Origin of the sequence: Brevibacillus sp. NPDC058079 (assembly GCF_042885155.1) — a bacterium.
Taxonomy (GTDB): domain Bacteria; phylum Bacillota; class Bacilli; order Brevibacillales; family Brevibacillaceae; genus Brevibacillus.
Map to the genome: position 1 here is coordinate 230,686 of NZ_JBHVSO010000005.1, position 230,686 is coordinate 461,371.

211 protein-coding genes, 2 pseudogenes and 1 riboswitch (2 of these 214 running past the window's edge) are annotated in these 230,686 nt (G+C 48.8%); of the genes and pseudogenes, 151 read left to right on the forward strand and 62 right to left on the reverse strand.

Annotated features, from left to right (window positions below; all coding sequences use genetic code 11):
- Positions 1 to 332, forward strand: the 3' portion of a protein-coding gene (locus tag ACFVS2_RS16965) for a glycoside hydrolase family 15 protein (RefSeq protein ID WP_390235831.1). The gene continues 751 nt to the left of window position 1, outside the view; the window shows 332 of its 1,083 coding nt (coding positions 752-1,083); the start codon falls outside the window, past its left edge; its stop codon occupies positions 330 to 332.
- A 92-nt stretch (positions 333 to 424) separates the two neighbouring features.
- On the opposite strand, the gene ACFVS2_RS16970 is transcribed toward ACFVS2_RS16965, so the two are convergent.
- A complete protein-coding gene (locus ACFVS2_RS16970) occupies positions 425 to 1,351 on the reverse strand; it encodes a helix-turn-helix transcriptional regulator (RefSeq protein WP_390235834.1) in 927 nt (308 codons plus the stop codon).
- Between the two features lie 44 nt (positions 1,352 to 1,395).
- On the opposite strand from ACFVS2_RS16970, the gene ACFVS2_RS16975 reads away from it, so the two are divergent.
- Positions 1,396 to 2,259, forward strand: coding sequence for an alpha/beta fold hydrolase (locus ACFVS2_RS16975; RefSeq protein ID WP_390235837.1), 864 nt, complete (start codon positions 1,396 to 1,398; stop codon positions 2,257 to 2,259).
- 239 nt (positions 2,260 to 2,498) lie between these two features.
- A complete protein-coding gene (locus tag ACFVS2_RS16980; RefSeq protein ID WP_390235839.1) occupies positions 2,499 to 3,278 on the forward strand; it encodes a GNAT family N-acetyltransferase in 780 nt (259 codons plus the stop codon).
- Positions 3,279 to 3,299: 21 nt separating this feature from the next.
- On the opposite strand, the gene ACFVS2_RS16985 is transcribed toward ACFVS2_RS16980, so the two are convergent.
- Positions 3,300 to 4,181 (reverse strand): LysR family transcriptional regulator, encoded by an 882-nt coding sequence (locus tag ACFVS2_RS16985; protein ID WP_390235840.1) that lies wholly within the window; start codon positions 4,179 to 4,181, stop codon positions 3,300 to 3,302.
- Between the two features lie 125 nt (positions 4,182 to 4,306).
- On the opposite strand from ACFVS2_RS16985, the gene ACFVS2_RS16990 reads away from it, so the two are divergent.
- On the forward strand, positions 4,307 to 5,089 hold the full coding sequence (locus ACFVS2_RS16990; protein ID WP_390235843.1) for a SagB/ThcOx family dehydrogenase: 783 nt from the start codon (positions 4,307 to 4,309) through the stop codon (positions 5,087 to 5,089).
- Between the two features lie 44 nt (positions 5,090 to 5,133).
- Here ACFVS2_RS16990 and ACFVS2_RS16995 read toward each other — a convergent pair whose 3' ends face one another.
- Positions 5,134 to 5,850, reverse strand: a complete 717-nt coding sequence (locus tag ACFVS2_RS16995; protein WP_390235846.1) for a GDSL-type esterase/lipase family protein — start codon at positions 5,848 to 5,850, stop codon at positions 5,134 to 5,136.
- A 157-nt stretch (positions 5,851 to 6,007) separates the two neighbouring features.
- Between ACFVS2_RS16995 and ACFVS2_RS17000 the strand changes: the two genes are divergently transcribed.
- Positions 6,008 to 6,559, forward strand: coding sequence for a nitroreductase family protein (locus ACFVS2_RS17000; protein WP_173618623.1), 552 nt, complete (start codon positions 6,008 to 6,010; stop codon positions 6,557 to 6,559).
- 122 nt (positions 6,560 to 6,681) lie between these two features.
- Positions 6,682 to 7,197, forward strand: coding sequence for a DUF3841 domain-containing protein (locus ACFVS2_RS17005; RefSeq protein ID WP_173618622.1), 516 nt, complete (start codon positions 6,682 to 6,684; stop codon positions 7,195 to 7,197).
- A 40-nt stretch (positions 7,198 to 7,237) separates the two neighbouring features.
- Here the strand turns inward: ACFVS2_RS17005 and ACFVS2_RS17010 are convergent, their stop codons facing one another.
- Entirely contained in the window at positions 7,238 to 7,717 is a 480-nt protein-coding gene (locus ACFVS2_RS17010) for a DinB family protein (RefSeq protein ID WP_390235850.1), read from the reverse strand.
- Between the two features lie 143 nt (positions 7,718 to 7,860).
- Here ACFVS2_RS17010 and ACFVS2_RS17015 point away from each other — a divergent pair, with 143 nt between their 5' ends.
- A complete protein-coding gene (locus ACFVS2_RS17015) occupies positions 7,861 to 8,784 on the forward strand; it encodes a LysR family transcriptional regulator (protein ID WP_390235853.1) in 924 nt (307 codons plus the stop codon).
- A gap of 164 nt (positions 8,785 to 8,948) precedes the next feature.
- Entirely contained in the window at positions 8,949 to 9,719 is a 771-nt protein-coding gene (locus ACFVS2_RS17020) for an ANT(4')-I family aminoglycoside nucleotidyltransferase (protein WP_390235855.1), read from the forward strand.
- A gap of 89 nt (positions 9,720 to 9,808) precedes the next feature.
- On the opposite strand, the gene ACFVS2_RS17025 is transcribed toward ACFVS2_RS17020, so the two are convergent.
- The 5 genes from ACFVS2_RS17025 to ACFVS2_RS17045 all read right to left on the reverse strand — a co-directional run bounded on the left by ACFVS2_RS17025 (position 9,809) and on the right by ACFVS2_RS17045 (position 13,891).
- The gene (locus ACFVS2_RS17025; protein ID WP_173618618.1) at positions 9,809 to 10,183 is read right to left on the reverse strand and encodes a YybH family protein; all 375 of its coding nucleotides are present in this window, start codon (positions 10,181 to 10,183) and stop codon (positions 9,809 to 9,811) included.
- A gap of 532 nt (positions 10,184 to 10,715) precedes the next feature.
- Entirely contained in the window at positions 10,716 to 11,450 is a 735-nt protein-coding gene (locus ACFVS2_RS17030; protein WP_173618617.1) for an amino acid ABC transporter ATP-binding protein, read from the reverse strand.
- Positions 11,451 to 11,467: 17 nt separating this feature from the next.
- The gene (locus tag ACFVS2_RS17035; RefSeq protein ID WP_173618616.1) at positions 11,468 to 12,163 is read right to left on the reverse strand and encodes an amino acid ABC transporter permease; all 696 of its coding nucleotides are present in this window, start codon (positions 12,161 to 12,163) and stop codon (positions 11,468 to 11,470) included.
- Complete coding sequence (locus ACFVS2_RS17040; protein ID WP_390235858.1) at positions 12,150 to 12,983, reverse strand: amino acid ABC transporter substrate-binding protein; 834 nt, start codon at positions 12,981 to 12,983, stop codon at positions 12,150 to 12,152. The genes ACFVS2_RS17035 and ACFVS2_RS17040 overlap by 14 nt, the downstream gene beginning before the upstream one ends.
- A gap of 80 nt (positions 12,984 to 13,063) precedes the next feature.
- The gene (locus tag ACFVS2_RS17045) at positions 13,064 to 13,891 is read right to left on the reverse strand and encodes an amino acid ABC transporter substrate-binding protein (protein WP_390235861.1); all 828 of its coding nucleotides are present in this window, start codon (positions 13,889 to 13,891) and stop codon (positions 13,064 to 13,066) included.
- 818 nt (positions 13,892 to 14,709) lie between these two features.
- Here ACFVS2_RS17045 and ACFVS2_RS17050 point away from each other — a divergent pair.
- The 4 genes from ACFVS2_RS17050 (at position 14,710) to abc-f (ending at position 19,342) form a co-directional block, all read left to right on the forward strand.
- Positions 14,710 to 15,111, forward strand: coding sequence for a hypothetical protein (locus ACFVS2_RS17050; RefSeq protein ID WP_007721540.1), 402 nt, complete (start codon positions 14,710 to 14,712; stop codon positions 15,109 to 15,111).
- 13 nt (positions 15,112 to 15,124) lie between these two features.
- A complete protein-coding gene (locus tag ACFVS2_RS17055) occupies positions 15,125 to 16,063 on the forward strand; it encodes an AEC family transporter (RefSeq protein WP_390235864.1) in 939 nt (312 codons plus the stop codon).
- 99 nt (positions 16,064 to 16,162) lie between these two features.
- Positions 16,163 to 16,960, forward strand: a complete 798-nt coding sequence (locus ACFVS2_RS17060) for a stalk domain-containing protein (RefSeq protein WP_390235866.1) — start codon at positions 16,163 to 16,165, stop codon at positions 16,958 to 16,960.
- Between the two features lie 456 nt (positions 16,961 to 17,416).
- Complete coding sequence (abc-f, locus tag ACFVS2_RS17065) at positions 17,417 to 19,342, forward strand: ribosomal protection-like ABC-F family protein (RefSeq protein ID WP_390235868.1); 1,926 nt, start codon at positions 17,417 to 17,419, stop codon at positions 19,340 to 19,342.
- A gap of 64 nt (positions 19,343 to 19,406) precedes the next feature.
- Here the strand turns inward: abc-f and ACFVS2_RS17070 are convergent, their stop codons facing one another.
- Positions 19,407 to 20,744, reverse strand: coding sequence for an MFS transporter (locus ACFVS2_RS17070; RefSeq protein ID WP_370642735.1), 1,338 nt, complete (start codon positions 20,742 to 20,744; stop codon positions 19,407 to 19,409).
- Positions 20,745 to 20,766: 22 nt separating this feature from the next.
- Between ACFVS2_RS17070 and ACFVS2_RS17075 the strand changes: the two genes are divergently transcribed.
- From ACFVS2_RS17075 to ACFVS2_RS17120, 10 genes are all read left to right on the forward strand, one after another.
- Positions 20,767 to 21,165, forward strand: a complete 399-nt coding sequence (locus ACFVS2_RS17075; RefSeq protein WP_390235869.1) for a hypothetical protein — start codon at positions 20,767 to 20,769, stop codon at positions 21,163 to 21,165.
- Positions 21,162 to 21,368: a YqgQ family protein gene (locus ACFVS2_RS17080; protein ID WP_173618610.1), complete on the forward strand. Its 207-nt coding sequence runs from the start codon at positions 21,162 to 21,164 to the stop codon at positions 21,366 to 21,368. The genes ACFVS2_RS17075 and ACFVS2_RS17080 overlap by 4 nt, the downstream gene beginning before the upstream one ends.
- A 188-nt stretch (positions 21,369 to 21,556) precedes the next feature.
- Complete coding sequence (locus tag ACFVS2_RS17085; RefSeq protein ID WP_390235871.1) at positions 21,557 to 22,144, forward strand: DedA family protein; 588 nt, start codon at positions 21,557 to 21,559, stop codon at positions 22,142 to 22,144.
- 214 nt (positions 22,145 to 22,358) lie between these two features.
- A complete protein-coding gene (locus ACFVS2_RS17090; protein ID WP_390235874.1) occupies positions 22,359 to 24,401 on the forward strand; it encodes a methyl-accepting chemotaxis protein in 2,043 nt (680 codons plus the stop codon).
- 167 nt (positions 24,402 to 24,568) lie between these two features.
- Complete coding sequence (locus tag ACFVS2_RS17095) at positions 24,569 to 25,984, forward strand: NAD(P)/FAD-dependent oxidoreductase (RefSeq protein WP_390235877.1); 1,416 nt, start codon at positions 24,569 to 24,571, stop codon at positions 25,982 to 25,984.
- Positions 25,981 to 26,820: an NAD(P)/FAD-dependent oxidoreductase gene (locus ACFVS2_RS17100; RefSeq protein WP_390235879.1), complete on the forward strand. Its 840-nt coding sequence runs from the start codon at positions 25,981 to 25,983 to the stop codon at positions 26,818 to 26,820. The genes ACFVS2_RS17095 and ACFVS2_RS17100 overlap by 4 nt, the downstream gene beginning before the upstream one ends.
- Before the next feature lie 27 nt (positions 26,821 to 26,847).
- Positions 26,848 to 27,312 (forward strand): SRPBCC family protein, encoded by a 465-nt coding sequence (locus tag ACFVS2_RS17105; RefSeq protein ID WP_173618605.1) that lies wholly within the window; start codon positions 26,848 to 26,850, stop codon positions 27,310 to 27,312.
- 19 nt (positions 27,313 to 27,331) lie between these two features.
- Positions 27,332 to 28,102, forward strand: coding sequence for a DeoR/GlpR family DNA-binding transcription regulator (locus tag ACFVS2_RS17110; RefSeq protein WP_390235882.1), 771 nt, complete (start codon positions 27,332 to 27,334; stop codon positions 28,100 to 28,102).
- Between the two features lie 24 nt (positions 28,103 to 28,126).
- A complete protein-coding gene (locus tag ACFVS2_RS17115) occupies positions 28,127 to 29,596 on the forward strand; it encodes an amino acid permease (RefSeq protein ID WP_390235884.1) in 1,470 nt (489 codons plus the stop codon).
- A gap of 24 nt (positions 29,597 to 29,620) precedes the next feature.
- Positions 29,621 to 31,141: an FGGY family carbohydrate kinase gene (locus tag ACFVS2_RS17120; protein WP_390235886.1), complete on the forward strand. Its 1,521-nt coding sequence runs from the start codon at positions 29,621 to 29,623 to the stop codon at positions 31,139 to 31,141.
- A 63-nt stretch (positions 31,142 to 31,204) separates the two neighbouring features.
- On the opposite strand, the gene ACFVS2_RS17125 is transcribed toward ACFVS2_RS17120, so the two are convergent.
- Positions 31,205 to 31,663, reverse strand: a complete 459-nt coding sequence (locus ACFVS2_RS17125) for an NUDIX hydrolase (protein ID WP_173618601.1) — start codon at positions 31,661 to 31,663, stop codon at positions 31,205 to 31,207.
- Positions 31,664 to 31,678: 15 nt separating this feature from the next.
- Entirely contained in the window at positions 31,679 to 31,834 is a 156-nt protein-coding gene (locus ACFVS2_RS17130; protein ID WP_007721505.1) for a hypothetical protein, read from the reverse strand.
- Positions 31,835 to 31,962: 128 nt separating this feature from the next.
- Here ACFVS2_RS17130 and tkt point away from each other — a divergent pair, with 128 nt between their 5' ends.
- The 4 genes from tkt to ACFVS2_RS17150 all read left to right on the forward strand — a co-directional run bounded on the left by tkt (position 31,963) and on the right by ACFVS2_RS17150 (position 40,732).
- A complete protein-coding gene (tkt, locus tag ACFVS2_RS17135) occupies positions 31,963 to 33,969 on the forward strand; it encodes a transketolase (RefSeq protein ID WP_390235889.1) in 2,007 nt (668 codons plus the stop codon).
- Between the two features lie 171 nt (positions 33,970 to 34,140).
- Positions 34,141 to 36,657, forward strand: a complete 2,517-nt coding sequence (locus ACFVS2_RS17140; RefSeq protein ID WP_390235891.1) for a PBP1A family penicillin-binding protein — start codon at positions 34,141 to 34,143, stop codon at positions 36,655 to 36,657.
- A 101-nt stretch (positions 36,658 to 36,758) separates the two neighbouring features.
- Positions 36,759 to 37,109 (forward strand): hypothetical protein, encoded by a 351-nt coding sequence (locus tag ACFVS2_RS17145; protein WP_007721499.1) that lies wholly within the window; start codon positions 36,759 to 36,761, stop codon positions 37,107 to 37,109.
- Positions 37,110 to 37,414: 305 nt separating this feature from the next.
- Complete coding sequence (locus ACFVS2_RS17150) at positions 37,415 to 40,732, forward strand: collagenase (RefSeq protein ID WP_390235894.1); 3,318 nt, start codon at positions 37,415 to 37,417, stop codon at positions 40,730 to 40,732.
- A gap of 144 nt (positions 40,733 to 40,876) precedes the next feature.
- Here ACFVS2_RS17150 and ACFVS2_RS17155 read toward each other — a convergent pair whose 3' ends face one another.
- Entirely contained in the window at positions 40,877 to 42,301 is a 1,425-nt protein-coding gene (locus ACFVS2_RS17155; RefSeq protein WP_390235897.1) for a L,D-transpeptidase family protein, read from the reverse strand.
- Positions 42,302 to 42,397: 96 nt separating this feature from the next.
- On the opposite strand from ACFVS2_RS17155, the gene ACFVS2_RS17160 reads away from it, so the two are divergent.
- The 5 genes from ACFVS2_RS17160 to ACFVS2_RS17180 all read left to right on the forward strand — a co-directional run bounded on the left by ACFVS2_RS17160 (position 42,398) and on the right by ACFVS2_RS17180 (position 46,820).
- The gene (locus ACFVS2_RS17160; protein WP_173618596.1) at positions 42,398 to 43,108 is read left to right on the forward strand and encodes an AAA family ATPase; all 711 of its coding nucleotides are present in this window, start codon (positions 42,398 to 42,400) and stop codon (positions 43,106 to 43,108) included.
- 101 nt (positions 43,109 to 43,209) lie between these two features.
- Entirely contained in the window at positions 43,210 to 43,758 is a 549-nt protein-coding gene (locus tag ACFVS2_RS17165) for an RNA polymerase sigma factor SigX (RefSeq protein WP_390235900.1), read from the forward strand.
- Positions 43,755 to 44,930: an anti-sigma factor family protein gene (locus ACFVS2_RS17170; RefSeq protein WP_173618594.1), complete on the forward strand. Its 1,176-nt coding sequence runs from the start codon at positions 43,755 to 43,757 to the stop codon at positions 44,928 to 44,930. The genes ACFVS2_RS17165 and ACFVS2_RS17170 overlap by 4 nt, the downstream gene beginning before the upstream one ends.
- 89 nt (positions 44,931 to 45,019) lie before the next feature.
- The gene (locus tag ACFVS2_RS17175) at positions 45,020 to 45,982 is read left to right on the forward strand and encodes an ABC transporter ATP-binding protein (RefSeq protein ID WP_390235904.1); all 963 of its coding nucleotides are present in this window, start codon (positions 45,020 to 45,022) and stop codon (positions 45,980 to 45,982) included.
- Entirely contained in the window at positions 45,954 to 46,820 is an 867-nt protein-coding gene (locus ACFVS2_RS17180) for an ABC transporter permease (protein ID WP_390235906.1), read from the forward strand. Before ACFVS2_RS17175 ends, ACFVS2_RS17180 begins: the two co-directional genes overlap by 29 nt.
- A gap of 96 nt (positions 46,821 to 46,916) precedes the next feature.
- On the opposite strand, the pseudogene ACFVS2_RS17185 reads toward ACFVS2_RS17180, so the two are convergent.
- Positions 46,917 to 47,313 (reverse strand): annotated as a pseudogene (locus tag ACFVS2_RS17185) (VOC family protein).
- Between the two features lie 179 nt (positions 47,314 to 47,492).
- Positions 47,493 to 48,056, reverse strand: coding sequence for a DUF4303 domain-containing protein (locus ACFVS2_RS17190; protein ID WP_390235908.1), 564 nt, complete (start codon positions 48,054 to 48,056; stop codon positions 47,493 to 47,495).
- A 311-nt stretch (positions 48,057 to 48,367) separates the two neighbouring features.
- Here ACFVS2_RS17190 and ACFVS2_RS17195 point away from each other — a divergent pair, with 311 nt between their 5' ends.
- Positions 48,368 to 49,300 carry an aldo/keto reductase gene (locus tag ACFVS2_RS17195; RefSeq protein WP_390235910.1) on the forward strand — a complete coding sequence of 311 codons (933 nt, stop codon included), beginning with the start codon at positions 48,368 to 48,370 and terminating at the stop codon, positions 49,298 to 49,300.
- Positions 49,301 to 49,458: 158 nt separating this feature from the next.
- Here ACFVS2_RS17195 and ACFVS2_RS17200 read toward each other — a convergent pair whose 3' ends face one another.
- On the reverse strand, positions 49,459 to 50,295 hold the full coding sequence (locus ACFVS2_RS17200) for an MBL fold metallo-hydrolase (RefSeq protein ID WP_390235911.1): 837 nt from the start codon (positions 50,293 to 50,295) through the stop codon (positions 49,459 to 49,461).
- Between the two features lie 449 nt (positions 50,296 to 50,744).
- On the opposite strand from ACFVS2_RS17200, the gene ACFVS2_RS17205 reads away from it, so the two are divergent.
- The 3 genes from ACFVS2_RS17205 (at position 50,745) to ACFVS2_RS17215 (ending at position 54,462) form a co-directional block, all read left to right on the forward strand.
- The gene (locus ACFVS2_RS17205; protein ID WP_390235913.1) at positions 50,745 to 52,052 is read left to right on the forward strand and encodes a CitMHS family transporter; all 1,308 of its coding nucleotides are present in this window, start codon (positions 50,745 to 50,747) and stop codon (positions 52,050 to 52,052) included.
- 102 nt (positions 52,053 to 52,154) lie between these two features.
- Entirely contained in the window at positions 52,155 to 53,786 is a 1,632-nt protein-coding gene (locus ACFVS2_RS17210; protein WP_452101551.1) for an ATP-binding protein, read from the forward strand.
- Entirely contained in the window at positions 53,764 to 54,462 is a 699-nt protein-coding gene (locus ACFVS2_RS17215) for a response regulator (protein ID WP_007721481.1), read from the forward strand. The genes ACFVS2_RS17210 and ACFVS2_RS17215 overlap by 23 nt, the downstream gene beginning before the upstream one ends.
- A gap of 348 nt (positions 54,463 to 54,810) precedes the next feature.
- Here ACFVS2_RS17215 and trmB read toward each other — a convergent pair whose 3' ends face one another.
- Positions 54,811 to 55,455, reverse strand: coding sequence for a tRNA (guanosine(46)-N7)-methyltransferase TrmB (gene trmB / locus ACFVS2_RS17220; RefSeq protein WP_173618586.1), 645 nt, complete (start codon positions 55,453 to 55,455; stop codon positions 54,811 to 54,813).
- A gap of 449 nt (positions 55,456 to 55,904) precedes the next feature.
- Here trmB and ACFVS2_RS17225 point away from each other — a divergent pair, with 449 nt between their 5' ends.
- Entirely contained in the window at positions 55,905 to 56,405 is a 501-nt protein-coding gene (locus ACFVS2_RS17225) for a C40 family peptidase (protein ID WP_390235917.1), read from the forward strand.
- Between the two features lie 139 nt (positions 56,406 to 56,544).
- Here ACFVS2_RS17225 and ACFVS2_RS17230 read toward each other — a convergent pair whose 3' ends face one another.
- From ACFVS2_RS17230 to ilvD, 3 genes are all read right to left on the reverse strand, one after another.
- Complete coding sequence (locus ACFVS2_RS17230) at positions 56,545 to 57,801, reverse strand: MFS transporter (RefSeq protein ID WP_390235919.1); 1,257 nt, start codon at positions 57,799 to 57,801, stop codon at positions 56,545 to 56,547.
- Between the two features lie 120 nt (positions 57,802 to 57,921).
- Positions 57,922 to 58,524 carry an ArsR/SmtB family transcription factor gene (locus ACFVS2_RS17235; protein WP_173618583.1) on the reverse strand — a complete coding sequence of 201 codons (603 nt, stop codon included), beginning with the start codon at positions 58,522 to 58,524 and terminating at the stop codon, positions 57,922 to 57,924.
- A gap of 136 nt (positions 58,525 to 58,660) precedes the next feature.
- Entirely contained in the window at positions 58,661 to 60,337 is a 1,677-nt protein-coding gene (ilvD, locus tag ACFVS2_RS17240; protein ID WP_390235921.1) for a dihydroxy-acid dehydratase, read from the reverse strand.
- Positions 60,338 to 60,558: 221 nt separating this feature from the next.
- On the opposite strand from ilvD, the gene ACFVS2_RS17245 reads away from it, so the two are divergent.
- Positions 60,559 to 61,047 (forward strand): PaaI family thioesterase, encoded by a 489-nt coding sequence (locus ACFVS2_RS17245; protein WP_390235924.1) that lies wholly within the window; start codon positions 60,559 to 60,561, stop codon positions 61,045 to 61,047.
- 46 nt (positions 61,048 to 61,093) lie between these two features.
- Here ACFVS2_RS17245 and ACFVS2_RS17250 read toward each other — a convergent pair whose 3' ends face one another.
- A complete protein-coding gene (locus tag ACFVS2_RS17250; RefSeq protein ID WP_390235927.1) occupies positions 61,094 to 61,471 on the reverse strand; it encodes a hypothetical protein in 378 nt (125 codons plus the stop codon).
- A gap of 98 nt (positions 61,472 to 61,569) precedes the next feature.
- Here ACFVS2_RS17250 and ACFVS2_RS17255 point away from each other — a divergent pair, with 98 nt between their 5' ends.
- From ACFVS2_RS17255 to ACFVS2_RS17280, 6 genes are all read left to right on the forward strand, one after another.
- Positions 61,570 to 62,346 carry an inositol monophosphatase family protein gene (locus tag ACFVS2_RS17255; RefSeq protein ID WP_390235930.1) on the forward strand — a complete coding sequence of 259 codons (777 nt, stop codon included), beginning with the start codon at positions 61,570 to 61,572 and terminating at the stop codon, positions 62,344 to 62,346.
- 145 nt (positions 62,347 to 62,491) lie between these two features.
- Positions 62,492 to 62,938, forward strand: a complete 447-nt coding sequence (locus tag ACFVS2_RS17260; protein ID WP_390235932.1) for a hypothetical protein — start codon at positions 62,492 to 62,494, stop codon at positions 62,936 to 62,938.
- A gap of 11 nt (positions 62,939 to 62,949) precedes the next feature.
- Positions 62,950 to 63,207 carry a hypothetical protein gene (locus ACFVS2_RS17265; RefSeq protein WP_173618577.1) on the forward strand — a complete coding sequence of 86 codons (258 nt, stop codon included), beginning with the start codon at positions 62,950 to 62,952 and terminating at the stop codon, positions 63,205 to 63,207.
- 10 nt (positions 63,208 to 63,217) lie between these two features.
- Entirely contained in the window at positions 63,218 to 64,459 is a 1,242-nt protein-coding gene (locus tag ACFVS2_RS17270; protein ID WP_390235934.1) for a glutathionylspermidine synthase family protein, read from the forward strand.
- A 21-nt stretch (positions 64,460 to 64,480) separates the two neighbouring features.
- A complete protein-coding gene (locus ACFVS2_RS17275) occupies positions 64,481 to 64,918 on the forward strand; it encodes a DUF350 domain-containing protein (RefSeq protein ID WP_069847749.1) in 438 nt (145 codons plus the stop codon).
- A 147-nt stretch (positions 64,919 to 65,065) separates the two neighbouring features.
- On the forward strand, positions 65,066 to 65,833 hold the full coding sequence (locus ACFVS2_RS17280) for a potassium channel family protein (RefSeq protein ID WP_390235936.1): 768 nt from the start codon (positions 65,066 to 65,068) through the stop codon (positions 65,831 to 65,833).
- 44 nt (positions 65,834 to 65,877) lie between these two features.
- Here the strand turns inward: ACFVS2_RS17280 and ACFVS2_RS17285 are convergent, their stop codons facing one another.
- Entirely contained in the window at positions 65,878 to 66,759 is an 882-nt protein-coding gene (locus ACFVS2_RS17285; RefSeq protein WP_390235939.1) for a LysR family transcriptional regulator, read from the reverse strand.
- 147 nt (positions 66,760 to 66,906) lie between these two features.
- Between ACFVS2_RS17285 and ACFVS2_RS17290 the strand changes: the two genes are divergently transcribed.
- The 9 genes from ACFVS2_RS17290 (at position 66,907) to cysC (ending at position 75,546) form a co-directional block, all read left to right on the forward strand.
- Entirely contained in the window at positions 66,907 to 67,665 is a 759-nt protein-coding gene (locus ACFVS2_RS17290; RefSeq protein WP_390235942.1) for an arylamine N-acetyltransferase family protein, read from the forward strand.
- Positions 67,666 to 67,690: 25 nt separating this feature from the next.
- Positions 67,691 to 68,584, forward strand: coding sequence for an alpha/beta hydrolase (locus tag ACFVS2_RS17295; protein ID WP_390235944.1), 894 nt, complete (start codon positions 67,691 to 67,693; stop codon positions 68,582 to 68,584).
- Between the two features lie 155 nt (positions 68,585 to 68,739).
- Positions 68,740 to 69,552: a sirohydrochlorin chelatase gene (locus tag ACFVS2_RS17300; protein ID WP_390235946.1), complete on the forward strand. Its 813-nt coding sequence runs from the start codon at positions 68,740 to 68,742 to the stop codon at positions 69,550 to 69,552.
- A complete protein-coding gene (locus ACFVS2_RS17305; protein WP_390235948.1) occupies positions 69,518 to 71,134 on the forward strand; it encodes a nitrite/sulfite reductase in 1,617 nt (538 codons plus the stop codon). Before ACFVS2_RS17300 ends, ACFVS2_RS17305 begins: the two co-directional genes overlap by 35 nt.
- A gap of 38 nt (positions 71,135 to 71,172) precedes the next feature.
- On the forward strand, positions 71,173 to 71,412 hold the full coding sequence (locus tag ACFVS2_RS17310; protein ID WP_390235951.1) for a DUF3906 family protein: 240 nt from the start codon (positions 71,173 to 71,175) through the stop codon (positions 71,410 to 71,412).
- 56 nt (positions 71,413 to 71,468) lie between these two features.
- A complete protein-coding gene (cobA, locus tag ACFVS2_RS17315) occupies positions 71,469 to 72,989 on the forward strand; it encodes a uroporphyrinogen-III C-methyltransferase (RefSeq protein ID WP_390235953.1) in 1,521 nt (506 codons plus the stop codon).
- A gap of 15 nt (positions 72,990 to 73,004) precedes the next feature.
- Complete coding sequence (locus ACFVS2_RS17320) at positions 73,005 to 73,721, forward strand: phosphoadenylyl-sulfate reductase (RefSeq protein WP_390235955.1); 717 nt, start codon at positions 73,005 to 73,007, stop codon at positions 73,719 to 73,721.
- A gap of 40 nt (positions 73,722 to 73,761) precedes the next feature.
- Positions 73,762 to 74,901: a sulfate adenylyltransferase gene (gene sat, locus ACFVS2_RS17325; RefSeq protein ID WP_390235958.1), complete on the forward strand. Its 1,140-nt coding sequence runs from the start codon at positions 73,762 to 73,764 to the stop codon at positions 74,899 to 74,901.
- A 39-nt stretch (positions 74,902 to 74,940) separates the two neighbouring features.
- Positions 74,941 to 75,546 (forward strand): adenylyl-sulfate kinase, encoded by a 606-nt coding sequence (gene cysC / locus ACFVS2_RS17330; RefSeq protein ID WP_390235960.1) that lies wholly within the window; start codon positions 74,941 to 74,943, stop codon positions 75,544 to 75,546.
- Between the two features lie 63 nt (positions 75,547 to 75,609).
- Here the strand turns inward: cysC and ACFVS2_RS17335 are convergent, their stop codons facing one another.
- Entirely contained in the window at positions 75,610 to 76,884 is a 1,275-nt protein-coding gene (locus ACFVS2_RS17335) for a hypothetical protein (protein WP_390235962.1), read from the reverse strand.
- Here ACFVS2_RS17335 and ACFVS2_RS17340 point away from each other — a divergent pair.
- Positions 76,778 to 80,008, forward strand: a complete 3,231-nt coding sequence (locus ACFVS2_RS17340; protein WP_452101581.1) for a DNA translocase FtsK — start codon at positions 76,778 to 76,780, stop codon at positions 80,006 to 80,008. The two genes, ACFVS2_RS17335 and ACFVS2_RS17340, sit on opposite strands and share 107 nt — an antisense overlap.
- Positions 80,009 to 80,112: 104 nt before the next feature.
- Positions 80,113 to 80,514 (forward strand): hypothetical protein, encoded by a 402-nt coding sequence (locus ACFVS2_RS17345; protein WP_390235964.1) that lies wholly within the window; start codon positions 80,113 to 80,115, stop codon positions 80,512 to 80,514.
- Positions 80,515 to 80,570: 56 nt separating this feature from the next.
- Here ACFVS2_RS17345 and ACFVS2_RS17350 read toward each other — a convergent pair whose 3' ends face one another.
- Complete coding sequence (locus tag ACFVS2_RS17350; RefSeq protein WP_173618565.1) at positions 80,571 to 82,109, reverse strand: glycosyl hydrolase family 28-related protein; 1,539 nt, start codon at positions 82,107 to 82,109, stop codon at positions 80,571 to 80,573.
- Between the two features lie 192 nt (positions 82,110 to 82,301).
- On the opposite strand from ACFVS2_RS17350, the gene ACFVS2_RS17355 reads away from it, so the two are divergent.
- The 20 genes from ACFVS2_RS17355 (at position 82,302) to ACFVS2_RS17450 (ending at position 102,882) form a co-directional block, all read left to right on the forward strand.
- On the forward strand, positions 82,302 to 83,285 hold the full coding sequence (locus tag ACFVS2_RS17355; protein WP_173618564.1) for an NAD-dependent epimerase: 984 nt from the start codon (positions 82,302 to 82,304) through the stop codon (positions 83,283 to 83,285).
- On the forward strand, positions 83,278 to 84,558 hold the full coding sequence (locus tag ACFVS2_RS17360; protein ID WP_390235967.1) for a nucleotide sugar dehydrogenase: 1,281 nt from the start codon (positions 83,278 to 83,280) through the stop codon (positions 84,556 to 84,558). Before ACFVS2_RS17355 ends, ACFVS2_RS17360 begins: the two co-directional genes overlap by 8 nt.
- Positions 84,559 to 84,598: 40 nt before the next feature.
- A complete protein-coding gene (locus ACFVS2_RS17365; RefSeq protein ID WP_173618562.1) occupies positions 84,599 to 86,494 on the forward strand; it encodes a polysaccharide biosynthesis protein in 1,896 nt (631 codons plus the stop codon).
- Positions 86,491 to 87,579, forward strand: a complete 1,089-nt coding sequence (locus tag ACFVS2_RS17370; protein ID WP_390235970.1) for an LCP family glycopolymer transferase — start codon at positions 86,491 to 86,493, stop codon at positions 87,577 to 87,579. The genes ACFVS2_RS17365 and ACFVS2_RS17370 overlap by 4 nt, the downstream gene beginning before the upstream one ends.
- Positions 87,572 to 88,324, forward strand: coding sequence for a YveK family protein (locus ACFVS2_RS17375; RefSeq protein WP_173618560.1), 753 nt, complete (start codon positions 87,572 to 87,574; stop codon positions 88,322 to 88,324). Before ACFVS2_RS17370 ends, ACFVS2_RS17375 begins: the two co-directional genes overlap by 8 nt.
- Positions 88,299 to 88,994, forward strand: a complete 696-nt coding sequence (locus ACFVS2_RS17380) for a CpsD/CapB family tyrosine-protein kinase (RefSeq protein WP_173618559.1) — start codon at positions 88,299 to 88,301, stop codon at positions 88,992 to 88,994. The genes ACFVS2_RS17375 and ACFVS2_RS17380 overlap by 26 nt, the downstream gene beginning before the upstream one ends.
- A 23-nt stretch (positions 88,995 to 89,017) precedes the next feature.
- On the forward strand, positions 89,018 to 90,433 hold the full coding sequence (locus ACFVS2_RS17385) for a flippase (protein ID WP_390235973.1): 1,416 nt from the start codon (positions 89,018 to 89,020) through the stop codon (positions 90,431 to 90,433).
- The gene (locus tag ACFVS2_RS17390) at positions 90,430 to 91,245 is read left to right on the forward strand and encodes a CDP-alcohol phosphatidyltransferase family protein (protein ID WP_390235976.1); all 816 of its coding nucleotides are present in this window, start codon (positions 90,430 to 90,432) and stop codon (positions 91,243 to 91,245) included. The genes ACFVS2_RS17385 and ACFVS2_RS17390 overlap by 4 nt, the downstream gene beginning before the upstream one ends.
- Positions 91,202 to 91,918 (forward strand): phosphocholine cytidylyltransferase family protein, encoded by a 717-nt coding sequence (locus ACFVS2_RS17395; RefSeq protein ID WP_390235978.1) that lies wholly within the window; start codon positions 91,202 to 91,204, stop codon positions 91,916 to 91,918. The genes ACFVS2_RS17390 and ACFVS2_RS17395 overlap by 44 nt, the downstream gene beginning before the upstream one ends.
- Positions 91,919 to 93,121, forward strand: coding sequence for an O-antigen ligase family protein (locus ACFVS2_RS17400; RefSeq protein ID WP_173618555.1), 1,203 nt, complete (start codon positions 91,919 to 91,921; stop codon positions 93,119 to 93,121). It begins immediately after the preceding gene.
- Positions 93,081 to 94,319, forward strand: a complete 1,239-nt coding sequence (locus tag ACFVS2_RS17405) for a glycosyltransferase family 4 protein (protein ID WP_390236231.1) — start codon at positions 93,081 to 93,083, stop codon at positions 94,317 to 94,319. Before ACFVS2_RS17400 ends, ACFVS2_RS17405 begins: the two co-directional genes overlap by 41 nt.
- A complete protein-coding gene (locus ACFVS2_RS17410; protein ID WP_390235981.1) occupies positions 94,286 to 95,296 on the forward strand; it encodes a polysaccharide deacetylase family protein in 1,011 nt (336 codons plus the stop codon). Before ACFVS2_RS17405 ends, ACFVS2_RS17410 begins: the two co-directional genes overlap by 34 nt.
- On the forward strand, positions 95,280 to 95,927 hold the full coding sequence (locus tag ACFVS2_RS17415) for a sugar transferase (RefSeq protein WP_173618552.1): 648 nt from the start codon (positions 95,280 to 95,282) through the stop codon (positions 95,925 to 95,927). Before ACFVS2_RS17410 ends, ACFVS2_RS17415 begins: the two co-directional genes overlap by 17 nt.
- On the forward strand, positions 95,896 to 96,927 hold the full coding sequence (locus tag ACFVS2_RS17420; protein ID WP_173618551.1) for a GNAT family N-acetyltransferase: 1,032 nt from the start codon (positions 95,896 to 95,898) through the stop codon (positions 96,925 to 96,927). Before ACFVS2_RS17415 ends, ACFVS2_RS17420 begins: the two co-directional genes overlap by 32 nt.
- Positions 96,924 to 98,096 (forward strand): DegT/DnrJ/EryC1/StrS family aminotransferase, encoded by a 1,173-nt coding sequence (locus ACFVS2_RS17425; RefSeq protein ID WP_390235985.1) that lies wholly within the window; start codon positions 96,924 to 96,926, stop codon positions 98,094 to 98,096. The genes ACFVS2_RS17420 and ACFVS2_RS17425 overlap by 4 nt, the downstream gene beginning before the upstream one ends.
- The gene (locus ACFVS2_RS17430) at positions 98,089 to 99,360 is read left to right on the forward strand and encodes a type III PLP-dependent enzyme domain-containing protein (RefSeq protein WP_390235988.1); all 1,272 of its coding nucleotides are present in this window, start codon (positions 98,089 to 98,091) and stop codon (positions 99,358 to 99,360) included. The genes ACFVS2_RS17425 and ACFVS2_RS17430 overlap by 8 nt, the downstream gene beginning before the upstream one ends.
- Complete coding sequence (locus tag ACFVS2_RS17435; protein WP_390235990.1) at positions 99,361 to 100,320, forward strand: ATP-grasp domain-containing protein; 960 nt, start codon at positions 99,361 to 99,363, stop codon at positions 100,318 to 100,320.
- A gap of 324 nt (positions 100,321 to 100,644) precedes the next feature.
- A complete protein-coding gene (locus ACFVS2_RS17440) occupies positions 100,645 to 101,502 on the forward strand; it encodes a putative RNA methyltransferase (RefSeq protein WP_390235993.1) in 858 nt (285 codons plus the stop codon).
- 135 nt (positions 101,503 to 101,637) lie between these two features.
- Positions 101,638 to 102,390 carry a sigma-70 family RNA polymerase sigma factor gene (locus ACFVS2_RS17445; RefSeq protein ID WP_390235995.1) on the forward strand — a complete coding sequence of 251 codons (753 nt, stop codon included), beginning with the start codon at positions 101,638 to 101,640 and terminating at the stop codon, positions 102,388 to 102,390.
- 78 nt (positions 102,391 to 102,468) lie between these two features.
- The gene (locus ACFVS2_RS17450) at positions 102,469 to 102,882 is read left to right on the forward strand and encodes a VOC family protein (protein ID WP_087346386.1); all 414 of its coding nucleotides are present in this window, start codon (positions 102,469 to 102,471) and stop codon (positions 102,880 to 102,882) included.
- A 420-nt stretch (positions 102,883 to 103,302) separates the two neighbouring features.
- Here ACFVS2_RS17450 and ACFVS2_RS17455 read toward each other — a convergent pair whose 3' ends face one another.
- On the reverse strand, positions 103,303 to 103,704 hold the full coding sequence (locus ACFVS2_RS17455) for a BlaI/MecI/CopY family transcriptional regulator (protein ID WP_173618545.1): 402 nt from the start codon (positions 103,702 to 103,704) through the stop codon (positions 103,303 to 103,305).
- Between the two features lie 305 nt (positions 103,705 to 104,009).
- On the opposite strand from ACFVS2_RS17455, the gene ACFVS2_RS17460 reads away from it, so the two are divergent.
- Positions 104,010 to 104,588, forward strand: coding sequence for a TMEM175 family protein (locus tag ACFVS2_RS17460; RefSeq protein WP_173618544.1), 579 nt, complete (start codon positions 104,010 to 104,012; stop codon positions 104,586 to 104,588).
- Positions 104,589 to 104,781: 193 nt separating this feature from the next.
- Here ACFVS2_RS17460 and ACFVS2_RS17465 read toward each other — a convergent pair whose 3' ends face one another.
- Positions 104,782 to 106,002, reverse strand: coding sequence for a hypothetical protein (locus ACFVS2_RS17465; protein WP_390236233.1), 1,221 nt, complete (start codon positions 106,000 to 106,002; stop codon positions 104,782 to 104,784).
- Between the two features lie 761 nt (positions 106,003 to 106,763).
- Between ACFVS2_RS17465 and dpaL the strand changes: the two genes are divergently transcribed.
- The 8 genes from dpaL (at position 106,764) to ACFVS2_RS17505 (ending at position 117,116) form a co-directional block, all read left to right on the forward strand.
- Positions 106,764 to 108,002, forward strand: a complete 1,239-nt coding sequence (gene dpaL / locus ACFVS2_RS17470) for a diaminopropionate ammonia-lyase (RefSeq protein ID WP_390235999.1) — start codon at positions 106,764 to 106,766, stop codon at positions 108,000 to 108,002.
- Positions 107,999 to 109,159 (forward strand): ArgE/DapE family deacylase, encoded by a 1,161-nt coding sequence (locus tag ACFVS2_RS17475; RefSeq protein WP_390236001.1) that lies wholly within the window; start codon positions 107,999 to 108,001, stop codon positions 109,157 to 109,159. The genes dpaL and ACFVS2_RS17475 overlap by 4 nt, the downstream gene beginning before the upstream one ends.
- Positions 109,160 to 109,233: 74 nt before the next feature.
- A complete protein-coding gene (locus ACFVS2_RS17480) occupies positions 109,234 to 111,015 on the forward strand; it encodes a sigma-54-dependent Fis family transcriptional regulator (protein WP_390236004.1) in 1,782 nt (593 codons plus the stop codon).
- Between the two features lie 100 nt (positions 111,016 to 111,115).
- Positions 111,116 to 111,673, forward strand: coding sequence for a signal peptidase I (gene lepB, locus ACFVS2_RS17485; RefSeq protein ID WP_390236006.1), 558 nt, complete (start codon positions 111,116 to 111,118; stop codon positions 111,671 to 111,673).
- A gap of 98 nt (positions 111,674 to 111,771) precedes the next feature.
- Entirely contained in the window at positions 111,772 to 113,268 is a 1,497-nt protein-coding gene (locus ACFVS2_RS17490; protein ID WP_390236008.1) for a helix-turn-helix domain-containing protein, read from the forward strand.
- Positions 113,269 to 113,431: 163 nt separating this feature from the next.
- A complete protein-coding gene (gene hutU, locus ACFVS2_RS17495; RefSeq protein ID WP_173618842.1) occupies positions 113,432 to 115,102 on the forward strand; it encodes a urocanate hydratase in 1,671 nt (556 codons plus the stop codon).
- A gap of 5 nt (positions 115,103 to 115,107) precedes the next feature.
- Positions 115,108 to 116,382, forward strand: a complete 1,275-nt coding sequence (gene hutI, locus ACFVS2_RS17500) for an imidazolonepropionase (RefSeq protein ID WP_390236011.1) — start codon at positions 115,108 to 115,110, stop codon at positions 116,380 to 116,382.
- 95 nt (positions 116,383 to 116,477) lie between these two features.
- Complete coding sequence (locus ACFVS2_RS17505; RefSeq protein WP_390236014.1) at positions 116,478 to 117,116, forward strand: pyridoxamine 5'-phosphate oxidase family protein; 639 nt, start codon at positions 116,478 to 116,480, stop codon at positions 117,114 to 117,116.
- 56 nt (positions 117,117 to 117,172) lie between these two features.
- Here the strand turns inward: ACFVS2_RS17505 and ACFVS2_RS17510 are convergent, their stop codons facing one another.
- Genes ACFVS2_RS17510 through ACFVS2_RS17520 form a run of 3 tightly spaced genes read right to left on the reverse strand, consistent with a single transcriptional unit; the run spans position 117,173 to position 120,681 of the window.
- Positions 117,173 to 118,600, reverse strand: a complete 1,428-nt coding sequence (locus ACFVS2_RS17510; protein ID WP_390236017.1) for an eCIS core domain-containing protein — start codon at positions 118,598 to 118,600, stop codon at positions 117,173 to 117,175.
- A gap of 2 nt (positions 118,601 to 118,602) precedes the next feature.
- Positions 118,603 to 120,276 (reverse strand): MORN repeat-containing protein, encoded by a 1,674-nt coding sequence (locus tag ACFVS2_RS17515; RefSeq protein ID WP_390236020.1) that lies wholly within the window; start codon positions 120,274 to 120,276, stop codon positions 118,603 to 118,605.
- A gap of 18 nt (positions 120,277 to 120,294) precedes the next feature.
- On the reverse strand, positions 120,295 to 120,681 hold the full coding sequence (locus ACFVS2_RS17520; protein WP_390236022.1) for a DUF4280 domain-containing protein: 387 nt from the start codon (positions 120,679 to 120,681) through the stop codon (positions 120,295 to 120,297).
- 170 nt (positions 120,682 to 120,851) lie between these two features.
- On the opposite strand from ACFVS2_RS17520, the gene ACFVS2_RS17525 reads away from it, so the two are divergent.
- The 22 genes from ACFVS2_RS17525 to ACFVS2_RS17630 all read left to right on the forward strand — a co-directional run bounded on the left by ACFVS2_RS17525 (position 120,852) and on the right by ACFVS2_RS17630 (position 150,608).
- Positions 120,852 to 123,608 (forward strand): adenylate/guanylate cyclase domain-containing protein, encoded by a 2,757-nt coding sequence (locus ACFVS2_RS17525; protein ID WP_390236025.1) that lies wholly within the window; start codon positions 120,852 to 120,854, stop codon positions 123,606 to 123,608.
- 18 nt (positions 123,609 to 123,626) lie between these two features.
- Entirely contained in the window at positions 123,627 to 125,783 is a 2,157-nt protein-coding gene (locus tag ACFVS2_RS17530) for an ATP-binding protein (RefSeq protein WP_390236027.1), read from the forward strand.
- A gap of 132 nt (positions 125,784 to 125,915) precedes the next feature.
- Entirely contained in the window at positions 125,916 to 126,470 is a 555-nt protein-coding gene (locus ACFVS2_RS17535) for a Pvc16 family protein (RefSeq protein ID WP_370642736.1), read from the forward strand.
- Positions 126,470 to 127,276, forward strand: coding sequence for a hypothetical protein (locus ACFVS2_RS17540; RefSeq protein WP_390236029.1), 807 nt, complete (start codon positions 126,470 to 126,472; stop codon positions 127,274 to 127,276). Before ACFVS2_RS17535 ends, ACFVS2_RS17540 begins: the two co-directional genes overlap by 1 nt.
- Before the next feature lie 182 nt (positions 127,277 to 127,458).
- Positions 127,459 to 129,219 carry a phage tail sheath subtilisin-like domain-containing protein gene (locus ACFVS2_RS17545; protein ID WP_390236032.1) on the forward strand — a complete coding sequence of 587 codons (1,761 nt, stop codon included), beginning with the start codon at positions 127,459 to 127,461 and terminating at the stop codon, positions 129,217 to 129,219.
- Between the two features lie 37 nt (positions 129,220 to 129,256).
- Entirely contained in the window at positions 129,257 to 129,688 is a 432-nt protein-coding gene (locus ACFVS2_RS17550; protein WP_007721341.1) for a phage tail protein, read from the forward strand.
- Between the two features lie 86 nt (positions 129,689 to 129,774).
- Positions 129,775 to 130,152 carry a hypothetical protein gene (locus ACFVS2_RS17555; protein WP_007721338.1) on the forward strand — a complete coding sequence of 126 codons (378 nt, stop codon included), beginning with the start codon at positions 129,775 to 129,777 and terminating at the stop codon, positions 130,150 to 130,152.
- Positions 130,149 to 130,340, forward strand: a complete 192-nt coding sequence (locus tag ACFVS2_RS17560) for a DUF6760 family protein (protein ID WP_390236036.1) — start codon at positions 130,149 to 130,151, stop codon at positions 130,338 to 130,340. The genes ACFVS2_RS17555 and ACFVS2_RS17560 overlap by 4 nt, the downstream gene beginning before the upstream one ends.
- Before the next feature lie 5 nt (positions 130,341 to 130,345).
- A complete protein-coding gene (locus ACFVS2_RS17565) occupies positions 130,346 to 130,810 on the forward strand; it encodes a phage tail protein (protein ID WP_048034038.1) in 465 nt (154 codons plus the stop codon).
- A 33-nt stretch (positions 130,811 to 130,843) separates the two neighbouring features.
- Positions 130,844 to 134,857, forward strand: a complete 4,014-nt coding sequence (locus tag ACFVS2_RS17570; protein ID WP_390236039.1) for a hypothetical protein — start codon at positions 130,844 to 130,846, stop codon at positions 134,855 to 134,857.
- A gap of 56 nt (positions 134,858 to 134,913) precedes the next feature.
- Positions 134,914 to 135,549 (forward strand): CIS tube protein, encoded by a 636-nt coding sequence (locus ACFVS2_RS17575; RefSeq protein WP_390236041.1) that lies wholly within the window; start codon positions 134,914 to 134,916, stop codon positions 135,547 to 135,549.
- Between the two features lie 7 nt (positions 135,550 to 135,556).
- The gene (locus ACFVS2_RS17580) at positions 135,557 to 136,672 is read left to right on the forward strand and encodes a phage late control D family protein (protein ID WP_173618528.1); all 1,116 of its coding nucleotides are present in this window, start codon (positions 135,557 to 135,559) and stop codon (positions 136,670 to 136,672) included.
- Complete coding sequence (locus ACFVS2_RS17585) at positions 136,669 to 137,394, forward strand: phage baseplate assembly protein V (RefSeq protein ID WP_390236044.1); 726 nt, start codon at positions 136,669 to 136,671, stop codon at positions 137,392 to 137,394. Before ACFVS2_RS17580 ends, ACFVS2_RS17585 begins: the two co-directional genes overlap by 4 nt.
- Positions 137,395 to 137,410: 16 nt before the next feature.
- The gene (locus ACFVS2_RS17590) at positions 137,411 to 137,812 is read left to right on the forward strand and encodes a GPW/gp25 family protein (RefSeq protein ID WP_390236046.1); all 402 of its coding nucleotides are present in this window, start codon (positions 137,411 to 137,413) and stop codon (positions 137,810 to 137,812) included.
- 48 nt (positions 137,813 to 137,860) lie between these two features.
- A complete protein-coding gene (locus ACFVS2_RS17595; RefSeq protein ID WP_390236049.1) occupies positions 137,861 to 140,911 on the forward strand; it encodes a putative baseplate assembly protein in 3,051 nt (1,016 codons plus the stop codon).
- Between the two features lie 41 nt (positions 140,912 to 140,952).
- On the forward strand, positions 140,953 to 143,196 hold the full coding sequence (locus ACFVS2_RS17600) for a putative baseplate assembly protein (protein WP_390236052.1): 2,244 nt from the start codon (positions 140,953 to 140,955) through the stop codon (positions 143,194 to 143,196).
- A 33-nt stretch (positions 143,197 to 143,229) separates the two neighbouring features.
- Positions 143,230 to 145,329 carry a phage tail protein gene (locus ACFVS2_RS17605; RefSeq protein WP_390236235.1) on the forward strand — a complete coding sequence of 700 codons (2,100 nt, stop codon included), beginning with the start codon at positions 143,230 to 143,232 and terminating at the stop codon, positions 145,327 to 145,329.
- Positions 145,330 to 145,365: 36 nt separating this feature from the next.
- Positions 145,366 to 147,003 carry a hypothetical protein gene (locus ACFVS2_RS17610; RefSeq protein WP_390236054.1) on the forward strand — a complete coding sequence of 546 codons (1,638 nt, stop codon included), beginning with the start codon at positions 145,366 to 145,368 and terminating at the stop codon, positions 147,001 to 147,003.
- A 195-nt stretch (positions 147,004 to 147,198) separates the two neighbouring features.
- Positions 147,199 to 147,603 (forward strand): IS200/IS605 family transposase, encoded by a 405-nt coding sequence (tnpA, locus tag ACFVS2_RS17615; RefSeq protein ID WP_390236057.1) that lies wholly within the window; start codon positions 147,199 to 147,201, stop codon positions 147,601 to 147,603.
- A gap of 2 nt (positions 147,604 to 147,605) precedes the next feature.
- Positions 147,606 to 148,697, forward strand: a complete 1,092-nt coding sequence (gene tnpB / locus ACFVS2_RS17620; protein WP_390236060.1) for an IS200/IS605 family element RNA-guided endonuclease TnpB — start codon at positions 147,606 to 147,608, stop codon at positions 148,695 to 148,697.
- A gap of 152 nt (positions 148,698 to 148,849) precedes the next feature.
- Positions 148,850 to 149,674 (forward strand): aldo/keto reductase, encoded by an 825-nt coding sequence (locus tag ACFVS2_RS17625; RefSeq protein ID WP_390236062.1) that lies wholly within the window; start codon positions 148,850 to 148,852, stop codon positions 149,672 to 149,674.
- A 187-nt stretch (positions 149,675 to 149,861) separates the two neighbouring features.
- Entirely contained in the window at positions 149,862 to 150,608 is a 747-nt protein-coding gene (locus ACFVS2_RS17630; protein ID WP_173618520.1) for an IclR family transcriptional regulator, read from the forward strand.
- A gap of 71 nt (positions 150,609 to 150,679) precedes the next feature.
- Here ACFVS2_RS17630 and ACFVS2_RS17635 read toward each other — a convergent pair whose 3' ends face one another.
- Complete coding sequence (locus ACFVS2_RS17635) at positions 150,680 to 151,645, reverse strand: NAD(P)-dependent alcohol dehydrogenase (protein WP_390236064.1); 966 nt, start codon at positions 151,643 to 151,645, stop codon at positions 150,680 to 150,682.
- A gap of 180 nt (positions 151,646 to 151,825) precedes the next feature.
- Between ACFVS2_RS17635 and ACFVS2_RS17640 the strand changes: the two genes are divergently transcribed.
- The 3 genes from ACFVS2_RS17640 to uvrA all read left to right on the forward strand — a co-directional run bounded on the left by ACFVS2_RS17640 (position 151,826) and on the right by uvrA (position 155,711).
- Positions 151,826 to 152,458 (forward strand): TetR/AcrR family transcriptional regulator, encoded by a 633-nt coding sequence (locus tag ACFVS2_RS17640; protein WP_390236066.1) that lies wholly within the window; start codon positions 151,826 to 151,828, stop codon positions 152,456 to 152,458.
- Between the two features lie 9 nt (positions 152,459 to 152,467).
- Positions 152,468 to 152,971 carry a DUF4188 domain-containing protein gene (locus ACFVS2_RS17645; RefSeq protein WP_390236068.1) on the forward strand — a complete coding sequence of 168 codons (504 nt, stop codon included), beginning with the start codon at positions 152,468 to 152,470 and terminating at the stop codon, positions 152,969 to 152,971.
- Between the two features lie 298 nt (positions 152,972 to 153,269).
- Positions 153,270 to 155,711, forward strand: a complete 2,442-nt coding sequence (gene uvrA / locus ACFVS2_RS17650) for an excinuclease ABC subunit UvrA (protein WP_390236070.1) — start codon at positions 153,270 to 153,272, stop codon at positions 155,709 to 155,711.
- A gap of 60 nt (positions 155,712 to 155,771) precedes the next feature.
- On the opposite strand, the gene ACFVS2_RS17655 is transcribed toward uvrA, so the two are convergent.
- From ACFVS2_RS17655 to acnA, 5 genes are all read right to left on the reverse strand, one after another.
- Positions 155,772 to 156,095 (reverse strand): DUF3892 domain-containing protein, encoded by a 324-nt coding sequence (locus ACFVS2_RS17655; protein ID WP_390236073.1) that lies wholly within the window; start codon positions 156,093 to 156,095, stop codon positions 155,772 to 155,774.
- 70 nt (positions 156,096 to 156,165) lie between these two features.
- Positions 156,166 to 156,972: a DUF2785 domain-containing protein gene (locus ACFVS2_RS17660; protein WP_390236076.1), complete on the reverse strand. Its 807-nt coding sequence runs from the start codon at positions 156,970 to 156,972 to the stop codon at positions 156,166 to 156,168.
- A 111-nt stretch (positions 156,973 to 157,083) separates the two neighbouring features.
- Positions 157,084 to 158,676, reverse strand: coding sequence for an alkaline phosphatase family protein (locus ACFVS2_RS17665; RefSeq protein ID WP_390236079.1), 1,593 nt, complete (start codon positions 158,674 to 158,676; stop codon positions 157,084 to 157,086).
- Between the two features lie 80 nt (positions 158,677 to 158,756).
- Positions 158,757 to 159,938: an alanine racemase gene (alr, locus tag ACFVS2_RS17670; protein ID WP_390236082.1), complete on the reverse strand. Its 1,182-nt coding sequence runs from the start codon at positions 159,936 to 159,938 to the stop codon at positions 158,757 to 158,759.
- A 236-nt stretch (positions 159,939 to 160,174) separates the two neighbouring features.
- A complete protein-coding gene (gene acnA / locus ACFVS2_RS17675) occupies positions 160,175 to 162,904 on the reverse strand; it encodes an aconitate hydratase AcnA (protein ID WP_390236085.1) in 2,730 nt (909 codons plus the stop codon).
- A gap of 290 nt (positions 162,905 to 163,194) precedes the next feature.
- Between acnA and ACFVS2_RS17680 the strand changes: the two genes are divergently transcribed.
- Genes ACFVS2_RS17680 through ACFVS2_RS17690 form a run of 3 tightly spaced genes read left to right on the forward strand, consistent with a single transcriptional unit; the run spans position 163,195 to position 166,685 of the window.
- The gene (locus ACFVS2_RS17680) at positions 163,195 to 164,952 is read left to right on the forward strand and encodes an ABC transporter ATP-binding protein (RefSeq protein ID WP_390236088.1); all 1,758 of its coding nucleotides are present in this window, start codon (positions 163,195 to 163,197) and stop codon (positions 164,950 to 164,952) included.
- A 3-nt stretch (positions 164,953 to 164,955) separates the two neighbouring features.
- On the forward strand, positions 164,956 to 165,630 hold the full coding sequence (locus ACFVS2_RS17685) for a response regulator transcription factor (RefSeq protein WP_173618510.1): 675 nt from the start codon (positions 164,956 to 164,958) through the stop codon (positions 165,628 to 165,630).
- The gene (locus tag ACFVS2_RS17690) at positions 165,627 to 166,685 is read left to right on the forward strand and encodes a sensor histidine kinase (protein WP_390236091.1); all 1,059 of its coding nucleotides are present in this window, start codon (positions 165,627 to 165,629) and stop codon (positions 166,683 to 166,685) included. Before ACFVS2_RS17685 ends, ACFVS2_RS17690 begins: the two co-directional genes overlap by 4 nt.
- A gap of 62 nt (positions 166,686 to 166,747) precedes the next feature.
- Here ACFVS2_RS17690 and ACFVS2_RS17695 read toward each other — a convergent pair whose 3' ends face one another.
- The 5 genes from ACFVS2_RS17695 to ACFVS2_RS17715 form a co-directional block, all read right to left on the reverse strand.
- On the reverse strand, positions 166,748 to 167,773 hold the full coding sequence (locus tag ACFVS2_RS17695; RefSeq protein ID WP_390236093.1) for a ThiF family adenylyltransferase: 1,026 nt from the start codon (positions 167,771 to 167,773) through the stop codon (positions 166,748 to 166,750).
- Positions 167,774 to 167,777: 4 nt separating this feature from the next.
- Positions 167,778 to 168,485 carry a molybdenum cofactor biosynthesis protein gene (locus tag ACFVS2_RS17700; RefSeq protein ID WP_390236095.1) on the reverse strand — a complete coding sequence of 236 codons (708 nt, stop codon included), beginning with the start codon at positions 168,483 to 168,485 and terminating at the stop codon, positions 167,778 to 167,780.
- A gap of 103 nt (positions 168,486 to 168,588) precedes the next feature.
- Entirely contained in the window at positions 168,589 to 169,407 is an 819-nt protein-coding gene (locus ACFVS2_RS17705) for an SPL family radical SAM protein (protein ID WP_390236097.1), read from the reverse strand.
- A 12-nt stretch (positions 169,408 to 169,419) separates the two neighbouring features.
- Positions 169,420 to 170,133 (reverse strand): 2OG-Fe(II) oxygenase, encoded by a 714-nt coding sequence (locus tag ACFVS2_RS17710; RefSeq protein ID WP_390236099.1) that lies wholly within the window; start codon positions 170,131 to 170,133, stop codon positions 169,420 to 169,422.
- On the reverse strand, positions 170,126 to 170,665 hold the full coding sequence (locus tag ACFVS2_RS17715; protein ID WP_390236102.1) for a methylated-DNA--[protein]-cysteine S-methyltransferase: 540 nt from the start codon (positions 170,663 to 170,665) through the stop codon (positions 170,126 to 170,128). The genes ACFVS2_RS17710 and ACFVS2_RS17715 overlap by 8 nt, the downstream gene beginning before the upstream one ends.
- 172 nt (positions 170,666 to 170,837) lie before the next feature.
- Between ACFVS2_RS17715 and moaC the strand changes: the two genes are divergently transcribed.
- From moaC to ACFVS2_RS17740, 5 genes are all read left to right on the forward strand, one after another.
- The gene (gene moaC / locus ACFVS2_RS17720) at positions 170,838 to 171,320 is read left to right on the forward strand and encodes a cyclic pyranopterin monophosphate synthase MoaC (protein WP_390236104.1); all 483 of its coding nucleotides are present in this window, start codon (positions 170,838 to 170,840) and stop codon (positions 171,318 to 171,320) included.
- A 3-nt stretch (positions 171,321 to 171,323) separates the two neighbouring features.
- Positions 171,324 to 172,577 carry an MFS transporter gene (locus ACFVS2_RS17725; protein WP_173618502.1) on the forward strand — a complete coding sequence of 418 codons (1,254 nt, stop codon included), beginning with the start codon at positions 171,324 to 171,326 and terminating at the stop codon, positions 172,575 to 172,577.
- 60 nt (positions 172,578 to 172,637) lie between these two features.
- Positions 172,638 to 172,752: riboswitch (SAM riboswitch) on the forward strand.
- A gap of 83 nt (positions 172,753 to 172,835) precedes the next feature.
- Complete coding sequence (locus ACFVS2_RS17730) at positions 172,836 to 174,017, forward strand: pyridoxal phosphate-dependent aminotransferase (RefSeq protein ID WP_390236107.1); 1,182 nt, start codon at positions 172,836 to 172,838, stop codon at positions 174,015 to 174,017.
- Between the two features lie 151 nt (positions 174,018 to 174,168).
- Positions 174,169 to 174,639: a hypothetical protein gene (locus ACFVS2_RS17735; RefSeq protein WP_088908737.1), complete on the forward strand. Its 471-nt coding sequence runs from the start codon at positions 174,169 to 174,171 to the stop codon at positions 174,637 to 174,639.
- A gap of 195 nt (positions 174,640 to 174,834) precedes the next feature.
- A complete protein-coding gene (locus tag ACFVS2_RS17740; protein ID WP_173618500.1) occupies positions 174,835 to 176,043 on the forward strand; it encodes an aminotransferase-like domain-containing protein in 1,209 nt (402 codons plus the stop codon).
- A 56-nt stretch (positions 176,044 to 176,099) separates the two neighbouring features.
- Here the strand turns inward: ACFVS2_RS17740 and ACFVS2_RS17745 are convergent, their stop codons facing one another.
- The 3 genes from ACFVS2_RS17745 to ACFVS2_RS17755 all read right to left on the reverse strand — a co-directional run bounded on the left by ACFVS2_RS17745 (position 176,100) and on the right by ACFVS2_RS17755 (position 178,547).
- The gene (locus tag ACFVS2_RS17745) at positions 176,100 to 176,918 is read right to left on the reverse strand and encodes an alpha/beta fold hydrolase (protein ID WP_390236112.1); all 819 of its coding nucleotides are present in this window, start codon (positions 176,916 to 176,918) and stop codon (positions 176,100 to 176,102) included.
- A gap of 143 nt (positions 176,919 to 177,061) precedes the next feature.
- The gene (locus ACFVS2_RS17750) at positions 177,062 to 177,910 is read right to left on the reverse strand and encodes a family 1 encapsulin nanocompartment shell protein (RefSeq protein ID WP_007721249.1); all 849 of its coding nucleotides are present in this window, start codon (positions 177,908 to 177,910) and stop codon (positions 177,062 to 177,064) included.
- A 37-nt stretch (positions 177,911 to 177,947) separates the two neighbouring features.
- Positions 177,948 to 178,547 carry an IMEF encapsulin system ferritin-like cargo protein gene (locus ACFVS2_RS17755; RefSeq protein ID WP_390236115.1) on the reverse strand — a complete coding sequence of 200 codons (600 nt, stop codon included), beginning with the start codon at positions 178,545 to 178,547 and terminating at the stop codon, positions 177,948 to 177,950.
- A 329-nt stretch (positions 178,548 to 178,876) separates the two neighbouring features.
- Between ACFVS2_RS17755 and ACFVS2_RS17760 the strand changes: the two genes are divergently transcribed.
- Together ACFVS2_RS17760 and ACFVS2_RS17765 are read left to right on the forward strand one after the other, a co-directional pair.
- The gene (locus ACFVS2_RS17760) at positions 178,877 to 179,158 is read left to right on the forward strand and encodes a DUF2325 domain-containing protein (RefSeq protein ID WP_016742090.1); all 282 of its coding nucleotides are present in this window, start codon (positions 178,877 to 178,879) and stop codon (positions 179,156 to 179,158) included.
- Between the two features lie 64 nt (positions 179,159 to 179,222).
- The gene (locus ACFVS2_RS17765) at positions 179,223 to 179,369 is read left to right on the forward strand and encodes a hypothetical protein (protein WP_017250462.1); all 147 of its coding nucleotides are present in this window, start codon (positions 179,223 to 179,225) and stop codon (positions 179,367 to 179,369) included.
- A gap of 30 nt (positions 179,370 to 179,399) precedes the next feature.
- On the opposite strand, the gene ACFVS2_RS17770 is transcribed toward ACFVS2_RS17765, so the two are convergent.
- The 3 genes from ACFVS2_RS17770 to ACFVS2_RS17780 form a co-directional block, all read right to left on the reverse strand.
- Positions 179,400 to 179,678: a S1C family serine protease gene (locus ACFVS2_RS17770; protein WP_007721243.1), complete on the reverse strand. Its 279-nt coding sequence runs from the start codon at positions 179,676 to 179,678 to the stop codon at positions 179,400 to 179,402.
- A gap of 22 nt (positions 179,679 to 179,700) precedes the next feature.
- Positions 179,701 to 181,152 carry a recombinase family protein gene (locus tag ACFVS2_RS17775; protein ID WP_390236119.1) on the reverse strand — a complete coding sequence of 484 codons (1,452 nt, stop codon included), beginning with the start codon at positions 181,150 to 181,152 and terminating at the stop codon, positions 179,701 to 179,703.
- Between the two features lie 112 nt (positions 181,153 to 181,264).
- Positions 181,265 to 181,585: a winged helix-turn-helix transcriptional regulator gene (locus ACFVS2_RS17780; protein WP_173618495.1), complete on the reverse strand. Its 321-nt coding sequence runs from the start codon at positions 181,583 to 181,585 to the stop codon at positions 181,265 to 181,267.
- 201 nt (positions 181,586 to 181,786) lie between these two features.
- Here ACFVS2_RS17780 and ACFVS2_RS17785 point away from each other — a divergent pair, with 201 nt between their 5' ends.
- Entirely contained in the window at positions 181,787 to 182,860 is a 1,074-nt protein-coding gene (locus tag ACFVS2_RS17785) for a YheC/YheD family endospore coat-associated protein (protein ID WP_390236121.1), read from the forward strand.
- Positions 182,861 to 182,939: 79 nt separating this feature from the next.
- On the opposite strand, the pseudogene ACFVS2_RS17790 reads toward ACFVS2_RS17785, so the two are convergent.
- A pseudogene (locus ACFVS2_RS17790) lies at positions 182,940 to 183,149 on the reverse strand (trypsin-like peptidase domain-containing protein); the annotation flags it as partial.
- A gap of 450 nt (positions 183,150 to 183,599) precedes the next feature.
- Here ACFVS2_RS17790 and ACFVS2_RS17795 point away from each other — a divergent pair.
- Positions 183,600 to 184,133: a PadR family transcriptional regulator gene (locus ACFVS2_RS17795; RefSeq protein ID WP_144613527.1), complete on the forward strand. Its 534-nt coding sequence runs from the start codon at positions 183,600 to 183,602 to the stop codon at positions 184,131 to 184,133.
- 57 nt (positions 184,134 to 184,190) lie between these two features.
- Here the strand turns inward: ACFVS2_RS17795 and ACFVS2_RS17800 are convergent, their stop codons facing one another.
- Complete coding sequence (locus ACFVS2_RS17800; protein ID WP_173618493.1) at positions 184,191 to 185,303, reverse strand: aminopeptidase; 1,113 nt, start codon at positions 185,301 to 185,303, stop codon at positions 184,191 to 184,193.
- A 173-nt stretch (positions 185,304 to 185,476) separates the two neighbouring features.
- Positions 185,477 to 185,569 carry a YjcZ family sporulation protein gene (locus tag ACFVS2_RS17805; protein WP_017250455.1) on the reverse strand — a complete coding sequence of 31 codons (93 nt, stop codon included), beginning with the start codon at positions 185,567 to 185,569 and terminating at the stop codon, positions 185,477 to 185,479.
- Positions 185,570 to 185,794: 225 nt separating this feature from the next.
- Here ACFVS2_RS17805 and ACFVS2_RS17810 point away from each other — a divergent pair, with 225 nt between their 5' ends.
- The 3 genes from ACFVS2_RS17810 to ytxJ all read left to right on the forward strand — a co-directional run bounded on the left by ACFVS2_RS17810 (position 185,795) and on the right by ytxJ (position 187,332).
- Entirely contained in the window at positions 185,795 to 186,028 is a 234-nt protein-coding gene (locus ACFVS2_RS17810) for a hypothetical protein (RefSeq protein WP_007721226.1), read from the forward strand.
- A gap of 456 nt (positions 186,029 to 186,484) precedes the next feature.
- A complete protein-coding gene (locus ACFVS2_RS17815) occupies positions 186,485 to 186,883 on the forward strand; it encodes a hypothetical protein (RefSeq protein WP_390236125.1) in 399 nt (132 codons plus the stop codon).
- A 122-nt stretch (positions 186,884 to 187,005) separates the two neighbouring features.
- On the forward strand, positions 187,006 to 187,332 hold the full coding sequence (ytxJ, locus tag ACFVS2_RS17820; protein WP_173618491.1) for a bacillithiol system redox-active protein YtxJ: 327 nt from the start codon (positions 187,006 to 187,008) through the stop codon (positions 187,330 to 187,332).
- Between the two features lie 73 nt (positions 187,333 to 187,405).
- Here ytxJ and ACFVS2_RS17825 read toward each other — a convergent pair whose 3' ends face one another.
- Positions 187,406 to 189,562, reverse strand: coding sequence for a cell division protein FtsA (locus tag ACFVS2_RS17825; RefSeq protein ID WP_390236128.1), 2,157 nt, complete (start codon positions 189,560 to 189,562; stop codon positions 187,406 to 187,408).
- Between the two features lie 314 nt (positions 189,563 to 189,876).
- Here ACFVS2_RS17825 and ACFVS2_RS17830 point away from each other — a divergent pair, with 314 nt between their 5' ends.
- From ACFVS2_RS17830 to ACFVS2_RS17845, 4 genes are all read left to right on the forward strand, one after another.
- Entirely contained in the window at positions 189,877 to 190,974 is a 1,098-nt protein-coding gene (locus ACFVS2_RS17830; protein WP_173618489.1) for a bifunctional 3-deoxy-7-phosphoheptulonate synthase/chorismate mutase, read from the forward strand.
- Between the two features lie 126 nt (positions 190,975 to 191,100).
- Entirely contained in the window at positions 191,101 to 191,409 is a 309-nt protein-coding gene (locus ACFVS2_RS17835; RefSeq protein WP_390236130.1) for a metal-sensitive transcriptional regulator, read from the forward strand.
- A gap of 115 nt (positions 191,410 to 191,524) precedes the next feature.
- Positions 191,525 to 192,535: a catabolite control protein A gene (gene ccpA, locus ACFVS2_RS17840; RefSeq protein ID WP_017250448.1), complete on the forward strand. Its 1,011-nt coding sequence runs from the start codon at positions 191,525 to 191,527 to the stop codon at positions 192,533 to 192,535.
- Between the two features lie 44 nt (positions 192,536 to 192,579).
- Positions 192,580 to 193,512 (forward strand): 5'-methylthioadenosine/adenosylhomocysteine nucleosidase, encoded by a 933-nt coding sequence (locus ACFVS2_RS17845; protein ID WP_390236133.1) that lies wholly within the window; start codon positions 192,580 to 192,582, stop codon positions 193,510 to 193,512.
- A 161-nt stretch (positions 193,513 to 193,673) separates the two neighbouring features.
- Here the strand turns inward: ACFVS2_RS17845 and ACFVS2_RS17850 are convergent, their stop codons facing one another.
- From ACFVS2_RS17850 to ACFVS2_RS17875, 6 genes are all read right to left on the reverse strand, one after another.
- Positions 193,674 to 194,831 (reverse strand): acetoin utilization protein AcuC, encoded by a 1,158-nt coding sequence (locus tag ACFVS2_RS17850; RefSeq protein WP_390236135.1) that lies wholly within the window; start codon positions 194,829 to 194,831, stop codon positions 193,674 to 193,676.
- Positions 194,828 to 195,472 (reverse strand): CBS and ACT domain-containing protein, encoded by a 645-nt coding sequence (locus ACFVS2_RS17855; RefSeq protein ID WP_390236138.1) that lies wholly within the window; start codon positions 195,470 to 195,472, stop codon positions 194,828 to 194,830. The genes ACFVS2_RS17850 and ACFVS2_RS17855 overlap by 4 nt, the downstream gene beginning before the upstream one ends.
- Positions 195,473 to 195,506: 34 nt before the next feature.
- Positions 195,507 to 196,139, reverse strand: coding sequence for an N-acetyltransferase (locus ACFVS2_RS17860; protein WP_390236140.1), 633 nt, complete (start codon positions 196,137 to 196,139; stop codon positions 195,507 to 195,509).
- Positions 196,140 to 196,210: 71 nt separating this feature from the next.
- On the reverse strand, positions 196,211 to 199,351 hold the full coding sequence (locus tag ACFVS2_RS17865; protein ID WP_390236143.1) for a transglycosylase domain-containing protein: 3,141 nt from the start codon (positions 199,349 to 199,351) through the stop codon (positions 196,211 to 196,213).
- A gap of 380 nt (positions 199,352 to 199,731) precedes the next feature.
- Positions 199,732 to 200,331 carry a 30S ribosomal protein S4 gene (gene rpsD / locus ACFVS2_RS17870; RefSeq protein ID WP_390236146.1) on the reverse strand — a complete coding sequence of 200 codons (600 nt, stop codon included), beginning with the start codon at positions 200,329 to 200,331 and terminating at the stop codon, positions 199,732 to 199,734.
- 292 nt (positions 200,332 to 200,623) lie between these two features.
- Entirely contained in the window at positions 200,624 to 202,912 is a 2,289-nt protein-coding gene (locus tag ACFVS2_RS17875) for a YcdB/YcdC domain-containing protein (RefSeq protein ID WP_390236148.1), read from the reverse strand.
- Between the two features lie 229 nt (positions 202,913 to 203,141).
- Between ACFVS2_RS17875 and ACFVS2_RS17880 the strand changes: the two genes are divergently transcribed.
- The 7 genes from ACFVS2_RS17880 (at position 203,142) to ACFVS2_RS17910 (ending at position 211,652) form a co-directional block, all read left to right on the forward strand.
- On the forward strand, positions 203,142 to 203,723 hold the full coding sequence (locus ACFVS2_RS17880; protein ID WP_173618483.1) for a histidine phosphatase family protein: 582 nt from the start codon (positions 203,142 to 203,144) through the stop codon (positions 203,721 to 203,723).
- Positions 203,724 to 203,761: 38 nt separating this feature from the next.
- On the forward strand, positions 203,762 to 206,002 hold the full coding sequence (locus ACFVS2_RS17885) for a sensor domain-containing diguanylate cyclase (protein ID WP_390236237.1): 2,241 nt from the start codon (positions 203,762 to 203,764) through the stop codon (positions 206,000 to 206,002).
- Between the two features lie 66 nt (positions 206,003 to 206,068).
- Positions 206,069 to 207,067, forward strand: coding sequence for an MBL fold metallo-hydrolase (locus ACFVS2_RS17890; RefSeq protein ID WP_390236150.1), 999 nt, complete (start codon positions 206,069 to 206,071; stop codon positions 207,065 to 207,067).
- Between the two features lie 126 nt (positions 207,068 to 207,193).
- On the forward strand, positions 207,194 to 208,102 hold the full coding sequence (locus ACFVS2_RS17895) for a DUF6612 family protein (RefSeq protein ID WP_390236153.1): 909 nt from the start codon (positions 207,194 to 207,196) through the stop codon (positions 208,100 to 208,102).
- Positions 208,103 to 208,357: 255 nt separating this feature from the next.
- Positions 208,358 to 208,960, forward strand: coding sequence for a forespore capture DNA-binding protein RefZ (gene refZ / locus ACFVS2_RS17900; protein ID WP_390236155.1), 603 nt, complete (start codon positions 208,358 to 208,360; stop codon positions 208,958 to 208,960).
- Between the two features lie 47 nt (positions 208,961 to 209,007).
- Complete coding sequence (locus tag ACFVS2_RS17905) at positions 209,008 to 211,446, forward strand: septation ring formation regulator EzrA (protein WP_390236157.1); 2,439 nt, start codon at positions 209,008 to 209,010, stop codon at positions 211,444 to 211,446.
- A gap of 5 nt (positions 211,447 to 211,451) precedes the next feature.
- Positions 211,452 to 211,652, forward strand: a complete 201-nt coding sequence (locus ACFVS2_RS17910) for a hypothetical protein (RefSeq protein ID WP_390236159.1) — start codon at positions 211,452 to 211,454, stop codon at positions 211,650 to 211,652.
- Between the two features lie 238 nt (positions 211,653 to 211,890).
- On the opposite strand, the gene ACFVS2_RS17915 is transcribed toward ACFVS2_RS17910, so the two are convergent.
- Entirely contained in the window at positions 211,891 to 213,192 is a 1,302-nt protein-coding gene (locus tag ACFVS2_RS17915) for a BaiN/RdsA family NAD(P)/FAD-dependent oxidoreductase (RefSeq protein ID WP_390236161.1), read from the reverse strand.
- A 78-nt stretch (positions 213,193 to 213,270) separates the two neighbouring features.
- Positions 213,271 to 214,110, reverse strand: coding sequence for a GNAT family N-acetyltransferase (locus tag ACFVS2_RS17920; protein WP_390236163.1), 840 nt, complete (start codon positions 214,108 to 214,110; stop codon positions 213,271 to 213,273).
- Between the two features lie 152 nt (positions 214,111 to 214,262).
- Between ACFVS2_RS17920 and ACFVS2_RS17925 the strand changes: the two genes are divergently transcribed.
- Entirely contained in the window at positions 214,263 to 215,342 is a 1,080-nt protein-coding gene (locus tag ACFVS2_RS17925; RefSeq protein WP_390236165.1) for a M42 family metallopeptidase, read from the forward strand.
- Positions 215,343 to 215,383: 41 nt separating this feature from the next.
- A complete protein-coding gene (locus ACFVS2_RS17930) occupies positions 215,384 to 215,899 on the forward strand; it encodes a hypothetical protein (RefSeq protein WP_390236168.1) in 516 nt (171 codons plus the stop codon).
- 71 nt (positions 215,900 to 215,970) lie between these two features.
- On the opposite strand, the gene ACFVS2_RS17935 is transcribed toward ACFVS2_RS17930, so the two are convergent.
- Genes ACFVS2_RS17935 through ACFVS2_RS17945 form a run of 3 tightly spaced genes read right to left on the reverse strand, consistent with a single transcriptional unit; the run spans position 215,971 to position 217,520 of the window.
- Complete coding sequence (locus ACFVS2_RS17935; protein WP_173618473.1) at positions 215,971 to 216,108, reverse strand: hypothetical protein; 138 nt, start codon at positions 216,106 to 216,108, stop codon at positions 215,971 to 215,973.
- A gap of 15 nt (positions 216,109 to 216,123) precedes the next feature.
- Positions 216,124 to 216,276 (reverse strand): hypothetical protein, encoded by a 153-nt coding sequence (locus ACFVS2_RS17940; RefSeq protein ID WP_390236171.1) that lies wholly within the window; start codon positions 216,274 to 216,276, stop codon positions 216,124 to 216,126.
- A complete protein-coding gene (locus ACFVS2_RS17945) occupies positions 216,273 to 217,520 on the reverse strand; it encodes an MFS transporter (RefSeq protein WP_390236173.1) in 1,248 nt (415 codons plus the stop codon). The genes ACFVS2_RS17940 and ACFVS2_RS17945 overlap by 4 nt, the downstream gene beginning before the upstream one ends.
- A 166-nt stretch (positions 217,521 to 217,686) precedes the next feature.
- Here ACFVS2_RS17945 and ACFVS2_RS17950 point away from each other — a divergent pair, with 166 nt between their 5' ends.
- From ACFVS2_RS17950 to ACFVS2_RS17970, 5 genes are all read left to right on the forward strand, one after another.
- The gene (locus ACFVS2_RS17950) at positions 217,687 to 217,845 is read left to right on the forward strand and encodes a hypothetical protein (RefSeq protein WP_390236175.1); all 159 of its coding nucleotides are present in this window, start codon (positions 217,687 to 217,689) and stop codon (positions 217,843 to 217,845) included.
- A 1-nt stretch (position 217,846) separates the two neighbouring features.
- Complete coding sequence (locus ACFVS2_RS17955) at positions 217,847 to 218,071, forward strand: hypothetical protein (RefSeq protein ID WP_173618470.1); 225 nt, start codon at positions 217,847 to 217,849, stop codon at positions 218,069 to 218,071.
- 132 nt (positions 218,072 to 218,203) lie between these two features.
- Entirely contained in the window at positions 218,204 to 218,515 is a 312-nt protein-coding gene (locus tag ACFVS2_RS17960; protein ID WP_007720892.1) for a YtrH family sporulation protein, read from the forward strand.
- Entirely contained in the window at positions 218,512 to 219,057 is a 546-nt protein-coding gene (locus ACFVS2_RS17965; protein ID WP_173618469.1) for a sporulation membrane protein YtrI, read from the forward strand. The genes ACFVS2_RS17960 and ACFVS2_RS17965 overlap by 4 nt, the downstream gene beginning before the upstream one ends.
- A 56-nt stretch (positions 219,058 to 219,113) precedes the next feature.
- Entirely contained in the window at positions 219,114 to 219,890 is a 777-nt protein-coding gene (locus ACFVS2_RS17970; RefSeq protein WP_007720888.1) for a sporulation protein, read from the forward strand.
- 70 nt (positions 219,891 to 219,960) lie between these two features.
- On the opposite strand, the gene yjcZ is transcribed toward ACFVS2_RS17970, so the two are convergent.
- The gene (gene yjcZ, locus ACFVS2_RS17975) at positions 219,961 to 220,050 is read right to left on the reverse strand and encodes a sporulation protein YjcZ (protein ID WP_007720887.1); all 90 of its coding nucleotides are present in this window, start codon (positions 220,048 to 220,050) and stop codon (positions 219,961 to 219,963) included.
- A gap of 188 nt (positions 220,051 to 220,238) precedes the next feature.
- Here yjcZ and codY point away from each other — a divergent pair, with 188 nt between their 5' ends.
- The 10 genes from codY to ACFVS2_RS18025 form a co-directional block, all read left to right on the forward strand.
- On the forward strand, positions 220,239 to 221,015 hold the full coding sequence (codY, locus tag ACFVS2_RS17980; RefSeq protein WP_390236180.1) for a GTP-sensing pleiotropic transcriptional regulator CodY: 777 nt from the start codon (positions 220,239 to 220,241) through the stop codon (positions 221,013 to 221,015).
- A gap of 203 nt (positions 221,016 to 221,218) precedes the next feature.
- On the forward strand, positions 221,219 to 222,712 hold the full coding sequence (locus tag ACFVS2_RS17985; protein ID WP_390236183.1) for a M81 family metallopeptidase: 1,494 nt from the start codon (positions 221,219 to 221,221) through the stop codon (positions 222,710 to 222,712).
- Positions 222,713 to 223,591, forward strand: a complete 879-nt coding sequence (locus ACFVS2_RS17990) for a MurR/RpiR family transcriptional regulator (protein WP_173618466.1) — start codon at positions 222,713 to 222,715, stop codon at positions 223,589 to 223,591. It abuts the gene before it with no gap.
- A 25-nt stretch (positions 223,592 to 223,616) separates the two neighbouring features.
- Complete coding sequence (locus tag ACFVS2_RS17995) at positions 223,617 to 225,215, forward strand: ABC transporter substrate-binding protein (protein ID WP_390236185.1); 1,599 nt, start codon at positions 223,617 to 223,619, stop codon at positions 225,213 to 225,215.
- A gap of 17 nt (positions 225,216 to 225,232) precedes the next feature.
- On the forward strand, positions 225,233 to 226,153 hold the full coding sequence (locus ACFVS2_RS18000) for an ABC transporter permease (RefSeq protein ID WP_173618464.1): 921 nt from the start codon (positions 225,233 to 225,235) through the stop codon (positions 226,151 to 226,153).
- 15 nt (positions 226,154 to 226,168) lie between these two features.
- Positions 226,169 to 227,023, forward strand: coding sequence for an ABC transporter permease (locus ACFVS2_RS18005; RefSeq protein ID WP_173618463.1), 855 nt, complete (start codon positions 226,169 to 226,171; stop codon positions 227,021 to 227,023).
- A 22-nt stretch (positions 227,024 to 227,045) separates the two neighbouring features.
- On the forward strand, positions 227,046 to 228,035 hold the full coding sequence (locus ACFVS2_RS18010) for an ABC transporter ATP-binding protein (RefSeq protein ID WP_173618462.1): 990 nt from the start codon (positions 227,046 to 227,048) through the stop codon (positions 228,033 to 228,035).
- Positions 228,032 to 229,039 carry an ABC transporter ATP-binding protein gene (locus tag ACFVS2_RS18015; RefSeq protein ID WP_390236189.1) on the forward strand — a complete coding sequence of 336 codons (1,008 nt, stop codon included), beginning with the start codon at positions 228,032 to 228,034 and terminating at the stop codon, positions 229,037 to 229,039. Before ACFVS2_RS18010 ends, ACFVS2_RS18015 begins: the two co-directional genes overlap by 4 nt.
- Positions 229,020 to 230,132 (forward strand): o-succinylbenzoate synthase, encoded by a 1,113-nt coding sequence (gene menC, locus ACFVS2_RS18020; protein WP_390236192.1) that lies wholly within the window; start codon positions 229,020 to 229,022, stop codon positions 230,130 to 230,132. The genes ACFVS2_RS18015 and menC overlap by 20 nt, the downstream gene beginning before the upstream one ends.
- Before the next feature lie 26 nt (positions 230,133 to 230,158).
- A protein-coding gene (locus ACFVS2_RS18025) for a serine hydrolase domain-containing protein (RefSeq protein WP_390236195.1) crosses the window boundary here: on the forward strand, positions 230,159 to 230,686 show its 5' portion. Its footprint extends 909 nt past the window's final position; only the first 528 of its 1,437 coding nucleotides appear in the window; the start codon lies at positions 230,159 to 230,161; the stop codon falls past the right edge of the window.

Here is a 230,686-nt window from a genome sequence, read left to right on the forward strand (position 1 = left end):
TGCAGGCCATAGAAGAGGAGTTGCGCGTAGGATACGGCGTGCATCGCTACCCGGTTGATACGTATTACGGCGGAGGTCAGTGGTTGCTGTTATCCGCTTGGTTGGGCTGGTATTACGTGAAAACGGGCAGGCGTGAAGAAGCCGAAAAGATAGCAGCGTGGATTGTTTCCCAGCGGCAAACGAGCGGACTGCCTGAACAAGTGCAGGAGCATTTGCTTTCTCCGGCTCATTATGAGATGTGGGTGGAGAGGGCAGGCTATCCTGCTGTGCCGCTCCTTTGGTCGCATGCGATGTTTCTCGTGTTGGCGGCAGAGCTTGGCATTCAGCACTAACCAGGAAGAAGGTCTTCCTGGTTTTTCTTATTACTGACATTCATTGACACCATTTGTTGCTATGCTCAGTTCAGGACCGAACAGAGTGGCGTTCAAACGGGATAAAAATGACACAGATCATGAAGCTCTTTATGCAGCCAGTCGATTAGCTCAGCAGGCTCCTCTACTGTTGCTTCCCTTCCCAGACTGAGTACAAACCCGGCAACCCAATCTATTTCGGAGGGCGTGACGGTATCGGTAATGAAGCCGGAGCCATCTGCCAGAAGCGTAATCTGATTGCCGAATTGATGGTGGCTTTCGGCTAGTTTGCAGCCTTTTCTCGTCAAGCGAATTTCCAGGGGAAGCTGCTCTCGTTCATCATTCTGTGAGACATGCGGATCAAGGACGACAGAAGGGGCATCCACAATCGTCATGGTTTGGATGCGGTCAACGCGCAGCTTGATCGTGCATTGCCTGAGAAAGCAGAAGCATTTGCAGTACCAGTAGCCATCGAAGGCGTACAAATAATCGGGTTGAATGATGCGGGTGCTTCGTCGGTTCAGGGAGTCGTACGCAATTTCCACAGCTTGTTGTGAAAGAGCAGCATCCAAGAGCGGTCGCAAAAAGGGCGCCTCCACACTTCTGCTCGGGTTCGTCACCCGCAGCTTTTTGCGTAGCTGCTCTACTCTAGTCAAAGCGTCTGTTGGAAGACTCGCGAGCAGCTTGGCGATCACAGACAAGGTTTCTTTTGCAAATGGCTTGTCCGTGTAGGCGAGAAGAGCTTCATACGACAAAATCAGAGCAACGGCTTCCTCAGTCGTGAGGGCAAGGGGCGCTAGCTGATGGGATCGAATCAGTCTGTAACCACCCCCAGGACCGGGGGAAGCTTGCAAAGGCGCACCAGCCTCGCTGAGCAAGTGCAAGTCACGAAGCATGGTTCGTTTGGACACGGACAACGTATTGGCTAAATCACCCACGGTAAAGGTTTTTCCTGTGTGGAAAAGCGCAAGCAGTTCTAGTAAACGACCTGTTCGGTTCATACGTATTCCTCGCTTTAGCTAAAACGAATGAAAGGATGAGTCAAGTGAAGTCACTGACAGTTTATCAGCAGGGGACAAGGTTATATGTGTTAGAAGGTGCACGAAATGGTGAAACCATTTTGTTCTTGCACCCTCAAGGCGGGACCTCGTCCATCTGGAACGACATGTTACCTTATTTTTCAGAGGATTTCCACATCATTTGTATGGATCTGCGTGGGCATGGCCAATCAGAGCATGCGGCTACTGGCTACGATATCAGAACGCAATGTGAGGATATACGGGCAGTTCTCGACCATGCTGGGGTAGAAAGAGCGCATCTGATTGGCAATTCTCTCGGCGGAGATTTCGCCACCTTTTTTGCAGCGAGGTACCCTGACCGCGTGCGATCACTGATCAATCTGGATTCAGGCATGATTGATTTTGTGGGCCCAAATGGCGAACGGGAAGGATCAAAAGCTGAAGTTTTGGAGCAGTATCGCAAGCGTCCAGTGCCAGCGTTCCAGCATCGAGATGAGTTCGCTCCATATGCGAGGGAGCATTGGTATCCGTGGGACCCGTATTACGAAAAATGGTTTCAGCATGTAACGATCTACCCGCTGTCTGATGGTCTGATCACGTATCAGATACCGACTGCGATTAACCTTCAAATCATGGAGACAGTCTGTGATTTGCACTATGAAGATGCCTACGCACAAATGAGATGCCCGGTTCTGTTTCTCCCGGCGGAGACTGAGCCAAAGCTCGATATGAAGCTCTCTCTCATACAAAAGGTCACGAGGCATCCGCAAAGCAAAGCGGTAGTCATTCCAAATTCCAAGCACTTGATGCCGATCGATGCGCCACTAGCAACAAGCATGGAAATACTGGCGTTTTTAAAAGGCTTGGTGCTTGACCGTCCTTCTGGATAACCGAGGCTTCATCGTTGCGAGCAGGACACCGACAAGCGTCACAACGCCACCAGCTATTCACTGATTCTTCTTTCTTTTCCATAGTAAGTAAGAAGTGGTAAAATATCTGCAACCACTCGGCTATCAAAAAACCAACCACTTTTATATAGAATCACCGATTTTGAATCTGGTATCGAAAGACTGGGTCAAATCGTCCGCGATAGTAGATAAAAGCAGAGGAAAGGTGAAGATGGAAGAAAATGGGATATATAGAAATAACGAAAAAAAATATAGAAACGGAGCACATATGCTGTGCATTAGGTGCAAAACAATACGAGCATGCAGTAGCCGAGAAGAAGAAGTGGTTGACAGAGCGAATGGATGAAGGGTTGGTGTTTTATCGCTTGGATGAGCGGGCAAAAGTGTTTATTGAATACTTGCCTGCGGAAATGGCATGGGTTCCAATTGAAGCGCCCAATTATATGTATATCAACTGCTTGTGGGTGTCTGGCAGATATAAAGAGAACGGGTATGCGAAACAATTGTTGCATCATTGCAAGGAGGATGCCATCAAACGTGGCATGGACGGAATCGTTCATATCGTAGGGAAGAACAAGTACCCGTATTTGAGTGAAAGACGTTTTTTTGAACATATGGGGTTTGAACTGGCAGATCAAGCAGAACCGTATTTTCAATTAGTGGTATGGAAATGGAATGAACAAGCTGCTATGCCGTCCTTTTATAAAATAGGACCGACTTCTTCAAAGGAGAATGGCGTCAGCATTTATTACACAGCACAGTGTCCATTTGCTGTTGGTGTTTTGGAAGAATTGAGAAAAGTAGCGGAAGCGAAAAGTGTTCCCTTTCATTCGTACAAGCTGACAACGAGGGAAGCAGCACAGAACGCGCCTGTCATATGGACGACCTTTGGCTTGTTTTATCAGGGTGAATTTATTACCCATGAAATCATGAGTGCCAACAAATTTGAAAAATGGCTAACAGAGCTTCTCGCACACCAAAAGCCCCGCCAATCCCAATAGGCGAGGGCTTTGTTCGTGGGGCTACTTGCTCGTTGGCGTGAAGTCCATGCCTTTGACATATTGCTGGCTGTGAACGGCGAACTCTGCCGTGAGTGGGGAGATCGACTGCCAGTTGCGCACCGCGAGCACCACTTCCCTTGTAATCGGCGGCGATAGAGGGATCGCTACGACTTTGGGGATGACAGGTGGCATGTACAGCTCAGGCATAATGGTGACGCCGATATACTCCTGCACCATGGTCAAAATCGTATACACCTCACGCACTTCAAACGTAACCGTTGGGTTGATGTGATTCTCTTGCAGCATTTTTCGGATGCAGCCATCCTTTGGCATGATAAAACAACGCTCCGCGATTTCGGAAAAACGAAGGGTTTGACTGTCCTTCAACGGATGGGTATCTGGCAAAATGACCATCATTTCGTCTTGCAAGAGCGGCAACGTTTGCATGTCCTTATCAGGCATGACGGTAAAGGCGATGTCGACAACCGAGCTGTGCAGCCAGTTGCTAATTTCATCGCTATCGCCTTCCAAAAGCAGGATGTCCACGGCCGGAAAACGCTTGCGAAAGCTGCCCAAAAGTCCGGGCAAGAAGCGGGAGGCTACGCTGGGGATCGAGGCAATACGTAGGGTACCGGACGAAATCCCGCGGGCCACGTTTGCTTCCTCCGTCATGCAGGATGTGATGTTCAAAATGTCGCGAGCGTGCGCAAGCATTCGCTCTCCGATGCTCGTTGGAGTGATCCCGCTGCGACTTCGCTGAAAAAGACTGACGCCTAGCTCTTTTTCTAGGGACTGTATCATTTGCGAGACGGCGGATTGCGTAAAGCCGATTTCTTCTGCTGCCCGCGTGAAGCTTCCAGCTTTTGCTGCGGCGACAAACACTTGCAGTTGGGTAAGCGTCATGTATCTTCGTTCCTTTTCATTAGTTTTATCTAATGAAAAATATTATAAATCATTGTTTTACTAATGGAAAAGAGCTTCGTATAGTAAAAGGCATCACCACCAAGAAAATACGAGGAGGAACATAGATGCATCCCGAATGGCAGCGAATTGCAAATGAATTTATCGAGGCGACCTCTTACCGGGTGGGCGAGCTGGAAAAAGGCTGGGCCTCTCGTTACGATTTTTCGAAAAGACCAGCGACGTATTTGCGCTATGAAGAGGTGTTTGCCCGCATTGATTTGGGCAAGCCGCAGTTTCCAGCGTCCGTCGATTTGTGGGAGGTCCTCGCCAATCGAAGATCCAAGCGTAATTTCTTGAAGCAACCCATGACGCTTAACGAATTGAATCTCCTGCTGTGGGGTACACAGGGCATCACAGATGATATGGGAGACTATCAGTTACGCACGACGCCGTCTGCCGGTGCCCTGTATCCGATTGAGACGTACCTGATGATTAACAACGTAGAGGGACTGGAGAAAGGTCTGTATCACCTGGATGTACAGAATTGGTGCTTGGAGGGACTGAAGAGAGAAGACACTTCCGAGATCGCCTATCTGTTCACAGAAGAACAAGAGGTGACGAGACGGGCTGCTGTCAATTTCGTTTGGACAGCGATGGTGGATCGCACGAAAGACAAATACAAAGAACGTGCGTACCGCTATATTTGGTGGGATTCCGGGCACGTGTCGCAGAACCTGCATTTGGTAGCAAACGGGCTGGGGCTTGGGGTAACGACGATTGGTCACTGGATGGATCATGACATGAACGAATATTTAGGCATCGATGGCAAGTCTCATATGTCTGTTTTGATGGCATCAGTGGGCAAAATCGCAGGTGGTCATTGGCTGACGGACCGTCGACCGGAATAGCAGTAAAAAAAGGATGGGCATAAGAAGCCGCATCCTTTTTTGATTCAGGATGGTGTGCCAAGTGCGATGTCATGTGCATAAAGTGTATCGCGCAGAACGGTCGCCATGAGCTGGTAGCCGAGGACATGCGGATGAAGTCCGTCGTCAGCCAATTCCTTGCGCAGTTTGATGCCATCTGCATCCGTCATGCGTGAGTGATAATCGACATAGAGACAGCCTGCTTTTTCAGCAATAGCTTGAAACCGTTCATTGATAGTGATGACGAGCTCGTTTCGCTCACAGTTGCGTGCATATCGGTCCATACATGTAGGCAGGAGGGAACAAAGAATGGGCTGGATGCCTTGTTCGAGAGCCGCATGCACCATTGCTTCTACATCAGTGGTCACTTGCTGGCAAATCTCTTGGGGTGTCAGTCGGTCGGAAGGCAAGAATGTGTCCAACGCCCACGTATTGTTAATCCCGATCATGATCATGACGTAACGTGGCTTCAATTGAAGGACATCCGCGACAAAACGTCTGCGGGCCTGTTCTGTTGTGTCACCACCGATCCCGCGATTGACGATCGTCTGACCGGACCGGCCAAAAAAGGTAGCGAGATCCCACCAATGCGTAATGGAATCGCCGAAAAAAACAAAATCGACTGGCTGCTGATGGAAGAGCAGCGCTTCATTATGAAAGTCAAATTCGTTGCGTCGCCTGTCTGCTGGCGCATCGATACTGAAAAATCCGGGCTTTATGAGAGCTGGGCGCTGTTCGACCAAGCTACATCCCTCCTCGTCCAAAAGTTTACCATATCCCTGTAAGCGAAGTGTGCAGTTTCGTTTACTTCTTACTTGATTTTGCCGAGTGTACACGATAACATATGTTCTGAATAAGACTGATAACCATTATCAAAGTGTTGGAGTCTAAGAGAAGAGGGTGACCGTTGTGTCCATTGCCAAAATCATTCGAGAGCGCCGCTCTATTAAAAAAGACTATAAAACAGATACTGTGTCGGAAGAACTTGTTCTAGAGCTGTTGAATGACGCAGTGTACGCGCCGAACCATGGTATTCGTGAGCCATGGAGATTTATGTTTGTATCTTCAGAGAAAAAAGAAGCGTTCGTAGAGAAGTTGATCACCTGCTATCCTTCAGAAGCCCATCAGGCGCGCAGAGACATGTACAACCAACCGGCAGCTTATTTGGTTGTTATCATGAAAGAAGATCCGCGCCAAAAACAATGGGAAGAAGATTTCAGTGCGACGGCTGCTCTCATTCAAAACTTCCAATTGCTCGCATGGGAGCGTGGATTAGGCGTAGTCTGGAAAACAAACGCACACAATTGGGACCCGAAGGCACACGCCATCTTGGGTGTTGCACCAGGAGAGAAAGTCGTTGGTTTCCTGCACCTCGGTTTTTTCGATCAGGAAAATGTACCAGCAGCACGCACACGCACATCTGCCGAAGAAAAGTTCACTCGGTTCGAATAAACGAAAAAACGAGACCATTCGAAGGTCTCGTTTTTTTGTGTAGACTGCACGACTTCGGTTACACTATTGCTTGATCGTTGCTTAATGAGCTCGACTTGAAATATGGGAGTAGGGTGTATGGTATGAGAGTTTTTTGGACGCTACAAAACCAAGAAGTATGGCATATGTCTCAAGATCGGGGATATTTACAAGGGGAACGAGACTACGCGATCTTCCCTAAAGAATATGAATGGATGATTCACCAGATGAAGAAGCGACTGTCAAAATATGAGGGAGAATATCCAATATGGTTGTGGGTGAACAAACCTGATTTGAGGGGTACAGGCTATTTTGAAAGTGGTGTAAAGTTCGTCCGTATCAAAGTTGAATTGGATGAACAATCGGTTTTACTATCTGACTATGATGAATGGCACATGGTATTAAATAATGACTTCCTAGCTAACAGTGAACAAGAGTATGAAGATTACGATCAAGGAAAAGGGATGATTTCAAAAGAGGAAAGCTGGGAACGTATCTTTGCGTGGGATAGAAAGCGAGACTCCAGTTGGGATGCAGACGAGGATAGAGAATTACAAGGGACAACGGGGAAAATAAGTCTAGCGAACGTAAAAAGCGTCGAGTACTTTATCGCGAGGTAATGGGAAAACGAGACCATGGGAAGGTCTCGTTTTTTCGTGATTATCTGGATGCTTCCAGTCCTACGACTTTTACCATGCTTGAAATGATCCCCAGATGGATGGACTCGTGCATGACGGCAAAGTTAAAGACTTCTCCTACCGTCGTAAACTGGAAGGGACCCATTGTAATAGGGGCTGGCAAAGCTGCCTCTAGCTCGTCAGGGGTGACGGAGGACAACCGTTCAAGCTGTACGGACAAGTAGTGAATCAGCTCATCTTTCGAGGGTGGTGCAGTCGTCCAGTCAGAAGGCTTCGTTCCCGTCTGAAAAAGAGTAGCGAAAGAAGGGGGCAGGTCAGATTGATAAGGCAAGCCGATGGAAAGGAAATGCTGAAAACAAAAGACGATATGCCCGATATTCCAGCGAAGTGTATTTGAAAAAGCGGGGGATTGAACATCCAATAGCTCCTCAGGAATCATGGGAATCTGTTGCAGGCCAATTTGACGAACGGATGTGGCTGTAGTGATCAGGCTTTGAGACATGAGACAAAACCTCCCTATCATTTTCCTATGATTGACAGTGCTCTTACCGTCAACTAAAGTGTACGTCGTAGGGGAAATCGCAACAATCATGCTTTTCCGATTAGAATGATTAGTAAAAATGATAAGGCGCATGAGGTGAAGCAATGGAGCTCAGGCAATTGGAGTATTTTATGGCAATATGTGAGGAAATGCATTTTTCCCGGGCCTCAGAAAAGCTGTGTACCTCGCAGTCCAATCTCAGCCAGCAAATCAAGTTTTTAGAGAGTGAGCTGGGTGTCCCGCTGTTTGATCGCTTAGGCAAGCGAATCACGCTGACGGAAGCAGGAAAGGTATTGCTGGAACAGAGTCGGCATGTTTTTTCCCATATCGACTACGCACGTGAAGCAATTGCAGCCATGAAAAACAGCGAAGGGGGCACGCTCACGATCGGTGTCCTGCCTGGAGATGCCGACTTGTTGTTTGATGCTCTTCTTGTAGAATTCCACCGCTTGTATCCCAAAACATCCTTATCCGTCATTGAGTCTACAAGAATAGTGGAGCAAATCACATCCGGCGAGATTGATTTGGGCGTGACTGTGTTACCTGAGCCGGATGAGAGAATCACTGTCATTCCGCTTTTTCACGAAGAGTTTGCACTGGCGGTTCATACCGCACATCCACTTGCCAAGGAAAAGGCAATCAAGCTTGAGCAGCTTCAAGATGTAAAAATGGTGATGTTTCCACCGGATCATCAAGCGAGACAGCTCATCAACCGCTATTGCTTACAGGAAGGCTTTCGTTTGCAGCCTCATATCGAGACGACCACACTCCTGTCTCTATTGACTCTTGTAAAAAAGGGGATCGGGGGCTGTATCCTGCCTAGCTTATTGCTGCAAAACGTAAACGACGACGAGATTGCGATCATCAGCCTCTTGCATCCGACACCCAGCCAAGACATCTGTCTAGTTTATCGCAGGGACAAATATATGGGGTTCGCCGCTCGTACTTTCATCGATACGCTACAAACATATATTCAATCGGCCATCGACAACGCCCATGCTCCCACTACGAATAAAAATCGCTCGTAAGACTTTCCTTTCCTTGGTAAAATGCATATCATTATGAACCTTACGATCTGGTCGATGGGAGGAAGTTCACATGCATCCAAAAAAAGTCCCCCGTTAATCCCGAGGTCCTCCATTCATGTATTTGTGTCAGCTACCCCAAAATATATCAAGGGAGATGTACGTAAATGAACATGAATGGACCTATAAAAATATCTCGAAGTGAACGATTTCAAACCTGCCAAGAAATTGCTGCGAGATTACAGGAAGTATACAAAGAAAAAGTTCTCGCCATTGGGTTGTATGGTTCCGTTTCTCGAGGGACAGACGGCCCTTACTCGGATATCGAGATGTTTTGTGTACTAGAAGAATCAGGGGAAGAAATAGAATTTAGCTACGAATGGTCAGCGGGACCTTGGAAGGCTGAAGTGAATGTGTGCAGTGCAGATGTTTTGCTGAACACTGCGGCTACGGTCGAGGATGATTGGCCGCTGACACATGGCCCATTCTTTTCTCCGCTGAGTCTATATGATCCGAAGGGCTTTTTTGAAACGCTCAAAAAAGCAGCAGAATCACCAGCGCAGGAAGAGTTCACAGAGGGAATCAACGGTATTCTCGTAGGGGAAATGTACGAGTTTATTGGCAAGTTGCGAAACGCAAATCTAAACGGCCCACATACCTATCTGCCCTACTTGGCTATGGAGTTTGCCCAATACGGTGCGATGTTGATCGGGCTGCATAACCGACAGCTTTACTCGACAGGGGCCAAGGTTTTGCCGGAAGCGCTGGAATTGCCACATCGTCCGGCTGGATTCGATCAGGTAGCTAGATTGGTGATGGCGGGGGATCTGACTGATTCAGCAAAAATCGTTAGCGCTTGCGAAGCATTCTGGGAGGGTCTCCAAGAGTGGGCTGCACAGCATCAGTATGTGATTCATTCAGAGAGAATCCCTTTTTAATCGATAAAAAACAAACGAGACCCCTTGCATGAGGGGTCTCGACTTACCAAGAAAGCCTTGCTACCTAGCGAGGCTTTTATTTTTGGGGCTTACTCAACTTTGCCGCTCAGATGCTCGTGAATGAGCTTCCATTCATCTGTCTCTGTTTTCGTAAAAATATTCGTGGCTCTACCACTTCCCGTGACGAATTCGCCGTTGTAATAGCCTTGATATTGATACGTATATACACAGCTAGCGGACCTTTGATCGACAGCAATCCACTGGACATCCGTAGCCGCATAGACTTCATCCTTGATCAGATGCCATGCATTTTCAAAGTAAGCGCGGATCTCACTCAAGGATGTACAAGTCTTGTTGGAAAACCAGTAAATGGCATTCGGATGAAGTACTTTTTCTACATTGGCAAAGTCATGTGTATTGGTAGCGTCAATATATTGCGCTAACGCCTGTTTATACCCTTCCACAAATGATCCCTCTCTCCGCTAAAAATGGTCTATTTATCCATATTTTATATGCTTGCGGCAAAGAAAAAAAGCCCGCCCGATGTAGAAGGGGGCTATTCGGGCGGAAATGGAGGACGTAATGTCCATCGTAGGGTCTGACACATTCATGATAGATGTCTGATGTTAAGGAAGAGTAGAGAGAACATGAAGCATTTGTTAATTTTAGGTTTGTATAAATGCCGAGGGGGCAAGCACCCGTTTTTTTTCTTTTTAATCACTGGGATAGACAGGCATCCATACAGGAGAGATGCGGTTGTCATAAGCTGAATGGAGTACCGATCCTTGCCAGCAGATCGGTGCTTCCATCTGATTTCAATGAGAGGAGAGGTAAATTATGGGTTGCGATCGCGGTGGTTTCGGTTTTTTTGGTGGCGGGTTCATTTGGATTCTCATTATTATTTTTCTCGTGATTTGCTTCATTGATGACTAAGGTAATATTCCAAAGAAAAGACTCTGTGCTCTCATACAAGAGACAGAGTCTTTTTTCTGGTCCTTACTTCAAATGCTGCAAAAACTGACGTGTGCGCTCCTCACGCGGCTTTGCGAACAAATTGGAAGGTGTATCTCGCTCCACGATGACGCCTTGGTCCATGAAAATAACCTCGTCGGCAACTTCCCGAGCGAACCCCATCTCGTGAGTGACAACGATCATCGTCATCCCTTCCTGGGCAAGCTCCTTCATCACCTTCAACACTTCCCCAACGAGCTCCGGGTCGAGAGCGGAGGTAGGCTCGTCAAATAGCATGACTTGCGGGTCCATCGCCAGTGCCCGAGCAATGCCTACACGCTGCTGTTGTCCACCAGACAACTGTGCAGGATAATGGTCTAGCTTGTCACCGAGCCCTACTTTTGTCAGGAGAGCAGCGGCTTTCGCACGTGCTTTTTCTTTGTCTTCTTTTTTGACAGTGACAGGCCCCTCCATCACATTTTCAACGGCTGTCATATGCGGGAATAAATTGTAGTTTTGAAACACCATCCCGGTCTGCTTTCGCAGCTTCGGAATACTCGTTCTCTCTACTTTTTTGGAAAAGTCCAGCTTGACGTCGCCGATCTGGACACTGCCGCTGTTCGGAACCTCAAGTGCATTCAGGCAGCGAAGCAAGGTTGTTTTCCCGGAGCCAGAAGGACCGATGATAACGACTACCTTTCCTTTTTCCACCGAGAGGGAAATGCCTTTGAGTACATGTAAGGTGTTGAATTGTTTATGCACATCTGTGATCGTAATCATGCGTTTTCACCTGCTTTTTAGACATAACGGTCCAGCTTGTTTTCGATGCGATCCTGGATAATAGAGAGTACGAAGCAAATCACCCAGTAAATAAGGGCCGCTTCCGCATAGACGAGCAGCGGCTCATATGTCGCAGCGACGACTTCTTGGGCTTTGCGAAACATCTCTGGTACCAGAACGACCGAAGCCAGGGAAGTATCCTTGACCAGACTAATAAACGAGTTGGACAAAGGAGGAATGGAGACGCGAGCTGCCTGTGGGAGCACGACTCTGCGCAGTGCTTGCCAGTAGGTCATCCCCACGGAGTAGGCTGCTTCCCATTGCCCTTTGTGAATGGACAAGATCGCGGCACGTACCACCTCGGAGGAATAGGCACCGACGCTGAGAGAGAAGCCGATGATTGCCGACGGTATCGGATCGATCATCAAGCCGATGCTCGGCAAGCCATAAAAAATGATGAACAATTGAACCAATAAAGGAGTACCGCGAATGATCGATACATAAAAACGGGCGATGGCAATCAGTGGCTTTATGCCGGATAGGCGTGCCAGCGCAGTGAGAACCGCAATGATCAGACCAATGAAAAAGGAAGCGATGGCGATTGTCAAAGAATAGAGCAAGGCTCCTTTCAGCAGAGGAAGAAAGGAGCTTTGCGCGATATCGATCCATCGGTTCAGGCGTTCTGGGTTTTCAAAGAAGCTACTTAGAGACATCTGCACCAAACCATTTCTCTGATATTTTTGCGAGGGTACCATCTTTCGTCATGTCATCCAGTGCTTTGTTGAATGCATCAACCAGCTCTGCGCTGCCCTTGCGGAAGAGGAAGCCGTTTTTCGCTACGTTCGGATCTTTTGCGATAATTTTGATAGGAACATCAGGCTTTTGCTTCATGAAGTCCAACAGGGAAATCCCATCGTTAATCGTAATGTCTACACGCTTGGAAACAAGCAAGTCGATCGCTTGGTTAAAGCCTTCCACACCGACGATTTCCGCTCCGTTTTTCTTCGCGATATCGGTGAGGTTACTCGTCAATGTTTGCGCTGCTTTCAAACCTTTAATATCCTCGAAGCCTTTTACGGTCGTGTTGTCTTTATGGGTGACAAGGACCGCTGTGGATACGGTATACGGATTGGAGAAGTCGTATTTTTCCTGGCGATCAGGGCGAATGCCTACCTGATTCGCTACGACATCAAAGCGCTTGGAGTCAAGTCCAGCGAACATCGCATCCCATTGTGTTTCTTGAAACACAGGCTCTACGCCGATGCGCTTCGCTACCTCTGTGACGACCTCCACATCATAGCCCGTCAGCTTGCCAGACTGATCGTGGAACGTAAACGGCGCGTATGTGCCCTCGGTTCCGATCAGAATTTTACCGTCGGCTTTTACTTTTTCCAACAAGTTTTGTTCTTTTTTCTCTTCTGTTGGGGCAGGAGCGGCACTGTTTTGCGGTGGTTGTCCAGTTGAAGACGACCCGCAACCTGCCAATGCGACTAACAGAGTGGAAGCGAGAAGTGAAAATAATAGTTTTTTCATAAAATAACCCCCACTAAACCGATGTGAATTTGAATAGGAACATACTAAAAGGGACAGACAATTTTGTCAACGCCTAATAATTACTTTGAGATATCCTCGCCGAACCATTTGACGGAAATTTTGGAAAGGGTGCCGTCCTGCTGCATCTCATCGAGCACCTTGTTAATCGCGTCGGTTAGTTCTGTACTTCCTTTACGGAACATGAAAGCGGTTGGTTGGCCATCTGCATTTTTCGCCACAACTTTGATTGGCGTATCCGGCTTTTGTTTCAGGAAATCAAGCACCGACAAATTATCGTTGAGCACAACGTCCACGCGTTTTTGTGCAATCAGGTCAATCGCTTGATTGAAATTGTCTACACCGACGATTTCCGCCTCATTGGCGCGTGCGAGGTCAGCGTAGTTACTGGTCATGGATTGTCCGGCTTTTAATCCTTTGATATCCTTGAAGTCTTTGACGGTGTTATTGTCCTTGTGAGTCACCAAAACCGCGCGAGAAATCGTATATGGCTTGGAGAAATCGTACTTTTCCTGACGATCAGGACGGATTCCTACCTGATTGGCAATGACGTCAAAGCGCTTGGAGTCGAGTCCCGCAAACATGGCATCCCACTGGGTTTCCTGGAACACAGGCTCTACACCGAGCCGCTTGGCAACTTCTGTGACAACCTCCACATCATAGCCGGTCAATTTGCCCGATTGATCATGGTACGTAAACGGAGAGTATGTACCTTCCGTACCAATGACGAGTTTTTTCTCGGTTTTCACTTTTTCTAGCAAATTTTGCGAAGCTGCTTGATCAGCAGGCGGAGTCGTATTATTCGGCTGAGAAGGAGAACCGGAAGTGCTGCATCCAACCATTCCCAGTAGCAGACAAGATAGTAAGGTAGACAGAATGACTTTTTTCATGTTGTAATCCCCTTTATGTTAATCGGATTTCATGGATTCATAGTAGTGGTCGTTCATGCCTTTGTCAATCTTTAAATTGTTAAATCCTATTCGATTACTATGAATTAAAAGGAACAAGGCTCTATGTAGCTGCGGTGGGGAGAAGAATATTTCCAGTCTAGGCTCCAGGCTCCGTCCTGCTGGGGGGTGAGACTGTCCGCTCCGAAGGGATTCGCGGGGAAACGCAAAAGTGGTAGCCGCTACGTTGCGTGAGCACGGTTGCGTTTCTTTTGCCCGCAAATCCCTTCTCCGCTCGGAAGGACTCCACAAGTCGCTACGTCTGGAAATATTCTTCTCTATCGTAACTGATGGCATTTCTTCCATTCTTTTAAATCTCTAAAAGCTTGTTTAAACACGGAAAGCTCGTAGAGGAAACAGGAGAAAACAGCGAAGATCTTTGGTACACCGACCGAGACGGAATGCAAAAAGCGAAACACGCCCTTAAGCGTCCACCTCTGAAATACATCCTGAAATGACTACTTTGGACGCGGTTTCGCTTTTTGTATGGAGGCGGGCAGTCAATCCCACAGCGGGTGGGACAAGAAGCTGAGCGTTTTCTCCTGTTTCCTCGACACCACTACAGAACGTTTACACTTTTTATCCCTCTTAAGATTCTCCATTCAAGCGGTGGCTATGTGCCTGAGACGAAAACTTGGCGCAGAAGTAGTGGTTGAGGTTCCTCGTCAAGAAGCGTACAATTAGTACGAATTGAAAGGCCTACAAGCAATTACGTGCTTGTTCTTCATAGGAGAGCGCACCGACAAAAGGAGTCAATCAACATGTTAAACGACTGGCGTATGTATACAGATGGAAGTGGAATGGAGCAAAAACATGTAGCTTGGCATGAAGTGCTGAAGGAAATCGCTCAATTGGATGGAGTAACGCGGACGTTGGTTCACGCAGCGTATGGAGACCATGTGGATTTGGTCGTAGCAGGCGGGAACAACGGCAAAGTATTGGTGCAATGGAAAGAACACGAGCCGGTTGAGCAGCACTTTGTCCTTGCGGCAGACAAGCAATCGGCGGTGATGTCCACGCTCGTCATTGAGGGTAGTGAAGTTGCCTTTCCCCTTTCCTGGTGTGTTCCGCTTGAGCGGGTTGTTCCTTTGTGCGGGGATTTGCTAAGAACATGTGAAAAAGGGGAGCCGACCGAACTCGAATGGCTTCCGGTAGAAATGTAGGCAGGAGGGCAGCATGGAACTACAAACGTTGCAGCAGTCCATCCTCATCATGGCCGTCATCATTGGGATCGGTAGCTTAATCGGCTACCGGCAACCCTTGACTGCGGACTCTCGCCAACTCGTCATCACGATTATTGTAAACGTAGCCATGCCGTGCATTATTTTAGACGGGATCTTTCAGACAACCATTGATCAGCAAATTTTATACCAAATTTTTGCAATATTCTTCATTTCGATTATCCTAAACTGCCTGGGCATTTTTATCGGCTGGCTAGGTGCGCGTGCACTTCCGCTCCCGGTGAAAAAACGCCGTGAGATTGCGCTCTTGTCCGGCTTGGGGAATACAGGCTTCATCGGTTTGCCGCTTTGTGCAGCATTGTTTGGGCCAAAAGGGGCGCTCTTGGCGGCTATTTTCGACGCAGGCGTGGATGTCGTACTATGGACAGTGGGTGTGATGATGCTCCAGGAAAAAGGAAGCTTCTCCTTAAAAGGGCTCAAGACACTCATCAACATTCCGATGATTGCGATCATATTTGGACTCGGTTCTGCCATCATCGGATTTGTGCCGCCTGAGCCTGTGAAACAGCTGTTTGGAACGCTGTCCAAGCTCGCCTCTCCGTTAGCCATGATGTACATTGGTATGCTCTTGCCTATGTTTTTGCGCAACAAACCGCAAGTATCATTGAAGCTTTTGAGTATGCCACTCGCACTTAAATTAGTTGTTTTTCCGCTGATGACGGCGTTTCTTTTGTCCGTTTTTTCAATCGACAGCGATATCGTCAGCGTTTCCCTTGTGCAAGTAGCAATGCCTACCCTGACATTGGCCTCGATCTTGTTCGGGCGCTATGCGGCGGATGAGGAGATGGGTGCCATGACGACGGTTTGTTCCACCTTGCTGGCGCTCTTGTCCATCCCGGTTGTTCTGGTTATGGGAAATTGGCTTTTGCACTAATCTCTCGCCAATCTCAGTCATAGTGAAACGAATCAGAGGAAACCTATGTCTAACAAGTAAAGAATGACGAAAATGATGATTAGGGATGGTGGAACAACAATGAAAGGCAAATCGATTTTGGCTGTTGCCCTGACACTGCAAGTGTTGGCGGCTTATCCTGTGCAGGCGGCAGTGTCTAGCACACCACAAACAACGACAGCTCCAATACTGGTAAACGGAGAGCAAGCTTCCTTGGTAAAAGCACCGCTTCTCGTCCAGCAGCGTACGTATGTCTCCGCCGAGGATGCGAGCCGGATTTTGGAAGGCGCTTGGAAACAGGATGCAACGAATGGGGAAATGAAGCTGTCTAAAGGTACGCTGACGTTTGAACTCGCTACGGGAAAAGTAGCGTTGGATGGCAAGTCGCTGCAAAATGGGCAGGGCGCAATCGTGCGTGACAAGCAAGTGTATTTGCCTCTGAGATGGATGGCAGAGCAGGCTGGACATCAAATCACGTGGAATGCCGAGAAAAAGGCGGTGGAAGTTGTGGTTACCGGGGAAGAGAGTGCCTTTACGCTTGTCGATACAGATAAGCTGACAGAACAGGAACGTGCGTTTATTGACTCGGTAAAAGAAGAGCAAGGCATTCACAAGCAGGGAGACCTTTATGTCATCGCACGTGGGTCCTCACCGAATCCTGGCTACGGACTGCAAGTAACAAAAGTCGAGCAGAGCTGGGAGCAGCTTTTTGTGTATGTCAAACAAACGCTGCCTGATCCGGGTAGAATGTACCCGCAAGTGATTTCCTATCCGTATTTGGCGGCAAAAGTGAAGCTGCCACCTTATACGACGATTGTCTTTTTGGATGCAGAGACGAAGAAGCCGCTGTTTGCCACAGAGGGCAACGGAAGTCGATAAGAAAATCGGGTAAAAAACATACAGGGTCTGCTAGTAAGGAGCACATAGCAGGCCCTCTTGTTTTTGTGTGACTCCTGATGTAAGATATGGTTGTGATTTCCTATCCCTTGAGAAATGGAGGTGTGTGTACGTGTTCGGAACTCTGCAAGCATGGTTTGTGGTAGAAACTTCCAGTATGACGCATGATTTTGCATTCAACGGGACCAGTCTGTCCTTTTTTGCGCATACAACTGAACGGAGTTTCCATAGGCGTACCATGCATCGATCAGGGGCGGTTTGTTCTTGACTATAATGGGTAACTGACGTAAGGTCGGTCCCTTTCACGATGCCGCAGGTAATGGCCTGCGGCTTTTTTGCGTCCACTCGCACGTGCGGTGTGGTCTCAAAAATTGTGCCGGGGCCACCAGGAAGTCCATTATTTTGAACCGTTACCAACTTTTCGAGGAGGAAATAATCATGATTATTGTCGCGACACAGCAATTGCAGAAATCGTACGGAGCAGATCCGGTTTTACAAGATATCACATTGGAAATCAAAGTAGGAGAACGAGTCGGGATCGTTGGACCGAATGGAGCAGGCAAAACCACGTTGTTCAAGCTGCTGGCTGGTATCGAAGGCCCCGATTCTGGTGAGCTTTTTCGGGCAAAAGGAACGATATGGGCGTACCTGCCGCAAACGCCGAAGTATCCGGCTGAGTGGACGGGGGCGGATGTGGTAGCTAGCGCTTTTGCAGATGTCATCAAGCTGCAGGAGCAGATGCGCGAGCTTGAGCAACAGATGGGATTGCTTTACGAAAATGAACAAGAGCTAAACCGCCTCATGCTGCGCTATCAAAAGCTGCAAGATGAATTTGAACAACTCGATGGCTATCAGTGGGAGACAAAAATGACCCAGGTGACACAGGGCTTGGGAGTTAGTTCAGACCTGTTAGCAACACCTTTTGCCCAACTCAGCGGTGGGGAAAAGACGAAAGCTGGTCTTGCAAAGCTACTCTGCCAACAAAGCGATGTTCTACTCCTAGATGAGCCGACCAACCATTTGGATGTGGAGTCGATGGAGTGGCTAGAGGAGTTTTTAAAAAATTATCAGGGCACGATCCTGATCATTTCCCATGACCGTTATTTTTTGGATGCGGTCGTCACGTCTGTCTATCATGTGGACGGAGGAGAAGCCGAATTCTATATCGGCAATTACAGTGCGTTCGCTACGGAGCGTGAAGAACGCTTGCTGCGCCAGTTTGCCGCTTATCAGGAACAGCAGAAGCAGATTAAGAAAATGAAAGAGACGATCAAACGGCTCAAGGAGTGGGGCAATCGCTCCAATCCGCCGAACGAGGCTTTTCACCGTAGGGCAAAAAGCATGGAAAAAGCGCTAGCGAGGATTGAGCGTATCGAGCGACCGAAAATGGAAGCGGATCGCATGGGCTTGCAGTTTATGAAAACCGACCGAAGCGGGCAGGATGTGCTGAAAGCGACGGGGGTACAGAAAACATTTGGCGGAAAACAGTTGTTTGCGGACGCTAGCTTTTTATTGCGCTTTGGCGAGAGAAAAGCGCTGCTTGGACCAAATGGCTGCGGTAAATCTACGCTGATTCGCATGCTTCTGGGAGAGGTCGAGCCAGACGCAGGTACGCTCAAAATTGGTAGCAGCGTTAAGGTAGGCTACTTGTCACAGCAAGCTTTGGAAGGGGATCAAAACCAGCGGCTGATTGACGTTTTCCGTGAAGTAGCCAGAGTAACGGAGCCGGAAGCACGACATTTACTGGCACGGTTTATGTTTTACGGCGAACAAGTTTTCAAGCGGATCGGGCAGTTGAGTGGCGGAGAACGGATGCGACTGCGATTGGCGCAAATGATGCATCAGGAAATCAACCTGCTCATTCTGGACGAACCGACCAACCATCTGGATATCGAAGCGCGAGAAACCTTGGAGGAAGCGTTGGCCGATTTTCGTGGGTCGTTGTTTATCATCTCGCATGATCGCTATTTCCTGCAAAAGATGGCAGATGGTGTGTTTTGGGTAGAAAATAAGCGGTTGGTTCACGATGTGGGTTCCTATGAGGAAGCAAGGGAAAAACAAAAACAGAGGATCGCTGCTCGTGCCAGTAAGCCGGAGGAAATAGAGCGGAAGCAGCCAGTCATCAAGCAAGTTCAAGAGACGGCCGTGACGAATGCGACAGCCAAACGTCCGAATCCTTACAAGCTGTCAGAGCTTGAACAAAAAATAGCTTCATTAGAAGGAAGAAAAGGTGAACTGACGTCCTTGCTCCAGAGTGAAGGCGCAGATTACGAGCAGTTAGTGGCTTGGCAACAAGCGATCGATCAGTTGCAGCAGGAGATGGAGGTAACCTTTTCGGCTTGGATGGAGCTACAGGAACAGTAGATTGCAATAAAAATAGCACCGCCAGCAAAGTGTTGAATACTGGCGGTGCTTCCTTTTGTATCGCTTACGATTGCGCTTGTGTGCTCGGTTCTGGCAGGCGACGATGGCTGCTGACGAACCAGAGGAGGAGCAATACCATCAAGACCCCTCCGAGGAAGAACGGACCGCTGTGGGAGACTTGGTAAACCGCTCCACCAGCTAATGGACCTAAGATCCGCCCAAGGCTGTCCATCGAGCTGATTGCCCCACTCGTCACGCCTTGGCCTTGCGTCGTCCGTTGGGTGATCATTGCTGTCGCTGTCGCTCTGATCATTCCTTGACCCGCTCCGAATAACGAGAGGATCAGCGCCAGCACCCAAAAGTTACCCGACAGTGGAATGGCAAAAAAGCCAATGCCATAAAGAATCATCCCAATGACGAGGACACTTGCTTCCCCTAGCTGTTTGACCATTCTTCCGATGAGCCCGCCTTGTACTGCGGCAGCGATCAAGCCCATGACGAGAAACATGTAGCCGAGGTCTTTGGAGGTAAAACCGTACAAATCACTTATGTACAGGGCAAAAGTCGTTTCCAGTCCGGAAAAAGCAAAGGAGACGGTGAACAAAATACCGTACAGCAAGGACATGGAACCGAACAAAGAGACAAACGGATTTTGCCGCTGTTCTTTTTGCAGATTCGCCCGTTTTTCTTTCGGCAAGCTCTCTGGCAAGGCAAACAGGATCAGGAAAAACGTAAGCAACGCCACGATACCCGAAGCGTAGAAGGGAACGGCAAAGCCGAATTCACTGAGCAGTCCACCAATTACCGGACCGAAGACAAAGCTAAGTCCAATCCCGGCGCCAATGATCCCCATCCCTTTTGCCCGTTCTTCTGAAGGGAAGAGATCCGCCACCATAGCGGTTACGGTTGGTAATGCGGCAGCCGAGACGATTCCACCCAAAATGCGATACAGGAGCATTTCTGTATAACTGTCAGCTAGTCCAAACAGGATAAAGGTGATGGAGAAGCCGAACAGTCCGAATGATATGAGTGGCTTTCGCCCGACTCTGTCTGAAAGTGCTCCCCAAATCGGTGCAAACACCAGCTGCATAATATTGTAGCTGGCAAAAAGCACGCCGATTTGAAACGAAGTCGCGCCCAATTTTTCCGCGAAAAAGGGAAGAATGGGGATAATGATGCCAAAACCGAGCATGATGAAAAAAGCAATAAAGAACAAGAGGGCAAGGTGCTTCTTATTCACTACGTCTACCTCTTTTCGCACAAAAATCTGTTCAAGCGGATTGTTTGCTTTTTCCACCTTACGTGAAGGAAAAGGCGAAGTCAAGCCAGCAACGTGGGCAGTTATGGCAATACGTGTTATAATAGAAAAGAAATAAGAATGGCTACCTATATTGTCAAGTATATATCCATGAGGTGTATGTTACATGTCTACTGCGATGCTTTACTACCTGGCCTGGCATGAAGATGATTGGCTGGATGAAGTGCTCGATCGTTTTCCTGAGATCAATGCCATTGTGCCTTCGGTCAAAACGTTTGAGTTGCTGGCTAAACAAAGAGAGTACGGAGAAGTTGAGCGAGCTGTCCTCGTTCTGAATGCGGCTGTCGAACAGGAGAGATGCAAGGAGTTTTTACGCTTGTGTCAAGAACATCCACAGTTGTCCGCGGACCCTTTGTATATCGTCGGATTGAAACCGGAAGAGGAGGAGGCGTGGCAAGAAGCGTATCCACACGCGAAGATCATCGTCATTACCGGCTTTGCTGTCGAGTTTGATTACGATGCCGTCCTCGCAAGGATGGAAATCGATCTGGAGGGAGCTCATTGAAAATAAACCCGAATGAATTCGATTTGAAGGCGTTTCTGCACCGTTTCGGATTATTTATTTATACAGGTGATCCAGAAGGGGATTTGCTGTTGATAGAAGATGAAATTCGGGAGCTATATGAGCTGAATGTCATTGACAAAGAAGAGTTCATTGAAGTCATGTCAGCGTTGCGCAGCAAGCGTAAGGCTGACGGAAGAGAATAGAGAGTAAGAACGTGTTTGCCAAGCCGTGTGTATGCGGTAGTTGGTGAACACGTTTTTTGTTTTGGAATCTAAAATTCTATTTTGTAAGAAATTCTTCAGAAATACTTATCCTTTTCTTAAGGATTTCTGTCTTCTTTTGAAAGGTTTACCCGTTAGGATAGAGTGCAGAGAGAAAGGAGGCGGCACAGGTGGAGTTTACAGGGTATTACGAGCTATTCTGGGAGATGGTTACAGGCATGCTGGGAAAATTTATTCCTGATGAGATTACGGTCATGACCGTGGGGGCGCAGATTGCCAATACAGGAGCGGACTTTTTTGCAGCATTTGCCGTCATATACCCCGTTTTTTTCATCGTATCTTGCGTGGGGTACTTACTGGGAGCGAAGGCATTTGGCTTAATGACCCGGAATCTGGGCTTGCGTGCTGATTTACTGTCAGCATGGCGTGGGTCAATGGACTGGCTGCTTGCTTTTTGTATCTTTCTTCCGATTATTCGTCATATCGTGCCTATCCTCGCCGGTGCCAGCCGAATGCCGCTTCGGCAGTTCCTCCTATTCTTTTTGCCGAGCAGTATCATTTGGACCTTGCATTACTTAGTGGCTGGCTATTGGTTCTCTGATCAATTGGAAATATTGATTGCGGGAGTTTATCAATATAGCAAAATTACGTTGACGATCGTTTGTTTCGCGGGGTTCTCGTTCCTTATGATTCGCCAGTTGCAGCGTCTTGGTGGAATGAAAGAACCTCGAACGAATAAGCAACCACCTGTTTCGTGATCGATACGAATTTCTAGAGTGCGGTGTCTACTATCCACGAGCTTTTCGGATGGCGGGCGCCTTTTTGTTTTGCGGATTTATTATCGTTATGTTCTGATATTTTTAAAAGTTTGTAAAGAATAAGTTTACATATGGTAATAATGGGGTAGATTACCAAATGTCGTCGTGAAATGAATTTCCATTTTTAAAAATTTGTGTGATTGGAGGCTTTTGCATGAGGAGCATAAAAAATGTGCTGGTAACCATTTTGGCTGCCATCACCATCGGTATTTTTATTCTTCAGCTAGTTTTTGGTTTTCTCCAGTTTGAGCAAATTATCTCGAATGAAGTAGAAGAAAAGCTACAAATGCAGGTAGCCAAAGAGGCGGCATATCTGAATGGTATGCTGGACAAGACAGGCAAGCTCTCGGAAACACTCACTTATTCTGTCTCTCATGGCTCCAAGGAAACAATCAAGCATATCGAAGGGACGCTGGTCGATGTCGTAGCATCTGAGCCTTTGATTGTGGGCGGTGGATTCTGGATGGAGCCCTACAGCTTCGACAACTCGCAAAAGCTGTACGGTAGGTACGCTATCCGGAATAATGACAAAGTAGAGCTCGATCCGGCTTACAGCGACGGCAGCTATGATTATCTCGCGCAGGATTGGTACAAGGCGGGGATGGTTGACAAACGATACGTGTGGACCGAGCCGTATGCCGACCCGATTTCCAAAGTTCCTATGGTTACAGCCATTGCGCCCATTAAAGTGGGAGGCAAGATCAGCGGTACGACGACATTGGATATCGGGCTTACAGAGCTTAACAAAAGTATCGAAAATCTGAAGGTTGGTGAAACAGGCTACGGCTTTATCGTTTCCAAGTCGGGTATTTACGTTTCCCATCGCGATGCACAAAAGAACTTGCAGGTGAAAATTACGGACGAGTCTGAAACAGGATTGCGGGACATTGCCAATCAAATAACAGAAGCAACCGCAACGGGTATGACGCAAGCAACCATAGATGGACAAAATCAATACGTCACCTTCGCTCCAATCGGGGAAACAGGCATGACGCTAGCTACTGTCATGCCCGCAGCAGAGATTAACGGACCGATTACCCAATACTTTTACATCAGCCTGATTATTTTTGGTGTCTCCATCAGCATTTTCCTCGTGATCTTGTACTGGTTCATCAATCGACAGGTAGCACGTCCACTGTTGCAACTGAAAGCAGGCATCGTCAACTTGGTGGAAAAAAAGGATTTAACCCAGACGATCCCAATCCGGCGCAAGGATGAGATTGGCGACGTAGCGACAGCAGTGAATGCATTCATTGAAGATCTGCACGGAATGATGAAAAATTTTAGCGGCTATACCGGTCAAGTAGGAACAGTCTCGGAAACTTCCGCAACGAAGGCTCATGAAGCACGACTTGCCTTTGGGCAGGTGGCCTCGTCGTTCCAAGAGGTAGCAACAGGGACGGAGAATCAACAGCATAGTGCCGAAGAAAGTGCGCGTGCTATGGAAGAGATGGCGATCGGTATTCAGCGGATTGCCGAAGCTTCCTCCACGATGGCCGAATCGTCGAAACATATGGCAAACGAAGCGGTGGCGGGCAACCAATCCGTAGAAAAGGTGTCAGGACAGATGGATTCGATCAACCGATCCGTAAGCCATTCTGCCGATGTCGTTCGTTCGCTGGATAGCCGCTCAGCAGAAATCTCACAGATCGTGGAAGTAATCGCAAGCATCGCATCCCAGACGAACCTGTTGGCACTCAATGCGGCGATTGAAGCTGCGCGTGCAGGGGAACAGGGCAGAGGCTTCGCTGTGGTAGCGGATGAAGTGCGCAAGCTGGCAGAGCAGTCCAACGACTCGGCCAACCAAATTGCCAACCTGATTACCGAAATCCAACGGGAAACGACTTCAGCAGTACAAGCCATGGATGAGGGAACGCGCGAGGTCGAAACTGGAATCCAGATCGCCCATGAGACAGGGGAAGCATTCCGCCGGATCATGGATTCTACCCAGGATGTAGCAGATCAGATTCAGGAGATTTCCTCCGTTGCAGAGCAAATGTCAGCGGCAACGGAACAGGTGACGGCATCCATTTTGCAGTTGTCCTCGATTGCAAAGGAATCTGCCGCAAGTGCATCGAGTGTGGCTGCTTCAACGGAAGAGCAGCGCATCTCGATGAACCAGCTCTCTACATCCGCAGAGCAGCTAAACCAGATGGCAAAAGAATTACAGCAAATGATCAACCGTTTCACACTCTAACCACTTTGTTTGTTTGCAAAAAAATGCAAAATGATGAACTGCTGCTGTCTTACGATGGGAGCAGTTCATTTATTGACAGAAAAATACAAGTCAGAATATAATGAATACAAAATAAAGCAAATCAAAGCAATATTTTGCAAACAAAAATCCGAGGCTGGTGGAACAGAATGCAAAACCATAAGTATGACGTTGTGGTGATTGGTGGTGGAGTAGTCGGTACAGCCATATTACGCGCCCTTTCGTTTTATCAACTGAAACTGCTTTTAATCGAAAAGCAGCCTGACGTTTGTGAAGGGACAAGCAAGGCGAACAGTGGGATCGTTCATACTGGGTTTGATGCAAAGCCAGGCACGGTTGAGGCAGAATGCCTTCGCCGCTCCCGCAGCCTATGGCCGATGTTGGTTGAGAATCTGAGAATCCCCTTCATTCCGTGCGGCGCCGTAATGGTGGCGACCAACGAAGAAGAAAAGCAGATAATCGAAACCACCTATGTTCCCAATGCAAAGGCGAATGACGTAGATGTTCACTGGATGTCTGCTGAGGAGATTCTGGAGATGAATCCCGCTGTGACAGCCAAGGTAACAGGCGGATTGGCAGTACCGGGTGAAGCGATTTGCGATCCATTCTGGGCCACCAGAGCTTTCGGAGAGATAGCAGTACTAAACGGCGCGGAGGTTGTACTTGGGCAAGGCGTCTCCCACATCGAGAATGTATCGGATGGAGAGGACTTGCGCCTTACGCTGGAAAATGGTGAAACGGTCACGACCAGATATGCGGTGAATGCGGCTGGATTATGGTCCGATGAAATTGCCCGGATGGTGGGAGATGAGAGCTTCTCGATTTCACCGCGTAAAGGCCAGTTTATCCTGACCGAAGAGGCGATATCCATCTCCTCGATCATCTTGCCTGTTCCTACGAAAACCTCCAAGGGCGTGTTGGTTTCGCCAGTGGTGTTCGGCGGTTTTTTGCTTGGGCCAACGGCGGAGGATCAAGAGGACAAATGGGATCGCTCCACCTCACAGGTCGGCATGGAATCGGTGCTGGCAGGCTGTGAGAAACTGGTGCCCGACTCTCGGAAGTTTTCGACGATTCGTCAGTTTGCTGGGGTCAGGGCAGTTTGCAGCGAAGGAGATTTTGTCATCCGTCCGTCCGCTGTACAGCCGCGCATGATTCATGCCGCCGGGATTCGTTCCACTGGACTCTCTGCTTCCCCTGGCATAGCAGAGCTGGTAGCGGAAACGCTCCAGAATGCGGGGCTGGAGATACAAGCAAACGAACAGGCACAGCACGCCCTTCCGGATCTCTTTTCAGAAGAGCAGGAAACAGGAGAAATCATTTGTCTGTGCCGCTCCATTACCCGGAGTGAGATCGTCAATGCCTTGAAGCGTCCACTCACCCCGCAGACCATTGATGGAGTGAAGCGGCGGACAGGTGCCACCTTAGGAGAATGCCAAGGAAACTGCTGTATTCCCAAAATCATCGATGTTATGGCCGAGACCTATCCTGAACAGACCGGGAAGCAGCCTTTAAAAGGAGTACGAAACTCTTATCTAGCTGTATCACAAGGAGAGAAGCAGGCATGATGTATGAATTGGTGATCATTGGAGCAGGAATCTCGGGATTGACGGCAGCCCTTTCAGCGTGGGAGAGAGGAGTCAGCTCTGTTCTGATGATCGATTACCAGAAGAGAAGAGGTGGCTTCACCTTACCGTATTGGAGCTCTGGCGAGTTTGCTCCAGAACGGGGACTGCTGGAAAAAGCGTCGTCGCTTCCCTACGAGATTCACGAACAATCAACAGTCGTCGGTTTTTTCCCAGGGGCAAACGGTCAACTGCACCAGTTGTACGTCCAGTCGCCGATGGGCACCTATTCTATTGAGGCAAAAAAGGTACTGATCGCCTCAGGCTCATTGGAAAAACCGCGTGAGGCGTACAAAATCCCGGGGACACGTCCGGCAGGTGTCATGACCCCGCTGATGGCGATGCAGCTGATAGAGCGAGGACATCAGCCAGGCCGCAAGATTGTGTTGATCGAGAATGGCCGAATCTCTCGCAGTACAGCGACCCTTCTGGAAAAAGAGACGAGCAATCTGGTCAAATATGCGGAGTCAGATTGGGAGCTTGCCTCTATCAAGGGATTGTCCCGTGTAGAAGGAGTGCAGCTGCGGAATCGGATGACGGATGAGATAGATGAAGTGGTGTGCGATACGCTCATTTTTGCAAAAGGTCGGGTGCCCTGCACGTTTTTCTTGAAAGGAACGCCAATCGAGCGAGATCATCACGATGCGATTATCGTAGATGCCACGGGGAAAACGAATCTGCCTGATATTTATGCAGCAGGGAGCTGTACCTGCCTTGGAGACGATGATCACACCAATTCGATGGAATTGGCAAAAGAAACAGCCAAGTATCTCTTTTAAAGCGATCATCAGAAGGGAGAGTTTACGATGAAGCTATCCGATTCGTTTACGATTCAGGCAAGCAAAGCGGATGTATGGTCAGTCTTTATGGATGTGGAAAAGCTGTCAGGCTGCGTACCAGGCTGCAAAGAAGTAAAAATGAGCAGCCCCACCCGTTATGAAGCGAACATGGAAGTGAAAATTCAGTTTATGACGATTCAATTTCGCGTCACGGGGGAATTAAAAGAAGCGGTAGAAGGAGAAGCGCTGCAAGTGGAGATGACCGGACAACCGGTAGCGTTGGCAGGATTGTTCCGCAATCAATTGCACCTTCAGCTAAAAGAGGAGCAGCCGGGAACCACACGGGTGCAATACGAGATGGATTTGCAAATGACAGGACGACTGGCATCATTAGGAGATATACTAATGAAGGGGACTGTGAAGAAAAAGGCAGAAGAATTTGCGACGAACGTCCAGACCCTGTTCCAGTCTAGTCAGGAGATTTACAATTAAGAGAAGATGGTGATCATCCATGCTACAAGAAGATAGACAGCAGCTGATCCTGCAAATGCTACAAGAAAATCAATCCGTTCGAATTGCAGAGCTATGCAGCCGATTAATGGTGACGCGCGAAACAATCAGGCGTGATTTGTATGAAATGGAGCAGCAGGGACTACTCAAGAAGGTGCATGGTGGCGCTATTCTGAATAAAACCAACGTGGAGCCTCCTTATGCCAAGCGGAGTGGATTAAACTTGGCGGAGAAGGAGGCGATTGCGGTCGCCGCCGCCTCCTTGGTGGAGGACGGCGACGCAATCTATATTGATTTGGGCACGACGACACAATTGTTCGCCAAACACCTTTACCATAAAAAAGGAATTACGGTGATAACCAATGCGCTACTGGTGGCATTGGAACTATCTCATCACCCGGATGCAAAGGTGATCATGAGTGGGGGTGAATTGCGTGCAGGGGATCTGGCCATGTCCGGACCGATCGCCAGGAAAAGCCTCGAGGGGTTGTTTGTGGACAAAGCGTTTATTGGTGTAGGGGGATTGGCAACAGAAACTGGTTTTACGGATTACCATGTGGGCGAGTCAGACATCAGGCAGCTGATGCTTACAAACGCCAAAGAAACATATGCACTGATTGATCATTCCAAAATAAATGTAACCGCTTTTATGAGGGTGGCAGAGCTATCCGACATCGACGTAGTCATTACAGATGAGGAACTACCCCAATCACTTGCTGGGCGACTCGCTCAGGAAGGATTGCAAGTCATCGTTGCTAAGACATCCGTGTAAAGCAAATGGTGAGGGAGGCAATCAATGGTGAAACAATCGGTACAAGCAAATGATTCGCAAGATATGCAAACGTATCATTATAAGCAAGAATTGAGACGGACATTAAAACTGTTCAGTTCGTTTGCCGTCGCGTTTTCTTTCATTTCCATTACCACAGGCATTTTTAGCAATTATGGATTTGTGCTTAGTACGGCAGGGCCGGCTGGTATCTGGACCTGGCCGATTGTAACCATTGGGCATTTGTTAGTGGCCATTATTTTTGCCGAGCTGGCTGGACGAATTCCATTGAGCGGTTATTCCTATCAATGGGTGACACGTCTTGCCAACCCGGGACTGGGTTGGTTTGCTGGCTGGATTGCCTTTTGCTTTCTCGTTATCGTGGTTCCAACCGTCGATTATGCGCTGGCGCCCATCATTGCCGAGATGTTTGGCTGGGAAACAGGCGCAAAGACGCTAGTCTGGATCGTGATTGGTACGCTGGTCGTACAAGCTTTATTAAACATTTATGGAGTGAAGCTGGCTACTCGTATTAATGATATCGCCGTATACACCGAAGTGATCGGTATGGTTGGGATTGTTGTGGTGTTGGGGGCAGTTGTGATGTACAACGGGGCAAATTGGAGCATGCTGACCGATATCGGTACGGCTACGACTCAATCGGACGGATCGTACCTAGGCGCTTTTATCATGGCTGCGCTGATGGGATCCTTTACATTGGTAGGTTTCGAGGCTGCTGCGAATCTCTCTGAGGAGACGATCAATGCGAAGAAAACGGTGCCTCGTGCCATGATTTTATCTGTATTACTGAGTGGTGTGATCGGTTTCATGCTGTTGATCGTGATCTCTGTTGCCATTACGGATCTGCCGACAGTGCTCGGAGCAGCGAATCCGATTCCGTACATTTTGCAAACCAGTCTTGGCTCTGCTGTATCTAGCTTCTTTCTGGTGCTTTGTCTCATTTCCATCTTCGCGTGCGGTCTGATCATCATGGCTTCCGCTTCCCGACTCATCTATGCGTTGTCACGCGACAATGTATTCTTCGCTTCCTCCATCTTCAAGAAGGTATCACCTCAGACTTCCGTACCAACAAATGCCGTTTTACTCGTTTTAGTGCTGGGCATTCTCGCTGTGTTATTCGCAGATTCCCTGACCCTTCTGGTAGGGGCCACCTCGGTTCTGCCTGCCCTTCTCTATCTGACAACGATTATGGCTTACGCATGGAAACGCAAGGAACTGCCCAAATCGAAGTATTTTGACCTGGGCAAGTGGCGCACACCGCTCACTTTCCTTGCGATCGCATGGTTGATCTTTGAAATTGGCATCTTGACCATTCCGGAAAATTTCCATAGCGTAGCGATCGTGGCAGCTACCTTGCTGGCTGTAGGTGTCATTTTGTATCATCTGCTGTTCCGCAAAGGGATTATGGAGGGCCGTATCGGCATAAAAGACAGAACATTCGGATTTGATGAAGAGAAAGAAGATCATTCAGCCTAGAATAATGAAAAAGGAGTCTGCTGTATGGAGAAGTATTCGCTGTCGATCGATCAGGGAACAACTGGGACCAAGGTGTTGCTGGTAAATCATCATGGACGGGTTGCTGCCGAAAGCTATCAGAAGCACACGCAATATTATCCACAATCCGGATGGGTGGAGCATAACCCGGAGGAGATCTGGGAAAAGGTCTTGATGGGAGTCGCTGACGTGTTGCTCAAAGGACAAATCGAACCTGAGCAGGTGGAAGCGGTAGGCTTAGCCAATCAGGGGGAAACGGTCCTCTTCTGGGATTCGGTAAGCGGAGAGCCGCTTTATCCGGCTGTCGTCTGGTCGTGCCGCCGCTCCGATCAAATCGCCGAGCGTTGGAAGGCGGATGGGGAGTGGGCACAGAAGGTGGCCGAGAAAACCGGACTTTTGATTGACCCGTATTTTTCTGCGACCAAAATCAGATGGATGATGGAGGAAGTGCCTCTGGTGCAAGAAAAGATCCGACAGCGGCAGGCTTATTGCAGCACGCTTGACTCCTGGCTGATCTGGCATATGACAGGGGGCGCCTCGTATGTAACGGATGCTTCCACTGCTGCCCGAACGCTGTTGTTTGCTCATCGGCAGGGGAAATGGGATGAGGAAATATTGCGGTATTTGGAAATAGAGGAAGACTGGCTGCCTCAGGTTTGTCCAACAGTTGGTTCTTTTGGTAGTACGAATCCGGATAAATTTTGTGGCATCCAAGCACCGATTCTCGTCAGCCAGGTGGATCAACCAGCCGCCCTTTACGGTCATCTCTGCATAGAGCCGGGGATGTCCAAATGTACGTATGGCACGGGCTGCTTCGCTTACATGAACGTGGGAAACGAGCCGCCTGCTACGAAAGAGAGCGGACTTTTGACGACGCTCGTCTGGAAACGCGGGGCGCAACATACTTATGCGCTTGATGGCGCGATTTATGCGGCGGGGTCTGCTGTCGAATGGGGAAAGGAGCAGCTTGGGCTGTATCAGGATATAGACGAGCTGCAACGATGGTCGGAGCAGTGGTATGAAGAACTGCACATGGGAGGAGCCCCAACCAATCTTTTATTTATCCCAGCATTGAATGGGATCGGCACGCCATACTGGAATTCGGAGGCGAGAGGGGTGTTTCTCGGACTCTCCCAGCATACTGACCGACCGCTGATGGCAAAAGCGGTGCTGGAAGGGATCGCTCACCGTGTAGCGGATGTGTTTGTCACAATGGAACAGGCTGTTGGACAAAAGATTTCCGTCTTGCGTGTAGATGGCGGCTTGACGGACAATCCGTATTTGATGCAGTTTCAGGCAGACCTGCTGGGTGTTCCGGTTGAGGTTCCTGAGATCAATGAAACAACAGCGATGGGGATTGCGTTTCTGCTCGGGGAAGAGTGCGGCTGGTGGTCGACGAAAGATTTGGAAGCGCGAATGAAGGTAGGGCGTCGCTATGAACCGACACTTGATGAAGCGGTGAGGACCAGACTGCGTGCGCGTTGGAACAAGGCGGTTCATCTTCTGTTACAGCTAAGCGAAGGGTAACGTAAAAAAAGCAACCAACTGCCAAAGCGAGTACAACGCTTTTAGCAGATTGGTTGCTTTTTATTATTTCTTCATCTCGAATGCAGGCTCCCAGCCAAAGCTGTCAAACCACTGCTTTCGTCTAAAGTTCGAGAGAGCTTGTCTCACATAAGGAATGACGTTCGGGGGTAATTTATCCATGTCCACCCATACCAGCTCATCGCATTTATTCGGCTCGGCATTGATAATTTCTCCGCGCCATTCAGTGGTAGCGACAAAAAAATCGATACGCTCATCATTGGAGCGACGATGCATGACGCCTACTATCTCCAAGCTCGCTGGATCGATGTCAATTCCGCATTCTTCTTTGGCCTCGCGGGTCGCGGCTGTCTTTACTTCTTCATTCCCGTCCAGATGTCCAGCAGGAACACTGTAATTGCCGTCTTCGTAGCCGGTATTGTAGCGGCGTAATAACAAGATTTGCGCATCCTTCACCAGGAAAAGGTGAACAGCTACCTGCATCGCGAAGCGCTCTTTCTGCATGCGGATTCTCCTCTATTAATGATATTCTTCCGGACGATGATTCTCGGCAGCTTGTCTACGGCGTTCCATTCTGTTTTTTTTCAAAATAGGAGAGCTGGTCATAGCGAAGAGCAGCATACCAATTCCAGCAACACCTAAAACGATCCCGATAGTAAGATACAGCCAATTCATTGAAAAGACCTCCTTAATTCATGCAAAGCGAACATGATTATGAATGGGAACTATGCTATAATGGCACAGTGTGTTTTTACCTGATTCTCGGTAGTAATTTCTAGAAAACGCAGGGAGGATTTTGCGAGATGACTCAGCATACGTCTGTTGATCAGCTATCCATTAATACCATCCGCACGTTGGCGATTGATGCCATCGAGAAGGCGAATTCCGGTCACCCGGGAATGCCGATGGGTGCAGCCCCTATGGCACATGTACTGTGGAGCCGCTTTATGAAAGTAAATCCGAGCAATCCAAAATGGATTGACCGTGACCGTTTTGTCCTCTCAGCAGGACATGGCTCTATGCTATTATACTCGATGTTACATCTGATGAAATACGATGTTTCACTGGAAGACCTACATAACTTCCGTCAATGGGGCAGCAAAACGCCTGGTCACCCTGAGTTTGGACACACGGCGGGTGTTGACGCGACAACGGGTCCTCTGGGACAAGGGATCGCGATGGCTGTCGGTATGGCGATGGCTGAAAAGCACATGGCAGCTGTTTACAACCGCGACAATTTTGACATCGTTGACCATTACACATACGTGATCTGCGGCGACGGTGACCTGATGGAGGGTGTATCCAGCGAGTCTTCTTCTCTGGCTGCTCACCTGAAACTGGGCAAAATGATTGTGCTCTACGATTCGAACGATATCTCTCTGGATGGCGAGCTTTCCCGTTCCTTCTCTGAAAATGTAGCGGGTCGCTACCAAGCGTATGGTTGGCAATACATTCGCGTAGAAGACGGCAATGATCTGGCTGCTATTGACGCGGCTATCGCAGAAGCGAAAAAAGATTTGGATCGTCCTACCTTGATCGAAGTAAAAACCGTCATTGGATACGGAAGCCCGAACAAAGGCGGCTCCAGCTCTTCTCACGGCGCTCCGCTTGGAAAAGACGAAGTGAAGCTGACAAAAGCAAACTACGAGTGGAACCATGATAATGAGTTCCACGTACCACAAGAAGTGACTGATTTCTACGCAGGCTTGGCTGATGCTGGCGAAAAAGCAGAAGCCGCTTGGCGCGACATGTTTGCTGCTTACGCAAAAGCGTATCCAGAACTGGCGCTGCAATTTACGACTGCAGAAGAAGGTCATCTGCCTGCTGGATGGGACAACCATATGCCGACGTATGAAGCTGGCGCGAAGCTGGCGACACGCGTTGCTTCCGGTAATGCGATCAATGCATTGGCAAACAGCGTTCCGTTCTTCCTGGGCGGTTCTGCTGACTTGGCACATTCCAACAACACGGTGATTAAAGAAGCGGGCAACTTCCTGCCAGGTTCTTATGATGGCCGCAACATTTGGTTTGGTGTTCGTGAATTCGCGATGGGTGCAGCCCTCAACGGTATGGCACTCCACGGTGGCGTAAAAGTGTACGGCGGTACGTTCTTCGTATTCTCCGACTACGTGCGTCCGGCGATTCGCCTCTCTGCACTGATGAAGCAGCCAGTTGTCTACGTATTTACACATGACTCGATCGCAGTTGGTGAAGACGGACCGACGCATGAGCCGATTGAGCAGCTCGCTTCCTTGCGTGCGATGCCAGGCCTGACCATTCTTCGTCCGTCTGATGCAGTAGAAACGAACGAGGCTTGGAAATATGCTGTATCCCGCACAGATGAGCCAGTCGTACTGGTGCTGACTCGTCAAAACCTGCCAGTCCTTCCTGAGACTATTGAGAAAGCGGCAGAAGGCGTAAGCAAAGGTGCGTATGTTCTCGCAGACGCACCAAGCGGCAACCCGCAGCTCATCCTGTTGGCAACTGGTTCTGAGGTATCCCTCGTGATGCAGGCGCGTGAGCAACTCCTCGCGAAAGGTATTGAAACACGCGTTGTTTCTATGCCGAGCTGGAACCTGTTCGAGCGTCAACCGAAAGAATATCGCGACGCTGTGATTCCACCAGCTGTAAAAGCTCGCGTGGCGGTAGAAATGGGCTCTCCAATGGGATGGGAGCGTTACGCTGGCGATTACGGTACAGTCATCGCAATCGATCAGTTTGGCGCATCTGCACCGGGTGAGCGCATCATGAAGGAATACGGCTTCACGGTAGAAAATGTAGTGGCTGAAGCAGAAAAACTGCTGAAATAAATCGTAAACCTTTAGGAAAAAGCCTATCTTCTGTTTCAGGAGATAGGCTTTTCCAGTGACAAACGGAATTTTGTATGGAATGATAGACTACAACCCAAAAACAGAAACTTTTTTGAAATGGGACCGTCTATATAAGATGTGGGGGAGAGAGAGAAGACCAGGAGGTAAATAATGGCAGCAAAGGCCAAGAAGAAAGTCAGGAAGAAAAAGAACAACTTGCTGATGATTGCCGTATCGTTTGCAATATTCCTTTTCCTTAGTGTGATTGGGGGCTACTTCGCCCTGTTGTATGCGGGAGACCGGATGATTGAGCAAAACGTACAAAAGCTACAGGACTTAAAAGCAGAACCAACTGTCATATACGACAAAAACGGGAAAGAAATGACGAGTCTGATTCGTCAAAAGAACCGTATATACAAACCGATTAATGAAATGCCAAAGACTCTGATCGATGCTTTCCTCGCCGTAGAGGATAAGCGCTTTTATGAGCACAAAGGCGTCGATATGGTTCGGATCGGCGGCGCCATCGTCAATGACATCAAAAAAGGATCGTTAGCTGAAGGGGGAAGTACCATTACCCAACAGCTGGCTAGAAACGTCTTTCTCACCCTAGACCAAACGTTCTGGCGTAAAACAAAAGAAATGAGTATCGCGATTGGCTTGGAGCGCAAGTACTCCAAGGATCAAATTTTAGAGATGTACTTGAACCGCGTTTATTTGGGCGAAGGGGAGTTTGGGGTAGAGGATGCTGCCCAGTATTACTTCGGCAAGTCGGTAAGCGATGATAAGTTTACTGTTGCGGAAGCAGCGATGCTGGCGGCTATTCCAAAAGCACCGACTACTTATTCACCCTTTAACAATCCAGAAAAGGCGAAACTGCGTCGAGACACCGTTATTCGTCTGATGCATGAGCAAGGAATCATTACCGATGAGCAAAAAGAGGCAGCTCAAGCAGAGCCGTTGCCGAAAGAACCGCATGAAGTGGCGGGTGGCAGCTTGAAAAAAGGCTATCGCGCGTTTTTTGACAATATGCTAGAAGAATCCGAAGCCACATTCGGCGTGACAGAAGAAGAATTGTACCGCGGAGGCTGGAACATTTACACGACCTTCGATCCGAAAGTACAGGATGCCATGGTAGAGGAATATGCCAATGCCAAAAACTTCCCGAAAGACGGCGCCAAGCGCGGTGTAGAATCATCGATGATTGTCATCGACGCGAAAACGGGCGGAATTGCCGGGATGGTGGGCGGACGCAACTATGCGCCAAAAGGCTTTAACTATGCGACAGACATGAAGCGTCAGCCGGGTTCCAGCTTTAAGCCGATTGCCGTGTTCGCTCCAGCAGTCAATAAAGATATTAACAAATGGAACTCGAATTCGCAGCTGAGCAACAAAAGGCAGAGCTTCAATGGCTATGAGCCGCGCAACTACAATAACCGTTACACTGAAACGATGAACATGAACCGGGCGATGATCGACTCTGCGAATATCCCGCCAGTATGGTTATTAAATGAAATCGGCGTATCAGAAAGCTTGGAATACCTCAAGAAAGTCGGCATTGAGCTGACTCCGAATGATCGAAACCTAGCAATTGCCCTCGGGGGCTTGAGTTTAGGTACATCCCCGCTGGAAATGGCTCAGGCGTACACGCCTTTTGTCAATGGAGGGGTTGTGTCTGAGACGCACTCGATTACGAAGGTGGAGAACAAGGACGAGGGTGTTGTCCGTGAATACCAGCCAAAACAATCTGAGGCGCTGAAGCCGGAAGCAGCTTGGGAAGTTCATACGATGCTGGAGAGAGCCGTTCAGGAAGGGACAGGGAAGGCAGCGCGTATCTCTGGCCGCCATGTTGCAGGTAAAACCGGTACGACCCAATCGATAGCAGGCGACAGCAAAGCAAACAAGGATGCTTGGTTCGTCGGATATACTCCGGAATATGTCGGTGCCGTTTGGATGGGCTTCGATCCGGAGGACAAACAGCATTTGATGCACCAAGGAAGTAGCATGACGGCGCAAATGTTCTCCAAAGTGTTTGCAACAGCCTTAAAAGGTGTGCCGTCATCGGACTTCGTTCGACCAGAAGGCGTGGTACAACATAAACAAGAGGAAGTTGAACCAGAAATCCAATTGGCTGCAGACATGACATTGGATAATAACCAATTGAAGGTAGTGCTTAGCTGGATTGGCGGAGCTGAAGGTAGTACGTACGATTTGTACCGCATTAGCGAAAACGGCGAAAGACAACTCATCTCTGCGGGTATGAAGGAAACCTCGTTCGTAGATTTGCTGGATAGTCCAAGACAATATCGTTATCAAGTCGTTCCGAGAAATGCACAAGGCGAGGAAGGCACACCTTCAAAAGAAGTCCCAATCGACTCCAAGAAACTGGAGAATATGATTAATCAAGATCCAGGTCATAACGAGGAAGGCAGCGATCAGGGGCAGAATCCGGGGGGGACCGAAAATGGAAATGGTGAAATTCCACCTGACCAAGGTACCGGAGAAACTGGTGAGCATACAAATAATGGAGATGGTAGCCAACCGCCAAATCAGGGAACAGGTGAGGTTCCACCTGACATCGTGAATCCAGACCCTAGTCAGACAAATGGTTCCTCCAATGAAATTCAATTACCGCCACCTCCACAAGAGGAAGGGCAGAACCAGTTCCCAGCTGGATCAAACGGCTAAAGATTAGCCCAGCAAGAACGATTCAAAACCGATTCGACTATTTGCACAGCTTCTTTCGCGTGGTACAATACCAGTAAATCGGGAGACAGGGGGGACAGTCCATGTCTGGCTACGCACAAAGAGATCTACCCACATTTTTCAAAGAACAGTTACGCCAAACCAAGGTGAATTTTGAGCGAGCTCTTGACTGTAAACACACCGATTTCGATGATCTTTACCCATACATGAACGAGCAGCCACAGTTCTTCTGGTACAAACGTTACGTGGCTTGGTCAGAATTGTTGACCGTCGTACGTCTAGCTGAACAATTGGGTATTGAGTGGACAGAGGATTTCAGTGAGCAGCAGGTAGAATTCATTCAAGGCAAGGTTCTGCAAGGAAAAGTGCTCGATTATTGGAACCCGGAAGAAGAACAAGAAGAATCGATGAGAGAATTAGAAGAAGAAAAATAAATGTGATCGTAAAAACATGGCGCGTTCCCACTTGCGGGAACGTGCTTTTTTGCGTGCGCTAAGCGAAGCTCGCCTTTATGTTAACAGTGTCTAATATTCCATACATGTTTATGTAGTTTTGTAAAAAAATGTATACATTCTCACTATTCTTTATTGCTATATGTATTGGCACCATAATTGCAATTCTAACAGCGTGTATTTTATTACAGTCCAAATGGAGAGAAGGTGAAGATACTCAAAACAAAATTTGGTTTTCTCGCAACAGACGAAAATACGGTTACCATTCAAAGGAGGTTTGCTCATCCATGAAGAAAAAGCGTCACACGGTAAACACAAGCCGCATGATGGCTGGTGTCTTTCTCTCGACATCATTTCTATTGGGGACGGTTGGTATTCCTGTCCAAGCCTTGGCAGTCAAAGATTATGCAAGTGCGATCGATAGGGCTGGGAGTCAAAACGTTCCGCCTTCTGGAAAATATGTGGAGAAAAAGCTGGACCCAATCACCTCGTTTCAGCATCAATCCAGTGACGAAGTAGGGGAATATCCGCATCCAGTGGAGCCGACGTGGAGTGTAGAGGAGCAAGAGTCTTCTAACGAACAGCAACGGAGCATGAAGGCAAATGTCGAAAAGTACGCGATGTCCGATTTGAACAAGCTCAGCTACGACGAATTAGTCAATGTACTGGTGACGATTAATTGGGAGCAGATTCCTGAATTATTCGATTTTACCCCCGATTCGTATGCCTTTTATAAAGATCGTCAGCGCGTTCAGGCTATTATTGACGCATTGCAAGTCAGAGGCACACAATACTCCAGCAGCGATTCTAAAGGAATTGACACCTTGGTTGAGGTGCTTCGCTCTGGATATTATCTCGGCTACTACCACCAGGAATTATCCTATCTCAATCAGAGAAGCGAGCATCAAAAAGTGTTCCCTGCTCTGCATGCCATAGCAGACAATCCGAATTTCAAATTAGGGACAGATGCTCAAAATGAGGTGGTAGGTGCCTTTGGTGGACTTATCGGAAACACTTTTGTAAGCGCTTCCCTTGTGGAGAAAGCTGCCCCGATCATCCGTCAATACGAAGAACAAATGGATACTTTCATTACGCAGCGGAGTGCGGGTGATGCTGTTTTCCGTATCATGAGCCAGTTTAGCTATGTTCTGATGTGGAGAGTGGATGAACCAACCAAGCAACAGGAGTTTTACGGCAAAATAGATACGTATCTGAACGAGTTGGGAAATCTCGCCTTGCATGGCGATACAGATGAAGCGAAAGAATGGGTCCTCGACAATGGTTTTTATCACAGTGCTTATTTGGGAGAATACCATTCCAATCCGAATAAGGGCAACGAGGTGCTCACAGAAGCGTTAGAGCTTTATCCGTATGTGGGACTTCAGTATATGCAGGTAGCGAAGCTGATCCAGACGGTCTATGGCGGAAAAGATGCGCAGGGAAGGGACATCCAGTTCAATAAGATTCGTGAGGATGCCATGGAAAAGTATCTGCCTAAAGAATATTCATTTGATGACGGAAGCATCGTCATGAAAACAGGCGGGGATGTCACAGAAGAAAAAGTCAAACGGTTATATTGGGCGGCAAAAGAGGTAAAAGCTCAGTTTCATCGGATGGCAGGACGAGATGAACCGATGGAAGAAGGGAACCCCGACGATATTTTGACTATTGTTCTTTACAATAGTCCTTCAGAGTACAAGATGAACAACCCCCTGTACGGCTATGAAACGGACAACGGAGGCATGTATATCGAGGGGAAAGGAACTTTCTTCACCTACGAGCGCACACCGCAGCAGAGTACGTACACACTGGAAGAGTTGTTCCGCCATGAATTCACCCACTATTTACAAGGGCGCTACGCCATACCTGGCTTGTGGAATGAAGGCCCGATTTACAGAGACGAGAGACTGTCGTGGTTTGAAGAAGGGGGAGCGGAACTCTTTGCAGGCTCCACGAGAACAACAGGTGTTCTGCCTCGAAAATCCATGGTCAACAATCTGATTCGCTTTGGACAAAATAATTGGAATACGGCGTCTCAAACTTTGCACGCACGCTACGGCTCGTGGGATTTTTATACGTATTCATACGCCTTGCAGTATCACATGATGAAAGAGGACTGGAACAAGCTCGATGATATCATGGACTACATAGAGGCCAATAACGTGGATAGTTATGACCAGCTAATCCGTACGCTCAGCAATGATTCAGAGCTGAATCGGGATTATCACGGTACAATGGAATCGTTGGTAGACAGCTATCCTGATCTGACCGTGCCGCTGGTGTCGGATGATTATCTGGTAACGCCAGATCCCAAAGCAAGTGCAGAAATCTTCCAGGAAATTGAAGATGTCACAGGATTGCAAAATGTATCTACAAACAGGCACGATTCAGAGTTCTTCCAAACCTTTACGTTATCAGGCACGTACACGGGTACGCAGGCAGAAGGGGAGAAGCAAGACTGGGAAACGATGAGTCGGATCACAGACGAGTTTCTAACCACGCTTACTTCCCATCCATGGAACGGCTACAAAACCGTAACCGCCTACTTTACCAACTACCGAGTAAATGCGTCCAATCAGTTTGAATATGATGTCACGTTCCATGGGGTACTTCCAGAACAGGGAGATGGAGAGAACCAGCCGCCTGTTATTGTCATAAACGGCCCGTCAAAAGCAGCTGTAAACGAGGAAGTGACGTTTAGCAGTAACGGAAGCTCCGATCCGGATGGCAGCATCGTATCTTATCTGTGGGAATTTGGAGATGGCACAAGCAGCAGTGATGCCAATCCTACGCATGTCTACGAAAATCAGGGAGAATATACCGTGAAGCTACGAGTAACGGATGACAAAGGAGCGGTTGCTGCGAAATCGATTATGATCACGATCGAAGAGCAGGGTGGAGAAATCGGGGAAAAGGAACAAGAGCCAAACAACAGCTTTTCAGAGGCAAATCTGTTGAAAAGCAATGTGGAGCTGAGTGGTCAAACAAGCAAACAAGACGACAAAGACATTTTTGCCTTGAGCGTATTGGGCAACGGAACGGTGAAAATCAACGTAACGAGTGAGCATGATACTGGTTTGAACTGGGTCGTTCATCATGAGGATGATCTGAATAATTATTTCGCTTACCCCAAAACCTCAGGAAAAACGCTCTCCGGTGAGTTTGAAGCATCTGCAGGTACCTATTACTTGTCCGTGTACAACTTTAACGGTGAAACCATTCCATACAAAGTAACCGCGGAATTGCCAGAAGTAGAAGCAGAACCAACCGAAACGGAACCGAACAATTCATTCAATGAGGCGAATGCTCTACAGTTGGGCGAAGAGACAAGTGGTCAAACCGATCGTACAGATGATAAGGACACGTACATCATTCAGGTTGAAGAGGAAGGGATCGTTCAAGTTATGGTAAGTAGCGAGAAGGACGAAGGCTTAAACTGGGTGGTGTTCCATGAGGATGATCTCGAAACGTATTTCGCCTACCCCAAAAACGCAGGTAAGAAACTGACTGGAGATTTTGAGGCAAAACCAGGGAAATATTACTTGTTAGTCTACAACAATAACAACACGAAGATTCCGTACAAAGTTATCGTGAACGCAGAGTAATCTCCCCATTCAATGGAAAAAGCCCTTTCTACCCCTTTTTTAAAAAGGGATAGAAGGGCTTTTTTTCGTTTGATAAGCGTCTGGAAAAAATCAGAGCGTAACGGTATGGCGTTCCGCACGTCTTTTCTTTACGTAGCCAAAGAATCAATGGAGCCAATTGTAAATGACTTGTGGTGTCTCTTCCTCAGGGCCAGCCGGGAGAACGAATGGAACAGGATTGCTCCAAGGCTGGGCAGAGGACGGGGCATTGGAGATAATGAATTCTGTCCCCAATGAAACAAAGGTGTATAGCTCCTCGACAGCGGCATTGTACAAGCGAACACATCCGAGCGAAACAGATGAGCCGATGCTCTCGGGATGGTTTGTCCCGTGGATGGCATACCCGCTCTCCTGGAAGACCATGCCCCTCGTTCCATAAATATTGTCATGTCCGCGGGGCTGATTGATTTTTTGTTGAATGGTATAGTAGCCTTCGGGTGTAGAACCGTTTTTGCCTATGGCGACGGGATAGCTGCGTACCAAATGGGAACCGCTGATGAGACTCATCGTATGTGTCGAGGTAGTCAAGTGAAGCTGTAACGGTTCAAAAGGCGCCACTGGCTCCGGATAGCCGGGAAGCGGAAGCACATTGCGCAAGCTGTCCCATGCGGACTCTGGCAAGAAGGCTTTGGGATGATACGGATAGCTTTTTAACAAAAGTCTCTTTGGCGGTACTGGAATTTGCGGCAAATAATTGCCTGGATAAGCGTCAGCCAGATCAGACAGCTGGGCAGGCAACGTACCCGTTTGCTGATAATAGCGATACAAAGCATTTCGCAAGATCAGTACATGCTGGAGGGTTAGCTGCTCATCCGTGAGTTCTGCCTTGCCTGTAGCAAGTGTCGGTTCTCGTTCCAACTGCACAGGTTTATCCCACCATTTTTCACTGAGAACAGTCCGACTCGTCGGATTGTAACGCAAGATGCCTCGGACTTCGCGCGGCTGATAAAACAGCAAGGGACGGAACAACGGCGAACCAGGTACTTCTGGGACAACCATCACTGTAAAAGGCTGCGTAAGAGCAGGACGCCTGGACTCTACATAGCGCCGGACCTGTTCAGATAGCTCACGGGCACTGAGTGTAGGAGGAACTGCGATGACCTCGACATGTGGCTGCGTTTGAGCTGTTGTCGGTACGGGCTGTTTGGCAGCCTGTGGCGTTGTCTTGGATGACGCATCTCTCAACGGTCCTGGCGAAAAAGCGAATTGAAAATAGAGAAACAAGAGCGAAGCCAAGAGTAAACGTGTTCGATTGCCCAAGGAATTGCGCTGTCGCTCCCGCAGCAGTCGTTGATAAGCGTCACGCGTCTCGTTGTAATATGAGCCTTGCTTGGATACGAGGCCACGCCTGTACGCTTCGAGAGCCTGTTCCGAGTTTCCTTGTGCTTCTCGTTCTTGACCAAGGTGAAACCAACCGATCGCCTCGTTTGGATATTGGGTCGTATACCACCGGTAAAAGGCGATGTCGCTCTGATCCGGATATTTCATATGAAATGTACTTTTTTCCTGAAGAAAGGAAACCTTGTCCACGGATACTTCTCCCCCAAATAAATGAGCGTTCAAAAAGGCGCCCTTATAAGGATGTATCGGCGTGAGTCGGGAAAATAATGAGAGCGGAGGTCAAAAATGGTTTATTTACGAACGATCAAGCTGCTGCGAGAAAAATTTCCCAACACGAAAGAATATCCGTTTCACCTGCCCTCCTTGCGCAAGCTGGAAGAGATCGAGCTTGCGAGCAGTGTCACTTTTTTTGTAGGAGAGAATGGCTCGGGCAAATCGACCTTATTGGAATCGATCGCCTATCAGTGCGGCTTTAACACGGCTGGAGGATCGCGTCACAACTTTTATGAGGTGCATCGCTCGGAGGCGATTCTGGGTGACTACATACGTCTTTCCTGGCTGCCCAAAATAACGAATGGCTTTTTCCTGCGAGCGGAGAGCTTCTATCAGTTTGCCAGCCATATCGATGAGATGGGCCCGAAAAGCTATCAACATTACGGCGGACGCTCGCTGCATGAGCAATCACACGGAGAATCTTTTTTCTCACTGTTTGCCAATCGCTTCAACGGCAGGGGAATCTACCTGCTGGATGAGCCCGAGGCTGCTCTTTCACCGAAGCGTCAAATCGCTTTTTTGTACTTGATGCGCGATTTGGTGGAAGAAGGAGCACAATTTATCATTGCGTCGCACTCGCCGATTCTATTGGGCTATCCCGGAGCGACTATCCTCAATTTTGACGAATCGCCTGCACAAGAGGTGAAATATCGCGATACGGAGCACTATCAATTGACGCGCCGTTTCCTGGAGAAGCCCGATTTATTTTTAGATGAAAAATAATTTTCATTCTTCCTGTCACAAAAATCGCCTTGGCGGTTTCTATTAGATGAACGAAGCAGTAGAGGCATTCGTCAATGGCGCACGTAGGAAGGAGGAATCCAGTGGAGGTGCAAGCAAACCTGGTGATGAACCATGCTCGAGTAGAGGATCAAGCAGATACCTTTCAAGAATTGTTTACGACCTATTATCCGTTTGTAGTCAGACAGATCATGCGAATTGTGAAAGAGCAACAAACAGCAGAAGATATTGCACAGGATGTATTTCTCTCCTTTTACCATACGGATCGCACGGTGATCGAACATATCCCCGCATGGCTGTCCAAGTCCGCGCTCTACGCAGCGTACAATTATCTTCGTTCAGAAAAACGCAGGTACGCAAGACAAGAGCGAAGTGCATCCGAGCAAGAGCATGTCAGTCCTTCTACAGAAGAGATGTGGCTTGCAAAAGAGTCCCAGAGTATCGTCCGCGATGTGCTAGAAGAGCTAGACGAGCGGGAACGAACCTTGCTGGTCATGAAATATTCCGGATTTCCTTATGCGGAGTTGGCTAAAGCGACTGGCACGCAGATCAGCTCGGTGGGAACACTCCTCGCGAGAGCGAAAAGTAAATTTCGTACCATATATGGCCGGATGAGGGGGGAAGAGGAATGAAATGTGCCGATACAGGCTTTATCCAGGCGTTCTTAGACGGTGAATGCAGCTCAAAAGAAAGTGAGCAATTCCTGCTTCATCTGGAGTACTGTGAAACCTGTCGCACACAGATGGACGAACTGTCCGCTTTGGATAGCTGGACTCGTGAGAAGATGGAGCATGCTTTTTCCGAGACAAACGATGTGAAGGTCAATACAGAAGCAGCATGGCAGCGATTTTCGCAAGCGATCGAGAAATCGACTGACACATATGCACAAGAGAGACAAGCGATAACCAATCGAGCAACAATCAGAAGGAGCTGGAATCAGATGAACAAGCAAACAAAAAGATGGGTGACAGGTGCTTCGGCAGCAGCAGTATTGGCTGTGTCCCTGTCTTTCCCCCAAGTACAAGCAGCAGCGAACGATTTTCTGTCCATTTTCCGCATGGATAAAGTAGAGTTTGTCAAAGTGACTCAAGACGATTTGCGTGAGATCGAACAATGGATCGCAAACGGCAATGTGGGCGAGATGGAATTGAATGGGATCGGAAAAATCTGGATTGATGAAACCGATCAAGAGAAGCTCGAACAAAGAAACCAATATTACAACAGCAAAGAAGCCGCTGTAAAGGCTGGAGTGAAGCTGCCTGAGCTACCGCAGGATGTCACGGTGGATAGCGTAAACGTCAATTCCCCTTACACCATGCACATGGAAATCGATGCGGATCGTGCAAACAAGCTATTGGGGCAATTGCAGGTAGAGGCGCGCTTTGATGAAAAGCTGAGTGGCAAACGCTTCTCCTTGAAGATCCCACAGATGCAGAACGTCTGGATGACCGCAGGAAAAGAAAGCTATGGCTACTCTGTCATAGACGCACCTGAGCTAAGCGCACCAGAGGGAGTTGATCTGGCACAGCTTCGCGAGACACTCTTGGCCCTGCCGTTCATTCCAGATCAAGTGAAAAAGCAAATGATTAGCATCGAAGACTGGCAGCATACCCTTCCTGTGCCATACATGGCAGACGGCGAGAGCAAGATGAAGGAAGTAAAAGTGAACGGTCAAAACGGAATGCTGATCACAGGTGAATACAATGCACATCTGATGTGGCAGCAGGATGGACAGATTCACATGCTGGAAGGCAGCGACAAGAACGCTGATGGGCTGTTGGATTTTGCAAAACAACTGAAATAAGTAAACAAATAGTGGGGAGTTGGCAGAGTTTTCCTGAAAAAGGGGGGCTCTGCTTTGTCCCGTTTGCAATGGAGAAAGTGAGGGAAACGATGTCAGATTATGTGATAGAGACCTGGGAGTTGACCAAGCAATATAACGGTAAAGCCGGCTGCAAAAATATTACGCTACAAGTACCGCGCGGCTCCGTATTTGGTTTTCTCGGGCAAAATGGCGCGGGTAAAAGTACCTTTGTCAGGACGATGCTCGGGTTATTGCACCCAACGAATGGCAAAGCGGTAATGCTTGGGCAGCCGATTGGCAGTGTAGAATCAAGGAAAAAGGTAGGGTACTTGCCAGAGTTGTTCCGTTATCCTGATTGGTTGACGGGTCAACAGCTCTTGGAGCATCATGCCGAGTTGTGTGGATTAACACATCGCGAGAGCCATTCCGTGATAAAAAATGTCGTTGAGCTGGTCGGAATGGCTGGACGCGAGCGTGAACGCATCCGGGGCTATTCCAAAGGCATGCAGCAGCGTATCGGGATTGCCTGCGCTCTCTTATCCGATCCAGAGCTGATCTTCCTCGATGAGCCAACCTCCGCACTGGACCCAATCGGACGAAAAGAAGTACGTGAACTGATCGCGCGGCTGCGTGACCAAGGAAAGACGGTTTTTCTCAACAGTCATCTACTGAGTGAAATGGAGAGCGTGTGCAACTACGTCGGGATCATTCACCGCAGTGAACTGGTCGTACATGGCGACTGGCGCAAGCTGAGCAGCGTCCAACCACAAATTGAATTGACAGTGGACAAGGATAGCGCAGGTTTTCATAACGCGCTTCCTTCCTTCGTCACAGAGAGTCGTCTCGTAAGACAAGAGGAAGACCGTGATACATGGCTAATGACGTTGGATCAGGACAATCGGGTACCCGCTCTGTTGCAACAGTTGATTGCATCCGGGGCTGGGGTACATGAAGTAGTGCGCAAGCAGCAATCACTGGAAGACGTATTCCTGTATTGGGTGCAGAGAAAGGAGGGGGAACGACATGTGGCCGATCATCAAAATCACGTATAGAGAAATGATCTCCAAGCGTATCTTCACGATTACACTGATCATGTCGATGGCCTTCCTGCTGCTGTTTGGACTTGCCACAGGCTATGCGGTCAAGGAAATGAAGGAATCGTTCGGGGGCTTAGGTCCAGAAGCTTTGTTGCAAAAAAACTTCTTTTCCACGCAGCTCTTGGGGATGGGCTTGTACTTTGGTTCCGTCATTACGGCACTCTTGGCGATTTTGAGCAGTGTCGGGAGCATCGCATCTGAAATCGAGAGCCACCAAATCGACACATGGCTGGCCCGCGCCCTTCCTCGCTACAAATATGTTTTGGGGAAATTTTTCGGGTTGGCAAGTATGTTGGGGATATACGCACTCCTGATGTTCTTCGGACTTTTGGCGATCAACCAATGGGTGGGCGGCGGTGCGTTGGCTGTTCAGGTAGGGGGAGCCCAAATCCTGAAAGCAGCCGCTTTCTTCGTAGGTATGCCGATCATTCTTGTCTGTGTAGCCATGTTCTTGAGCAGTATGACTACAACAGTAACAGGCGGCATTATCCTGATCATTTTGTACGGGATCAGCTTCATTGGTGGCTTTATCGAGCAGCTTGGTGTTGCCTTTAGCAACAGCTCACTCACGAACATCGGGATTATTTCCAGTCTGGTTTTTCCATCCGATTCGCTATTCAGGCAAATGACGATTTCGCTATTTGATACAGCTGACGATCCGCTGTCCTTTGCTTCGCAAGGAATTTTCGGTACGACTTCTCCTCCGAGTACTGCCATGCTTATCTACACGATTCTCTATGGCATCGTGGCGCTGGGGCTGTCCATTCGGGTGTTTCAAAAGCGGGATGTATAAAATACAAGAGAGAACGGCTGATTCGTGCCGTTCTTTTTCTTTTCGAAAGCTGGGTCTATCGATCCAGCCGCTAAATACAATGTTTTAAATCTGTTCCTATGCCAATTGTTTCGCGATCTCCCCAGGCATGTCCTGCCGGATCGACGAATGAAGCCGTTCGCACTCCCCACGGCCGGTCGATCGGACCGTTAAGTAGAGCAACTCCACGTTTTTTCAATTCTGCACAGACCTCATCCACTTCATCGACCCAAATGGTGAGCAGGAAACGGAATCCGGATTCACGTGTTGCGACTGTTCCCGGTTTCATCAATTCGTGTGACTCGGAAATATCCAAGAGGTTCACGCTCATATTCCCGAAATGAAACACTGACGAGACCTCGTCTTCATATACGGCCTGAAATCCGAATACTTCCTGCTAGAACGCCTTCACCTTCTGAAAATCCTCAACAAACAGCGTAATGACATCCACATTCATAGATCCTAAACTCTTCATTTGTACACCCTGCTTTCCGCTTGTAAATTGTTGTCATTCATTCAATCATCGCAAATATGAAAATGGATATTTCTTATGAATTGCTTTCTTTTTCACTAAACTGCCCGGTTATAGATTGCCTCATCGAACCCTTTAGCTTAACAAGTGCCCCAAAATCAATGGAGGCAGGTCTTTCGGGGCTAATCGCTCCATTCTTTCACATAAGCCGCGCATTCCTTTCGGATGGTGTCGTCGGCATTTAGCCTTCGAATCATCCGCATATACGAATCTGTCTCGAACTCATAGTCGGAAACTGCAAACAAGACGATGATGTCGCGACCAACAGCATCGGAAAAGATGCCCGAGCGTACCAGTTCTTCCAGCACCTCGATACACGTTTCGTACAACGCCTCCCGAAACGCCACGAAACGGCCGCTTTCATGTCTTGCCGAGGGATCCTCAGTCAGGATAAAACTTCGCAACTTCGCGCAGATCGCGTCGAAGGCCTCCTCAGCCCCTTGACCTTCGAACCTCCATTCCGCAGGCTCGTATTTGAAATACAGCGCATGTTCCGGATCGCTCTCGACAATTCCATCAAGATGCGCTTCCGTATTGACAGCAGGGCATACCGTCATGGCGCCTTCGTCGCTGTACAACGCAAAGGCGATTACCCTATCGTCCTGGCACGTTTTATTCATCTCTTCAAAGGCCTGCATTGCCGCCGTTTTAATCTCTTGCTTCAGCAATGGGAAATCAAAATCCATCGGGGCAGCTCCTTCCGCATTGTAGGGAATCGTTCGCGGTTCGGCCATGGATCGACGAACCGCCGCAATATATCGTTTATAGCAGAGCCGTTGTTCGGACAAGAGGTTATTCTCATCCTCGGCATAGGTCGAGAGGCAACATGCCTGTCCTCGTTATCGAACCCGATCGTAAGGATTCATTTCTCCGATGAAGGCATGTAAGGACACTGCACTTGAAACTTACGTAACGTAATGAATTATGATGTAGATACCGGTAAAAACCTTGCGCGAAAACGTACGCTAAGCTTAAAAATGAGAGGGAGTTGAAGAGAATGACGAAACAATCACGAATTGGTAAAACAGATTTCGTTGTCAATCCAATCGGACTTGGAACAAGCGCTGTAGGTGGCCACAATATTTATCCTAATTTAAATGAAGAAGTAGGAAAAGATTTGGTGCGGGCTGCGATCAACCATGGAGTGAATTTTTTAGATACAGCGTTTTTTTATGGAACAGGACGTTCAGAGGAGCTAATAGGTGAAGTGATAAAAGAAGCAGGAAAGCGTCATGAACTCATCCTTGCAACAAAAGGTGGCCTTACACTTGTCGGCAATGATGTTACCATGGATAATTCGCCTGCTTATTTAAAACAAGCCGTTGAAGATAGTTTGAAAAGGCTACAAACAGATTACATAGATTTATTTTATATTCATGCTCCAGATCAGGATACACCAAAAGATGAGGCGGTTGGAGTCTTAAAACAGCTAAAGGACGAAGGTAAAATTAGAGCAATTGGCGTTTCTAACTTCTCACTGGAACAATTAAAAGAAGCAAATAAGGACGGTTATGTCGATGTATTACAGGGAAACTACAATTTGCTGCAGCGTGAAGCGGAACAAGAATTCTTTCCATATACGACAGAGAATAATATCTCGTTTATTCCATACTTTCCACTAGCATCAGGCTTGCTTGCCGGTAAATACAATAAGGATATGGCATTCAATGATCTACGCAAAGATATGCCTAACTTTCAGGGCGATAAATTCAAAAAAAATCTAGAAAAGGTAGAGCAGCTCCGTAAAATTGCAAATAAAAAAAATGCCGAAGCTGCTCATATAGTCCTTGCTTGGTATTTAACACATGATTCAATTGATGTTGTCATTCCCGGAGCACAAAGAGCAGAGCAAGTGCTGGATAATTTAAAAACAGTAGACGTCCACCTGACAGAAGAAGAAATCAACGAAATTGATCGTATTTTTAAATAGGTTCTCTGTGGCGAACCTTCGTACTACTGCCCTTTCGTATTATGAGGTTAGCCAGTTTTTACTGGTTGACCTCCTTAGTTAAACAAATTTACCGTTACTTGTGATACGGTTCACCGTACATGATCTTAAACTATCGAACCCCGTTAGCTCAATGAGTCTCATCTAAATTCAAGAGTTAAACCCACTCCAACCTCCAATACATTCGCCACATCTGATAATGCAATTTTCGATTTCAAATCTGTACAATGACAAGCATGTAAATATGTCGGTTTGACAGTCTGAAAATATTCCACGGTTTTATTCATCTGATATTCTCCAGGGTTTAGCAGATGAAATCCTCCGATTATATCGAGAATCCTATCGTCTCCACAAACTTTTTTGGCATACTCAATGGTATTGCAGATTCCTGAGTGCGAACATGCAACAATGATGACAAGTCCGTTTTCGGCTTTATAAACCAGTGCAGAATCATCCAACAGGTAGTCCTCAGAGATTTCGCCATTTCTTGCAACTTGTCCAATAGCGTTATCCGCTTCAAAAGGCATAGTCCTTTCAATTTCACCTAGGAAGACCAACTTCTCCGTCAGCCACACCGGCTTTTTGGTGTATTCCAATTTTAAATGCCTAGTGATTTTCTCAGCAGTTAGCAAACTCCCTATTTCTTCACCATTCAAGAGTTTGCTGTAGAATACATCGGGATGAGCAATAATGGTTGGAAGTCTGAATTCTAATTGTTCAAGTTTCGCTTCAGAAAACATTCGAATGAGGGGATCTAATCCCCAGGTATGATCGTTATGTCCATGTGACAGCGCAACGTAATCAAGTTTTCTCAAATCAATTCTCATCTTTTCTGAATTGCGAATGAACGCATCTGAGTAACCTACGTCGAACAGTATCCTCTTATCTTCATCTTCGATTAAATAAGAAACAGCTGGCTCACCAACAAAGTAGCGGTCGATGTAAGTGTTATTATCAACCAGCACAGTTAATTTCATTGAGATATCCCCCTCTTCACGTCGTAAGACCTAATATCCCTCCACAAAAACAAGTAATTATATTATACCGAAATTTCTGCCACTAAATGAACAAAACTACCCGTTAGCATAATGACTCAAGTAAGTCTAAAGCATTATTTTCAGTGAAGAACTATGTCGATATATGGCCGTAAATATTATTTGATATCGAAGTTAAATGAAGTCGATTCAAAAAAAAGAGGATGGGTAATACACAAAGGGACTATATGTACATTCATGCTCCGATCACCATATGCGCATGTCATAATTTTTATGATGTTAATAGAGGAAATGCGGTTAAAACAGTTTATGCGCATATTCTATTCGGATTTTTACGAACATTGTTATAATGACAGCACAATATGAAAGCGCATTCGTCATGGTTGCTACAACATCATTGTAAGCGCATTCTTGCAAGGGGGAACTAGCGTATGCTGGCATTACTTGGATTTCTTATGGTAGCCGTTTTCATGTACCTGATTATGTCGAGACGGCTTTCGGCATTAGTTGCTTTAATTGTTGTTCCTGTTGTTTTTGCGTTGATTAGCGGATTTGGTACAGAAATTGGCGACATGATGCTTGCAGGCATCAAGAAAATTGCGCCTACGGGAATTATGCTGTTGTTCGCCATTCTATACTTTGGAGTCATGATGGATGCAGGTCTGTTTGACCCATTAATTAAGAAAATCGTGAAAATTGTGAAGGGTGACCCACTGAAGGTTATTGTAGGTACAGCGATTCTCGCTACCTTGGTCGCACTGGATGGAGATGGAACCACGACTTATATGATTACCGTTACTGCGATGCTGCCTTTGTATCGCAAGCTGGGAATCAGACCGATGATTTTGGCAGTCATGCCGATGCTCGCACTCGGTGTCATGAACATGACGCCTTGGGGTGGTCCGACAGCGCGTGTCATGAGTGTACTTCATATGGATGTTTCCGAGATTTTTGTCCCTGTTATTCCTGTGATGATTGGCGGAATTGCGTGGGTTATGATCGTAGCCTGTATTCTGGGCAAACAAGAGCGTAAGCGTTTGGGGATTATTGAGATACCAGATGAAGATTTGCAATCGCTTGCAGGACAAGAAGTGGCGGCGACGGATGAGACTGCTTCACTGAAACGTCCGCACCTGATCTGGTTCAATCTGTTGTTGACAGCAGCACTGATGGTCGGCCTGATTACGAGCTTCTTGCCACTGCCGACGATGTTCATGCTCGCTTTTGCCATTGCCCTGTTTATTAACTACCCGAAAATGCAAGATCAGAAAGAGCGGATTGCAGCCCACGCAGCTAACGCACTGGCTACAGTGTCCATGGTTTTCGCTGCGGGAATCTTTACAGGAATCCTGACTGAAACGAAAATGATCGATGCGATGGCGAGCACACTCGTTTCTTGGATTCCAGATTCACTTGGTTCCCATATGCCTCTACTCGTAGCACTGACAAGCATGCCATTCACGTATTTCATGTCGAACGATGCGTATTACTTCGGGATCGTTCCAATTCTGGCAAATGCAGCGGCCGCTTACGGAATCGATCCGGCGGAAATTGGCCGCGCTTCCATCCTGGGTCAACCGCTGCATGTACTCAGCCCATTGTTTGCAGCACAGTACCTGTTGATCGGAATGGTTGGGGTCGATTATGCAGAAACCCAAAAGTTCATCCTGAAATGGGCGTTTGGAACATCGATCGTGATGATTGCGCTTGCTCTTCTTACCGGAGTCATCTCATTCTAGTCAACTATAAAAAGGAAGAAATAAAAAAAGAGGCCTGCTCATGGCCTCTTTTTTCGTCATCGAGCGAAATGAGATACAATGAGAAGAAGAGGAGGGAACGATGTGCGTTTTCACAGCAAGCTGATGTTGATTATTTGCTCGCTCCTTTTTGGTGTGATTGTCATACTTGGTACGATGTTTGAACAGATGCTGGCGGGCGTATTGGAGCATGAGATCGGAACACGCGCACTGCATACCGCCAAGACCGTCGCACAGATGTCCGAGATCAAACAGGCGTTTGACGCAGAAGATCCTGCTAAGATTATCAATCCAATCGTGGAAAAAATACGCGTGGATACGAATGCGGCTTTTATCACAGTAGGAAATTTGCAAAGCATCCGCTATTCACATCCTGATCCAGAGCAGATTGGCAAAAAGATGGTGGGAGGCGACAATGAGGCAGTATTTGAGGGGCAATCCATCATCTCTGAAACAGTCGGCTCGCTTGGCCCCGGACTGAGAGGAAAGACTCCAATCTATGATGAGGATGGAAAGGTGATGGGGGTCGTTTCTGTCGGCTTTTTGTTTGAGGATATAAATGAAACGATCGAATCGTATCGCAATCGAATCTTCGTCATTGGCATCGTCACCTTACTCTTGGGTGTGGTGGCTACGCTCATTCTTTCGCAGAATGTAAAGAAAGCCATATTTGGTTTGGAGCCAGAACAAATCGGGCGATTGTATCAGGAAAATCAAGCAGTGCTAGAATCGATTCGCGAAGGCATTGTGGCGGTCAATAAGGAAGGGGCGATCACGCTCGCGAATCAGACCGCTCTCCATATGCTGGGTCAAGCGAAGGATAAAGACAGTATCATGGACAAACAGGACGAGCTGGTGCGTTCGCTGGGCCTTCATGAGGTGATTGAGACAGGAAAAGCCGAATTTGACCGCGAAACGAATGTGGACGAGCACGTATTAGTCGTGAACCGCGTCCCGATTATGGATAAGGAGCGCCATGTTATGGGTGCGGTAGCGAGCTTTCGCAATCGGTCCGAGCTGTTCGAGGTCACACAAGAGCTGTCACGAGTGAAGGAGTATGCGGAAGTCCTTCGTTCTCAGACGCACGAGTATTCCAATAAACTGCATCTCATATCAGGACTCATCCAGCTTGAATCGTATCAGGAAGCCATTGAAACGATCTCTTCTGAGTTGAATGTGCATGTTCACAATACGACGTTTATTATGCAAGAAGTCCCCGACCCACTGATAGGTGGCTTGTTGCTCGGGAAGCTGAATCAAGCCAACGAACGCAAAGTGGAATTGAAAATTGATCCAGAAAGTAACTTCCGTGACATTCCTACCTCGATTGATCGCTCACAGCTGATTGTCATTCTCGGCAATTTGATAGATAATGCGATGGATGCTGTAAAAGCTCCAGGTGCATTTGCACCAGAAATCACGATCTTTTTGCTCAATATGGAAGAGGTCTTGCTCATAGAGGTAGAGGACCGAGGGCCAGGTATCTCCGAAGAAAATGCTGAACGAATCTTTGAGCTGGGCTTCTCTACCAAACAACAGCCGAATCATGGCTACGGACTGCACTTAGTCAAACAAGCTGCTTTACATGTACACGGCAATATTACGCATACGGGAAATCCGGTAGGCGGAACGATTTTTACTGTGACGATACCAAAGGATGCACGCACGGCAGAACGGAAGGAGGCCGTTATAGATGATACGGGTACTCATTATTGAAGACGACCTGAGAATCGCAGAGGTAAACCGGCGCTTCGTGGAAAAAGTGGAGGGGTACGAGGTGATTGGCATTGCCACGAATGGGCAAGAGGCCAAGGACCAAATGGAAATTTTGCAGCCTGATCTCGTGTTGCTCGACATTTATTTTCCAGATATGGACGGCCTCGATTTTTTGTCGATCATAAAGGAGCAGTTCCCTACAACGGATGTCATCATGCTGACAGCAGCCAAAGAAGTGGATGCGGTTGTAGAGGCGATCCGCTATGGCGTTTTCGATTTTATTACCAAGCCACTTATCTTTGCACGCCTGCAACAAACCCTACGGAATTATCAGGAGTTCAGGCAAAAGGTGAGTGATTGGAAAAAAGACACTGATCAGATCAGTCAAGCCCAAATCGATGAGCTCATTGCCCGGACAGGCCAAAAGAAGACAACCGAGACAAGGGCAGTCAAAGGAATCGACCAAATTACGTTGGACAAGATTTCAGGCTTTCTCATGCAGACACAGGAGGCCACGACGGATTTGGTCAGCAAAGAAACAGGCATTAGCCGTTCAACAGCAAGGCGATACCTCGAATATTTGGTAGCCAAAGGAGACGCCATCGCAGACCTTTCGTACGGTGTCGTCGGACGTCCAGAGCGCGTATACAAGAGCGTCGGGCGGCAAAAAGAATAATAAAAAACCCTTCGTGCTCACAAGTAAGGTTCAAATCCTACTTGAGAGTGCGGAGGGTCTTTTTGTATTAGATAGGCATTTAAAAGTACCGATGAACCAACGAAAGCTGGCGAGAAGAAAAAGCGCAGGGCTCGCAGACCTTGACAACGCCTACCCAGTCGGAACTTCCAAAAGGGGACACGCTTGTCGAACACTTCTTCTCTGAGAAACATCCGCCAGTAGGGTGGCTTTGGCTCGAAGGTCCCCTTTGGAAGTGGAGACGGCCAGTGAATCCCCCTTGCGGGCGTGTCAGAGTCGAAGAGAACTGTGCTTTTTCTTCTCCTCCCCTATGTTGACTCAAACAAGGGTCTACTTAATCACACAGCTCGCTTCCACCCGATAAATGCGCTGCCCACGAGAAGAAAAGCGCTCTTCGTACTCCGTCATCACATTATCTGCCGCCAGCTTGGACTGGTGCAGGTCAAAGGTGATATTGCGCATCTGGAAGCGCTCCGCAGAGAATTGGTTGAGTGAAAACTCAAATAGCTTCTCGTTGTCTGTCTTCATATGAAGCTCACCGTCTGCCACAAGCACCTGACGATAGGTGTTCAAGAAGCTTTTGTAAGTGAGACGGCGTTTCGCATGACGGGTTTTTGGCCACGGATCACTAAAGTTTAGATAGATGCGAGAAATTTCATGATCGGCAAACAACTCGGTCAACTTCGAAGCGTCGTATTGGACAAAAGCCAGATTCGGAATAGCTTTGTACTCCGTACGTTGAACAGCGCGCAGAACAACCTCCGCCTTCAGTTCAACCGCAATGAAATTGATGTCAGGGTGACGCTCGGCCAATGTATTAATGAAACGTCCTTTTCCACAGCCGATCTCCACATGAATCGGATTGTTATTCCCGAAGCGTTCCTTCCAATTTCCTTTATAGGAAAGGGGATTGTCTACGAACGTCGGATATTCTCTCAGGGCCGCTTCGGCACCTGGAATGTTACGCAGTCGCATATGTGCCTCCTTCAAAACGAACTCCTATCTACTTTACGATGACTCCCTGCTAGTTGCAAGTAGAGAGAGAAGAAAGGGAAGAGAGATTCCAAATGCAGATTACGTAAAAAAGGAGGGAAAAGGGGTATTTTGTAAATGGAACTAGGACAAAAGTCGCATGGGGCGCGGGTTTTAACAAATAGGGGCAGGATAAATTTTGCCAATTTGAGAGGGACATTATGGCAAAAAAATAGACTGAAAATTTGAGGAATGCTTGTTAAATCAAGCACGAAGGCGTCAAGCGGTAATCGTATCCAATTGGAAAAATAGTTTTTGGTAAGTTTTTGGTAATTTCATAGAGGGTGGGCTTTGGTAAAGTAGAGAACAAGTGAGAGGTCAGCCAAACTTTGCATAAAATGGTCCCTTGTTTAGCAGGGATCTTTTTCACAAGAAAAGGGAGGATGAACAGCATGAAATTACATAAAGCCCTCATAGGAATCGTAATGGGAGTAGCATTGGGAGTCACAGCGATTGTCGCTCCACTGCCAGGAGAGCAAAATGTAGCCGAGGCTGCATGGTCACAATCCAGGGCGGACAAAGTCATTGCCACGGGAAGAAAGTATATGGGTACGCCTTATAAATTCGGTGCGAGCAGTAGTACCACAGCCGTATTTGATTGCTCTTCCTTTACACAGCGCGTATTTAAAGTCGCAGTCGGCAAGAGCTTGCCACGTACTTCTCGCGATCAAGCAAAGAAAGGAACGAGTGTGTCCAAGGCCAACCTGAAAAAAGGAGATCTGGTGTTCTTCAAGGCGAGCACAACGACGACATCCAAACGGATCACCCACGTGGCGATTTATGCAGGCAACAACAAACTCTTACATACATATGGAAAACCAGGAGTGACGTATTCGACCTTTAAGGGCACGTCCTGGGAGAAGCGCTTCGTTTCGGCACGACGAGTCTTGTAATCTACTCGTCTGGCTCTCTACTTACTAATACGTATCGCACGCGGTAAAGTTGCGATGAGTGAACAGGCAAGTCTTGTAAATACGATAGGGAAGAGGGATGATCCATTGCAGATCATCCCTTTTTGCTTTCGCGAATAATTCAATCGGATCTCTTTGCAGGCTGAGCGTACTTTTGCCGCCAATAAAAGAAACAGGAAGCAATGAAGAGAGGGATGGAGGCAAGCAGCATCACTTCCTTGGCCGTAAGTCCGCCTGCGATCAATAGACTCGTCATCGCCTGTGAAATCGGCTGCAAGCCTAAAGAGGAGAGCGAGACCAAACTCATGACTTTCCCTAACGAGGCTTGTGGCACCTTTTCCTGAACAAAAGAGAGAATCGGAATATTAATGAGAGAAAACGTGACGCCGAGCGTAAAAAGAATAAGCAAGCTGAGCCAGAACTGTTGGGTGAGACTAAAAGCAAAGAAGACAAGCGCTTGCATCATCATGAAAAGAAAGGCGATCTGCAACCTGTTTTGGCCCAGTGTCGTGAGTGCGAGCACGATTGCCCCGGCAAGCATGCCAAAAGCGAGTGCCCCTTCCAAAAAGCTGTACTGCAGGGTAGAACCAGATAACACCTGATCTACAAAAATCGGCAAACCGATGTATAAGGGACCCATCAAAAATACGTTCAGGCAGATGATGGAGGTCAATAGCAAGGAAAGGAAATCCGATTGTTTGACATAACAGAAGCTTTCCTTGATAGATTCGTTGAGCTTTTGCTGTGGTTTAGAAAGAACAGCTGGTTCCTGTTTCGGCATGCACCATGCAGATACACTTGCAACCAGAAGAAGCAACCCAACAAAGCCGTATAAAAGGGGGTAGCTGCCCCACTCAATCACAAAACCGGCAAGAACAGGACCGAGCAGCTGAGAGGTTTGGCTTGTCGTTTGCAGCACAGAATTCGCTCGCAAAAGGGAAGAAGAGGGTACGATTGACGGAATGAACGAATTTTGAGCTGGCCAATAAAAGGCATCAATGGTACCGAAGAAGAGAGCGAACCAAACAAACAGCGCAAGAGAGGAATACCCCCACCAGATGATTCCTCCCAGCAGAAGCATCAAAAATGCTTTCAACATGCTTGTGATCGACAGGATTCTCTTTTTGCTCATCCGATCAGCGAGCGTTCCGCCTATCAGCATGAATACGATTCTGGGAATCGTTGCCGCCATAAATACGAGGCCTAATGAAGCCTCCTGAGATAAAACCTGGATGATATACCAGGTTTGCGAGAAAAGAAAGAGTGAGATACTGAGTCCGGAACAAAGGGCGGACAACCAAAGAAGGGTAAAAGGTTTCGTAAACAAGCGGGATGTATCCGCTGAGGGAAGGGTAGATTGCTTGGGGACAGCTTCCATGGAAATTCACTCTCCTTATTATTAACCGGTTAAAAAATATTAACCGTAAGTCCGAAAGAAAAACCTACTCGAATAGGCTTTTCATACACATGTGGACTTATCGTCTTACATTTTCCTTTGTTACTCCTGTCCATCCTTTTTAAATAACGGTTCATCAATTTGAAATCCCGTAATCATCAGGTAGTAATCCTGCTTCGAAGATGGGTCATCCAGGGAGCTTTGCTGCAATTCGTGGAGCAGGTTCCGGTATTTTTGCAAAAAGGACACAAACGCCTGCTCGCTGACTCTGACTTCAGACTGCAGGGAGATGCGTGGCCAATTCTCGACTTCCGATGACGTTAGCGCAAAGGCTTCTTCAGGAGCACTGAGTGCTCTTGTTTTCGCGCGTTGCAACACTTCGACGTAGGATTGCCTGGTAGCCTCCTTCGACTCCGTATACGTGAGTAGATGATCAGCGGGTATGAAGCCCCTTGCCACCGCCTGATAGTATTTGAGAATGTTGCCGCCCTTTTCTTCTTTTTTAACCAACTGGATGATGCCATGCTTCTCTAGCTCACGCAGGTGGTAGAGAATCTTCGCGCGGGACAGTCCAAAAAGTTGGGAGAGCTGTTGCCCTGTGTGCGGTTTTTCCACCAGATGCATCAGCATTTTCGTGCGTAACGGGTCACTGATCACTTTTAGCTGTTCGTAGTTTTCGATGATAAAAATCGACTTTTGCTCCAATATCCATCACAATCCTTTTAACCAGTTAAAATTTATTAACTTGATTGTAGAAGGGATTAGCTGGAAAAGTCAATACAAAAACCCTTCCTGAGTGACGATGATTCACAGAGGAAGGGTTTTGCCTTTACTTGCAACACTAGATTTTCAAAATACCACCCATGCTCGCATTCGTTACCAGCTTGGAGTAACGAGCCAGATAGCCAGTTTTTACTTTTGGCTCGAATTCTTTCCAGCCTTCTTTGCGGCGAGCCAGCTCGGCTTCATCCACAAGCAGTTGCATCGTGCGCTCCTCGAGGTCAATCGAGATGATATCTCCGTCTTGTACGAAGGCAATTGGTCCGCCTTCTGCAGCTTCTGGAGAGACGTGTCCGATACTGATCCCGCGAGAAGCACCGGAGAAGCGTCCGTCTGTGACGAGAGCGACTTCTTTACCGAGGCCCATACCCACGATTTGTGAGGTAGGAGCCAGCATTTCTGGCATACCCGGGCCGCCTTTAGGTCCCTCATAGCGGATGACGACAACGTGACCGGATTTAATTTTGCCAGCAGCGATTCCTGCCAGAGCGTCCTCTTGGGAATCGAAGCAGATCGCTGGACCTTCGTGCTTTTTAATAGAAGGATCGACACCGCCTGTTTTGATGATCGAGCCTTGCTCAGCCAGGTTGCCGAATAGAACAGCGAGACCGCCGGAAGCGCTGTACGGGTTGTCCAGGCGACGAATGACTTGATCGTTTTTGATTTCAGCGTCAGCGAAGTTTTCGCCGAGGGTTTTGCCCGTTACGGTGATGCGATCTGGATGGATCGCGCCTGCTTTTTTCGCGATTTCATTCAGAACTGCTGATACGCCGCCTGCCTCGTGGCAATCCTCGATATGATAGTCGGAGGAAGGTGCCAGCTTGCAAATATGCGGAATGCGCTTCGCTACTTCGTTGATGCGCTCGATCGGGTATTCGATGCCTGCTTCTTGTGCGATAGCCAGTGTATGGAGAACGGTATTGGTTGACCCACCCATCGCCATGTCGAGTGCGAAAGCGTCGTCGATTGACTCGAGTGTCACGATGTCGCGTGGCTTAATGTCGCGTTCAATCAGATTTTTCAGTTTTTCAGCAGATGCTTGTACCAGCTCGCGACGTTCAGGAGAGACAGCGAGTACGGTACCGTTTCCAGGCAGAGCCAAACCGATGGCTTCGAGCAGACAGTTCATCGAGTTCGCTGTAAACATACCGGAACAGGAACCGCAAGTCGGGCATCCATATTGCTCCAGCTCTTCGAGTTGCTGGTCGTTAATCAAGCCTGCTTGGTGAGCTCCGACACCCTCGAATACGGAGGAAAGCGAGATGGAGCGGCCATCACTCGTTTTTCCGGCTTTCATAGGACCACCGGTTACAAATACGGTTGGAATGTTGACACGAAGCGCACCCATGATCATGCCTGGTGTGATCTTGTCACAGTTTGGAATACAGATCATGCCGTCAAACCAGTGAGCAGCGACAACGGTTTCCAAGCTGTCTGCGATGATCTCGCGGCTCGGGAGGGAGTAGCGCATCCCGATATGTCCCATAGCAATTCCGTCGTCAACACCAATCGTATTGAATTCGAATGGAACCATGCCAGCAGCACGAACGGCTTCTTTGACCAGTTTTCCAAACTCCTGCAAGTGCACGTGACCTGGAATAATGTCGATGTACGAGTTGCAAATGGCGATAAACGGTTTATCGAAATCCTCATCCTTTACACCTGCTGCACGAAGCAAGCTCCGGTGCGGTGCGCGGTCGAATCCTTTTTTGATCATGTCACTTCGTTGTCTGGTCAATTTGTAAAACTCCCTTCCAATACGGATAATGCCTGTCTTATATTTTGAACTATCTTATCAATTTTTAATAACAGAAACAACTGTAAAAGTCTGAACATTTGCTCAGTCTCGAATGGTTCGGACAACTGCTCTCGATTGCCATACGCTTAGGAATCATAGCGAAATCAGCTTGTTTGGGATAAAATAGAAGAATCGATTCTATTTCGGTTGGAGTGAACAAAATGTTAGATGAATTAAAAAACATCTGGTCGGACGGGAATGACGAGGAGCGCCGCATTCTCGAGCTGGCTGTTGCTGCAATTCACCAGAAGCGGGAACGGAATAGCGCGTTTATCTCTGGGTTTCTTGGATTAAAGGGAGACTTCATAGACGGAGAAAGACAGTCGTATCGCTTCGAATTGCCTCTGACCCCTTTTATGCACAATTCAGGGCGAGTTGTGCATGGAGGAATTCTCGCGACCTTGATCGATTCAGCGATGGGCTCCTTGATCAATCGGTCCTTGCCACCAAATCAGTATGCAGTGACGACAGAGCTGAAGCTCAATTATTTGCTTCCGGGAATAGGGGAGCGGCTGCGCGCAGAAGCGAGCTTTTTGCATCGCGGAAACACGTTGGTCGTCATGGAGGGCAGTGTCTACGATGATTGGGATAGGCGGATTGCCCACGGTACAGGAACGTTCATTGTGCTATCCAGAAATGATCGGAAATAAAAAAACTCGCTCCACACCAAAAAGGTGAAGGCGAGGGTTGACGGTGTTATTTGATGACAACGAGACCGCTGTATTCCGAAATATACGTGAGCATTTTGGTGGAAAGCGGCACGATAAACTCCATGTTTTCTTTTTCGACGATACCGGATCGCGAAACAATCCGCGCCCACTTGGCGGTCAGCTTGTAGTAATCGGAACCAAATGAGGCATGAACCGTCTCACTCTGATGCCGAAACGTGATAGGGCTAACGTCCAGCTTCATCGGAACCATGCTGACGATATCCTGCAAAAACAAATGGTAGGTCATGTGTGGCTTGAAAAAAACGAGCTCCTTTGTGGTGACAGAGAAGCCGTAGCTATTGTTCATTTGGGTGAATTTGAGTTCACCTTCCATATTTTTCAGCCGAATGAAGTCGGTGTTCATGTTTATCCCCCTCCTTCGGGTGTCTTTCTATGATAGTAATGTTTCCAGTATAAGTGCAAGTGGAAGGTTGTTCAAAAGAGAAAAAGGAGCGAAATGACATGATCGAAATTGCAAAAGAAGCAGCAAGTGTCGCGGGTGCGTTTTTGAAGGAACGTTTTCTGGAACAGCTCGTGCCCGATGAGGAATTGCATAACGACGTGAAGCTGCCAGAGGATAAAGGCAGTGAACAGCGCATCATTGAGGTGCTGCATCGCCACTTCCCGACACATACCATTTTTTCTGAAGAGGTCGGAATGGTTTCTCGCGAGGAAGAGTATCTGTGGATTATCGATCCTTTAGATGGAACGAATAACTATTTTATTGGCTATCCGTATTTCTCGATCTCGATTGCGTTGCAGCACAAGGGCGAGTTGGTGCTGGGCGTCGTTTACAATCCGGTAGCGGGTCAAATGTTTTGGGCGGAAAAAGGAAAAGGAGCCTATTTGAACGGAAAACGATTGACCGTCAATAACCGCCAAGACCTCACACGTGCAGCCGGTACGTATATCCGTGGCCGCGACACGGTAACGAAGGAAGAAGAGATGACGTTTACGGAACCGTTTGTATTCCAGACCAAGCGTCTCATGCGAAATATTGCGCCTGCACTGGACTGGTGCTTGTTGGCAAACGGATGGCTCGATTATATCGTGATGCAACGATCCAATATTATGGATGTGGCCGCCGGAATTGTTATCGCCCAGGAGGCGGGTGCAACGATTACAGACTGGTCTGGAAAACCGTATCAGCATGAGCCATTCCAACAAGATCACACTCCTTCATTAGTGGCGAGTAACGGACATTTGCATGAAACGATCCGCGGTATGATTCGACAGTAACAGGAACAAAAGAAGCAGGACTTATGTAGTGGTTTATGGCTCTGCTGGATTTCTTTTCATTTATTGGCAACCAAATGTTTCGGCGCACGTATAAAATTGTTGCGAATGATTTGCTATTCTGTGATAGGTAAAAGAGGTGAGAAAAATGGCACGAATGGAATATCGGCTGCTAGATGAGGAGAGGGGATACCCTGTTCAGTTTTACTACGACAACGTGAACAAAGATGAGGTCTCCTTGCGTTTCGCTTGCGATTATTTGGTGAAGGGGCATGTCGTTTATGAAAAGACGTCCTGTGCAATCGAAAACGGCACGTATGTCATTTACGTCAAGCGCTCAACAGATGAGCAAGCTGTCGATTACGCGGAGGCTGTGACTGCACGCTGGGGCAGCATCCAGATCGAAATGCGTGAATATCAAGAAAATGCACGCGTTTATCCTCATGTACACACGTTTTATTTCAAGGACGATGACGATGCTCTCTTGCATTTGCAAAGCGATTATTTGTACGTGAATGGACGCGAATGGGAGAAGACATCGGCCGAGGTGGATGAAGATCGGCAGGTTTATGTTTACTACGCGAAGCCAGTGTAGGAGGAAGAAAAATGGCACAAACGAAATCGAAGAAAGTAGTCGGTCTGTTCGTCGCAGCTGCACTTGCGATCAGCGGTTGTTCTTCCGAGGACGACTATGATGATTGCTACGATAACGACAATGACGGCTATTGTGACGATAGCAGTAGCAGTGGGGGTTCGAGCTCTACTTACAGGTCTTACAAGAGCAAATCTGGAGTATCGAGTGGGATAAGCACGAGCAGCTCCAAGGGCGGTATCGGCAGCTCGGGCTATTCCAGCTCCGGGTGAGGTGAGGGAAGTGGAAGACCATAACCGAAGAGAACGAGAGGCGCTGTACGGCCCGATGCGGGAAGAGGGCGTATTTACCTGGGATTGGATGTATGGTGAGGAATATGCGCTTTATGATATTCACCTGATCACTCCCGCCTTTCGAGAGGAAATCGCGATGGCAACCGAGCGGCTTGGGCAAATCTTTACCAAGGTCGTTCCGGTATTGCAGCGTGCAGAGGACTCCCTGCTGTTGGAACTAGGAGTGCCAAAGCAGGCTTTGCAGGCAGTCAGGATCGTCGTTTCCCAAACAGTGCCGACTGTGATTGGACGATTTGATTTTGCCCAGACGACAGAAGGATTGAAGATGCTTGAGTGCAACAGCGATACCCCTACAGGAATCGTCGAGTCTTTTTATGTGAACGGTCGTGCTTGTCGCCATTTCCTGCGCGAGGACCCGAATGAAGGGATGGAGCGGCAGTTGCGTTCAGCGTTCAGCAAGGTGGTCGACGCGTATCGGGTGCAAGGCTATGATACGGATTCGGTCTGGTTTAGCTCGCTCGACTGGCATGAGGAAGACAAGGGAACGACAGTGTACTTACTGAACCAATCGGGTCTGTCTGCCCGGTTTGCCGCTTTGGAGGATTTGCGTGTTTGGCAAGACCGTCTCTATGTAAAGGAGAATGAGGAGCTACTGCCAGTCGATGTGCTGTACCGTCTGCATGCTTTGGAAAAGCTGGCAGTAGAACAGGATGAAGATGGCTATCCGACTGGTGAGCATGTGCTTTCGTTGATTGCACAAAAAAAGCTGGCCATTATTAATCCCCCTTCTGCGTTTCTCATTCAGACGAAGGCTTTGCAGGCGCTCATCTGGAACTTGCATGAGGCGAATGAGTTTTTCACCGAAGAGGAACACGCGATCATCGAAGCTTACATGCTGCCGACTTATTTTGAAAATAGGTTTGCAGGCAGGGAGGACTACGTCACGAAGCCGATTTTTGGGCGGGAAGGTGGCGGTGTCATGCTGTTTGCATCAGATGGTACGCTGCAAGAGAAGGATCAGGAAGAGTTTTATTGGGAGCAGCCGATGATTTATCAGAAACGGGTGGAGCTTCCAGAGATAACGGTTCAGACAGTGAAGGGAGCTTATGCTGGACGGCTGCTTTGGGGGTCCTTTTGGATCGGCACAGAGGCATCGGCCATTGTAGCCCGTGTCGGAGGACCGATTACAAACAACCTATCCTATTATTTGCCGGTCGGCATAGACAAGTAGCGAAAGGAGAGGACATTTTACATGTTGGGACAATTGGATTACGTATTGAATTTTTTGGCGTATTTGGCAGTAACCATTCCGATATTGGCTGTGGGAATTTTTGTGTTTACAATCACGACTCCTTACAAAGAATTTGATCTGATCAAGCAGGGGGCACAGACTGACGATCCGAAGAAAATGGCAGCGGCAAAAGCAGCCTCGCACGATTTGGGAGGTAAAATTATCGGTTTGGCAATCGTTCTCGCTTCGGCTGTATACCACTCCGTTAACTTGTGGGATTTGGTCATCTGGGGTATTGTAGGAATGGTATTTCAAGTCATTGTTTTTTATTTGTTCGAATGGGTCACACCATTTAAAGTCGTGTCTGAAATTCCGAACGGGAACGTATCCGTCGGTATTTTCGCTTCGCGGTTGAGTATTGCAGCGGGATTATTGATGGCTGCGCTGATCAGCTACTAGGCATGGAAAGAGGCGTTCACCTTCGAAGTCTGGTGCTCGTGTAGGTTCTCTACATTTGGCTCCTCCCGCTTCAGGTTTTCGCCTCTTTTTCGATGCAGAACAGATCATATTTTGAGCAGGCACTTATGAGCACAGGGAGGAGTCTTTTTGTTCTGGCGCGTCATGTATGAGATTTTTATCATTATGCTAGTGATTACGTATGCGATCCTGTTGTTCGCAGACTTCTCTAATCATCCGCTGTTGACTGATGAACTAATGGACAAGGTAGACACTGGGCTGATCATCTTGCTGATTGTCGAGTATTTGTTCCGGTTATGGAGGGCGAAAGACAAGCGAAAATTCGTTTTTGCCAACTGGTTCGATCTGATCGCAATGATTCCACTGGACTCTTATTTGTATTTAGCCAGAATCATGCGCGTGCTTCGGCTGGTGCGTATCGTGCGTGCTTCGCCGTTTTTGTTGGGAATCATTCGTTCAGGCCCGATGCGTCAAGTAGTTGGTGTCGTCACGATCATCATGCTGTGGAGTTCGACTGCTATTTATTTGCTCGAATACGGTGTAAACGAGAACATCAAAAGCTTCCCGGATGCGTTGTGGTGGTCGATTGTGACAACCACGACAGTCGGCTACGGTGATATTTCGCCCGTGACGGCGGGAGGAAGAATTATGGCGACGATCTTGATGATAACGGGGATCGGAATGCTAGGAGCTTTGACGGCGAATTTTGCTACCCATTGGACAGAGACACATGAAAGCAAAGGCCCGGATGAGAAAGATCGCTTGACCGAAGAGATCAAAAAGCAGACGATCGCAAATATCCAACAGATCGAAAACTTGACCGAGCACGAGTATGAGACGCTCAAAGAAAGTATGGATTTGCTGTATCGTCGAACGAGGAAAAAGAGTGAGGAATAAGGGGAGAGCTGTCAGGTATTGGCCTGACAGCTTTTTTGCTGTGATTACTGTTTTTCTTGAGCGTAATGCTGTACAACAAATTCACGAAAGGTCTGTGCAGCAAGTGACAAGTAGTGCTTTTCATGCCAAACCAAATGAGGAGTCCATTGGCAAACAGGCTCCTCAATATGAAGGAGCGTAAGCGGTGGCAATTCCTTTTTGGCGGCGATTGGTAAAAAGGCAACACCAAGGCCAGTGCGTACCAAGCCGCTGATGGCTGCAGGTTCGTCCCCTTCACATACGATATTGGGTAGAAAACCAGCCTCTCGACAGAAATCATCAGTGATTTCGCGGAAGCTGTAGCCTGGTTTTAGACTAATGAACGGATCATTTGCTACTTCACTGAGGTGGATACGCTGGCGGCCTGCGAGACGATGCGCACTTGGCACTGCCAGTACGATCTCTTCTGTCAATAAGGGCAGATTACAGATTCCCGGCCGATCAATCGAGGAAGTAGCGAGGCAAAAGTCGATTTCACCTTTTTCGAGCAGTTGAACCTTCAATTCGTCTGTCGTTGCTTGGGTGATGCGAAAGTTGATGTGAGGATATAAGGATAGAAAAGGTGCTAGCAGTTCAGATACCCGATTCAAGGTTGTCGTAGCTAACAAAACACTTCCACGTTCCAATCCAGCTAGGTCTGAAATTTCGCGTTTCCCATCTTCTAATGCCCCAAGAGCGATATCCACCTTTTTGAGAAAAGCTTGTCCAAAAACATTCAGGCGGATTTGTCGCCCAATCCGATCAAATAAAGGCACTCCTAATTCTTCTTCCAAGCGAGCGATGGTAACACTGAGAGCTGGCTGGGCGATGTGGAGTTCCTTTGCCGCTTTTGTCATATGTTCCGTACGAGCGACTGTCTGAAAATACTTGAGTTGAAGTAATTCCATAGTACATTTCCACCTTATATTGATATATTCAGTGTTATTAATATGATAATGAATTATATATTTTTAATTATTGATGATCAACTTTATAATAAAAACGTAAACAGAAACATTATAAATGATTAAGTATAAAAAGAGGTGGATAATATCATGGATACACAAAAATATTTAGAACATATTGAGGCTGAAAAAAGAAGTGAGCTGAGTCTCGATTACTTGTCCCATCTCCAAAAACAGCATGTCCTCCATGTTCACTTTGAAAATCTTGATATTCTTGCAAAAAAACCTCTGTCTTTGCATGAAGAAGACCTATATCAAAAAATTGTCCATGCCAAAAAGGGTGGCGTGTGCTATGAGTTAAACGGAATATTTTATTTTCTGCTAAAAGAACTGGGATTTGCGCCTTATCTGATGGCAGGAACCGTCTATGTAGGAAATGGAGTCTGGGCTCTTGAGAACGCTCATTTATTCAACATCATATCGCTAGATAACGAGGAATACTTGGTGGATGTAGGCATGGGCGGTAATTCGCCACGGCTTCCTGTTCCAATGAGTGGCGGTGAAGTTGTTGATAGTGATGGAATTTACCGCGTATATAAGGATGAAACCCAATCCCTTTACTATTTGCAAAAGAAGACTGATGAGGAGTGGGAAACTCAATATCGATTTGAGACACCTTCCCATAAATGGAATTTTGAGAACATCCATCCCATTTGTGTCCTAACGGAAACATCTCCTGAATCCATGTTCAATAAGATGTATTTCCTTTCGAGAGTGACGGAAAATGGGCGTATCACCCTGTTGGGAAACACGTTGATTATCGTCGACGGCAAAGAGAAAACAAAACAAAAACTGGAAGAACACGAGATTGAGGAAACGGTTCGTCGCTATTTTCAGATCGAGATTTGATAAAAAAATTTAGGAGGACTAATTTATGACTTTAGATCCACAAGCCAAATCGTATCTTACACGAGTGAGTGATATTACTTCCCTTCAAGGAGAGCATGGGGAACCAAAAGCTGTATCGAAAGTAGAAGATTTTCAAATTCCTGTAAAGAACGGTGATATCAAGGTTCGAGTTTATACGCCAAATGAAAGAGTTTCATTACCTGTTTTTGTTTATTTGCATGGTGGTGGATGGGTGGCAGGAGACATTAATGAAGTGGATACCTTATGCCGAAACATAGCACATGAAGCTGAGTGCATCGTTGTTTCAGTAGGGTATCGCAAAGCTTTTACGCATAAATTCCCGATTCCTCTAGAGGATTGTTATGAAGCTACCAAATGGGTAGCTGAAAATTATTCCATGCTGAATGCAGATAAAACAAGAATAGCAATTGGTGGGGACAGCGCAGGCGGAAATCTTGCTGCTGGAGTTGCCACCATGGCACAAAAGTACAACAATCTCTCATTAGCGGCTCAAGTATTAGTTTATCCGAACCTCGATCTTACTTTGACTTTCGACAAGGCACAATCATACCGTGACAATGCCGAAGGTTATTTGCTTACGACTAAGGGAGTTTTCTGGGCAGCTCAAAACTATTTAGGTGACGAAATTAACAGATACAATGTATTTGCTTCAGCTTTATTGAACAATGACTTGGAGAATTTACCACCGACACTTATTATTACAGCAGAATACGATCCTTTAAGAGACGATGGTGCGGAATATGCCAAGCGTCTGAAGGAAGCTGGAGTTCCTGTAGAATATAAGTGCTATGAGGGAATGATCCATGGATTCTTTTGGCTGGCTGGGATTATGGATAAAGGGGTTCAAGCACGTTCTCAGGTTTCGAAGTTTTTAAAAGACGTATTTACAACAAAATAACAAACGTTGCAAGCAGCCGCACGAGATAGCGGTTGCTTTTTTATTATGTTCAAGTGGAATATTGATTTTGTTATTGACGGAGCAATCCATCCCAATTATAATTCCGAGTAAACATATATGAATTACAAAATAAGTTTGGATAAGGGGATTATCCGATGGCGAAAACAGCGGTTTTGGTAATTGCTCACGGTTCACCCGATCCTGACTGGTTGGCATTGGTGGAATCAGCCGTTTGGCAGTGCCGCACTGATTTGCCAATTCGGGTAGCTTACTTGGGAGGAGTGGAAGGACGAAGCATCAGCGATGAAGTGAAACGTCTGGAAGCATCAGGAGCGACAACGATTGTCGTCGTTCCGCTATTCGCTACAGCAGGAAGCAATCACGTAGGGGAAATCCGCGCGATGCTTGGACTAGACCCATGGCCGACAGGAGATACAGACCTGATTCGCGTACCGGTTCAGGCAAGAATTCTCTGGTGTCCGCCATTGGAGGATCACGGAAACGTCGAGCAGATCGTGGCAGAGCGAATCGCAAGTCTATCACGCTTGCCTAGTCAGGAGGCTTTGTTGCTCGTCGGGCACGGCAGTGACTTGCCTGGATGTCATGAGCGCTGGGAAAAGCTGCTCTTGCGTCTGACATTCCGCTTGCAAAACCGCTACCAATTTGCCGCTGCCGGATATGCGACACTGAGGCCCGATACACTGTACGATCAAGCTTGTTCACTGGCACAAAAAGGGGACGTCCTCGTGCTTCCTCTGTTCGTCAGCCAGGGCTACTTCACGCGACAAGCAATCCCGAAACGGCTTGCGGGCTTGGCTTATCGCTATGAGGGCAGTGCGTACTTGCCCCACCCCCTGATTGCGGACTGGATGAGCCAATCGATTCGAATGGCATTGGTAACTGACATCTTCACACAAAGGAGCATGTACGAGCATGGTAGAGAGAAAGCAGTGGAAGTGGGCTGCTGATCCTTCCCTCAACAAAATGGAGTTTACGAAGCTGGAAAAAGACGGACTGGACGTCATCGAAACGATCGTAAACACCTATTCCAAAGAAGGCTTCGCATCGATTGAATCTTCTGATATGGATCGATTTAAATGGGCAGGCGTTTATCAGCAGCGACCAAAGGACGGCCACTTCATGATGCGCGTGCGCATACCTGGAGGCATTTTGAACAGTGAACAAGCTCGGGTGCTCGCCAACATCGCGGAAGATTATGGACGTGATCTGGTGGATGTGACCACACGTCAGGCCGTGCAATTTCACTGGCTCACGGTAGAATCGCTCGCTGACATTTTTGATCGGCTCGCATCAGCGGGACTATCCTCTTTTGAAGCATGTGGAGACTGCCCGCGGCAAATCATGGGGAACCCACTGGCAGGCATTGATCCGCATGAAGTGCTAGATACGCGTCCTATTGTAGCGAAGTTGGAAAAATTTTTCTTGCTCAATCGTGATTTCTCCAATCTGCCACGCAAGTATAAAATATCGGTTTCTGCCAATATTCATAACGCCGCGCATGCGCAAATCAACGACCTGGCTTTCACTCCGGCCAAAAAAGTCATGGCTGGCGAGGAAGTAATCGGCTTTCATGTATGGGTAGGTGGCGGCTTGTCAGCGAAGCCATACTTGGCGAAGCAACTGGATGTGTTCGTGCGACCAGAAGAAGTCGTCAAAGTAGCGGCAGGAGTTACGACTCTGTTCCGCGATTTCGGCTACCGTCAAAAACGTACGCATGCACGTCTTAAGTTCTTGGTCGCTGACTGGGGACCGGAAAAGTTCAAGGAGCAATTAATGGAGCTGGTTGGCGAGCTTGAGCCGGGTGGTATCGATTTAACCTCGGGCTGGAATGGTGGATATTTTTACGGCATTCACGAGCAGCGCCAAGCAGGACTATACTACGCAGGCTTGTCTGTTCCCGTTGGACGGATGAATGCAGGGGAGCTAAATGAACTTGCCTGTCTGGCAGACGAATATGGAGATGGAACGATTGGCACCTGTAACACGCAAAATGTCCTGATACGCAATATTCCCGAAGCGAAGGTCGCAGCTTTCCGCAATGAGCCGATGATTGTGAAGCGTTTCAAATTGCAGCCCAATACGTTTGTCGGGTATGCCGTATCGTGCACAGGTACGGAATATTGCAATCTGGCTATCGTGGAAACCAAGGAGCGGATGCGTTCGCTGGCTCACTATTTGGATGATACGGTCGTTCTCGAAACGCCGCTGCGCATTCATATGATCGGTTGTCCGAATTCTTGCGGTCAGCGACAAATTGCGGATATCGGCCTGCAAGGCGCATTGGTCAAGACATCGAACGGGATGGTAGAGGCGTTTGACATCTACGTAGGTGGGACACTGGAGGAGCCGCAATTCAACCGCAAGCTCAACGCGCGGATTACTGTGGACAGACTCGGTCCGTTCCTTGCCCAATTGATCACGCTGTACAAGGCAGATCGTCAGGCAGGCGAACCATACTGGCGCTACGTAGAGCGGGTAGGACTTTCCCATATCCAAGCACAGGTTGACGCCATTCTGCAACCAGCTTAATGCTTGTGCGGGTATAGCCAGGTTAGGGGGGACATGTCATGGAAGAGGAACAAACAGAGAGCTACCTTTACAAGCTGGAAGCCGTGCTAGAGAAAGGGCGGTTACTGACAGTTGTGGTGATCGCCCAAACGGATGAGCGAGCCTTTTCTTCAGCCGAGAACAATCTCTTGCGGCATACGATAGCGCCGCCTCATATCAAAGAGCTGAGCCTGGTGGAAAAGAAGCCGCTCGGACGCCAAGGAGTCGGGTACGTCGTGGAAACCTCCACGTTTGCTTAAATACAGCCAAGACTCTTCCTGTGAAGGAACCAAGCAGCAAGGAGGACGGATTCGTAATGAACACAGGCAGAGTTGTTTTTGTCGGAGCAGGGCCTGGTGACCCAAAGCTGCTGACGATTCGCGGCATGGAGTCGCTTCGTCTAGCGGATGTGATTGTGTACGATCGCCTAGCAAGCCCGCAGCTTCTCTCGTACGCAAAAAAGGGAGCCACCCTCATCTATTGCGGGAAAGAGGCCGATCATCATACATTGCCGCAAGAGGAGATCAACCTTCTGCTCATCCGGGAAGCTCAAAAGGGGAAATACGTCGTTCGACTGAAAGGCGGAGATCCGAGCATGTTCGGGCGGGTAGGAGAGGAAGCGCAGATGTGTCGCGACCATTCTATTCCGTTTGAAATCGTCCCAGGGATTACTTCCGGGATGGCGGCTCCGCTCTATGCGGGTATTCCGCTGACGCATCGCGACTACAATTCTTCCGTCGCTTTTGTCACCGGTCACTTTTGTGAAAAAAATGCGGGAAAGGAACCGGACTGGGCTGCCCTCGCGTCGATGGAAACGTTGGTCATCTACATGGGTGTGAAAAATCTGCCTCGCATCAGGGAGCGCCTTCTTGCGCATGGAAAAAACGCTCATACGCCCGTTGCTCTCGTGCGCTGGGGGACGGTGCGTGAGCAGGAGACGTTGATCGGCAAGCTTGGAACGATAGATAAGGAAGTCGAGCAGGCTCGTTTTGCTGCACCCGCTATCATTATCGTAGGTGAGGTCGTCCGTCTGCGGGAATCGCTGAATTGGTACGAATCACGCCCCTTGTTCGGACAGCGAGTAGCCGTTGCAAGAAGAGCAAGCGATGAAGGAAATAGCGAGCTCGTGATTGCCTTGGAGCAGTTGGGCGCCGAAGTCATGCCGATTCCTTTGATCGAACGCTGCACGTTTGTCACACCATTGACCGAGTTTGCCGCTTATCGTTGGCTCGTCTTCGAGAATGAACAGCAAGTATCTTTTTTTACTTCTGCCTTGCGACAACAGCGTTATGATGTACGACGCTTGACGAGCAAGCTGGCTGTTTGTGGACAACGGCCATTTGAGGCTTTCGAGAAATGGGGGATATATCCGGACTTGGTGCTGGATGAAAACACATCACTGCTGGCATTCCCCGACCTGCTTGCCTTGGAAAAAGAAGAGCAGGTGCTATACGTAGGGGCAAGGAAGCCACAACGAATCTCGCTGGATCACGGCAAGGTGATTCAAGTGATCCAAGCGGGCACGGTGGAATGGGATGAGAAGCACCTCTGTGCGAAAGAGGTAGGATTGTCATTTGACTGGCTAGCGACGGATGACGCCCAGACGCTGTCAGCTCTGGCGCAATTCGCTGGCGATGCCTGGTCAACGACACCGATCGTATGTGTCGGTAAGGAAACAGCAGATGCAGCGAGAGAAATGGGCTGGCAATCCGTGAGCAGCTATACAGATAACGCAATCCATGTAAATGAGCTCATGGCGTGGCGCGACGATGCCAAGCGTGGGCAGAGGCTTGTCTTGTCGACGACTGGTTCGCAGGAAGGATCGTACGCTGAATGATCAAGGAGGGGGCACATGAGCCAGCTGAATTATGCGTCAGCTACAGAGGAACAACTCGCTTCCATCAATAATAGTCTCGCAAAGGGCGACACCATAGATGTAATCAAATGGGCCTACAAAACGTTTTCAGATGATTTGATTTATTCTTGTAGCTTTGGGGCTGAGGCCATGGTGCTGCTCGATATGATCAGCGATGTGAAAAAGGATGCCAAGGTCACTTTTTTGGATACCAATCTCCACTTTTCCGAGACGTACAGCTTGATTGAGCAGGTGAGAGTGAGGTATCCCGCATTGCGGATAACGGTCAAGCAGCCGGACATCACGCTGGCACAGCAGGCAGACCTCCATGGCGAAGAATTGTGGAGCAGGCAGCCGGATATGTGCTGCCATATCCGCAAAGTACAGCCGATGAAAAATGTGCTGACCGGAGCGGTTGCATGGATGTCAGGACTACGCAGAGAGCAGTCTGCCACGAGAGCGGATGTCGAGTTTGTTAATCGCGATGAAAAATTCCAGTCGCTAAAAATTTGCCCGCTCATTCATTGGAAGTCGGAGGAAGTATGGCAGTACATTCGGGCATTTGAATTGCCGTACAACCCCCTTCACGACCAGAGCTATCCGAGCATCGGCTGTGCTCCTTGTACTCGTTCTGTAAAAGAGGGCGAGGATTCGAGAGCAGGGCGCTGGGCGCAAGCAGGGAAAACGGAATGTGGCCTACATCTCGCAAGGTAACGAGAAGAGAAGAACAAACTAAGGATAGGAGGGCTTTTGTATGAGAGGGAAACCTCGCGGGGGAGAGCTAGTAAACCGTTTTGATCCACAGGCAGACCTGTCGGTGACTACGCATGAGGTAGAGATAGATGCATTTGCACTCGCAGATCTGGAGTTAATCGGGATTGGGGGCTACAGTCCGCTTGAGGGGTTTTTGAATCGGGCGGATTATATTTCTGTCGTAGAGCAGATGCGACTGGCAGATGGTACCGTTTGGAGCATTCCGATCACGCTTCCGGTCTCGACCACTGTTGCAGGAGCCTTGCAGATCGGAGACAAGGTACGGTTGAGCCATCAAGGTTCGGTCTATGGCATTCTTGCGATCACCGATATTTATTCACCTGACAAGGAGCGAGAAGCTCGGCTCGTCTATGGTACCGATGATACGAATCATCCTGGGGTGAAAAAGCTGCTGGAGCGTCCCGCCGTTTATTTGGCTGGCCCAATTACGTTGGTAAAGCGCACCGAAAAAGGTCGCTTTGCCCGCTATCACTTCGATCCGGCACAAACGAGAGAAAGATTTGCCGAGAAGGGCTGGAAAACGATTGTCGGCTTTCAGACACGCAACCCAGTCCACCGCGCGCATGAATACATCCAGAAATCAGCTCTCGAAATCGTCGACGGTCTCTTTTTGAATCCTCTCGTGGGCGAAACGAAGGCAGATGACATCCCTGCTGATGTGCGGATGAACAGTTATCAGGTATTGCTGGAAAAATACTATCCGGCTACCCGGGTAGAGTTGGCCGTGTTCCCGGCTGCCATGCGATACGCGGGACCGAGGGAAGCGATTTTTCACGCATTGGTGAGGAAGAATTACGGCTGCACTCATTTTATTGTAGGTCGGGACCACGCGGGTGTTGGCAACTATTACGGGACGTACGATGCCCAGCATATTTTCCGCCAGTTCCAGCCAGAGGAACTAGGGATTACGCCGTTATTTTTCGAGAACAGCTTTTATTGCAAGAGCTGCGAAAACATGGCCTCTACCAAAACATGCCCGCATGATAGTGAGCACCATGTCGCGCTGTCCGGGACAAAGGTGAGGGAAATGCTGGCGCGCGGGGAGGCTCCGCCACCTCAATTTAGCCGTCCTGAGGTCGCGCAGGTATTGATCGAAGGGCTGCGACCGGTGTCCGTATAATCGGCTAGAAGAAAGCAGTTGTAAGAGAGGGGAGAGACGATGAGTAGAGAGGACACCGCGAATATCGTATGGCATCCGACGACGGTAACCAAACAAGACCGTCAGAAGCGTGCAGGCCACAAAAGCTGTGTCTTATGGTTTACGGGGCTGTCTGGTGCTGGCAAATCGACGTTGGCCAATGCAGTCGAACACGAACTGCATCAAAGAGGGCTAGCCAGTTACGTACTGGATGGTGACAATATACGTCACGGCTTAAACCGCGGGCTGAAGTTTGGGACAGAGGATAGACGGGAAAATATTCGCCGAATTGGCGAGGTCGCGAAGCTGTTCGTAGATGCAGGCGTGATTACCTTGACGGCATTTATCTCTCCCTATCGGGAAGACCGGGAGCTTGCACGTAATCTGGTAGAGGCGGGAGAATTCATCGAGGTATATGTAAAATGTTCATTGGATGAGTGTGAGCGCCGGGATGTGAAGGGCCTCTACCAAAAAGCGAGAAGCGGAGAGATTGGTCAGTTTACGGGGATTTCAGCACCGTATGAAGCGCCTCTTCAAGCGGAACTGGTCATTGAGAGCGACAAGCAGACGATTGAAGAATCTGTCCAGATTGTCCTTACATACCTGGAAGAGCACCAAATTCTCTAGTTTTATGGATACGGAAAAAAGCACGACGCGAGAGGCGCCGTGCTTTCTTCGTGAGGAAAAATATTACTTCGTAGTGGTCGCTGCTTCTTCAGCTTCCAGATCCTCAGACATTTCTTCCATCCATTTTTGTTGATCAACCATGCTTTCAGCGATTGGACGAACAAAGCCTTTGTCGCTAAAGCTGTTGATTGCTTTTTCATCTTTCACCAGCTGTTCTACAGTCAGACCAGCATCTTTTGCTGGGGCATTGAACTTGGTTGCTTTTCCGAAGTTGTATGCATATTGATCAGCAGCCAGACCGATTGTTACAGCTTGCTTCATTTCTGGAGCTTGGAAAGTTACGCTCAGATCGCTTGTTTGTTTCACAGGCATTTTGTTGCTGTCGATGTAGAAGTCGAGGTTCCAAGCGAGCTTGTGGAAGCCTTCTTTTTTCATTTCTTCTACGATTTTTTCAGGTGTGTATACTTTACCTGTTTCTTCCAGCCATTTTTTCGCTTCAGCCATGCTCTCGTTGATCATTGCTTCTGCATTTGCACGCTTCTCAGCTTCTGTAGTTTTCTTGCCCAGTTCTGGATACAGATCTTCTGTCATGGAAGTGGTCAGTACCATCATATCGATCGCAAAGTCTTTTACTTCTTTGCTAGCTACTGCATCGTTAGCTGTGAAGAAGAACATTTTCACGAGTTCTTTTGCGTCGATTTTTACAGTTACGTGAGTCGCTTCTACTTTTTCACCGTTCGGCAAAGTAACGGTTTGTTTGCCATGGTTTTTCGCGTCAGTCAATGTATAGCCATATTTACTTACATACTTTTTAACAAAGTTGAAAGTAAGGTCGTTCATTTTGTCTTGGTAGTCTTTCAGCTTCGCAGCGTTAGCAGCATCGGAGCCGCCAAGCTCAGCCATGAAAGGATTGGATGCGCTCGAATCGATTACCAAGTATTTGCTGTCCAGCGGAGACTTCACGTAGACTTTATCTTCGTCAACGATCGTTTCCACAGATGCTTTTTTGTCGCCTGTCCAGAGCTTGTTGTCACGCAGGAGCTTGTCGTCTTTTACTTCTACTTCAAACTTCACAGTGTCCAGATCCAGTTGGGAGCCTTTTACTGTTACGCCTGCTTTCAAAGCGGACAACAACGCCGTTCCTTCTTTGTCAGCCGTTTCTCCGAATGCTTCAGGCAATTTCTCAACGTCGCCTGTCAGCTTCAAGGAGCCTTCAAAATCATAGTTTGGCTTGTCAATTGTCGCTACGATAGAATCACGCACCAGGGATGCCTCGCCAGCACAACCGGTCAGCAATACTGTACCTGCTACCAGAAGGGCGCTTCCTTTTTTCCACATGATGTGTTCCTCCCCTATGTATATTATTTTTTATTCCCCTCTTCTTCTACGCACAAATAGAGAAAAGGTTTCGCAAAAACGGAAAAAAATCACAATCCAGCTAATTCTGCCCCATTTTCGTGGTAAGATGAAGGGGAAAAGATGGTTAGTGAAGAAAGGGCGTTGCAACATGTGGTCGTGGCTTCAAAAGCTGATGAACTTTTTTCAGGGAGAAAGAGAAGAAGAAATAGAAGAAGCAGGTCGTCCAGCAGGTACCGGTAACCCAACAGGTAATCCCGCTCCCCGTCAGCCTCAGGCGAAAACAAAAAGTATATACCCAAAAGAACGGGTAAACAATCGAGATATAGAAGACAATGTGCGTGAAAGAAGAGAGCGTCAATTTCGTTTTCCAGTTGTCCCGGATAACTATTTGGAGAAGAAGCGTAATCATAGCGTAAATCCTGCCGAATCGAATGAACGCAGTCGCCAGCAGGCACCTCGTGAGCGATTCGAGCCCAAGCGTGAAACGGTGCGGCAAGCAAATGAACGTGTGCTGGAAACAAAGGCAGAGCCTGTTTTCGAGAAAAAGAAACCTGAACTTGTTAAGAACAACGTCGAGATACCGCAACGTCCAAACCGTACGCCACAAAAAGAAGCGGAAAAAGTAACGAGACCCGTTTATTCTACTGAGGAAAAGCGTGCCTACCAGCCGTCTGAAATCGTTTCCCCTGTTTATGGGAAGATAACCTCGGCGACGCGCGAGGCAGAGCATCGAATCCATACGACTGCGGGAATCATTTATCCGCGTCTGGAGCAAGAAGAGCATTTGCAGCAGATGAAGCAGTGGGAACAAGAGATAAGCGAGCGGTATTTTCCAGAGGAGCAAGAGACTGCTTCTTTTGAGCAAAATGAACCGCAGCATGTTGTTGTTGGAGATGAATCTGTACATAACGAAAGAGAAGAGACTGCTTCGGAGTCTGCTGTGGCAGAAGCTCTTGATTCAGAACGAGAAGTTGCTGCTTCCGTCCAAATGGAAGAGACGGTAGCAGAAGAAATAGAAGGAAAAATGATGGATACGGAATCGCAAGCTACGGATCTGCAAGATTCTGATTCTGACTCTGATGCTTTTGAGCCAAAAGTCGAAGAGACCGTAGCTGAAGAGAATGAGGTAGAAGAGGCACAAACTGAAGAGATAGAACTTGCAGAATCAATGCCGAGTGAGAATTTCGAAGAGAAGGAATCGGAGTCTATTAGGCAACAAGAACCGACAGACTACTCTCAAACGATGGAAGAGCGACTAGCCGATGAGGAAGCAGAGCATAGACTGATCACTACACTCAGTGAGGTTGTGCAGGTAGAGAGCGATGGTGTCGAAGAGCCTGCCTATACATCTGCTATCAGCAGATTGCTAGAAAGAGCAGAAGTAGATTCACCACAGGAGCTCAGTTCAGCAGATGTGGGTTCGGTTTCCGAAGTTACGCCAGAGCAAACAGAACCAACTGAGCCTGTATCCATTGCTCAACCGATTGTAGAACCAATTATGGAACCAATTATGGAACCGATTGTTGAACCAGTTGCAGAAACTGTTGCAGAATCCGTAGCAGTTCCTGTCCCTGCTACATCCGCTGCACAGCCCGTGAACCTGTCTCAGGCATCCATGGCGATGCAGCCTGCGTCAGCTCCGGTAAAAGACTCGTCCAATGAAGCTGACCAAGGAGCAGAGTCAGCACAGCCGCCATACGCCTTACCGGATTTGGGACTGCTGAATCCGAGCCCACCGGTCAGTGATGACGACGATGAGCATACTCAAATTCAAAAGCTGTTATTGGAAGAGACGCTCGCAAATTTCAATGTCAGTGCTCAGGTAGTAGGGATTGTCAAAGGCCCATCCGTGACACGCTTTGAGTTGCAACCGGCTCCCGGCGTAAAAGTGAACAAGATTACGGGATTGGTTGACGATATCAAGTTGAATTTGGCTGCCAAAGATATTCGCATCGAGGCACCGATTCCAGGACGTAATGCCATCGGAATCGAAGTCCCGAATATGTCCAGTCAGCCTGTATTAATCGAGAAGATCATCAGCTCAGACAAGTTTCAGGAGCATTCATCTCCTCTGGCGGTCGCACTCGGTATGGACATTGGTGGAGAGCCGATTATTGCGGATATTAAAAAGATGCCGCACGGTTTGATTGCCGGCTCGACAGGCTCGGGTAAAAGTGTCTGCATTAACTCTATCATCGTCAGTCTGCTGTACAAGGCGACTCCTGAGCAGGTGCGATTGCTCTTGATCGATCCGAAAATGGTAGAGCTCGCCCCTTACAATCATTTGCCACATCTGGTTACGCCTGTCGTGACGGAGGCCAAGCAGGCAACGGCTTCTCTCAAGTGGGCCGTGGAAGAAATGGAGAAGCGTTATACGCTATTCGTAGAGGCTGGTGTTCGCGATATTGACCGCTACAATCAGACGACAGATGATCAGCTGCCTTATATCGTGATCGTCATTGATGAGTTGGCTGACCTGATGATGGTCTCGCCGCAAGATGTGGAGGATTGCATTATCCGGATCGCTCAGAAGGCACGTGCTTGCGGTATTCATTTGCTCTTGGCGACACAGCGCCCATCTGTGGATGTCATTACCGGAAACATCAAGGCAAACGTACCGACTCGTCTTGCTTTTGCTGTGTTCTCCCAAGTTGACTCGCGTACGATTCTCGATCAATCTGGGGCAGAACGACTGTTGGGTAGAGGGGATATGCTGTTCCTTGAGAGCGGCACGACTCCGGTTCGTCTGCAAGGGAACTTCGTATCGGATGACGAGATCGAGCGAATCACGCACATGATCAAAAAGCAAAGAAAGCCTGCGTACATTTTCAGCAAAGAAGATTTGGATCAGCAGGTTGCATCGTTTGACAGCGGAGATGACCCGTTGTATCTGGAAGCACTCGTGTTCGTGGCTGATCAGGGACAAGCTTCTGCATCTGGATTGCAACGCCGTTTCCGCGTCGGATATAACCGTGCTGCCCGTCTCATCGAAATGATGGAGGCAGATGGGTACGTCGCAGGACAAAGCGGCGGTAAGGCTCGCGCGGTCCTTATTTCCAAGGAGGACGCACAAGCCGTAGTGGAGGGATCGACACTCCTGTAAAAACGAGGGTCTTGCATGGAGCAAGGCCCTTTCTACACGGACGAGTTGCCTAAATATTCAGTAAGGTAGTATGCTATAGGATAGATGTGAGATGGAAAGGACCGATGACGATGAATCCGCTGGCGAAAAAGTATCAGGAGATTGACGACAAAATTGTCTTGTTCAATGAAGAGTATTATTTGAGCGTGGAAAAAATCGACATTGCCGCAATGACGCTGGAAAAAAGGGAGTCGCTCTTTAACCAGCTGTACGATTTCGACAGTTCGGACATGGAACTGGAGATCGATGTCTCCGAGGAAGAAAAGGGCGTTTGGTACCTGCAATTGCTCGTACCGCATGTATTGACGCTGCCTGAGGCTGCCAAAAGACGCATCGAAAATGGAACCAATCTACTCACCCAGCATCTGAAGGAACAGGTAGATGAGCTAGTGAGAACGCAATTGCTCGGGGAAGAAATTTATACCTATGTGAAACGGTACAATCCGGATTTGGAGCGTATTGCCTAATAACAAACATCCATCTATCCCACAACGAGGGGCAAGATGGATGTTTTTCATTTCCCTTAGCTTTTGGCTGTTTTGGTCGCTAGCCAGGTGCAGGCAGTCTTATTTGTCGTAGTCGCAATCCATTCGCACGGTTGATTGTTTACAGGAGTGATCAAGCGTAGTGTATCGCCTTTGAGACCGCCGTATTTGACGGAGGCACTGGGGGCTGCTGCGACATACACCACACGTTCGTTGATAGAAACAGTTGGGATAAAGGTAGAGTTTTCGGATTTGTAGCCGCTAGTGAGGGAAACAGGAACAGGGAGGTTTTTCATGGAGAGGGTTATTTTATCCGAAGACTTGTGATAAAACATTTTTCCAGTAACCTGGCTGAAGTCGCCTCCATCCACGGTGACTACCAATGGGTACGTTCCGGTACCGAAGAGCATGATGGCGTGATCAGAACCGGAATAACGGTTGTTTATGAGGGAAACATTTCCGCAGCGGTTCAACGAAATGTTTTGGGTCAGCCGAGGGTCAAACGAACAGTTTCTCACGGTAACTTGTCTCTCGGCGAGCACATCCCATGGCTCCAAGCTCAAGGCGTAGCCGCCGATGGAAGTCGCCGTATCATTGGCCTCGAAGCTACAGCCATCAAATACAAGACCTACATCCGAATAATCCACGGTCAGACCGGTACCAACCGTCTTTGTACTTCCTTGTGCTGTCGTATGCAATACCCAGCGACAGTTGCTGAAGGTCATGTTTTTCATAAAGTTCACCCGATTTTTCTGATCAGGTGCCGTATAAAAAACCGAGGAGCTGATACAGCCTGTCATGCCAGTGAGACTGAAGCTGGCGAGCGAAACAAGGTGACTACCTTGCACGACCATCGGGGAGGACAGATCTCCCTCCAAGTCGAGCTGTTGACGGCAAGAGACATTGCTCAGGTTTACGAACATGGGTGTGGCTCCGTCGTACCCTTCATTGAGCTCGACCTCAAAACGATCACACGCTACATTCGCTGCATTCAGACGTTCCAGTCCACCTGTCACTGTAATATCTGAGCGTGTTCTCTTGCGGTTGTCGCTGTAAAAATCGGTAACTTGCACAGAGCGGACATAGCAGTTCGTTTCCCCGGCAAAGTAAAAATGGTCGGCGATTCCATCCGTACACCATACTTGTTGTAGCGCTACGTAATTGATATAGCTGCTAGGACCGGCACCACGAATGTAGAAATCGGCGCTATGCTCGTAATCGTAAGGATCGGGAGGCAGCGGGTTTGCTCTTGCATTGGAATCAATCTTTAAGTTGGTGACCACGAAGGAATCAGCATCACCACCCGTGGATGTAATCGAGAACAGCCACCGCCAATCTGCGGCAGTTGAATTGGCTTTCCTTTTTAATACGGAAAAAGGACCGATTCCCTGCATCACTAGGCTTTTTCCTGCTCCTAGGACGGCCTCGAGGCTATTTGGTTCAATTATATAGGTGCCAGCAGGGAAAAATAATGGAATTTGCAGGTTCAGAGCAGCAGTCAAGGCAACCTGGATTGCTTGGGTATCGTCGGTCACTCCATCCCCCTTTGCTCCGTACGTTTTTACATCAATCCACATAAAAGCATTCTCCTCCAAAAAATGGGTAGACAAGATTGTCTTCTTTTCATTTCATTCAACCATTTCTCAAATGTTGACAACCATTTAGTAAAAAGGGCATGGACGACATAAAAATGTGTTCCATAAACTTTGGGCAACCACTGGCATATTTGTCCTAGAACCTCCGTATGAATAAGCAAAGAGGTGGATAGTATGTCGATTTTGGTGACAGGCGCAGCTGGTTTTATCGGTTTTCATGTAGCACGACGGCTTTTGGAACAAGGACAGACGGTGTGGGGGGTAGATAATTGCAATGAGTATTACGACCCGGTCTTGAAGAGCAAACGACTGGAAATCCTCCAAGCGTATCCATCATTTCGTTTTTTCAAAGCGGATATTGCAGATCAGAGCAAAATGGACGAGTTGTTCCGAGAAATGGAGCCGGAGATTGTCATTCACTTGGCCGCTCAAGCGGGCGTCAGGTACAGTTTGGAAAATCCTCATGCCTATACGACTTCCAATATCACCGGGTTTCTGCACATTTTGGAAGGATGCCGACGGTCGAGAGTCAAGCATTTGCTCTACGCATCCTCAAGCTCCGTCTACGGAGGCAATACAAAGCTACCATTTGCGGAGTACGATCCCGTAGATGAGCCGGTCAGCTTGTACGCAGCAACGAAAAAAGCCAATGAACTGATGGCCTATACCTATAGTCATTTATACGGCTTGCCTGCGACGGGACTTCGCTTCTTTACGGTATATGGGCCTTGGGGCCGACCCGATATGGCGCTCTATACGTTTACTAAGGCGATTTTGTCGGGAGAGCCTGTCCGCATTTTCAACTACGGCAACATGACAAGGGACTTTACGTATGTGGACGATATCGTCGAAGGGATGCTGCGACTGATGAATCGAATTCCCCGAAGGGAGGGGGATAAGGCGCCGCATGAGGTGTTCAACATCGGGAATCACCAGCCGATCGATTTGCTTACGTTTCTCTCGATTCTGGAAGAGAAGCTGGGTAAAAAGGCTGTTCGCGACTATTTGCCCATCCAGCCGGGGGATGTTCCTGCTACCTATGCGTCAGTGGAAGCTCTGTATGAGGCGACAGGCTTTCGACCGAAAACACCAGTCGATGTGGGGATATCTCGCTTTGTAGACTGGTACGTCAGCTATTATGGTGTCGCCCATGCGTAAAAAAGTGGGAGTAGTAGGTCTTGGATATGTAGGACTGCCTGTCGCGATTGCTTTTGGCCAAGTGCTTCCAGTGGTGGGTTTTGACATAGACGATAGACGCATACGCAGTCTGGAAAGCGGAATGGATGAAACGGGAGAGATGTCTACAGATGAGCTAAAGCGAGCCAACATCACGTATACAGATGACCCCGCGAGTCTCGCAGCGTGTGATTTTATCATCATAACGGTGCCCACTCCTGTCGATTCTGCGAAACGGCCCGATATGCGGGCACTCATTCTCGCGTCTGAAAGCGTTGGGCAACATCTGACTTCAGGGACCATCGTCGTCTATGAATCGACAGTTTATCCAGGGGCAACAGAAGAAATTTGTATTCCTGTATTGGAACAAGCGTCTGGAAAGCTGGCGGGGATTGATTTTTTCGTCGGCTACTCACCTGAACGAATTAATCCGGGGGATCGGGAACGGAGATTGTCCCAGATCGTCAAGGTCGTCTCAGGGCAAGATCGCCAGACGTGTGAAACGATTGCCGAGATGTATGGGGTGATTGTAGAGGCGGGTATTCACAAAGCGCCCTCGATTCAGGTGGCTGAGGCAGCCAAGGTGATTGAGAACACGCAACGCGACATCAATATCGCCTTGATCAATGAGCTCTCGATTATTTTTGACCGCTTGGGCATTTCTACGGTAGATGTGCTCCAGGCCGCTCGAACAAAATGGAACTTCCTTCCATTCTCTCCAGGACTAGTCGGTGGTCATTGCATTGGTGTCGATCCGTACTATTTGACATACAAGGCGGAGAGTGTTGGTTATCATCCCCAGGTCATACTGGCAGGACGACGGATCAATGACGGTATGGGCAAGTTCGTCGCGACCTCACTCGTGAAGCAAATGATCTGGCAAAATATTGCGATTCAAGGCTCGCGAATTACGATCATGGGCATCACCTTTAAAGAAAACGTGTCGGACATTCGCAATAGTCGGGTCATCGACATTATTCAGGAACTAAAGGAGTTCGGAGTAGAGGTCCAAGTGACAGATGAATTGGCTTGTCCAGAGCGGACGAGAGAGGAATACGGCATTCAATTGCGAGAGTGGGAAGACCTGCAGCCTGCCCACGGAATCGTATTGGCCGTACCTCATGAGCGATATCTGCACCTGGGATGGGAGGAGCTTGCCGGACTCTTGTATCAGGGTCAAGGTGTCATCGCAGATGTGAAAAGCGTGCTAAATCGAGAAACATGCCCGGCAGAAATTAGCCTGTGGCGTTTATGATGACCATTGTTTGAATAACGATCACCTGGAGCGGATGAATATGAGCTACCGGAAGAGAAGATTCTGGTTAAGCTTATCGGATGCAGGAATTATCAGCTTGGCTGTCTGGTTGGCCTGCCTGGTTCGATTTGATTTTTCTTTCACAGCGATAAGCGAATATCACCCTATGGATTTGATGATTGGCCACGTACTGTTCGTCGTGACAGGTATGCACTTCGCTCAACTCTATCGACCTGTTTTCCGCTATGTCAGTGTTCGCGAACTGGTCTCGATCATTTTAGCCACGAGCTTTTCCGTTTTGGCTCTCTACCTGGTACTGAAGATGACGTACCTGTTTGGTTGGTCCATCCGATTTCCCACCTCACTCTTTCTCATGACGCTGGCCTTTGTTTTGCTCGGGATCACAGGCTCTCGGTTTGTATGGAAGTGGTGGTATGAAGAGCGGGAGAAAAGAACACAGGATCGCAGGCGCACATTAATTATCGGGGCAGGTAGTGCAGGTGTGCTCGTAGCCAGAGAGATGAAAACCTCGCCTTTGTCGGAGCTGCGTCCAGTGGCCTTTATCGATGATGAGCCCAGCAAACAAAATCTGCGCGTGTACGGCCTGCCGGTTGTAGGGAATCGGGCTGATATCGCCCGCGTCGTGCAACGACTTTCCATATCAGACATCGTGATTGCTATGCCATCCGCATCCCGGCAGACGATTAAGGAGATTTTCGACATTTGCAAAACGACGAGAGCGAGTGTCAAAATTTTGCCGCACGTAGCAGACATCATCAGCGGAAAAATCACGATGAACATGATTCGGGATGTAGCGTTGGAGGATTTATTGGGAAGGGAGCCTGTTCAGGTCAATCTGGAAGAGATTACGGGGTACTTGCGGCAGCAAGTCGTACTTGTGACAGGAGCGGGCGGCTCGATTGGGTCCGAGCTTTGCAGACAAATAGCTAGATTTGGTCCGAGGAAACTTCTTCTCTTAGGGAACGAAGAGAACGGCATTTTTGAAATGAGCCTAGAGCTCTCGCGTTTGTTTCCTGAGCAGGAGACGGTCAGCCTGATTGCAGATATTCGTGACAGACAAAGAATTGCTTCGATAATGCATGAGTATCGTCCCGCCGTTGTTTTTCATGCCGCAGCCCACAAGCATGTACCGTTAATGGAGAACAACCCGTGTGAGGCATTGAAGAATAACATTCTGGGTACGAAAAACGTTGCGGAATGCGCACTGGAAACCAGCGTCTCTCATTTCATCCTGATCTCGACGGACAAGGCAGTGAATCCAACCAGTGTGATGGGTGCCACGAAAAGGATTGCTGAGCTTCTGATCCAGGGTTATAACCATTTCGGACTTACCCGGTTTGCAGCTGTTCGTTTTGGAAATGTCCTGGGGAGCAGGGGAAGTGTCGTTCCCGTTTTTCTTAATCAAATCCGGGCAGGTGGACCGATTACCATTACACATCCAGATATGGAGAGATTCTTTATGACCATTCCTGAGGCTGCCCAGCTCGTCATCCAGGCGGGAGCACTCGCTCAGGGAGGGGAGATATTCATCCTCGATATGGGGAAACCGGTCAAAATTGTCGATATGGCCCTCGACCTGATTCGCTTGGCAGGCTTGGAGCCCGGGAAGGATATTCCGGTTGTATTCACGGGAGTTCGTTCGGGAGAGAAGCTGTACGAAGAAATTTTGACGGAGGAAGAAGGCTTGTCGTCTACTTGCCATAATCGCATCTTCATAGGGAAGCCGCTCGATTTTTCCTGGAATGAGCTCTTGGCAGGGATCGCCCGGTTGGAGCAAATTGCAGACAAGGGAGCGACGATGGAGGACAAACAATCCATCATTGAGATTTTGCAAGGGATCGTTCCAGGCTATCAATCCACTTCTTACGTGAAGGAAGAGTCTACGCCAGTCCCTTATCAAGTGGCGATCGGATGAGCGTCAGCAAATGGAAGGAAAAGATCGCCACGATAAAGTGGAAGCGGCTGCTTGTATGGGGAGGATTGATTTGTCTCATCAGTTTGAGTGGTTATGGTGTGTACGTCTATCTGTCGTTAAAAGAAACGGCCAGCAAAATGTACCTCCCTGTCCGCACGCAGAAATCTATCGAGATATCTGTAGCGACTGAACCAGCATCTGTGAGGCAATCACCGCCCATGAATTCCCAAGAAGCAACGACATTGCCAGCGGTTGAAGGGGAGAACTCCGCTATCTTGCCTAAAGAACCGATCACACTGCTGCTTCTTGGCGTTGATGAACGAGAGAATGACAAGGGGCGCTCTGATGTCATCCTCGTACTCTCCGTCAACCCGAAAACGAAATCTGCGTTGCTCATCAGCATACCGCGTGATACGCGAACAGCTATGGCTCACAAAGGTAGCCAAGATAAGATCAATCACGCTTATGCATTCGGCGGCGTGCAACAGGCAGTAGACACCGTCGAGCAGTTTCTTCAATTTCCCATTGATTACGTGGTGACCGCGAATATGGAAGGATTCGCGGGTGTGATCGATGCGCTGGGAGGAGTGGAAGTCAACAACAAGCTTGCCTTTACTTATGCGGATTACACCTTTCCGATCGGTCCCATCCAGCTAGACGGGAAGCAAGCCTTGGTCTACGCTCGCATGCGCTACGAAGATCCGAGAGGCGACCTCGGGCGCAACGAAAGACAGCAGGAAATCATCAAGGCATTGCTGGACAAAGGTGTAACCCTTGCATCGCCTACCCGATTGAATGACGTCCTTACGACGATGGGGAAATACGTGAAAACGAACATGACCTTTGATGTGATGAAACAGCTTGCCCTAAGCTATAGCACGGCAGTTACCTCCGTCGAGACGATTCGTTTGGAAGGAAAGGGTCAAATGATCAATGGAATCTACTACTATATCGTCAGTCCGCAAGAGCGTGAGAGGTTGACCGAGAGTCTTTCAACTTTTCAAAAACAAATCGAACCTCCCGTACAACTGCAGAAAGAAGGAAGTGACAGCATAGCGGGGCAAAGGGGGAAGCAGGATGAATGAGGAGCTTAATCTTCGTGAAATACTCCTGATGTTGTTGAAGCGATGGAAGCTGATCCTTTTGATTACCTCTTTATGCACCATCGGAACAGCGCTCGTGAGCTTCTATTTACTGACACCGATTTATCAGGCTAAGACGGAAATATTAGTGAATCGCTCGCTGGATTCAACCGTAGAGAGCATGCTATCCGTCGCGGAAATTGATTCCAATCTGAAATTGATTGAGACCTATCGCGTGATTATTGAAAGTCCGCGGGTGATGGAGCGCGTGCTCGAAGTGATAGGGGCCGGCGCTACGATGGAGGATCTGCTGCTTCAAACGAAGGTGGAACCAGTCAAGGATTCACAGGTCATTTCCATTACGGTAGAAGATCCGGATCAGGGCAGAGCTGTACTCATCGCCAATACAATCGCGACGACCTTTCAGGGAGAAGTCGTGAAAATGCTTAGCATGAACAACGTGCATATTTTAGCAGAGGCCCGAAACAATCCGGCGGCCATTCCAGTGAGCCCAAAACCGATCCTCAATTCGGTGATTGCTTTTGTCCTCGGGTTGGCAACGTCTATGGTCGTCGTCTTCTTGCTGGTGCAGATGGATACCCGACTTCAATCGGAAAAAGAAGTGGAGGAGTATTTAGGCTTACCTGTACTGGCAACTATTGCGGTAATTGACAAAAAAACGCGGAAGGCATTTCGCCAGCCCAAGGCGGAGGAAGTGAGGAATGAGTATGAGAAGGCAGAAGCCTGATGATCGTTACCAAAAGCTGATCGCCCATTGGGAGCCGCTGTCTCCGCTGGTAGAGGGCTACCGTACCCTTCGCTTAAACATTCAGTTTTCCATGGGCGACAAGCTGATGCAAACGATTTTAGTCACCAGTCCAGGGGCTTCTGAGGGAAAAACGATCACCGCTGCCAACCTGTCCTTGATGATGGCAAAGGATCACAAAAAAACGGTGCTGCTTGATTTTGACTTACGCAATCCGCGGGTACATTTCACCTTTGATATGCCGAATCTGTACGGAATCAGTTCTTACTTTTCGGATATGTGCGAGATTGCAGATATTATTCAACCGTCAGGGGTGTCAGAGCTGTCGATCATCACGGCAGGGCCAATCCCGCATAATCCGGCGGAAATGCTCGGAACGACACGGCTCTTGGAATTGATGGACTATCTGCGCCACAACTATGATTTTGTGATTGTCGACAGCCCGCCATTAATCGTAAGCGACGCAATGGTGCTGGCGAGGGAAATGGACGGCTGTGTCATGGTGGTGGATGCAAGCAAGACGAAGCGGGATTCTGCTGTCAAAGCAGTAGAGCAGTTAAAAGCGGCAGGAGCCAATCTGCTCGGTGTTGTTCTCAACAACAAAAAGGTAGGGAAGAGAGAAGGCTACTACGGATATGGGTACAACGCATAGCAGAAAGCGGGGCGTTTGTAAGCATGCATGCCCTCAAATTAGCTTGGCAACGACAATGGAACCGTCTGCATAAAGATCGCGATGTTCACGAAGTGATTCGCGGCTCGGCCTTCACGTTTTTGTTTCGGCTCCTTGGCTTCGTGCTGCTCTATCTCTTGCAGTTCTACATTGCCAGAGAGTACGGAGCCGAGAGCCTGGGTATCTATTCGCTGACGATCACCCTGATGAACATCGGAATGGTGCTGGCCGTTTTGGGGACGGATACAGCCATAATCCGCTTTCTCTCGGAGTTTCGCGCGAAAGGCTCGCTTTATCAGATTTCCGAAGTATTCAACAAAGTAGTGCTGTGGGCGACGCTGATTTCGATTGTGCTCGGGATACTGTTGCATGTGTTCTCGGAGCAGGTGTCCGCCTACGTGTTTGCAGGGGAGCTACCAGCAGAGGCACTGCGAGTCGTCGCGTGGATGCTTCCGTTTGTGTCTCTCGCAAGGCTGTATGCATCTGCGTTTCGGGCACTGCATCGGGTTGTCATCTCGATCACTGTGGATATCGTCGGTATGCGTTTTCTGCACTTGGCGTTTCTTTTCATCGCCATCCCTTTTTTCGAACCCAGTACGATGCTCTTGATTCAACTGCTCGCAGCTGCTGTTATCTTGAATGCCGTCTATGGGATGGGGCAGTGGTATGCGACGAGCCGAGGTTTTCGTATCGGTGTACAGCCGACTGAGGGAGTGCCTGGTGTTGGGTTGAGGGAAATTATTGTAGTCGCACTGCCCATGTATCTCAGTGCGTCGATGGAATTGATTATGACGTGGACAGATATGATCATGCTGGGTATTTTTACGGATGCCAAAACCGTCGGAGTATACAGTGTGGTCATTCGTCTGGCAATGGTGACGGGCTTTGCGCTGATTTCCATCAATACGATCCTCTCTCCCAAGTTCTCTGAGCTGTACGCACGTAATGATATGGACGGCTTGAAAAAGATGATTGCGTTTGCCAATCGGCTCATTTTCTTCACCTCTGCTCCTCTCAATCTGCTAGTGGCGATATTTGCTGTTCCGTTGCTCACTTTTTTTGGTGAAGAGTTTGCGAGTGAGAGCCTCGTCCTTGTGATTTTGTGCATGGGGCAGTTTGTCAATTTTTGCACAGGCAGTGTTATCCCCTTATTGACGATGACCGGGCATCAAAAAACGGCCCGCAATATTCTTGTCTGTTCAGCTGCACTAAACATAATCGGAAACGCTTGTCTCATTCCGCTGTATGGAATTATCGGGGCCGCCATTGCTACTTCAATCAGCCTAATCTGTCGAGATCTTTGTGCTTCGTATTGGGCATCCAAATATTTTGGTTTTCGCACGTGGTATATCCCGTTTTTATCCGAAAAATATTCCGTCTCGATCTCGAGACGAGGTCATGAAGAAGGTGGCTTACCGTGAAGGATGAGCTGTATCCGTCTATGTTTTGGGATAGTGAAGAGACACGCCATTGCCGTGTGCAGGTGCAGAAGCCGTGGAGAAGGGAGGAGTTTTGGTCGTACTACTTCACACGACGCCTCTCCATCTACGTGAGCTTATTGCTGACCCGAAAAACACAAGTATCCCCCAACGCGATTACAATCGGGGGGATAGTCGCCGGACTCCTTAGCGCTGCAGCATTTATGTACGGAACGGCGGCATCCTTTCTGCTCGGCTGCTTCTTCTGTCAGGTGTGCTACTTGGCGGATTGCGTCGACGGGGAGGTAGCCCGCATGCGCAACCAGAAGAGCAAGGGAGGAGAATGGCTGGACATCGGGCTCAACTATGCACTCTACCTGGTGTCATTCGGTGTGATATACGGCATCATGAATCATCACGCGATGTTGGGTCCGTGGCTGCTCTATTTGATTCTGCTCACGATTTTTGCAGAGATTTTGGCGACCAATGGTTCCGATCTCGTCTTTCGTCAAGGGAAAATCTCTCACGAAACAGTCTCTATGAGAAAGCGCAGCAAATGGATCGATGCTTTTGTCTTCCTTTTTCTTACCCAAACGGGCTATCAGTTGGGTGTGCTGGTTACTGCATTTCTGTGGGCAATCAGCGGTCAGATACTATTTTTGCTCCTATGGACCTTCTACCACCTGTTCGTCGGACTGGCCAGATCGATGTACAAGCTGAAGCTGAACATCAAATACGTCGTGCCATCTCTGAAAGAAGGAGGGGAGTCGGATGAAGGCACTGCTCATGGCAGCAGGTCTCGGGTCACGAATTAACGAGCACATTGACGGAATTCCCAAGTGTACTGTGGACATCGGAAACCAAACGCTCATTGAAAATACGATAGCGGAGCTGAAGCGCCATGGAATTGATGAGATCGCGATGGTGGTGGGCTATCAAGCCAAGGTGATTACCGAGCTGCTCAGAGATGAATCTATTCGTTTTTATCATAATCCTTTTTATGATCGGACGAATAGTATGGTGTCCCTCTGGTTCGCCCGCGAGTTTTTGCAAGGAAGCGACTGCTTGCTATTGAACGCCGACGTTTACTTTGAATCGAAGGTACTGGAGGCCGTGTTGCAAGAGACCGCGTGTCCCGTCATGTTTGCTGATCCAGTCCGTCGCTTTGAGGGAGATTATAAATTTGGCTATGAAGACGGACTGCTGCTCTGCCATGGAAAGGAGCTCTCGCTGGAAGAGACAACTGGCGAATACGTTGGAATTGCCAAGCTTCAAGAGAGCTTTCTGCCGATATTTTTGCGTCGATTACAAAGGTTGATTCAGGAGAAGCAGTATGATTTGTGGTGGGAAAATGTCCTCTATTCTTTTTTGGGCGAAAGGAATGTGTATGTCACACAAATACCACCGGGATTGTTTTGGGCAGAGGTTGATACGTGGGAGGATTATCGGCGAATCCTGCAATTCACCAACCATCTGGCGCACAAGTAAATGATGTTCAAGGAGAAGCTCTCACCGGACAAGGTCCTACTTTTGCTATATGTGGTGCTTAAGCCCTTCTACTTCTTCCCAAGTGGCAATCCGCAAATCGCCGATTTTATTATGCTTATCCTGATCGCCTACAGCTTCTTGTTTCGCCTGGGTCGGGTGAACCGCAGACTCGGATTTTTTCTCTTCCTTACTCTTCTATTTTTGTACGACATTATGATGGTAAATGGCATATGGTCGATTGCACTCGGCGGAGAAATGGATGTATTCAGCTCGACCAAGTGGTATTTGTACAACGGAGCCGTGATGCTTGCCCTGATTATTTTGTTCAGGCGCAACCCGCAAGAGTACGTCAAATGGGTCTTCCTGGCTACGTCCACTTCCTTGCTCGTTCAGGCATTCATTCTCGTGACAGGACTGTCACCGGATAGCGGAGAGTTCAGGCAATCGTTGTTCTTCAACAATCCGAACCAGCTCGGCTATTTTGGACTTCTGTGCATGGGGATATGCTTGCTGTGTGCTCGCTTCGTATCTGTGAAGACCATTCCTCTCTTTATTGCGATCGGTACGGCGTTCAGCATTATTGCAGCGTCGTTGTCGAAAGCAGCGATCATTAGTGCCGTAGGGATGTACCTCGTTTTTTTGCTCCTCTCCATTAAAGAACGAACGGGCTTGTTTTGGTTGAATCTGCTTTGTGTGCTCGTCTCGTCCTTCACTGTCTTCTTCATCTATTTGTACACCAACGAAAACGTGCTGAGCGATGCATCTATTTACACACAAATCGAAGAACGAATGGTATCACTAGGGGAAGATTCGGATGACAATTTGGCAGCGCGGGGCTATGACCGGATTGCCAACCATCCGGAGTACATTTTGTTCGGAGCAGGGGAAGGGATGTACGAGCGATTTAACAGCAGCATTTCGTTGGAACTCCATTCTACCTTAGCCAATCTGTTCTTCTCCTACGGCGTAATGGGCACGGTGTTGTTCATTCTCGTGATTTATGGGGCGGCCCGTGGGCATCGATTGGTTGCTTGGTATCCACTTGTCTTCCAAATTTTGTACGGACTCACTCATAACGGAATTCGCGAAACGTTTTTCTGGATCATGCTCGCGCTGTATTTCGTTACAGCCGAAATCAATACGCGTCAGACCAAAAATGGCGGTGATCTGCTTGAAAAAAATCTTGCAAGTATGCGCAATTGACCGCTCTGTAGAAAGCTTATTGTTTCCTTTGATTGAAAAGCTGATGGGTGAAGGCTACGAGGTGCATACCGCGTGTTCAGATACGGGGCGCTTTGATGTCCTAACAGCAAAGGGATTGACGCTCAGAAGAATTCCGATTAAGCGAAAGATCGACCCGATTTCCAATTTGGTGACAATTGGGGCATTGTATCGGCTGATGAAAAGGGAGAAGTATGATGTCGTGCATGTCCATACGCCGATTGCCGCTGTTCTCGGTCGCGTGGCAGCAAGGCTGGCAGGAGTTCCGCATGTCATTTACACAGCGCATGGCTACTTCTTTCATGAGGGCATGAGCAAAAGTACGTATCAGATGTACTACACGCTGGAAAAATGGTTTGCCCGGCATATGACTGACTATCTTTTGCTTCAGAGTCGAGAGGATTACGAGTTGAGCGTGAAGGATAGCTTCTCCTCCCAGACGGAGCGGATTCTGCACATTGGCAACGGCGTTGATCTCACAGAACGCTTTCACCCGCGACACGTAACGAGAGAAAAGGTCCAGACTATCAAGTCCTCACTGGGGCTGCGGGATGAGCATGTGGTGATCACCTATGTAGGACGCATGGTTTCGGAGAAAGGAATTTTTGAGCTGTTGGAAGCCTTTCGCAAGCTGGCGGGTGAATTTCCGCGCCTGCGCCTCTTGTTGGTGGGGGACGTGTCTTCCAGTGAACGCGATCAGCGAGGCCAGAACTTCGTGGGGCTTTGCCGACAGCATCCGCAAATCATTTTGGCTGGATTCCGCACAGACATCCCGGAGCTGATGGCCGCGAGCGATATATTTGTTCTTCCCTCTCATCGCGAAGGGCTGCCTCGTTCCATCATTGAGGCGATGGCGATGGCAAAACCGATCGTCGCCACGAATATCCGTGGATGTCGGGAAGAAGTCAGGGACGGTGTCAACGGATTTTTAGTAGAACCGAAACAGGTATGTCCCTTGTATGCAGCCTTAAAAAAGCTCGTAATCGATTCCAGACTCAGAGAAGCATTCGGGCAGAACAGCCGCTGCATCGCGCTTGAGCACTTCGATGAGCGAACGGTCCTTGCGAAGCAGGCGGCCTTGTTTGCCCAACTGACTGGTCAGCTACGAGAAGAAAGAGGGCAGGAGAAAGGAGGCAGCGGAGAAGATTGGACAAGACGGGAGCATTCGTCATTTCCCTAGACTTTGAACTTTACTGGGGCGTCCGAGACAAGAGAACCATTCAGTCATATGAGCAAAATTTGTTAGGCGTTCGTCACGTGATCCCCGCACTTTTGGAGCTGTTTGCCAAGTATGAAATGCATGTCACTTGGGCTACTGTCGGTTTTTTGTTTTGCGAGTCGCGTAAGGAGCTAGCAGGCGTCGTTCCACGGCATCTCCCGGCGTATTCCGATGAAAAGCTGTCACCCTATCCCTATTTGTACACAGATGCGATCGGAGAGCATGAGCAGGTCGATCCGTATCATTTTGCTCCTTCCTTAATCAAGCTGATATCCTCTTACCCGCATCAATTCATCGGAAGCCACACTCTTTCCCACTATTATTGTCTAGAGCCGGGACAGACTCCCGAAGCTTTTGCTGCCGATCTTGATTCTTTTCATAGAGTGACTCGCAAAAAAGGATACTCACCTTCCAGCATCGTTTTTCCGCGAAATCAGGTGAAGTCTGCCTATTTATCTTTGTGCAAGAAAAAGGGGTTCCGTTCCTATCGCGGCAACGAGCAGTCTTGGATGTATCACACAAAAGGGGCTGCCGAAGAGACATTGTTCAAACGAGCCATGCGACTGATGGATGCGTATGTGAATCTCTCCGGTCATAACAACTATGAATCATTGCAGCGTAGTCCAGAGGGAATGGTCGATGTTCCATCCAGTCGGTTTTTGCGTCCTTATTCTCCCCGATTACAGCGGTTGGAGAAATGGCGCATGAATAGAATCAAATGCGACCTGACTCATACGGCGGAGCGCAATCGCTTGTATCATCTGTGGTGGCATCCGGAGAATTTTGGGGATCACATCGAAGAGAATCTGTCCTTTTTGGAGGAAATACTCCAGCATTACACCATGTTACGCGAGAGGTACGGCATGCAGAGCCTCAGCATGGAGGAAGCGGCAGCGAAGTGGAATCAACAGGAGGTGCGGCATGAAGTCCTTGTTTGATCGTTGCGTTTCCTTCCTGATGCTCGTCATTCTGTCCCCACTGATTTTGCTAGTGAGTCTGCTCATTCGCTGGAAGCTGGGGTCTCCGGTTTTGTTTGTACAAGAGCGACCAGGTTTGCACGGAAAACCATTTTTCATCTATAAATTTCGCACGATGACCAATAAACGCGATGAGAGTGGAGAGCTTCTCTCTGACGAGCAGCGACTGGGATCATTCGGAACACTTTTGCGCAAGTATAGCCTGGATGAACTGCCGCAATTATGGAATGTGCTTCGTGGTGAAATGAGCCTCGTAGGACCGAGACCACTACTGATGGAGTACCTGCCGCTGTACACGCCGCGGCAGTTGAAGCGACATGACGTAAAGCCGGGGATTACAGGCTGGGCGCAGGTCAATGGGAGAAATGCGATTGACTGGGAGCAAAAGTTCGAGCTGGACGTCTGGTATGTAGAAAATGGCAGCTTTTTTCTGGATATGCGGATTATCGGTCTGACGATCAAGCGCGTTTTTCAATCGACAGGCATAAATCAGCAGGGCAGCGTCACGGTAGAAGACTTCAGAGGGAGTGAAAACACAGAGCGCGCTGGGAGGGAAGCATGTGAGCCTGATCGTACTCTCGGAACAGGATGATTGGACCGAATATTTGCGACGGTTTTTAAATTTAGACGTGTCCTACACGAAAGAATACGTACAGCTTTACGCCAAAATGGAGCAGGGCACGCCAGAAGCTGTTTTTTTCAAGAGTGGGGAGAACGAGGTTTTCTACCCGTATTTGGTCAGACGTCTAGATGAGTGGATTCCCGGCTATGCCGATTTGGTTTCGATAGGATACGGAGGGCCATTCGTCGTGGGGGGACAGACGGCTGCTCGATTATTCCAGGAGCAATTCCACGTCTATTGTCGGTACAAAAACTATCTGACGGAAACGGTTCGCTTTCATCCGTTGCTGGGGAATGCAGAGCTATTCGCGGGTCAGATGCGCCTGGATCTGGTGAGGATGGTAACGGCGGTCGATTTGCGCCCTACACTTGCCTACATTCGTGCCCACTATACGCAAAATGTTGGACGGAATATGAGGAAGGCAGCAGCAAACGACGTCCGGATTACATTGGGCGGAACCGATTGGTTGCATTCTTTTATTCAGCTGCACCGGGAGACGATGGATCGCAATCAAGCCGCGGCGATCTACTATTATGCACAGGAATTTTTTGTGGGACTCATGAAAAAAACAGTGTTGTGCAAGCCGCGGCTTCTACTTGCCATCCATGAGGATCGGCCGGTGGCGGGAGTGCTTTTGCACAGTGGAAATCAATTTGCCCATTATCAACTAGGGGCATCACATACGGAAGACATGGCGCTTGGCGTCAACCACCTCCTCTTCGACGCCATGATTCAGCAGGCAAAGCTGGATGGAGCACAGCTGCTTCTCCTCGGAGGAGGAAATCTGGATGGAGATGGTTTGTTCCGTTTCAAGTCCTCGTTTGCAAATGGCAATCATTTTCCTTACTGGATGGGCAAGAAAGTTCACGATGAGGAAGTGTATTTGGCTTTGTGCCAAAAACTACAAGTCGATCAGGCTGGCGAGCAAGATTTTTTTCCTGCCTATCGCAATGGGGGGACGTCGAAATGAGCGCGAAGCAGCGGATCTTTTTATCACCGCCACATATGGGGGAGGATGAGCGCGACTTGGTGGCAGACGCCTTTGCCTCCAATTGGATCGCACCGTTGGGGGAACACGTCGATGCTTTTGAGCGAGAGATTGCCCAATATGTGGGCGTAAAAGCTGCACTGGCTGTGTCCTCTGGTACGTCTGCTATCCATCTCGGGCTGAGGCTAGCAGGCGTCGCTCCGGGTGATACGGTGTTCTGCTCCAGCCTCACCTTTGTCGCCAGTGCCAATCCGATTCTGTACCAGGGAGCGACTCCAGTATTCATTGATTCTGAGGAAGGGTCTTGGAATATGTCTCCGCTGGCATTAGAGCTGGCCCTGCGGGAAGCGGCAGTAGCGGACAAGTTGCCCAAGGCGGTCGTCATCGTCAATTTATATGGGCAGAGCGCAGATATGGGACCGTTGATTGCGCTTTGTGAGCAGTATGGGGTGTGCGTGGTGGAGGATGCAGCAGAATCGTTAGGGGCTGTATACAAAGGGAGAATGAGCGGTGTCTTTGGGCATGTTGGGACCTTTTCGTTTAATGGCAATAAAATCATGACGACATCAGGTGGTGGAATGCTCGTCTCCGATGACGTTGAGGCGATCGAAAAGGCACGCTTCTGGTCGACGCAGGCGAAGGAGCCAGCCAGGCATTACCAGCATGAAGAGATGGGCTACAACTATCGGTTGAGCAACGTACTGGCGGCAATTGGCCGGGGGCAGCTGCGCGTTTTGGAGGAGCGAATCGAGGCAAGGAGAGGGATTTACAAGCGTTATGAACAAGCTCTCGGACAATTACCTGGTATTTCGTTCATGCCAGAGCCGGCGACAGGGCGATCCACAAGATGGCTGACCGTGATGACACTGAATCCAGCGGACGCGACAATCTCTGCTGCACAACTGATCGATGCACTGGGCAAAGAAAATATCGAAGCCCGTCCCGTGTGGAAGCCGATGCATCTGCAACCGTTGTTCGCGCAGTGCCAATACTATTCGCACCAGCCTGAAGAGAGTGTATCAGATCGTCTTTTTGTCCAAGGTGTTTGCTTGCCGTCCGGTTCCAGCTTGACCGCTGAACAGCAGGAGCGAGTCATCGGTGTTATCACGAACTGCCTCTTGAATCAGGAACAGGGGGTGCGCCATGTATAGTTATGAGCAGATAGAAAAATGGCGTAGTCTCTGCTCGTCTTCCTTTTACGTACTGGACACAGTGAAGCTCTCCGAGAACTATCGTCGTTTCCAACGGGCTTTTACTCGACGCTATGAGCATGTGGTCGTGGCGTATTCGTATAAGACCAATTACTTGCCGTTTTTATGCCAAAAGCTGCATCAGTTAGGAGCGCATGCAGAAGTCGTCTCTCGACTGGAGTACGAATTGGCACGAAAACTCGGCGTAGATCCTGCGTCCATCATTTTTAACGGCCCGCTCAAAACGGAAGAGGACATTCACCTTGCCTTGGAGCAGGGGAGCCTGATCAATCTGGATTCTTTTTCGGAAATACCGTGGGTGGTGGCCTACGCCAAGCAGTATCCCGAGCAGACGTTTCGGATTGGTCTACGAATTAATGTGGATTTGGCCAGGGGTGGAGTGAGTCCTCTGCAAAATGGGTACGAGGTCAGCCGATTTGGTTTTTGCGTCGAAAACGGCAATTTGGAAAAAGCCCTGAGCCAGTTGGCTGTCGCCTCGAATGTGCATGTGGTCGGGTTGCATGGACACTTTTCCACCAATCGCAGTGTCGGTGTGTATCGCCAAATTACGCGCCATCTATGCCGTTTAGGAAAGCAGCATTTGGGCGAGCGGCTTGCTTTTATCGATATTGGAGGCGGATTCTATGGCGAGCTTCCGACCTCGTTCGGGATGACGGCTGCTCCTACCTTTGAGGAGTACGCCGAAGCGATTACGTCTGTCGTGAAAGAGGAGCTGGCAGAGCTGGATCATGCTCCGTTGCTGATTCTAGAGCCAGGAATTTCACTCGTGGCAGATACTCTTGATTTCGTTTGCCAAGTTGTAGATGTCAAGGAGAACAGAGGAGAGCGATTTGTTCTCGTAGATGGAAGCATTCACAATGTCAAGCCGACGATGCACGCGCATCTCTTGCCAGCCCGACTTGTATGCAACCGCAAGTCAGTTCCAGAAGCGAGCTATCATGTCGTCGGGTATACGTGCATGGAAAAAGATTATTTGCTTCAAGGCTTCACCGGGCCTCTGCCTGATATCGGGGATTATTTTGTCTTCGGACACGTAGGGGCGTATACGCTCGTCTTTAATCCACCATTTATTCGGGAGAGGCCGCCGGTTCTCGCCATCGACGGAAATGAAGCGGTCATTGTGAGGGGAAAAGAGACTCTCCAACAATTCATTCCCGAATCGGTTTATCGTTTTCACGTTGACAAGCAGGGGGTAATGAACTGAATGAACGTACTTGTGACCAGTGTAGGCAGGCGAGTCAAGCTGCTCCACTATTTTGTATGCGAATGGGGTGACACTGGCAAAATCATAGCAGTCGACTGCGACCCGACGGCCCCGGCCCTGTACGCTGCCCATCATCACGAGCAGGTGCCGCGTATCGATGATCCTGGTTATCTCGATGCCCTGCTGCAAATTTGCCAACGGTACGAGATTAAGGCAATCCTCTCCTTAATTGACCCTGAGCTGACACTGTTAGCTGCGCATGCAGATCGTTTCTACATGCAGGGCATCGAGGTGATCGTGTCCAGCCGGGATGTAATCGAGATGTGCTTGGATAAGATGGCAATGCATGATTTTTTGTCCGCGCACCAGATTCCCACTATTCCCACCTTTACAAAAATGGACGAGGTACAAGCAGCACTTTTGGCAAGGCAGATTACGTATCCATTGATCGTCAAGCCGCGGTATGGAAGTGCCAGTTTGGGCATCACACGTGTGGAGAATGATCAAGAATGGTCCGTGCTCATGGAAAAAACGGAGGATGTCGTCATTCAACCGTTCTTACAGGCAGAGGAGTACGGAGTGGATGGCTATGTGGATCTGATCTCGGGAGAGCTGGTGACACTTTTCACCCGCAAAAAGCTGCGAATGCGGGCAGGGGAGACGGATCGCTCCCTCGCGGTAAAAGATCCGCGTTTGCTATCACTAGCGAAGGAACTCATTCGTGTCCTAGAGCCGCGTGGGCCCATTGACATCGATTGTTTTTTGGTGGGAGATCAGTACGTTGTGTCGGAGATCAATCCCCGTTTTGGCGGCGGGTATCCGCATGCGCACGAAAGCGGAGTGAACAGCGTTCGTGCGCTTCTCCAAAACATAAAGGGTCTGGTGAATCTGCCAAAAGTGGGGGAGTACAAGGAAGGAAGCATCATGATGAAATACGATGAGGTCATGCTTCTGGAGTGAACGCAACCATCGGCATCCATGAGCTGGGCATGGGCAGGAAGCAAAACGGAGTTCCTGCCCTCTCTCTGCATTCCTGCACCAAAATTTCATAATGCCGGTGTATCTCTGTACTGTGCTACAATCATAGTTGGGCGTCCATTATTGTCGCTCACTTGATTGAAGGTCAGGAGTGTTTCTTGTTATGGTTATGATCCAATTCGTTCGTAATCGGTAATGTGAGGTACAGATCAACGTAATCCCGCATTTTTTTGAAAATGCCGAGGGTTTATTTGACTGTGCCTTTTTTCATTCACCGAAATACGAATGAATGGGGTGCTTTTTTTGATGTCTACAGCTATCTCCCAGCATGTGGAGATTTTTCGTTGTCCAATTTGCCAGGCGGCTATGCGAAACGTACCTGCTACCAGCTTGGTATGCAACAATCATCATTGCTTTGATTTATCCAAGCACGGCTACGTTCACTTGGCTACGCGAACCTACAAAACAAAGTATGACAAGCAAATGTTTGCAGCGAGAAGGGCGATAGGGGAGCAAGGTTTTTTTCATCCATTGTATGACTTGTTGAGTGAAGTCATCCTGCATACGACAGAGCCTGAGGAAAGCCAGATGTACGTACTGGATGCAGGGTGTGGCGAAGGCTATCACCTGACGCAGGTTCGGCAGAGAGTGATGCAAACAAGCGAAGTCCCATTAATCGGAGTGGGTGTCGATCTCGCCAAAGAGGGAGTTGTACTCGCGGCGAAGAGCGATCCAGAAGTAGTTTGGTGCGTTGGCGATTTGACGAAAGCGCCGTTTGCCGACAGACAGTTTTCGTACATTTTCAATCTGTTATCTCCATCCAATTCGGATGAGTTTCATAGACTCCTGGCTGATGAAGGACGGATGATCAAAGTCATTCCCGAGGCCAACTATTTGCGAGAGTTACGAGAAGTCTTGTATCAAGAGACACCAAAAACAAAATATGCGAATCATCGTACGATCGACCACTTCAAAGCCAGCTTCCAGCTAATCGGTAAGGAACGGGTTCAGTATCAGTTCCGACTGGATGAAGGGAGTCTTGCTTCCCTGCTCCAGATGACTCCGTTGGCTTGGGGAGCGACACCTGAGCAGTTGGAACGGGTGTCTGACTTGGCAGGAGTGGACATGACGATAGACTTGGTTGTGTTGATCGGCAGAAAATAAAGTAACGACTGTCCTGAGCGGGAAAAATCCGTTCTGGACGGTCGCTTTTTTATTTTTACTTGGTGATTGTTTGACAGGGTTACTTATTTTCTTGAAAATGAGAATGAATAGTCAGAATAGTTTTGGAGGGATAGTATGGGGGCAGATCAGGATGAGGCTTCCTTTTGGCGCGTACAACCTTTTCTTGCGGATATTCAAAAGCATTGCTTGTCCCTCACGAAAAACGAGTGGGATGCGCAGGACCTTCTGCAAGAAACATTGACGAAGGTGTATCGTTCCCTACAGAAGACTCCAGACAGAGAACTGACCAAGGCATTTTTGAGGCAAATTGCAACGAATGCTTGGATCGATCATTGTCGGAAAGTAAAGGCGAATGAGCATCCCGCCCTGTTTGATGAAGCGATCTATCTGTATCAGTCCACTGTATCCGATGCGTTTGTGCAGAGAGAGGTGTTCGAGCAGCTGGCTGATCGTCTAAATGCCAGACAGATGGTGCTGATTCTCATGATGGATATTTTTTCGTTTACAGCGCAGGAAACAGCCACATTGCTGCATGCGACAGTAGGGGCAGTGAAGGAAGGGGTGAAGAGGGCACGCCAGCGCTTGTTCGTGTTGGCTGAGCAATCCAGACAGGATGAAAGCTCGTCCATTAAAAAGAAAATGGACAAAGCTGGACGGCGTGATTCGTCCGGATTTGTATCAAAAGAAGAGTTCGAGCAATTTTTGGCTGCCTTTCGTGCGGGGGATGCCTATGCGATTTGTCAAACGTACCTGCGCCTCGCCGAACAGGGCGTGAGCGTGGAAAAGGTCTCGGTAGCAGGCGATCGCCTTTTCTTTGCTGTTCGTGACCCGGATGGACATTTGCTGCATTTTTTTCAGAAATGGTAGAGGTACCCGTTTCTTTTTGTTCTTTTCTTTCGTTCATAAGGGTGAAAGTACATATTTGAAATAAAGGAGCGAACACAAATGAGTATCCATGTGCGTAATTTTGCGGTTGTACAGCTGCCTGTCAAAAACTTGGAGGTATCCATAAAGTGGTACCGCGATGTGCTTGGCATTCCGTTTACCTTCGAATTTTCACCTGGAGACAATGAGGCTTGGTTGAATGTAGGCGGAGTAGGTCTCGGGCTCATTCGTTGCCCAGAAGTTCCGCGTTTGGACTTTACCGATATGGCCGGACAAGCCCAGCCGATCATCTCCTTGCAGGTAGATCAGATCCATGAGGTTTATGAAGAGTTGAAAAGCAAAGGAATCGAAGTAAGTGAAATGACGTACAAACGAGGCGGAGGCTACAGCTTTAGATTTCGTGATCCAGATGGGCATTTGAACCACCTATGGGGTGGATGGCCATCTGCTGAAGATGAAGAGAGAAACGCATAGAGTTACGCAATTCTATAAATGCCATCTGCGAGAGTTATGCAGGTGGTAATTTTATATACGGGGCCGCGGTGGAGAGAAGAATATTTCCAGTCTACGCTCCGGGCTACGTCCTGCTAGGAAGTGGAGACTGTCCGCTCCGCAGTGATTTGCGGGGAAATGCAAAAGTGGTAGCCGCTACGCCGTGATGCTTACCGGACTGTTAGGGAGAAAAGGGAACAGAAGCCGTATTAACACAATCAGCCAAAGCGCGTGGTGAAGCCGAGCGCTTATTCAGTGATGAAAGATTTTCTTGATGGCTATCACCATTAAAGCGACGAGGCTAGCTCCAATGGTGGCATCAAAAACCCATAAAAAAATAGCACATAGCATATCCATGCATTCTACCTCTTTACAGTAAGATCTGCTGCTTTGTCACTCTTCTCATCTGTCATCGCCTCTGCTGCTCTTGTTTTTCTGCTTTTCATTCAGAATCTCTTGGAGATGCTCGATTTCCTTCTGGGACAACTTGGCGTCTTCTAAAAAATTGGTCATCATCATGTCTGCCGCCCCGCTAAAAACTCTTTTCAAAAACGACTGACTCTCTGCCTGGATGCATTCTTTTTCGGAAATCAATGGAAAATACTTATAACTCCTTCCTGACTTTTCAAAACCGATCACCTTTTTCTTCAAAAGTCTGTTGATGAAGGTACGAACGGTTTGATCGGTCCACTCGATTTCATCAGGCAAGAGGAGTGCGATATTCTCAGCGTTTATCGGATTGTTCTTCCAAATAATCTTCATGATTTCCCACTCTGCTTCAGAAATTTTCGGCAGATTGTGCATGTACTCACCTCCTAATCCATCTTTTGATTTACAGATGTAAATATAATCTGTTGGGTTAATATTACAAATGTAAATGGAGCGAATCAAGAACATTTTCCATTTTTAACCACGAGGTCTGCTATTTACGTACACACGGCTCAGCTGCGGTTCAATTCGGCCGGAAACGCAAGGGAATGTTCGTAACAATTTTTTACGGTCCTTCATTAGCGAAAAGGTTGTGCTTGACATTATGCAGAACATATAGAATAACTACAGATATCTATAGATCAATGAAGCACGTAAAGAGGGAAACAGGTGATCACCAAATGAGAGCAAACCGGATGGAAGCGTTCAGCGATGGCGTACTGGCGATTATCATTACGATCATGGTGCTAGAATTCAAAGTACCGGAAGGCCACGACTGGTATTCGTTAATCGAACTAGGCCCAAAAGTGCTTAGCTACATCTTCAGTTTCGTTTATGTCGGCATCTACTGGAACAACCATCATCATCTGTTGCACATGATTCGAACAATGAACGGGCGGTTAATGTGGCTCAACTTGATATTGCTTTTCTGGCTATCCTTTATTCCCTTCACGACCGCCTGGATGGGGGAAAGCCATTTTGCCCCCGCCCCGATGGCATTGTACGGGATCGTTCTTCTGCTTGCAGCGACTTCTTACAGGTTTCTCCAGCTCGCAATCATTAGCCAGCATTCCGGCGATTCCGTCTTCGTAAAGTCAATGGGCAGAGACTGGAAGGTGAAAGTATCTCCTTTTCTCTACTTGCTCGCAATATTGACCGCGTATGTGGGGCCATGGGTTTCCGGTTTCTTTTACGTACTCGTGGCTGTGATCTGGGTCGTGCCGGAAAAGCGAATCGAGCACATCTTGAGAAGCGAATAATTGGGCCTAAGCAAAGCCTCCAAACCGGAGGCTTTTTTTCAAGTAAATCCGAAATGAATTATTTTTCGAAAAATAGGTTTCTGTACAGCTTGATTAAACGAACAGAGAACGATCGTCGAATACAACGAACTCAAAAATGGCCATCCCGCAAAGGATGGCCTTAAAACTTGCTATCAACATTCCTTTACTTTCATCAGTAATCGCGTGCTGCGTCGAACCAGCGTTGAGCCGTCTCCTCCGTAATAGGCTGGCCGATTAGGTGGTTAGACTGGCTTAGTTGCCATACAGCTTCACCAAGGTCTTCTCGTTCACTGGTCTCGATACCTTTGAGGGTGTTGAAACGCACGGTGAAGGCGGTAATGGCTGCCTCGGCATCAGCAAGGCTACAGGCTTGGGCCAAGGCTGCTTGTGCAATGTCATAGGCTTCATTAGCCAGCTTGGCCAGACGTTTAGGCCAGGAAGAAAATGGGCGGCCAAACTCGGTCGTCCACCACTCAGGCTTTCGTAATTGGCTCACTGAAGCGTAGCCGGTCCACGGGCGGGTGTTAGCTCGCGCTTTCATTTGCTGCCTCAGTCGCTTACCCGTAATCTCCTCCACGTTATAGGCGATAAATCTGTCAAGCAACGGCCACACATTTAATGGCGGCAAGTCACCCAGATCAGGCATGAAGCGCAGCTCCAAATTCGTTAACTGGGTCTGACGAGCTAGCAACTCCAAATCGCAGAAATTCCCCCACAAACTCAGTGATGTAAGATTCTGAAATTGACTTAGGCACTCCAGCGAGATAGGCTGCGCCAGCGGTTCGTTTCGAAGCGTCAGGCTCGTGATCTGGTGCAGTTCGCCCAGATCGGGTAGCAAGAAGGGATCATTATTCTTGCGGCGGCTGGTGCGCGGCTTCAACGTCAGAGAGTAGGGCATGTCGCCATCGACAGAGAAACGCGATAGATCGCCAGCCACACTCAGACGGAAATATTCAGAGACCTGGTGCTTCGGGAGTTTTAGATGCAAACGGTTTTCAAACTTGTCCAGTTCGATAGACAAGTCGTGCAATTTTGAATGGCTGGCGTCCACGACTATGTCATTAGGCAGGATTGGAACCCATGACATTCCTTCAATGGGGCGTTCTTTGGCCCAGTCGAAGAAGCTCGCGTCGCTACCTGTGTAGTACAGAACTCGCGGCCAAGGCGATCCAGCTGGTGTGGCAAAGGAATCGAATACGTTCCAATTGATGGGCGTATAGGGATCGACGTGCAGGTCTGCTTTATTGCCCGATTGTGACGGTCCGATGGAGAGGCTCCCTACGCCGGGCTTAAGAACAAGCGTGTGGCTCTGTGGGCCAGTCAGGTCGATGGGATAACGACCATCTTCTCTAATAGAACCAATAGGAGAACGAGATTGCTTATGAATTGGCATTTCCTTCATCCTTCCTTCTTAACTCCTGACTTCTGTGCTATGTATCAATCCATCTCAATACCTTTAAGCTTAATAAAAATATAACATAGAAAGCCAAGCCGATTTTGTAGTTGCTGAAGTGGAGAGAAGAATATTTCCAGTCTACGCTCCGGGCTACGTCCTGCTAGGAAGTGGGGACTGTCCGCTCCGCAGCGATTTGCGGGGAAATGCAAAAGTGGTAGCCGCTACGCCGTTTGGGCACGTTGCATTTCTTTTGCCCACAAATCACTGCGAAGCTGGGCTGGACTTCGAAAGTCGCTAGGACTGGAAATATTCTTCTCTGACGTAGCTAATTGTTTGTTTTCAATCTTTAAAAGCCACTTGAAATCCCATCCGCTCGTAAGGAAACAGGAGAAAAAAGCGAAGATCTTTGGGGCGCCTACCGAGGCGCAATGGAAAAAGTGAAACACGCCTTTAAGCGTCCACCTCTGAAAAGCATCCCTGAACCTCTACTTTGGACGCGGTTTCGCTTTTTCCATGGAGCCGTGCAGTGAATCCTCCCAGCTGGTGACCCAAGAAGCTGGAGCGTTTTCTCCTGTTTCCTCCCACCACAGCAGCTGGAATAAAAAATCTCAAAAAAAGACTTGAAGTATCAAAATGATACGCAATAATCTCATTATGATACGACCATCATCCAATTAATAAGACATACACGCCTCACACGGTTGGCACGATCCTTGCTCTATCAAAGTAGGATGAAACCGCCCGAGGAGGAACCATCGATGGATAAACGCCCACCAATCTACGTTGTGAAAAATAAGAGAAAAAATAGCGAGAGTTCTCGCATTCCTACCTATTTGACTCAAAAAGAAACCCGTTTTGCCAAAGCTTTTCACCAATCTCTCGCAAACTACGAGCCAACTCCCCTCGTTACATTGCCTGGGTTAGCACGCGAGCTGGGAGTAGGACAGGTCCTCGTAAAAGATGAGTCCAAAAGATTTGGCCTCAATGCCTTCAAAGTTTTGGGAGCTTCTTACGCGATGGCTCGTTTCTTGTGCGAAAAGCTGGGGAAATCGACAGAAGAGATGACCTTTGAAGCACTGTGCTCCCAAGACATGAGAGAGCGAATCGGAGAAGTCACCTTCGTCACTGCGACAGATGGCAATCACGGAAGGGCCGTTGCATGGGCTGCCAAGGCACTCGGACAGCATGCCGTTGTTTATTTGCCCAAAGGCTCCGCCCAGCAACGGGTAGATGCGATACGCGAGGCGGGCGCACAAGCTCACGTCATCAATGGAAACTACGATGAAGCCGTGCGTCTCTCAGAACAAATGGCGAAGGAACGTGGTTGGCAAGTGATTCAAGATACGGCATGGGAAGGCTACACGACCATTCCCACGTGGATCATGCAAGGCTATACAACGATGGCGGCAGAGGTAATGGAACAACTCTCAGCCCTCACCGATTCCAAACAGCCGACGCATCTATTCTTGCAGGCAGGTGTCGGTTCCATGGCTGCCGCAGTCTTGGGACATTTCGTAGCAGCGCAAGCAAACAAAGACGTAACGACGGTGATCGTCGAGCCACATAGCGCCAATTGCATGGTCCTTTCAGCAGAAGAGAACGACGGACAACCACATGCAGCTACGGGCGAACTCGAAACCATCATGGCAGGTCTAGCATGTGGAGAACCGAATCCGATGGCATGGGAGATCTTGCGGGAGCATGCAGACTTCTTCGTCAGCTGTGCCGATTACGTGGCGGCAAACGGCATGCGTATACTTGCGTCACCGACTGGAGCCGACCCTTCCATTGTGAGCGGGGAAAGTGGAGCAGTCGGGGTAGGGCTACTCGCTGCCTTGATGAGCAAGCCAATGTATCATCAACAGCGTGAGCAGCTTGGCTTGAATGAAAAATCCATTGTCTTGTGCTTTAGTACGGAAGGTGATACGGATCGGGATATCTACAAACGCATCATCTGGGAAGGCGCATGCCGAGAAGAGGAGGATATGGAAAAATGAACGTGACGATCAATCGAGATGAACTGATTTCATTGGTGCAGGATTTGATTCGGATTGATTCGGTGAACCCGTATCTTGATGAGGATGGGCCGGGCGAGAAAGCGATCGCCACTTTTATTCGAGAGCGTTTGGAGGCGGCTGGACTGGAGGTTCATGTCACGTCTATTAACGACACAGCGGTCAATGTCGTCGGGATCCTACGGGGAACAGGCGGCGGCAAATCCTTGATGCTCAATGGGCATATGGATACGGTAAGTGCCAAACGCATGGAAATTCCGCCGTTTGATCCTACCCTTGTGGACAACAAAATTTTCGGCAGAGGCAGTCAGGATATGAAGGGAAGTCTGGGGGCCATGATCGCCGCAGTAGAGGCAATCGCACAAGCAAAAGTTCCGTTGGCAGGAGATGTCATTTTGACTTTTGTCGCTGATGAGGAATATAAAAGCATCGGGACGGAGGAACTGGTAAAGGAGCACAAAGCAGATGCGGCGATATGCTGTGAGCCTTCCGATCTGGCGATTGGTGTCGTTCACAGAGGATTTGTCTGGGTCAAATGCGAGGTGCTGGGCAAGGCAGCTCACGGCAGTCGTCCAGCAGAAGGGATTGATGCAATCGTTCGGGCGGGCAGGGTCCTACAAGAGCTGGAGCGTCTTTCAGACAGATTGGCTCAAGGCACGGTGCATCCGATTCTCGGTGCGGCTTCTGTCCATGCATCACTCATTCAGGGCGGAACGGAGCTGTCCACCTATCCAGATTATTGCCGTATCGACTGGGAGAGAAGGACGTTGCCGGGCGAGACAGAAGCAGACGTGGCCAATGAAATGGAAGCATTACTGAAAAAGCTGCGCGCTGAAGATGTGACGTTTCAAGCAAGCGCCGAGCTGTCATTTTTGCGAGAGCCGTTTGAAGTCGGGCTGGATGAACCTGTTTATCTAGCCCTTCAGGCAGCGTGTAAGAGCGTGATGGGCAAAACGCCAGAAGTATGCGGATTTTCGGGATGGACGGATGCGGCATTATTGCAGGAAGCGGGAATCCCTACTGTCTTGTTTGGACCAGTGGGAGCGGGGCTGCATGCGGCAGTCGAATATGTAGAGGTGGATAGCTTGGTAGACATGAGTGCCATCTTGGTGGAGACGATTTGCGATTTTTGTCGGTAAAAAAATGCATAAGGGCAGGCTTCTCCTGTGATGCGCTATAATGTAGGCAAGAGATTGACGGGAGGGGAAGCCAGATGCCCTTGCGAGATATTCAAGAAAGTGTGCAACAGATTGCTTCGGCAGTTGCATCCGTTCTGCGCGTAGAGGTAGAGATTGCGGACAGTCAGTTTTTACGGATCGCAGGGACGGGGAAGAATGAGGCTGGCGTTTTGCGGACGATGGCAGGAGAGGACCATATATACCGGGAGTCGTTGCTCGCCGGGCATCCTGTTGTGATTATGCACCCGGGGCAGGATGAGCGGTGCCGTCCCTGTATGCATTATGGAAATTGCACGGAGACGGGAGAGATTTGTTGCCCGATACAATTAGACAATGAAAATATAGGTGTGATCGGCCTGCTCGCATTCGATGAGGAGCAGCGCGAGCGGTTGTTTGCGGATGTGGATGCGATATTGACCTATTTGCAAAAAATGGCCGAGCTGATCGCCATTAAGCTAAAAGAGCACTACTTGTACGTCGAGCAGTTACATACGGTAGAAAAGCTGCGTGTCGTCATGGATGAAATGGACAAGGCCATGTTTCTCGTCGATCAAGACAATCGGATCATTCAGGCGAACCAGCGTGCCCGTCAGTATTTGCAGCTCGATCACGACGACAGTCAAACGGCAGAATGGATAGATGCCATTCGCCGCGCAGATGCTGCGCAGTCTGCGCCAAAGCAGGTCGTTTTGTCCATCGGGCAGGAAGACAAGACATTTTTGTTTGCCATCAAGCCCATTCTACTAGCAGGAACGGTCAAAGAATGGGTGATTACGCTTGATGATGTACAAGAAGTCGTGCAAATCGCAAGGCAAGTGAGTGGATACTCGGAGCCCGATCCTTTTCGGATGATCGGTGGAAACAGTCCTGCAATTGTAAAGGCAAAGGAAGTGGCAAGACGTGTGGCAGCCAGTGATTCGACTGTCCTGCTCCAAGGTGAAAGTGGTACTGGTAAGGAGCTCTTTGCCAAAGCCATTCATCAAGCAAGCCCGAGCCGAGCCGAGCCGTTCCTCTCGATTAATTGCGCCGCAATCCCTGAGCATTTGATGGAGAGCGAATTGTTCGGTTACGAGGAAGGCTCATTCACAGGAGCGCGAAAAGGTGGAAAGCCAGGCTTGTTTGAGGTCGCAGGAAAAGGCACACTGTTTCTCGATGAAATCGGGGATATGCCTATGCATTTACAGAGCAAGCTGCTGCGCGTGTTGCAAGAAAAGGAACTGTACCGAATTGGAGGTAACGGCAAGCCCATACGCTTAGCGGCAAGGATCATTGCAGCGACCCATCTGGATTTGCAGGAGCGGGTAGACGCGGGGTTGTTTCGGTTGGACCTGTACTATCGATTGCATGTGATTCCCATTCACTTGCCCTCGCTGCGAGAACGTAGAGAGGACATACTGCCTTTGGCGAACGATATCCTTTTAGCGCATGCGAATCGGGTGGGAAAGAAGTTGCACGGCTTTTCCCAAGAGACGCAAAACGTCCTGTTTCATCACGACTGGAGAGGAAATGTCCGAGAGCTGGAAAATGTAATCGAGTACGCGGTCAATATGGAAGCAACCTCTTGGGTCCAGCCTGCGAGCTTGCCCATTCGAACGGGAATGCTGCGAGAATCTTCCCCACATTCCGTAAAGGAAAGTCAGGGGCCATTCGGCTGGCAAAAGCAAGGACTTATGCTGAAAGAATTAGAACGAGCAGCTATCGATACCGCGATGCAACAAATCCGGGATAGAAACGGACGAAAAGAAGAAGCAGCTGCGCTATTAGGGATAAGCCGGGCAACGCTGTTTCGGAAACTGCGCGAGTACGGTATCACCTGATCCGACTTCTGGCTGATTTTTTTGGATTGAGCGGATAATGTGGTATGATGGTTTCGATACAGGAAGAGAGAATGGTAAAAGGAAGGAGTGCCAAAAGAAAATGAGAGAAGTATTGGGATGGATTCGATCGATAACCTTTGCTGTCGTTTTCGCTCTTGTCCTCGGAATCTTTGTATTTCAACCGTTCAAGGTTGATGGGCATTCCATGGACCCTACCTTACAAGACGAACAGCGCATATATGTGTCTAAACTATCACACACGTTTTCTTATTTGCCAGATTACGGCGATATTGTCGTGATCGACAGTCGGGTAGAGCGTGACCGTACTTTGATGGACGATATCGTAGGGCATCCTTTGGTGTCGCTGGTCACAGGTCAAGGCGATGATCACACGATGTATGTGAAGCGGGTCATTGGAAGACCAGGCGACGTACTAGAGTTTAAAGACAACAAGGTGTATCGAAACGGCGAGGCATTAAACGAACCATACATCAAAGAAACGATGGAATATGTAGCGGACGGAAAGATCACAGTTCCAGCCGATCATGTTTTTGTCATGGGAGATAACCGGAATCACAGCACAGATTCTCGCGATATTGGCTTTATTCCGCTGGATCATGTGATGGGAACCATGATCGAAAATCCTCTCAAGAAGTAAGAATGTGAAGGAGAAAAGGTTGTCCATTTATGGGCAACCTTTGTTTCATAGAGAAAGATGTCCCACTTTTCTGATCGCTCTAAAAAGGAGGACGGCTTATGCCCAGTATTTTGATAGCGGATCGGGACCAGAACGAACGAATCGGAATCGGATGGCTCGTCAACAGCTATGCCATTCCGTATGACAAGGTGCATAGTGCCGGGACAATGGAAGACGTTTTCGAAATGTTGGAAGCGCATACACCAGAAGTGATCTGTATTGAACTGGACATGATTGGGCGCGGGCAGTGGGACCGGCTGAAGCTTCTGGTGGATCAGTATCGTCCGACCGTTGTGGTGACCACATCAGAGGCGACGTTTGAGCGGGCGATGCAGGGGATTGGACTTTTTGCACGCGATCTATGGCTGAAGCCACAGACACCGGAATACATCAGGAGAATCCTGACGAGATGCTGCCAGGAGCGCTTAGATCGGAAGCAAATGAGCGAAGAGAAGGGAACGGGATTGGACAATGTTAGGGATGTCTCGTATCTTGACCTGTTTTTCCCCGGGCACGCACAAGCCAAGTCTTATTCGCTTATGCTGGCTCAACTGGAGGATCCGAAGCGGCATCCCGAGCTGCTACGCTTTTTTGATGAATATCCGTTTCGCGACAAACCGGACCTTTTGCCACTAGGGGAGGCCATTGTAGGGGTATTTCCAATGGAAGCGGCGCTCTCGCCTTCTACGCTCCACCAAATGGGCAAGCGTTTGCTGATGGACTGGGAAGCAAACAATGATGCGCCGCTCTTTTTGGTCATGTATGACGCAAGCAACCATGAGCAGAGCTTGAACGAAACGTATGCGGAAGCGAGCCAAGCCCTGCAAGTCCGCTTTTTCAAAGGATATCGGCAAGTGACGGTCGTGGATAATCGTGTGAACTGGACCATGATTGACCCATTTTTGACGCCCGCCGAACAGCGCACGTGGGTAGAAATGCTGGATGAAGGCAATCGGGAAGAGTTGAAGCAGTGGCTATATACACACTTCTTTTACAAGGAAGAGCCTTTTCCGGAGCCGGGACTGCTGCGTATTCGGCTGACGAGTATTTTGGCACAAGTCAGGCGATACATGATATCACGTGGTCTTGACTCCGTACCTTTGGAAGAGGAGTATCACCGGGTTTTCGAAACGATTCTTTACTCGCCGATCTTGTATCGGATCGTCGTGGAACTGCTGCTGTTCATTAATCAGCTTCTTGATGCCGCCCATCATTCCGTCGACGAGTCTCGTGCAGATGTCGTGGAACAGGCGATTCGCTATATAGAAGGACGTTACACCGATCCTGCACTGCGTCTGGAGGAGGTTGCACGCTATATCGACCGCAGCCCTTCCTATTTCAGTACACTGCTCGGGCAAAAGCAAGGAAGCTCTTTTCGCCAGATACTCACATCGTTGCGAGTAAAAGAAGCACGCCGATTGCTTCTCGAGACATCCTTGTCTGTCCAAGAGGTAGCAGAGCGATGTGGATTCATTAACGCCAATTATTTCAGTAAAATTTTTAAGGAAAAGACAGGGACAACTCCACGTTTGTTACGAAATCAGAAAAAAAGATAGAAATCGAAAGAAAAGACAGATTTTTTTGTCAAACTATGAATGCGGTTGCAAATGAATCGAAAATAGAGGCACCAAATCGAAAGCGCGGTGCCTTTTTTGTCTTTCCGTGCTTTTTTACAATGGAGTTAAGAAATACATCCTTTTAGAAAAGCAGGTGGAAATGATGACAACGACACAATCCGTTGAGCAAATGATCCAAGCCTTTTCAGGTACCCAATTACATACAAAGGGATGGGTGCAGGAAGCGGCGTTGCGCATGCTTTTGAACAACCTCAATCCTGATGTAGCGGAGCGTACAGAGGATCTGGTCGTATACGGCGGAATTGGCAAGGCGGCACGGAACTGGGAATGCTTCGATGCGATTGTCAAAACATTGCAAACGTTAGAGAGCGATGAAACACTTCTCATCCAGTCTGGGAAGCCCGTTGCTGTATTCAAATCGCATACAGATGCGCCGCGTGTGCTGCTGGCAAACTCGAATCTGGTGCCTGCCTGGGCGAATTGGGAGCATTTCCACGAGCTGGACAAAAAGGGTTTGATGATGTACGGACAAATGACTGCGGGAAGCTGGATTTACATTGGCAGCCAGGGCATCGTGCAAGGAACGTATGAAACGTTTGCAGAACTGGCACGCCAGCATTTTGAAGGCACGCTGACCGGAACGATTACCGTGACAGCAGGCTTGGGCGGCATGGGTGGTGCGCAACCGTTGTCCGTATCGCTCAATGGTGGTGTGAGCATCAATATCGAGGTGGACCCGACTCGTATCCAACGCAGACTGGACACGAAATACCTGGATGTGATGACAGAGAGTCTGGACGAAGCGATCCGTTTGGCGGAAGAAGCGAAGCGAGACAAAAAAGGCATTTCCATCGGGCTGTTAGGCAATGCACCCGAAGTGCTGAATGCTATGCTGGCTCGCGACTTTATCCCGGATGTGCTGACGGACCAGACCTCCTCGCATGATCCACTCAACGGCTACATTCCCATCGGCATGTCACTGGAGGAAGCGGCCGAACTGCGGACACGCGATCCGAAAGCGTACGAATCTCGCGCAAAAGCAAGCATCGCGGAACACGTTCGCGCCATGCTCGCCATGCAGGAAAAAGGAGCCGTCACTTTCGACTATGGCAATAACATCAGGCAGGTGGCAAAAAACGAGGGTGTGGAGGATGCATTCCGTTTCCCTGGCTTCGTGCCAGCTTACATCCGTCCGCAGTTTTGCGAGGGCAAGGGGCCGTTCCGTTGGGTAGCACTGTCTGGCGATCCTGAGGATATTTACAAGACAGACGAAGTTATTCTTCGTGAGTTTTCCTACAACACGCATCTGTGCAACTGGATTCGCATGGCGCAGGAGCGCATTCAGTTCCAGGGACTGCCTTCCCGCATTTGCTGGTTAGGCTATGGCGAGCGTGCGCGTTTTGGTCAAATCATCAATGAGATGGTGGCGCGCGGTGAGCTATCGGCCCCTATCGTCATTGGACGTGACCATCTGGACTCCGGTTCTGTCGCTTCACCAAACCGTGAGACGGAAGCAATGAAGGATGGCAGCGATGCGGTTGCAGACTGGCCGATTCTCAATGCCATGATCAATGCGGTAGGCGGAGCGAGCTGGGTATCTGTGCACCACGGAGGCGGCGTTGGCATGGGATACTCTCTCCACGCAGGAATGGTCATCGTGGCAGATGGTACTCCAGAAGCAGCACGTCGTCTGGAGCGTGTCCTCACAACCGATCCAGGCATGGGCATCGTCCGACATGTGGATGCAGGGTACGACCTCGCGATTCAAACAGCCAAGGAAAAAGGCGTTAACATTCCGATGATGAAGGAGTAAAAGCCATGACAAAACCTGTATGGATTCGCCACGCCAGTCAGCTTGCCACGCTGGCTGGCAGCTCCTCTTCCCCGGTAGTTGGAGCGCAAATGAATGAATTGTCGATCATTCAGGACGGAAGCATCTGGCTGGAAGACGGCGTTATCCAGCGTGTGGGAACAGATGAAGAGCTGTCACTTCACTATCGAGACCGTGCGCATGAGGCGCAAATCATCGATGCTTCGGGCAAACTGGTCGCACCAGGGCTGATCGATCCGCATACCCATCTGGTGCACGCGGGCAGTCGGCAAAGCGAGTTCAACATGCGGCTAAACGGTGCGACCTATATGGAGATTATGAACAATGGTGGCGGAATTCACTCGACCACCGCAGCGACGCGTACAGCGACTCATGAAGAGCTATTTGCCCAGAGCAAGCAGCGTCTTGACCAATTTCTGTTGCATGGGGTCACAACCGTCGAAGCGAAAAGCGGCTACGGCCTGACATTGGAAGATGAGCTGAAGCAGCTAGAGGTAGCCAAGCAGTTGCACGAGGAACATCCCATCGATATCGTCAGTACCTTCATGGGTGCGCATGCGGTGCCACGTGAATACAAGGGAAATCCGGATGCGTTTGTAGACGTGGTCATCGAGGAAATGATCCCGGAGGTGGCTCGTCGCAAGCTGGCTGTCTTTAACGATGTGTTTTGCGAAAGAGGTGTGTTCACCCCGGAGCAGTCACGACGCATTCTCGAAGCAGGGGTCCGTCATGGGTTACTGCCGAAGATTCATGCGGACGAAATCGAACCGTATGAAGGGGCAGAGCTGGCAGCTTCGGTTGGAGCGGTATCTGCGGATCATTTGCTGCGCGCCTCTGACAAGGGGATTGAACAGATGGCAGAAGCGGGTGTCATCGCTGTGTTACTGCCTGGTACGGCGTTTTTCCTGATGGCAGAGTCAGCAAATGGCAGGAAAATGATTGATCGTGGCGTGGCTGTCGCGATTTCGACGGATTGCAATCCGGGCTCGTCTCCAACAGTTTCGCTCCCACTCATCATGAATCTGGGTTGCCTAAAAATGGGGATGACGCCAGCCGAGGTGCTGACGGCAGCTACGATCAATGCTGCTCACGCTATCCGAATCGCGCATGAAGTCGGCAGCATTGAGGTCGGGAAAAAAGCAGATGTCACGATTTTTGACGTTCCTGATTTCATGACCTTGCAATATCGGTATGGGATCAACCACGTAAATACGGTAATCAAAAACGGAACGATTGTCGTTGCTGAGGGCAGACTGGCGTAATATGACCCTCCTCTGGACTTCCTGCTTCTGCCATGAGCAAGAAAAGTGGTATGATGGTGGCAGGTTCGAACAAGCAGAGGAAAGAGGGGGTAGTCATGTCAGGATTCGGAATATTCCGTGACGTGGTCACGTCAGAGCAGCAACTGCGCGAAATGGTCGGAGAGCCAAGTCGTCTCGTACAGAACAAGGCGATAACCCAGCTGGATGACCATAGCCGCAATTATATTGCCCAATCTCCATTTCTCATCATTGCCACAGCAGACAAAGATGGCCATTGCGATGCTTCGCCACGTGGAGATGCGCCTGGCTTTGTGCATGTCATCGATGATCACCATCTGGTCATCCCTGAGCGTCCAGGAAACAAGCGGATGGACTCCATCACGAACATTTTGGTCAATCCGCATATTGGGCTTATCTTTTTGATTCCTACGCTGGAAGAGACGTTCCGCGTGAACGGCAAGGCTTGCATTATCCGCGATGAAGAAATACTGGCAAAGATGGCGGTAAACGGGAAGGTGCCTACGTTTGGGATCGGAGTAAAGGTAGAGGAGTGCTTCGTCCACTGTGCGAAGGCATTTATGCGCTCTGGTCTATGGAAGCCGGAGTCATGGCCGGTAGAGGGGACGACTCCTAATGTCGCGCAAATGTTGGCGGATCATGTGAAGCTTCCGGGTGTGACGGCAAAAGAAGTGGCAGAGGGCTTGCAAGACAGCTATACGAAACGGTTGTACTAATAATGTCAAAAGAGAACCGGCAGCCATCCATTCAGCGTGGCTGCCGGTTCGTCATGTTATTCTCGGACCAGGTCATCTACCAGCCATCCTCCGCCGATTTCACCCAAGTAGTAACACTCCAGCGAATACGCTTGCAAATTCGAATAGCGGATGTGTTCCGGGATAATGAATGCGGGATTTACGCCACCTGTTCCACCTGTGGGCGTTCCTTTCGTGATCCCGCGGAAAATGACCTTGATATTATAGTTCGGAAGATTGTACATGTTACTCAGTCTTTGAATAACCCTTTGCTTCAGATCGCCTAGCTCCTGAGCGGCTCTGTTTTCAGCGGTTGTGTACGGCCAAGGGTTTTCAGGATGATACTTTTGAATGACGATCACATATTCATCGAATTGATTCGTATCACGCCGTTTGTCCAATTGAGCGATTGCTTCGTGAATGCGGGCGTTAATTTGTAAATCATCATGGGAGCTGATCGTCTTGATCTCCGTAGCAACGCGTTTATTCTTGTATAAATTGCTGGAATTATCCTCGTCCATCAAGTGGACTCCCGTGTCGTCGTCGTTGTCCTGCTTCTCCAAATAGCTGTAATCGATGTCAGGATCGTTATCCTTATCTTGACCGAAATATGGCGTGATCTCCTTTCCGAAAAGACGCTGTGCTTCTTCTAACTCTGTATAGTTTCCGCCTGTAACCGAGAAAATGTCGGAAATTTTGGAGTGCAGACTGTAGCTATACCGCACTTTGTCAAAGTAAGACAAGTAGTTTGTCTGGTCAAAAAGTTCATTGATTGTTCCTTCATGCAAATCATTGGTTTTCGCCACATGTTTCTTCCACATTCTGCGTGCATCTAACAAGGCTTCGTCCCACGTTCCTTGTATGATCGGGGATGATACAGAACTTGTTCCATCAGAGTCTGTGCTATCCAGCTTGGTACCAGAAGCCGCAAAAGATCCGTAGCGATCAGCTTCTGCTTCCAGAGAGGGATCGTCATTGATGGGCAGGCTAGCATCCGGAACGTTCGCTTTTACCCGCCCTTGTCTTTGCTGGACCACATGTGTCAGCTCATGACCGAGTAGCTGTTGACCGCTTTGCGTCTCCGGCTGATAGGTGCCCGGAGCAAAGTGAATGTTATTCCCTTGGGCGAAGGCAACAGCCCCGATTTGGGAGGCGACAGACGATTCTGGATGAATCTGTACATCTGAAAAATCAGTATGAAAAGCCTTCTCCATTTTTGCTTGGACGGAATCAGGGAGTGAGCGGCCGCTACCTGCCGATAGATTCTCCGATTTTTGCAAGGGAGTCCTCGACAACATGCGCTGCACAGCCTGATTGCCGAGAGTCTTTTGCAGAGAAAGGATGTGGGAAGAGTGACTCGCCTTTCTTTGGACCTGGCTCGGCTGGAGCATGGGCCTGGAAACAGATGCTTTCGTTTTTTCATGAGTCGCATCTATAGACGGCTTGCTAGATTCATAGCGTCGCATTTTTACACCCCCGCTGCTTTTGTCACGTCCAATTGAACAGGTTCCTTTTGCTGTGCTTGATAGAAATAGAGATATAGATACGGGTCGACCAGATAGCTCGTGATAGCTCCAGTACGGTTAGAGTAGGTGGTAGACGTCTTGGGCAAAATGGCAGATTTGCTGTCGAGCTCGTTCCGATCTTCTTTGACGATAGAGATGACCTGTGGGTGATAGACGTGGACGGCAGTGACAATCTGCTTGCTAGGGTGTCCTGGTGCTGGTTCAAGTGTAAAAGCCATATTCATTTCGCGATAGGAAAGCTTCTCTGGTGATAAAGGTGCCTCTACTGTTGGCGAAGCCTCCGATGCTTTTTGATCCGTAGAAGGAGGGACAGCACCTTCGGCAATCTTCGGCGCGTCGTCGTCGGGCTTGCCCATAATCTCTTCCAGCTTGGTCCTGGAGATGCCGATGAATCCTGGCAAATAAATACGCCCTTCGCGGAAGTACCCCTTATATAAAGGCAAGCCTTCCTTGTCGTAGAGCACCCCGATGCCGTCGTAGGCACCTGCCCGAAATTGCCCTTGATACAACAGAGCGTCTTCGGCAGAACGAAGCTCTCCCGTTCCATGATAATGCCCTTCGGCAAAGCCGCCTTTATACAGAGTTACGCCACTTGCATCACGAAGCTCGCCCTGCCCGTGATACACACCCAGCAAAAAATCACCTTGATAGACGACACTGCCACTGGTGGAGAATTTGGTTCCAGCTCCATTGAAGTGCCCATTTCGAAAATGACCTTCATACACGAGCTTGCCATCCCGATCAAAAAAACTTCCGGTTCCATTGTATCTGCCGTCCACAAATTGCCCCTTGTACTGCACGAGCCCGTTTTCGTAGTAATCGGTACCTTCACCGCCGTAGAAGCCATTGTCAAACAGTCCGTCGTAGAGTAGCTTTCCATCCTTCGTAAAAAGCCTGCCAGCTCCGCTGTACATGCCGTTTTTAAAAGCGCCCTCGTATTTGATTGCGCCGTTTGTGTACAATTCCTGACCGGCTCCATCCAGCTTCCCATTTTTGAAATTTCCCTGAAAAACGACTTGCTGGTTGTGGTTGTACAACGCTCCCTGACCAGCGTAAACGCCATTTTCAAACCCACCTTGATAGACGAGAACGCCTTTCCGGTATCCTTTGCCTAAGCCTTGCGGAGTGCCACTTTTGAACTCGCCGCTGTATAGAAGCTTCCCTTTGTCGTCATAGAGCTCGCCTTTTCCGTCATACAGACCATCCACGAGCTGACCAGAATAGATCATCGTGCCTTCCGGGTTGTAGATGAGCGCTAGACCCGTGTCGGAAATCTGTTGATTGGGAGTTTTTAGATGAATGACGATGGGACGTTGCAAAAAGCGGTTAAGCGCATCGGGAGGATTGATGAACAGGAAGTAGACCAGGACAAGGAGGAATAGTCCTGTCAAAATGAGAAAGCGTTTGGCGATGTAAAAACGGCCGATATGCACGTAATCGTTGAGTGAAGTTTCTTTTTTGGTGAACAGTCCGGCAATGCCGTTCTTGATCCAATCGAGGGCTTGCTTGGGGAGGGCGGCTCCTTTTTTTATCCAATCCTGTACCCATTTTTTGAGCGGATTGGTGAGCGGGTCGACAATCGTTTGTTCTGTTAGCTTTTGGAGTTGTTTGTCCATATGTTTCCTCCCTATCTGTCAGGGAACCTGAATCGTTGCTTGACCGGGGTTCGTGATCTGGATGATGCCACCCCAGCTGCACATGAGCTTGGAGGTTTGATTGAGGGCAGGCATGTTGGCGACGAGAACAGTAGGGGAGCCAGGAACCCAAGGGGCGGCAGTGACAGGAACGCAGGGGACGGGAGTGAAAACGCCCAGCTTCGCCGCTGTGGCTGCTGCGACCTGAGGGTTGGACATCGTATTGCACATTCCGAATGGAAGGACGTTTACCATCGGTTTATTGTCCATGATGTTTGCGATCGGCATACTGGTAGTGACGCGATTCATCGGGAGCACCATGAGTGAACTGGGAGCTGCGCCGAAGCTGCACTGCAGTATGGCTCCTCCGCAGACGAGTTGTCCCATGAAGCCAACTCCTTTACATAAGTCATCTGGTAAGATATTGAAAATCAATCTGTATAGTAGTATAAATGTCAAATAGAGAAGATGTATAGCGAAATTTGTAATTTTTAGTATAATGTTGCTTGGTATCATTTTCGAAAATACTTTTTCGAGAGATGGGAGAACCGCAAACGATGGGAAATAACAAGAAGTATTCCTGGTTGACCGGACTGCTGATTGTATTTGTTGGGATCGGCTTGCTGCTCGTTTGGAACGTGGATAGAAGCGGGAAGCAGGACATACCGTTTCAAGGGATTGACAGCATAGCGGTCAATAGTCAAAAGGATGTCGTCCTCATAACGGATGGATACCAAAAGCTGACTAGCCTGTACCCAGATCGGTCGCTAAGGTACCAGCAAGTACTGGAGCAAAATCCAGAAGAAGGCTTGGAAAATTTCACAGAGGTAGCCATCGACGAAGAAGGATATGCGTACGTGCTGATCACAAAGCTCGATAGCTTTGGCTTGCGGACCGTATCCGAGAGAATCGTGCGAATGTCGCCAGATGGAGAAATGGTACAAGTCGTGTATGAAGATTCATACGGAGCGAACAGCTCGTACAAGCGAATTGGCAAGGTACGCTCCCTGCAAGTTGCGAAAGATCGTCTTTATTTCTATGTTTATCAGCACCCTGAAGTGATTGCCTATCAATTTGTACCCTCTGATTCACCCCCCACACAACTCTATCAAATCCAATTGCCTAATGAAGTATACGTAAATGAAATCACAGGAGTAGACCCGCGGCATACCTATATCACTACGAAGCGCGGAGCGGTTTTCCAGGTCGACGTTCCCCAAGGAAGCGGGGAAGCTCAAGTGAAAGGTCCGCTCTACAGTCACTCCGAACGGTCCGAAAAAAATAATACCGCCCCCAATCATGTAAAAGTGGGGCCAGCAGGTCGTCTCCTTTTCTACAATTCCGATCAAAATGTCATTGAACGCTTCGATCCCGCACATCCAGATGAAATCGCCTTGATGGTGCCTTCCAAAACATTCGAGCAGATCAAGTCGAGCGATAGCAGTGCCTTAACGGCGTTTGCTGTAACTCCCAATTATGAGTTCGTAGTGGCCACTGATAGTCAGCTCGCCTTCTTGGATCAACAAGGAAATGTGATGACCAAGCTCTCTTCCCCGTCTGTATCCGAAATAGATCGCTTGAAGGAATGGACCTGGTGGACAGGATTGGGTGTGGACATTCTCCTGTTTTGTGTCATTCAGTTTCTGTTGTTTCGCCTTTTCCGGATTCCGTTGATTATCAAGCAAACGATTGTGATAGCCCCACTCGTTGTTGTCCCCGTATTCCTTCAACTGGAGGGAACGAAGCTGACCTTCGCGTTTATGGAGCAGGAAAATCAAACCGATCTTCGTCTCCAAGCCTATGTCATTTCTACTCTGATCGAAGGGGACAAGCTGGATGGAATCAACGGAGCCATTGATTACATGAATGCGGATTATCAAGCAGTACAGGCCAACCTGAAAAAACTGGAGGTCCCAGATGATGTGCATGTGAACAGGGGGCTGTACAAAACGATTTACAAATACAAAGATGGCGAATTGTTTCTCATGATGGATGACAATGACAGCGCAGAAGTGTTTGAGAATGTGCCCATTGATGACGAGTTTCGCAGTGTGGTCATGAAACGGGAGATCGTCTCCGGTAAAGCACAGGATCGGACAGGCTACTGGATGTACGCGATGGCCCCGATATACAACTCCTCCGGCAAGCTATCGGGTGTGTTGGAGCTGGGCAGAGAAATGAACGGGGTCCGCATACAGCACAACGAAATGTCCCGAGAGCTTGGCCGCGGCGCTGCGCTGGTCTGGTCGATTTGCGCGAGTCTATTTTTCCTTTTCTCGTGGCTGACATACCGAAACATCCGCAATCTGCAAACGAACGTCTCCGATATGGGAAAAGGCGACTACAGTGTCGTGGCCAGGGTTCGCTCCATGGATGAAATTCAAAAGCTGGCAGAAAGCTTCAACCAAATGGCTAAGCGCATTCGTCAGTACATTTCGAATATCACGAGGATGAGCGAGGCGAACAATCGCTTTGTGCCACAGCAGTTTATCCATTTTCTCGGGAAGGAAAGCATACTCGACGTGGAGCTGGGTGATCAGGTGGAGCGGGAAATGGCGATTATGCGGATGAGTCTGCAATCGTTTCATGCCATCTCTCATCGTCTGCGACCAGATACGACTTTCCGCGTCATCAATGCGTTTCTCAAGCGGTTTGCTCCAATTGTGAACGAGAATCAAGGAATGATTACTGAATATCTCGATCCCGGCGTGCTTGCCGTTTATCCAAAAGAGGCGAAAGACGCGTTGGATGCGGCGGTACAGATGCGCCGTACGTTAGCGGATTATAACGAGCAACGGGCGGAAAAAGGATACGAGCCGATTGAATTGCGGGTGGCTCTGCATCACGGTCCGCTGATGCTCGGGATTATTGGCGAGGCGACGCGGCTAGAGGCTGCGATTATATCGGATCACGTCCGCGTGGTGGAGAAAATGGAAAAGATGGCGGAAATGCTCGGAGCCTGCATCCTGATGTCCGATTCGCTATTTGCAAAGATGGGGGAGAGCACGACGTACCGATATCGTGATTTAGGCTGGGTGCATATTGAGGGAGAGGCTCAGCCGATGCATTTGTACGACGTATACGAGGGAGACGCTGCCCAGATTCGCGCGCACAAGGAGGAGACGAAGGAATTGTTTGAGCAAGCGATTGCGATGTATCAAAATGGGAGGTTTCACGATGCACGCTCCGCTTTTCTGTCCGTCATCAAGCAAAACCGCTGGGATCAGGCGGCGCGACAGTATTTCTACTTATGTGACGAATACGCCCAAAAAGGGGCCGAACGTGATTGGTCTGGCGAGTTGAAAATATCGTAGGAGCGGTGAAAAAGCGAAATGACGAGTCCCGAACCGAATCACAACCAGTGGAACTATTACGAAGAAATGCTTCGATGGCTGGATATTCATCTGATGCGCTTGCTGGCTGTCCGAGCACAGCAGGGAGATGATTATCCGCTCGATCAAATGAGGGGGGTGATTGTCACAGAGGAAGAAGTCGTGCAATTGCTCGAGGCAGTCCCGCCAACAACGCAGCTATGGGAAGCTTTCACAGAGCGGGTGGCAGTATGTGAGGAACGACTTCATGTCCTGCGCATGCAAGAAGCAAGTAGCATACCGATTCTGGCAGTAGCAAATACTTTTTCACTCAACCGCTTCGAGTTGGGATGTTTATTTCTTTGCCTGGCAGTCGAGCTGGATCGGAAGTACGAAAAGCTGTTTGGCTACCTCCTCGATGATATTACGTGCAAGTCGCCTACTCCCGAATTGGCGATGCAGCTATTTTGCCGAACAGCGACCGAGAGATTAGAGGCATGGACAGCGTTTACGCAAAAAAGCAAGCTGGGCCGACTGCTGCTTTTTACCGAGGGGGATGTGGGCGGAAGTGGCTCTTGGCTCTCTCGGTCGTTAAAGCTGGATGAACGTATGCTGCACTTTTTGACGACGAAGGATGGAGGTGATGCCAGTCTGCAGCCTTGGCTATCCTGGAGTTTACCAGATCAAGAGTTGGAACCATTGGTAGGGGAGAGCGCGATACATTTGCAGGAGCGCTTTGAAACATTGTGGGAAACGACAGGAGCAGATTCAGAGCGGCTTCTCCTGCATTTGCATGGTCCGACTGGCGTTGGCAAAAGGCATCGAGTCAAGCATCTGTTTCATCGCGTCAGGCGACCGGTGCTGTTCGTCGATGCAGAACGCTTGATCCGCGAGGAAGCTTTTTCACGAAGATTACAGCAGGTCATGCGGGAGGTGCAGCTGCGTCAGGGTGTGCTGTGCTTGCACCAGTTCGAGGTTTTTCTGACAGAAGAGGTACAAACTGCTGGGCGCAAGCAGCTAGTGATGGATGAACTCGAAAGCTTTTCAGGCCCCATTGGGATTGTAGCGAAAAGTCAATGGAAGCCGGAAAACGCTCTGGGGAAGCGGATTTGGCTGGAAATGGAGGTGCCTGGTCCAGATGAAACGGAAAGGAGGCGATTATGGGAGACGGGCAGTGCAGGCATGAGCTTTTCTCAAGAGATTGACGTAGGCGTTTTAGCAGGAAAATTCAAGCTGAATGCCGGGCAAATTAACCAGGCGCTTCACAGAGCAAATGAAATGGCGATGCAGACGAAAGACAGGATCATTACGAAAACGCACCTCCATGAAGCTTGCTTCCTGCAAATGAGACATGCGCTAGAAAAGCACGCCACACGATTGAGCCCCAAATACAGCTGGGAAGATCTGATTTTACCTGAGGAGCAACTGACTTTGTTGCGAAACGCCTGCAATCAGGTGACCTATCGAAATGTTGTTTTGGGAGAGTGGGGCTTTGGGCGAAAGCTCTCCTATGGTAAGGGCGTCAGCATGTTGTTTGCAGGTCCTCCGGGTACGGGCAAGACGATGTCCGCGGAAGTCGTGGCAAACGAACTGGGTCTGGAACTCTTTAAAATTGACCTGTCGCAGGTGATCAGCAAGTACATTGGGGAGACGGAAAAAAACCTCCACCATATATTCTCAGAAGCGAAAATCGGCAATGCCATCCTTTTCTTCGATGAAGCCGATGCCCTTTTTGGCAAGCGCTCAGAAGTCAAAGATTCGCATGACAAATACGCGAATGTGGAAACGGCCTACTTGCTGCAAAAGATGGAGGAGTACGAAGGGGTCTCCATTTTGGCGACGAATCTTCTGCAAAATTTTGACGAGGCCTTCATGCGCAGAATCAACTACGTGGTGAAGTTTCCTTTTCCCGAACCGTTCTATCGCGAAGAAATATGGCGCAGTATGTTCCCGGTCGATACACCGCGAGCTGCTGACATCGATTTTGAGTTTCTCGCGTCCAAGCTGCACATTGCTGGGGGCGGGATCAAAAATGTGGTTCTCGCTGCCTCTTTCTTGGCTGCATCGGAAGGCAAGCACGTTTCCATGAGTCATTTGATCGCGGCTGCAAAGCAGGAGTTAAAAAAGACGGGTAAGCTGCTATTGAAAGAGGATTTGGGGGAGTATGCCAACAAGTAGTGCGTATCGAGGAAAATATGTAATTTTACAAAATTAGATAAAAATTCATGTAAAACCATTAATTTCAATGTTATGATAGGGATATTCTGTCAAATAATGTCGAGGTGAACGGGTATCAGCCAGTACACCGCCATTGCTGAAGTAGGAGAGTCGTTGCTCGCTCTTTTGCGAAAAGAGATGACGCCGGAGCCGATTAGCCAACCCGAGTTGATTGGTCTAAGCTCGCCCGCTCAGCCAGGAGATTTGGCGTTAGCCTTGTTTTTATACGAAATCCGGGAAAGTCAGGAGAGGCAGCACATGATGATCAGTGAAGGTACTGATCAGTTGCGATATCCCCCAATGACGGTCAATCTCTCCTACATATTGACCGCCCATTCCCCAGCAGAACAGCATACCCGCATGCTGGACGAGCACCGCATCCTCGGGCGTGCCATGCAGGTTCTCTACGACAACGCCATATTGCGTGGCGATCAGCTTCAAGGCTCCCTTGCCAGCATGGATACAGAGCTTCGTGTCGTCGTGGAGCAGCCTCCCGTTGATAAACTCATCCAACTCTTTCCACATGTTCCGTACAAGCTATCCATCGGCTACTCGGTAGGGCCGGTTCATATCGATTCAACCCGAGTTCGTTCAACGAAGCGTGTACTGGAACGGGATATTCGCATACGAGGGGAAGGTCATGGTTAATGGATCAGCATTTCCAGGTGCGCATTCGTTCCGTCTTCTCGTATGCCGTCCGTCTGGTGGACATGTATACAAGAGGAGCCCCTTTTCGCTCGAGCTTGTCTGTTCGCTTGGCGAATCATCCACAAGTGCCCGTATGCAAAGGGGATGGATGGTATATCTTTACTGACTTACCTGATGGGATTTACACGCTCACCATATGTAGCCGAGAGTATATGGATCGCTCCGTGTCCTTCTCTGTGACCACTGGGAGCACATCTTACACGGAGTCAATCATTTACTTGCATCCGAGTCCAGCCTATCCATTCCGGTCAGGAGACTCCCTTGTTCGAGGGAGAGCTTGCGTGGAGGATGGTTCCCCAGCTGGCGGAGCCTATGTGCAGGCTGTCATCTCGTATGAGCGAGATGCCCCGGTGAGATTGGCCGAGGACGCTGACAAAGGGGCCACGGAGCTAATCGTAGCCAGTAAAAAGGGTCAAGTCGATTTGGCTGACGCTTTTCTTCTCGAAACACCCACATGTAAAGGGACGTTCATTCGTTTTGCAAGTCCCCAAAAAGGTCGGGTTTATCCCTTGACCGAACCTCTATCTTTTGCCTACCCAAGAGGCACTGTCTTACTCCCGCTGCTCGAAACGTATTGTGACGACAGAGGAGAATTCGTAGTTGCCCTTCCGTTGTTTCTAGAAAAAACTCATGCGCGTATGAAAATTGAAGTGTGGCGGGAAGAAGCCGCTGGTTTTGCCGAGCTTTCTATTCAAGCCGGTACGACCCAATCCATAGGTATCATCCAAATGTACAGACCTAAATAGGGTGATCCGGCAGTTGTTTGGCGTCGGTCCATGACATCCTGCTGCCTGATTATAGAGCAAGACTCACGTATCAAAACGGCTTTATTTGTAAGTGGTAAAGCAAGTGATGAAATTATTCGGAGGGAGGGACTGATTGTAGGTTTCTGCTGCTGATACATGCGGAACTCTCCAATCAGGTTACGATGCCAGAATACTTATCACCAGGGGTGTATGTCGAGGAGTTTGATAGTGGCCCCGTTCCCATGGAGGGAGCGAGTACTAGCACGGCCGGCTTTATCGGGTTGGCCCAAAAAGGACCCGTTGCGGGGTTGCCTGAGCTAATTACAGGTGTCAATGATTTCCGCAAGTTGTTCGGTTCCTATTTGTCTGAGAATGCGTTTGGCGAATACCGCTATCTTGCCTATGCGGTGGATCACTTCTTTCTGAATGGAGGCTCCCGTTGCTATGTGATGCGGGTAGCGCCAGCAGATGCGAAGCCGGCTTCCAATGAAGGCAACAGCGAAGGGGCTGTCCTTCGGATTGCTGCGAAAAACCCAGGGGCATGGGGAAATCAGATCCGCGTAAATTTGATTCCGTCGAGCAAGGCAAAAACGCAGATTTACGAGCAGCTAGGCGAGGCTCCTAAGTACCGTGTGAAAAACAGTGCAGGTTTTCAACCAGGTGATGTCGTTTCTTTCTATGACGGTGAAACCAAACAGTACAGGGAAGTGGTTTCGTCCCAAGACAATGTGATTGAGCTGTCAGCTGTACTCACAGGAGACGTCATCGATAACAATCTGCTACCGGTCAAAATTCTCTCGACATGCGAATTCACGGTGCAAGTCTTCTACAACGATGAGGCCGAAGAGTTCGACAAATGCTCGCTCAATGTCTCTGCTGCCAATCATGTCAGCAAGCTGCTGTCCAAGAGCAATATCGTAGAGGTTGAAGCGGGCGCTGCTCCAGCAAGCCCAGAAGTCATTCCTCCTTTTACCGTCATTTCAGGGATGGCGGAAGAAACCCAATCCGATGGCGGAAAGACGGAATTCGGTCTGTATCAAATCTCTTTGGTAGGAGGCAGCGACGGTTCTGTTGCCAATCTGTCAGCGGGCGAATACATGGGGGAAGACCATGGACCTGGAAAACGTACAGGAATCCAAGCTTTCATCGATAATGACGAAGTGAGCATTATGGCCATTCCTGGCGTGACAGACCCGAATGTGCAGCTCGCGCTTGTGGCCCATTGTGAAAACTTGAAAAGCCGCTTCGCCATCCTCGATATTCCACGCGACAAGAAAAAAGTAAGCGATGTGTTGACGCATCGCAATATTTTCGATACGCAATACGCTGCCATCTACAATCCTTGGTTGCAAGTGTTCGATCCGTTGGACAAGCGCAATATTTACATTCCGCCATCAGGCTCCATGGCCGGTATTTACGCGCGCTCGGACAATACCCGCGGTGTGCACAAGGCCCCGGCAAACGAGGTCGTACGCGGCTGCACAGGACTGGATTGCCAGTACAATACGGGCGAACAGGATATTTTGAATCCGAAGGGTGTCAACCTGATTCGCGCGTTTACGGGTCAAGGAATTCGCGTCTGGGGTGCACGGACGATGTCATCCAATGGGCTATGGAAGTACATAAACGTACGCCGCCTGTTCATTTTCCTCGAGCAATCGATCAAAAACGGGACAAACTGGGTGGTATTTGAGCCAAATGACGAGAGGCTGTGGGCCCGCGTCCAACGCACGATTGATTCTTTCCTGACCCGTGTCTGGAGAGATGGCGCGCTGATGGGCTCAAGCCCGCAGGAAGCCTTTTACATTCAAATCGGCAGAAGCACGATGACGCAGGATGATATCGACAACGGCAGATTGATCTGCGTGATTGGTATAGCTCCTGTCAAACCAGCAGAGTTCGTCATCTTCCGTATTACGCAAAAAACATCTGATCAGCAATAATTCACGGCGAAAAATGGTGTGAAGAAAGGGGTACAGTATGGCAGATCGCAAGGATCCATACCGCAAGTTTCGGTATCGGGTAGAGATGGACGGCATTCAGCAGGCAGGCTTCAGTGAGGTGTCGGGCTTTGATGCGTCTGTGGACGTAGTCGAGTATCGCGAAGGCAATGAGGTAATTACACCGCGCAAGCTCCCGGGCTTGGCGAAGTACGGGAACATCACGCTGAAATGGGGCGTGACGGATTCGATGGATTTGTACAACTGGATGCAGGACACCATTCAGGGCAAGGTCGCACGCAAAACGGTAACGATCATTGCCATCAATGAGGCTGGGGATGATGTCGCTACATGGAAGGTCATCGAAGCATGGCCGACCAAATACACCGCGCCTGATTTTAACGGTACGTCCTCAGAGGTTGCTATTGAGCAGTTGGAAATTGCCCACGAAGGAATGACACGCACGAAATAATAGAAGATCCCGACGCCTAAGAGTGGCAAGGAGAAGGTTTTTCTTTGTCACTCTTGCTGGCCTAGGGTGATGAGGAGGATGACACCATGGCATTTAAAACGGAATACGAATTTGAGCTCCCGCGCGGCTATGTTGATGAAGAAGGAAACCTGCACAAGCGGGGCGTCATGCGCTTGGCGACGGCTGCCGACGAAATTTTGCCGATGCGTGATCCGCGTGTCCAGCAAAATCCCGGCTACTTGACGATTATTTTGCTGACGAGAGTGATTACCAAGCTGGGAGATGTACGGGGAATTGACACCAGAGTGGTGGAACGGCTGTTTACAGCGGATCTCGCGTACCTGCAAAACTTGTACAGACAGATCAATGAATTGGACAGCTCGATGTTCAAGACATCTTGTCCGAAATGCGAGCATGAATTTCAGGTAGACATGGCTTTTTCAGGGGCGCTGGAGGGAGTATGAGTGGATACCCCGTCGACAAGATCTATGAAGAAGTCGCCTTCATCGCCTACTATTTTCACTGGCCTCACGACGAGATCATGTCGATGGAACACAAGGAACGGCGTCGCTGGTGCGAGGAGATATCCGCGATTAACCGCAAGCAAAATGACGAACCCGAAAATGTTTTTGATGTGTTCAAGCGGAGGTGATTCTGGTGTTCGCCAATGAGAATCCGTATTACACCAACCTCCGATTTCGTGTAGACTTTCTTCCGTTTGGATTGGAGATGGATGGCATCTGGGTCGCTGGATTTAGTGAAGTGTCCGGACTGGCTGTCGAAACAGAGCTGGAAGAGTACCAAGAGGGCGGCGTGAATCATTTCGTCCACAAGCTGCCGAAACGCAGCAAGTTTCCCAACCTGGTCTTCAAACGAGGGTTTGTGAGATCAAACGAGCTGTGGAGATGGTATGAGGACTTCCACTTTGGCCCGCCAGAAAAGCGCAAGCGCAAGCAGGGAGCGATCATTCTTATGGACCCAAACGGAAATGATGTGGGGGCTTGGGCATTTGAAGGGGCTTATCCGGTCAAGTGGGTTGGACCGGAGTTCCGGGCCACGCATGGAGAAGTGGCCATCGAGACATTGGAAATCGTGCACCACGGCTTAAAAGCGTATTTTTAAGCCTTATCCCGTCTGCAAGGAGTAAACGAAACGATGATAACGATCAAGGCGCTCCCACCTTCGCGTCGTCCATCACTGCTGCCAAGGTCGTCCAGCCAAGGCTTTGCACAAAGTATCATGCAGAAGTATCGGCACGAGGAAGGTCGCGATCCCGGCTACCTTGCTTTGATCCATCGTGATTTTTCGCCGAGTATCGGAGGGCAGGAAAACCACTTTCATCAAAACTTCATTCATGTGCGCATGCAAGTACAAGTGGACTCCTACCTCGGATTGAATCGAGAAATGTTACCAAACGGACAGACTGGTTTCCCATGGCCAAAAGAGCGTGTGGTGATAGCGCAAGCATCGGGATCAGGACGAAAAGTACAACCAGCTACTTTGATACATGAGCTTTTTCGGAAGTGGGAGTCATCCAAATTAATCGAGAAGGCTTACCTGCCTCGGATCACCGTTGTCTCAAATGGAAGAGATAGATATCGCTCGTCCAGTTATGTTCAGTCTTCGGTTCAGCGAGCAAGCTCACTTGAAAAATCGCTGCCGCTGGGACGGTTCATAAAGCAGATAAACACGGTCGATTTTGCTTCGCCTCTTTTGAAAGCAATGATTTCAGACAGCAAGGAAACCGTACGTGAAAGATTCCGGACGCCTGAGACTCCCTATATTTTGCCGGAATTATTGGTACCCACGGCACGAATGGGTGATCCTGGTGGACGCAGGAGCATGCAAAATGAACGTGAGCGGATACGGCTCGAATCAGCGACAAGAGTAGATGCGATTTCGATTTCACGTGTCAGAGCTACGCGTTCTGAAGCAGGTCGATTCGAACAGTCTGGAGTGCGCTACTTTTTGCAGTTGATCCGCAGAGGGATGGAGCCGACGGGTGGGATTTGGTCTTTTCCTGTTTTGCTAAAAAGAGCAGAAGGCCGGGCTGCGAGCTCTTTTTGGGATCGCTCGGGGAGGACAGAGAGAGCTGGAAATGACAGTAGAGATATCGCAAGGCTAATCGTTCATGAAAGTGAAAGTACACGTTGGTCTGTAGCTTCCCAGCAGACTGAACTGTTGGGGCGCTTGTGGGAAAACCTGAGTCTGTACTGGCAGCAAAGTCGAGTAACATGGCTGCCAAGGACGATGACCACGCATCCCCGTTTACGTGTTTTACAGCCGATTGTTTTCGCGAGAAGCCGTCAACATCCACAAGCTAAAAGCGAGTGGATGCTAGAAACGCTGTCTGGAGTTTCTTCTAGCTCATTGGAACGGAAGATACTTCAAAACAATGAGCTTTCGAAGATGTTCTCGTCCGTATTGCCTAGCATGCTTCATCTGTTTCTTTTGGCTCAACAGCCGAGTGCCTTGTCGCATTGGTTGCGCCAGATTGTTATAAGTCGAGAGCAACAAGCAACCTTGTTGGCGTCTCGGGTAGAGCAGGAGCAGCCGAGTACCATTACATTTCACCCGTTGCAACTGCTTCCTTTCGAATCCATCTCAACAAGGAATCAGCGGACATACGCGTTACTTCAACAACTGACATTACAGGAAGCCAGGTTGAATGAGATTGTCAGGGAACAGTCCATTCGCTCGAGATCAAGCCATGGGCAAACTCATTTTGGCAAAACGAGCATGATCCCGGTTGTCTCCCGTGCTTCGTATCAGCAGCCTGACATGCTACAGCATGAGTGGTGGACGGGTTTGTCGTTACACGTTTTACACCCCATGCAGGGGCTAGCGTTCCCATTGCCTATCACACGTGTCACAGAGAGCTCCCGAACAGTTCCGCTTCTCTCGCAGTCAGTTGTCAGGAAGTCGATCGCTGCTTATTGGAGACAGAGCTTGCAGTCCGCCAATGCTCCTGTTTTGTTTGAAAAACGAGGATGGTTGAACCAGCCTTGGATCAAGGAATATCTTGAAACTCTTAACGGGATCGAGCCAGTTGGTAGAGCAGCTAGCACCGCACGGTTTGTGTGGAATCGCTTTGCGCCTATCTTCCATATGAATCGCCAACGCTGGCAGACGTTACAGAATCAAATGTTCAGTTCTATCCACCAGAAGACGAACAGGAAGCCTGTGATGGCGTGGGTGCATGTTCAACAGATGGCGGCAGAACAGCTCAGTACGAGGGAGCTCTTTGCTACTAGAACTCATGCGCCAAGGAACCTTCTGTATGAGCCGAAGAATCAATCTCCGTATCCTGCGGAAAATACGCCTAGTAGATGGTCGATGCACCTGCTGAATGTTCTGACCAAAGGGAGTACATCCGTCAGTAATCATGAAGCTACGAATCATATCGAAGGCATCTCCCAACCATTTTTCCAGCCAACGATTCATTTTCTGCAAAATAAGCACGTTTTTCAGCTGTCATACGAGATGGTACGTCAGCTATTGTCGTTTCAGGGTGGGAGGGACAAGCAGACAGATGTCGCTTTCTCTTTCTCCAAGAATCAAGAAAAGTTCAGCCTATGGGGAACAAAAGCGACTTTCTCCATGGCACACGAGCATGAGCATAGACCAATACGACACTCCATTTTCCTAAAAAATGAACGGAGTACAAATCGAGCATTCGTGCACGCTCATGGTCATGATAGGGAAGCACTTTTCCTCAGGGTGAACCGCTTTGATTCTGCAATGCCTCGTGCCACAGAGTGGATTCGACTTGGGGGAACAGATCATCAGAAATTGTACAGTACGTTTTCGAAGCCGGTTTCTATCAGAGAGGATGTCTCTGATAGGTACTCATTGCGACCGATAACTGCTGGATGGAGTGCGGAATTAGGACTCACGATCCTCTTGCAAAAAAGCGCGAAGCTGGCAGCGATGAGCGAGTTTGCAAAGCTAGCATCAACAAGTGAGTTTGCAAAGCTAGCATCAACAAGTGAGTTTGCAAAGGTAGGCTCAACAAGCACAAGTAGGAAAGCTCCCCCGAGCAGTGAAAAGCAATCGAATGATCAGTCAAGGTCTCGCAAGGGCGAAAGCAATCCATTACGAGAAAGCCGTCAATCCCGTGAAAGCCGCCGCTCCCGATTCTTGCAGCAGACCGCGAGCTTGTGGACAAACTCCATTGCCCTGCGTGCTCGCCCCTATCTTCAAGTCATGGAGCAAATCAGAAAAGCTATCCAAACTGATTTCCGTACGGAAGCATATGTCCAAAACCATCACTCACTCTCGACTGTTCTGAATCGTCACGATGCACAAATGGTTGTTCAGAAACAATGGGGACTACTCGCTAGCCTTGTGCATGGTCAAAGCGTGGGGGTGCCTGACAATCACATTCACGAGAACAGAAGCAGACGTGCAATAGGGCCACTACAACGAAAAGATCGAGTCAACAGCTTGGAGCCATTTTCTCGCCACCATCCAATCAGCTCCGTTCCATTTGCGAGAGAAAAATCCATTGATTTAGTCTTGGACAGATTGCATTCCGGGCAGTTTAGTCGCCGTAGCCGTTTTCAACAAAGCAACCATGAGCAGATTCTGACGGTCAACCAGAAGACGCAGACGATCAAACGGCTAACTAGTGATGGGGCACAAGAGGTCGAGATTCGAGACGCTCGTCGCACCCCTCTACAAAAACCAAGGCTACTCAACCTGGGGTCAACAACAATGGCCACGGAAAAAGTGGAACAGGTGGAAAAAAACACATCTCTAATACTTGTTCCAAAGCCAATGGTTGAAATGACAATGCTGCCTCCACTCCTGCAACGACTGCAACAAGCTCAAAGAGCGCCCGGAGAACCCGAGCAGCGCTCCTTGTCCGAAAACGCAACCCATATTCATCGACGAGCGTTACGTACGGAAGACAGCCACGCAACCCCTGCTGCTACCGTTCAGTCGCCGCCGTCCATGGAGTACTTGCGAAAAAGCATGCAGCCTCAAGAAACCGCAGTGCAGCAGACGACAACACTTCCACTCCAACGACAAGTCGATCTACACGTGCAAGAGAGGGCTGGCAATCAGACGTCGTTATCCCCACAAGAGGTGGATCGATTGATGGATAAAATGATGAAGGAGCTGGACAAGCGCCTCACTCAAGAGCGGCAGCGACGAGGTCTATAAGCAGGAACCGCCGCATTCACAGATGACTATTTCTTCGGTAAGAGAGGCAAAAGCCAATGATGGGTCAGGAGAAAAAGGCCAAAATTTTAGTGGATCGCAACGGGCAAGGTGACTTCAAGGAGAGTATTTCCGTTCTCTTTAACCCTTCGGAATACAAGGTAGATGCCTCCAATAACTACTCTTGGCAAAAGATATTGGGGCAATCGGTACCAGTCGGGATGTTCACGAGTGGTGATATCGAGACATTATCGGTCGACTTGTTTTTTGATACATACGAGGCTGGAGTGGATGTGCGTGCATTCACGAATCAGGTGCTGGGACTGATGGCCGTAGAAAAGAAAATCAGTACGCCGCCCCTATGCAAATTCGTCTGGGACAGCTTTCAATTCACAGGTGTTGTCGAGAAGGTTTCGCAGCGGTTTACGATGTTTCTCGACCAAGGGACACCGGTACGAGCCACGTTAGGCGTTACATTTAAAGGCACGAGCGTGAAAAAGTCCGCGGACGATATCGGGGCTGCAAGAGAAAAGGTTGCACAACAAACGGTCAACCAAGGAGACCAGCTTTACTTGATGGCGTATCGCTCGTACAGTGATGCGTCGAAATGGCGAAACATTGCGAACGCCAATCAGATCGATAATCCCAGACTTCTAAAACCGGCTACTACCCTACATGTGCCACTTGTGAGGTGACGAAGGAATGAGCGAATTAAAATTGACGACAGACCGCCATTCCTTCGATGACCTGCGCCAAACGTACAACAACTTTCATTCCCCAGCCTTGGAAATACTCGTTGGAGGGAAAAAGCTGATTAGCCAGGTAGGTATCGCCATTACCAAAGCGACGATCAACTCCAGCTTGGAAGGCAAAGCAGATACGTTCTCGTTTTCGGTAACTAATGCTTTTGATACGGCAGCGTGGGAATTTCGCTGGGTAGATGACTATTTGGTTCCTGGCAACGAAATCGAGATCCAGATGGGCTACGGAACCGAGCTGTCCAGTCTCTTTTACGGGCATATTACAGCCGTTTCGTTTGCATGCGAGGAGACGCCTACCATTACGGTAAAAGGGATGGACAAATCGTTCCTGCTTATGGTCGATAACAAGTCTACCTCTTGGAATAAAAAGAAATACAGCGATGTCGTGAAAGAGCTGGGACAAAAATACGGCTTGTCGACGCATGTGGATGATACGGTTCATACAATCGAGCCCATTACAAAGACGGTCTCCGAGACTGACTTTCAATTTTTAAATCGTCTCGCAAAAATTTGCAACTACGATTTTTTTATCGTCGGGAAGAACTTGTATTTCCGTAAGCCACTGAGCAACATGACGCCGGTCCTTACCTTGATCTGGGGAGTTTCCTTGCGCAGCTTTTCCGTTGATGTCAACATTGCTTCCCAAGCATCCTCCTATACGGTGCGATGGGTAGACAAGGACAAATCAACGGTGCTCCAGGAAGCAAAAGCAACGAGCACAGATATCGGGAAGCTCGGGACCAATTCGAAGACAAGCGCTGATCTGCTGAAAGCAATCGGTGATTATTTTGATAAATACGAGTCTACGAAAAAGCTGGACTCACCTGAGGAGATAAAAGCGGTTGCGAAAGCACGCTTGAATCAACTCGCCATGAACCTTCTTGACGGCAACTGTGAGGCGGTCGGTCTGCCAGAAATTCGTGCTGGCCGCTATATCATGCTAGAGGGCATGGGGAAAAAGCTGAGTCAGCCTTATTACATCACATCTGTCACACACACCATCGATGTGGCATCTGGCTATGTCACGACGTTTCATGTGAAGGGAAATACGATATGAGCTTTGATCATTGGTTCTACCAGGATGAAATAACAGAAGAAGAACGGGCAAGAATCCACGGTGTCATTGTCGGCATTGTAACCAACAACGAAGACCCGGAAAAGCTCTCGCGTGTGAAGCTGAAGCTGCCTCTGGTTGATAATGAGCGGGAGACGGACTGGGTGCGAATTGCCACGCTTTTTGCGGGAAAAGATCGCGGCAGCCTGTTTATTCCGGAGGTAGGCGACGAGGTGCTGGTCGCGTTTCACTGGGGAGATGTACGCGAGCCATTTGTAATCGGGATGCTCTGGAATCAGGAAAACAAAGGCCCGGAAATGGCGGAGAAAAACAACATCCGAAAAATCACGACCCGTGCAGGCCACGAAGTGATTTTTGGTGATGATCCGAATGACGGGAAGATCACGATTACCACGAAAAAAGGACAACAGGTGGAGCTGTCGGACAAGGATGAGAGTATTGTACTCAAGGAGAGCAGTGGAAACCACCAAATCGCCATCAAAGGTGGTAGCGCCAACGAAGTTACGGTGAAGAGCGGCTCAAGTACGATTACGTTGAATGCAAAAGGGCAAGTGACCATTCAGTCAGACACATCGCTGACAATCAAGTCCACCCAGCTAAATCTGGAGGCGCAGGGAGCCATGTCGATTAAAGCAGGAGCGTCCCTGAACATCAAATCTGACGGAATTGTTGCCGTCAACGGTTCGGTGATCAAATTGAATTAATTCATGGGGGGATTCCATGCAGCAGCCATTCGGTGAAAAAGGATGGAAGTTCCCTATTCAGGTGGATCAGGCTACAGGCCGAATTCGTTTGTCCGACTACGAGGATGACATCGCAGAAGCGATTCGCATCATTCTTTCCACAGCAAAGGGAGAGCGTGTGATGCGACCGAAATTCGGGAGCGGATTGCAAGGCTTCATGTTTGATGGCACGGACGGAACGAGCCTGGCTTTGCTCCAGTCGGACATCGCAGAAGCGATCATGATCTGGGAACCGCGTGTACGAGATGTGCAAGTGGAGGCCAAGGTCGACAAGACTCATTCCGAAACGGTGAACGTTACGATCAGCTATACCGTACGTGCGACAAACAAAGGCTATCAGCTGTTGCATCCTGTCCATCGTCTCAGTCCACGTGGATAGCGCAAGAGTCACAGTCGTGTGAAGAAAAAAGGAAGGGAGGTGGGTAACGTGAAACCACCTTTGGTCGATCCGCGGGACATGCAGGCAGTCATCCGAAAAATGCGCGAAATGGTGCCGTTCTACACCCCGGAGTGGCGATTCACTCCAGAAGATCCTGATGCGGGTACGGCTTTATTTCTCCTTTTCGCAGACATGCTGATGAATAATCGTGAGCGTTTGAATCAAGTGCCTGAGCGAAATTTTATCGCTTTTCTCAATATGCTCGGTGTCGGAATGGCTCAGGCAAGACCGGCAGAAACCTTTTTGACATTTGAATTAAGTACAGGTGTGCAAAAGCCAGTGTGGATTCCAGTGTGGACAAAAGTTTCGGGTAAGACTGCCCTTGGCGATGAAGTGGTTTTCGAAACAGATCAGCCTATGCTGGCTACCCCCTCTCTCCCAACAGATCTGTTGTTTTCCAATGGCAGTCGAGACTTTTTAACAGATGTAACGAGTTGGCTTGGGACAAGTGCACCGCTCTCTCTCTTGGACTGCAAGACTTTGCCTAATCATCAGGAGCATTGCTGGTATTTGGGGCATGAGGACTTGTTTTGTTTAGGAGATCATGCTTCGATCCAGCTCACGATGGTTTCCAATCAGGAACGCTATTTGGAATCCTTGCTGACAGAGAAGCTGGCGAATCCAGAGCTGGTCGAGTGGACGTATCTGTCAGAGGGCGGATGGGTTTTGTTCGACAAGATCGAGGCTGATCAAAATCGGCTGCGCTTGGAAAAAAAGCAGCGGAAAAAATGGGAGTCTAGTGAAGTGCAAGGAATCGAAAATCGTTGGCTTCGTTGTAGAGTGAAGCCAGGTATGATTCATGAATGGATGAAAAATGGCGGGAGTACCTCTCTGACCCAAATACAGTTGAAGACGGATTACTTGCCAACAGATGATCCCGAGGGCCTTGCACCCGACATGCTTTTCTCCAATGATGTACAGGTTTCTGGGAGTGGCTGCCTTGCGTTTGGCGAGCAGCTCGCACCGTATGGCATGTTTTTTTTGTCCTGTGAAGAGGCGCTGACGAAGCCTGGTAGTACAGTTGCCCTTCGTTTTCGGATGAAGACGGTGGCTTATCCCGCTACACATCTGTCACAACCAGAACCGAAATGGAAATGGATCATGAGGGAGTCTTCCTTTGACCCTCCTGCGACGACACCCGTCACGGTCAGCAAGGTGGTATGGGAATACTGGAATGGTAGCGGATGGATGGTGCTCCTGTCAGGAGAGGATCGGGAGAAGCTGTTTGCTGGCACCGAGTCGGATGAGGAGATTGTGGTTGCCTTTACGTGTCCAGATGATTTGCAGCCGACGACCGTGCAATCCCAGCCCGGGTATTGGATCCGTGTGAGAATTCTTCAGGTGGACGGCTTATATGGCCCGAACCCTGTTTACATGGCCCCGTGGCTGGAAGACATGCGCCTGACCTACTCATACCGAGAGCCGTTGCATGAGCCGGAAGCGATTCTCACACAGAACGACTTGGATTGGCAGCAGCCTGTCCGCACAGGCAATCATCAGGCTAGCTTCCAGCCGTTTTTGCCATCCGAATGCCTGCATCCTGTTGTCTACTTTGGATTTGAGCAGCCGCCTTTACAAGGACCGCTCTCTTTCTACTTTTCTTTTTTACCGATGGAAGAATCACCAGGGGCTGCTCCGGTTGTGCAGTGGGAATACAAGCGCAAAGAAACAGGAACAACGTCTTGGGCCAAGCTGCAGACGATTGATCAGACCGCTGGTTTTACGGAAAGTGGTACCGTCCGTTTCGCTGGTCCTTTTGATATGGAAAAAAGCAAAATGTTTGAGCGGGAGCGTTATTGGATTCGCGCTGTCAACGTAGACAATCGGCTTGGAGGAGGCGCTTTGGATGCACGACATTCCGTGCTAAGCGGCTTTTATCCGAATACGATACGAGCCATTCAACAGGAGACGATTCGCAATGAAATGGCAGAGCGGATAGCAGAGGGGCCACAAGCCGAGTACAGACTCCTCCGCCATCCCGTCATGGGCGAAGAAGTATGGGTAGATGAAACAGGCTCCTTTTTGCCGAGTGAACGAAAGAGCTGGCTGGAACATCCAGAAAATCGGGTGGAACTGCTCAATGATTCTGAAGGGAACGAGCAAAAATGTTGGGTTCTGTGGAAGCGAGTAGAGCATCTGCACGATTCTGGCCCGGATGATCGCCATTACTGCTTGGAGAGCGCTACTGGAAAAATTTTGTTTGGCGATGGCCGACACGGTAGGGAGCTTCCTCAAACCGGACTCGGTTCCGTGAGGGTGACGTATAAGGTCGGAGGGGGAACAGCAGGGAATCTTCCTGTTGGGCAGTTGAATCAACTGGAACAATCGATCCCATTTGTCCAAGCCGTCAGCAATCCGGTGCCTGCTGTTGGGGGAAGTGATCAGGAAATGCTCACGGAAGCCTTGCAGCGCGGTCCTCAAACCATTAAACATCGCTATCGAGCGGTGACAGCTGAAGATTTCGAATGGCTCGTCCGTGAAGCGCATCCGGAGATACCTAAAGTGAAATGTTTGCCGAATCGCAACAGCCGCCTGCAAAGAGAAGCAGGGCATGTCACTGTGATCGTATTGCCCGCAGCGGGATGCTTCGGCACACAATTTTTGGAGCTTCGGCGTTCTGTCACGAACTACTTGCTTACACATGCGGCAGCGACGGTAGCCTCCCCCGAGCGGATTCATGTTAGGGAGCCTGTCTACTTGGAAATTGCGGTGACGGCAGAGCTGGCAGTGGGGGCTTTGGAGGAAATCGTAGAGGTGGAGCTGGAGACACTCGGCAAGCTCGCGCGATTCCTTGACCCGATATCGGGAAATCTGCACGGTGGGGGTTGGGAAATAGGACAACGTGTGCACCCGTCGCTCTTGTTTGCCTTGTTGAAATCCGTAAAGGGCGTCCGCTTTGTGGATCATCTGACCTTGACTGTATTTCGAACGGAAAATGGGCAACGAAAGGAACTACTCGCTAGTGAATACGAAACGATCGTACATGGGATCGTCACAGAGGGTGCGCATCGAATCAGCGTCCGCGTTCACGAAAGCTAGGCTTTCTTCCCATCCAAACATTGAAAAAGGAAGTGTGCGCTATGCTTCCATCCAAGAATCTGGATGATCGCCACTTTGAAGAGATCGTAGAACAAGCAAAAAACGCGATCCCTAAGCTGCAGCCAGAGTGGGGTGATCACCGTCATCACGATCCGGGCATTACGCTTTTGGAGATGTTCGCGTGGTTAACGGAAATGCAGCAATATTATCTCAACCGGATAACGGAAAAGAACGAAAGTAAATTTTTACAGCTCATGGGTGTACACCCAAAGAACCAGTCATGTGCGACGACGGATGTAACGTTTTTCGACGTGTCAGAAGAAGCGATCCTTCCGGAGAAGATGAGATTGTTCGCGGGGAATCTTCCTTTCGAAACGGAACATTCGCTTGTTCTGGTACCGGCCAGCCTGGAGCGTGTTCTGGTTCATACAGAAAGCGGAACGGCGGATGTGAGTTCATCCAATGCGCATAACGGTGTTTCCTACTTCGCATTTGGCCAGGAACCAAAGATAGGGAACAAGATTTACTTAGGCTTTGATCGACCGCTGCCAGTGGGGAAGGCAGTCTCCATCGGATTGCGCCTGGTTGAGGACTATCCTGTTCCAATTGTCCCGCTTACACCCACATCGCTTTTCGTTCCATCGGCCACTCTCGAGTGGGAGTACTATGGACAGAACGAACGCACGCAAGAAATGGGATGGAGTCCGTTGCCACGAGTCTCGGATGAAACGATGAATCTCTCCTTCTCAGGACGAGTCCTGATCGAGCTTGAAGGGGCAATGAAGCCGCTCATGCTTTACCCCGCCAATGATCGGCCTCGATTTTGGCTCTGTGCGACATTGTGTACCGGTCGATTCGAATTGGCTCCTCGCATGGAAAAAATCGAGCTGAATACCGTGAGCGTTATCCAACGCGAAACCCTCAGTCAGGTATGGGAGTTTGACGGGACCGATCAAGTGGATCAGACGATCGTCCTTGCAAGCTCGCTATCGTATGAAGGCACTGTGGAGGTTCAATGCAAAAAGGGGCGTCATTGGCAAAGTGGATGGGATCAAGATGAACCAGACACAACCGATACAGGTGTATTTTCTTTTCACGTTTCCCGCGACCCAGAACAGGGCACAACGATGATTCGTTTTGGAAGTGCAATGCCTGAGGGCAGCAAAAATATTCGCGTTATCGCGTATCGGAGTGACTTTGCAGGGCAGCAGTTCATTGGAGAAAGCACTGGATTGCCACATCAAGTGTTTCGGCTGAATGTCCAATCGATCTTGCCAGAAACGTTTGTCATTCAGGTGGCGCGTCAGGTCGAAGGCAGTCCGTTTCCCGTCTGGGAAGATTGGTCGCTGGTCACCAATTTTGATCGATCGGGACCACAGGACCGCCATTTTATCCTGAATGATTCGGACGGGGCGGAAATTGCGTTTGGCAACAATGAGCACGGAGCTATTCCTGAAAGGCTGGAAGGCATGGCGGGCATTCGGATCATCTCTTGTCAGACAGGCCAAGGTGCGAAGGGGAATGTGCAGGGAGGCCAAATTACCCGATACCTACCGCTCGCTCGGCAGCGAACCACCGCGCAGGTGACAAATCCCCGTCCAGCCAGTGGGGGAAGTGAGCGCGAAACGATCGATCAAGCCAAACGCAGGATGAGAATGGAATGGAAAAAACCGCAACGGGCCGTTACAGCAGAAGATTATGAGGCCATCGCGCTCTCGACACCCGGATTGCGAGTGGCCCGCGCGAAGGCAATCCCTCTGTATAAAGTAGGGGAAATGGGGGCTTCCGAGCAAAACGCAGCCGCTCAAATGACTGTTGTCATCGTCCCGTTCAGCGACCAGCCGACACCACTGCCAAGTGAAGGCTTCCTGCGGACCGTTTGCCACCAATTGGAACAGCGAAGGCTGCTGACGACAGAAGTCCATGTGGCCGCTCCAGCCTATATCAAAGTGACCGTTTTCGCGACAATCGTGGTGGAGCCTGCGTTTGCAGACAAAAAGCAGATCGTGCTACAGGCACTGAAGCAGTATTTGACGCCATTGAATGTCCAAGATTCTTCGACTCATCAAGGAAAAGGATGGGAATTTGGTCGGCCTGTTTATAAAAGCGATCTCTACGAGGTGTTAAACCAGATCGAGGGTGTGCTGTACGTGACGGATTTGTGGGTTTCCGCGGAGGGCACAGGCATCATCAGGGATGAAGGGGGAGATATTCAGATTCCGCTCCATGCGCTGGTGTACTCAGGAGAGCATGTTCTGGAGCTTGTTGTGGATAGAGAAAGATAGACGGGAGCAAACGGAGGAGTGGTCGTGGATTCAATGAATCGTTTCTTTTCCCTGAACAATCCGTCCGATTGGCAGCGGGGGGCCTGGTATAACCTTCACGTCTCCAACGAGGGGATCGCGCTGAATAAATCGCCCGAATATGTGATCGATCATGTGCATCTGGCTGGGACGACACATCACTCTCGACTCTTGGATTTTGCGATTGCACGAGTTGGCTCGTTACTTTGGCTGGATGAAAGCGGGCATATCACGCATTACGATGACAGCAACAACTTCAAGGAGACTGTGTTTCGCGCTGGACGCGGGTTGTTTTCCAAAGACTCGTTTCTCGCCGCTGATGATGAATACGTGTACATCATCGACCCCGAAGCGAGGCGAAAAGTCGGAGCGTATTCCATAGCCAACGGCCAGTGTGTTTGGAGCTGGGAAGATGGGGAAGGACAGCGGCTTTTTCCTTTGGATGCAGGGCTGGATGAAGAAGGACATCTTTACATCACGACACCCGTGGTTGTAGATCAAGCCAACGAACGGAAGGAAATCACGGCGGGAACACAAGTCGTCGTCCTTCGGCTGAATCGGGCAGGCAAGATAGACGCTACATATGCGCATGCGGAATTGAAAGTAACAGAGACAGCTACACTCCGTGAGATCAGGCGAAGAAGGTTGTTTCGCCTGTCTGTTGCCGAATCGGGCAAGGCCTATCTATTTTTGGCACAGACGAATCAAGTGTTTCGGTTCTCTTCGGAAGGCGCCGATGTGTGCACCCTGGCGATCCCATCCGGAACCAAGCCCGCGGGATTTGCAGTGGGTCCAGGTCCCATTCTCTACGTGGGTGATAGTCGTTCCATTGATTCGGCTCATGATCATACCCGATTCATTTTGCGTTTTCAACCAACGGGAGAAGCACTTGCGCCATTGACCAACTACCACGGACGTGCAGACAAACTCGTTTTTGACAAGCAGCAACGTTTGTATGTTTGGGACGCACAGAAAAATGTTCTGACCATGTTGAGGCTCGTCTCGCGGACGTCCAACCTGGATGATACCGGAATACCGATGGGCATCTACTTCTCTCGTGCATTGGATAGCGCGGAATTTGAAACGGTGTGGCATAAATTCACGCTGGATGCAGACATACCAAAAGAAACGCAATTACTCATCTCGACATTTTCTTCTGATCGAAAAGAGCATGTGCTTCATGGAGCCGTACACAATCTGGATGATTTTTTGATGGCACCCGACATGGACTGGAAAACCAAGCTACAAAGGACGTCCAATTTATGGTCGGAGCCGGTAATCAACGCTTCAGATGCGTTGCTTCATTCAGCAAAAGGCCGCTATTTATGGCTCAAAATCGAATGGCTCGGTACTGACCGTCACTCCCCGTTGCTCAAGCAGATGCGGATTTACTCGCCGCGCGACACATTTTTGCGGTATCTGCCAGCGACTTATCAAAGTGAACCTGCCAGTGCTGATTTTTTGGAGCGCTTCCTCTCCCTTTTCGGGACGTTTTACTTGGAGCTGGAGGAACAGATTGATACCATCTCGCGGTTGTTCGATCCTGATACGACACCTGGCGAATTTGTCCCTTGGCTCGCTTCCTGGATGGGGATGGGCAGGGAAGAGCATTGGACAGAGGCACAGCGCCGAGAGCTGATTCGTCGCGCGCCAGAGCTGTACGCAGAGCGGGGCACTCGTGCGGGCTTGGAAAAGATGGTCGAGCTGTATACCGGGGAGCGCCCGATGATCGTTGAGTATTTTCAAATCAGGGACATGAAGGCGATCCCTGAGCTGCACGAGCTAATCTCTTCCTTGTACATGGATCATCCGTATCAATTTTGCCTGATCGTTTCGCAGGAATGCGCGAAAACAGAGCGGGAGCAGTCGGTTCTGCAAAAGATTTTGGAAGATCAAAAGCCTGCTTTTACAGAGGCGAAGCTGATCGTTCTGCGCCCGGGCATCTACGCCGACCTCCATAGCTACGTGGGGATTAATTCTTATTTGACGGAGCCGTCATTCCTTACGCTCGATCAAAATTTATCGATGCCATACAACACGGTGCTAAGCGGGAAGGACCGCAGCAGACGAATCGATTATGACACGAGGATTGGCCTGGATGCAGAGCTGGAGTAAGAAGCCGAGATTTTTAAGCAAAGTGAGGTGTTCGAGATGAAGAATCTGCGTTATTTTCCACATGAACGGAATGTGTATTTCAAAGGGAAGCTGTTAACCGTCAGAGATTTCGAATCAGAACAGCGCTATTTCAATGACAAACGTCGACTCACCAATCGGTTGCTTCACGGGGGTGGAGTGGTATGCGGTTTGCAGGTGATCGCTGTGGACGAAAAGCAGATTTCGGTCGAGGCCGGAGTTGCTCTCGATTATCTCGGGAGGGAAATCGTACTTCCTGAGCCTGTGAAGCTGAAGCTGTCGATGGTGGAAGGCTTTAGCAACAACGATTACGCGAAAAATGTATACGTCTGCTTGGCCTATGATGAAAAAGGCAAGGAGCAGGTCTTCTCCGTCTCTGAAACCGTCGAGCAGGAAATGGCTGAATACAACCGGGTGGCAGAAGGATATCGGCTTTTTATCAAAGAGGAGGCACCACATCCTGCTTCCATCGAAGGGGTGCAATTGGTAGAGCAAAGAGTGCTGCTATATGCAGATACACAGGTGCGCATCTGGCAGGCGACTCCACGATACGTCAATCCGGGTGAAGTATTTTCAATACAGTTGCACATTGAGAAGACGGTACAAACGTCACGGGTGCAATTCCAATACAAGTTGGATGCACCAGGGCTGACAGTCATGGAAAGCAGTGACGGTAGTGTATCCTTCTTAGAGCCTGTTGACGCGAAAGAGACGGATTACGTCATCTCCATTCCGATTAAGGCTGGCTGGGATCGCGGTACGGTAGAGCTGGAAGTGCTCGGTGGCAAGGCAGAGGTTCGACTCGGTGATCGCTTGGTGCATACCGATCTCGTTTCTGTAGGAAAAATCGAAATCACGCTAGACGATCTGGTAGAGCGGCTCGTGTCTGATTACTACAGTCGCAAGCTGGATCAGGTGACACAAGCGAACGAACAGCCTTTTCTTTATTTGGCAAAAGTCTGCTTGCTGCAAATGAATGCGACTTATGTGATTGAGAAGGTTGTTCCTGTTCCATTTGGTGAGTACGTGTATACACCAGCGCTTTTGCAAAAGCTTGCGTTGCGTGCACAGAAGGGAAAGCCAGTCGAGCAAGGCTCCCATGCGGATTCCTTTCGGGTGACCACGCGTGTGAAAGAAATCGCGGCAGGCGATAAGCCGCAGTTCGATGTGAGCTACGATAATCTGGCGTCTGTCTACCAGTTTGAGCTTGGACTGCCCCGAGCAGGAAAGGGAAATGAACAAGTAGCAACTGGTGTGGTGGAAATACCGATTGAGCCCTATTCGTCCAACTGGCCGTTTGGAGTTAAGATCGGCAATCGTTATTTTTCTGAGGAGCTCAAGCACTCCCTCGGGAAAGGCAACGTGTATGTCAGTGCAGGAATTGAGGATTTTCATGCAGATGTGATCGATGAGTTGCTTTCCCAACATGAGCAAGTGATGTACGGGCATAGCAGTGTTTTTGATGATTCGGAGTATGCGACAGATGCAGCGCATTTTGCCGTAGGGGTCATCGTTTATCCGCAGAAAGGAACATTTCGGATCGGCGTCCAGGTGAAGGGAGCTGTTCAGACAGATCGGGTAAGGATCAGGTGGTGGGCGATCAAACCGCTGGCAGCAGGGACAGAGGGCGAGGCGTATCCAGATTCGCAAGAGTAGCAAGGTTTGCTTCATTTTGAATTTATCACTCGTGCCGTAAAACCCCTTGCTTTAGCTATGGGGTTATAAGGCACTTTACTCTGCATCCCCTGTAGGGGGTGCTTAGAGCAAACAAAAATAGTTCTTTTTTGTCGATCTCTGTTAGGTATGCCTTCTCTATCTAACCAAGTGGTATAATTATCCATAGGTGATGGTTTGAGTAGATCAGTGGAAAGTAACCACAATGTCGTATTTGACTGTAAATATCACGTTGTTTTTTGTCCGAAATATCGTAAAAAGGTTTTGAAAGAGCCAGTAGACATTCGATTAAAAGAGTTGTTTCTTGAAAAGGCAGTGGAACTACGTGCGGAAGTTGTTGAAATGGAAATCATGCCTGATCATGTTCATTTGCTCATCAAATGCGATCCGCAATTCGGAATCCACCGAGTCGTAAAACAATTGAATGGCTATACATCCAGAGTGTTGCGGATGGAATTTAGACATCTCAAAAGCAGACTTCCCTCGCTATGGACAAATTCCTACTTTGTTGCAACGGTTGGCACGGTGCAACTCGATGTGATTAAGAAATACATCGAGTCGCAAAAAGAAAGGAATGATTGAACTTGCATAGAGCCTACAAATTCCGTTTGTATCCAAACAAAGAACAAGCAACACTCATCAACAAGACAATTGGATGTACTCGATTTGTATTCAATCACTTTCTTGCGAAACGAAAAGATGCTTACGAACAAGAAAACAAAACGCTGAATTACAACGACTGTTCTGCTTTGCTCACGCAACTAAAAAAAGAAATCGAATGGTTGAAAGAAGTGGACTCCACTGCCCTGCAATCAACCTTAAAAGATTTGGATTCGTCATACAAAAAGTTTTTCAAAGAGAAAAAAGGCTATCCCAAATTCAAGAGCAAGAAGAACCCAAAGCAATCCTACACATGCAAGATGAACATCAAAATAGAACGGAATCGCATCAAACTTCCTAAGCTGGGATGGGTATCGTTTGCTAAATCCAGAGAAGTCGAAGGGCGAATCCTATCAGCTACGATTAGATGTAATCCTTCAGGTAAATACTTTGTGTCAGTATTGTGTGAAACAGAGAGTCAATTACTCCCAAAAGTAGAACAAACAGTTGGGATTGACCTTGGGATTAAGGATTTCGCCATTCTCTCTACTGGTGAGAAGGTGGCAAATCCCAAATACTATCGCAAGTATGAAAAACAACTGGCGAAGTGGCAACGGATTCAATCTCGTAGACAAAAAGGCAGCAACAACCGGAACAAGGCGCGTACCAAAGTAGCTCGACTCCACGAAAAAATTGCAAATACCCGTAACGATTTCCTACATAAGCTATCAACCAAGCTGATCAACGAAAGCCAAGTGATCTGTTTGGAGGACTTACAAGTGGAAAATATGGTCAAAAATCACAAGTTAGCCAAATCCATTGCAGATGCTTCGTGGTCTATGTTTCGTACGATGTTGGAGTATAAGGCAGAATGGTATGGAAGAAAGGTCTCCATTGTTGGAAAACAATTTCCTTCAAGCCAGCTCTGCTCAACTCCAAACTGTGGATACCGCAACAAAGCAGTGAAAAGTCTCAACTTGCGCAGTTGGTTATGCCCGCACTGTGGCGTACAACATGATCGTGACCAAAACGCTGCGATCAATATTGAGCAAGAAGGACTTCGATTGTTGGCGTAGTCAACTAAACTGTGGGACACACAGGGATAGCTTGGTAAAATTCACTCCGTTAGGAGTGACTACCCAAGAATCCCCCGCCTTTAGGCATGGGGAGTGTCAAGCTACACTTTCTTAATGTAAGTACATATCAGCGGTAGACGGGAGGAGATCCAATGGCAACACATATCACAGATCATTCCGTTTTGAACAACGGGGTGAAGATGCCCTGGCTGGGTCTGGGTGTCTGGAAGGCAAAAGACGGAAACGAAACGTTGGCCGTCCGTTCCTCGATTGAGGCGGGTTATCGCAGTATAGACACGGCAGCTATCTACGGCAACGAAGCCGGCGTAGGCGAAGGAATCCGACAAGCCGGGATTGATCGCGATCAATTGTTCATCACGACTAAGGTGTGGAATGCGGATCAAGGCTACGAGTCAACGCTGAAGGCTTTTGATGAAAGTATGAAAAAGTTGGGTACCGATACGCTGGATTTGTACCTGATTCACTGGCCCGTAAAAGGCAAGTATGTAGATACATGGAGGGCCTTGGAAAAGCTGTACCGCGATGGATATGTACGTGCGATTGGCGTCAGTAATTTTCATAGCCACCATCTCGAGGATTTACGCCAACATAGCGAGATCATTCCGGTTGTCAACCAAGTCGAGTATCATCCATTGCTTATCCAAAAAGAATTGCATGCGTATTGCAAAGAGCACCACATTCAACTAGAAGCATGGAGCCCGTTGATGCAAGGAAATCTCGATCACCCTCTCTTGGTAGAATTGGGACAAAAATATGGCAAGTCGCCTGCACAAATTGTGCTTCGCTGGGATTTGGAAAACCAAGTGGTCACAATTCCGAAGTCGATCACACCAGAGCGGATTCGCCAGAACGCAGATGTTTTTGACTTCTCTCTCAGTTCAGAGGATGTAGAAAAAATCTCTGCCTTGAATGACAACAAGCGTTTTGGGCCAGACCCAGATCATTTTGATTTTTAAACAGACAACGATAACGCATAAAAGGGGAGCCGCAACAGGTCGGCTACCTTTTTTTTCATTCCTGTCTTTGAGCGGACCACGGATTCGCTCTTTACTATGCTTTATTTTTTCGTATACTGAAAAGTAGCATATTCGTTTCATCAGATGAAACGATCGGAACAAAGTAGGAAGCAGGTGTCAAACACTTATGGAAGAAGAACAAAAAGCAAACGTTCGAGCAGTCGATCGGGCTTTGGATATCCTGCTCTGTTTTACGGACGCTACGGATCTGGGCCTGAGCGAGATAGCGAGTCGACTCTCCTTGCATAAAAGTACTGTGCATCGTTTGCTGGCAACGCTGGAGAACAAAGGGTTTCTGATACGGGATGTTCAGACAGAGAAGTATCGACTTGGGTTTCGGGTTTGGGAGTTATCCGCCAATTTGTCGCAAAACGATGATCCAGCGATATTGCTGCTGCCGGAGATGGAGCGATTGCGGGATTTGGTGGAGGAAACGATCAGTCTGTACGTGCGGGATGGAAACGAGCGGATACGCGTACAGGCAGTCCAAAGCAAGCAGCCGATTCGCAGGGTGGCGCCAATCGGGGCGCGTATGCCACTCACGGTGGGGGCATCCAGCAAAGTACTTATTGCATATGCAGAGCCGTTCATTTTGCAGGAAGTCATCAGCGACCCGAATTGGCCTGACTATGTGAACAAGGAGTCTTTTATTGAGCAATTGGATCAAATCAGGAAGCAAGGCTTCGCGACTAGCGTGGAGGAACGGGAGCTGGGGACAGCAGCCGTAGCCGTCCCGATCTTCAACCGCAACGGACAATTGGTAGCGTCTATTGCGGCGTCGGGTCCTTCCAACCGCCTGACTCCTGAAAAAATGAGCCAATACGCTCCTTACATCATGGAAGCCGCCTATCGGATGGGAAAAATGATGAAATAACGAAGAAGCCAATCAAAACACAAAGAGAATGTGTTTTGGTTGGCTTTATTTATTGAATGATCGATAAGTAATCATTGTCGCACGGTTAACACCACGTTGCCTTTCTTATGCCCTAGCTCCACATAGGAGTGGGCCTCCGATACTTGCTCTAGGGGATAAATGCGATCGATGATGGCACGCAGCTTGCCGGCCTCGATCAGCTCCTTTACATACCTCAAGTCTTCCGCGTTTTCCTTCGCGGTTCCACCAATCACCTTTTTACCGCTCGTCATGTTCGTCCATAACCCGCGAAGGATTGGCAGAGGGCTAAAATGGACTGCTCGCAGGTAGTAGCCGTTCGGTGTCAGTCGCTCGACGCATGCCTGAAACGGACTCTTTCCGACCGTATCGAAAATGATATCGTAGGCCGCAGCCTCGTCCTCGAAGTTCTCTTTTGTGTAATCGATGATTCGGTCGGCCCCCAGCGATCTTACCAGCTCCACATTTGATGTGCTGCATACGCCGGTCACTTCCGCACCGAAATGCTTGGCGAGCTGTACCGCATACGTCCCGACACTGCCAGAAGCACCGTATACGAGCACGCGCTTGCCACACTGGATATTGGCCTTCCGGAGAAATTGCAACGCAGTATAGGCACCGACCGGAACCGCGGCTGCTTCCTCAAACGTCATGTTCGCAGGCTTCAGCGTGATGCAACCGTTCTCAGGTAAGCATTTGTATTCGGCATACGCGCCGAAGCCGTTTCCGCAGGCAGCATAGACGGCATCCCCCGGTTGAAACTGAGAAACACCACTGCCCGTTGATTCGACCACCCCGGCTAATTCGAAGCCGAGAATCTTGATTTTCCTCGGTTTCAACAGACCATTGAACAGACGTGCCAAGAAAGGATCTGCCTTGCGTAAACGCCAATCCCCCGCTGCGGCAGTTGCAGCATAGACTTTGATTAATACCTCGTCGTCCTTTGGTACCGGCTTGGCGACATCCCGGAGCTGTAGGACATTGGGCGGCCCGTATTGCTCGTATACGATCGCTTTCATCTCTTCGCCCTCCAATTAGCCTTGGCTGTTTTCCTATTTTATACGGAATCAATTGATTAAAGTTCTATTTTTATTTTTTGAATAGGGTGCTTGTTTTTGGTTACTCGAATAAAAAACTTTACTAAAGTTAATTTATATACTATGATAAACAAAAGTAGAAATATGAAAAAGGAGTACCAGATGGCAGAACCATTATCACTACGTGAGAAAAAGAAAGCAAAAAACAAATTCGCCCTTCTGGACGCTGCCTTGGAGCTGATAGGCGACGGGAGCTTCCGAAATGTACTGGTGGATGACATTTGCGAACGAGCAGAGGTGTCGAAGGTCACATTCTTTAAATTTTTCCCGCAAAAGGAAGAGCTCTTGATTTATTACATGAGCATATGGCAAGCAGAGTGCTTTGTTGAGTTGCGAAGTGCTGGCAAGAGAGGATGGGTAGCCGTTCGGCATATTTTTGCCAAGGTTACGCGCGATAGCGAGAAGCAGCCTGGGATCATGCTTAGCCTTATCAGCTTTTTAGCCGAGCAAAAAATGCACCCGTGTGTACCGATTTTATCTGATGCTGAATTGTATTTGCGCTTCCCTGAGGAAGAGCAGAGAGAAGCCATTAGAGCTACTGATCTGCATCAAATATTGCAAAAGTGTGTGCAAGAAGCAGCCGAAGATGGTCAGCTTGCCCTTCACCTGTCGGAGGAGGAAGCTGTAATTTTGTTATTCTCGATGTTTTACGGAGCTTATCTGACTGCACATTTGTTTCATGTGTCTGATTATATGTCGTGTTACGAGCTGCACCTCAAATCTTTGATAAGGTAGGGGAGTCGGATGGCAAAAGTAGTTCCGGGGCGTTTTACAGCACAAATGGAAGGACCTTTCGTCGTATTTATCATCGGGATGCGAATCAACCGAGTGCTTGCGGTTCACAAGTGGATGCCAGTAGCCAACGCCATGGGAGGTATGATGCGAGAGTTGTATCAGCACCCGGAGCTCGGACTGTTGGGTCACACTTCGCATTTTAATCTCCGTGAAATCACCCAAATCCAGTACTGGCGATCCTATGAGCATCTAGAAAATTACGCGAGAACAAGCCACAATCATCTGAGCGCGTGGAGGAAGTTCAACCAAGCGGTAGGGACGGATGGAACGGTGGGGATTTTTCACGAGACGTACTTGGTCGATCCGGGGAAATACGAATGCCTTTACGGAAATATGCCTGTCTGGGGATTGGCCAAGGCAGGTGAGCATTTACCGGCAGTGGGAAAAAGGGAGACGGCACGCCGTCGTTTGGGCGGTGAGAACGAGCCAGCGATTCCTACTCCTACACAATAAGAGAAGATACCTCGAAAGCTATACATCCTGTCGCAAACAAGCGGCCCTTTCTTCTTTTTAGAGCGATGCAGCATGGGATTGTCTGTCCAACTGCTGCAAGGTCTAAGGAAGAGAGGGCCGTTTTGTTCGAGAAAAACATTAAAGCTCCATGACGTGCTGCTTCGTATTTCTAACAGTGGTCAAAGGGGCATTTTTGCAATAACCTTGGCACTTGCATGAATGTTGTATAGTTGATCAAGCAGGTCAGTCATCGTCAGCAAAAGGGACTGATATTTCAATCATGAAGGAGGTTTTTTGCATGAAAGACTTGATTCGCATTCGGGGAGCAAGAGAAAACAACTTGAAGAACATTTCTCTCGAGATTCCCAAGCATCGTCTCGTGGTGGTAACCGGACCATCTGGATCGGGTAAATCGACGCTGGCACTTGATATTCTGCAGCGAGAATGCCAACGACAGTATATGGAGTCCAGTGGAATGTCATCTGAATCACTAGCGAAGCCTCGTGTGGATTCTATCGAAGGACTGTCTCCCTCCATTGCGATCAGTCAACATGTGACCAACCGCAATCCCAGATCGACAGTTGGAACCGTCACAGACATGTATACCTATCTGCGGACAGTCTATGAAAAGAAGGGGGAGAGACGCTGCCAAAAGTGTCACGCACCAATAGCTCCTGCTGCCAATGGCAAAGAAACAGAAGCCGTCACGTGCCCGGTATGTGCCTATGTCCATCTCCCTCTGACCAAAGCAGATTTTTCGTTTAATACGCCCCAAGGTGCTTGCCCGACTTGCAGTGGATTGGGAATGGTCGTCGATATTGATGTGGAAGCCGTGTTTGATGAAACAAAGAGCATGCGGGAAGGAGCTGTTACCTTTTGGTACGAGGCGATTAATGAATATCAGGCTAGCGTGCTTGCGGCGGCAGGAAAACATTACGACTTGCCGATGAATCTGCCATTGAACGAGTACAACGAAGCGCAGTGGGATCTGCTCAAATATGGCGTGGAGAGCGAGGAGTTTTCTCGACACTTCCCTTCTGTTCAGCCCCCGAAAACGGTAGGAAAGGGAAGGTTTAAAGGGGTCATCACAGGCATGTGGCAACGCTATAGGGAAAAAGATGGACAATCGGGTGAAGCTGCTTATTTTCTGACCCAACCTTGTCATGACTGCCATGGTGAGAGGTTAAAGGAGGAGAGTCGCCTCGTTACAGTAGAGGGCAGGACGCTGCCGAGCCTATCAAAGAGCTCATTAGAGGAGTTAGGGGATTGGGTGGAGAGTGTGCATGTACGAGCTGCCCGTGAAGAAGATACGATTTTGGAGGCTGTTCTCCATGATTTGCTTATCAAGATCAGGCGCGTCATCCATGTGGGGCTGGGTTACTTGACTCTTGATCGACAGGCCATCTCTCTTTCTGGTGGTGAAGCACAGCGATTGCGGCTCGCTTCCATTCTCGGCTCTGGCTTGACTGGTGTTCTTTATTTGCTGGATGAACCAACATCGGGTCTACATCCAAAGGACACGGATGGACTCGTGAAGGTCATGAAGGAGCTGCGTGATTTGGGCAACACGGTGCTGCTCATCGAGCATGACCAACGAGTGATTCAAGAAGCGGATCACGTGATTGATGTGGGGCCTGGAGCAGGACGTTTTGGTGGCGAAATCGTCGGGCAAGGTTCGCTGAAAGAATTGCTGAACCAACCGCATTCTGTCACAGGCCGCTACTTGAAAGAACAGCGAGTGCTGTCGTCCAAAGAGCGCAAAGGAACAGGTGAGCGGATCACGATTGAAGGGGCCACGTTGCACAATTTGCGCGATGTGACCGTATCGTTCCCACTGGGAAGACTGGTAGCAGTCTCAGGTGTCTCTGGCTCGGGTAAATCGACACTCGTCTACGATTTGCTGGCAGCGGCTGCCGAGAAGCGAACCGGGAAAGCAGTAGGGTGCCGCGCGATTACAGGACTTGAAGCCATTCAAAGTGTCATTACAGTGGATCAGTCGGCGCTATCACGCATGCAGCGCTCTAATGTCTCCACGTACGTCGACTTGTATACATTGTTGCGCAAAATATACGCTGCCTTGCCAGCAGCCAAAAAGCGTGGTTTGGATGCCAAGCACTTTTCATTCAATACGCCGGGCGGAAGATGTGAGCGCTGCGAGGGACTGGGGAGAGTGGAAGTGGACATGCATTTTCTATCCAACTTGCAGGTCGGCTGCCCGGATTGCCGCGGAAAAAGATTTCGTTCAGAGGTCTTGGAGGTAACGTACCAAGGCTATTCCATTTCCGATATCTTGATGCTTAGTATCGAGGAGAGCCTCTCCTTGTTTAGCGAGCAAAAGAAGATGACGCAATTGCTGACCCTGCTGTGTGAGGTAGGACTCGGCTACTTGCAATGGGGACAGTCCGTGACGACCTTGTCCGGTGGTGAAGGACAACGGTTGAAGCTGGCAAGGGAGCTGAGTGCATCTTCGACAGGGCATACGCTGTATTTACTGGATGAGCCATCGACAGGACTGCATCCGATTGACGTCGAGAAGCTCCATGTACTCTTGAGCAAATTGGTTGACGCCGGAAATACCGTGATTATGGTCGAGCACAACACAGAACTGATCGCTGCGTCAGACTGGGTGATTGATATGGGACCTGGAGGAGGTAGTTCTGGAGGGATCGTGGTTGCGAGCGGAACCCCAAAAGAAGTGGCAGCCATGAAAGAGTCGATTACCGGAAAGTTTATCCACTAATTCAGTACGCGTCGATACAAAAAGGTCGCCCGGATTCTGCTGTGGGCGACCTTTTTGCCGTCAAAAGTCAGGCAGACGATCCAAATTGTTTTCCTTGATGCCGTCTGGCTCACTGCGCAGAATGTCTCTCCCATACTTGTGAAACACGTCTACATGAGCCAGCTTACCAGCCTTTGCATCGTTGAGTGCGGTGATATAGTCGAGCTCACGGCCGGAGTCTGTTTTAAAAGCGATCAAGTCTCCGTCGTCGTTTTTTCTGACGGCCACAATTTGCTCTTTTCCTGTACTCGTCAGTGGACTGTTATCATCATTTTCCTGGATCGCCTGTTGTTCTCCAGCATTTTTGTACGCTTCATAAATTTGTTCAAAGCTCCGTTGATCCATGTATCATCCCTCCTCGTCAGTAGGGTGCCTAAAATGGAGGAGAACATGTATTCGTTTTGGTTTTCGGGGACTATGCTCGCTGTGCACTTAGAGGAAGTAAGGTCGCTGCTATCCGCTTATACTTTTCCTGGTCATGGATACGATAATACAGGGTCCGCAAAAAGTTTTTCACATTGATTCGTCCCGTATACGCTTCGATCGAATAGCCACTATCCAAACGATTCGCAAAACTCCGAACCCATCCATCGATCTCGTCCAAGGAGAGTTGATCTCTATTCCAGACGGAAAGGACAGTAGTCACTAAGCGCTCATCTTCTTCGTACGCATACACTGATTTCGCCCCTGCGACTGTTTCACGGATGACTCCGAGAATTTGCTTCAGGTCAGTCTGATCCAGTTCACTGCATTGGGCCAGGTCATCGAGAGCGTCCGCAGCATGAGCGGTAGCATGCGCCCAGCCTTTTTCTTCCACAAAGCCTCGCAGGTCTGTTTCTTGCCGTATGTAAGAGAAAAGTTTGTCTTTCACGTAAAGGATCGCTTCTTTTGCGAGAAAAGGATGATTCCGATGCAGGATCAGGATAAGGGGAAGCAATAAAACGGAAAATGAGCGCGTGAATACCGAGTCAGTCCCACTTTCACCTATGCGATAAAATAAATGCTGGTCGTCGAGTGCAATCGCTAGCAGCTCTTGCAGCTGTTCAGGGGAGAGCACACCCTCCTCTATCCAATGAGAGAATGTAGAATAGATGAGCTCATCACGCAGTTGGGGATCGGGTGAACCGATGTGCGTAACCATTTCGAGCGCCAAATCAAAAGCATGTGGCGGCGCCAAAAAGCTATTCGCCCGAATCGCGAGCAAGGTTTCTTTTAATGACATCTTCTCAGCTCCTTTATTTTCCTAATTTTACAACAATGATGGTGGCGACGGAATAAAAAGAGAAGAGGGCAGATTTGTCGATACCTGCCCTTTTTCTAAAAGCTGATTATCTCATTTGGTTGTCAGGTGCAGCAGCCAGTCTTTCAAGTCAACGATACGCAAAGTTTTGGGCCCCGTAGTGGTCCCGGTTACTAGCAGGGGAACAAGTGAGTCCACCTCGTGCAAGGAACCGTGTGCTGCTCCCCCAATATGAGTGGGTGAGCTTTCGGTAATGAGCTCATGCCCAGGCTGAACAGTAACGACTACATATCTGCCTTCATGCGAATTCATCGCGCCGTAGAGCCTCGCCAAGGCGTCCGGATATTTCCCATACGTGATCCGGTTCTTGGTAATGGTCATATCGAGCAGACGCGGATCACCGCTGAAGGTCCATGTTTGACCATATGGATCGGTAAAGGGACCGTTTGGTTGATAAGTAAACTTTCGGTTGATCTTGCCTGCTGTAACGACAATCTTTTCGTTTTCCTTCCTTGCAATGATGTCCAGCTTCGGTTCACGCTGCAAACGACCTGCGATATCGGATAACGGAATACGCGAGTCCAGGGCATAAATATAGGCCATCCGTTCGTTGGTCGAAATCACGATTTGGTCAGTAGGGGTCACAGGCTGACTGATTTTGGCTATTTGATAGTCGGTCAATAAGCTGCGCAAGTCAATGGTAGCGGCCTGGCGATCACCCAGAACAGCGCTCTGGGCACTGTCTCCCATGACGATCCACCGTGCTTCTTTGATTGCCTTGTCCCACGAGCCAAATGCATCGAGTACGGCTTGAAGGGCTTTATCCGCTTTTTCAATCCCTTCGATCGTAGCGGGTCCCTTCCTATGTACTTCCATATCATTTTCCGGCAAGTAGGTGATGGTAAGAGGGGGGAGCTTCTTGTTGGCGATGAGATAGGCAGCCTCCTGCGCGGAAAACTCATCATTCATCCCGTATTTTCGCCACATGCGCTTTTCACTCTTTTGATTCGGATCAAGCTGGGCAAATGCTGCATACGACATCAGTTTTGGTCCAGTCACATTCAGTTCGCCAGGCAAACGCGTGCCGAAATCAACGAGACGGGGGATTTGTAAGGAGTGCGGCGTTTTGCCGCGCCATAGAATCGCATTGATGGAAGCGGTATCCTTGCCTTTTTCTGCCAATTCTTCATGGACGGTTTTCGTATGCGGATTGAGCTGGACCAGGTTTAATTGATGAAGGATATCTAGCAGCACTTGTGGCTGATCGATCTTCAGACCTTCTTTGGGACCATACCCGTAATAAACCATCCGCTTTTCCTTGTTGCTGAACCAGGATAATCCCGGTACATGATGCTCATTGGCATATGTCCCTGTAAGGAGGGTGCTGTCGATAGTTACCGACATGGTGGGAAACGAGCTCACAACTTGCGGGTAATAGCGCCCGTTTGCAAGCAAATAACCCAAAGCAGGAGCGCGACCTTGCCGGATCGCTTCTTGCAGTGGTGCGTCCATTAACGAATCAATGAGAATGAGCAGGACAGGCTTTTGCGATTCAGTTCTCTCAGCTGAGGGTTGAGCCTTGAGGCTATGCTGACGGATTTGGGGAGCTGAGTCTGGCTTGCAGCTGATCACAGTCAGACTCAGCGCCAACAGGAGAAGGATGGCGTATGTGAATCGCGACTTCATGTTCCCATTCCTTTTTGGAGAATTTGGTTTTCCCTATTTTTTTGTTTTCGCGGAAAAATTATTCTCCAAGCTTGCCTCATTTAACCTTCCGGCAACAGATGAGAAATCTCTACAACCACCCCTTTTTCCAAAAATAAACGAGGGATGCGATTACTGAGGGTGGCAACGACTTCATAGTTGATCGTCCCGAGCATTTCGGCAATCTCATCGACAGGAATCTCGCGGTTTCCTTGCTTGCCGTAAATCACGACCTCATCGCCTTGGTTTCCACTGCCTTCTCCCAAGCTAACCATCATCTGATCCATCGTCACTCGTCCTGCGATTGGCAACCGTCTGCCTTGATACAAAACAAATCCCCGGTTAGAGAGTGCGCGAGAATAACCGTCAGCATAACCGATTGGAATCGTCCCGATGACCTCTCTGCGCTTTGCAATGTATGTAGCGCCATAACTGATGGTAAACGGTGGCGTCAGCATTGTCTTTACATAGGAGAAGCGCGATTTCAAGCTGAGTGCCGGAACGAGCTTGACGCGATGGAGCTGTCGGATATAAGCGGATGGATACAGCCCGTACATTCCGATTCCGAGGCGGATCATATCGGCGCTGTATTCGGGATACGCAATAGAAGCGGCGGTGTTGCACATGTGTACGGTCGGAAGCACGAATCCTTTTTCCTTCAGATAACGAAGATAGTGAACAAATAACTTATGCTGCGCTTTGGTCAATGTGTGATCAGGTTCATCTGCAGTGGAAAAATGAGTGAAGATTCCGGTCCATGCAAGGGAAGAGCTTGAGGTTAACGCCTTCACGGCTGAAAGCAACCCAGATTTTGTCCGTACGCCCAATCGTCCCATACCTGTATCTATGTTGATATGGATGTTCAGACGATTGGAGAAAGCCGTTGTTTTGACAATTTTATCGGCTTTTTTGATCCAATCGGTCTGGAAAGCAGACAGATCGATATTCCAAGCAACCGCCTCTTTGACACGTGTAAGAGGAGTGAATCCCAGCACGAGAATAGGGGCTACAATTCCCGCCTTTCGTAAGACGATGCCTTCTTCCAGAATGGCGACAGCGAGGGAAGTAGCCCCGTACTTGAGGGCATGGCGGGCTACTCCAACAGAACCATGGCCATAGGCATTCGCTTTTACAACCGCCATGATTTTCGTCCGTTTAGGAATATGTCGGCGTATCGCCCGGATGTTTTTCTTGATGGCATCGAGATTTACCTCAATCCAGGTTTCGCGAAAAAACTGTTTCATCACGAATCCCTCCCTTTTTCTGGGAAACACTTCCCTCTTCCATGCGTATTCACCACATCTTCCACTTAAGCGTGGCCTATCAGGAAGAGGAAACAAAAAGCAGTCAATCGGTAACCTGCAAACGACAGCCATGCGTCTGGCTGGAAACGTAAAAAGAGCAGACTGCCGAGATAAACTCGGAGTCTGCTCTTTTCGTTGGGTGGGTGCTGATACGAACTTATTTTTTATTCGTTTGCTTACGCAGTTACTGGTTTACCTTCATCCAGCAATTGACGCAGAACCGTTTGCAGGATACCACCATTGCGGTAGTAGTCTACGTCTACCATGGAATCGAGGCGTACAATTACTTCGAATTCCAAAGTGCTGCCGTCTTTTTTCGTTGCTGCTACTTTTACGCGTTGGCCAGGTTGAACATCATCGGAGAGGCCCACAATGTTGAAGGACTCAGTACCGTCGATGCCAAGGGACTTCCAGCTTTGGTCACCAGCGAATTGCAGAGGCAGAACGCCCATACCAACCAGGTTAGCACGGTGGATACGCTCGAAGCTCTCAGCGATAACCGCTTTGATACCCAAGAGGAATGTACCTTTTGCTGCCCAGTCACGGGAAGAACCAGTACCGTACTCTTTACCAGCCAGTACAACGAGTGGAGTACCGTCTGCTTGATACTTCATGGAAGCATCGTAGATGGACATTACTTCGTCAGTTGGCAAGTATTTGGTTACGCCGCCCTCAGTTCCAGGAGCTACTTGGTTGCGGATACGGATGTTTGCAAATGTACCGCGCATCATTACATCGTGGCTACCACGACGAGCACCGTAGGAGTTGAAGTCTTTGCGCTCTACGCCGTTTGCTTGCAGATACAGACCTGCTGGGCTAGTTGGCGAGATGTTACCAGCTGGGGAGATATGGTCAGTCGTCACAGAATCACCGAAGAGTGCGATGGTGTTCGCTGCTTTGATGTCTGCGATTTTAGCGATTTCTCCAGCCAGATTTTGGAAGAATGGCGGCTCTTGGATGTACGTGGATTTTTCATCCCACTCATACAGGTCGCCAGTTGGAACGTCGATTTTGTTCCAAGCTTCGTTTTGCGTGAACACTTGGCCGTACTCAGCGCGGAACAGAGCAGGATTCATAGCTTTGTCCATTGCAGCTGCGATCTCTTGTGGAGATGGCCAGATGTCTTTCAAGAATACAGGTTGACCGTCATTGCCAGTACCGATTGGCTCTGTAGTCAGGTCGATATCTACAGTACCTGCCAGTGCATAGGCGATAACCAATGGAGGAGAAGCGAGGTAGTTCGCTTTTACCTGTGCATGGATACGGCCTTCGAAGTTACGGTTACCGGAGAGTACCGCTGCAACTGTCAGATCTTCATCTGCGATAGCTTTGCTGGTTTCCTCTGGCAATGGACCGGAGTTACCGATGCAAGTGGTGCAACCATAACCTACTACGTTGAATCCGATAGCATCCAAGGAGTCGATCAGACCAGCGTCAGTCAGGTATTGTGTAACTACGCGGGAACCTGGAGCCAGGGAGCTTTTTACGAAAGCAGGCTTTTTCAGGCCTTTTTCCACAGCTTTTTTCGCCAGGATACCTGCACCCAGCATTACGCTAGGATTTGATGTATTGGTACAGGAAGTGATCGCTGCGATTACAACCGAACCAGTTTTCAGCGTAGCTTTTTCACCGTTTGCATAAGCAACTGGTGCGCTAGCTGCGATTTTCTCTTCGGAGAGACCAAATCCGCCTTTGTCGATCGGCGTCACGAGGCTGTTATTGAAGGATTCCTTCATAGCAGTCAGTTCTACGCGGTCTTGAGGACGTTTTGGACCAGCCAAGCTAGGTACGACAGTGGACAGATCCAGTTCCAATGTTTCGGAGAATACTGGGTCAACAGTCTCGTCAGTACGGAAGAGGCCTTGTGCTTTGGTGTAAGTTTCAACCAAAGAGATGAGGTCTTCTTCACGACCAGTTTGACGCATGTAGTTGATTGTTTCAGCATCTACTGGGAAGAAGCCCATTGTAGCGCCGTACTCAGGTGCCATGTTTGCTACGGTAGCGCGGTCAGCCAGCGAGATGTTGGACAGGCCTGGTCCGTAGAACTCCACGAATTTACCTACAACGCCTTTTTTACGCAGCATTTGCGTAACAGTCAGAGCGAGGTCGGTTGCAGTTGCACCAGCATTCAGTGTGCCAGTCAGTTTGAAACCAACTACTTCTGGAGTTACGAAATACAGAGGTTGGCCGAGCATTCCTGCTTCTGCCTCGATACCACCAACACCCCATCCAAGAACACCAAGACCGTTGATCATAGTGGTGTGGGAGTCAGTACCTACGAGAGAGTCAGGGAAAGCAACCAATTCGCCATCTACTTCACGAGTAGCGATTACAGTTGCGAGGTACTCCAAGTTTACTTGGTGAACGATACCAGTAGCTGGAGGAACCGCACGGAAGTTGTCAAACGCAGTTTGTGCCCAACGCAGGAAGCGGTAGCGCTCTTGGTTGCGTTCGAATTCCAATTTCATGTTGTTGTCCAGAGCGGATGCGTTACCGAAATCGTCAACCATGACGGAGTGGTCGATAACGAGATCAACTGGAACCAATGGGTTGATTCGTTTTGGATCTCCACCAGCGCGCTTCATCGCGATGCGCATCGCTGCCAAGTCAACTACAGCCGGTACACCGGTGAAGTCTTGCAGAACGATACGAGCTGGCATGAGAGGTACTTCTTGGTTTTCGTCGCGGCCTTTTGTCCAGGTCGCCAATTGTTGTACGTGTTCTTTAGTGATCGCGCGGCCGTCGAACTGACGGACAGCAGCCTCAAGCAGAACTTTAATGGAGAACGGCAGTTTGGAAACATCGCCCAATCCTTGTTCTTCCAACCCTTGCAGGCGATAGTAAGCAAAAGACTTGTCGCCTACTTGCAGGGAAGACTTTACTTTGTAAGCATCTTTGTTAGCCAATGTATACAACCTCCCTAGTAATAACTTGGAGTTTCATCTGATGAAACCTTGTTTCGTTTCTTCATTACGAACCTATTATATACGATTTGTTTCCCGGCTTCTACCCCAAATTCATCATTTATATACAAAAATCATAGGTAAAGAAAATTGGATCACGAACGTCTTCTTATTATAAAGAAGAAAATTGCACGCACTTCAATTATTATCCCGTTTATATTTCGTTTACATTCATGCAGTATCTTATCTCTTGCAAGTGAAAATGAGTGGAGGAAAAAGGGGAGAAATGACGAATGGAACAGACCAATAGCGTAGCGAAATGGGGAAACTGGCGACCTTTCTTTCGATTAATAAGGGAAACAAAACCATCCAAGCTAAAAATCGGTGTCGCGTTGTTCATGAGCATCGCCACCACACTGGTTAGTTTAGTAATTCCGCTGTTTACGAAGGATTTGGTGGACAGCTTTTCCCTATCTACGATCACAACACCACAAATCATTTTATTGATCGTTGCCTTTATCGCACAAGCCATTGTGGGAGGGTTGTCCATCTACTTATTAAATCATGTCGGCGAGAGTGTGGTTGCCTCACTCCGTGAACGACTCTGGAAAAAGCTGCTCGTCCTGCCGATCTCTTATTATGATAACAACCGGACGGGTGAGACGATCAGTCGAATGACCAACGATACAGGTGTCGTGAAAAGCCTGATTAGTGATCAACTGTCCAGCTTTTTCACAGGATTAATCACAATTGTTGGTTCTGTCGTGACTTTGCTATACCTCGATTGGCAAATGACGTTAACAATGCTCGTTGCTGTACCGCTGTGCATCGGGATTCTCATTCCGCTAGGCAGTCAGATGTACAAAATTTCGAAAGGACTGCAAGATGAGACCGCCAGCTTTACGACGATTATGAATCAAGTGCTCCAAGAGATGCGGCTCGTCAAATCTTCCAATGCCGAAACACACGAACTGGGGATGGGAACAAAGGCAATCGGGAATTTGTTCCGATTCGGGCTAAAAGAAGGAAGAGTCCAAGCCGTCATTGGACCGTTAATGTCCTTTATCCTGATGGTGCTGCTTGTTGTTGTGATCGGCTATGGTGGCATGCGGGTGTCCACGGGAGCATTGACAGCTGGTGAGCTGGTCGCGTTTATTTTGTATCTGGTGCAAATCGTCATACCACTGGGGCAATTCACACAGTTTTTCACCTCCTTGCAAAAAGCCATGGGGGCAACAGAAAGAATCATTACGACTCTGGACGCCGAAGAAGAAGATCTTTTGACAGGACGAACGCTTGAAAACGCTGGCCTGCCCATTCATTTGAACCATGTGAGCTTTGCATATGAGAACGGGAAAACGATTCTCGATGATGTCACCTTTACGATTGGGGCCGGAAAAGTAAATGCGATTGTCGGACCAAGCGGTAGCGGCAAGACGACGTTGTTTTCCCTGGTTGAAAGGTATTACCAGCCACTGAATGGAGAAATCAGGCTGGGCAATGATCCCATCACGGATTTTTCGTTGAAGTCATGGAGAAGTCAAATCGGCTACGTGTCCCAGGAAAGTCCATTGATCGCCGGAACCATCCGAGAAAATATTTGCTACGGGATTTCACGGGCGATTAGCGAGGAGGAACTGAAGGAGGCAGCAAAGATGGCCTATGCGGATCAATTTATTGAAGAATTGCCGAATGGCTATGAGACAGAAGTAGGGGAGCGAGGCATGAAGCTATCGGGCGGTCAGCGCCAACGAATCGGGATTGCCCGTGCACTACTTCGGGACCCGCAAATCTTGATGCTGGATGAAGCGACCTCTAGCTTGGACAGCAATTCCGAGATGATCGTCCAGAAGGCGTTGCAAAATTTGATGAAGGGACGTACCACCCTCGTGATTGCCCATCGCTTATCGACTGTAGTGGAAGCAGATCAAATCATCTTTTTGGAAAAGGGAAAAATCACAGGTATGGGTACACATGAAGAGCTTTTTCAAACCCATGAGATGTACCGCGAATTGGCTAGTCAGCAATTGCTCGTAAAAGAGAGGGTGTAGAACGTGACCACGATTATGGTAGTCGACGACGATCCGCATATTCGCGAGCTCGTCAGCGTCTTCTTGCGCAATGAAGGCTTTACGATAGTGGAAGCGGCAGACGGACAGGAGGCACTGGACAAACTGGAATCGGTTCAGGCACAACTGGTGATTCTTGACATCATGATGCCGAACATGGATGGCTGGGAGCTGTGTCGAAAGCTTCGCAAACATTATGATTTTCCCTTGCTCATGCTGACTGCGAAGGGAGAGACATCGCAAAAAATCAAAGGCTTTGAGCTAGGGACAGACGATTATTTGGTGAAGCCATTTGATCCGCAGGAGCTGGTCGTCCGGGTAAAAGCGCTGCTCAAGCGTTACCGGATTGCCGCTTCGCATCAGGTTCAAGCAGGGAAACTGCTGCTTGATCGTAAAACGTTTGCAGTAGCAAGTGGCACGAAAACATGGACCATTCCACTAAAGGAGTTCGAGCTGCTGTTCAAACTGGCCAGCAATCCCGGGCAGACTATTTCCCGCGAGCAGCTGATCGAACAAATATGGGGATATGATTTTGAAGGAAATGAGCGTACGGTAGACGTGCATATCAACCGCTTGCGGGAGCGTTTTCCAGAAGCGATGTACGGTTTTTTGATCCGAACAGTCCGGGGACTTGGTTATCGTTTGGAGATCGTCGTATGAAAAAGAGGGGGCCAGAACATTCCCGTGTTTTGCTGAAAATCGCAGGAGTGGTGGGCTTATGTGCTGTTTTTGCCTTGTGCGGGCTAGGTGCATACGGGAGTACCACTCTCTTTTATGGCTATATGGGCTATCATCCCAATGATCTTGTAGAAGCATTGGTCAATTCAGTTGTGAGCTTCATTTTGTTTATTGGGGTAGGCATGATCATTTCTTTTTTCACAATGCCAAGGCATCGGGGCAGGTTTCAACCATTGATTGATGCGCTCAGACGGATTGCCATGGGGGATTTTCGGGTCAATCTCGATATCAAGCTGGCGCACGAATGGGGGGAGCTGGTGGATGGCATCAACCACGTGGCGGAACAATTAAATGAGATGGAGAAGCTGCGGCAGGAGTTCATCTCCAATGTTTCCCACGAAATTCAATCGCCTTTGACGTCGATCAGCGGGTTTGCTCGCGCCCTGCATAATGAAAGACTTAGCCCAGAAGAGCGTCATCGTTACTTGGAGATTATTGAGTCGGAAAGCAAGCGACTATCCAAGATCAGTGACAACCTGCTTAAGCTCACTGCGCTAGAGGGCATCCAGCATGATTTAGAGCGGAAGCGGTATCGGTTGGACACGCAGCTACGCACGATCATCCTTGCATGTGAACCGCAATGGATGGCGAAAGAGATTGAAATGGACATCGACTTGGAAAAAGTCGAAATCGTCGCCGACGAAGATATGCTGAGTCAAGTCTGGACCAACTTGCTAGGCAACAGCATCAAATTCACGGAGGCAGGCGGGAAAATCAGCGTAAAGCTGGAGACAGTAAATGGAGAAGTGCTCGTGAAAGTGACCGACTCGGGAATCGGGATATCTAAGGAAAATCAGGAGCGCATTTTCGAAAGGTTTTTCAAGGCGGACCCGTCGCGGAACCGTGCCAATTCGGGCAGTGGCCTGGGACTGGCAATCGTTAAAAAAATAATCGATTTGCATCATGCCACAATCGCCGTTGAGAGTGAAGTAGGGAAAGGTACCACGTTTACGATTACATTTGTTCAAACGGCATAAAAAAGCTGCCCCTTCGTCCGGATGACGGTCTGGGACAGCTTTTTTCATGACGAGTAAACCAGTTACGCGCCGATATACTTGGCATGGAGCGAACGTGCCAAGCTGATGTCATCTGTGCCTTGCACGAGGACGCGACCATCCGGGAAAATAACGAGCGTGTACGTATCGACACGGAAACGCAGCAAAAACTTGTTTTGCTCGATTTGTCCCAAAGGGGAGAGTCTATTAGCCAATGTGTTCAGATCAAGTGTCATTGCAGCGGCGGGCGAGATTTGTACGGTGTCTCGACCGCAAAGCGAAACGGCTTGTCCATCTTGAGTATCGGGCTGCAAAAACGAAAATTGCTTGTGCCCACATGTCGGACAGTCGTCTCGGCGGGCATTGACCACCTTGATTTGCTGATGGCGGTTATGCCAAATCTCAAAGTGCTCCAAATTCGGATTGAGCTCATCGGTTGCGTCCACTAACAGCTTGAATGCTTCTGTTGCCTGATAGGAGGCGACGATGTGAATGATCGGTCCGATGACGCCAGCCGTGTCACAGGTAGGCATCTCACCTGGGTTTGGCGCTTCAGGGAAAAGACAGCGCAAGCAAGGCGTGATTCCCGGACGAATCGCGGTAAATGTTCCGGTTGCACTCACAGCGCCACCGTACACCCACGGAATACCATGCTTAACGCAAACATCGTTCACGAGATATCTCACCTGAAAATTATCCGTCGCATCTAGAACGAGATCGACATCTGCCAGCAATTCCTCTGCATTGTAAGCGGTGAGGTCTGCGACAATCGGTTCGATGGTGACGGCTGAGTTGATCTTTGTCAGTTTGGCGTGAGCGGCGATGGCTTTTGGCAAATGCTCGGCTGCATCGGATTCGTCGTAGAGCATTTGACGCTGCAAGTTGCTCGGCTCGACAAAGTCGCGGTCAATGATGCGGACAAAACCTACTCCAGCACGGACCATATGATTGGAGAGAACAGTTCCGAGCGCTCCCATGCCGACGATGGCTACACGGCTTTGCCCGAGCTTTTCCTGTCCACTGCGCCCGATCGGATGAAACAATGTCTGACGGGAATAGCGAGTATCCAAGGCGTTACTCCACCTTTCCTTCTGGCATCGCAAGCGGATTCCACGGTCCTTGCTGATGTCCCTTCCATTCGCTTCCATCTTCCCACATTTCTTTTTTCCAAATAGGAACGATCTGCTTGAGTCGTTCGATGGCATAACGGCCTGCTTCAAACGATTCATTGCGATGTGCAGTTGCAACGGCACAAACAACCGCAATCTCTTCCACAGCCAAATTTCCGATACGATGGTGCATCGCGACTTGCGCTCCCGGCCAGCGTTCCTCGATCTCTGCTGCGACCTGCTTCATTTTTTCAACAGCCATAGGGGCATAAGCTTCATAGGACAAATACACCGTGCGCTGACCATGGGTAAATTCCCGAACAGTTCCGACAAAAGTAAGGACCGCGCCTGCATGCGGGTTGCTCACCAGGCGAACCAGCTTGTCCGCAGAAATAGGCTCCTCGGTAATGGCAAAGCGCGGGTCTTCTTCTCCGCCGCTTACAGGAGGTAAGAGGGCAATCTCGTCGTTGGCTGAAATGACCTGATTTTTCGCGGCATATTCATGATTGATGGAGACAAAGCAACTGCCCAAAAGCGCAGAGAGCGCAGGATATTCTTTTTCCACTGCTTGCAGAAGATCGCTAACGGTCGCGCCTTCAGATAGGGTCATTTGTACTTCCCGGGCATTCGCACGTTCAGCGAGTCCGGCAAATAACAAGATCGTAATGGTCAAGACAATTCCTCATTTCCCTAGATGATACTACTCTCTAGGCTAGACGATATCATAAACCAAACAAAGTTGCCAATGAATGGGGTGTTTCAATCAGCGGTTGATTCTAAGGGGCGAAGCCTTCCTGACTCAAATAGATCTGGTCCGGGGGGAAAACACGTAATAGCCGATCATAGACGATCCGATAGGCGGAGGGATCATACCATTGTTCCAGTGCAAGCTGTTCATAGTGAGCAGGAATGCCGTTTCTTTTTGTTCGTTTACCGCCGCTGCCGTCTCCCATATAAAAGTCGTCGACACAGACGCGTGTTACCAAGGGGCGCAAAATCTCGGGGAATGACTCACTGCTTGGCAAAACAGGGGCAAGGGTTGCTTGAGTAGGGATGCCTGCTTCCGCCAAGCGCTCGAGTGTTTTGAGCCGCGCTTGAATGGGGGGAGCTTGCGGGCTAAAGTACCTGCGAATCTCCTCCAAATCGGTCTCGACGGTCATGCTGACGCGGACGCGATCACCCAGCAGGAGCAACAAATCGGCATCCCGCCAAACCAAGGGACTTCTCGTCTGCACCAACAAAAAATCGGGTGGATTCTCTACCATGACTTCGAGTAAAGACCTCGTTACCTTTTCCGTTTGTTCGATGGGCTGGTACGGGTCTGTACTCGAAGACATGAAGATGGTCACCTTTCCTTTTTTCTTTGCCCGGATTAGCTCCTTGCGCAATAAATCGGCAGCATGCTGCTTAATGTCAACCCACGTGCCCCATTGCTCGTTGCGGAACAAAGAGACAGGCATTTGTCGAACGTAGCAATAGGAGCAGGCGAAAGAACAGCCTGTATACGGATTGAGCGAGTGGGTGTAATCCTCAAGAAATCCGCTTCCTTTATTGAGGAGGGTTTTCGGCATTTTATAGGAAAGGATGCATTTCATATTGGGCGTTCCTCACTTTGCATCATGAAAAATAATCCCGAGGCTGTAGCGCTTTCCTGAGGTAATCGTGCTGACACCGTGGCGCAGCGTGTTTTTATAGTAGCCTCGCGTTCCCTGCACAGGACGATAGGATGTCGGGAAAATCAGGCCAGCGCCTTGCTCCAAGGTTATCACATGTCCTCGGCTCTGCGCGCGTGGCCGTTGCTCCATCAGCAGAAATTCTCCGCCAGTGTAGTCCTTCTCCTTCTGATTTAAGGCAAAAACGACTTGAAACGGGAAGAACACCTCGCCGTACATATCCTGGTGTAAACAATTGTAGCCGCCCATTTCGTATTTCAAAATCAATGGAGTAGAGCGCAGTTGACCCTGATCGTGACATTGCGCCAAAAATTCAGGGAGGGTAGCAGGATAGATGGCTTCGCGTCCAAGCATTTCCAGCCACCGATTCGCAGTCTGGGCAAGCATCGGATAAAAGCCTTCGCGAAGCTCCTGCAAAAGCGAGGGAAGGGGAGCCTGATAATAACGATACTCTCCTTCGCCGAAACGGTACCGTGCCATCTGGATCGTATTGCGAAAAAGGTCATCCTCTCCATACGTAGCGATTAATTCGTCGCACACATCCGCGCTTAATAAGGAAGGAAAAGAAGCATACCCTTGTTCGTCCAGCTCCTGTTGCAGGGAATGCCAGTCAAGTGCAGCGATCCTTTCTGTCACTGATTTAGCCATGTTTCACACCCCGATTTGTCTTTTTCTCCAGATCAAGCAGAGTTGTCTTCATGGGCAGTCCTCCACGATAGCCAGTTAGTGATCCGTTTTTACCGACAACGCGGTGGCAGGGGACTGTAATGAGAACCGGATTGGCACCGATTGCTGCACCGACGGCACGAACAGCAGCAGGCTTTTCAATGATGTTCGCAATGTCGGTGTACGATGCCGTTTGACCGTATGGGATTTGGCACAGTGCCTCCCAGACAGCGAGCTGAAAAGGCGTTCCAGACAGGTCGCAATCCATGGAAAAATGCTCGCGCGTCCCCTGCAAATACTCCATCAGTTCTGTTGCAAAAGGCTGTAGCCATGGTTCGTCTTGCACCAGTGCACTTTGTGGATGATGCTTTTCAACCCACGCTTCCAATTCAGCAAAAGGCTGGTTGACCGAGCCGACATAACAAAGCCCGGCAGCCGTTGCAGCCAAATAAATGGTCCAATCACCATGCACAAGCATTGACCAACGTACCGTCTGATCCTTAATCGTTTCCATTTCCATACGCCTCCTTTGAGCTGTGTACGCACAGTATACCTCCAGCACCTGTTCTTCGTACGTTTTTAGGAGTGGATGAGCAAGATAACGAAACAGTGTCGTCTACATTCTCATTGCTTTTATCCAGCGGCGGGAGTAAGGTAGGAGGAGATAGAGGAGGAACGATACTAGTATGACTGATCAATTAACACATTTTAATGAACAAAATCGAGCTCGGATGGTGGACGTGTCTGAGAAGGACGTCACAAAACGGGTGGCTGTAGCCGAGAGCCAAATCAGCATGAAACCCGAAACGCTCGCCCGAATCCGTGAAGGTCGGATCGAAAAGGGCGATGTACTCGCAGTTGCGCAGGTAGCAGGTGTCATGGCTGCCAAAAAGACGTGGGAAATCATCCCGATGTGTCATCCGCTGCCATTGACTGGCATCGACATACAATTTGCTTTTGTAGATGAAACGACGCTTGCGATTACAGGAACCGTGAAGACGACAGGGAAAACTGGCGTCGAGATGGAGGCGTTGACCGCTGTCAGCATAGCGGCTTTGACCGTGTATGACATGTGCAAAGCCATGGATAAAGAAATGATAATCGGTCCAACCAGTCTGCAATCCAAAACAGGCGGAAAAAGCGGCGATTTCCATCGGGGAGAGAAGTAAGCCATGAGGCAAAAGTGGGAATCCTATCCGAGCAGCATTCGTTTATTGGCGATTGCTGCCGTCATTTTTTCTACAGGAATGGCGTGTATTTGGCCGCTTGTCACGATCTATATTCACAACCATCTCGGAAAGCCGCTGACTGTAGCCGGCTTCTTGTTGCTTTTAAATCAAGGCGCATTCTTGATCGGGAGTATTGTCGGCGGGATGATGTTTGACCGCTGGGGAAAAATGCGCACCATTATTGTCGGTTCCATCGGCGTTATTCTGATATCGATCGGCTTAGGTCTTACGCAAGATTTTACGATTTATGTTGTCTTGCTTCTATTGAATGGTCTGTTTTACGGAACACTTTCTCCTGTGATGAATGCACTGGCAGTAGTGTTATGGCCGGACGGGGGACGGAAAGGAATCAATCTGATTTATGTCACCCTCAATGTGGGGGTAGCTGCCGGTTCTGCGCTGGGCGGCTTCTTGGCAAGTGTTTCGTTTGCCTGGACGTTTTTCGGTAATGCGATCTCGCAAGTGATTGTGCTCGCCATGTTCATGCTCATTTTGCCGCGTCAGTTAAAAATGGTGGAACAACGCGAAAACTCGACGACTGGACAAAGTATGTCTGAGCAAGCAACTGGTGATGTGCTGCAACAACCACAGCAAGAGCCAAAGGTGGTATGGGGAGCATTGCTGCTATTATGTGGGGGGCTATTAATTAGCTGGATTGTCTATGTACAATGGACGACGGTGCTGTCTACCTACATGCAATCCCTGGGCATTTCACTCCGTCAATACAGTCTGTTGTGGACGCTGAACGGAGGTTTGATCCTGTTTGGTCAGCCATTGATTGCGTGGGTCATTCGACGCTTTGCCCGTACGCTAAAAGCACAAATGCTCTTGGGCGCTTATATTTTTGCCTTGTCGATGCTGATTCTGTCGCAATCAACGGTTTATGCAGGCTTTGTGGCAGGCATGTTCGTCATGACGCTAGGAGAAATGCTCGTGTGGCCAGCGGTGCCGGCAGTAGCTGCACAGTTTACGCCAGAGGGACGTGAAGGCTTCATTCAAGGTCTGATTGCAGGAACTGGATCAGCAGGGCGGATGCTCGGACCACTGCTCGGCGCCTTCATTTTCCAATCGATTCATGCGCAGGGACTATTGTTCGTGATGGCAGGCTTGTGTCTGTTGTCTGTGGCATTCTTCGCTTTCCACACCTCATTTCAAAAAAGAAGGCATCAAGTGTCGGTACAGAATCAAGCATCTTGACACGGTTTACGTGCTCAAGTAGTATGATATAGACGAAAAAACAGTATATTCCGTGTGTTTGACTTATTCAGAGAGGTGGAGGGACTGGCCCTATGAAGCCCGGCAGCGGATCTGTTCCATGTGATGGACAGATGCTGTGCCAATTCCAGCAGGATTTTTTCCTGACAGATAAGGACGTGACCAAGCTGATCTCCCCCTTTTTCTGTATGGAAAAAGGGGGTTTTACTGTATTGGGCCCAAGAAAGGAATGGAAGAAAGATGCGCATTCAACCCTCCGACATGATTGATCGACTCCCTACCCAGTTTTTTGCGACCCTGGTGGCAAAAGTAAACAAGGTCATTGCGCAAGGCCATGACGTCATTAACCTAGGGCAGGGCAATCCCGATCTGCCGACACCGCCGCACATTATTGAAGAATTACAGGCACAAGCGGCACAACCACTCCATCACAAATATCCGCCTTTTCAGGGACGCGTGGAACTGAAGCAGGCAGTGGCTCATTGGTATAAGCAAGAATTTGATGTAGACCTCGATCCGGAGGAAGAAGTAGCGATTTTGTTCGGCAGCAAAACCGGACTCGTAGAGATTTGCCAAGTACTCATGAACGCAGGCGATGTTGCACTGGTTCCGGACCCAGGCTATCCGGATTATTGGTCGGGGGTTGCAGTCGTAGACGGACGGATGGTCATGATGCCTCTGAAGGCGGAAAATGACTTTTTACCAGACTACAGCCAGCTCTCCCAAGCTGATTTGGATCGAGCGAAACTGATGTTTCTCAACTATCCGAACAATCCAACAGCAGTCAACGCACCACTCGAGTTTTATGAGGAAACGATTCGTTTTGCCCGAAAACATGAAATCGTCGTCTGCCATGACTTCGCCTACGGGGCGATCAGCTATGACGGGAAAAAGCCAGTCAGCTTCATGCAGGTTCCGGGAGCAAAAGAAGTGGGCGTAGAATTTTATACCTTGTCCAAAACGTACAACATGGCAGGCTGGCGTGTTGGTGCCATGGTAGGAAATCGCGAGCTGGTTCGTCTGATTAACCTCATTCAGGACCATTACTTCGTCAGTCTGTTCGGAGCGGTACAGATGGCGGCAGCCAAAGCGATGACGGAGTCACAGCAGTGCGTTCGCGATCTCGTCGCTGTCTACGAAAGCCGCCGCAATGCCTTGTACTCCAATCTGCATCGGATTGGCTGGCAGGCGCCACCATCTCAAGGTTCGTTTTTTGCTTGGCTTCCTGTTCCAAGTGGCTTTACTTCCGTGGAGTTCTCTGACCTGCTATTGGAAAAAGCGCATGTCGTCGTAGCGCCAGGAAATGGCTTTGGTCCGACGGGTGAGGGCTATGTGCGAGCGGCTTTGTTATCCAATGAAGATCGTCTCGCAGAAGCGGTCCAACGGATTGAGCGGTTGGGGTTGTTTACGAAAACAAAATGAAGGCAAGGGAATTCGACCACACTACCATACAAATGGAGTGTGGTTTTTTTATTCTAGAATAAAAATCATTCTCATTATTGACAGATAATGATTTTCATTATACGATGACATTGTTAATGATAATTAGTCTCAGCGAGAGCGGGAGGGTACCATGCGCTATCAGATTAACGGTTACACGGATATGTATACGGTGATCGCCAACGAGCGAAAAATCGGCGGAGCCATTGAAGCAGGCCAGATTCGCTTGCGGACGGGAGAAGTTTACGCCAATGCTGTTCTCACTCGTTTGGAAATGTCAGGTGCGCATTTTTGCTCAATCGGATTTGTAACAGAAGAAGGCAAAAGACTGATTGTCCATGTGAATGATATCAGCATGATCGCTGATGCTCGTCACGTCAACGTTTGTGAGCTGACGAACGAATGCATGAGAGTGGAGAAGTCCGCAGAGAGACTGAAGCGATTGAAGCGTCTCTGTGAACTGAATGAAGGCAGCTGTACGCCAACCTTCCAAGAAGAGGCATTGCTTTTGGCAAGCGATATTGGCATGGAAGAAGCGTCCACGCATGTAGACCTCTCTTTCCTCCCACACACAGAGAAACCACGTGTGTTTCGAATCGCCTAGGAAGATATAGCCCATACATATAGCCCCCTTTTCGTTAGAGACGAAGAGGGGTTTTTTGCATGCAGTGTGTCAAGACTAACGATTGAACAACCGCTCGACATAGTCAAAACCTATCCGCTCATAGCTAGTAAGGATTGGACTTACGCTGTTGACAGTGATAAAACAAGGATAAGCAAAATCAAGGGGGAACGGAACATGGAGTACTCATTTTCAAAATCTGTTGAAGCACTATCCTCCTCGGCTGTCCGGGAAATCTTGAAGCTGACCCAAGGCAATCAAGTGCTCTCGCTCGCAGGTGGACTGCCAGCAGAGGATTCTTTTCCAATCGCAGAGATGCGTGAAGCGTTCAACCGCGCATTCGAACAAGGAGCAAAAGCTCTTCAGTACGGATTGACTGATGGATACTTGCCGCTTCGTGAGTGGATTGCATCCCGCATGAAGCAAAAGCATATGAACGTCGGTGTAGATAATATGATCATCACTACGGGCTCTCAGCAAGCAGTGGACTTGTTGTGCCGTGTATATTTAGATGAAGGCGATGTCGTTCTCGTAGAAAACCCTACCTATTTGGCAGCGGTTCAGTTGTTCCAATTCCGGGGAATCAAAGCGATTCCCGTAGACGGCGATGCTGATGGGATGGATATGGACGATCTGGCGAAAAAAATTGCCCAGTATCGCCCGAAAATGGTGTATGTCATTCCTACCTTTGCTAATCCGACAGGAAAGGTATGGAGCCTCGAACGCCGTCTCGGTTTGCTTCGTCAATGCAAGGCCCAAAACATTCTCATCCTGGAAGACGATCCATATGGAGAGATCCAATTTGATGGGGAAGCTCCGTACCGCTCGATTTTCTCACTGGATGAGCATCCGACCGATTCCTGTGTGGTGTACACCAGTACCTTTTCTAAAATTGTCGCGCCAGGCTTGCGTACTGGATGGGCCATTGGAGATACACGCGTGATTCAAATGATGGTGAAGGCGAAGCAAGCAGTAGATTTGCAGTCGAGCACAATCGACCAGTACGCGCTGTATGAGCTTTTGTCCCGCTTTGATCTGGAGCGCCACATTGAGAAAATCCGCGAGTCCTACAAGGCGCGCATGGAATGGATGCATGAGCTCTTAGTTGCGCAAAACTGGGAGGGCGTACAGTGGGAAAAACCAAGAGGCGGGATGTTCCTCTGGGTGAATCTTCCTGAGCACGTCGATGCTGAGAAGCTGCTGGCCCGTTCCGTACAGGAAGGCGTGGCATTCGTGCCAGGGAAGCCGTTTTATGCAGCCGAGCCGCCAGTTAATACGATGCGCTTGAACTATACACTCTTGAACCGGGAAGACACGGAGCTTGCGATCTCACGACTGGGCAAAGCATTCCACGCCCATAGCGAATCTCTGGTGACAAATGTTTAATAGAAGCAAAAAGACAACCATTGCCATTGAGCTGGTTGTCTTTTTTGATTTATGTCTTACAGGGAGAGCTCTCTTTGTGCCCGATCCAGCCATTCATTCACAAGCTCTGTAAACAGAAGCGGCTGCTCAATCTGCAAGTTGTGTCCGGCACAATCGAGTGCGGCAAAAGAAGAGCGGGGATAGCCTTCGATGATATCCCAAATATCGCGATAGCCGACAGAATGATCTTGTTTGCCCACAACAAAAAGACTCGGGTGGGGGAAGGGGGCCGTATCCAATGGGAAGGACACACCGTATGACTGTCTGATTTTACTGAGGAAAGAAGGGTCAGACAGCATGTAGCCGTCGACGATCTCTTTTTTATAGCGATTCCACGTATAATCGGTAGCTACTACCGCCATCGACGCAAACTCCGCTCGTTCCGTCTCACTCAACTGCTCCCAGAGAGAAGGCTCTTTTACTAAGATGGGTTTATCCGGCAGTGTGCGCTTATCTTTATCAGGAATGACGTTCGGGCATATGAAAAGGGCGCCCTTCACTTGATCCCGGCGCTTCTCAATAACTGCTCGTGTAAGATATCCGCCGTATGATTCACCTGCAATGAAAAAGGGCTCACCTGGAATGAGCTGATCGATGAACGAGAGGACAACCTCCAGAATATCGTCCGTGGTGTGGATATGTTCGTAGTTTTCCGTTTGTCCCATTCCAGGAAGGTCTATGTAAAGTCGTCGATATCCTGAGCGTTTCTCAAAAATTGGTTCCAGACAACCAGTCATGCAGCGGTGATCAAGTGAAAAACCATGAATCATCACGACAGGAAAACCGCTTCCGATCTCCTCATAATAAAGGTTGACGCCATTGACCTCGCATCTCATAAAAAGCCTCCCAACGACACTTGTGTCAGATTGTTTCGAAAGTTTGGAACGTACGTTCTTATTATAAGTCATATGTTAAATATTTCAAGGATGAAAAAACACACCCACGACGAGAATCGTCAATGGGTGTGTCAAAGAGCTTCCTATTCTTCTGTTTCTTCCAAAGTGCAAATTGCGCTTGGGCGCTTGATGCGCAATACAACGCACTCATACACACGGAACAGACTGTTCATTTGCTCGTCTCCGAGGAACGCGGAGTCGAAGTCTTCTGCAATCGCCAGGTCGAGATTGTGGCGGCCAGTCGCTACCAATACGCCGGAACGGCCTTTAATGGTAGGAGATTGGAAGACGCCATCTGTAACGAGATTGCGAACATGCTCGATCTCAAGCACGTTAGTGCCTTTGTGCACGCGATGCAAGAGAGAGTAGAGCTCAGGAGAAACAACCAGTGCATATGGACCGCTGTGGCCCATTTTCAACAGCTTGTTGCGTGCTTCCACGATATCGGCAAACGCATTGCCAGATTCCATCCAATCGCTCTTCAGATGAGTGAGGCGGCCTTTTACGTTCATCAGACCTGGGAGGTCGAATTCCGCAGCACCGTTGAAGATCAGATCGTCTTCCATCAGTGCACCACCAGCAGCTGCATTGGCAGCCGCGCTCATGTCCAAAGGCATGCCCAGTGTGCGTGCTTGGGCAACATCGCGCCAGTAGAGCATGAAGTCCTTGTACAGGATCGGAATCGTCATGCTGACACGGCGGCTAGGCTGTGTCATTTCCAGTGATTCTCCACGCAGGGAGAGACCGCCAAAACGGGATTCCTCATATACATCGTTGGTAATGGTTTGGATGCCTTCACCCAATGGTCCATAAATATCGATAAAACGACGTCCTACCAGCTGGCGGCGAGCCATGTCAACGACAGTTGCGTCCAGCTGATTCCATTCTTCAGTCGTCAAGGGAGAGTCTGGGTATTTACGAAGCTTGTCCATAGTGTAACCTCCATGTCATTTCAGGATTTCCGGTTCTTTACATTCCTTTCAAGCTGCCAACTGTCAGTCCTTTTTTGCCAGAAGCTGCAGGGGCGGAATGCTTGATCACGGAAGCAACACCGTGAGGAGCGGAAGCCGAAGCTTTCAAATGATCTACCTGGTGAATGTCGTGCCCCTCATCGTGATCAGTGAGATCAGGATGAGCTGCATCAGAGAATCGCTGACTCATGATCGCCATGATCTCTTTGACAGTCAAATAGTCTGTATGCGTCTTTTCGCGCATGCCATCCAGGAGCTGACGTGTTTCGTCATCCTTGAATTCATACAGAGAGAGCTCCAGATGCTCGCGGAAATTGTGCAGTCCAAAACGTTCCAGATTCACATCGGACAGCATTTGCGAGAGGTCGCGATCACTGAGCTGATCCAGACTTTTTCCTGAGGATAGCTTCTCCAGGTAGGGAACCAATTCCTGCAAGCGACCCATGCGCTGTTCTTCTTCTTCCAAAATATGATGGTAGTAAAGACGAGTATGCTCGTCCGTTGCCGCGTCGATAATCGGCTGGATAACGCCCATGAAGCTGTTGATATAACCTTTGGTGCGATCAAAAATGGCGTGCAGCTGTGTAATTTCTTGCACCTACGCCACCTCCTCATTCACAATCTATTTTTTCATTATACCGTTGGTAAAAACACCCGGGCAACACCTATGTACATTTTCTTATGATTACGAAGAATATGGTGCGGTGTAATTTGGAAAAGGGGGCAGGAACGTTAGAGCGCCGTGGCTTTGCCTATCGGCTTCGTTTCTAGTTTTGTTTTTTGACAAAAAAGTTATCATGGAGAGTATTGTCAAAGGCAATTGGGAATGATAATATTTATCAATAAGAGTGATATTCATTATCAATTAACGTTCTGAGAAGAAAACATAAATCCTACAATCACCTAAATTTAAGGAGGTAACAAGTAATGTCATCCATTTTAGTAATTGGCGGAGATCGCCTGGGCAATATTATCGAACTTCTGCAAGGACAAGGCTTCAAGGATATTCACCACGTAACTGGACGGAAAAGCTCGCAAACCGGGGTGAAAATACCAGCTGGTATCCACATGATTCTGGTGTTGACTGATTTCGTCAATCACAACTTGGCCAAAACCGTGAAAAACCAAGCTAAAGATCGCGAGCTACCCATCGTTTTCTGCAAACGTTCGTGTTCTGCGATTGCCAAAGCTTTTGATCTCACTGCGTAAATACATACTCTCCCGGTAGGGCAGACTACGATCGTGAGTCTGACATAACGGAGGAATGACGCGCATGGAACAGAATCGTTTGAGTGAACTGCCTATCGCACAGCTTACGGCCGCTCAGCTGCAACAATTAAAACAGGCAGAAGAACAAATCAACACAGAAGGTCCAAATGTATATCTTATTGCATTAGAGAAGCAATCCCCGTCCTCCTAGACGGGGTTTTTTTATTGAAACGTTTGCTTCTCACTTGAATACGTATTGCTCCAATTGCATTTTGAGGGCGTCAATTCCGATGGCGAAGCCCAAGCATTGGCTGGATTGAATGATGAATGCATTGAGACCAACGACTTCCCCATTCAAATTAATGAGTGGACCTCCGCTATTTCCTGGGTTAATGGCAGCATCCGTTTGAAAAATTTCTTCGTACATTCGCTTCGCAACCTGTAAGCGGCGGTTTTTGGCACTGATGATCCCCGCTGTCACAGAATTTTCCAATCCAAGTGGGGAACCACCTGTCGCCATACAGGCAAAATTAGGGGAAATTTCAGTGAAAAGACAAAAGATGCAGGCAGACCTCTCGATTTTTCTGACCAGAGGCAGCGTCTGTTGCTTCCGCGTCAACACGTTGGATGAGTGTGCACACGAGTAATCGCCGTTCTGTTTCATTTGCATGCGTCCAAATGAGATGCCAATTAGAAAGGGCATTTAGATCAAGCGGTTGTCCTTTTGAAAAAGCAGAGTATGTCCGTTCCCGTTCTTTTGCAGCCAGCTCCAACGCACTGATTTTCTCTCGTAAGGCAGGGAGAGTAAGGAATCCCTCTTCATAAGCTTGTTCCCAGCGCTGCCTCCGAATTTGCAGCTGTTGCTCGGTTTCTTTCGCGGGAGCGCGGGAATTCGTCTGTAAAACAGTCTGATACACGTCCTTCAACGCAGCGATTGACTCTGGCGAATGCTGCATCAGCTCGTGCACAATGACTTTTTCCAAGCGATCCTCACGTATGGCAGGAGCCTCACACGTACCAGCCAGCTTGTTTTTACATAAATAGTAGCGGTGCGTGTAACGCTTTTCTCCTTTTCCCGTGATTGTGGTTGTTTTCCCACGCATAGAGGAGCCGCAACGCGAGCAGTACAGCAATCCGGAAAAGAGGTAGCGGGAGCTGAGAACGCGGGGATGGCTTGTGCCGCGAGTACTCATCCGTTCCTGCACCCGCGAGAAACAAGGCTGATCGATGATGGCGGGGTGAGTTGCCTCTTCGATAATCCATTCCTCCGGGTCATTGCGTTGTTGATCGGCGTCGGTGTAATTCCAACGCAACGCACCATGATAGACCGGATTTTTTAACAAGCGAAGCACGGCACTTGCACTCCATGAAGCGCCATTTTTGCCGCGCAATCCAGAATGATTCGCCCATTCAGCGATTTGGCGCGGAGATTCGCCTCGATCATAGCGCTCAAACATGCTACGTACGCCATCTGCTTCCCTTTGATTCACGACCAGCGTTCCTCGCACCAGATTGTATCCAAATGGTGCAGGTCCTCCTGGTCGTTTTCGTTCTCTTGCCATCTGGCTCATACCCAGCTTGACCCGTTCTGCGAGGTTTTCCCGTTCCCATTGTGCGAGGGCAGCCACTAAGGTTATAAACAGTCGCCCGATTGCCGTAGTCGTATCGTAAACCTCGGTGCAGCTTTTAAAGTGTACCGCATGTCGATCGAACTCCTGTAGGAGCTGATACAGATCAAGGACAGAGCGAGTGAGCCGATCGAGTCGATAGACGAGGACGACATCGATTTCGCCCGTTCGAATATCCTGCAGGAGCTGACCGAGTGCGGGGCGATTCGTATCTTTGGCACTTACGCCTTCATCTGCGTAAACTGCATGGACTTCCCAACCTTGGGAGTGAACGTACGAGAGCAGTTTTTCCCTTTGAGCGGGGATCGAAAATCCTTCACGTGCCTGATCCTCCGTACTGACACGAATGTAGACGGCCGTTCGCATCGCCCGTCCTCCCTTCATCTCGGGTTGCTAGAGTCTACAGCAAAAGGGAGGAGCTTATGCCTGACCGCAAATAAAAAACCCCGCTTATCCGTCTTGGACAAGTGGGGTTATGCTACATCCAATTTTGGCCCCATTCGTGAATGGAATCAATAACAGGACGTAGGGCTTTTCCTTTTTTGGTCAATTCGTATTCAATGCGAACCGGAATCTCCGGGTACACTTTGCGCTCCAAAATCTCGAGCTCCTCCAGCTCCTTCAGTCTTTCAGAGAGCATTTTATCGCTCATATGTGGAACCATTTCGCGGATATCTTTGAATCGTACAGTCCCGCGTAGCAACACATGAATAATCAGGCCGGTCCAGCGTTTTCCAAGGACGTTCATTGCACATTCATATTTTGGACACATGTGTTCGCCTGAAAAATCTTGACTCATATCGGCGTCACCTCTATCTAGCAGCATTATTGTTGCCCTTTATTCTAACAGATTAGCTTGAAAAAAGTAAGTAACGAAAAGTTGGAATGACACTTTGTCAATGGCTGAGAAGTCAAGCCCGTTTTCATGGACAAATGTTTCCCTATAAGGTGTCCACACATACACTAATCGCGAAAGAAAAGAAGCGAAGAGGGTGTTACGATGCTTCCAAAACGGGTAATCGGCATTTTAACCTGGCGGGAGGGTTTGCGCTTTGAGGAACCAGACTATTTGCGAAAGCTGGTTCAAACAGGGCGAAAGCTAGGCGCAGAAATCTACCTGTTTTCGCATCAGGACGTCAATGTTCCCGCAAGAAAGATCAAGGGCTTCATCCCCAAACCGGGCGGGGGCTGGATGAGTAAATCGTTCCCTTGGCCAGAAGTTGTAATTGATCGGTACCGCCGCAGGGTAAAGGAGTATATCCGGCTGCGAAATAGCGATCTGTTTTTCTTTGCAAACAGTCCATTCAGTAAAAAATGGAGAGTGACGAATCTGCTTGCTTCCGATGAACGCGTCAAACGCTGGATTCCGGAGACGCATGTCTACGGCAAAGGCTTGGTCCGAAACATGCTCGCACGCCATCGGCTCGTCTATATCAAGCCAGGCAATGGAACAGGGGGAAGGAGCATCCTCAGAGTGAAGAACAGCGGCAAGGAGTATAGCCTCTCTGGACGTGACAAAAAGCATAACTATCGTGTGGCCCGGATTGATACGGTGGAAGGCGTGGAAAAATGGGTCAAAACGTGGGTGGAGGAACAGCGTATTCGCGATGGTAATTTCCTGGTGCAGCAAGGATTGGACCTAGGACTGCTACGCAAGCATGTCGTCGATGTACGGCTATTGATTCAAAAAGACGAGCGTGGGGAGTGGGCGGTGACAGGCTGCGCAGTACGCATGGGAGAGAACGGTAGTGCTACTTCCAATTTGCATGGGGGAGGCAAAGCGATTCCCTTTGAATGGTTTATGTCCAGGCGATTTGGAGGGGAGCGGGGAGAGCTGATCAAACAGGAATGTTATCGGCTTGCTTTTGATGTAGCAAACACGCTCGAGGACTATTTCGGCCGCATGATGGAATTCGGACTGGACATTGGGGTGGATGTGGACGGACGTGCGTGGTTAATCGAAGTGAACCCCAAGCCGGGGAGAGAGGTTTTTCGCCAGATGGGTGACATGGCGCTATACAAAAAGGCGATAGCTCGTCCCGTTCAATTTGCGCTGTATTTGGCCCGGAACTAGGCTCGTTTTTTGTCTCTTTGAACACAGGTGGAGAACCGACGCTAATGACCCATTCTCCTACTTTTGTATGAGAGGAGTTGCCGAGTGGCAGCGGATATAGCTTGCAGTCTGCATCAATTTTGATGACGGCGTAATCCCGGACTCGATCAGCTATAATGCGTTTGGCTTCAAACACTCTACCGTTATATAGCTTCACGAAAATGTTTTTGGATTTGCCGATGACATGCTCGCTCGTCAAGATATACCCTTTCGGATGAAAAAGAAATCCGGAGCCAAAGCTTCGTTCCATGGGTGGAGAATTATCTTCATGATCAATGAGGCTGCGAATTAACGAATCCACGTCTTTGGAATGGGGAGCATCTTCGGTCACGATGGAGACTACTCCCTCTTGAACTCGCTCGACAATGGGAACGAAGAAATTAAATGGGTGCAGACTGCTGCTGCTCACAGGGTACTTTACCCGCGTATATTGGGACCATTTTTTACTTTTCACCGATCTCTCCCCCTACAGCAGATAGGTATGTATCATCTTATGGGGAGCGGAGGGGGAAGGGACGCCCAATTTCTAGTCGAGTGTTTGGATATATCATTAATTTTGATTGATATAATAAAGAAATAGCATTGGTATAATTATTTGAATGCCTTTATAATAACATGTAGTTAAAGAATATTTTGAACATAAAGGCTAAGTCCTAGCCGCTAGAGAGAGAAAAAGAACGGTAACGGAGGATGCGAAGAGATGGATGTTAAAACGATCATACTGGGTTTCTTGAGCTATGGGGAAATGAGTGGCTACGATATTAAGCAAGCGTTTACAAACAGCATTGGATTCTTTTATGACGCTAGCTTTGGTGCTATTTATCCAGCATTGCGCAAACTGGAGGAAGAAGGCTTCGTAACGAAGCAAGAAATCATTCAGTCTGGCAAGCCGAACAAGATTTTGTACCGTATTACAGAAGCCGGAAAACAATCTTTCCGTCAAGAAATCCAGACGCCTATCTTGCCGCCAGTATTGCGTTCAGACATGCTGGTTAAGATTTTCTTCGGCAAGAGCCGCACGATCGACGAGCAAAAGGATTTGCTAGAGGGCTGTTTGGATACACAACGTCAATTGCTCCAACAAAGTAAGGCCTCTTATAAAAAGCTGGAAATGAATTTTGACGAATATCAACGTTTTTGCTGGGAGTATACCATTCATCATCTGGAGTCAACGATTTCCTTTATGGAACAAAAAATGACTTCCTTGTTGAAACAACCAGCTTATTCCGTTTAGCCACATAAAGCGAAGGGCTCATGTCTTGTGAACAATGAGCCCTTCGCTTATTTTCATTTATTTAAGGTTTTCTGGATTGAGGCATTCGAGCTCAGGTACAACGAAACGTCCGTCTTTGCGGATCAGGCGATCATCGAACCAAATTTCTCCACCGCCCCACTCAGGACGTTGAATCATAACCAGGTCCCAGTGCACGGAGGATTTGTTTCCGTTAAATGCTTCATCGTAAGCCTGTCCTGGTGTAAAGTGGAAGCTTCCATCGATTTTTTCGTCGAAGAGGATGTCTTTCATCGGGTTTTGGATGTACGGATTCACACCAATCGCAAATTCTCCAACGAATCTGGCACCTTCATCAGTATCAAAGATTTCATTGATCTTCTCTGTATCGTTTGCAGTTGCTTCGACGATTTTTCCATCTTTGAAGGTCAGCTTGATATTGTCGTATGTAAAGCCTTGGTAAGGAGATGGCGTGTTGTACGCGATCGTACCGTTGACGGAATCACGGACAGGAGCAGTAAATACTTCTCCGTCAGGGATGTTGGCTTCACCTGCACATTTGATTGCCGGAATATCTTTGATAGAGAAGGTCAGATCGGTGCCTGGCCCTACGATACGTACCTTGTCGGTTTTCTCCATCAGCTCGACCAAGCTGTCCATGGCTGTATCCATTTTGCCGTAATCAAGCGTGCACACTTTGAAATAGAAATCTTCGAAAGCGGCGGTGCTCATGTTAGCCAACTGAGCCATAGATGCATTTGGATAGCGAAGTACGACCCATTTGGTATGCGGTACGCGAATGTCCAGTACAGGACGCGCTAGCAGCTTGGAGTGAAGCTGCATTTTGTCTCCAGGCACATCGGAGAGCTCACTGATGTTGTCTCCGCCGCGAATGCCAATGTAGCAATCCATTTGCTTCATGAAAGCCACATCTGCTTCACGCATGATACCCAACTGTGTTTCGTTGGCACCCATCAAGAGTTCGCGCTGAACGGATTGGTCGATCAGTTGGACAAACGGATTTCCCCCAGCTTCGTATACCTTAGCAATTACGGCTTTTGTCAGATCGGTAACGTTGCCAATGGAGTAAATTAAAACGTTTTCACCAGGCTTGACAGTCACTGAATAATTGACGAGGACGTCAGCCAGTTTTTCAATTCTTGGATCTTTCATAGGAAGGGGATCCCTCACTTTCCATATCATTCTTATCCATTGTACACAACTCAAATAGAAAAAAGCTACCCACTGGCGAGGGTAGCTTGCGGAGGAAACGCGCTTGAAGGATTCGGTACTTCATGTATATGCAACGGCCTGCTAAATATGGCTATATCTTCGGGGAAGAAAGATTAGTCGCAGCTGCACCCGATAATAACCAGCAGGATGAAAAGAATCAAAACCAGAGTGAAGCCGTCGAATTCTCCATTAAAGATGCCGCTCATCGAATAAACATCCTCCTCATATGTGTGTTAAGCCTCTTGTGCTTACATCTACAACATATGGGTGATGGCATAGGACCGAACCGGGCATCCGCCCATTTTTAAGAAAATTGTTTGGGGAATCTCTCTTTTTCATACTCTTGCAGTTCTCGATGTTTATTATTCTGAAAAGCAGGAAAAGCTAGAGGATACCAAAAGACTTTGCAAGTATGAAAGGATGTTTATGTGATGCAAAGATCATTATCGAGCCTGCAGCATGATCTGGTCCAAATTACGATTAATGTTGGAGAAGAATTTAAATCCATTGTGTGGAAAGCGCAGTACGATATGGACTTCAATACAGAGTGTCTGTTTTGTTTTTCCGAGCAAATTACCGGCTACCGTGTAGAAGATGAAGACGGAAAAGCGGGGAAAGTCGCTGTTTGTCCGCATTGTGAAAAAGTAAACGCTATCTACGCGTGAAATTGAAGTTTGATCGCAAAGGAAAGACGATGCTGCTTGCTAGCATCGTCTTTTTAGTATGTTTAAGTTGTTGCAAGTTTTAAAAGGTATCGATGAACGCACAAAGCTGGTGAGAAGAAAAAGCACAGGGCTCGTAGACCTTGACAACGCCTACCCAGTCGGAACTTCAAAAAGGGGACCACGCTTGTCGAACACTTCTCCCTTGAGAATCTTCCGCCCGTAGGGTGGCTTTGGCTCGACGGTCCCCTTTTTGAAGTGTAGACGGACAGTCCAATCCCCCTTGCGGTCGTGTCAGAGTCGAAGAGAACTGTGCTTTTTCTTCTCCTCCACTATGTTGACTCTAAGTCTATATCTGACTCTATATCCACCAAGTACCACCTGCTCTTTAGCAGGATTGAAAGGAGGCTTCTCGAATAGTATGAGAGGCATACATAAGTAGATATAGGGGTGAACACCGTGCAAAAGAAATGCAGCCGCTGCGGGAACGAAATGGAGATCGAGCTGCGCAACGTCGTGTACCGGAAACGGGTTAAAATTATGAATGTACCTGTACACGTCTGCGTGGACGAAGACTGCGACCATTCCCAAGTGGTAGATGTGATTAAGAATGATTTGAAGTCACTCATGGAGGAACTGGGCCAACATCCGCAGCGCCAGGCAATCGAATTCGAAGAAATGTCAGATTTATCCAACTTATTGGTATTGATTGCTAATGAGAAGGTGAATTCGACCGTAAGAGAATTACTTGGTGAAAAAGTCAACGAGCTATTGGATCTGTTTTTGTTGGCGCAGTCCCTTGGCGATGAAAAATGGATGCTGGAGCTACGCGAACGTCTAACGAAAATTATGGTGTAAGGATAAAGAGATGCCTAGCAGAAAGGTATCTCTTTTTTCGTTTCTCCACTGCACCGCAAATGTAGACTTTGCTGCTTGGACTTATGTATACTGATAGGCACATGAGATAAGGAGAGATGAACATGTCACAAAAACAGCTTCACTCCATAGAAGAACTGGATGAGTTCGTAGCGAAAAATGGGAAAAAGCTTTTGTTTAAGCATAGCACGATCTGCCCAATCAGTACGTCCGCTTATGAAGAGTTTCAGGCGTATTTGCTGGACAATCAAGTGGATTCTGCGGTCATTCTGGTACGGGAGGATCGCCCTGTCTCCAACGCCGTAGCAGATCGTTTTTCCATCAAACACGAATCTCCGCAAATCTTTTTGCTGGAAGACGGAGAAGTAAAATGGCACACGTCTCACTGGAAAATTACAAAGGACGCGATTGGTCAGGCGCTTAACGCGTAATCAAAAAGCCGGGACACCCGATAAGCGAGGTGAAAACCGGCTTTTTGCATGGAGAAAAAGAGGGCTGGAGAGACTATTCCCAGAATAGCTCCAACTTGTCTCCACTTTTCAATTCTGTCTGGAAGTTGGCTTGTTCGCCGTTGACGAGCATGACGAATCCGGAGATACTCTCACGGTCGGGCTTTTCCAAGGAAACATCGACAAAACGAAAGACGTCGCTAAACACAGGGGTAGACGCAGGTGAGGATTTTACCGTGATGTCGGCACCTTCGCTCACGGGATCAGAGGCATTCGCCGCTTTTCCGTCTACCGTAATCGATACCTGTGCGACAGGCAATACGACCCGTTCACCATTGAAGTGGACAATCATTGTCTCCTGTACCCATTCTTCCAAGGGGATGACATCCTGAATGGAAGGAGCGGTGATTTCATCTTGCCGGTATACGAGGACATCGCCTTGCCGGACGACATCTGTCAAGGCAACTGGCCTTCCGTTCAACTCGATCACCTCGATATGGGACGGAATCGTGTAATCTTGTCCATTCACAGAAAAATGTAAGCCTGATTCCACTGATGCTTTTATTTCAGCGAGCTCTACTACCTCATATACTGTGCGGGGGAGACGGATGTCCACCTCGGCACGATCTGCGATTAATGTATCGAGAGTGGCAGCGGCTCCGTTTACAAGAACGACTGGACCGAGCGAGTAGGGACGGTCATTGCAAATCACTTCAAACGTGTCCAGCTCATCGAATAAATCTTTGGCAAACACACGTGCATCATCGCCATTTGTACCTGCCACTACGGTGATTTGGTCCCCGTCATTGATTGGCGTGTCGAGACTGACGCTCTCTCCGTTGCGCTCCATCACCGGCGCCGTACCATGTCCACCCGGAATCATTTTCATCCGTCCATTTACGGTGACTGTCATGGCCAATCCGGGGCGACCATACAGACGGCGGATATCCAGTCCGGATGCAATGAGCGCATCACCCAACGTCATTTTTCGTAAATCGAAGATGCGCACAGGAGCGTCATTTACTGTAACGGTTACATAGCGCAACGGATGACGGCGCGCAGCAACAGCAATACCGACTGGCGTTACGAACTCAGGTCCACTGAGCGCAGGATTGTCTCCGACGTACTGTTTGATCGCATCGCCGCCTCTGACAGCAACACGGGCGGCAGGAATATTCAAGACCTGAGCGACTTTTCCAGTAAGCCCAGGAGTGAGGCTGCCGCCACCGATCAGCATGACCGCTTGCGGAGCTTTTCCGTTGAGCTCCAATATTTTGAAGGCAATTTTATCGGCGAGTTGCTGGATGTCTGCTTCAATCGCACTCGTTACCTCGGCAGCGCTCATCGTATGCTCCATGCCAAGAATGTCGGTGAAGGTGACGGATTCCTCAGTGGATAAGAGACGCTTCACTTCTTCTGCCATCGGAAAATCCATGAGAAAGGCGTTCATGAGTGCATCTGTGATTTCATCGCCTGCAACAGGCACCATGCCGTAGGCGGTAATCGCGCCTTCCTCAGTCAGCGCTACGTCAGAAGTACCTGCACCGATGTCCACCAATGCGATATTCAGTCGGCGCATGGTCACAGGAATCAGGACGTTAATCGCCGCAATCGGCTCAAGCGTCAATGCCTGCATTTCCAGATCGCATCGTTTCAAAGCAGCGATCAGCGAATCGACAACCACGCGTGGAAGGAAAGTTGCGATCACATCTGCGCTTGCTATGTCACCCCGCTGGTCAATCAGACTCCCGATCAACTCTCCATCCAGATGGTAATGGACGACGCTGTAACCGACGCAATAATAGCGGGTGACGTCTTGATCCTTTAGCTCTTGGGCTAATGCGGATTGGGCCTCCTGTACAGCGGAAAACTCCAAAGCGACAACATCTTCACGCGAGATGAAGGCATGTCTGGCTAACGGCATGTCCACACGAACGCGACGGGTGCGCAATGACCGACCGGCAGCAGCGACCGCTACCTGATGCAGTTTTCCATATTTTCCTTCCAGCTCTTCTTTTATTTGTTGAATCACCTTAGCTACGGCGACAATATCGTGAATTTGCCCATCGAGCATGGAGCGTTCATCGTGCTCTCGAATTGCGCAGTCCAATACGCGGTACTGCTCTCCGGTCGTTTCCATGATCAGACCGACGACGCTGCGTGTTCCAATATCTAATGAAAAAATAAGCTCAGGGGCTGTGATGTCAGACAAAAGTAGGTCACTCCTTGTAAGAGGTTGTTCAAAAAGTCTTTACAATACTTATCGGTGATTTTTGAGTGTATCGGAAAGGAACATTCACTTTTAGCTAGAACATATATCCAAAACTATTCGATTCGAAAGGGAAAGAATCCTGTCGAATCAAGGAATCTTCTTCGGTTTGACGAATAATTGGAAAAGATAAAAAAACAGAAAAAATTTACTTTCGCGCTTTTTGGCGCTAAACTGCTGACAAGGGTGTTTGAATCGATTATAATTACCCTAATTTATCGATAAATCCCTATATAAAAAGAGGAGAGTGGAGAGAGATGGCACACGATCAAATCGAAACCATGCGCAAGCAGATAGACGAGATCAACCTGCAAATTCTTGAATTGGTCAACAAACGAGCTACCTTGGTTCAAGAGCTCGGCAAAGAAAAAGAAAAACAGGGCAGCAACCGTTTTGACCCAGAGCGTGAGCGCCAAATGCTCAATCTGCTCGTTGAAAACAATAAAGGTCCTTTCAATGACAATGCTATTCGTCATTTGTTCAAGCAAATTTTCCAAGTTTCCTTAGATCTGCAAGACGACGAAAAGAAAAAAGTGCTCCTCGTTAGCCGTAAGAAAAAGGCAGAGGATACTGTTATCACGGTAAAAGGCGTAGAGTTCGGTGGAAAAAATCCGATTCTCATCTCAGGTCCTTGCTCCGTGGAAAGCTACGAGCAAGTAAGAGCAGTAGCAGAAAACCACGCAAAACGCGGACTGCGCACACTGCGCGGCGGCGCATACAAGCCTCGTACTTCGCCATACGACTTCCAAGGTCTGGGTGAAGAGGGCTTGCAAATCCTCAAGCGTATCGGGGATGAATTCAACCTCGTAACGATCAGTGAAATCGTGACGCCAGCAGATCTTGAGATGGCGACGAAATACATCGATGTCATCCAAATCGGTGCTCGCAATATGCAAAACTTCGAGCTGCTGAAGGCGGCAGGTCGTGTGAACAAGCCGATCCTCTTGAAGCGTGGCCTCTCTGCTACGATTGAAGAGTTCATCTACGCGGCAGAGTACATCCTGTCCGAAGGTAACACACAAGTCATGCTGTGCGAGCGTGGAATCCGCACGTATGAAAAAGCGACACGCAATACGCTCGATATTTCTGCAGTACCACTCCTTAAGCAAGAGACGCACTTGCCAGTGTTTGTAGACGTGACGCACTCTACCGGTCGTCGTGATCTGCTCTTGCCTTGCGCGAAAGCAGGTTTCGCAGTCGGTTCTGATGGAATCATGGTAGAGGTTCACCCAGATCCAGATGTGGCACTGTCTGATGCGAAGCAACAGTTGAACATTCCACAGTTCAACGAGTTCGTTGATGAACTGCTCGCTTCTGGCTTGTACAAAGGCGAGATTGTGGCAACGAGAGCATAAGAATACCTTTTGAGTACGATTTGAAGGTCCTTCCTGCGCGCGGAAGGACCTTTCTCATTTGACGAACCATTGGCGACCAAGTAAGCTAGAATTACGTGCTGATATTGGTGAAGGAGGATAAGCCATATGGAAGACAACCATCAATGCTGCTCGACTGATCGGTCCACCGAAAGGCCGGATAATATCAAGTCTAATCTCATCTCCCGTCTCAATCGGGTAGAGGGACAAGTTCGCGGAATTCGCGGAATGGTAGAAAAGGATGTCTACTGCGACGACATTCTCAATCAAATTGCGGCTGTGCAGTCTGCACTGAATGCGGTTGGGAAAATGCTCCTCGAAGGACATATGAAAAGCTGTGTAATGGATCGCATTCAACAAGGCGATCATGAAGTGATTGATGAGCTTTTGAAAACGATGAACAAACTCATGAAGTAACGGGTGCGTAAGCCGTCAAAAACGATTGCATCGGCATACGGCTTGTCGTATCATAGGTGCATATATTTATGAAAACGCTTATGAAAACCAGAAAATAGGGAAATGAGGGTGCATGATGCCGGTTACTATATACGACGTAGCAAGAGAAGCGGGGGTGTCGATGGCGACAGTTTCCCGCGTAGTCAACGGGAATCCCAACGTAAAGCCTTTGACCCGAAAAAAGGTATTGGCTGCGATTGAGCGCTTGGGATATCGACCAAATGCGGTTGCTCGTGGACTCGCTAGCAAAAAAACGACAACAGTTGGTGTCATCATCCCGGATATCTCCAGTTTGTTTTTCTCCGAATTGGCGCGAGGGATTGAAGATATCGCTACCATGTACAAATATAACATCATCCTGTGTAACTCTGACCAACGGATGGAAAAGGAATTGCAGCTCATTAATACCTTGCTCGAAAAGCAGGTGGACGGGCTTCTGTTCCTGGGCGCAGAAATCAAAGAAGATCATTTGCAGGCATTAACAAGCACGTCTGTACCGACTGTACTCGCCGCGACTCGTGATGCGGACAACGTACTTCCGTCGGTTAGCATTGACCATTTCCAAGCCGCATACGATGCGACGGAAGCATTGGTTGCACGCGGGCACAAGCGCATTGCGATGATCGCGGGTCCTGCAAACGATCCATTGGCAGGGTTGATGCGCTATGAAGGCTATAAAAAGGCGCTGAAAGATGCGGGTATCGAGCTAGATGAAGAGCTGATTGCGACAGGCAACTACTTTTATGAATCAGGCTTGTCCACTACAAAAGCTTTTCTTGCCCTTAAAAATCCGCCGACGGCGATTTTCGCAGCAAATGATGAGATGGCTATTGGTGCGATCCACGCCATTCAAGATTCTGGCCTAAACGTGCCAGGTGACATCGAAGTCATTGGTCACGATAATATTCGTCTGGTTGAAATGGTACGTCCACGACTGACTTCTGTCGTACAGCCAATGTATGATATTGGTGCGGTGGCGATGCGCCTATTGACCAAGTACATGAATAACGAGAATGTCGAAGAGCATGTCGTGCTGCTGCCGCATCGAATTGAGTATCGGGAGAGCACAAAGCCCGAGCAAGCTTGATCGAAAAGGGACGTAGGCAATGGATAGCAAGAGGGGGATGGGAAATGCGTTACGGAATTATCGGCGCGATGGATGAAGAAATCGCGCTTTACTTGGAAGCGATGCAAGACACGACTACTGCCACCAAAGCAGGCATTACCTATTACACAGGTAAAATGGAAGGCAAGGATGTCGTGCTGTGCAAATCAGGAGTCGGCAAGGTGAATGCTGCCGTGACGACACAAATCCTCATCGATTCATTCCAAGTAGAACGTGTCATTTTCACAGGTGTGGCAGGAGCCGTTCACCCTGAATTAAATATTGGTGACATTGTGGTTTCGACGGATTGCATCCAACATGACATTGATGTGACGCCGCTGGGCTTTGAACCAGGACAGATTCCGTTTACAGAGCAATGGACTTGGCAAGCGGATGCTGGGTTGATGCAGCAAGCGGTCGATGCGGGCAAGGAGCTGGAAGCGGGAGTTCAAGTAGTGAGCGGGCGTATCTTGTCCGGCGACCAGTTCGTTGCCAGTCGGGAAAAGGTGCAATGGCTGTATGAGCAATTTGCAGCACATTGTACCGAAATGGAAGGGGCATCTGTTGGACAAGTATGTGCGATGAATGGCGTGCCGTTTGTCGTAGTTCGTTCGATGTCGGATAAAGCAGACGGCTCCGCGCATGTAAACTTCGTGGAATTTACCAAGCTGGCTTCCCAGCGCTCCTACGCGATTGTTCGTAACATGCTGACAGCTTCACAAGCATCGACAGCTGCGGGAGTGATCGTCTACTCGACGAAAAACTGTGTGGATTGCGACATGGTTAAAAATTGGCTGACAGCAAAAGATATTTCCTTTGAAGTGCGCGATGTCATGACGAGTCGTGCCTATCAAGAGGAAGTGGAGCGCTTTGGCTTCATGGGTGTGCCTGTAACAGTCGTAGGCGATAAAGCGGTAAAAGGCTTTGCACCTTCTGAGCTAGAAGAGCTTGTGAAATAAGTTTTGGAACAGAAAAAGCGTGCTGACCAGTACCTAAAAGGTACAAGGGCAGAACGCTTTTTTTTACGTATAGGAATTTATAAAATAAATTCCGGAGCGCATGAAAACTTTCCACTTAAACGCGGTCGCTCCTCATTGAATAGGCCTCGGTAGAGGTTTTCTTACTTCTCTGATCCAATAGGTGCGTACAGCATCGCACGTTCCAACGTAAGCCGATTTTTTTCCGTGATCTCTGCTCGTCGTGGGATTGTTGGGAATGGTTCGTCAAAAAGCCGAGGTGGCAAGGGCAAATCCGTTTCAGGCTGCCAGCGCTTGAGCCAGGCTTCAGGAAGATCACCGTCCGTAAGAGGCTGATCGCTCATCTCACTCCATACCAGTGTCCACGCTCGCGGCACCACCCGCCAAATATCGTAGCCCCCGCCGCCTACAGCAATCCAACGACCGTCGCAATATTTATGAGCGAGACGGTGGGCAAGACGAGGAATCGCTTGATAAATCTTCATCGAGCAAGACAAATGGGTGAGGGGATCGTACGCATGAGCGTCACATCCATTTTGGGTCAGGATGACATCAGGCTTGAAGCCAGCCGCTAGCTTTGACACTAGCTCTTCATATACTTCCAGAAAAGAATCGTCTTCCGTGAAGGCATCGAGAGGAACGTTGACAGAATAACCGTAACCGCTTCCATCTCCACGTTCAGACAAATTCCCTGTTCCCGGGAAGAGATACTTTCCTGTTTCGTGAATGGATACAGTCAGTACATGAGGGTCATCGTAAAACGCCCACTGTACCCCATCTCCATGATGGGCATCTGTGTCGATATACAGCACACGCGCATTCCAGTTTTTTCGCAAATAAGCGATCGCGACGGAGCAATCGTTGTAGATACAAAATCCAGAGGCGCGTCCACGAAAGGCATGATGCAGTCCACCAGCGGGATTGAAGGCGTGTTCTGCCTGTCCACTCATAACTGCGTCCACTGCGTTTAACGTACCTCCGACGATCAGCGAGGACGCTTCATGCATGTTCGAAAAACAGGGAACATCCTCTGTTCCCAAGCCATAACTGGCTGCCTGCGGAAGCTCGTGTTCACTATGGCCCTGATCGCGAACAAATTGGATATAACGTGGGTCATGCACCAGGGCGAGCTCTTCATCTGTCGCCTGTCGGGGAGTCAGGATGTCTGAGTCTTTGAGTATACCGTAACTGCTCATCAGATCGTGTGTGAGGAGCAGACGACGCTGGTTGAACGGATGATCATCATGAAAATAATATTGCGTGTAGTCTGGAGAGTAGATCAGACGAGCATTTCGGCTCACTGGGGTATCCCTCCTTCCGTAGGTCCGATTACGGAAAAGCCCTTTTCAAGAAGCAATTGCTTCACGATACGCGGATCAATTGTCTGTACCCGAAAAACAAGGTTCTTTTTTGCGGGCTGTTTCCCAGGAAAGACCACGACGCTGGTGACATTTACTTGTGCATCGCGAAAGACTTGACTGACTTCTGCCAGCATGCCAACGCGGTCATCTACTTCGACTTCGATATGGGAACTAGGTTTGTTTACGCCGAAAAGTTCGATCAGGCTAGAGAAAAGATCCGATTCTGTGATTAATCCTACGAGCCGATTCCCTTCGACGATGGGTAGTAAGCCGATTTTGTGCTCGTATAGTTGGAGGGCTGCGTCTTCGATGAAATCCAGTGGGTGGGCAGTGATGACTTGTTGATTCATGATGTCGGCTACAGGCTTGTGCAGGACGGTGTCGTCATCGTCATGTGTCAGCAGGCGAGAGGGGAGAGCGTCTCGCAGGTCACGGTCCGAGACAATGCCTACGAGTGAGTCGTTTTCAATGACAGGCAAATGCCTGATTCTGTTTGCACGGAGGAGAAGAAGCGCTTCTCCGATTGTAGTGGATGGCTGGATCGTGACAATTTTTTTCCGCATAATCTCTTCAATACGCATAAGAGTGACCTCCTGGAATCAAAAGGCATCCAAACTAGTACAGAAAACGATTTTGAAACCGCATAGCATCAAAGGCAACGACTGTTTCTGGTGGTACACGCTTGCCGATTTTTGCCATTAGACAGTTGGCGGGATGTGAGCATATTTCTGGATCATCTGTCGCCATCCAGCTCAGGCCTGCGCTGCCCATGACCTTTTCCATGACCTTTCTGTATTGCCATACATCGAGTCCTGTTCCTTTCAGATCCCAATGCCAGTAATACTCAGTTGTAATAATGACGTAGTCTTCCATGGCGTCGTCCAAGAAGGCGACTTCCAGCAGCTTTTTACCTACGCCACCCGCTCTCACTTTATGACTGATTTCAATCGCGCCCAGCTCCAGCAAATCAGGCAGTTGGGCTTGCGACCATCGCTCCAGTGGATCGGGGTGCAGAAAGGTCACGTAGCCGAGGACGAGGTCTCCTTCGCGTGCAATAATGATGCGTCCTTCAGGCAAATCAGCGATTTCGATGAGAGCTTCATGCTGCTGTTCAGGGATACGAAAAGCTTTCAGTCCCTCATCAAAGCGTAATGAGGCCAGATGACTTCCTGTAATCGGTCCTTCGACGAGCAGCTCCTTGTTGTTCACCATTAGACTCAATGAATGATAGCGTTTGATGTGCTCCATCAGTTCCCCCCCTTACGATTGTAGAAAAACAGAGATGGCGTCTAACCATCTCTGTCAGTTGTCATTCCAGTTTATTCTGTGGTGTTGGCAGTTACGATGTTAGAATGTGGCGATTCTCCGTAACTGTTGACTGCGGTAATGTAATAGTTGCTGCCATTCGGTACTTCTGCTGCATGTGTAAAGCTTGTGCTAGAGACTGTACCGAGCAGCAAGTAGCCACTTGCTGAGTCTGGGCTAAAATATACGTTGTACATCTGCTCAGACGAGCTGCTTCCTTTCCACTGTAGCTGCCAACCGTTTGGCGTATTCTTGATGGACAAGGATTTCGGAGCAGCAGGTGGTGAAGTGGAATCAGTGTTTGTATTCGTGCCTCCTGATCCATCTGGCGGGTTAGTCGCAGTTCCACCTGGATCTGTTTGACCATTCCCGTTATTGTCCGTCGGATTCGGGATGCCTGTTTCCGTACCTTGATTTGGATCAGGCAACTGCCATGTCTGTGTAGAACCGACAGAAGCGATTGCGGAAGGCTGCGATTCATTGCCAGCGATATCCACAGAAGTGACATAATAGCCTAAATCTCGATGGGCTGCAGTCGTATCGGCAAAAGTCAATTCCGATGGATCTTTCACAGTCGCTACTTTGACAAAGCCGTTCTGCACATCAGCGCGGTAGATGCGATAACCGACCAAGTCAGCTTCTTTGGCTGATTGCCACGTAAGCGAAATTTGCTTGCCTGAGCCTGTAGCTGTTACACCGCTTGGCGAAGCTGGCGCTCCACCTGCCTCTGTGCGAGGGTCTTCCTTGTCAGGCAAGCGGTCCTCCCAATCTGGCGGTTGGGTGGCGACTCTACTGTTTTTCGCTTGAATTTGCTCCTTGGTAGGGAGCGGATCAGGTGAGCGGTAGAAGACGCTTTCGGTAACAAAATCTTCAGGTGTTCCTTCCTTCGCCAAATACCGTTCGCCATTATACGTAATGACGCGTGCTTTTTGGTGGGTATCGTCCACCTTCTTCGGAACGAATTTGCTGTTGAACAAATCAGTGATCAAATGGCCTGCTTCTTTTGAAAGCTCACTTGGTAAAAGACCCGATTTCGAGTCAACAGTCGCGCTGACAATTCCTGCCGGCTTTTTAAAGGTGGAGTCAGGAGGTGAAAGGTTCGGATGCTTCGCAATGACATCCTTCATGACCTTACCCCATACGACCATCGGAACATATTTGTCCGCGTCTGGCATTGGATATGGCTCGTCAAAGCCAACCCATACGCCCATGGACAGCTCTGGCGTGTAACCGACGAAATAGAGGTCGTTGCTGTTATTCGTTGTTCCGGTTTTACCTGCCACATCGACTTTGCGCGGCACGTATTTGCGGATGTGTGTACCTGTACCGTTATTGACAACGGAACGCATCATATCCGTGATCAGGTATGAGGTTTGCTCGCTGTACACTTGCACAGGCTTGGTTTCGTGGCGATAAATGGCTTTTCCGGTGTTATCCTCAATTCGGTCAATCAGATAGGCATCCACGAAAGAACCGTGATTTGCGAATGTCCCATAGGCGTTTGTAATTTCCTCGACAGTTGTTCCGTAGGTAAGACCGCCAATTACGCCAGTGGCTGCATAGTTGTCAGCATCCACCAATGTTGTGATTCCCATTTTCTTTACGTATTCGAGAGCCGTTGGAATGCCAACTTTCAAATACGTCTTGATCGCCGGAATGTTCCAGGACATCCGCAGCGCTTCGCGGGCACTCATCATCCCTTGCCATTTGTTGTTCCAGTTCTTAGGTAAATGGGAACCGTTCTGACCGTCAGCGAGTAGTACCGGAGCGTCATCGATTGGGGATGCTGGCTGGAGCAATCCCAGTTCAAAAGCAGGAGCATAAGCGGCAAGTGGCTTCATGGCAGAACCAGGCTGGCGTGGTACAGTGGCGTGGTTCGTCTGTTCCACCTTGAAGTCACGTCCCCCGATCATGCCGAGGATGGCTCCTGTTTTGTTGTGAATCAGCATTGCGCCGACTTCTTCCAGAGCATTTTCGATTTTTTCTGTTTTGCCGTTAGAGCGACGAATCGTATAGGTACGATTCTTACCGAAGTTTTTCGGGTCGGCTGCAACAGCCTGCATGATGTCATATACGCTCTTGTCGATAGTGGTATGTATCTTGTACCCTTTTCGCAGTATGTCGCGACGTTTCTCTTCAACCAGCTGTCGGTATTCGTTGCGGCCGATGGTTGATTTGTCTCGTCCTTTTTCCAAGAGGTCTGCATCCACAAGTTGACGTGCGGCACGATCTTCAATCTCCATCATCAAGAAAGGTACTTCTCGATAAGCTTGCTGCGTCGGTTTTGCTAGCTGTGCCTTCAATTCACTGGCGAGAGCTCCATCGTATTGGGTTTGTGTGATGTAGCCATTTTCCAGCATGCGATCCAACACCATTTTTTGGCGTTCCTTCCCGCGCTGATAGCTTTCTGCACGGAATGGAGAGTAGGCACCTGGGTTTTGAATCATGCCTGCAAGATAGGAGCCCTCAGCGAGCCCGAGCTCTTTTACATCTTTGCCAAAAATCCCTTTCGCGGCAGCCTGAACGCCGTATACGTTTGATCCGTTGGCGTTTTTTCCGAAGTAAATTTCGTTCATGTAGGCTTCCAGAATCTGATCTTTGGAAAACATGCGCTCGATCCGAATCGCGGTAAAGATTTCACGGGCCTTACGGGTGTGGCTAACTTCAGCAGAAAGGATTGTATTTTTTACAAGCTGCTGTGTAATCGTACTACCACCTGTTACGACAGGCTGGTTGGTAATTTCCTGAATCGCTCCGCGCATGGTAGATTGCAGCGAAACTCCGGAGTGGTGGTAGTAGGTTTTGTCTTCAGTTGCGATGATGGCATTAATTAAATAGGGAGAAACGTCTGCTTTCTTCACCAAACGTCGATCGCCTTCTTCGGCCCGCAATTGGCCGATCAGAGAGCCGTCGTTGTAGTAGGCGAATCCAGTCAGATAGTTGGTGAAGATTTTATTCTCCAGTTCCTCCTTGCTGCGCACAGGCTCGTCCTTCACGAGTGCGGCAACATAACCTGTCACGATTCCTCCCGCAACTGCAGCTCCCATTAGCCCTAGTACGAAGACGATTTGGAAGATGATCCAGAACGTTCTACCACGGCTTCTGCGTCGCTTTTTCTTCGTCGGTTCAGAGGAAGATGTGTGGTTATTCGACATAGTTCTACGACCCCCTAGCATACCACCTGATTATACCATACGAGGAACCTAGAGGATAGAAAATGCGGAGGAGATAGCAAAATGTGTCAAAAACCGTTGAAAGTTGTCAACGGCATGTGTTTGATTGCGTTTCACAGACATTGTTAAGCTTACAGAGTGGGATCAAAAAATAGATTTCATAGGAGGAGACAAAAGAACATGGGATGGCAGCGAGCTGATTGTGCAAAAAGGGGCATAAACACTGCTGGACTATTCCAAACAGAAAAATGAATTCGTCAGCGAGGTGTTGGCGCGGGCGAAAGCGTGGCATAAGGGAAATACATAAAAAAAAGAGCAGGCCGACAAGCGGCACTACTCTTTTTCTTTTTATCCTCAGACGATTAACGGCTGTAGAACTCAACGATCAGAACTTCGTTGATTTCAGCTGGCATTTCTTCACGGTCTGGCAGACGAGTGAAGGTACCTTCAGCAGCAGCATCGTTGAATGTAACGTAGTTCGGCAGGAAAGTGCGACCTTCCAGAGCGTCCTTGATCAGTTGCAGACCACGGGACTTTTCACGAATGGAGATTACATCACCCGGTTGTACGCGGTAGGATGGGATGTTTACTTTTTTGCCGTTTACCATGAAGTGACCATGGTTTACCAACTGACGAGCAGCTGGGCGAGTTGGAGCAAAGCCCATACGGTATACCAGGTTATCCAGGCGGGATTCCAGCAATTTCATGAAGTTTTCGCCCACTACGCCAGCCATTTTGCTAGCATTGTCGAAAGTGCGGCGGAATTGTTTTTCGTTAAGGCCAAACATGTGGCGCAGTTTTTGCTTTTCTTGCAACTGGATTCCGTACTCGCTCAGTTTACGACGGTTGTTGTGACCGTGTTGACCTGGAGGGAAGTTGCGTTTGATGTCTTTTCCTGTACCATCGAGGGAGATACCCAGACGACGAGCCAGTTTGTGACGAGGTCCTGTGTAACGTGACATGTTTTCATTCTCCTTTAATATGGATTCGCAGGTGTTTACTTCCGGCAGGTTAGTTCCTACTTTATCTACACGAACTTCGGACGGTAGCGTTTCCGCATCGTGCTCCTCACAGATGATCAGCCGCAGTCTGTAAAGGGAGGGAACTAAGAGGGTACATCCTTCCGTTTTTACCTACAATCAATGCTACCCTGTACACATACATTCAATAATACTAGGCGCAATATAGTAAAGTCAAGGGAAAAGAAGCGCGCCATCCGCCGCAAGAAGTGGGCTGGATGGCGCTTTTTGGGTATTATTTTCGCAACAAAGTAACCGGACCGTCTGAAGTATCCCGTTTTTCGAGGAAACGGGTAAAGGTAATGGCTGCATCGGCACGAGGGACAAGGCTTTGCGGCTGGAACTTCTGCTTGTCGGTTGGCACGATATCGAGTGTAGTCGCGATGATGATCGAACCGCGGTACTTCGAATTGGCAATGTCTGAGAGCTGGGACTGGAACATGCCAGGAAAGTCCGTCAGTTTTTTGTAACCGAGTGCACGAACAATCATATCAGCTAGCTCTTCACGTGTAATCGTCTCATTTGGGTTCAGCTTGGAAGCATTTTTATCGAGAAGTCCGCGATCAACAGCACCTTCCACGGCTGAGAAGAAGCGCGAACCATTTGCCACATCGCTATAAGTGGCCTTGCGTTCCAGAGAGTACTGTGGATAGTGTCTGCCTTGGTTGAGACTGATCATGAGCATTTCAATCATTTCGCCACGTGTGATTGGTTTTTGCGGCATGATATTGCCGTTTTCAAGCGTTAGTGCGTCGTATTCATACATCAACAAGAGTTCCTTCTCCGCCGGATGATCTTTCAAATCGGCAGGAGCCGGACGATGCAGCGCAATCGTTTTGCCAGTAGCGGTGGAGCTCCACTCGCCTGTTACACCATCAAGGTAATACGGCTGCTCAAACGGCGTCATTGTCGCGCGATAGACGATCTTGGCAGTTCGCTTCGGTGTGTAGGAAGGCTGCTCTTTTGCGCGTTTGGCATCCTCAGGACTAAGAGGGACAAGGGCGTATATTTCCTCTGCTTTTGTCTCAGTCCACCACTTCTCGCTCGCTTCGGCAGCAGGCAGGTGCTTGGGAACTTGTGTCGGGTATGTTTCGCTGCCCAATTCAGCACTGTAATTCAGCAGATCGCCTGTTTCTGTGTCAAACGTGAAGTAGGCAGAGCCGCTAGCTGCAGCTATTCCGTTGATAAAACGCTCAAATCGGATCTGCGTCCGCTCGGAATCAACGGGTTGGTTTTGGATTTCCTCTTCCAAACGCTCTATCCAGTAAAGCTGGTGGGCCATGGTGGGCGCCAAATCACGAATCGTTTCCATCGCTTTTGCCTTGAATTTTTCTATGTCTGGTTTTTTAGAAGTGGTTGTTTTTTCTTTATGGCCACGGAAGTCCTTGTTCAATCGGTAGATGTCCCCGGTTACAGCATCCACGGAGACATACGCAAATCCGTCTTCGCTATTGCCTTTTTCGCCGAATTCGAGATCCCAGACAGGACGATTGCCACGGTAGTCTCTTTCATTGTAATTGGCAGAACGAAGCTCATAGTTGGACAAATTCAATGTTTTCGATGCCCATTGTACAGCTTCCTCTTGGGAGAGCGGTTGTCCGCTTCGGCGTGCAGGAAGGACTTTGCTGCTGACCGGCTCAGGATCTTTCGCTGGTTGATACGAGGTCAACGATTGTGTCAATGCTTTCCCAGTCTCCGCATCAATGTAGAATGTGAAAGGATTCATATACCCGAGAGACGGCTTGTTATTTTGAGTCTCCATCCGCTCCCACGGCAGCAGGTAAACTGGTTTTGGATTCGCTTGTTCTTTAAATAGCTTCTCAGCTTTTTCTTCTGAGATTGTCGTATCCGTGTCCTCGAAAGTCACGTCGTTCCACGACAGAGAATAGTTGGTCACTTTGCCAGAAGCATCTACTGTGATATCTGCGCCGTTGTCAGGAAAGAGAATGCCGTCCACTTCACGAACAAAGCGGAAATTATAGTAGACTTCCGAGTTAAGCGGAGTTTTTGGCTCCGGCATATCGCGGGTATACAGTCTTGTTTCCGCTGCTTTTCCTGCATTGTTTTTCTCGAAAAAGCGCTTCGCCTGCTCTTGCGCCTCTGTATAGGAAATTCGTTTTGCATAGGGAAGCGAAGATGCGTCCTGCTCTTGATGAGAATAGGAAGTCAGCTCGCCTGTATTAGCGTGGATACTGACGCTATATGATAAAAGGACTTTGCCGTTTTCTGGATCTTTCTTCACCCAACTAAACGACCATTCTGGAAATGGACGCCAGCTATCCGCTGAACGAAATGACACATTCTGCACTGTCATCCCAGCGGTAGGCACTATTTTTGTAGCGAGTGCCAAGGCTGCTTCCTTGGACAGCTTTGCTTTGGCTTGTGCCACGGAGTCTGCTTGTGCCACAGTAATCGCCATTTTATTGGTACTTACATGAGGTGATTGTGCATGCGCTTGTGCGACAGGCAGCAACAGACTGGCAGATAGAACAAATGAGCTAGACCGAATGATCCACGGTTTCATAGGAACCCCTCCAACGATGTCATATTCTTCTTATCACCTCTGACGAGAGGAAGTAAAGGTTCGTTTCAGTTCAAATTCATGAAAAAAAGTGCTTGGTATTTGCAGAAAGGAATGAAATATAGGAATTTTGTACCAAATGTTTTTTTATCAATCTAGAATTGTGAACATGCATCTTATATAATAAGAAATACTATCCATAGAATACAGAACGGTAAGGAGATAATTCGTTTTGGAAACCATCATGTATCTCATTCGTCATGGAGAGACGGAGTGGAATCAGGTTCGTCGTATACAAGGCCACAGTGACATCGCATTGAACGAGCTCGGTGTACGTCAGGCCGAGCAAGTAGCAGACAGGTTCCAAGGCGAGAAGATTCACGCTTTTTATTCGAGTGATCTCAGTCGGGCACACGATACGGCTGCCAAGATTGCTGGTAACTTCCAATCCTCTGTTTCTACGCGGACAACCTTGCGGGAGCGCTGCTATGGGGAGTGGGAGGGACTCACCTATGAAGAAATACGTGAGCGATTTGAAAATCAGGATGAAGCCTCCTGTGGAATTGAGACATTCGAAGACATGCAGCGTCGAGCTGTAGCTGCCATGACAGAAATAGCAGGGAGCCATTCAGGTGAGGCGATTGTCGTTGTCTCGCATGGCGGTCTCATTAATAGCTTCTTGCATTATGTGACGGTAGGAGAACAAGGAACGGGTATCACACGTATCGATAATACCGGTATTACGATATTTCGGTATGTAGATCGCAGGTGGGAAGTTCTATCCGTTAATGATACAGACCATTTGAAAGCTTGAGAAAATGCTGAGAGAGGGAGTTTCTCGTGTCAAGTAAAATGTTGGGGAAGTTAGAGACAGTCTTTTCCTACACGGCCCATTTTATCTTACAATCTTGGCCGGAAAAGCGCCCAGGCATCCTTTTCTTGACAGATTCCGGGGGCCGCGTAATCAACTTCATGGAAATGCAGGTTGGTCCATCTCGGAATTCTCAAGGGCTTACCCTGCAACACGATGTATCGATTGGCAAAGTCTTTGATTTTATTTTAGAGGCACTTTCCTCCAAAGAGATCGTAGTCAAAACGAGAAGTGAAACGAACAACGTGTGTGGAGCCTTTCCTTTGTGTGAAGAAGATGGAAGGGTACGAGCTGTCATTGGCATGATAGCGCCCGAAGAACAGATCCATTTCGATTTGTCCTCCTACATGCGCGGGCTAGAGCCGTTGATTCGCATGGGATATGATGCTTATATTCAACACGTCACAAGCCAGATTGTCATGGATTTGACGCTGCATGATACGACCAAAGAGTTGCTGCAAAGCTTGACGGGTCAGATCAGTGACATTATCCAAAAAGGCTATTGTTCGGCCGTGAAGCTCGCGGACAATGCCACGTTGATTCCGCAGGAGAGCGTAACAACGCAAGAGGCCGAAGTCGGACAAACCCACATTGCCCAACTGGTTTCGAGATTCGGTACGACGCAAATCATGCCTTCCATTTTAGATGACCACAGGCTTGTTGTCGTTCCTGTCTCCTTGAACCAAACGCCGCTCTACGCACTGTTTTTGCATCTGCCACCCGAAGAGACAGATTGCGTGTACGATGAACGGGATGTTGCTTTTTTGCAGGAAGTAGGCGCGAAGGCAAGCTGTGCGCTTTGGCGTTCGATCATGTCGGACGACCTGCGTCGTGAAGCGAGCAAAAAAGATTTGTTGTATCAGTTGATGTCAAAGATTCAGGCATCGATTGATGTGAATGATGTTTTGCACGAAATCGTGACGAGCATTCCCAGCCTTTATCCGTACTTGTCGGCAGAGCTTTTCCTGACGGTTGAACCCAATGCAACCACCCCGGTCAAACAGCTTTCTTTTCAAGAAGTAGAGCCGTCTACCAGTACCAAGGCCTATTTGGAAGGACGTCTCATTGCCGAAGAAGTGGGAGAAGGGGAGCAACAGGTGACGGTGATCGCAGCGCCACTCTTGGGCAAGCAGGGCATCTACGGAGTATTGCAAGTGACGTCCGATCAGCGAATCACCTTGAATCAGCATGAAAAGGACTACATCTCGATCTTAGCAGATACTGCTGGCACTGCGTTTGAAAACGCACAGCTCTATCAGCAATCGCGCAATTTGATTCGAGAATTGCGTTTGATTAATGAGATGGCACGCCAGTTGAACAGAAGTCTTGATTTAAAGGAAATTCTCGATTTTGTTACGACGATGATGCGGGCTACCTTTGATGCAGAGTTTTGTGCCATCTTGCGAAAAACGCCGGGTGAGGATTGCTTCGATGTGCTTTCTTCCTCCATTCCAGCGTTCAATGGCATGGCTATCGATTCTACAGAAAAGCCATTTCAGCAAATCTTGCAAAACAAGCAGGCGTTGTTGTTGGCTCAACCAGGGGCAGGACCCCTTCCTTTTTCGCTCTTTTCGTGCTGTTCCTTCATGGGGGTTCCGCTCGTTGTTGAGGGTGAGATAAGTGGAGTCCTTTTAGTCGCAGATTCCCGTTATCATTTTTTTAGTTTTGACGACTACAAACTCCTCGAAATATTTGGACAACATGCGAGCTTGGCAATGACCAACGCCGTCCTGCATAATGAAATGGAACGAATGGTCATTACGGATAATTTGACAGGTCTATACACGAGAAGACATTTGAATGAACGAGTAAGAGGATCATTACAAAAAGACAACTATGGCTCGTTGATCTTGATCGATATTGATTATTTTAAAACCGTGAATGATACATTTGGCCATCAGGTAGGGGACGAGGTACTGATTCAGGTCTCCAATCTGATTCGACATAGCATCCGAGACAGTGATATCGCGGCAAGATGGGGCGGAGAGGAACTCGCTGTTTATTTGCCACGTGTGGACAAAAACACTGCGCATTCCGTGGCAGAGCGCATACGGGAATGCGTCGAACAGGAGACGTCTCCACAGGTCACGATCTCGTGTGGACTAGCGAAATGGAGCAGGGAGATGGATGTAAACCTGAGTGTAGAAGCGTTGTTCCATCAAGCAGACATTGCTTTGTATGAAGCCAAAAATTCAGGTAGAAATCAAGTTGTTCTCGCCTAGAGCCAAAACAAAGGCTCTTTTCTCTTTTCGGAAAAAAAGGCAAAAAACTTGAGAGGTAGATAAAAAATGACAACGAACGATGACAAGCAAAGGATCCCGACGCAAGTAGCACCTGATATTTTTTGTCTGGAAATACCTACACCTTTTGATGTGGGGGCAGTAAACGTCTACTTACTAAAAGGGGAACGCTTGACGTTGGTTGATGTGGGTCCGTTGACCGACGATGCGTGGGTGGCCTTAACAGAAGGCTTAGAATCGATTGGGGTAAGCGTGCAAGATATCGAGCAGGTCATACTGACGCATCATCATGTGGATCATTGCGGGCAGTTAGAAAAAGTACGGGAACAATCGGGAGCGAAGACGTTTGCCCATCCGCAGGCAACCCCTTATGTACAGCAGGATGAGCAGTTTATGACTTTTCATGATCAGTTTTTCGAAGAGCTGTACATCCAGAGCGGTGTACCAGAAAAAATGATGGTCATTATCTCGAAATTTCACAAGCTGATGAAGAAGTTTTCTGCGCCAAGCCAGATTGACTTTCATCTGAAGCATGAGCAAAAGGTACCGTACTTGGAGGACTGGCAGGTACTGTATACGCCAGGACATAGCCAAAGCCATCTGTCATTGTATCGGGCAAAGGATCAAGTCATGATTGGTGGAGACCATATTATCAAGCGAATTTCATCCAATGCCTTCATTGAACCACCCCGGAATCGTTCGAGTTCAAGACCACTGACCTTAATTCAATACCGCACAGCGTTGCAAATGTGTGCGGACATAGAGATCGAACAAGTCCTCAGTGGACACGGTCAACCGGTTTACAACCATCGAGAGCTCATACTCGCTCGTCTGCAAAAGAACTGGGAGAGGACAGGCACGCTCCGAAGGCTTCTTGCAGATGGAGAAAAGACAGCTTTTGAACTGAATGCTCTCTTATTTCCAGGTTTGTACAAAAAAGAATTGCCATTGACGCTATCCGAAACGTTGGGGCACATTGATTTGTTGATGATTCTTCATCAGATTGAAGTGAGAGAGCAAGATCGCATCTTGTATTACCACCTGTAAAACCTGATCGTACAAGAGAGGCTTGTAAGTAGAATAAGCCTATTCCTCCCCGGAAACGCTAAAAGGGACTATTACCCTGGGACCCACATGAGGCTGACCCAGGGTTGCCGAGGGAGGGTAGCATCTATGCAGAAGTATTTGCCCATTTGCGTGATGGCTCTTGTGTGTACAGTTGTTGTAGGTGGCTGTAATCAAATGAGTGTGAAGCAGGATGCGAATACAACGTTTGAGCAGGTACGTGACAAGTTCGATGCGCAGAAAGCGTATGCGTTCTACGGGCAAACCAAGCTGTTGACGGCGAATAGTGCCAATGCGAACATGGTTAACTTTTCGGGCAGAAAAGACGGAGAGGCTGTGTACATGAACGTGAAGCTCTCTGTCCCAGAAGAAAACAGAGTGGACAACTTATCCTTGCTCAGCCAAGGGGACAAGCTGTATACCAAGCATGATCAAAACGAAAGCTGGAAACATGTCGCAGGGGATAGTTCGGCCCTGCATCAAGAAATGAACAACTGGAACCCCATCGCTTCCTTTCAGCAAATCGACAACATGAAAAGAAACGTTCGGATGCTGCCTGATGAAAATCCGAAAGACGATTTTGAGGCGTTCGGAGTTGTATTGGATTCTGCCAAACTAAAGAGCTGGCTTGTTACCCAAATGCAAGAGCAAACAAAGTCGGGAGCAAAAGTCCAATCGATAGAAGGGCGAGCGAAACCCTACATACCGAAGCTAAAGATAGCAATGTCACTCTCGGAAGGCAATTGGAGAGGGACGCCTGCACATCATTCTGGACCCACGATTCAATCTAAGAAAAAGGTGGACGTAAACGAGCTCGTGAACCAGATGGAAGTGGAAGCAGAGTACACGATTCACTACAACAAAAAAACGATGCTCCCCACGAACATGACGATGTCCATTCGATCTGCGTACGATTTGAACGATCAGCGTGTAAAAGAGCATACGCAAGTAGAAACGTATTTGCAGCAATACGGAACAGTAGCCCCTATTACAGCTCCAGAGGAAAAAAGCAAATAGGGAGTAAGAGTAATCAAGTGAGACGTTCCTCTTGCAAAAAAGACAGGAGCGTCTTTTTTTTGTCAGGGAAAATTAAAAATTGAAGTAACGTGCTCGATGCTTTTTACGTACTTCTTATGAGGAAGAAAATCTATGCGATAGCGGTTTTTTTCAATGGAATCAGCATTTCTAGAAGGAATATTGGAAAACATTGTCGAACATACAACATGACTATCTTTTTTCGTCGAATAATCTGTACAATGGGAAAGATGCCTGATGGATCAGACGAAAATGCGTATTTTATCCGCAGCAGCGAAGCTTTTTGATGTTCATGGCTACAAAGGGACCTCCGTAAGACAAATTGCCTCTGTTGCTCAAGTAAATTCCGCGCTGATTTCCTATCACTTTGAAGGGAAGCAAGGAGTCCTGGAGACGTTGATTGCTTCTTACTTTGAGACGTTGTTTCGCTTTTTGGAAGAACTGGAAAACGAACAGGAAAACATCCCTGCCTATCAACGATTGGAACAAGTTGTGCAGCTGTATTTGCAATTTCAATGTGAGCATGCGCCTATCACGCGTTTGATTCATCGTGAGCTGAGCGTAGAATCCATGCTTGCACGTGAAGTGATGACGCTATACATGAGCCGATGGAAGCACGGGCTTTCGCGTGTGATCGAGGGCGGCGTCGTCGCGGGTGAGTTTTTGCCCGTCTCTATTGATCGTACAGTACTGGCTATGACGAGCCAGATGATATATCCATTTTTGCAACCACAAATGGTTCGCCAGGTCTATGATCTCGAGCCATCTTCCGAGGAGTTCGTCCAATGGCTGCAAACCTCGATTATGTGTTATCTGCGAGGTTCTTTGCTGCCGGCTTAGGCGTGGCCTCTCCCAATGAATGATTCTAGTAAGGGGATGTATGACAAGTGAAACGAAAACTATTCATGCTCTGTTTGGCAGGCATGTTGTTATATACGAATCCGGCTTATGCGACGCCGTTTCCAGATAAAAAAGACGAAGTTGTTCAGGACGCTGACAACTATTTGAAAAAAGAAGATAGGACGACCTTTGCCAATTCATTGAACGGCATACCGGGCAGCTACAAAGTCGTGATCGTGGAAAGCACTGCACCGGAAGCCGAATCTCCGGATATCTACGCGCAAAAACTGTTCGACAATTACAATTTAGCCGACGATGCACTAATGATCGTACTCGACATGAACACCGAGCAGTTGGGGATTTATGCTGGTCCTAATTTGCAGGCAAAAGGTGCCACGATGGCATTGCTGCATGACAAGATCGCGTCTTTCTATGAACCATTCCGTACACAAAAGCAGTATTTGACCGGGATTCAAACGTTAATTGCGGAAGTAAACCAAGAGCTTAGCCGCATTGAAAGCAAGCAAGCAACAGCAAAACCGGGTGCGACCGACGCTAGTAAAGCGGAAGAGAGCGAAAGCAGTATCGCACTCGGAGGCATTCCATGGTGGATCTATCTGGTTGGGGCGGTATTTGCTGGACTATCGATCGGCTTGATTTACGCGATGATCAGACGTCGTGCTATTTTTGCTCAAGTAGACGATGTAGAGGATTGGAAGGAAGAGCTTGTTGAGAAGATCAATGTCATCGAGGTGGAAAAACCGCTTCGCCGTTCCAGCGGCATGACAGAAGTACGTTACCACCACTTGGCTGATAAAAAAGAAAATCTGTTGCGCATTCGCATCCCTGATGTGGAAATGATGATCCTCGATGCCGAAGAGGCTTGCGATCGCTTCCGTTTTACGTTGGCACTTGGCATGCTGAATGAGGCGAGAGAGGCCATTTCAAAAATTGAGGAAGAGCTGAATGAGCTAAAAACAGACACTTCCAAAGTGGCAGTTACCAAGCAAGAAAACAAGGTTGTTGTTCCTGAGATTGGAAAGCAAGTGGAGCAGATGGAACGACGCTTGTCCGATTTGCGTCTGGAGTACGGATTGTCTTTCCATGAGCTGAAAGCATCGCTCGATGAAGTAGACACGATGCGAAAACTCGTGAAAACTGCGCGGGCGGCAGGGGACGACATTGCGGCGTATGAAACCACACAAAAAGCTCAGGAAGTACTGGAGCAGGTGGGACAAGCGATGGAGCTCATTCCGAAGCTTGTGCAACGCGTGAAAAAAGAAATGCCAGAAGAATTCAAGCATCTGGAAGATGGAATTGAGCAGGCCGTTCGTGACGGCTTTGATTTAAAACAGGATTCCTTGGACAATGCCCTCTTGCAGGCGAAGCAATTGGTCATGTCCGCGAAAAGCGCTTTGGAAGAGGGCAGCCTGGAAATGGTGTTGACCCATGTCAAAGCGTTCGAAGTGCTCCTTGATGCGACGTATCAAGCGATAGAAGATGGCGTTCTTGCTCGTGATGAAGTAGCAGCGACGGTATATGCAGAAGCGGAACCGCAAGCAGAAGTGAATCAAGGCAAAGATGTGCAGGTAGAGAAGAGAGCAGAAGTAGGAGAGGTGGAACAGGATGATTCGCTACAGCAGGTAGCTGTGACATCCGCGCCTGTGGAGCTGGAGATTCGTATACCTGAGCCGACTCCAGCTAGCGAGACCGAGCATTCTACCAGCGAAGTAGAGCCTGAAAAGCCGACTCCTCTCCAGCAGGCCAAAGAGGAAGAAGAGCGAACGGTGCGAGGAAAATCCTCAGAGCTAAGTGAAGCTGAACGTTCCGTTTTGTTGCAAGCGATTCCTAAGCTTTTCAATAAAAAAGCACAAAAGCCTGCTCCTGCAGTCAAAGCTGAGGAGCCTGCTTACGAAGAAGAAGAAGAGTATGAACTGGTCATGCCGAAGAATCAGCCTGAACAGGAAGAGATGATTCCGGAAGAAGAAGAGCAAACGTATTTGGTCATCGAAACGGAAGACGATGCGCTGGATGAATTGGAGCGAATTTCTAACACATTAGTCCGCGTCCGTCAGCAAATCAAGCGCAGCTACTTGCCGGGGATACCGGATCAATTGAAATACATGTTTGAAGAAGTCGTACAAACGTTGGGCCGCGTGCAAACGATCATGGAGCAGTACCGCTATGATCTGGAAGAGGTGGCTATGCTGGTTCAGGACGCGAGTGATTTGGTCGGCGAAACAGAGCGGATGGCAGAACGCATTGTCACAACTTGTCAGATGGCAGAGGGTGCCATTCAGTATACAAACCGTTATCGCCGCCAAAATCGCCAGGTTAATGAATTGTTGACGAAGGCAGAGATATCATTTCGCCAACTGGCTTTCGCAGAAGCCTATCAACTTGCCGAGGAGGCCCGTCTGGTAATCGAAGGCGCACCAGCCGAAGAGGACAACCGTTGGCTTCTCCGCCGTAAGAAAAAAGGGTGAGTCCGATGATAGTCTTTCCTCTCTTCTTACTGGTAGCTGGCATTCTCGTCATGGTACAGCCGCGGACAAAACGTTGGCAATCGCGAATGAACGCCTATTTTCAAGGAGACGAAAAGCGCGTCAAGCAGCGTGCCAACACGTTTTTTCTGTTGGGCTTAGCCTTTTTGTTCGCTGGATTTGCGTATTTGTTCCGCCTTGTCGGATAAACCAATAACGAATAGTAAAGCACCTGCTAGGAAAAGATGGACGTGCCATCTTTAGTAGCAGGTGCTTTTTGTTGGGCAAAAAAAAGAAGCATCGCTCACGCAGGCGATGCCCCATCTAGGAAGATAAAGGGAGTAAGGTCTGTTAAACCAGCACATTACAACTAGGGGGGAGTAATGTGCTGATTTCTCTTTTCATGAAAAGAGAACCTGATTCATAGTTTCCCCAATCCCTCTTGATCTAAACGTCATTCTCGTAAAAAAATTCAAATGCTTCCTGCGCACTATGCGTACCCGCGGAATAGCCGGATGAAAAGGCGATGGTGATGTTGTAGCCACCGGTATGGGCGTGGACGTCCATGACCTCGCCAGCAAAATACAACCCATCCATGAGCTTGGATCTCATCGAGCGTGGATCGATCTCTTTCACGCTCACGCCGCCACCTGTAATGAACGCTTCCTCAAGGGAGAGCGTGCCCGTAATCGTGAGTGGAAAAGCTTTGATCAAGCTCGTGAACTTGCTCCACTCTTGTTTTTTCATATGGCTGTAGGTCGTTTCTTCCGAAATTCCTGCCAACGCAAGCAAGAGTGGGATAATCCGTTCGGGAAGGAAGCCTTTGATTGCATTTTTAACTGCTTTTTTTTGCTGTTCCTCAATCAGCTGCCAGCTCTCCGCCGTGATTTCCTCGGCCGTTCTGTCAGGCATGAGATCGATCGTCAGAGATAGAGGAACCGCTCCATATTTTCGTTGCGACACAGAGACATAGTGCCCCATGCGCAGTGAGGCGGGGCCTGATATTCCGAAATGAGTGAAGATCATATCGCCTTCTTGGGTGTTGATCTTTTTCCCATTGGGCGCATACAGGGTCATCGTGATGTCACGCAGTGAAAGACCCTGAATTGATTTATCGCGAATAAAAGAGTCATTGGCTGTAAGTGGTACTTCAGTAGGATACAGCTCTGTGATCGTGTGCCCGGCTGCTTTCGCCCATGCATAGCCATCGCCTGTAGACCCTGTCTGTGGTACAGAACAGCCTCCGACAGCAATAATCACACAAGGCGCGGTGATTTTCTCACCGGATTGCAGCATGATACCACCGACTCTGCCTTCCGAATAGAGAACTTCTTTTACAGCGGCATTTAAATGGAGGGTGGCACCTTGGCGCTTTAATAAATCAATCAACGCTTGGGCAACTGTCACTGCTTTATCTGTGACGGGAAACATACGGCCCCGATCCTCTTCTTTTAACGCGACACCCATCACCTCAAAAAACTGGATAATCTCTCGGTTGCCGAATTGGGTGAGAGCACTGTACATGAAGCGGCCATTTCCCGGCATTTGTTTGATTAATTCATCTTGCTCCTTGGCATTGGTTACATTACAGCGACCGCCGCCAGATATGATGAGCTTGCGTCCGAGCTTCGAGCCTTTTTCCACGAGACAAACTCTTGCTCCTTGGCCAGAAGCAGCAATAGCAGACATCAGTCCAGAGGGGCCGCCGCCTATGATGATAACGTCATAATTGTATTCTGATCGATTCATTTCATTCTCGTCCTTTGTTGTGTAGGGTTGGGCAACACTCATTTTACCACATACCGCCCACCCGTCGCGCAATTCTAGCTAGGATAGAGAGGACGAGGCACCTAAAATATCAGTCAACGGCTGCTTTTCTAAGACGTAACGAACAGTGGTTTGATCACGGAGGATATTTGTGACGACATATCCTTTGGCAAAATAAGCCGCGAACAATTCGCACGTCATCTCTCTCCACAAGGAAGCGACGCCCATATCTGTTCGCTTTACATCTTGGAAGAAGGCAGGGACAGGGAGCAACACCATAGGCTCTTCGCGTGACAAATCTATTTCGATGGGATGTGGGATACCATCCTTGAGTTCTAGACGCAACAGGTCTGGCGCCTGTTCAAAAGAGGGAGTAGAGTTCTTCCCTGCCTGACGTGATTCCACACGATTGCTTCCGATAAACCATTCCACGAGGAAACGGTCTGTCGGCAGTCCACGATTGAAGTCGTCATCAAGCTGTCCGTAGCAGTTTGGCAAATATGTTCGAACGATACCTCCCAGCTTGGCGATGTTCAGAACACCGTTTACAGTCTCAAGCGGATCGTACGTCCATGTGATTTTGGAATAGCCCGCAGCGGCCGCTTCATCTTTTTGCAGCCATTTCATTTGTACGCCCAGCCCTTGCTTGCGATACTCAGGCAAAAAGCCGAGCATGTGCGAACAAAGATGGGGTTCTCCGTTGGTGAAGCCCGGGAAGCTGTACAAAAAGCCGATCATTTCCTCGCCATCGAATGCCCCTAAAAACAGACCGCCAAACTTTTGCATGGTGAGTGTCATATGGTGGGGAATCGCACTAGAAGGGTCCCATATTTTCCCCTCCATTGCTTCTAATTGCTCAATCTCACTGAATTTGGCCAACTTTCGTAACGTGATTGCCATCTACGTTTTCCTCCTCAAACGATTCGTGTTTTTTCTTCATTCGGGACAAGCTCTTGCATTCCTGCTTGGGAGTAGTTGCGTCTGAATTCTCTCTCGCTGATAATAGAGAGGGATAATAGGCATGAAACTAGGGTCGAGGAGGATTTTTGGCGATGGAAAATAAATTTCAAGTTGAACTGTGGAACCGTTTGACGCAGGCACCAGGAGCGCCTGGTTTCGAAGGTCCGGTACGCGAGATTATGCGGGAATACATAAGCAGCTATACGAGTGAACTCATGTACGACAATTTGGGCAGTATTTTTGGCGTTATGCGTGGTGACGAGAACGGTCCGAAAATTATGGTAGCGGGTCACATGGACGAAGTGGGCTTCATGGTCACCCGAACTTCTGATAAAGGATTTATTTCATTTCAGACGTTGGGAGGCTGGTGGGGGCAGGTCCTGCTCGCGCAACGTGTACAAATTATTACGGACAATGGACCAGTCGAAGGCGTAATCAGCTCGATCCCGCCGCATGTCTTGAGCGACGATCAGCGCAATCGGCCGATGGATGTACGCAACATGTACATTGATATCGGCGTGGATTCACGTGAGGAAGCAGAACAGGTAGGGATACGGGCTGGCCAGCAAATCGTTCCGGTTTGCCCGTTGCAGGTCATGGCCAATCCGCGCCGCATCATGGCTAAAGCATGGGATAATCGCTATGGTTGCAGTTTGGCAGTGGAGCTCGCAAAAGAGCTGCACGAAAAACCCGATCATCCGAATGTCGTCTACGTAGGAGCCACTGTACAGGAAGAATTGTCCGGACAGCGCGGCGCGAAAACTGCGGCTGCGTCCATCGATCCGGATTTGTTCTTGGCCTTGGATGCGAGTCCAGCCACAGACATACCAGGTGTAAAAGATGACGGCGGCAAGCTCGGCGGTGGACTTTTGATGCGCATCTACGATCCAATGTACGTCATGCCGGTAGGATTGCGTGAGCTTCTTATCTCCACGTGCGAAGAAGAGAACATTCCGTACCAGATTTATGTGGCAAAAGGCGGGACAGATGCAGGTGTCGTTCAGTACCATGGCAAGGGAGTGCCGTCTGCCGTAATTGGAATTCCTTCCCGTTACATTCACAGCCATGCTTCGATCATCGATCGCGAGGATTACGAGGCAGCTAAGCGTCTGCTGTTCAGTGTCATTCGCAAGCTGGACCGTGCGACGTGGGAATCCATTTTGCCTAGATAAATGGTCTGGAGAATATCCTCGAGGAAAGAGAAAGTGGAGGAGTGCTTTTGAACGGGATCATATTGTATACACGGCGACAGGGCGAAGCTACGTCCTTTGAATTTAATGTGTTTGACAATCAATTCGCTACGGAGAATCTGGCAGTGCGCAAGGTGTTGATGGCAATGCTTGCAGCGGTTCAGAACAACTTGACCGATCTGGAAGTGGAGTACAACGACAGCATACTGGTGGAAAAGGTCGGGGCGAAGCGTGCCGGGGAGCTGCTTCGTTTTCTCGGGGCAACAAAAGAGAACATGCGGGAAAATCTGAGCAATGATGTAGTCGTCAGCCGGATCTTTCAAGCGCCTTTTACACAGGAGCACTATGAATACTTCTACAACTTGACGGATATCGCACAGCTGTCACACTATCGCTTGAAAGAGGGCAAAGAAGATCGCATCGTGTTTTATTTCACACGCTATCTCCAACTGATTGTGCCTGATGAAAAGTCTCGCCAAGCATTTTTGGACGGATTGGAAGCATTTTCTTTGCCATACAAGCTCGTACCGATTGCGTAAATGAAACGAAAAAAGTCATTTTGCCCTTGTATGAAGGCGCAAAATGACTTTTTTTATTGATTGCCTGAAGCTTAGGTGGAAGGACGATTTGGACCCTCCAGTTTTTTGTCTCCATAGCCCGGTGCATCGTTTTGAACGCTTTTGGGCTGGCGATTGCGCTCGTCTGGTCGATTTTGCTGTACAGAGGAATCCTTGTTTTGCTTGGTCATATAACTACCCCTTTCTCAAAGCCATGGTTGCCAAGGCGAATTTGTTTTTTGACGAATGCGGGAAGATACATGGTCCTCCAATTGGATGAATAGGGAGGTAAGCGGTACTCGGCTAAGCACTTCCATTTGCTTTTCGGGTTGATGCTGTGCGTGTTCCTCTGCGTTCATGTGGCCCCTTCCTTTCTGCGATTTTTTAAGGGCGAGTCAGGTACAGCGTTTTTGTGGCGAGGAATTGCGTATACGGCAAACAGACCAAGAATGGCCGCCAAAAACAGCGTAATCACTCCATAGCCAATCCACGGATATTTGCTGCCGACTCCCCCTAGCTTTTCAACCATCGCTCCACCCAATCCCGTCCCAAGAGCCGTCCCAAGACCAGATACGAAATTGGAAAAGCCAAAGTACGCTCCCAGCCATTCTTCTTTTGCGAAATGAGTGACGAGACTGTCCAGCATCGGCATAAACAGCATCTCACCCAAAATGAAAAGTATCGCAGCCCCGCACAGTGTGAGGAAGTGGTTCGCCCATCCCATGAGTGTAAGCCCTGCACCCAACAAGATCGTTCCCATCGTGACAGACAAGTACGGATTGATACGCTGTAGAACAAAGCGTGAGATCAACCCTTGCAAGATGACGACACTGAGCGAGTTGATCGTCCAAATGAGACCAATCATCGTAGCAGAATGCAGGACATGCTCTCCCCGCAGCGGCAGGATCAGGGCGAATTGAGCGTAGACCGCCCAGATTAAGAGCGAGATCACGGAAAAAAGCAGAAAGCTGCGATGGGTTAAGATGTGACGATATTCCTTGATCGGCGTTTGCTTGCAATCAGTTCCCACACAGCGATCATCGGGAAGGATGAAGCGGGAAAAGACAGCAAGTGCTCCATATACAAAGGCAGCTACGAGAAACGGCTGTTTCCCACCCGCAGTCATCCACGTAATGATCAAGCCTGCGACAATGATCCCACTATGAGCGAGTATCCCTCTCCACGAGAAGGCAGCGGTTCTTTGGCTCTCATCCACTTCATCCGCGATCATGGCTTTAATGGTAGGAGCGAGCAGACCAAGACCCAAACCGTTGACAGAGGAGAATAACAAGAAGAGACCATAGGAATGGCTGAAGTGATAGCCTGCCATGGCACAACCTTGAAGGAATGCCCCCAAGGCTAGGATGGAGCGTCTGCCCCAGCGATCTGACATCAAGCCGCCTGCCAAGCTTCCGATTTGGTATGTGATGCTTCCCGCTGCCAAAATGATGCCGACTTGGGAGAGAGAAAGAACCCGTACCTTTTGTAAAAAGACTGGGAAGACGGGAATGACCAGGTAAGAGGCCATATGCATGAAAAAGACGACTGTCAGTAACAGCAAGTAAGGCTTGTTTCGTAACAGAGATCCAGTAGAGGCTGTCATGTTCGTCTCCTCTTTGATTCATTCCTTTCTAGTATGAGTGGAAAAGGAGTGTCCCTATGCGTCATTTTTCACAACAAAGTAGGCAAGCACACAAAATCGATTTGAAGGCAGGCAAGTGTCCAATCCAACAAGCGTGCAACCACATATACCTATAGGGAAAGGTACCATGGGCGGTATGGAATGGTGCGAGGAGCGCGGCAGGATGAAGGGGGGATCTGACGTGAGAGGATTTGGTTTTTTCAACGAGGAAGGTTTCGAAGTGATCATCTGGATCATCGTGATCGTTTTTCTCCTCGTTATATTTTTTGACGAAGGGATAGATTAAGATGAGTGGATATAGGCCGGTTCGGCAATTGAATCACTATTACAAATCAAACGACGCTTTCAAGAAATGGATTCGTGCCAATGAGCAATGGTTCAAGCAAAATCCAGAGGTTTTTAACCAGATGCTGCGAAATCCGAAAATGGTCAACTTGTTTACAGATCTCATGATCATGAACTCACCGCGCATTGAAAAGAAACTGAAAAAATGGAGAAGGAACCAACGCTGACTGATCCGGCATGCTGCCAAATAGAGCATGCCGCTTTTTATTGTGAACGCTGACGAGTCCTGTTATAAAACCGGGATGACGAGCGTAGGGATAAGCATATGCTGCTTGTTCGAAGAAAGGATGAAGCACAACATGGCACAAGTCATTTTGACGTTTTTTGTGGCTTATGGCATTGTGGTTGGCGGTGCTCTTTCAGGTGGGGTGGGCGCATTTCTCACAGAAAAGCCTCCGCTGTTATCCATGGCCCAATTGGCTGACCAGCTCAAAATATGGGGATTGGTTGGGGCATTGGGCGGAACTTTTGATTCGTTTTTGCAGATCGAAAAAATACTGATGGGAAATTTGACACCTGTCTTTAAACAGCTTGTGATGATCGTCGTCGCATTCTTGGGTGCCCATATCGGAACGATTTGTGTGCATTGGCTGGTACAGGTGCGCTCATGAAGGTGATTCTTTGGAAACGTTACCTCGCTCTTTTGCTCATGGGGTGCGTGTTGGGCGGAACCGTGATTTTATTTACATACGGACGCGAAATGGAACAGATGATGCTGATCAAAAAAAGCTTGGAGCTGCAAAACAAAAAACTGTACGAGGAAAATCTAGAGCTGAAGCAAAATCAGCGGGTCTATCGCAAAAAGCAAGAGGCCGTCATCGAAGACGTACGTGCTTCTGTACTCACTGCGGATCAGAAGCAGCCACTTCATGCCACTATTGTGGTACAAGTAGTCGATCGCGTGGAAAAGGACCTCGCTTCGTTAAAAGGGAAGAAGGTTGAGCAGGTTGCGGAGGTCCATCAGGTCTTGCATGAAATGCTGCGACGCCGCGAATACATTTTGTCTGATCGAACGACAGTGGAGGTACGAATCAAAACGGTCGTAATCAGTAGAACGCTGCATGTGTTCGTGACAGCGGACGTTATACCCGATGATGTTTGGCAAAAGATTGCGCGAAACTTTCTATTTCTTCCGCCGTATATTTCAATATAGAATATCTGATAGCCAGATCATGTAGGTCTGGGTCGGTATAAAGGAGAGGCGAACACATGTCCATGTTCAAAAAATTGTTGGCTAGTGTAGGTATTGGCTCTGCGCAAGTAGATGCACGTCTTGAGCAGGATTCACTCATTCCCGGAGATATGGTCAGAGGTGAGGTCCATATCAAGGGAGGAGATGTCGCCCAGGAAATCGACGAAATCTACATGTATGTCGTTACACACTATGAAAGAGAAGTCAACGACTCTAAGACGAAGGAAGAATGCACACTTGTAAAATATCGTCTGTCTGAGCGGGTACAATTGAAACCGAAAGAAGAAACCGTTTTGCCATTCGCTTTTCAATTGCCGTATGAGACACCATTGACGATGGGGCGTCAACCCGTTTACCTACGGACAGGTCTCGATATTAAAAATGCGATTGACCCGGGGGATTCCGATTTCATTGAGGTTCGCCCACATCCGTTAATGTCCAAAGTGTTGGATGCCGTTCAACAGATCGGATTCCAGCTGTATAAGGTAGACTGCGAATACAATCGCCACCTAGGTCGCAATCATCCGTTTGTACAGGAATTTGAATTCCGTCCAACAGGGCCATACCGTAGCCAATTGGAGGAGCTCGAAGTAGTCTTCTACCTTCGCGATGGCGAATTGGAAGTTTTATTGGAACTGGATAAACGTGCGCGAGGCTTTATGGGAGCATTTGAAGAAGCATTTAATCTCGACGAACGCTATATCCGTTTCCGCTTAACGAATGCAGATGTGAACAAACATACGCATGTCATTGCAGAAGCGATTGAAGCGCTCATTAAGCAGCAGCTTCGCTAGAGAATAATACAAAAAAGGCCTGACGGAGTGAAAGTGACCACTCTGTCAGCCTTTTTTCTTTATGGAGGTCTTAATCATCGCCAACGCCTACGATAGTCAACAGAACGAACAAGACAAGAATTAGCGCAATCCCATTAAAGCCGCCGTTAAACAAGCTCATCGATTTTCCTCCCACCCGCAAGATGTAGTCAATTCCCTATAGAATAGTCATTGATCTATGAATCGGTGTCGGGGCTTCTACCTAAATTCCTGTACACAACTCTCTTTTTAATTTTTCGATTTGCATGTATAGGGCTGGATTTTTCTGACAATACTGTGAGCATGAAGAATCCAGAGGAGGATATTATTATGAATTTGTTAGAAAAAACGAGAAAAATTAATGTGATGCTTCAAAAAACAATGGGTGGTAGCGGAGTAGGCTTCCAAGATCTCGCAAGGCTTTTATCTGAAGTAATTTCTGCAAATGTTTACATCATTACCGCAGATGGCACGATCCTGGGAAGTGGAATGAATCAGGAAATTTCCCTGCAAGAAGAAGGACGTTCATCGACGCAGCTGCAGGAAGGTGTACATCAAAAGCTGCTGGAAGTTACACAAACCTTGGCGAACGAGCCGATCACCAGTCCGTACAGCCTGGTTCCAAAAGAGTTGAATTCGATCTTCCCACAAATGATGACGACGATTATTCCTATCAATGCAGGGGGAAGCCGTCTTGGCACACTAGTTCTGCTGCGTGCTTACGGTCAGTTTGAAACAGAGGATCTGATTTTGGGCGAGATCGGTGCTACCGTGATCGGTATGAAAATCGTTCGTCAGCGCACAGAACAAATTGAAAATGAAGTGCGTGACAAAACATTTGCCAAAATCGCACTCTCTTCGTTGTCCTACAGTGAACAGATCGCGATTGAAAAAATTATGGAGCAATTGGATGCACGCGAAGGCTTGCTGGTAGCTAGTCAACTGGCAGATCAAGCAGGTCTGACACGTTCTGTCATCGTGAACGCTCTCCGCAAGCTGGCAAGCGCGGGTGTGCTGGAATCCCGTTCGTTAGGGATGAAGGGTACCTATATCAAAGTACTGAATGACAAGTTCCCATCTGAATTGGCGAAATGGAAAACCTCATAAATGGCACGAGCTACACAGAAGCTCTCCCTGTAAAGGGAGGGCTTTTATTTATGAATCAACAAGTATAGCAGAATCGATAAAACGTTCATAATTTAGCGATTGAATAAATGATTTTCTTCCCTTTATAATGTCCACAAAGGTTTAAACTTCAAAAAATTCAAAAATTAAAGTTCATACTTCAAAATCGAATGGAGGGTCTAAGAATGAAGGTGATTATTGGTGGGATTGCGCATGAAACGAATACGTTTTCCAATGTGCCCACGACGCTCGAGATGTTTCAAAGCTATGAGTGGGATTATCATGAAACAATTGTGAATCGCAATCGGGGCGTTCGCAACTTTCCGGGTGGGATGGTGGATCGCGCCGAAGAGCTGGGCATCGAGCTACTGCCGACCTTTCTCACCTTTACGTATCCAGCGGGGACGATTTTGCGAGAAGCGTATGACCGGATTAAAAAGGAGCTTCTTGACACGATTGCTGCGACAGAAGGTGCAGATGCCATTTGTCTAGGGCTTCACGGAGCGGGGGTCGTAGAAGGAATGGATGACCTGGAAGGCGACATTCTGGCGTCAGTGCGTCAGTTGGTCGGTTACGACATTCCCTTAATTGTTACGCTAGACCTCCACGCAAACATGACACAAAAAATGGTAGATGAAGCCGATGCGCTCCTGGGTGTCCACCTCTACCCGCATGTGGATTGCTATGAACGCGGAATTGAAGCGATCGATCTGGCGCACAAGATGGTTACGGAAGGGATTAAGCCGACCATGCATTTGACCAGACTGCCACTATTGATTCCGACATCAGCTACTCATCATTCCCCTGCACGCGAAATAAACGAAGCCTGCTGGTCGTGGGAAAAGGAAGAAGGCGTCATCGACTGTGCATTCTTCCACGGATTTCCGTATACGGACATTCCTGAGCTGGGCGTCTCTGTTTTGAGCGTTACGAATAACGATCAGGAGCTCGCCAAAAAAGTGAGCGAGGATGTCGCCAGTCTGATTTGGGAAAAGCGGGATGAATTCGAGCTGAACATGCCTGCTCCTGCCGAGGGAATTGCAATGGCACTGGAAACGGAAGGGATGCCAATTGTAATCAATGAGACCTCAGATAATCCAGGCGGAGGCACACCCGGAGACGGAACGCATTTACTGCGGGCAATGCTGGAAGCCCAGCTGACAAATGCATGCTTTGGTTTTATTTACGATCCCGAAGTGGTCCAGATTGCCCATCAGGCTGGAGTAGGCGCTACCTTACAACTATCACTGGGTGGAAAGACAGACTACTTGCATGGAGAACCACTTGAAGTAACAGCCTATGTCAAAGCTTTGACAGATGGAAAATTCATTGCGACGACACCGATGGGGCAAGGGGGTCATGAGAATTTTGGCAGATCCGTTCGCTTGCAAATCGAAGGGGTTGACGTCTTGGTTTGCTCCGTGAAATCGCAAGTGCTGGATGAGCAAATTTTTCTGTTGCACGGAATTGACGTGACCAAATACAAGATCGTGGCCTTGAAATCAAGCACACATTTCCGGGCATCATTCGAACCGATCAGCGCACGCGTCATTACCGTCGATTCACCGGGATTGACGACGCTCAACTTCCGCTTCTTCAAATACGAACGCGCCATTCGTCCGATTTATCCGTTAGATCCAGCCACCGAGTGGAACCTACATCAATTGACAAGGAAGTAGATGATCATGGAATCCGTACAGGAGCGCATCCGCAAGCATTATCCGGAATTGACCAACCAACAAAAACTCGCAGCCAAATACATTCTCGCCGAGCCGAAGACCGTAGCACTGCAACCAGCCAAAGTTGTCGGGGCTTTGAGCGGCACAAGCGAAACCACGATCATCCGACTATCTTACGCTCTCGCCTACTCCGGGTACAGCGAATTGCAGAACGAGATTCGCAGCTCCTTATTGGAAAAAGTCCCAAAAGCTGATGCCATCCGCAGTTTTCGTACAGCAGCTGTGGAGATGAAGGGGAAACAAGACCTGATTTCTTATAACATGGAGCAGGATGTAGCGTATATTCGGCAAACGTTAGGGGAGCTGCAAAAGGACCATCTTTTGCAAGCGGTTACAAGTATAATGGCAGCCAAACACATTCTCGTCGTAGGGTTTCGCAGCTCCTATGCTCCGGCCCATTGGCTCGCTTTTACACTGAATGTCGTCAGAGGAAACGCGCATCTGTACAATGGGCCAGTTGATGACGTCAACTATCTGTTGACCCAGATCAATCAGGAGTGGCTCGTGATCGCACTCTCCTTCCCCCGCTATACGAGTGAAACCATCCTGTTTGCAAAAGCAGCCAAAGAGAGAGGCGCCAAAATCATCGGGATTACAGACGATGAGCTATCTCCGATTGGGCCGGTAGCCGACCAAATTTTGAAAGTCACCGCACCTGCTCCTACTGCCTTAAAAGGAATGACGGCGATCTTTTCCATGCTGAATATTTTGATCAGTGGTGTGGTTCAAGCTGATGGCGAACAGGTACAACAAAGACTGAAAGAATACGAAGAGACAAGTCGACAAATATACCCGTTTGTGGAAGGGGCAGAAGTGTAAAGGCAATTGATAAGGGGGACGGGACATGAAGATTCACAGATGGAAGCAAGGGGCCTTGAGTGTATTTGTGGCAACGGCGTTGATTGCAGGCTGCTCCTCACAGCCGACCAATCAAGCGGGGAATGACACGTCGGCCAAAGGTAACACATTAGTCATCGCTTCCTTGACGGACCCAGACTCGCTTGATATGCACAAAACGAGCTGGCTGAGTATGGAAAACAGTTTAATATACGAGCCTCTATTGACCCGTGATGCATCAGGCAAACTCCATCCGCGTTTGGCAGAGAAGTACGAAATCTCGCAGGACGGCAAGGTTTGGACATTTATCCTTCGCAAAGATGTCCGCTATCACTCTGGCGATCCAATGACGGCAGCATCCGTAAAAGATTCGTTTGACCGTTTGCTTGCCGTTTCGCCTGTGAAGGGGCTTGCAGGTCCGATTGAAAAAGTGGAAGCAACAGACGAGCATACGCTCAAGGTGCATTTTAGCCAACCGTTTGCCCCTTTTGTTAACGTCATTGTCGGTGGATTAGTCTCGCCTCTAGACGCCAAAAAGGCAAAAGAATTAGGGGATGGCTTCGCAGATAACCCATCTGCAACGGGGCCGATCATCTTTGACAAACGCGAGCGGGGTGCTTCTCTCACCTACAAGAAAAATCCCGATTATAACTGGGGACCGGAGTACAGTGCCAACAAAGGTCCTCTGCAATTCGACAGCATGATGTTCCGGTTTATGAAAGACGACGATACGCGCCTGATGGAATTCAAAAAGGGTACGGTCCATGTGTTGTATGATGCGCCGCCGAACTCGGTTGCGGAGCTTGAGACACTGCCCGGAGTCAAGATTGAGAAAGCGATGGACGTTGGAAACAAATACATCGCTTTTAACAATAAGCACCCACTGTTTTCAGATGTCCGTCTGCGCAAAGCAGTAGCCCTCTCCGTAGATCGCGATCCACTTGTTCAGGTAGCGTTGAACGGCTTCGGCAAGCCGGTCTATGGTCCATTGGCACCCACGATTTATGGCTACAGTGAAGCGATTGAAAGCAAGGCGAAGCAGTTGTATACGAGAGATTTAGGCAAAGCCAAGCAGTTGCTAGCGGAAGCAGGCTGGACGGACAGTAATGGGGATGGCATCGTGGATAAGGACGGAAAACCGTTGTCTGTAGAAATGCTCGTCTCTCAAGAGCCAGCATTTCAGCGAGCGGTGCAGATTTTGCAGAGCCAGCTGAAAGAAGCAGGTATTGATATGAAAATTAGCGTGCAAGAAATGACAACCATCAAAGAGCGTATTTCGAAAAAGTCGTATGACATGGCTTTGATGTACTACGGCTGGTTTGATGCGGATATTTTGTACCTCATCTTTGAAAAGAGCAATTCAACAAGCCGTACTCATTACAACAACCCTGAGTTGGATGTTTTACTGAACAAAGGACGTTTGGAAATGAATGAGCAGGCGCGTCTCAAGATTTACGAAGATGCACAGGAGATTTTGGTGAATGACATGCCGTGGGTTCCGTTATGGGTGAGCGAGACGGTGATAGCGACACGTGGTGTCAAAGGCTTTACGGTCAATCCGTACACGCAAGGCATTACGTTGCATGATGTCACGCTTGAAAAATAGACAACAGAGGTGAAGGCATGCGCCGATATGTAATAAAAAGATTACTTTCCCTGGTGGGTACACTGCTTGGCGTATCCGTCCTGATCTTCTTGATGGTACACCTCATTCCGGGCGATCCCGCAACACAAATACTCGGACAGTTTGCAACACCAGAGGCCATCAGTCAAATGAGAGCGAAGCTTGGTCTTGATCAACCACTGTGGCAGCAATACATGCGGTTTGTCGGAAACCTGTTCGCTGGCGATTTGGGAACATCGTTATTCACTGGCGAAAAGGTATGGGATCAGATTATGAACCGTTTCCCGATCACCATGCAGCTTGCCATCCTTAGTGTAATCATTGCTGCAATATTCGGTATTTTGTTAGGCACGATTGCTGCCGTCAAGCAAAACACCATCATCGATCGGCTTGTGGTGCTTACCTCATTACTCGGTATTTCGGCACCCGGCTTCTGGATTGCCTTATTTCTCATCTGGATTTTTGCTTACAAGCTAGCCTTGTTTCCGATTTCCGGCTATGAGGGGATTCACTCCCTGCTACTGCCGGCGATCACCTTGGGAATGGCGGAAGCGGGGATGATCGCCCGTATGACCCGCTCCAGCATGCTGGAAGTCATCAAGCAGGATTACATGCGGACAGCCGAGGCCAAGGGGGCGGCGCTTTTCCGAATCATTTTGAGCCACGGTCTGCCGAATGCCATTATTCCTGTTGTCACGATGTTAGGCTTGCAGTTCGGTGCGCTCATGGCTGGAGCTGTGGTGGTGGAAACCGTGTTTTCGCTGCAAGGGATCGGAAGCCTGGCGATTGAGGCGATCAGTAAACGGGATATGCCGACTATACAGGGCATGGTGTTTTTCATGGCGTTGATTTTTGCCTTAACCAATTTGATCGTGGATCTCATTTACAGCCGGATTGATCCGCGAATCCATTTCGACTAAGGAAGGAGCGGATGAATGGTGAACAGTAATCGTCCGGAGTCGTATTGGGGAGGGATGGGCAAACGGCTGAGACGCAATAAGACAGCAATGGCGGGTGTGGTCATCCTGATCGTCTTTACACTGGGATCGCTTCTTGCTCCAGTCGTTGCCCCTCATCCTGTCGAACAAATGAACTTTAACAGCCGATTAAGTGCTCCGAGTCTGACACATCTTCTCGGAACGGATGATTTCGGCAGAGATATTTTTTCCCGTTTGTTGCACGGGGGGCGAATTTCTTTGCTGATGGGTTTGATAACGGTTGTACTTTCTACCTTGATAGGTGTAACGCTCGGTATTATCGCTGGCTATTATCGTCGTGTGGATCTGTTTATCATGCAGGGCATGGATATTCTCATGTCACTTCCGGCACTGCTTCTGGCGATCGCTGTCATTGCGGTCTTGGGTCCTGGGTTAACGAATGCCATGATCGCGGTAGTCATTGCCGTTATTCCGTCCTATGTGCGGGTCGTTCGCTCTGCGGTCTTATCCATAAGGGAAAAAGAGTACATTGAGGCTGTTCGCGCTCTGGGGATCAGGGACTGGCAGATTTTGCTGAAGCATATTTTACCCAATATTCTCTCCCCGATCATCGTGCTTTCCACCATTCAATTCGGTGTGAGTATTTTGGCGGCAGCTGCCTTGAGCTTTCTCGGACTGGGTGCCCAACCGCCGATGCCAGAGTGGGGAGCCATGGTTTTTGTCGGTAAGGCATTCTTGAGTCAGGCTTGGTGGATGTCCATTTTTCCTGGAATGGCCATCATGCTGGTTGTCCTTGGCTTCAATCTGTTAGGTGACGGATTACGGGATGCATTCGACCCGAAAACGAGGTAATGGATGAAGGGGGCACGAGCTGATGAAAGAGGTACTCTTGGAAGTAATTGATTTACGCTTACAGTTTAAGACGGATAAGGGCGAGCTGCCAGCGCTGCAAGGCATTTCTTTTCAACTGAAAAAAGGTGAGACGGTCGCACTGGTAGGCGAGTCTGGCTGTGGAAAAAGCGTGACGTCCTTGGCGATCATGGGGCTCTTGTCCCGGGCGAATGCGCAGATGGAGGGAAGTATTCGGTTTCGTGATACCTTATTGAACCAGTTGAGTGCCAGCGAACTTCGCAACATTCGCGGAAAAGATATCGCGATGATTTTTCAGGAACCGATGACGTCACTCAATCCTGTTCATACGATCGGCCGACAACTGGAGGAAGTGTATCAGCTGCATACCGATTTATCAAAAAAAGAACGCCAAGCAAAAGCGATTGAGATGCTCAAAAAAGTGGGCGTGCCGAGGGCAGAAGACATTATGCGGGAATATCCCCATCAGCTATCAGGTGGGATGAAGCAGCGTGTCATGATTGCAATGGCGATGGCTTGCAACCCGGATTTACTGATCGCGGACGAGCCGACGACTGCACTGGATGTGACCATTCAAGCGCAAATTTTAGAACTGATGAACGATCTGAAGGAGAACGACCATACCTCCCTGCTGCTCATTACGCATGACTTGGGAGTGGTAGCTGAAATGGCTGATCGTGTCCTTGTCATGTACTACGGGGAGATCGTAGAGGAAGCTGACGTTGCCAGTCTGTTTGCAAATCCGAAGCATCCGTATACGATTGGGCTTTTACGCTGCATCCCCGATCTGGATGAGGAGGAGAAGCTGCGCCTCGATCCGATTGAAGGCAGTGTCCCGCTACTGGGTGAAGTGACACAAGGGTGTGCATTCCGCTTCCGCTGCTCGCAGGCCGAGGAGCGATGTCACCAAGAAAAACCGCCGCTTAAGGCAACGGGCACAGGCACACAGGCCGTTCGATGCTGGCTGTACGAGAACAAGGAGATGGCGGTATGAGCGATATTTTGTTATCTGTAAACGATTTAAAGACGTATTTTCCCATTAGCAAAGGACTGTTTCGCAATAGCGACGAAATGATCAAGGCAGTGGATGGAGTTTCTTTCCAGTTGCGAAAAGGCGAAACGCTTGGGTTGGTAGGAGAAAGCGGTTGTGGCAAGTCAACGACTGGTCGCAGCATTATGCGACTCATTGAGCCGACGGGTGGAACGATTGAATTTGAGGGGCAAAACATTCTGGATATGTCAGCTGCACGTTTTCGTCCACTCCGCAAACGAATGCAAATCGTGTTTCAGGACCCGTATGCGTCGTTAAATCCACGGATGACCGTGCAAGGGACTTTGGAGGAAGCGTTAGGCGTCAAAGATCCGCAGATGTCTGCGAAAGAAAGGCGCGATCAAGTAAAAGAACTGCTTCAGATGGTCGGACTGAATACGCAATACGCTACGCGCTTTCCCCATGAGTTTAGCGGGGGGCAACGGCAGCGGATCGGGATCGCTCGAGCACTGGCGGTAGAACCTTCATTGATCGTAGCAGATGAGCCGGTTTCAGCACTTGACGTTTCCATCCAGGCGCAGATCGTGAATCTTTTGCAGGATTTGCAGCAACGGCTAGGCTTGAGCTATTTGTTTATTTCACACGATCTAGGTGTCGTTCGCCACATCAGCGACCGAATTGCGGTAATGTATCTCGGACGAATCGTCGAAATCGCCAGCAAAAAGGATTTGTTTACGCGCCCGTTACATCCGTACACAGAAGCGCTCATGTCAGCGGTTCCCAAAGCCAATCCGTTTCGGAAGAAGGAGAGAATCGTTCTTTCCGGGGATGTTCCCTCTCCAGCGAATGTTCCTGTTGGATGTGCGTTTCATACCAGGTGCTCATATGCTACGGATGTTTGCCGCACAGTGCGTCCTGTCGCTACACTTGCTTCACCACAACATTATGTTGCTTGTCATTTATATGGAACAGAAGGGATGAAGTACATTGAAAATCGAACGAATTGAATTGCAGCAACTACACATGCCACTTCGTTTCCGTTTCGAAACGAGTTTTGGACATACGACCATCAAGGAGCTCATTCTGGTCAGTGTGTATGGAGAGGGAGAGGTAGGGCACGCAGAAAGTGTGGCAATGTCGGCTCCTTATTATAGTGAAGAAACGACAGAGACAGCATGGCACATGATGGAAAAGTTTATGATACCGAAGCTGTTCACGAGTGAAATCGAGACCCCGGAGGATGTGGATCGGCTGTTTGCTCCCATTCGCCGCAATAACATGGCGAAGGCTGCTTTAGAAGGCGCGATCTGGGATCTCCACAGCAAGCAAAAAGGAATCTCACTCGCCAAAGCATTAGGGGGCGAGAAATCTGTCATCGATGTAGGGATCAGCATCGGTATTGAACCGACTGTCGATCAAGTTTTGGCAAAAGTAGAGCGCCATCTCGGTGAGGGCTACAAGAAGATCAAGGTAAAGATCAAGCCAGGCTTTGACGTAGAGGTGATTCGAGCAATCCGCGAACGCTTTGGCGAGGGTGTCCCGCTCATGGCGGATGCGAACTCCGCTTACACGATGGAACATTTGGATGTGATGAAGGAGCTAGATCAATATGGGCTGATGATGATCGAACAACCACTCGCCCATGATGACATTATTGATCATGCCAAGCTGCAAAGGGAGTTGTCCACTCCAATTTGTCTCGATGAAAGTATTCACAATGTGGATGATGCCAGAAAAGCGATAGAGCTAGGTAGCTGCGGCATTATTAATATCAAAGTGGGGAGGGTCGGTGGACTAACAGAGTCCAAACGTATTCACGACTTGTGTCAGGCACACGACATTCCGGTTTGGTGCGGAGGCATGATTGAGTCGGGTGTAGGCCGCGCTCATAATATTGCGATTACCTCTTTGCCAAATTTTACAATCCCAGGTGATACAGCCGCTTCCAGCCGTTACTGGGAGGAAGACATCGTGGAGAATGGTGTAGAGTTGATGGCTCCCGGTCAATTGGCAGTTCCAGATAGCCCGGGCATCGGTTATACCCTGAACCAAAAGGCGATCGGCAATTATGTGATTCGTACGGCAAACTTCCGGCCTTAACAAAAAATGAAAAGGGGAGAAGGAGCATGGCGGATTGGGTACAATCGTTTGAGGAATACGCGCAAAAGCTGCTTGCAGAGGCAAAAGTAACAGGAACAGCGGTCGGATTGGCAGAGCAAGGAGAGCTGGGGTATTTCCGTGGCTTCGGTTTGGCAGACAACACAGAGGATGCAAAAGCATTAACCCCTGATACGGTGTTTGGCATCGGATCCGCGACCAAGTCTTTTACATGCGTGGCGATCATGCAGCTTCAGGATGCAGGAAAGCTCTCTGTACATGATCCTGTCGTCAAGTATCTCCCCGAACTCCGCACACCAAATGAAGCTTATACCCGGGAGATCACGATCCATCATTTGATGACACATACGGCCGGATTCCCTCCTTTGGATACATTAGCTGGTGCGATGAAAAGAAGTATTCTGAAGGGTGGGGACGTTAAGTCCTCTAGCTCCGGTCTTGAGTTTGATCTAGATAAAGTGGAAGAGATCAATACAAAAGAAGAATTCATGGCCTACATCGGCAAGCTGGATTACGAGTTTCTAGGTGCGCCTGGA

Excerpts from the sequence above, each read along its gene's own strand:
- ACFVS2_RS16970 (WP_390235834.1), bottom strand. The coding sequence starts at position 1,351 with ATGAACCGAACAGGTCGTTTACTAGAACTGCTTGCGCTTTTCCACACA.
- ACFVS2_RS16980 (WP_390235839.1), top strand. The coding sequence starts at position 2,499 with ATGGGATATATAGAAATAACGAAAAAAAATATAGAAACGGAGCACATA.
- ACFVS2_RS16985 (WP_390235840.1), bottom strand. The coding sequence starts at position 4,181 with ATGACGCTTACCCAACTGCAAGTGTTTGTCGCCGCAGCAAAAGCTGGA.
- ACFVS2_RS16990 (WP_390235843.1), top strand. The coding sequence starts at position 4,307 with ATGCATCCCGAATGGCAGCGAATTGCAAATGAATTTATCGAGGCGACC.
- ACFVS2_RS17005 (WP_173618622.1), top strand. The coding sequence starts at position 6,682 with ATGAGAGTTTTTTGGACGCTACAAAACCAAGAAGTATGGCATATGTCT.
- ACFVS2_RS17010 (WP_390235850.1), bottom strand. The coding sequence starts at position 7,717 with ATGTCTCAAAGCCTGATCACTACAGCCACATCCGTTCGTCAAATTGGC.
- ACFVS2_RS17015 (WP_390235853.1), top strand. The coding sequence starts at position 7,861 with ATGGAGCTCAGGCAATTGGAGTATTTTATGGCAATATGTGAGGAAATG.
- ACFVS2_RS17020 (WP_390235855.1), top strand. The coding sequence starts at position 8,949 with ATGAACATGAATGGACCTATAAAAATATCTCGAAGTGAACGATTTCAA.
- ACFVS2_RS17030 (WP_173618617.1), bottom strand. The coding sequence starts at position 11,450 with ATGATTACGATCACAGATGTGCATAAACAATTCAACACCTTACATGTA.
- ACFVS2_RS17035 (WP_173618616.1), bottom strand. The coding sequence starts at position 12,163 with ATGTCTCTAAGTAGCTTCTTTGAAAACCCAGAACGCCTGAACCGATGG.
- ACFVS2_RS17040 (WP_390235858.1), bottom strand. The coding sequence starts at position 12,983 with ATGAAAAAACTATTATTTTCACTTCTCGCTTCCACTCTGTTAGTCGCA.
- ACFVS2_RS17045 (WP_390235861.1), bottom strand. The coding sequence starts at position 13,891 with ATGAAAAAAGTCATTCTGTCTACCTTACTATCTTGTCTGCTACTGGGA.
- ACFVS2_RS17050 (WP_007721540.1), top strand. The coding sequence starts at position 14,710 with ATGTTAAACGACTGGCGTATGTATACAGATGGAAGTGGAATGGAGCAA.
- ACFVS2_RS17055 (WP_390235864.1), top strand. The coding sequence starts at position 15,125 with ATGGAACTACAAACGTTGCAGCAGTCCATCCTCATCATGGCCGTCATC.
- ACFVS2_RS17060 (WP_390235866.1), top strand. The coding sequence starts at position 16,163 with ATGAAAGGCAAATCGATTTTGGCTGTTGCCCTGACACTGCAAGTGTTG.
- abc-f (WP_390235868.1), top strand. The coding sequence starts at position 17,417 with ATGATTATTGTCGCGACACAGCAATTGCAGAAATCGTACGGAGCAGAT.
- ACFVS2_RS17075 (WP_390235869.1), top strand. The coding sequence starts at position 20,767 with ATGTCTACTGCGATGCTTTACTACCTGGCCTGGCATGAAGATGATTGG.
- ACFVS2_RS17090 (WP_390235874.1), top strand. The coding sequence starts at position 22,359 with ATGAGGAGCATAAAAAATGTGCTGGTAACCATTTTGGCTGCCATCACC.
- ACFVS2_RS17095 (WP_390235877.1), top strand. The coding sequence starts at position 24,569 with ATGCAAAACCATAAGTATGACGTTGTGGTGATTGGTGGTGGAGTAGTC.
- ACFVS2_RS17100 (WP_390235879.1), top strand. The coding sequence starts at position 25,981 with ATGATGTATGAATTGGTGATCATTGGAGCAGGAATCTCGGGATTGACG.
- ACFVS2_RS17105 (WP_173618605.1), top strand. The coding sequence starts at position 26,848 with ATGAAGCTATCCGATTCGTTTACGATTCAGGCAAGCAAAGCGGATGTA.
- ACFVS2_RS17110 (WP_390235882.1), top strand. The coding sequence starts at position 27,332 with ATGCTACAAGAAGATAGACAGCAGCTGATCCTGCAAATGCTACAAGAA.
- ACFVS2_RS17115 (WP_390235884.1), top strand. The coding sequence starts at position 28,127 with ATGGTGAAACAATCGGTACAAGCAAATGATTCGCAAGATATGCAAACG.
- ACFVS2_RS17120 (WP_390235886.1), top strand. The coding sequence starts at position 29,621 with ATGGAGAAGTATTCGCTGTCGATCGATCAGGGAACAACTGGGACCAAG.
- ACFVS2_RS17125 (WP_173618601.1), bottom strand. The coding sequence starts at position 31,663 with ATGCAGAAAGAGCGCTTCGCGATGCAGGTAGCTGTTCACCTTTTCCTG.
- ACFVS2_RS17130 (WP_007721505.1), bottom strand. The coding sequence starts at position 31,834 with ATGAATTGGCTGTATCTTACTATCGGGATCGTTTTAGGTGTTGCTGGA.
- tkt (WP_390235889.1), top strand. The coding sequence starts at position 31,963 with ATGACTCAGCATACGTCTGTTGATCAGCTATCCATTAATACCATCCGC.
- ACFVS2_RS17140 (WP_390235891.1), top strand. The coding sequence starts at position 34,141 with ATGGCAGCAAAGGCCAAGAAGAAAGTCAGGAAGAAAAAGAACAACTTG.
- ACFVS2_RS17145 (WP_007721499.1), top strand. The coding sequence starts at position 36,759 with ATGTCTGGCTACGCACAAAGAGATCTACCCACATTTTTCAAAGAACAG.
- ACFVS2_RS17150 (WP_390235894.1), top strand. The coding sequence starts at position 37,415 with ATGAAGAAAAAGCGTCACACGGTAAACACAAGCCGCATGATGGCTGGT.
- ACFVS2_RS17160 (WP_173618596.1), top strand. The coding sequence starts at position 42,398 with ATGGTTTATTTACGAACGATCAAGCTGCTGCGAGAAAAATTTCCCAAC.
- ACFVS2_RS17170 (WP_173618594.1), top strand. The coding sequence starts at position 43,755 with ATGAAATGTGCCGATACAGGCTTTATCCAGGCGTTCTTAGACGGTGAA.
- ACFVS2_RS17175 (WP_390235904.1), top strand. The coding sequence starts at position 45,020 with ATGTCAGATTATGTGATAGAGACCTGGGAGTTGACCAAGCAATATAAC.
- ACFVS2_RS17180 (WP_390235906.1), top strand. The coding sequence starts at position 45,954 with ATGTGGCCGATCATCAAAATCACGTATAGAGAAATGATCTCCAAGCGT.
- ACFVS2_RS17190 (WP_390235908.1), bottom strand. The coding sequence starts at position 48,056 with ATGGATTTTGATTTCCCATTGCTGAAGCAAGAGATTAAAACGGCGGCA.
- ACFVS2_RS17195 (WP_390235910.1), top strand. The coding sequence starts at position 48,368 with ATGACGAAACAATCACGAATTGGTAAAACAGATTTCGTTGTCAATCCA.
- ACFVS2_RS17200 (WP_390235911.1), bottom strand. The coding sequence starts at position 50,295 with ATGAAATTAACTGTGCTGGTTGATAATAACACTTACATCGACCGCTAC.
- ACFVS2_RS17205 (WP_390235913.1), top strand. The coding sequence starts at position 50,745 with ATGCTGGCATTACTTGGATTTCTTATGGTAGCCGTTTTCATGTACCTG.
- ACFVS2_RS17215 (WP_007721481.1), top strand. The coding sequence starts at position 53,764 with ATGATACGGGTACTCATTATTGAAGACGACCTGAGAATCGCAGAGGTA.
- trmB (WP_173618586.1), bottom strand. The coding sequence starts at position 55,455 with ATGCGACTGCGTAACATTCCAGGTGCCGAAGCGGCCCTGAGAGAATAT.
- ACFVS2_RS17225 (WP_390235917.1), top strand. The coding sequence starts at position 55,905 with ATGAAATTACATAAAGCCCTCATAGGAATCGTAATGGGAGTAGCATTG.
- ACFVS2_RS17230 (WP_390235919.1), bottom strand. The coding sequence starts at position 57,801 with ATGGAAGCTGTCCCCAAGCAATCTACCCTTCCCTCAGCGGATACATCC.
- ACFVS2_RS17245 (WP_390235924.1), top strand. The coding sequence starts at position 60,559 with ATGTTAGATGAATTAAAAAACATCTGGTCGGACGGGAATGACGAGGAG.
- ACFVS2_RS17250 (WP_390235927.1), bottom strand. The coding sequence starts at position 61,471 with ATGAACACCGACTTCATTCGGCTGAAAAATATGGAAGGTGAACTCAAA.
- ACFVS2_RS17255 (WP_390235930.1), top strand. The coding sequence starts at position 61,570 with ATGATCGAAATTGCAAAAGAAGCAGCAAGTGTCGCGGGTGCGTTTTTG.
- ACFVS2_RS17260 (WP_390235932.1), top strand. The coding sequence starts at position 62,492 with ATGGCACGAATGGAATATCGGCTGCTAGATGAGGAGAGGGGATACCCT.
- ACFVS2_RS17265 (WP_173618577.1), top strand. The coding sequence starts at position 62,950 with ATGGCACAAACGAAATCGAAGAAAGTAGTCGGTCTGTTCGTCGCAGCT.
- ACFVS2_RS17275 (WP_069847749.1), top strand. The coding sequence starts at position 64,481 with ATGTTGGGACAATTGGATTACGTATTGAATTTTTTGGCGTATTTGGCA.
- ACFVS2_RS17285 (WP_390235939.1), bottom strand. The coding sequence starts at position 66,759 with ATGGAATTACTTCAACTCAAGTATTTTCAGACAGTCGCTCGTACGGAA.
- ACFVS2_RS17290 (WP_390235942.1), top strand. The coding sequence starts at position 66,907 with ATGGATACACAAAAATATTTAGAACATATTGAGGCTGAAAAAAGAAGT.
- ACFVS2_RS17295 (WP_390235944.1), top strand. The coding sequence starts at position 67,691 with ATGACTTTAGATCCACAAGCCAAATCGTATCTTACACGAGTGAGTGAT.
- ACFVS2_RS17300 (WP_390235946.1), top strand. The coding sequence starts at position 68,740 with ATGGCGAAAACAGCGGTTTTGGTAATTGCTCACGGTTCACCCGATCCT.
- ACFVS2_RS17305 (WP_390235948.1), top strand. The coding sequence starts at position 69,518 with ATGGTAGAGAGAAAGCAGTGGAAGTGGGCTGCTGATCCTTCCCTCAAC.
- ACFVS2_RS17310 (WP_390235951.1), top strand. The coding sequence starts at position 71,173 with ATGGAAGAGGAACAAACAGAGAGCTACCTTTACAAGCTGGAAGCCGTG.
- cobA (WP_390235953.1), top strand. The coding sequence starts at position 71,469 with ATGAACACAGGCAGAGTTGTTTTTGTCGGAGCAGGGCCTGGTGACCCA.
- ACFVS2_RS17320 (WP_390235955.1), top strand. The coding sequence starts at position 73,005 with ATGAGCCAGCTGAATTATGCGTCAGCTACAGAGGAACAACTCGCTTCC.
- sat (WP_390235958.1), top strand. The coding sequence starts at position 73,762 with ATGAGAGGGAAACCTCGCGGGGGAGAGCTAGTAAACCGTTTTGATCCA.
- cysC (WP_390235960.1), top strand. The coding sequence starts at position 74,941 with ATGAGTAGAGAGGACACCGCGAATATCGTATGGCATCCGACGACGGTA.
- ACFVS2_RS17335 (WP_390235962.1), bottom strand. The coding sequence starts at position 76,884 with ATGTGGAAAAAAGGAAGCGCCCTTCTGGTAGCAGGTACAGTATTGCTG.
- ACFVS2_RS17345 (WP_390235964.1), top strand. The coding sequence starts at position 80,113 with ATGACGATGAATCCGCTGGCGAAAAAGTATCAGGAGATTGACGACAAA.
- ACFVS2_RS17350 (WP_173618565.1), bottom strand. The coding sequence starts at position 82,109 with ATGTGGATTGATGTAAAAACGTACGGAGCAAAGGGGGATGGAGTGACC.
- ACFVS2_RS17355 (WP_173618564.1), top strand. The coding sequence starts at position 82,302 with ATGTCGATTTTGGTGACAGGCGCAGCTGGTTTTATCGGTTTTCATGTA.
- ACFVS2_RS17360 (WP_390235967.1), top strand. The coding sequence starts at position 83,278 with ATGCGTAAAAAAGTGGGAGTAGTAGGTCTTGGATATGTAGGACTGCCT.
- ACFVS2_RS17365 (WP_173618562.1), top strand. The coding sequence starts at position 84,599 with ATGAGCTACCGGAAGAGAAGATTCTGGTTAAGCTTATCGGATGCAGGA.
- ACFVS2_RS17370 (WP_390235970.1), top strand. The coding sequence starts at position 86,491 with ATGAGCGTCAGCAAATGGAAGGAAAAGATCGCCACGATAAAGTGGAAG.
- ACFVS2_RS17375 (WP_173618560.1), top strand. The coding sequence starts at position 87,572 with ATGAATGAGGAGCTTAATCTTCGTGAAATACTCCTGATGTTGTTGAAG.
- ACFVS2_RS17380 (WP_173618559.1), top strand. The coding sequence starts at position 88,299 with ATGAGTATGAGAAGGCAGAAGCCTGATGATCGTTACCAAAAGCTGATC.
- ACFVS2_RS17385 (WP_390235973.1), top strand. The coding sequence starts at position 89,018 with ATGCATGCCCTCAAATTAGCTTGGCAACGACAATGGAACCGTCTGCAT.
- ACFVS2_RS17395 (WP_390235978.1), top strand. The coding sequence starts at position 91,202 with ATGAAGGCACTGCTCATGGCAGCAGGTCTCGGGTCACGAATTAACGAG.
- ACFVS2_RS17400 (WP_173618555.1), top strand. The coding sequence starts at position 91,919 with ATGATGTTCAAGGAGAAGCTCTCACCGGACAAGGTCCTACTTTTGCTA.
- ACFVS2_RS17415 (WP_173618552.1), top strand. The coding sequence starts at position 95,280 with ATGAAGTCCTTGTTTGATCGTTGCGTTTCCTTCCTGATGCTCGTCATT.
- ACFVS2_RS17425 (WP_390235985.1), top strand. The coding sequence starts at position 96,924 with ATGAGCGCGAAGCAGCGGATCTTTTTATCACCGCCACATATGGGGGAG.
- ACFVS2_RS17430 (WP_390235988.1), top strand. The coding sequence starts at position 98,089 with ATGTATAGTTATGAGCAGATAGAAAAATGGCGTAGTCTCTGCTCGTCT.
- ACFVS2_RS17435 (WP_390235990.1), top strand. The coding sequence starts at position 99,361 with ATGAACGTACTTGTGACCAGTGTAGGCAGGCGAGTCAAGCTGCTCCAC.
- ACFVS2_RS17440 (WP_390235993.1), top strand. The coding sequence starts at position 100,645 with ATGTCTACAGCTATCTCCCAGCATGTGGAGATTTTTCGTTGTCCAATT.
- ACFVS2_RS17445 (WP_390235995.1), top strand. The coding sequence starts at position 101,638 with ATGGGGGCAGATCAGGATGAGGCTTCCTTTTGGCGCGTACAACCTTTT.
- ACFVS2_RS17450 (WP_087346386.1), top strand. The coding sequence starts at position 102,469 with ATGAGTATCCATGTGCGTAATTTTGCGGTTGTACAGCTGCCTGTCAAA.
- ACFVS2_RS17455 (WP_173618545.1), bottom strand. The coding sequence starts at position 103,704 with ATGCACAATCTGCCGAAAATTTCTGAAGCAGAGTGGGAAATCATGAAG.
- ACFVS2_RS17460 (WP_173618544.1), top strand. The coding sequence starts at position 104,010 with ATGAGAGCAAACCGGATGGAAGCGTTCAGCGATGGCGTACTGGCGATT.
- ACFVS2_RS17465 (WP_390236233.1), bottom strand. The coding sequence starts at position 106,002 with ATGCCAATTCATAAGCAATCTCGTTCTCCTATTGGTTCTATTAGAGAA.
- dpaL (WP_390235999.1), top strand. The coding sequence starts at position 106,764 with ATGGATAAACGCCCACCAATCTACGTTGTGAAAAATAAGAGAAAAAAT.
- ACFVS2_RS17475 (WP_390236001.1), top strand. The coding sequence starts at position 107,999 with ATGAACGTGACGATCAATCGAGATGAACTGATTTCATTGGTGCAGGAT.
- ACFVS2_RS17480 (WP_390236004.1), top strand. The coding sequence starts at position 109,234 with ATGCCCTTGCGAGATATTCAAGAAAGTGTGCAACAGATTGCTTCGGCA.
- lepB (WP_390236006.1), top strand. The coding sequence starts at position 111,116 with ATGAGAGAAGTATTGGGATGGATTCGATCGATAACCTTTGCTGTCGTT.
- ACFVS2_RS17490 (WP_390236008.1), top strand. The coding sequence starts at position 111,772 with ATGCCCAGTATTTTGATAGCGGATCGGGACCAGAACGAACGAATCGGA.
- hutU (WP_173618842.1), top strand. The coding sequence starts at position 113,432 with ATGACAACGACACAATCCGTTGAGCAAATGATCCAAGCCTTTTCAGGT.
- hutI (WP_390236011.1), top strand. The coding sequence starts at position 115,108 with ATGACAAAACCTGTATGGATTCGCCACGCCAGTCAGCTTGCCACGCTG.
- ACFVS2_RS17505 (WP_390236014.1), top strand. The coding sequence starts at position 116,478 with ATGTCAGGATTCGGAATATTCCGTGACGTGGTCACGTCAGAGCAGCAA.
- ACFVS2_RS17510 (WP_390236017.1), bottom strand. The coding sequence starts at position 118,600 with ATGCGACGCTATGAATCTAGCAAGCCGTCTATAGATGCGACTCATGAA.
- ACFVS2_RS17515 (WP_390236020.1), bottom strand. The coding sequence starts at position 120,276 with ATGGACAAACAACTCCAAAAGCTAACAGAACAAACGATTGTCGACCCG.
- ACFVS2_RS17520 (WP_390236022.1), bottom strand. The coding sequence starts at position 120,681 with ATGGGACAACTCGTCTGCGGAGGAGCCATACTGCAGTGCAGCTTCGGC.
- ACFVS2_RS17525 (WP_390236025.1), top strand. The coding sequence starts at position 120,852 with ATGGGAAATAACAAGAAGTATTCCTGGTTGACCGGACTGCTGATTGTA.
- ACFVS2_RS17530 (WP_390236027.1), top strand. The coding sequence starts at position 123,627 with ATGACGAGTCCCGAACCGAATCACAACCAGTGGAACTATTACGAAGAA.
- ACFVS2_RS17540 (WP_390236029.1), top strand. The coding sequence starts at position 126,470 with ATGGATCAGCATTTCCAGGTGCGCATTCGTTCCGTCTTCTCGTATGCC.
- ACFVS2_RS17545 (WP_390236032.1), top strand. The coding sequence starts at position 127,459 with ATGCCAGAATACTTATCACCAGGGGTGTATGTCGAGGAGTTTGATAGT.
- ACFVS2_RS17550 (WP_007721341.1), top strand. The coding sequence starts at position 129,257 with ATGGCAGATCGCAAGGATCCATACCGCAAGTTTCGGTATCGGGTAGAG.
- ACFVS2_RS17555 (WP_007721338.1), top strand. The coding sequence starts at position 129,775 with ATGGCATTTAAAACGGAATACGAATTTGAGCTCCCGCGCGGCTATGTT.
- ACFVS2_RS17560 (WP_390236036.1), top strand. The coding sequence starts at position 130,149 with ATGAGTGGATACCCCGTCGACAAGATCTATGAAGAAGTCGCCTTCATC.
- ACFVS2_RS17570 (WP_390236039.1), top strand. The coding sequence starts at position 130,844 with ATGATAACGATCAAGGCGCTCCCACCTTCGCGTCGTCCATCACTGCTG.
- ACFVS2_RS17575 (WP_390236041.1), top strand. The coding sequence starts at position 134,914 with ATGATGGGTCAGGAGAAAAAGGCCAAAATTTTAGTGGATCGCAACGGG.
- ACFVS2_RS17580 (WP_173618528.1), top strand. The coding sequence starts at position 135,557 with ATGAGCGAATTAAAATTGACGACAGACCGCCATTCCTTCGATGACCTG.
- ACFVS2_RS17585 (WP_390236044.1), top strand. The coding sequence starts at position 136,669 with ATGAGCTTTGATCATTGGTTCTACCAGGATGAAATAACAGAAGAAGAA.
- ACFVS2_RS17590 (WP_390236046.1), top strand. The coding sequence starts at position 137,411 with ATGCAGCAGCCATTCGGTGAAAAAGGATGGAAGTTCCCTATTCAGGTG.
- ACFVS2_RS17600 (WP_390236052.1), top strand. The coding sequence starts at position 140,953 with ATGCTTCCATCCAAGAATCTGGATGATCGCCACTTTGAAGAGATCGTA.
- ACFVS2_RS17605 (WP_390236235.1), top strand. The coding sequence starts at position 143,230 with ATGAATCGTTTCTTTTCCCTGAACAATCCGTCCGATTGGCAGCGGGGG.
- ACFVS2_RS17610 (WP_390236054.1), top strand. The coding sequence starts at position 145,366 with ATGAAGAATCTGCGTTATTTTCCACATGAACGGAATGTGTATTTCAAA.
- ACFVS2_RS17625 (WP_390236062.1), top strand. The coding sequence starts at position 148,850 with ATGGCAACACATATCACAGATCATTCCGTTTTGAACAACGGGGTGAAG.
- ACFVS2_RS17630 (WP_173618520.1), top strand. The coding sequence starts at position 149,862 with ATGGAAGAAGAACAAAAAGCAAACGTTCGAGCAGTCGATCGGGCTTTG.
- ACFVS2_RS17635 (WP_390236064.1), bottom strand. The coding sequence starts at position 151,645 with ATGAAAGCGATCGTATACGAGCAATACGGGCCGCCCAATGTCCTACAG.
- ACFVS2_RS17640 (WP_390236066.1), top strand. The coding sequence starts at position 151,826 with ATGGCAGAACCATTATCACTACGTGAGAAAAAGAAAGCAAAAAACAAA.
- ACFVS2_RS17645 (WP_390236068.1), top strand. The coding sequence starts at position 152,468 with ATGGCAAAAGTAGTTCCGGGGCGTTTTACAGCACAAATGGAAGGACCT.
- uvrA (WP_390236070.1), top strand. The coding sequence starts at position 153,270 with ATGAAAGACTTGATTCGCATTCGGGGAGCAAGAGAAAACAACTTGAAG.
- ACFVS2_RS17655 (WP_390236073.1), bottom strand. The coding sequence starts at position 156,095 with ATGGATCAACGGAGCTTTGAACAAATTTATGAAGCGTACAAAAATGCT.
- ACFVS2_RS17660 (WP_390236076.1), bottom strand. The coding sequence starts at position 156,972 with ATGTCATTAAAAGAAACCTTGCTCGCGATTCGGGCGAATAGCTTTTTG.
- ACFVS2_RS17665 (WP_390236079.1), bottom strand. The coding sequence starts at position 158,676 with ATGAAGTCGCGATTCACATACGCCATCCTTCTCCTGTTGGCGCTGAGT.
- alr (WP_390236082.1), bottom strand. The coding sequence starts at position 159,938 with ATGAAACAGTTTTTTCGCGAAACCTGGATTGAGGTAAATCTCGATGCC.
- ACFVS2_RS17680 (WP_390236088.1), top strand. The coding sequence starts at position 163,195 with ATGGAACAGACCAATAGCGTAGCGAAATGGGGAAACTGGCGACCTTTC.
- ACFVS2_RS17690 (WP_390236091.1), top strand. The coding sequence starts at position 165,627 with ATGAAAAAGAGGGGGCCAGAACATTCCCGTGTTTTGCTGAAAATCGCA.
- ACFVS2_RS17705 (WP_390236097.1), bottom strand. The coding sequence starts at position 169,407 with ATGAAATGCATCCTTTCCTATAAAATGCCGAAAACCCTCCTCAATAAA.
- ACFVS2_RS17710 (WP_390236099.1), bottom strand. The coding sequence starts at position 170,133 with ATGGCTAAATCAGTGACAGAAAGGATCGCTGCACTTGACTGGCATTCC.
- ACFVS2_RS17715 (WP_390236102.1), bottom strand. The coding sequence starts at position 170,665 with ATGGAAACGATTAAGGATCAGACGGTACGTTGGTCAATGCTTGTGCAT.
- moaC (WP_390236104.1), top strand. The coding sequence starts at position 170,838 with ATGACTGATCAATTAACACATTTTAATGAACAAAATCGAGCTCGGATG.
- ACFVS2_RS17725 (WP_173618502.1), top strand. The coding sequence starts at position 171,324 with ATGAGGCAAAAGTGGGAATCCTATCCGAGCAGCATTCGTTTATTGGCG.
- ACFVS2_RS17730 (WP_390236107.1), top strand. The coding sequence starts at position 172,836 with ATGCGCATTCAACCCTCCGACATGATTGATCGACTCCCTACCCAGTTT.
- ACFVS2_RS17735 (WP_088908737.1), top strand. The coding sequence starts at position 174,169 with ATGCGCTATCAGATTAACGGTTACACGGATATGTATACGGTGATCGCC.
- ACFVS2_RS17740 (WP_173618500.1), top strand. The coding sequence starts at position 174,835 with ATGGAGTACTCATTTTCAAAATCTGTTGAAGCACTATCCTCCTCGGCT.
- ACFVS2_RS17745 (WP_390236112.1), bottom strand. The coding sequence starts at position 176,918 with ATGAGATGCGAGGTCAATGGCGTCAACCTTTATTATGAGGAGATCGGA.
- ACFVS2_RS17750 (WP_007721249.1), bottom strand. The coding sequence starts at position 177,910 with ATGGACAAGCTTCGTAAATACCCAGACTCTCCCTTGACGACTGAAGAA.
- ACFVS2_RS17760 (WP_016742090.1), top strand. The coding sequence starts at position 178,877 with ATGTCATCCATTTTAGTAATTGGCGGAGATCGCCTGGGCAATATTATC.
- ACFVS2_RS17765 (WP_017250462.1), top strand. The coding sequence starts at position 179,223 with ATGGAACAGAATCGTTTGAGTGAACTGCCTATCGCACAGCTTACGGCC.
- ACFVS2_RS17770 (WP_007721243.1), bottom strand. The coding sequence starts at position 179,678 with ATGGCGACAGGTGGTTCCCCACTTGGATTGGAAAATTCTGTGACAGCG.
- ACFVS2_RS17775 (WP_390236119.1), bottom strand. The coding sequence starts at position 181,152 with ATGCGAACGGCCGTCTACATTCGTGTCAGTACGGAGGATCAGGCACGT.
- ACFVS2_RS17780 (WP_173618495.1), bottom strand. The coding sequence starts at position 181,585 with ATGAGTCAAGATTTTTCAGGCGAACACATGTGTCCAAAATATGAATGT.
- ACFVS2_RS17785 (WP_390236121.1), top strand. The coding sequence starts at position 181,787 with ATGCTTCCAAAACGGGTAATCGGCATTTTAACCTGGCGGGAGGGTTTG.
- ACFVS2_RS17795 (WP_144613527.1), top strand. The coding sequence starts at position 183,600 with ATGGATGTTAAAACGATCATACTGGGTTTCTTGAGCTATGGGGAAATG.
- ACFVS2_RS17800 (WP_173618493.1), bottom strand. The coding sequence starts at position 185,303 with ATGAAAGATCCAAGAATTGAAAAACTGGCTGACGTCCTCGTCAATTAT.
- ACFVS2_RS17805 (WP_017250455.1), bottom strand. The coding sequence starts at position 185,569 with ATGAGCGGCATCTTTAATGGAGAATTCGACGGCTTCACTCTGGTTTTG.
- ACFVS2_RS17810 (WP_007721226.1), top strand. The coding sequence starts at position 185,795 with ATGCAAAGATCATTATCGAGCCTGCAGCATGATCTGGTCCAAATTACG.
- ytxJ (WP_173618491.1), top strand. The coding sequence starts at position 187,006 with ATGTCACAAAAACAGCTTCACTCCATAGAAGAACTGGATGAGTTCGTA.
- ACFVS2_RS17830 (WP_173618489.1), top strand. The coding sequence starts at position 189,877 with ATGGCACACGATCAAATCGAAACCATGCGCAAGCAGATAGACGAGATC.
- ACFVS2_RS17835 (WP_390236130.1), top strand. The coding sequence starts at position 191,101 with ATGGAAGACAACCATCAATGCTGCTCGACTGATCGGTCCACCGAAAGG.
- ccpA (WP_017250448.1), top strand. The coding sequence starts at position 191,525 with ATGCCGGTTACTATATACGACGTAGCAAGAGAAGCGGGGGTGTCGATG.
- ACFVS2_RS17845 (WP_390236133.1), top strand. The coding sequence starts at position 192,580 with ATGCGTTACGGAATTATCGGCGCGATGGATGAAGAAATCGCGCTTTAC.
- ACFVS2_RS17855 (WP_390236138.1), bottom strand. The coding sequence starts at position 195,472 with ATGCGTATTGAAGAGATTATGCGGAAAAAAATTGTCACGATCCAGCCA.
- ACFVS2_RS17860 (WP_390236140.1), bottom strand. The coding sequence starts at position 196,139 with ATGGAGCACATCAAACGCTATCATTCATTGAGTCTAATGGTGAACAAC.
- ACFVS2_RS17865 (WP_390236143.1), bottom strand. The coding sequence starts at position 199,351 with ATGTCGAATAACCACACATCTTCCTCTGAACCGACGAAGAAAAAGCGA.
- rpsD (WP_390236146.1), bottom strand. The coding sequence starts at position 200,331 with ATGTCACGTTACACAGGACCTCGTCACAAACTGGCTCGTCGTCTGGGT.
- ACFVS2_RS17875 (WP_390236148.1), bottom strand. The coding sequence starts at position 202,912 with ATGAAACCGTGGATCATTCGGTCTAGCTCATTTGTTCTATCTGCCAGT.
- ACFVS2_RS17885 (WP_390236237.1), top strand. The coding sequence starts at position 203,762 with ATGTTGGGGAAGTTAGAGACAGTCTTTTCCTACACGGCCCATTTTATC.
- ACFVS2_RS17890 (WP_390236150.1), top strand. The coding sequence starts at position 206,069 with ATGACAACGAACGATGACAAGCAAAGGATCCCGACGCAAGTAGCACCT.
- ACFVS2_RS17895 (WP_390236153.1), top strand. The coding sequence starts at position 207,194 with ATGCAGAAGTATTTGCCCATTTGCGTGATGGCTCTTGTGTGTACAGTT.
- refZ (WP_390236155.1), top strand. The coding sequence starts at position 208,358 with ATGGATCAGACGAAAATGCGTATTTTATCCGCAGCAGCGAAGCTTTTT.
- ACFVS2_RS17910 (WP_390236159.1), top strand. The coding sequence starts at position 211,452 with ATGATAGTCTTTCCTCTCTTCTTACTGGTAGCTGGCATTCTCGTCATG.
- ACFVS2_RS17915 (WP_390236161.1), bottom strand. The coding sequence starts at position 213,192 with ATGAATCGATCAGAATACAATTATGACGTTATCATCATAGGCGGCGGC.
- ACFVS2_RS17920 (WP_390236163.1), bottom strand. The coding sequence starts at position 214,110 with ATGGCAATCACGTTACGAAAGTTGGCCAAATTCAGTGAGATTGAGCAA.
- ACFVS2_RS17925 (WP_390236165.1), top strand. The coding sequence starts at position 214,263 with ATGGAAAATAAATTTCAAGTTGAACTGTGGAACCGTTTGACGCAGGCA.
- ACFVS2_RS17935 (WP_173618473.1), bottom strand. The coding sequence starts at position 216,108 with ATGACCAAGCAAAACAAGGATTCCTCTGTACAGCAAAATCGACCAGAC.
- ACFVS2_RS17940 (WP_390236171.1), bottom strand. The coding sequence starts at position 216,276 with ATGAACGCAGAGGAACACGCACAGCATCAACCCGAAAAGCAAATGGAA.
- ACFVS2_RS17945 (WP_390236173.1), bottom strand. The coding sequence starts at position 217,520 with ATGACAGCCTCTACTGGATCTCTGTTACGAAACAAGCCTTACTTGCTG.
- ACFVS2_RS17950 (WP_390236175.1), top strand. The coding sequence starts at position 217,687 with ATGGGCGGTATGGAATGGTGCGAGGAGCGCGGCAGGATGAAGGGGGGA.
- ACFVS2_RS17955 (WP_173618470.1), top strand. The coding sequence starts at position 217,847 with ATGAGTGGATATAGGCCGGTTCGGCAATTGAATCACTATTACAAATCA.
- ACFVS2_RS17960 (WP_007720892.1), top strand. The coding sequence starts at position 218,204 with ATGGCACAAGTCATTTTGACGTTTTTTGTGGCTTATGGCATTGTGGTT.
- ACFVS2_RS17965 (WP_173618469.1), top strand. The coding sequence starts at position 218,512 with ATGAAGGTGATTCTTTGGAAACGTTACCTCGCTCTTTTGCTCATGGGG.
- ACFVS2_RS17970 (WP_007720888.1), top strand. The coding sequence starts at position 219,114 with ATGTCCATGTTCAAAAAATTGTTGGCTAGTGTAGGTATTGGCTCTGCG.
- yjcZ (WP_007720887.1), bottom strand. The coding sequence starts at position 220,050 with ATGAGCTTGTTTAACGGCGGCTTTAATGGGATTGCGCTAATTCTTGTC.
- codY (WP_390236180.1), top strand. The coding sequence starts at position 220,239 with ATGAATTTGTTAGAAAAAACGAGAAAAATTAATGTGATGCTTCAAAAA.
- ACFVS2_RS17985 (WP_390236183.1), top strand. The coding sequence starts at position 221,219 with ATGAAGGTGATTATTGGTGGGATTGCGCATGAAACGAATACGTTTTCC.
- ACFVS2_RS17990 (WP_173618466.1), top strand. The coding sequence starts at position 222,713 with ATGATCATGGAATCCGTACAGGAGCGCATCCGCAAGCATTATCCGGAA.
- ACFVS2_RS17995 (WP_390236185.1), top strand. The coding sequence starts at position 223,617 with ATGAAGATTCACAGATGGAAGCAAGGGGCCTTGAGTGTATTTGTGGCA.
- ACFVS2_RS18000 (WP_173618464.1), top strand. The coding sequence starts at position 225,233 with ATGCGCCGATATGTAATAAAAAGATTACTTTCCCTGGTGGGTACACTG.
- ACFVS2_RS18005 (WP_173618463.1), top strand. The coding sequence starts at position 226,169 with ATGGTGAACAGTAATCGTCCGGAGTCGTATTGGGGAGGGATGGGCAAA.
- ACFVS2_RS18010 (WP_173618462.1), top strand. The coding sequence starts at position 227,046 with ATGAAAGAGGTACTCTTGGAAGTAATTGATTTACGCTTACAGTTTAAG.
- ACFVS2_RS18015 (WP_390236189.1), top strand. The coding sequence starts at position 228,032 with ATGAGCGATATTTTGTTATCTGTAAACGATTTAAAGACGTATTTTCCC.